We start from the raw sequence: 188,359 nt of genomic DNA on the forward strand, positions 1-188,359 counted from the left end.
TCTGGATGGAGATTCTAAGGAACTTAAAAATCAAATGAAAGCGATTTTTAAAGATGAGCTTCTTCATTTCAGCTTACAGAAAACTTCTGAAGATAAAGTAAAGTTTCTGACAGAGAAATACGGAAAGGTTCAGGTAAATCCTCGTGAAATAAACCTTTTCTACCTTTCTGAAACGAGAGACAGAATAGAATTTAACGGTCAGCAGTATAATATTGTAGATAAACCTATCCAGTTTACAGAAGAAGAAATTCTTGCCGAATTGGAAAATCATCCTGAAAAATTCAGTCCGAATGCATTGATGCGTCCGGTATATCAGGAAAATGTACTTCCCAATCTGGCTTATATTGGAGGTAATGCCGAAATCATGTACTGGCTGGAATTGAAAGATTATTTCTCAAAAATTAATACTCCTTTCCCAATTCTGATTCCAAGAAACTCTATGCTTTTTCTGAAAGAAAAGACTTTGGGAAAAATTGAGAAGCTTGATCTTAAAATTGAAGATTTTTTTCAGAACTTCTCAGTACTTACCAATCAGAAGATTTTAAAAGATAATCCGATTTTACAATTACTCGAAGAAAAAGAAGAATTACTGATCAATAGTTTTTCTATATTGAAAACTTCAGCAGAAACCACTGAGAAATCTTTCGGTAATATGGTGAAAGCAGAAGAAGTGCGACAATTAAAATCATTTAAAAGAATGAAAAAACGTCTGCTTCATGCTGAAAAAATAAAACAGAATGAATTACTGGAACGACTTGAAAATCTGTTTTTAGATGTTCATCCCGCAAAAACATGGCAGGAGAGAGTATATAATTTTAGCGTATTCTTTTCAGATTATGGTTATTCGTGGCTTGAAAATTGTTTGGAAGAAATGGTGGTTCAAGATTCAAAATTAATAATTGTTGCCATTTAATTTTAAAGAAGTATTTTTGTAAATTATAATTATCGAATATGATAAAGAGGTTTTTTATTCTATCCAGTTTATGTATGGTTTTGGGAGTTTCAGCCCAGAAATCACATACGGTTGTGCAAGGTGACAACCCTTACAACATTGCCAAAAAGTATGGAATGACTGTAGATGAATTGCTGAAGCTAAACCCAAAACATAAAGATGGCAAATTGGCGATCGGTGATGTTTTAACTATAAAATCAGATAAAGCAGCCACTGCGGTTGTGACAAAAGCAGTTCCAACAGAAAAAGCAACTTCAACAACAAGTGTTTCTTCTCTTGGGAAAATTGTTTTACTGCCAAAACAAACGATCTATGGCATTACAAAACAATACAGAATTTCTGAAACTGATCTGAGAAAACTGAATCCTGAATTGGATTCTCACATGAAGATCGGAGATGAAATTACCTTACCTCTTGCCAGCATTAAAAAATATGGAGGAGAGCAACAGGCCGTTACCACAGAAAAACATACTGAAACTCCAGTAGAAAAAAAAACAACAACTACCCCTGCAGAAGGAGAATCTTATGTTATCCAGGCTAAAGATAATTATTACAGAATTACAAAGCAGTTTGGCATCAGCCAGCAGGACCTATATGCTTTAAATCCAGGATTGGAAGAAAAAGGACTGAAACCTGGGGATACCATTAAAATAAAAAGAACAAACACGACTGCCAATACTGATACCGTTACAGAAACTGCAAATCCAAAAGCAAAAATGGATTCCGGGAACGAAAAATCAACCGCTGCTTCCAATGTTGCAGTAGGTGATGATTATGTAACCTATACAGTTCAGCAGGGAGATACAGTATTCTCTATCGTTAATAAATTCGGTGTTTCTATTGATGAACTTATCGCTCTTAACCCGGATCTTTCACATGGTTTGAAGACTGGAATGGTTCTAAAAATCAAAAAGCAGGATGCAGCATACGTGAAGAAAAACGGTGATGCTTTAAGTGTTATCTTAATGCTTCCTTTCGGGTACAGTACTAACGAAACCCAATACAGAGGAATGGCGCTTGACTTTTTGACAGGAGCTAAACTTGCTATTGAAAGAAATGCAAGAGGAGGACAGAAACTGGATATCAAAGTTGTAGATTCAGGAAATGAAGCTTCGTTCAAAAATTCTTTAACGCAGATTAATCCTGATAATACAGATCTTATTATTGGACCTTTCTTTAAATCCAATGTAATTGATGTTCTTGATTTTACTAAAAATCAGAAAATCCCGGTTGTAGCACCATTTGCCAACTCTCCGGAACTTTATAACTACAGCAATCTTATTATTGTTGAAACAAACAATCAGACCTATGCTGATAAGATTGTAGAAGAAGTAAAAGGAATTTATTCTGATCAGAAAATATATATAGTGGCAGATGCTAAAAAAGAAGATGCCAATTATATCAAAGCAGGACTTGAAAAAGCGGTGAAAAATCCTAATATTATTATTGTTAATTCCCCGGCAGATATCCAGCCGGATCAGAATATGATGACAGGACAGTCTGCACCGGTTATTGCTATTTTAGCGAATGATGATAATGCTGCAGGAGATGCTTTTGCTAACAGAATGATTGCGATGTCTAAAGAAGTTCAGGGAATAAAAGCCTTCAGTATGTTCTATTCTCCGGTTTTTGAGAAGAGAGTAGACGAACTGAGCCAGGCAAGCCTGGTCTATCTGATGGATAGAAAGATTAATACAGACGGTAATTTTGAAAAAGAAATTCTGGCTGCTTATAAAAGCAAATACTGCAAAACTCCACCAAAATATGCTATCGTAGGTTTTGATGTTGTCAACGACATGTTAACCAGAGAAAATAAAAAAGGAGAGATATTTAAACAGATGAATAAAGTTCAGACTCAGCTTGCTACCAAATTTGAGTTTGTAAAATCTAAAGCTAATGGTGCTTATGTAAATACTGGTTATAGAGTAATCAGGTTAGTACCTTAAATGATTTATAGCTGTTTAAAAGAATATTGTTAACATTATAGTTATATTTGCATAATATTTAATTCAATACATGAAAGCACTTGTATTTCCAGGGCAGGGTTCTCAGTTCGTAGGAATGGGAAAAGAATTGTATGATTCTAGAAAAGATATTAAAGATCTGATGGAATCTGCCAATGAAATTTTAGGTTTCGACATTCTTTCCATTATGTTTAACGGTACGGATGCGGATCTTAAGAAAACAGAGGTTACCCAGCCTTCAATATTTATACATTCAGTAGCAGCATTAAAAGCCGTAAATGGTCTTGGTGCTGAAATGGTAGCAGGACACTCTTTAGGAGAGTTTTCAGCTTTAGTTGCCAACGGAGTTTTATCCTTTGATGACGGTTTGAAATTAGTTTCTGAAAGAGCAAAGGCTATGCAGGAAGCTTGCGATGCCAATCCAAGTTCTATGGCAGCGATCTTAGGATTAGACGATGCTAAGGTTGAAGAAATTTGTGCACAGATCAGCGGTATTGTTGTTCCTGCCAACTATAACTGTCCAGGACAATTGGTAATTTCCGGTGAAACTCCTGCAGTAGAAGAAGCTTGCGCCAAACTGAAAGAAGCAGGTGCTAAAAGAGCATTGCTATTGCCAGTAAATGGAGCTTTCCATTCTCCATTGATGCAGCCTGCACAAGAAAGACTGGCCGCAGCTATCGAAAAAACAAAATTCAGAAAAGCAACCATTCCTGTATACCAGAATATCACGACAACAGCGGTAACCAATCCTGATGAGATCAAACAGAACCTGATCGCTCAGCTTACCGGTCCTGTAAAATGGACACAATCTGTTCAGAATATGATTAAAGACGGTGCCTCTAATTTCGTAGAAGTAGGCCCAGGAAAAACCCTTCAGGGATTGATCAAAAAAATTGACGGATCAGTAGAAGCTACTTCTGCAATCTAAACAAAAAATATGAGCGCGATATTTTCACCGGGCAAGCTTATGCTTACTTCAGAATATTTCGCAATAGACGGAGCTCTTGTCTTAGCGGTACCTACCAAGCTGGGACAAGAGTTTTTCTTTGAAGAAAAAGAAGATGGAAAATCCCTTATTCTTTGGGAAGCCTATCATCAGAATACACTATGGTTGAAGGCTGTCATTGATTATAAAACCTGGCAGATCCTGGAAACCAATATTCCATCAAGTGCTGAATTTATTACCAAAACATTACAAAATGTTCAGCAGCTTTCTAATAGTAAATTCAAAACTGATCTTACTTATCATTTAAAAACCAATCTTCAGTTTCCGGCAGATTACGGACTTGGAAGCAGCTCTACTCTGATGAATAATCTTGCAGAATGGGCCGGAATAGACCCGTTTTATCTTAATACAATCAGTTTAGGAGGCAGTGGATACGATATTGCGGTGGCGAAAGAAAAGGCTGCCGTTCTTTTCCAAAGTAAACCTGAAATAAAATATGAAAAGGTTAATTTCAATCCTTCTTTTAAAAATGAACTGATTTTTATTCACTTAAATCAGAAACAGGATAGCAGAGAAGGAATCAATTTTTACAAGTCAAAAAAGAAGTCTCCGGAATTGGTTAATGAATTTTCTGATCTTACAAAAAAAATATTGTTATGTAATGAATTGGAAAATTTTTCTGAATTAATGATGGTTCATGAACATAAAATTGCTAATTTTCTTGAAATTTCCACAGTTAAAGAGAAACTGTTCTCAGATTGCCCTTCTTTTGTCAAAAGTTTAGGGGCATGGGGCGGAGATTTTGTAATGAGTGCCAAATTTGGGGGCTATAAGAACTATTTTTGGGAGAAAGGTTTTCCTTCGGTTTTTGAATGGGAAAATATAATTGACTTGTAATCAGATTATTACAATCCTGTTTTTTTATTTGCCATTCTGACTTATATCAGTATATTTAAACCACCTTTAACAAATAATTAATATTATTTTTGTTGAAGTCAATAAAGAAATAGAAAATATAAGTAAAATGAAAAACACTAAAATCATCCAGGATTTAGAGAAATTGGGGATTAAAGGAAACTATGAAGTAGTGTATAATCCTTCTTATGAAGAATTATACCAGGCTGAAGTTTCTTCTGAAAATCAGGGATTTGAGAAAGCTGAACTTACGGAATCTGGCGCGGTGTCAGTAAAAACAGGAATTTTCACAGGTCGTTCACCTAAAGACAGATATATTGTTCAGGATGATGTTACAAGAGATACAATTTTCTGGGATGGTAAAGTAAACTTACCTACTACTGCAGAAATTTTCGGTTCTTGTAAAGAACTAGTGCTGAACCAGCTTGCTGAATCTAAAAAGATCTATGTAGTAGATACATTCTGCGGAACGAATGCAGATACGAGACTTAAAGTAAGATTTATCGTTGAAGTAGCATGGCAGGCGCATTTTGTTACTAATATGTTTATCCGCCCTTCTCACTATGAGCTTGAAAACTTTGGAGAGCCTGATTTCACAGTAATCAACGGTTCTAAAACAATAAACCCTAACTGGGAAGCTCAAGGATTGAATTCTGAAAACTTCATCATGTTCAACCTTACTGAAAAACTACAGATCATCGGAGGTACATGGTACGGAGGTGAAATGAAAAAAGGGATGTTCGCCATGATGAACTATTACCTTCCATTAAAAGGTATGGCTTCAATGCACTGTTCTGCTAACGTAGGAGAAAAAGGTGATGTAGCTTTATTTTTTGGTCTTTCAGGTACAGGAAAAACGACTCTGTCTGCAGATCCGAAAAGATATCTTATTGGTGATGACGAACATGGTTGGGATAACAACGGAGTATTTAACTATGAAGGTGGATGCTACGCTAAAGTTATCGACTTATCTGAAGAAAAAGAACCGGATATCTTTGCTGCCATCAAAAGAGATGCACTTCTTGAAAACGTTGTTGTGAACAATGGAGTAGCAGATTATACAGACGGATCAATCACTGAGAATACAAGAGTTTCTTATCCAATTTATCATATCAACAAAATTGTATTGCCTTCTAAAGCAGGTCATGCTAAGAAGATTGTTTATCTTTCAGCAGATGCATTCGGAGTACTTCCTCCGGTTTCCATCTTGAATGAAGATCAGGCTCAATACCACTTCCTTTGCGGTTATACATCAAAACTAGCTGGAACAGAAAGAGGAATTACAGAACCTCAGCCATCTTTCTCACCTGCATTTGGTGAAGCATTCCTTACATTACACCCAACAATGTATTCTAAAACATTGATCGGTAAAATGCAAGAGCACGGAGCTAAAGCATATTTGGTAAATACAGGTTGGAATGGTACTGGAAAGAGAATTTCTCTGAAAGATACAAGAGCAATCATTGATGCAATCATTGACGGATCTATCGATAATGCTCCAAAAACTCAGGTTCCAATCATGAATCTTGAGATTCCTACTGAATTGCCAAACGTTTCTACAGGTATTTTAGATCCTAGAGATACCTATGAAAGCGCTTCAGAATGGGAAGAAAAAGCAAAAGATCTTGCTTCAAGATATATCAAAAACTTTGAGCAGTATTGTGATACTGAAGAAGGTAAGAAATTAGTTGCTTCAGGACCTCAATTACAGGAACAGACCATCTAATAGTTCTCTATAACATAAAAAGCCTCATCACAGATGAGGCTTTTTTATTAATATTTTTTACAGTTTTCAATCAACTCATTCTGTTCATCAAGTTTTAAGACCGTTGATTTGATTGATTCTTCAGTTAAATGTTTTATGATCATAAAATGTTTTGAAGAAAAGTAAGATTCTTCGTCCAATATCTTATCTAAATACTTTGGAGTAGCGAAGGTCATCCAGTATTTTACTTTGTTGGAAAAGGTAATAGTTACTTCTATGGCATCAGATTCAATATTTTCTATTGGATCATCTATGTTAATAGAAATGATTTCCGGTTCATTGTCTGCACTGAAATACAACTTTGAATACCACCTAAGTTTTCCCTCATTATTCCAGACTTTTATATTTTCAACGTTGATTTCTTCGATAATATAAGATTTTCTCTTCGTTAATTGTCCGGAATATGGCCCAATGATTTTACAATAAATCTTATCCTTTATCTTCATCAATTATTTTCTTACTTTCCTTAATTATCTGTAGAAATCTGTAGGAATATTTAAGTTATGAAATTACTTCAGGCTCAATAAAGCCAATCTGTACCCATCCATTCCAAAGCCGGATAAAACAGCATCTGTATTCGCTGCCGTCACAGATTTCTGGCGGAATTCTTCTCTTTTGTATATATTGCTGATATGTACTTCTACTTTTGGCTTGCGGATATTCTTCAAACAATCAGCGATAGCATAAGAATAATGGGTAAATGCTCCCGGGTTAATCACCACTGCATCAAAATTATCCTCCTGAAGTCTGTTGATAAGCTCGCCCTCAATATTGGACTGATAATACTGTATTTCATGAGACTGAAACTCGGATTTTAAATTTTCCAAATAACTTTCCATGGAAACATTTCCATAAATTTCCGGTTCTCTTGTGCCTAACAGATTGAGGTTAGGGCCGTTGATGATCAAAACTTTCATACTATAAAATTAAAAAGTTTTTTCAATTAATAATACAAAAATTAAGGTCTCCTCAAATATTTATTCCATTGAATTATTAATAATGATATTTGTCATGTTTGAATAAATGATAACGACTGCAACTCCTTGTTGTAATGAGTTTTATTAAAATTTTATGTTAATTATTAAAAATTTATCATGAAAAATAAATAAGTCTACTTGTTTTGTAGACTAAAAGTTTTTAGCTTTGCAAACATATTTCGATCGGCTTATAAAGAAAGATGGAGGGAACTGACCCTGTGAAGTCTTAACAACCTACCCATTGGGCAAGGTGTTACGTTCAGCCTTTTAAGGAAAAATAAGCATTTGTTTTATCGTATTTATCGATGCCCTTTGCTGACTTTTCTGCAAAGGGCTAAATTTTAATATATGATAAATAAAATTGATTATGATTAGTAAAAATTTATTTAATTCTAAAGCTTGGATACCTCCCGTTGCTGCTTTTTTTCTGGGAATTATCAGTGTAAATGCACAGAATTCCAAGCCGAAAAAAGATAGCCTTCATGAAAAAGAGATTGATGAAGTAGTAGTGGTAGCTTACGGAAAAGCGAAAAGAAACAGCTATACCGGTTCCGTAGCTACAATTTCCAGTGATAAAATCAATAACAGACCTGTAACGAATATTACGAAAGCATTAGAAGGACAGGTTGCAGGGATTCAGACTACCAGTGCATCAGGCCAGCCAGGTGCTGTTTCTACTATCAGAATCAGAGGAATTGGCTCAATCAGTGCTTCCAGTGATCCTTTATACGTTGTAGACGGAATTCCTTTCGATGGAAACCTGAACTCTATCAGCCCAAGCGATATTGAATCAATCAGTGTTTTGAAAGATGCTACAGCAAGTGCTTTGTATGGTTCAAGGGGAGCAAACGGAATTATTATCATTACTACAAAATCAGGTAAAAAAGGAGAGGCCAGAGTTAATTTTAATATCAGTCAGGGATTCTCCGGAAGAGCCGTAAAAGATTATGAACAGGTAAATACAGATCAGTATTTTCAACTGTACTGGGAAGCATTGAGAAATGGATATCAATCCGGAAAAGTTTCTTCTCAGCAGGCAGCTCAGATGGCAACAGACAACCTTGTTTCTTCACTGGGGATTAATCCATATGGGACAACTTATCCAAAACCGGTAGGTACAGATGGAAAACTATTACCTGGCGCATCACCACTTTGGAATGATGACTGGAGAGATATCTTGCAGAGAGTGGCTTCAAGAAATCAGGTGGATCTTGATATCAGCGGAGGAAGTGAGAAAAGTAATTATTTCTTCTCTCTGGGGTATCTGGATGATAAAGGAATGGCAATTGAATCGGGATATAAAAGATATAATACCCGATTAAAGATCAATTCTGAAGTTAAAAAATGGCTGAATGTTGGGGTGAACTTAAGTTATACAAACAGTATTCAGCAGGCACCTACTTCTTCAGATTCCAAAGCCAGTAACATCATCAATGCGGCAAGATTTATTCCTTCATTCTATCCTTATTATGAAAGAAATGCTGACGGAACTTATATTTTGGATGCTGATGGAAACCCGATTTATGATTTTGGAAAATACAGACCTACGAATGCGCTTCAAAATCAGAATGCTGCTGCAACCTTACCATTAGACAAAAACGAGAATAAAGAAGATAACTTTTCAGGGAAAGGATTCATGGAATTCACTTTCTTACCGGAACTGAAATTCAAGACGAGTTTCTCTGTTGATTTGGTGAATTATAACGGACATTATTATTCAAATCCATTATTGGGGCAAGGTGCTGAAATTGGAGGTTCAGTAACGAAAACCAATACCAGAACATTATCTTATACCACCAGTAATATTCTGACGTATGATAAAAAGTTTGGAAAACATCATGTCAATGCATTGGCAGGACACGAATTCTATAAATATGATTATCAGACAATCTCCGGAACAAGAAGTCAGTTCTCGCTGCCTTATTATTATGAGCCGGATGCCGCTTCTTTACTGGGAAGTTTCAGCGGAAACAGTAATAAATTGAGTTTATTGAGTTTCCTTGGAAAAGTAGAGTATGATTACAACAATACCTATTTCTTATCTGCATCAGGAAGGGCAGACAGCTCTTCAAGATTTGCAAAAGATAACAGATGGGGAAGATTCTGGTCAGTAGGAGGTTCATGGAAGATTTCCAATGAAGAATTTATTAAAAGTTTAAACGTATTCAACCAATTGACATTGCGTGCAAGCTACGGAGGTCAGGGGAATGATAAATTGCTTAGACCCAACGGGCAGCCGCTTTATTATGCTTATCAGGAGTTGTACAGATTTATCAGCCTTGGTGGAGAACCGGGAACAACGCTGGAAAAAACGTCTACCAATAATGTGAAATGGGAAACCAACCTTAATTTAAATGTAGGATTGGAATTCGCAATTCTGAATAACAGAGTTAAAGGAAATATCGAATATTTTAAAAGAAAAAGTCAGGACCTTTTGTTTAATATGCCTGTAGCACCATCATTGGGAATCAGTGATTATCCGGCGAATATCGGAACCATTCAGAATACAGGATTTGAATTTTCATTATTCACAACACCCGTTAAGAATGATAATTTCCAATGGAATGTAGATGTGAATCTGAGTACTTTAAACAATAAGGTAACGAAACTACCCGGAGGTTCTCTTGTAGTAGGAACTAAGCTGTTGACAGTAGGAGGTTCAGTATACGACTTCTTTATTCCGGAGTGGGCTGGAGTTGATCCAAGTAATGGAAAGCCTTTGTGGAAAACAGTTGCTACCGATGCCAGCGGAAATTCAGTAGAAGGAACGACTTCGGAATATTCAAAAGCCACAAAGCTCTTACAAGGTTCAGCTTTGCCTAAACTGACAGGAGGAATCAGTACAAGTATCACCTATAAGAATTTTGATTTTTCAGGATTACTGACATTCAAAATCGGAGGAAAAATTTTAGATACCGATTATACTTCCATCATGCATAACGGAAGTGCAGGAGGACGTGCGTGGAGCGCTGAAATGCTAAACAGATGGACTCTGGAAAATCCTTATACGGATGTTCCTGGATTAAGTACAACAACGAATAACTGGACCTCAACATCTTCAAGATTCCTTTACTCCGGAACATATGCAAGACTTAAAAATGTAAGCTTAGGATATACCCTTCCTGAGGATTATTTTGAGAAAATAGGACTTAAGAAATTCAGAATTTATATCCAGGCAGAAAACCTTCTGACCTTCTATAAACATAAAGGAATGGATCCTGAGCAGGCATTGGACGGAACAACGTATTACAGATATCCTGCCATGAGAACTATCACTTTTGGGCTTCAGGCAACTCTTTAACCTTTTAAAATTGAAACAATGAAAAAATTAAAATACATATCGTTTGCACTTATCGGATTTTTGTCGCTGACAAGCTGTGAAAGTGAACTGGATACTGCTCCGACTGATCAGGCTAGCAGCGTAGAAGTTTTCAAAACAGCTGAAAGTGCAGAAACTGTAGTAAACGGTACGTGGGCAAAATTTAATAATGACGGAACAACATATGCCAATATCGGGTATTCCACAGTTTTAAGAGCCAGTGATGCGATGGGAAGTGATGTGGCTGTATTGACTAATAAATATGGTTTTGCTTCAACCTATGCATTTACTGAAATGGTAAACAGTACAGCAAGCAGACCTTTATTTATCTGGACGATGTTGTATTCCACCATTAATAATATGAACAATGTGATTACAAGAATTGATGGAACAGAAGGAAGTCAGGAGAAAAAGAATCAGGTGAAAGGTCAGGCTAAAGCATTGCGTGCTTTCTGTTATCTGAATCTGGCGAGTTTTTATCAGTTCAGCTACCTTAAAGACAAATCAGCATTGACCGCTCCAATTTATACTGAGCCATCTACAACAACTACAGTAGGGAAGAAGAGAGCAAGTCTTGAAGAAATTTATACTTTGATTAAAAGTGATCTTACTGATGCAGATAACCTGTTGAAAACTTATACTAGAAATAACAAGGATAAAATCAACCGTGCCGTAGTGAATGGGCTTTTGGCCAGAACTTACCTGAATACAGGTGAATGGAGTAAAGCTTTAGCATCTGCGAAGATTGCAAGAGAAGGATTCCCTCTGATGGCTCCTGAAAAATATAAAGATGGCTTTAATGATATCAACAATGCAGAATGGATTTGGGGTCATGGGCAAACGCAGGAACAGTCTGATGCAAGTTATGCTTTCCATTATCTGGATGTATCTTCATCAGGAAGTTATTATTACAGCTTTATGGCGGATCCTTATTTTAAAGATCTTTTTGATGGCAATGATATCAGATCCCAGTTATTTTCATGGGACGGACAAAAAGGAAGGGAAGGACTACTGAGGTATGCTAAGTTTAAATTTAAACCAACCCTTATTGCAGATATCGTTTATATGAGAGCTGCTGAAATGTATCTGATTGAAGCTGAAGCTGAAGCCAGAACTGGAAATGTCTCTCAGGCAGTAGCCGTTCTGAATCAGTTGAAATCTGCCAGAAATGCCAATATTTATAATGGTTCATTATCACAGAATGAGGTTGTAGCAGCAGTCCTGGTCGAAAGAAGAAAAGAATTATTTGGAGAGGGATTTTCCCTTTCAGATATTATCAGAACGCAGGGAGCTGTAGTAAGAAAACCGTTTGTAGATGCTGATGGCAAACCGATAAAAGTTCAGATTACTACACCAGATGGTACGGTGAAAACAGTAGATGGTAGGGGGCATTCTGTTCTCGATTTTCCGGATAAATCTGCTTTCACATCCAATAGTAATTATTATTTATTCAGTATTCCACAAAGAGAATCTGAAAACAACCCGAACTTATAAGAGGACATACTTATAATTAGATTTGATTTTTAGCCACTGCTTTTGCGGTGGTTTTTGTTTTTAAAGTTATTTTCATCAGTCATTGAAAAATAACCTTTCCAAAACCAATTATTCCAATTTGTTGACCTGCTTTATTGATTTACTATTTTATGGGTAAATTTTTTCTTTTCTCAAAAACAGCAACTAAACCTTCATTAAAAATAATTTTATTGTTGTTTATTTTACCTTTAGTTATATATCTTGTATACCAATTTTTTGAATCTGGAGAATTTCCAAATTGTTCAAGTTGAATAGTATTATTTTTTATTCTATATTTTCCTCCATAATAAACAGAGTTTTTTCCTCTATGGATATCAAATTTTCCAAAATACATAAGTGATTCATTCTTAAAAAAAACATTCTTATGAAAAATGATTATCCTTGGATTCTTCATCTCTTCTTTATTATAAGATCTCCCTTCAAACACCTGAACATAATATGCTGTGGTATCTATTGCCTTTAGATCTTCTTCGCTTGGTTCTTCTTTAAATGAATATTGTGCCTTATCATTTAATAAAGGTTCACCATATTTATCTTTTTCAATTTTATATAGTTTTTGTCCGTAACTGCTTAGAAATACCATCGTGCAGAATATTGAAAAAATATATTTAATCATAATCATATATTTTTTATTCATATGCTATAGTAGAAGGTTTCAGTTGTTTCACTTCATTTTTGTTGAAGATAATATCCTGTATAGTTTTGTTAATTCTTTCGAATTTTTTTCCATTATAGCAGAACCATCCTTCTTCAGCATTGTGAATATATTCTACATTAATATTGTTCAGACTCAATCTGTCATAAATTTTAGGATTATATCCCCATATAGAACAATCAATTGTAGAAGGAAGATTTTCAAAGCTATTTTCTGAAAAAGTTTTCAGAATTTTCTCTTTTTCTTCTGTGGTTAAATTGACCTTTATTGTAGCTGAATCGGAATCATAGTTTCGTGTAAACAAACTTGTTTTTGAATCATAGGTATCAGTCAAATCTTTATAAATGAATGATGAATTCTGGTTTATTGTATTTTGCTTATCACATGATATCAGACTAATGATAATCAGCAAATAACAGGTGATAAAAAAGTGATTATTTTTCATATGTGCCCTTTTTGATATTGAGTTATTTTTATTTTCAATGATATGAATTTTATTTTTATCATAAAGGCCTTGGTATGTATTTGTGAATAGGTTTTTACATAAAGAATGTTAGTTAAATACTTAATATGAATAATTCATTTTAGAAAAAATCTCTACCTTTGTAACAATGAACCTCTTAAGATGGATACTTGCATTTTATTTCATGGCGTTATCATTGATGCCATGTGAAGATACGTCCCATCCGTTGAATTCAGGAGATAATAAGATCTCATTAAGTATTCACGGTGTTCATTCTACAGAAAAAGGAGATATCTGTTCTCCACTGTGTGCATGCAGCTGCTGTCAGATGACGGTTTCAGCATTTAAAATGGATCCTTTATTGGAGATTCCTGAGCAGATCCCTGCTTACTTTTCAAAGAAGATCTTATTTCACAAAAACGACTTTGCCTACCAGATCTACAATCCTATCTGGCAGCCTCCTAAAATTTAATTTTTATTGACTTTTAGAAAGTTATGCTTTCTAATACTTAACTGTGCTTGAAACTTTGCAATACCATTGCAGAGGTTTTCAGGATATTTTTGCTGCAGTATTTTATGCTGTGTGCATTCATTTTCAATAAAAATTACCTAAAAATCGTGTTAGATAAAATCATAAAATTCAGTATTAAAAATAAGGTGATCATTGGGTTGATGACTCTGGTACTGATCATCTGGGGAACGTGGAGTGCCACCAGATTGCCAATAGATGCTGTGCCGGATATCACCAACAATCAGGTGCAGATCATTACCGTATGTCCTACATTGGCGGGACAGGAAGTAGAACAGCTGGTTACTTTTCCCATTGAGCAAAGTATTGCCAATGTTCCCGATATTCAGGAGACAAGAAGTATTTCAAGATTCGGGCTCTCTGTGATTACAGTGGTGTTCAAAGAAAATGTAGATGTGTACTTTGCGAGACAGCTCATTAATGAACAACTGAAAAATGCAGTGGAAGAAATTCCAAAAGGAGTAGGAACTCCTGAGCTGGCCCCTGTAAGTACAGGCCTTGGAGAAGTATATCAGTATATTCTTCACCCTAAAAAAGGAAGCGAAAAGAAATACAATGCCAAAGAACTCCGTACCATGCAGGACTGGATCGTTCGAAGACAGCTGAACGGAACGCCGGGAGTGGCAGAAATCAACAGTTTCGGAGGAGAATTAAAACAATATGAAGTGGCCATTGATCCCAATCGTTTAAAAGCAATGGGAACAAGTATTACTGAAATATTTACAGCGCTTGAAAAAAACAATCAGAATACAGGAGGAGCTTATATTGATAAAAAGCCCAATGCTTATTTTATCCGTGGGATAGGGTTAGTAACCTCCCTTGAAGACATCAAAAACATAGCCGTTAAAAATGAAACAGGAAGCGTTCCGATCTTTATCAAAGATGTCGCTGATGTTCGGTTAGGAAGTGCTGTTCGTTACGGTGCATTAACCTATGACGGAAAAGTAGATGCCGTAGGTGGAGTCGTGATGATGCTGAAAGGAGCGAACAGTAATGAAGTGGTAAACAATATCAAAGCAAAAATTCCTACCATTCAGAAATCTCTTCCCAATGATGTTATCATAGAACCGTTTCTGGACAGAACAGATCTTGTAGACAGAGCTATCAATACTGTACAGAAAAACCTTGTTGAAGGAGCACTGATCGTTATTTTCGTACTTGTAATTTTCCTTGGAAACCTTAGGGCAGGGCTTATCGTGGCTTCTGCTATTCCGCTTTCCTTACTGTTTGCGCTGGGAATGATGAATGTTTTTGGAGTAAGTGCCAACCTGATGAGCCTTGGGGCAATAGATTTCGGATTAATTGTGGATGGTGCGGTAATTATTGTAGAAGCCACCTTGCATCATTTAGGAGTAAGGAAATCTGCCCGTGCATTAACGCAGTCTGAGATGGATGAAGAAGTATTTCTTTCTGCCTCAAAGATCAGAAGCAGCGCTGCTTTCGGGGAAATCATTATTCTTATCGTATACATCCCGATTCTTACTTTGGCCGGAGTGGAAGGGAAAATGTTTACTCCAATGGCAAAAACAGTAGGATTTGCCATTTTAGGAGCTTTAATTTTATCCCTGACCTACATTCCAATGATGAGCGCCCTGTTTTTATCTAAGAAAATATCTCATAAAGAAACGTTCTCTGATAAAATGATGAATAGCCTGCAAAAGATTTATCAGCCATTATTGCAGAAATCAATAAAAATGAAATACGCAATTGTTTCAGCAACGGCTGTAGTCTTTCTTATCTCTGCGTTTATTTTTAAAAATATGGGTGGTGAGTTTATTCCTCAGCTGCAGGAAGGAGATTATGCATTTCACTGTATCTTACCGCAGGGAAGCTCATTAAGTCAGAGTATAGAAACCTCCATGCAGGCATCAAGAATTATCAAACAGTTTGATGAGGTCAAAATGGTAGTCGGGAAAACTGGTTCCGCTGAAGTTCCTACAGACCCTATGCCGCCTGAAGCAACCGATATGATTGTGGTATTGAAACCACAAAGCGAATGGAAAACCAAGAAATCTTACGACGAACTGGCAGATGAGATCAGTGAAAAACTGGAAACAATTCCAGGGGTATTCTTTGAGAAAAACCAGCCTATCCAGATGCGTTTCAATGAATTGATGACAGGAATCCGACAGGATGTTGCTGTAAAGATTTTCGGAGAGAATCTTGATTCATTAGCCGTGTATGCAGATAAGGTGGGGAAAATTATTCAGACAGTAGATGGGGCTACTGCGCCTCAGATTGAAAGAGTGAGCGGTCTTCCGCAGATTAATGTTCAATATGACAGAACAAGAATCGCTAATTATGGATTGAATATCGAAGATGTCAATAATGCCGTAAGTACAGCCTTTGCAGGAAAAGCTGCCGGACAGGTTTTTGAAAATGAAAGACGTTTTGATCTCGTAGTCCGTCTGGATAGCCTTCACAGAACCGATATTTCGGATGTGAATAATCTGATGATCACTTCTGCTACCGGAGCTCAGATTCCACTATCGCAGGTAGCAAATATAAGCTACAAATTAGGACCCGCACAGATCAGCCGTGAGCAGGGAAAACGTAGAATAGTTATCGGATTTAATGTAAAAGACCGTGATGTAGAAAGTGTGGTGAAAGATATTCAGGCAAAACTGGATAAAGTGAAACTGCCTTCCGGATATTACTTTACCTATGGTGGACAGTTTGAAAACCTTCAGGAAGCAAGCAAACGTCTGATGATCGCTGTTCCGGTTTCATTGCTTCTTATTTTTATGCTGCTGTATTTTACTTTCCGTTCATTCAAACAAGCTGCATTGATTTTTACTGCGATTCCTATGAGTGCTATTGGTGGAGTATTTGCCCTTTTAATAAGAGATATGCCATTCAGTATCAGTGCCGGAATTGGATTTATTGCCCTTTTTGGAGTGGCAGTACTGAACGGAATTGTTTTGATAGGAACATTCAACCAGTTAGAAAAAGAAGGTGAAACAGATATTCTGAAAAGAGTATTTGAAGGAACAAAAACCAGATTGAGACCTGTATTAATGACCGCTACAGTGGCTTCATTAGGGTTTTTACCAATGGCTATTTCCACCGGAGCCGGAGCCGAAGTACAGAAACCTCTTGCCACAGTAGTAATTGGTGGTTTGGTAACAGCTACTTTCCTTACGCTATTTGTTTTGCCGATGCTGTATATCATTTTTAACACAAAAATTTTGAAAAGAAAAAACAATAATCCGGGAACATTTACAGTAGTTCTTGTCTTAGGATTCATGATGCTGGGACAAACTTTTAAAGCGCAGTCCAGACCGGTTTCTGTAGAACAGGCGGTAGAACAGGCAGTCAATAATAACTTAACCTTACAGTCGAAAGATTTAAGCATTAAATCTGCGGAAGTATTAAGGGCAACTGCGAAAGAGCTTCCTAAATTAAGCTTTGAAGCTCAACTGGGACAATACAACAGTCCGAAGTTTGACCAGTCGTTTGCCATTTCACAGAGCATTCCTTTTCCTACCCTTTTTAAAGCAAGAAAAGATGTAATTAATGAGAATATTAAAAGCAAGCAGATTGATAAAGAAATCACAGCGAATGAACTGATAAAACAGGTTCGTACCTATTATTATCAGATTGAATATCTTCAGTATAATAAAGCCCAACTGACCAGTCTGGATAAATATTATGAGGAATTTATCAGAATTGCAACCGTAAGATTCAAAGCGGGTGATATCAAAAAGATTGAAATTAGTACTGCAGAAACCCAAAAGGGAGAAATTGATCTGCTGCTCAGACAAAATGAAGTCTTTCTGAATAATGCTTATAAGAATTTAAAGACATTGATGAACACTTCAGAAGATTTTGAAGTTCCGTTTAATAAAGATTATGTTCCTTTAAAAGCAGAAAATGTACTTGACAGTGCAGTGGTGGCCAACAACCCGTCTGTAAGAGCTTTTTATCAGGAAATGGAAATTGCTGAGAAAAATAAAAAAGTTGAAAAATCTCTTGGACTCCCTGATTTCAGCTTAGGATATACCAATCAGTCTTTGATAGGCCTTCATACCATCAACGGACAGGAAAATTTTTATAACTCAGGAAAACGTTTTCAGTCGGCAACAGTGGGAGTAGCAATTCCTTTGACCTTTGGAGCAACAAAAGCAAGAATTCAGGCATTGGAATATGACAGACAGGTTGCGGAAACCAATGCCAAAATGCAGAAGAAACAACTTGCTGCTCAATTGGAAAACGCTTTTAGTCAGTACCAGCAGGATATTCAGCAGTATGATTATTATACAAGCCAGACACTGCCCAATGCAGAGAAAATTGTAAAGGCTGCCCAATTAGGATATAAAACAGGGGAAATTTCTTATGTAGAATATCTTTTTGCCCTGCAAACGGCTACCAATATTCAGTTAAAATATCTGGAATCTATCCAGCAGGTGAATCAATCTGTTGTAATCATCAATTCAATCATTAATAAATAATATGAAAGCGCTGTTAACAAAATTTTCTGCCAGACCAATGAAAACGATGGCATACGGCATTAGACAAAATACATTTTTACTTATGAAACTCAAATATAATATCATTCCTTTTATCCTGATTTCACTATTGCTAACCAGTTGTGGAAAAAAAGAAGCTGCAGAAGAAAAAGCTCCTGAAAAAACAGAACAGAAAGAGGCGGCACATGAAGAAGCTCCACAAACGATAGCTTCACTCACGGAAGATCAGATGAAGTCTGTGGGAGTAGCTTTGGGAGTAGTAGAAATGAAAGAGCTTACGTCTACCATCAAAGCAAATGGATTGCTGAGTGTTCCCAATAGTAATAAAGCAACCATCACTTCCCTGTACGGAGGAATCATCAAGACCATCAATATTCAGGTAGGAAGTATTGTAAAAAAAGGACAGGTGATTGCTACCATTGCCAATCCGGAATACATTCAGCTTCAGGAAGATTATCTGACAACCAATAGCAGAATTACTTATGCAGAACAGGAATACAGAAGACAAAGAGAGCTTTTTGATAATGATGCAGGAGCCAAGAAAAACCTTCAAAGTGCTGATGCTGAACTGAAAACATTAAGAACAAAAAGAGCTTCCCTGTTAAAACAGCTTCAGATGATGGGCATAAGCCCTGGGAAAGTAAACAATGGAAATATGAGATCAGGTTTGGTTATCACAGCACCTATCAGTGGTACCATCAGCGGCATCACAGCACAGATTGGAAGCTATGTAGATATTTCTTCTCCTGTTGCAACCGTAATTGATAACGGTTCCATTCATCTCGACCTTCAGGTGTTTGAAAAAGATCTTCCTAAAATGAGAGTAGGGCAGATTGTTCATTTTAAACTCACCAATAATCCGGAAACAGAATATGATGCGAGAATTTACAGCATAGGATCTTCTTTTGAAAATGAAAGCAAAACCATCTCTATGCATTGCGAAGTAATCGGAAATAAATCCGGCCTGATTGATGGAATGAATATCACCGGAATTGTAAGTCTTGATAAAAGTACAACCCCGGCAGTTCCTACAGAGGCCATTGTAGAAGCAGATGGGAAATATTTTGTATTTGTTCAGACTGATAAAAAAGTAGAGGAAGAACATGAAGAAAAAGGGAAACCTCATCCGAAAGCCTTAAACTTCGAGAAAATAGAAGTGGTAAAAGGAGCTTCCGATATGGGATATACCGCGATAACTCCGGTAGGAAATATTCCAGACAATGCAAAAATAGTAGTGAAAGGAGCATTTTTCGTGAATGCGAAACTTGTGAATTCCGGGGAACACGAGCATTAATGAAAGCCGCCGGAACCAGTAAAATGTCGATTTTAATCCTTAAATTAGAGCTGTTTACGTAATTTTTTATTGAATAAAAGCGGCTGGGAAAATAAAGATGATCTCCTTTAATTTTAATAAATAACCCGATTATGTTATTAAACAAAAAAATATCAGTCTGGTATTTCATCCGTGAAATAAAAAGCCAAATTCTGTTTATCGGAATATTCGCTGTAGCCATCGGTCTTTTGGATATGTTGCCATGGTTTCGTAAAATTTCACTGCCTTTGAATATTCCGGCATTGCTGGGAACGGCAGTATCCTTACTATTGGCCTTCCGTACTTCCCAGTCCTACGAAAGATGGTGGGAAGCCAGAACCGTTTGGGGAGCTATTGTAAATGATTCCCGGACTTTTGTGAGGTTAATCATCCAGTTTATGCCGGCGGGAGAAGATAAGACAGTAAAAGATTTTGCCGAAAGACAAATCATCTGGACTTACGCACTGGGAGAAGCTCTCAGAAAATTGCCATTCTCTGAAAAAGTTCAGCAATATCTCGATCAGCATAAGATTAAAGCAGTGAATATTCCCAATGCTATTCTGGATGAACACTCCAGACAGCTGAAAGAAATTGCTGCTTCCAAAGGACTGACCGATTTTCAGCAGATGCAGCTGAATGATATCATTACAAGACTTTGCGACAGTATGGGAAAATGTGAGAGGCTGAAGAATACGGTTTTTCCACGTTCTTATAGTGTTTTAGTCCATATTTTGATTTATGTTTTTGCAGCGATACTTCCGTTTGGACTTGATGATTCACAGCTTGCGGTTGAAATTGCGATTACTTTCCTGGTTCCGGTAACATTCATTGCAATTGAAAAAACATCAATCATCATGCAGGATCCCTTTGAAAATAGCCCTGTAGATACTCCGATGACTTCTCTGGCACAAACCATAGAGATTAATATCAGACAAATGATTGGTGAGCAGAATGTTCCTCCTAAAAAAGAAAATACCTCTTATTATGAAATGTAATTAAACCATACACCCTATGGAAAGTACACCAACACAAACAGTTTCTGCAGGAAGCAGACATAAAAAGAACCTCCTTATCGTACTCTGCCTTAGCGGAACCTATCTCATTGCTGAGGTGATAGGAGGAATTGTTACCAACAGTCTTGCGTTATTGGCAGATGCAGCTCATATGCTGACGGATGTGGTAGGATTGTTGCTGGCATTTATAGCCATCAAAATAGGAGAAAGAAAAGCAGACCCTTCCCGAACTTACGGATATTACCGGACTGAAATACTCGCAGCAGTTATCAATGCTGTTGTATTGCTGGGGATTTCGATCTATGTTTTGTTTGAAGCTTACAAGCGGTTTCAAAATCCGCCGGAAGTACAAAGTAAATCAATGCTGATTGTAGCAGGAATCGGTTTGATCGTCAATATTGTCGGAATGATGATCCTGAGAAAAGACTCAGAAGGCAGTCTCAATATGAAAGGAGCTTATTTTGAAGTCCTTTCAGACATGCTTACTTCAGTAGGAGTAATGATTGCCGGAGTAATTATGCTGACGACAGGCTGGTACTATGCTGATCCGCTGATCTCAGCCGCAATTGGATTGTTGATCTTCCCAAGAACATGGAGACTGTTGAAAGAAGCCATTAATGTCTTGCTTGAAGGAACTCCTAAAGATGTTGATATTCATGAACTTCGTAAATCTCTGGAACAAACTCCGGGAGTGAAAAATATTCATGATCTGCACGTATGGTCACTGACATCAAGCGTCAATGCCATGAGTGCCCATGTGGTAAAAGAAGCGGCATATGCTCAGAATCAATTATTAAAAACATTGACAGACACTACTGTTAATAATTTTAAAATCAGTCATACAACTTTTCAGATAGAAGAGGAAGGCTATGAAGAAAATGAAGTACATCTGTAAAATTTTAAAAGCGTACAATGAAAAAAGATATAGAACACAAACTCATTGATAAAAATACCAAACCCACAAGCATGAGGATTTTGGTCTATGATTTCTTAAGCTCTCAGGAAGCTGCTTTATCCCTTTCTGAGATAGAAAATCATTTTGAAAATGCTGACAGAATCACCATCTACAGAACACTGAAAACCTTTGAAGAAAAAGGAATTGTTCACAGTATTCAGGAGAATACCACCACAAAATACAAGTTATGTGAAGACGATTGTGATGAAAAAACACATAAAGACTGGCATCTCCATTTTTATTGTAAAATTTGCAAGCAGACCACCTGTAAAGAAGATATTTCCTTCCCTGAAAACATACAAACCAACTTCAGGATTGATGAAATAAGATTGTTTGCCAAAGGAATCTGCGAAAATTGTCTCGAAAGTTTGCAATAGCATTGCATCAGTCTCACCTTTACATTTGTATAAAAATATTCAGTTATGGAAAAATGCTGTAGTACAACCCCGGAAAAACCAGATACAAAAGGACACAAACATAATCATGCAGAAGGAGACGGCCATGACCACGACGGCCATGATCATTCTCACGACTCAGGAGATCAGACAGTCTTTCAGATGTTTCTTCCGGCCATTATATCCTTTGTTATCTTATTATTGGGAATCGCCTTTGATAACTATATAAAACCTGCATGGTTCACAGGCTGGGTACGCCTGGTATGGTTTCTGGCAGCTTATATTCCTGTAGGATTCCCGGTATTGAAAGATGCTTATAAAAGTATTATCAAGGGAGATGTGTTTTCAGAATTCTTTTTAATGAGTATCGCGACGATTGGTGCTTTTGCCATCGGGGAATATCCTGAAGGTGTAGCGGTGATGCTGTTCTACGCAGTAGGAGAGGTATTCCAGTCTATGGCGGTTACCAGAGCCAAAGGAAATATAAAAGCCTTATTGGATCAGCGTCCTGATGAGGTCACCATTATAGAAAATAATCAGCCCAAAACGATAAAAGCAAAAGAAGCCAAAATCAGTGATATTATTCAGTTGAAACCCGGTGAAAAACTGGCTCTCGATGGAGAACTGCTTTCCGATTCAGCTTCATTCAATACAGCAGCTTTAACAGGAGAAAGTAAACCCGATACCAAAAATAAAGGTGAAGTTGTTCTTGCAGGGATGATCAATATGAACAGTATTGCCTTAGTAAAAGTAAATACTGCCTATGAAGACAGTAAACTGAGTAAAATTCTTGAACTGGTTCAGAATGCAACAGCTCAAAAAGCCCCTACAGAACTATTCATCAGAAAATTTGCTAAAGTATATACGCCTATCGTTGTATTTCTTGCCATTGGAATCTGCTTACTGCCTTATTTCTTTGTTAGTGATTATCAGTTCAGAGACTGGTTGTACAGAGCATTGATATTCCTTGTGATTTCTTGCCCTTGTGCCTTGGTGATTTCTATTCCGTTAGGATATTTTGGAGGAATTGGTGCCGCTAGCCGAAACGGAATTTTATTCAAAGGAAGTAACTTCCTGGACAGCATTGCAGAAATTCAGAATGTAGTGATGGATAAAACCGGAACAATGACAGAAGGCGTATTCAAAGTTCAGGAAGTAAGTATGGCTCCTGAATTTAATAAAGAGGAAATCCTTCAGATGGTGAATGTTCTTGAGAGTAAAAGTACCCATCCCGTGGCAACAGCTATTCACAATTATGTAGGAGATGTCAACCACAATATTCCATTAGAAAATGTAGAGGAAATTGCAGGACACGGACTCAAAGCTACGATTAACGGAAAAGAACTTCTGGTAGGGAACTTTAAGCTGATGGATAAATTTAATATCAATTATGATCTTAACCATGCCAATATTGTGTACACGGTCATCGCAGTGGCTTATGATAAAAAGTTTGCAGGATATATCACCATTGCGGACAGCATAAAAGAAGATGCCAAAGAAACCGTAGACAATCTGCATAAAATGAATGTAAAAGCTACAATGCTGAGCGGTGATAAAAGTACTGTTGTGAAATATGTAGCAGATCAGTTGGGCATAGACAATGCATTCGGAGACCTTTTGCCTGAAGATAAAGTCAATAAGGTTAAAGAAATTAAAGCCAGAAAACAAACCGTAGCTTTCGTAGGAGACGGAGTGAATGATGCGCCTGTAGTGGCTTTAAGCGATGTAGGAATTGCGATGGGAGGTTTGGGAAGTGACGCCACCATTGAAACTGCAGATGTCGTGATTCAGGATGATAAACCAAGTAAAATCCCGATGGCTATCAATATCGGAAAACAAACTAAAAAGATCGTTTGGCAGAATATTGTCCTTGCCTTTGCTGTAAAAGCCGTGGTTTTAGTTTTGGGTGCCGGAGGACTGGCAACTATGTGGGAAGCTGTTTTTGCCGATGTAGGAGTTGCCTTGCTGGCTATTTTAAATGCGGTAAGAATTCAAAGAATGAAATTTTAAAAAGCAAATAATAAACACAACTAAATTATATTCAATAAAAGCTCTGCTGAATTTCAGCAGGGCTTTTGTTTTAAATTATACCCCATCTCATTCATTCCATTGAAATCCTATACTATTGAGACTCTTACTGAGTGAAGAAGAGAATGCCATTACTTTAGTATAAACCATGACAGACAATTACAACAGATATAAAGATAATACACACACTTTGTCATTCCGTAGGAATCTCTGCAAAAACATTAGAGAGATAAATCAAACCAACATTACACTACACCAAAACTTAATTCAAAAAAGGTAATAGATTTTTTGTTGGAGAAACGCAAAGGAGATAAAAATTGTGTTGTTTTTAAGGACGCAAGAAAATCAAAGATTTTCAGCAAGTTTACTTCTTGATTGAAAATCTTATTCAAAAACATTAAGTATTCGGAAACATTTTTGGCATCTTTTGATTCCCAATACATAAAAAAGCTCTGCCAAAAACATCAGCGGAGCTTTTATCAACAAGATTAAATTGTATAAAGAACTAAATTTTTTTGTTTAGATCTCAAATTTAAATCAAAGTTCGGGATAAAATTATACAGGTGACAGGCACAGTTTTGTAATTTTTGTGGGTAACAGTAAACAACCATCAATGACATTCATCATAAATTATACATAAAACAGTTTTGAAGTAGTATATTTGTGACAGAGAAAAAATCGTTGAGGTTATTTATTTCCATATTCGTCATTTTTACCATTGCATTACGTCCCGTTTTGCCATTGGTAAACTATGCGGTGAACTATGATTATATTGTGAAAAACCTTTGTGAGAACAGAAATGTACCACAATCAACATGTAAGGGAAAATGCTATGTGGAAAAAGAACTGGCAAAAACAGAAAAACAGTCCAATAGCTCTCAAACCATAAAGATTGCAGGATTAGATGCCTTTATCTCTCATGATATCCTTTCCTTCTCTTCACTCCTCAACTCGGAATTGCTTACTGAGATTCCTGATTCAAGTTACTTTAATTCTCATTCTTCAGAATATTTTTCCAGGATTTTCCATCCTCCATTAGCTTAATTTTATTTTAAACTATATTTTTAGTTTATGAATTGGAGGTACTGAAACTTTCAATTAAAAGTCATTACTACACCTTGCATCATTAAATTTGGGGTTTAATTTCCCACAATTTATAACGCTGTGCTTTGTGTTCTAAGTTAATTTATCATTATTAATTTCAACTTAACATTAAAATGAAATCTCCTCTTATTTTGACGGCAATGCTGTCAATATCATTATTGTCGTGTGCCAAGGAAACGCCTCAGGTAAAGCATGCAAGCCACATGGATTCTTCCGGAAAGAAAATAGAAAATGTACAGGTCGTAAATGAAGTAGACCCGATTTGCCACATGAAAACCGCAGGATCTATTAATGATACAGCCGTATATAAAAACAAAACATATGGTTTTTGCAGTGTATCCTGTAAACATGAATTCAAAAAAAGCCCTGAGAAATATGCCCAAAAATAACAAGACCAATAATAAAAGTAAAGTAATCATACCCATTGTGGTTTTTGCATTACTTTTCGTAGGAATCGGTGTCGGAATGGGGTATTTTAAAAAGAGCCTTTATACCGTAATGAAAGTTCCGGATTTTGAACTGACAGATCAGAACAGTAACAAAATCACCAATAAAGATATGTTGGGAAAAGTCTATCTCGTAGAATTTTTCTTCAGTAAATGTCCTACAATATGTCCGGTGATGAATACCAATATGAAGGCTATTCAGAATCAGATCGATGATCCGAATTTCGGTATTATCTCCATCAGCATTGATCCGGAAAATGATACTCCTGCAGCATTGAAAGAACATGCTCAAAGGATAGGAGCAAAGTCTCCAAACTGGCATTTCCTGACCGGAGATCGTACCTATATTGGTGATCTCGCTGATAAATTTAATATCTATGTGGGGGACAAAGAAGATGAAGGAGAAAGCCTGAACCACAGCGGAATGATCGCCCTGGTAGATCAGGACGGAAATATCAGATGCAGATACAATAAAGAAAATATGCCTATTCTGTATTATTCAGGATTGAATTATGAAGATCCGGAAGGTAAAACACCTATGCTGACCGGAAAATATCATCCGGACAGAGAAATTCTGATTGAGGATATTAAGAAATTATTGAAATAAGGAAGAGGGAAGCTGGATGTTTGAAGCTGGAAGTTTGAAGCTGGAAGTGATTCCAGACAATGAAGATCTGGCAGTTTTTGAGATAACTGTAAAAGCAAATAGAAGTTGAAGAAGTTATGTTATGACATTCATTACTTCCAGCCTCCAGCTCCCATCTTCCAGTCTAAAAAGAAAACATTGTTCAACCATAAACAAAAACATTATGAAGATTTTGAAAATAGCTGCTGTAACTGCAGTTTTCGCGGCCCAGTTTACACTGGCTCAGTTTAAGCAGACTCCTTTACCATACGCTTATAATGCTTTGGAAGGGAATATTGATGCCCAAACGATGGAAATTCATTATTCAAAACATGCGGCAGCGTATGTCGCTAACCTGAATAAAGCAATTACAGGAACTCCACAGGAAAAAGAAACGTTGTTTCAGATTCTTTCCAATGTTTCAAAACTGCCCGCTGCAGTAAGAAATAATGCAGGAGGACATTACAATCACGAACTGTTCTGGACGGTTCTTACGCCTCAGAAAAATACACAGCCTTCTGCAAAATTGGTAAAAGCCATCACTGAAACTTTCGGAAGTATGGATGCTTTTAAAGAAAAAATGGCTAAAGCAGGAGCAGACCGTTTCGGATCAGGATGGGCATGGCTTTCTGTGGATAAAAGCGGAAAACTATTTGTTTCTTCTACTCCTAACCAGGACAATCCTTTAATGGATGTGGTGGAAGAGAAGGGAACTCCTATCTTCGGAATTGATGTCTGGGAACATGCATATTATTTGAAATATCAGAATAAAAGAGCAGACTATCTTACCGCGATCTGGAATGTTACCAACTGGAAAGAAATCAGCAGAAGATATGACGAAGCTTTAAGCAAGAAATAATCTGATGAAATTATTTTACAGCATACTTTTTACCTTCTATATGGTGCTAAGACCTTTAGTACCCGTGGTAGAGTATGCTGTAAATTATGATTATATCGTTAAAGTTCTTTGTATTAATAAATCCAGGCCAGAGGTTCACTGTAACGGAAAATGTTACCTGAGTAAAGAACTGGCAAAAGCCAATGATTCGGAATCTTCACCTTTTCAGAAACTCAAAAACTCAGGACAGAAAGTCCTAGATACCTATATTCTGCCTGAAACCACAGAGATCAATACTACTGGAAAACGACCGTTTTTCAATTTCAATTTTACCTACGAAACAGCTTATTCTTTTCTGTTTCTTACCTACATTTTCAAACCACCGGTTTTTTAAGCTAAACTATCACTATTCAACCACAAAAGTCACAAAAGCTTAAGTGTTCTTATTGTGCATAAAACTTACCACTTGATATAACTTAAGTGTAAGAACTTTGGTGCCTTTTGTGGTAAAAAAAGAATGTTTTTGCATTCAAAAATTATAATTCAACTTAAAAAAATCAACAATGAAAATTTATAAATTTTTATCACTATTCTTTATTGCTTTTACTTTATTCTCTTTTGTAGCCTGCGAAAGCAGCAGGGATGATGAAAATCCACAGGATACTACACCCGGAAACCTTCAGATCAAATTTGAAAACGGATTTAATAATGTAGGAGATATCGTTTTGAATCAGACCGTTCAGACATCTTCCAACGGACAAAAACATAATTTTTCTGCTTTGAAATACGTCATCAGTAACATCTCACTGATAGACGAAAACGGAAACGAATTTAAATACAACGAAAATAATCCTGATAAAGGTGCTTTTATCGTAGATCAGGCAGATGCTGTAGCCGGAATTATATACCTTAATCTGGATGGTATTCCTAAAAATAATTATAAGAAAATAAAATTCGGATTGGGAATCAGTCAGAAAGCGTACTTGCTAGGGCAAGACGGGCAAGCTGAATTCTGGACAAAAGCCAAGCAGAAAGGAATGTCGTGGTCATGGGCTGCCGGCTATGTCTTTGTAAAGCTGGAAGGAAAATATGGAACAGATTCTCCATCAAAGGAATTCATGAACCATACAGGAAATATGGGAAATACTACAGAAAATAACACCCCTGATCTTTATCGTGAAATTACTTTGAATCTTCCAACAACAGCCAGAGTGACAGGGAAAATTCGTCCTTCTGTTCATATTCTGGCAGACCTGAACCAATTTTTGAGCGGAGATAAGGCACTTACCCTTACAACGGCCAATGACATGCTGATGGGTTCAAACCAACATCTGGTAGATGTTACCAACAATCTTACGAAAATGTTTAAAGTAGACCACGTTCACAATGATTAATTTTTTTGTCAGAACAGTATTGGTTCTGTTCGTATTGGTATTGAGCTGTGTTTCCTGTTCAGATGAGGTGATACAGCCGCTGGAAAAAGATGAAGCATATAATCTGCAATTTCCTTCTTATTTTCCGGAAATGACTTTTGATAAATCCATCAATCCGGTGACCAAAAACGGAGTGGAACTGGGACGGAAATTATTCTATGAAGGCAGACTTTCAAGGAATAATACCATTTCATGCGGCTTCTGCCATATTCAGGAAAACGCTTTTACCCATCATGGTCATACGGTGAGCCATGGGGTAGACGACAGAATTGGAATCAGAAATGCTCCACCCATTCAGAATATGACCTTTTTGAAAAGATATATGTGGGACGGTGTCATTCATAATCTTAATGAACAGCCCATCAGCCCCATTACAGATATCAATGAAATGGATAGCTCTATACCAGAAGCTATTTCAAAAATAAAAGATGACCAGAAATATAAAAAACTTTTCAGGGAAGCTTATGGAGACGAAACCATTACAGGAGAAAGAATTCTGAAAGCATTGTCGCAGTTTATGGCTTCTTTAATTTCTGCAGATTCAAAGTATGACAGATTCAGACAGGGAAAGGAACAATTGACTTCAACAGAATCTCAAGGAATGGCTTTATTCGGACAGAAATGTGCTTCCTGTCATAGTGGAGAATTATTTACCGATGAAAGCTTCCGCAATACAGGAATGTATTATAACACCGAGTTCAAAGATGCAGGACGTTACAGAGTTACTCTTAATCAGGTAGACTGGATGAAATTCCGTGTTCCGAGTCTGAGAAATGTAGAATATACAGCACCTTATATGCATGACGGAAGATTTTACACCTTAGAGGCGGTACTTAACTTCTATTCAGGTCAGGTAGAAGATAACCCCAATCTGGATTCGCAGCTGAAACAGAATGGGCATATAGGTATTGCTATGAACAGTCAGGAAAAACAGTCGATTATTGCATTCCTGAAAACATTATCAGATAAAAGTTTTATATCCAATCCAAAATTTGCAGAATAAATTATAGAAAACATGAAGAAGATTATAGCGATAGTAAGTTTGATCCTGTTTAGTCAGTATCAGGCAAAAACCATCAGAGACAGTGCTTATAGTGCTCCGGAAACCTTTAGCAGATTCGATTTTGATGATGATTGTGATGCCTGTGGTTGTGCGGCAGGAAACGGATCTTCCGGCTTTGAATCTTTACTGAATCCACAGTTTATCGGAATCAAATACTTTGCCCAGCATTATAAAGCCAAAGAAAACTTATTTGTAAAAGATCTAACACAGGATCAGTATTTCAATACGTTGCAGCTTTGGGGAAAAATTCCACTGACTAAAAAGCTGAGTGTTTACGCAAGTTTGCCATTCCATTTCCATGAGAAGAAAACCATGCAGGGAGATATTAAAATCAATGGGATTGGAGATCTGAACCTGATGGGAATTTACCAACTGATGAGTTCTAAAGATAATTTCCATCATCTGAGTGGAGGTTTGGGTATGAAAATTCCACTGGGAAAGTTTGATGAAAAAGGAGCATCTGGAGTCAATCCAAGTTTTCAGCTGGGAACGGGAAGCTGGGATTATCAGGCAGCTTTGAATTATAAATTTCAGAAAAATAAAGTAGCGGTATTGGTCAATACGGATTACACGATTAAAACTGAGAATAAGAAAAATTATCGTTTTGGTAACCAATGGAATTATGCTGCAACAGGTTTTTATCAGGTTGCGGGGAATGAAAAATCTATTTTTTCTGTAAAAACGGGAGTTCAGGGAGAGGTTTATGCTCAGAATAAACAGTTTAATGAAGCCTTGCCTAATACTGCAGGAAGTGCTTTGTATGGGAAATTGGGTTTTGAAGCTTCTTACAAAAGGCTAAGTTTAGGAAGTGAAATAATGCTTCCCATGTATACTCATCTGGCAGGAGGAGATATTGAAGCCAAATCAAGATTCAGTATTTTCCTGAATATTGGAATTTAAAGTGACACCCTCAATAAAATGACGTTAAAGCTCCTTCGGGAGCTTTAATTGTTTATGAATCATGATTTTAATTGGGGATTAGGAATAATTATTTATCTTTGCCGAAATTTGGTGAGCCCTAAAAAGCTCTTAAAAGGGAATCCGGTGAAAATCCGGAACAGACCCGCTGCTGTAAGCTCCGTACCAAAGTTTTTGAAGAATATATCCACTGTTTTTTAATGGGAAGGATTTCAAAAATGGAGTAAGTCAGAAGACCTGCCAGAAAATAATCGTTTGACGCTTTCGTGGAATAAAGCTTAGGACATCAATGATTCTGTGCAGTAACAGCTGTGCTTTGTCGTTGTATTCTTATATCCATTAGCGTCTTCATTATCCTAAATGAGCTAATGGCGGCAAAACAAACTACTTCTGCAATTCATAAAGCTGTTTTCACAATATTGGTGATCACATCTCAATTTTTATCTTCTCAAACCAAGAAAAAGGACAGTCTTCAGGAAGAGACCATTAAAGGAATCAATCTTTACAAAAAGAATTTTAAAGAAATCCTTCCGGCACAAATTTTACAAGGCGAGCAGCTGGAAAGACTGAACAGCCATTCTGTTGCAGATGCACTGCGGTATTTTTCAGGAGTTCAGATTAAAGATTACGGAGGATTGGGTGGTTTGAAAACTATTAATATCCGAAGCCTGGGAAGTCAGCATGTAGGCGTTTTCTATGATGGAATTCAATTAGGAAATGCCCAAAACGGACTAGTGGATCTGGGACGATATTCCTTGGATGATCTGGAAGAAATATCATTGTATAACGGACAGAAAAGTGAAATTTTTCAACCTGCGAAAGACTTTGGTTCTTCGGGGTCTATTTATTTACAGCCTAAAACACCTGTATTTAAAGGAAATAGAAAAACCAATCTCGTGATAAGAGCAAAAAGTGCTTCCATTGATCTCTTTAATCCTTCATTCCGATTGGAACAGAAGATTTCAGACAGGGTTTCTGCCAGCTTCAGCGGAGAATTTATGCAGAGTGACGGAATTTACAGATTTCGTTATGCCAAGAAATATCCCGATGGGCAACAGGCGTATGATACCATTGCAAAGAGACATGATTCAGATATTCGGGCAAAACGTTTTGAAACTTCTCTCAACGGAACTTTAAATAACGGAAGCTGGAATATCCGTGGTTACGGTTATATTTCAAACCGCGGAATGCCGGCACCTATTGTGAACGGCCGTTTCGGAGGAAGAGGAGCGAGGCTTTCCGATGAGAATTATTTTGTACAGGCCAATCTGAGAAAAAAACTGTTCCCAAAATTGGAAACTCAGCTGAAAGCAAAATTTGCTTACGATTATACCCATTTTATGGATACGGTTCGTTCACAGTCTATTATTTATACCGATAATACCTACATCCAAAGGGAACTTTATCTTTCTTCTTCCAATATTTACTCAATCACTCCCAATTGGGATGTCAGCCTGAGTGGTGACTTTCAGTACAATAATCTGGATGCCAATCTGGATAACTTCTCATATCCTACACGTTATACTACATTGGTAGCATTGGCTACAACCTATCAGTGGAACAGATTCAAAATTCTGGGAAGCCTTTTAGGAACTTTTACTTTTGAAGAAGTAAGAAAAAACAAAAGACCGGGAGATGCCAGAGAATGGACGCCTGCGGTGTTTATGAGCTATCAGCCGGAAAAAATTCCGGAGCTTACCCTCAGAGCTTTCTATAAAAGGATTTTCAGACTTCCTACTTTCAATGATTTATATTATACCAATATCGGAAATACCTACCTGAAGCCGGAATTTACCAATCAGTATGACGTAGGATTTACTTATCAGAAGAATTATACCAACCATTTCTTTAAAACCTTTTATGCTAAAGTAGATGGTTACTACAACAAAGTACAGGATAAAATTGTAGCGGCCCCTAACGGAAGTATGTTCCGTTGGCTGATGATGAATCTTGGAATGGTTGAAATCATTGGAGCGGATGTAAATATTCAGACTGAAATGCAATTAGGAAAGGTAAAGCTAAGACCATTGCTCTCTTACACGTATCAAAGCGCAAGAGATATAAGTGATCCGGAAGACACCTTTTATCGTAATCAGATTCCTTATACCCCATGGCATAGCGGATCATTCAGTTTGATGGCAGATTATAAAGACTGGAGTTTCAATTACAGTGCGATGTATGTAGGAGAAAGATATGATGTGAATCAGGACAATATTCAATACAATTATGTACAGCCCTGGTATACTCACGATCTGTCTGTTCAGAAAAAATTCAACTGGGCGAATCATCAATTTAAAGTAAGCCTTGAGATGAATAATATTTTCAATCAATACTATGATGTTGTCATCAATTATCCGATGCCCGGAAGAAATTTTAAACTTATTCTAAACTTCACCTTATGAGAAAACTAAACTTTTATTTTTTATTTCTTGTCTTAGCTTTTCTTACTTCATGCCGTACAGATGAAATTATTGTCCGTCAGGAAGTGGTAGAAGGGCTTCCTTCAGAAAATACGGCAATAAAAGGCTTCTATATGCTCAATGAAGGAAACATGGGAAGTAATAAATGTACCCTTGATTTTTTTGATTACACCAAAGGAACCTATTACCGGAATATCTATGCTGAAATCAATCCGAATGTGGTAAAAGAGCTGGGAGATGTAGGAAATGATATCAAAGTGTACGGAAGCAAACTTTATATCGTTGTCAATGTTTCCAACAAAATTGAAGTGCTGGATGCTAAAACAGCTAAACGTATTACTTCTATTCCATTGCAAAACTGCAGATATCTGGCCTTCAAAGGAGGGAAAGCTTATGCGAGCAGCTATGCCGGACCTGTAGCCATTAATCCCAAAGCCCCAAAAGGAAAAGTAGTGGAGATTGACACAGCTTCTCTTTCCATTCAGCGTGAAGTGGTGGTAGGATATCAGCCGGAAGAAATGGAAATTGTAGGGAATGCATTATTTGTAGCCAATTCCGGAGGATATAAGGCTCCCGATTATGACAATACTGTTTCTGTAATTGACTTAAATACTTTTACAGAACTCAAAAAAATAAATGTTGCCATCAATCTTCACCATATTAAAAAAGATAATTACGGAGATCTCTATGTAACCTCAAGAGGAGATTATTATAATGTTCCTTCCAGTCTTTATTTATTAGATGCAGCCACGGGAACTGTTAAGAAAAATTTCAATCTCTCCGTGAGTGAAATGACGATCGTTAATGATAAACTGTATTTCTATGGGAACGAATTCAATTACAATACCCACAGTTATAAAAAAACATTTGGAATTATTGATGTAAAAACAGAACAGATCATCGCCAACAGAATTTTTGACAAAGAATATGAAGATGCCATTAAAACACCTTACGGAATTACCGTAAACCCCATCACAGAAGATATCTACATGACAGATGCCAGAAATTATGTATCCATGGGATTTGTGTATTGCTTTGATAAAAACGGACATTTTAAATGGAAAACAGAAGGCGGAAATATCCCTGCCCACTTCGCTTTTTTATACAAATAACCAAACTTTAAGAAATGAACAGAAATAGCTTTACTTATTTGAAAATCGGATTTCTATCCTGCTTCCTTGTAGGAGTGATCGCCTGTAAACATGATGATGAAAATGAATTTACATTTAATGGACTTGATGATTCCTATACCATTGAACGTTTAAAGGTTTTGAGTATTCCTACCAATGCCTCAGGATCGGTTACATGGAGTATTAATGATTCTATTATCTCTCAAAATTCAGAACTTGAATTCATCAGTCCTACTGCAGAAGCTTATCCTTTGACATTAAAGATTAGTAATAAAGGAAACGAGCAGGTTTTTCATTCTAAAATAATTGTTACCAAAGAAAAAACACCTTATAGTAAATACATTTCCAAAGTATTGGAGTTCCGTCCTGCTGTAGGGCAGTTCATGAACGAAATTCCGGAATATTTACCTGGAAATACCGTTGCAAATATGCTTCAGAAAGCAAACGAATCCTTAGTAGGAGGTAATTCTACCATGATCAGTCTCGGAGGATATGGCGGTTATGTTGTTTTCGGTTTTGATCATACAATTCCGAATCTGAATGGAAGAGATTTTAAAGTACTGGGAAATGCATTCTTTGGAAATGATGCAAATGAGCCACGCTCAGGATCCTGTGAACCGGGAATTATTATGGTGGCTTACGACAGAAATAAAAATGGAAAACCAGATAATGATGAATGGTACGAAATTGCAGGCAGCGAATATTTCAAAAATGCTACAGTTAAAGACTACAGCATAACCTATCATAAACCTAACGAAAATAAAGCACCTGTACCCGGAACTGAATTCTGGCAGACAGATGTAGAATATATCAAGTGGAATGACAATCTGGGAAATCAGGGATTCAAAACAAAGAATACTTTCCACGTCCAGAGCTATTATCCTTTATGGTTTACAGATCCTTCTTACAGTTTTTCAGGAACCAGGCTGGCTAATAACTTCTTCGATCAGAGTGGTGACGGTTCTTATTGGGTAGGAAAATCATACGAGTTCGGATATGCAGATAATGCCCCGAATAATGATGATGCCTCCAATATCGATATTTCCTGGGCGGTAGACAGAAGTGGAAAATATGTGAAACTTCCGGGAGTAGACTTTATGAAAATATATACAGGAGTGAATCAGGAAGCCGGTTGGCTGGGAGAAGTTTCTACAGAAGTGGCGGGAGCTTACGATTTACATTTCAAATAATAATACAATCTATTTAAATTAATAAAAAATGAAAAAGTTTTATCTTTTTATGATGCTTTTTCTGTTTGCATGCTTATCAACTGCACAGATAAAAGTTCAAGGTGTACCCAGAAATGATATTTCAGGGATCAGCAAGCTTAATACCACTACCATCAGTTTTTCTGATATTCAGTATTGGGTAGGATCAGGAACCAATCAGGCTGCTTTTGTAGTACAGTGGAACGACAGTAAGAATCCTGATGCCATGGTTTGGGGATTCAAATGGAACGGAAATGCTACCGGAGAAGATATGCTGAAAGCTATTGCTAAGGCAGACCACAGATTATACACTTTGTTGTATCAGGGAACACAGTTCGGTTCAGCAGTTGGAGGGATTGGTTTTGATCTGAACGGTCAAGGAACCAATGCACTGATCAAAAGCGGAAATGCCACTTATCCACTATATCCGGTGAATGGCTTTGTGAATACTACAGCTTATGATTTTGACAGCTACACGATTGTAGATGCGGCTAACGATCACTGGCAGTCCGGATGGACGGTTAACGGGTACTGGTCATATTGGGTAAAGAACCCTGCAGATGCTGATTTCGGGTATTCTAGTGTTGGAGCTTCTTCACGTGTATTGGAAAATGGTTCTTGGGATGTCTGGAATTTTAACGTAGGATTTAATCAAACTCCGGTTTCTTCTACCATCACTCCGGTTTCTCCGTATGTCGCTTCCAATAACTTTACCAATGGATATTTCATGGTGAACGAAGAATGGTTTGGCCATACCAATGGTTCTGTGAACTTCATTGACAATAACGGACAGATCAACTACCGTGTGTACAGCAATGCAAATAATAATCAGGCTTTCGGTGCCACTACGCAATACGGAACAATCTATGGTGATAAATTCTATTTCGTGTCAAAACAAGCTGCTGATGGAGGAGATACTCAATATACACCTGGGGGAAGGTTGGTTGTAGCCAATGCGCAGACCATGCAGAAAATTGCAGGATTTAATAATATAGGAGGTGGTGATGGTAGATCATTTGTGGGAGTAAACGAACATAAAGGATACATCGGGACTTCTACTGGAATTGTTACTTTCAATATTGATAATTTACAGGTAGGTTCTTTAATTACCGGAACAGGTGGAAACGGGCAGATCGGAAACATGATCCGTACTTCACAATATGTTTTTGCGGTGAAGCAGGGGGTAGGAATTTTAGTTATTAATCCTAATACTGATACGGTAGTGAGTACTATTACCGGAGGTTTCTATTCTGTGGCTCAGGCTAAAGACGGAAGTGTTTGGGGAATTCAGGATCAAAAACTGATCAACATTAATCCTACAACTTTTGCAACACAAGTTTACAATATTCCTACAACGAAATATATTGGAGACTGGGGCGCATGGAATGCCGGTAAATTTTCAGCAAGTAATAAAGAGAATGCTTTATATTGGATTAATTCAATCAGCAGCTGGAGCTCAGGAACACAGATTGTAAGATTTGATGTAACAACGAAAACATTCAACGAAAACTTTGCTGCAATTCCTGGACAAACAGGTCAGTTTAAACAAATTCCTTATGGAGCTGCACTTCGTGTAAACCCTATTACCGGAGAATTGGTTCTGAATACCACAGAAAGCGGATACGGTGCACACTACCAGAAAAACTGGATTCATACCTATGATATGACCGGTGCACTTATTAATACAAAAACATTGAATGACTATTATTGGTTCCCTTCATTGACAGTATTTACCAATAATTCAGCTCCTGTTGTAAGTAACGTTTTACCTTCACAGGTTACAGCAGGAAATACAACTGCAATTGATCTGAAATCAATCGTTTCTGATGCTGATAATTTGGCTGTGTCAGTAGTAAAGTCAATCAAATCAAACAGTAATCCTACAACCGTTTCTGCTGTGATTAATGAGAATGATGAATTGGTTCTTACACCACTTGTTTCAGGGACGTCTGATATTGTGATCAGTTTTAACTCAAACGGTAAACTTGTAGAAAAAACACTTACAGTAAACACTACTGCTTCCACTTTGGCAACCGCTGAGGTGAAGAAACTTGAATTTGGTATTTATCCGAATCCGGTTACCGATATTCTTACTCTTAAAACTCAGGAGAAAATCCAGAATATTTCTATGTATGATGCTTCAGGCAGAGTAGTGAATGCACAACTGAATAACGGACAGATCAATGTAAGCTCACTTCCAAAAGGTATTTATATTTTGAAAGCCGTGACAGATAAAGCTGTATATCAGCAAAAAGTAATCAAAAACTAATAGTATTTTAGTTCGTAATCTTGTTAATAAAACCCCTGATTAGTTTTGATCAGGGGTTTTTATTTATCATTCAACATCATTATGAACCGGATATGATTCTAGATTGGATATAAAAAAACCGGTAAGCTTGAAAAGCTTGCCGGGTTCGGTTTGTTATGTATCTTTTTTATTTGATAATCACTTTTTTAGAGTATGTTTTTCCTTCTTTTGTCTGAAGTTTCATAATATATACTCCTTGTGGTTGTTTGGTTTCAAAAGAATTTGATGTCAGTTTAGAACGGAATACTTCTTTTCCTGAAGTATTGGTAAGAGTAACCTCTGAACCTTCAGCAGAAACATTTTTATCAAGAGTAAACTGTCCATCCTTGCTGTGAGCCATGAAATTGATGAAAGGATCTTTGTATTGGTAAGCATAATATACTCTAAGCTCTCCGCCAATATTCAATAACCCTGAATTTACATTGATTTTAATACGGTCAAAAGGAATGTTCATGGTCATCTCAATTTCACCTTTGCTTGGATCACCTGCTCCAAGGTTGATCAGTTTTGTAGCAAGACTTGTGTAATCGTTATTGGAAACATCTCCATTAAACGTTTCAATAGATGCGCCACCCAATACCTGAGCAGATAGAGGAGTTCCGTTGGAACCAATAGCAATAACAAGTTTGTTGGTATTGTTCGCGATATTGGTAGTAGGGAAGATCAATGTCTGTTCCGTTCTTGCAAGAAGACCTACTGAAACCTGCAAAGTAGAATAGTCATTCTCGTTGCTTCCTACAGCATTTTGAGGATTCAATACACCACAACCCAGGCATACTCCAAGAACCTGATTGGTTTGGCTGCTTGCATAAGTTTTTACAATTTGTGCAGTAGACATTGCGCTCGTTAAAAATAGGAATGATGCCAGGATTGCAGCTTTCATCGTGCGTTGGCCAAATAATAAATAAGTTTTCATATATAGAAAAAATTTTGGGTTTTAGCTTTTTTGTAAATTTATAAATAAAATGATTATGTTGCTTATTTTATTTCATAATTATGTGATTTGTTAATGATTTATTGATATTTGTAATTATGAATTTATTTTTATTTAATAACTATACGGTTGTATTGATCTGATAATGAATGAAAAAAAATACGGTAGCTTTAAAAGTCTACCGCATTTATCGTATCGCTTACTGAATTATTTAATTAAAATTTTTCTGGAATACGTTTTCCCTTCTTTGGTTTTTACATTCATGATATAAACACCCTCCGGTTGTTTTGACTCAAATGTATTTGATCTCAATGTAGAACGGAATACTTCTTTTCCTGAAGTATTGAATAAAATAACTTCTGAACCTTCTACAGGAACATTTCCGCCAAGAGTAATCTGGCCGTTTTGACTGTGAGCCATAATATTCATCAAGGGATCCTGGTAAGCATAATAAATTCTGAAACCACCACCGAGGCTGAGAACGCCACCTGTTAATCCGATTCTTATCCCATCATAAGGTTTTGTAGGTTTAAATTCTACCGTACCTCTGTTAGGAGTTGCACCTAGTTTAAGAAGGCTTACATCAATTGTTCTTCGGTCGTCATTAGATGTACCGCCATTCATGGTTTCAAGCGTTACTCCGCTTAATAACTGTACAGATAATGGGATATTGTCTGTTCCGATTCCTACTACCAGCTTAGTATCTGATCTCAGGTCTGGGAAAATCAGCGTTTGCTGGATTCCTCCCAATAGCACTGTGCCCAATACCATTGTTGAATAGTCGTCTTCATTGTCTCCTACAGCATTAAGCGGATTATCTATGCGACATCCAAGGCAGGCTACTCCGAATACTCCAGAGCTTTGTGCATGAGCATAAATTCTGTTTTGTGCCATTGACATGGTGCTGGCAGAAAATAAAAATAAAGCCATCAATCCGGCTTTTAAAGAAGTTGGGCTTCCCGAAAATAAATTGAATTTCATGTTATATATTTTAGAATGAATAGTTTTATTCAAATTTAAGGATTAATGGTAGAAGTATGAAATAATATTTCCATTATTGGTGATATTTTTAATGAAATTTAATATGACTTCACAGGCTGTGATGAAAATAACATAAGAAGTTTTGTCGGTGAGATATGTTGACTGAAAAAATCCCGTTTTCTCTCGATAGAGTAGGTATAATAACTATAGAAAGCTTAAACCTGTTGATGCTTTTAGGAAGAAATTATTGAAATATTATTATATATAGAAACGAAAAAAGGACTTTCGAAAAAGTCCTTTTGTAGCCCGTAGGGGAATCGAACCCCTCTTACCAGAATGAAAATCTGAGGTCCTAACCGATAGACGAACGGGCCCTCTATCTTCCATTACCGAAGTAATGTGTTAGTTTTTGTTTTTATAAGTGTCAACTCTTATTGTAGCCCGTAGGGGAATCGAACCCCTCTTACCAGAATGAAAATCTGAGGTCCTAACCGATAGACGAACGGGCCGGTTAGATTTATTTAAATATAGCTTTTTCTACGGCGATCTTTATAAAACCACCGTTGTTACAGTGGTCTTATAAGATGTAAGTAGCCCGTAGGGGAATCGAACCCCTCTTACCAGAATGAAAATCTGAGGTCCTAACCGATAGACGAACGGGCCAGCTATATTGTTACGCTAATTTATTAACGTGCTTTGTTAATTTGCTTTTCAAGTTAGCCGCTTTGTTCTTGTGGATAATATTTTTCTTAGCTAATTTATCCAATAAAGCGATAACTTTTGGCAATTGTTCTGTAGCAGCAGCTTTGTTCTCTTCATTTCTTAAGGCTTTTAAAGCTGTTCTAGCAGTCTTGTGGTAATATCTGTTACGAAGTCTTCTAGTTTCGTTTTGTCTGATTCTCTTTAGTGCTGATTTATGATTTGCCATATCGTTTAAATGTGAGTGCAAAACTATAAACTTTTTTTTAAACTACCAAATTTATTTTTAAAAATTTTAATTTTCTTCTGATAGGTACTTTCTCAGTTTATTTATTGCTTGTTCTATTTTTAAATTTTCTTGTTCTTTCTCTATTTTTTTGATCGTATTTCCCAGCATGATCAGTGCATTATTCCATTCTCCAGTGGTATTGGTGAAAGTAAGTTCGTCAATTGTTACTTCAAAAGCAACCCTTTCTCCAGTCCTGTAAAGTCTGAAACTGATTTTATCATCTCTGCCTGTAATCCCGCCTTCATTGATTTGTAAATCATAACTTTTTGGGTTAGAGTGGATTTTCTTAAAAAGCAATTTCGCTTCTTGTATTTTTAAATCCGGCATGATATAAAATTTGATAGTCTGTAGAAAACTACAAACAATGATTTATCAATAATATTTTTCATCGGTGTTTCCATATTTGTGTGACCAAGTATGGTAAAATTTTTGCAAATATAATGCTTTTGTGACATATAACATACGTGGAATGCTTTTTTCAAATAAAAGTTCCTATCTTTTCAGTATAATGGCAGGAATTATCAGGCTGTCAGTGTTCTAAAATTTTGTGTTCCTTCATGGATATAAAATCTCAAAATTTGAAAAGTTTTTCATCGCTATTAATGATTAAAAATATTTCTGAACGAGGGATTGGTATTGAAAATCAATAGTCTGTAATTTATTTTAAATAATAAAGAAGGACAATTAATTGCCCTTCTTTATTGTTCTCAAGAAAAGTTTGATGTTCTATATTTTCAGATTAAAAGTAACTTTTTAAGTAATCCAGGGAGTTTATAATTTTATATCATCTTTCCCTGTAATTTCAATAAGTTGTAGAGTCTCGCGCAGATCAAATCTGTTTAAAGGATCGAATTCATTGTAATCATTAAAAGCAATACCTGTAAGATCTGCAATTTTTTGTAATGGAACCTGATAAGTCTTAAATTGCCCAAAACCATCTTCTCTGATTCCTTCTTTATTCCTAAAATCTTCAATGTTGTCTGGTTGTTTTAACATATAGCCGCTTACCGAAGGTGTTCCATCTGCTTTTATCATCACGGCCACTTTCCAAAATTGTAATGGCAGCAAAACACCTCTGTATGGAATGTCATCTTCACTAAATACAGGACCTGTAAAAACAGAAACTTTAATATCTTCCCGTCCCGCACTATCCAATATATAGTTTTCAAGACTTAACCAGGTCTTTTGGTTCAGGTCTTTATGTTGCGGAGTAGAATTTGAAAAATGAAAGGTATCATCATTTGCAGCAGCTGCATTTGGCCCCCAAACAGGATCCAATCTCCTAACCATATGTCCGCGATCCAGATCATTATCTGCATACACGGCTGGACCTGTTTGATATTTCTCGTCCATTCTTGGATCAATTATCCATTTTGTATTTTCTCTTTTTATAGGATCAAGCCTATTCCCATCAATATTGACTGCTGTCATAATACACAGCTTTCGGCTTTTATGGATGGCTATCGAAAAATTAAAATAATGCAGAAAGCTTTTGTTGGTCTCTGTAGGGTTTAATAATGGCGCTAAATTTTTACTTTGAGATTTTAATAAGTCCTCAATTTCAATTTTGAAATTATCTGAGCTTACAAAGTTTGCGTCATATCCGTTTCTGCCCTTGTAATTTGGGTTTTTTGCTTTTTCTATGAAGAAAGATTGCTCCTTAGTATCTCGGTTAGTGGAAATGCTGTCTGTTGTATTTTGTAAAACCGAGTTGTCTGTAAGGCCTATACCTATTGTGATTTCAACAGGTACGTTAAATGTAATTTTGTTGCTCATTTCGTTTAATTTTTTATTGTCAGATGGAGGTTGATGGAGAGTTTGTTCTGTTAAGATTTGTACATCGGAAATTGAATTTGAATTATTGAATATTTCCTCAACCAAATTATTGGGAAATTTTGCCCGTATACTGTTTATGTTGCTTTTAACATTTTGCAGAATGGAACTAATTCTGACGCCTTCATTGGCAATCCAGTCTATAAGATTCTCATCCATGTTTTCTTGAAATACGGTTCCGTCCTTACATAAATAATTACCTTGTTCATCCTTTCGGGGGACTCCGCTACTATGCAGTGCAACAACCTGCCACTGATCATTATAAACAGGTGAGCCGGAAGAGCCCTGTGCAGTGTCTGTAGAATAGGTTATAAAGTCCTCTGTTTTAGCAATTAACTGGTTTTCCCTAATAGCAATCTGTTTATATTGTCCTGAAGGATGTTGTATAATTGACACGTATTCTGAAACGAGTGCTTTATTCGGGTCTTCAGTAAGCTTTAAAAATCCAAAATGATAGAGCGGTTTAATCTTGCTTTTAGAATCGGGGTTTACATAGACAATTGTAAAGTCTAATCTTTCATTTGTATAAAAGAATTTACCCGCATTAAAAGTAAATATATGGCTTACTGTAGGCTCGCCAAACTGGTCGTATTGAAAATTGAATTCAGCCAGACTATTTTGGGCGTCATCCTCATTTGCAAATACATGATTGTTTGTGAGCAAGAGATTGGGAGAGATTAAAAAACCAGTTCCAAAACCTACGTTACCACCACTTATATTCTTTACGTGAATTCTGCATACAGGATTTGAGGCTAAAAAACCCAATTGTAAATAATTTATACTCATTAAATCATTTTTATTCCAGATTCTTTCCCTTGCAAGATTGAAAGGTTCAAAGCGATTTGAAACAAGGTGATCTAATCTTTCGTTAATAATAACTTTCTCACTTAACCATGTTGGTGATTCAATTGCTGCTTTAGCATGAGGAAGACTCAATTTTGAAAATCTTTTTTCAGTCTCTGCTATGAATTTTAGATTGGATAGTTTCATATGTTTTTAATTAGTTTTTACGACTGTATATAAGAATGTCAGTTCTCTACTCCTATACTTTAATTTGATGCTCAGTTTTTTACAACGGTGTTCAGTTTGTACAATACTTAGATTATGCATGAGTACAAATTTCAGTTATAATCAGAATCATTTCAATTACCCTTTTTCGTGATTTTGAGATTGAGTTTTATTTGCTCAAAATGGTTTTTGAAATGAGAAATGTAATATGGGGCCATCAAAGTTTGCTTTTGTGGATATTGAAAAAAAATGAAACTATTGCCCTAAAGAATCTTTGAAAGAGATGAAGAAAGATTATGAAATTCACCCTGTACAAAGCATGTACAAGAGTCCTTTTAAAATTCGTGGAGATTCCGTTGAATTTTGGAATAAAAAATCCCTGAACCTATGATATTTTTTTTAACTGATATTGTTAAGGTTTAGGAGTTTGCGTGTATTATTAATACTAAAGAAATTGATGCTGATGAATTTCAGGACAGAATGTAAAGGAAATGTTTTTAGAGCCGCAAAGAGGTATAAATGATCTTAATGTGAAATTTTCCGACAAATAATGTTGTTTTAGTTTTTTTAATTTAGTAGACTGATTTTCTTCAAAAGATATAGGGAGTTTTTCCATATATTTAAATGTAGCTGTTATTTAATGTTTCTTTTATTAAAATACTTTTTAAGTCTCCATGTCTGTAAGATGTTTTATAAAATATAGAAAATAATAATCGCAAACAATGTGGTTGAATACCTTTCTCGTATAGTACTACAGGATAAATTCATAAAAAAAGCCGTTTTCACGAATTGTGAGACGGCTTCTTTAATTGTGCGGATTTTTGATTTGTTGATTTATGATGCTATTCCATTTTTTTATACATAATGTAATATTCAAATTCCGTTCGATCTGTTGGACTATTGATACCATAATAATAGTACAGTCCTGTCTTTTTCGATTTTTTGAATCCTAATAAATAGATAGTAGCATTATTAACATCCAAATTAGGAGAAAGAGCAATTTGATCTTTATTAATGGTTAATTTTCCATTCAGATTATCAGTATGCTCTCCCTGATTGAAATAAAACTTATTAAATAAATAAGTTGAATCTTTCTTGATTTCTAAAAATAATGTGTCTCCTTTATTCAGATTAAAATATTTATAATCATCTCTAAAATCGTCTTTAATTGGGATAAAATAATATTTCCCAATTGCTTCATTTAGCGTTGGATTGTAATCTGGTAAATCTAAAGGGTTTTCTTCCTCTTCTTTTTCTTTATTACCAAAACAATTCATTAGTGTACAAATAGCTACACCTATGAATAGGAATTTTAAAAATTTATAGTCTCTGTCCATGTAAAAACATTTGTTATTGTACCGCCAAAGTGAAGGCCACTCCCCACTGGTTTATTAGGAATAACTCCTTCATTACCTTTTCCTGGTTGTCCTTTAATAAATCTTGTTCCAGATTCCCAACCTAAATCATTATTAATTGTAAATTTTACCACAGCACTATTAGTTGTTTTGGATAAAATATATGCAGTAATCGGAAAAGAACCCAACATTTGAATTCCTAGATTTGCATTAGAGAGAGTAGAGTAAAAAGCATTTACATCGTATGTGAAATAACCTGATTTGATTCCTCCTTGTGGTAAACCATTTGCTAGATCGGTACAAATGTTAAGTACTTTATTCCCATTTCCTCTAGGGAAATCTTTAACAGCATTTGTTATTGGATTATAAATATTATTTCCATTTACAATATTAGACACTCCTGTAAAATTTATAGTGTTGTTTGTATAATGATTTGGAGTAAGTTCAAAAAGCCAGATGTTAAACAGGTCACCCCATCCCATAGTATCTTCATTAAAGTTCACTAATGGAGCAACCGCTTCTATTCTAATCTTATCAATTGCTTTGTTAGACTAATATACAGATGAAGGGTAGTATAAATGATCGATTATTCAATAATGTATATAATGAAAAACCAATCAAAGACAATAAAAAAAACAGGCTTGTTTGAGCTTGTTTCTAATTTTTAGATGTAATAGCTACAATTAAAGCATTCTTTAATATTCTAATTCCTTTCTTCTTTTAACTTTATTTTATAATATTTTTGAGTTATTTTATTGAGTTCTTTACTCTCATAAAAACTTAAACAAGTAGAAATAATGAAATTTTTACCCTTTATTTCATTCTCATTTTCATTAAGTATATATACAGGAGGAAGATTAGATATTATTTTCTTTGCTAGGCTATCTTGTATTCTATCTTCAATAATAAATGGCTCATCAGAAGGAGTAAATAAATCTTTATCTGCCATTAATTTTCCTATTTTAAAATTAGTATCCTCCCCATATCCATGTTGTAAACATTTATAAAAGACAGCATCTCTAAATCTTTTGGTATAAAATTCCTTTTCATTGTTTTTTTGTTTTCTATCACTTCGATATCTGAATTGTGGTCTTTCATTTATTGAACATGAATAAATTAATAAAAAGGAAATGATAGGTATGATAAATTTTATTTTAGGCATAAATTTATATTTCGTCATTAATTTATAAATATTTATTGTAATATCCAAACATCTATGTAATCTATTGGGGCATCAAAAAAATGACATCCATTAATACAGGTACCATTAGGTTGTAATATATCACCATGTCCCGAGGCCCATGCAGAATTACTAGAAACTAAAGAATAAATTCCTTTTTTATCCTTTAATATAGCTGGCAGATTAACACCATTTACTCCCGCTTGGTTTCCTGTTATATGAATGTGATTTGAATTATATGGAGTAGTAGAAGTTGCTGGATTGGTTCCAAAAGTTTTTCTCATCCATGCATTCAATTTCTTTGCACTTAAAAAATAATATTTTCCATCTCCTCCTTTAAATGTATGGTTGGGTATATTAGGAATTTTAACCCCTGAATAATTTAATGCTATTGAAACTCTTAAAGCACATGCATTATCGTAATCATGGTCATTATTGGGGTTTGAATCATTTAAAACGTCATCTCTCAATGCTTTTGGAGTGCCCTTGACAATTTCATATATAGCAGGTCCTGAAAGTCCTTTTCCATTCACATCTTTAGGAAATGCATTATAATAGTTTTGCCAACTAGGTAATGACTGAGGGGGAAAGGTGAGGGTGGGATTGTCCCAATATGCTGTATCGTAATATTCATCAGCTTTTCCTTCAGAAGTCCCTAAAAACCCATTTTCAAACTGTTCCCAAGAAGTGTTGGGATTATTTGCAAAAAATTGCTGAGCAAAATTTAGCTTTGATTCAAATTCTTTCCATATAGTATTTGTGTTTGTTCCTAAATTTCCCAAACTATTAAAATAGCTAATACCCCAATGTAACAATTGTGTATTATTCTGATTTAAATTATTATAGAAATAAGAAAGTAACTGCCCACCAATATACTGATTGTTTTGGATATAAGTATATTCTTCCGCAGATAGTTCTGGAAATCCAGCTTCGTTCAACATATAATTAAAGCTGTCCTGGATAGACATTTCATTAGATGTACTGCTACCACCACTGTCACCACCACCATCATAAAATCCCATATTTGGAAATCCCTTAGGTGGCTGCCCTCCACTTGGACAAACCTCTGTAATTTCTACAACATAATAAGGTTTTTGATTTGCTGTACATTGGGCTATTTGGCTCGGATTGTGATGTTCACCATTGCATTCTACCTCAATAAGTCTGATGCTAAAGGAGCAATCACCTGCTTTATTCATGGAATTCTTTGATGCGGTTACCTTATCAGGAAGTGGTGTTCCGTTAGAGAGTTCTTTCATCCCCATTGGTTTACCATCCATTGCTGTAAATTCTACAGTTCCCGTAAAGTTATCAATCTGATAGTTCTTAGTTCTGTCTTCAGGAGTGTATTTTGCAGTAAATCCAATGCTTTTATTTTTATTATCAATACTATACACTAAAATATCTGAAGATTTGTCTAAATGTCTGATTACGGTACTGTAAGAGGTGATATTATTCTGTACAATAACAGTTACTGTACTTTCATCAGATAAGGCAGAAAAGAAATCTACATTTTTACTGTAAGCTTGTGAAGACTTGCTTTTAGTTTCAGTAAGATAGTTTTTGAAAGCTAAAGCTTCTTTAAGTTTAACTGTTTTTCTGTAATCAGATTGGGAAATATTGGAGTCAAGATTATCAGAAAGTTCTGTTCTACATCCAAACAGAAAGAATGTTAATGCCAGTAGCATTAAGAATTTAAATTTTCTCATCATAATATGTTTTTTAGTTTGTGAATTTATATTTTTTATTTCTTTTGGAAAATAGGAAAATCCCTATTTTATATCCGTGTTTTTACGGAGAGGGGTAATTATAGTATAGATGGGGGTCACGTATTTTCATAGCTTGTCATTATTAAATCTTATGTTTTATAAAGCAAAGCTATTATGACCCAGCGACAAAGCCTGTCGCATTATTTAGAAAATACCTGTTAAGGATTATATAAATGCAAAAGGCACGAAACAGAGGTCAATCCTTATTAGAGGTACCGCGAAGAAGCCAACAAACCAGAAAGATCCCGTCCATGACAATTATAGGTACATAGGCGTAAGCCCGTCATTTTAAGGTTTGTTTGGAAAATTCTCGGTTTCTAATACCTAAATAACAGCTTACGCTTTAAATCATTAAAATTGTGAATGCTAATACATAAATATTTTTAAAATCTCATCCAAAAGATTAATAATTACGAATCGAAAAAATTATTCAGGTAATTTGCAGGGAAGCTTTAAAAGACAAATAATTAATATGAGATGATAATGAATACAGGTCTTTTTTAATAAAACCATACAATCTGAAATTTATGCGAAGATTTTAATTGCAAATGAGAAAATAAAACTGCCTATAAAAAAACCTTTAACTGAGTAGTTAAAGGTTTATATTTTTTGGTAGCCTATAGGGGAATCGAACCCCTGTTGCAAGAATGAAAATCTTGAGTCCTGACCACTAGACGAATAGGCCGAATTTTGAGGTTGCAAAAGTAGGAATTAACTTTTAAACTTCAAAATTATTTTTTTTGATTTATTTGTAGACCTTTTGTATCACGGTATTTTTGATACCTTTAGCTTCAAGTTCCTTTTGAAGTTTTACAGCATCTTCCAATGTGTATACTTTTCCGTAGGTGTAGTAAAATACACCATTGTCCTTATTTCGTTCCACATCTTTTAAATTCTGAAGGATATAAGAATTACCATTCAGTTTATCACCTGCATATACTTCGATAGTATAATATCCCATGCTGATTCTCTGATTCGGCATAAATCCTACAGCAAATGCATTTCTGAAACCTGCATCTTTCGCTGTTTTAAGATTAATATCTTTTACCGAAGCCATATTGGTTACAGCATAGTAATATTTGTACTGCCCGTTTTCTTTAAGCGTAAGAATATAGTTCAGGCCTTTCAGGGCAGGATCATTTTCATTGTATTTCGTAGGAGAACTCATTAATAGAATTCTGAAATCATTTTTCAAAGGAACCTCTGCAGGTTTTTCTGGCTCTGGCTTTCTTGTTGCAATAGAACCGCCGGATTTTCTGTCAATCGCCTTTTTATAATCAATAATAGCATTGTAGATACTTTCTGCAATTTCAGTCTGTCCCTTGTCTGAGGCGATGTAGTGGCTTTCCTCAGGATGATTGATGAACCCTGTTTCTATCAGTACAGATGGCATGGCATTCATACGGAGAACGTGAAGGTTTTTCTGAAATACACCTCTTGATGATCTTTTATCTTTATTCACAAAATTATCTTCTACCAATCCTCCCAAAAGAAGACTTGATTCCAGATATTTACTTTGCTGAAGTTTCAGGGCAATTAAGGATTCCGGAGAATCAGGATTATAAGAACCAAAGGTTTGCTTATCTTTTTCATCAAGGAAGATTACATCATTTTCCCTTTTGGCTACTTCAAGGTTTTCGTTATTCTGGTTAGGTCCTTGTACATAAGTTTCGGTACCGTAGGCTGTAGGTCTTTGGGAAGAATTACAGTGAATGGATACAAAAAGATCTGCTTTGCTCCTGTTAGCCAGATTGGTTCTGTCAGACAGAGAAGGGTATTCGTCAATTTTACGGGTATATATTACTTTGAAATCTCTGTTTTTCTCCAACATGGCACCTACTTTTAACGTAATGGCAAGTGTAATGTCTTTTTCTGCGACTCTTCCAATGTCGGAATAGGTCCTGTTGGCTCCATGATCACTTCCTCCGTGTCCCGCATCCAGAACGATAGTAAACTTCTTTTGAGAGAAAATAAAGTTGCTGGTTAGAATAAGGAGAAATGATAAAATTATTTTAAAATTTTGTTTGTGCATCTTACAGTTATAAAAATTATATTAATTTTGGGCCTTAATTATATAGTATAAAATTGGCCAAAACCGTCTTCAAAAATATATTACAAATTTTAATTATCCTAATTTTTAACAATTTTTTAGCACAGAAAACTCCTGAAAAATTGCCTAAAAATGCGGTTAATGATACTATTTCCAAAAAGGATACCATAGTTGTAAAAAAAGAACCTTTAAATGATGTTCTTCGTACAAAAGCAGATGATCAGAGAAGAGATGTCCCTAAAAAGATGACATTCCTGAACAAAAATGCTCAGGTAAAATATCAGGATATGCAGATTGATGCAGATTATATCTCTATTGATGATAATAAAAATCTGATCTATGCGCGAGGAAAACAGGACTCTTTAGGGAAAATTGTAGAACCTGTAATTACGACGCAGGCCGGGAAAAAATACGAAACCAATGAGTTCAGCTATAATACAAAAACAAAACAGGCTATTGCCTTCAATGCAAGAACAGAAGAAAGTGAAGGGGTAATTATAGCTCAGAAGACTAAAAAATATAATGATTCCGTATTTGCAATGAGAAAAGCGGATTATACAACGGATGATTATTTCATTAAGAAAAAAGATACGGCAGCGGATTATTTTATGAGAGCTTATAATATTAAGCTGATTAAAACCAAAACAAAATCCCAGATTGTTACAGGTCCTATTCAGATGTTTATTGAGCAGGTGCCTACGCCGCTTTACCTTCCGTTTGCCATTTTACCGTTTTCAGATAAAAGAGCAGCAGGTATTCTGATCCCAAGTTTTGGGGAAAGAGAAGATGTAGGTTTCTTCCTGAACGGAATTGGATATTATCAACCCATTGGAGAACACTTCGATCTTAAAGTTTTAGCAGATATTTATACGAAAGGAAGCTGGAACTTACGTCCTCAGGTGAATTACCAGAAGAAATACCGCTATTCAGGAAACTTTACAGCAGATATTGGTACTATGGTAAGAGGGATTAAAGGTTTGGATGATTATACTAAAAACAGTACCTATAGAATCAACTGGACACACTCACAGGATTCTAAGGCCAATCCTTTCCTGACATTCAGTGCTTCTGTGGATATTGTAAGTACCAAGTTCTATAATAACCCGCTCAACAACAACTATATTTTCAACCAGAATGTATTGAATACTCAGCAGAACTCTACGGTAACCCTTACCAAAAGATTCCTGAAACTTCCGATGACTATTACAGGAACTGCTTCATATTCTCAGAACTTTGCAACAGGATTGGCAGACCTTCGTCTTCCACAGATGAACGTAGCCATCAACCAGTTCTATCTATTTAAATCAAGAACAGGGATCAGACAGGGACTTCTTGAAAATATTACGGTAAATACCGGGTTCAACCTTACCAATTTCGTAAATACTCAGGAGAACGAGTTATTTAAAAAAGAAATGTGGGATAAAATGCAGACTGGGCTTAAAAACAATATCGCATTGGCTACCAATACAACGTTGGCAAAATATTTCACGTTCAGCTTAAGTGCGAATATTGATAATGCTTTAACTACAAAAACGCTGAACAGATATTATGATCCGGTAAAAAATGTAACGGTTGACGAGATTAATAAAAACTTTACAGGATACTCTACTTTTTCCACTTCTGCCAGTCTTCAGACAACACTTTTTGGAATGATGAAATTCAAAAAAGGATCTACAGTGGAAGCGGTAAGACATATGATGACTCCAAGTTTGAGTTTTACCTACTCACCGGATTTCTCAAGTCCTAACTTCGGATATTACAGAAACTATTATAATGCAAACGGAGCGCTGACGCCCTATTCTATCTTTGAAAAAGGAATTATCGGAAGTCCGTCAAGTGGTATGCAGGGAGCTTTAGGTTTCAATATCGGTAACAATATTGAGATGAAAGTAAAGTCTAAGAGTGACTCTACGGGAGTGAAGAAAATCAAAATTTTTGAATCTTTAAACCTTGCTGGAAGCTACAACTTTGCAGCTAAAGATCATCCGTGGTCTGTATTCTCCATCAACGGACAGTCTTCATTTTTCAATAATAAACTTACTGTAAATACCAGTCTTGCATTAGAACCTTATAAAATTGAGTTCTTACCGGGACAGGATACAGGAATAAGAACAGAACAGTTCGGTCATTTTAGTGTACAGGGATTCAACGTTCAGTTGTCGTATCCGTTAAGCAGTGAGATTTTTGGACAGAAAACAGATTATGCCAAGAAATATTCTTCGAAAGGAGAAGTCCGAAATGAAAATTATTATTTTGATGATGATCATTATGCTCACTTTGATCAGGCGTGGACTTTAAATATCAGTGCCAATTATGCTTACTCTAAAGGATTGAGCAGATTGGGTAATAAAATTGCATCTTTAGGTTTAGACGGTAGCATCAAACTGACTCCTTACTGGAATATCAATGGAAGTACGCATTATGACATGGTGACTAAAGAATTGGCATATACAAGGATTGGTTTTTCAAGAGATCAGCGAAGTTTTACGATCAATTTCAACTGGGTTCCTTTCGGACAATATAAAGTATATGACTTCTTTATCGGTATCAAAGCCAATATCTTAAGTGATGCATTGAAGTACAAAGACAGAAGCTTTACCCAACCTAATGCACCTTTCTAATATCAGATTGGCATTTGACAATATAAATTTTATATTTGCAAGAAGAATAAATTCTAATAAATTCACTGTTGACAGAATTTGCAGATCAGCGAATAAAACAGATAGTGATGGCTTATAACCTTAAGGAAAATTAAATATCCGCATATGAAACAAGTAATCAACACAGTTAATGCACCTGCAGCTATCGGGCCTTATTCGCAAGCTAATATGGCCAACGGAGTTTTGTATATCTCCGGACAGATTCCTGTAGATCCTGCAACTGGTAAATTGGTAGAAGGCATTGAAAAGGAAACGCACCAGGTAATGAAAAACCTTGAAGCAATCCTTACTGAAGCCGGCATGACTTTCAAAAATGTTGTAAAAGCTACCATCTTCCTTAAGAGTATGGATGATTTTGCTGTAATGAATGATATCTATGCATCTTACTTGGATTCAGAAAGCTATCCAGCTCGCGAAACAGTACAGGTTTCATGTTTGCCTAAAAATGTGGATATCGAAATTTCTATGATTGCACATCAGGATTAATGAACTTTATAAGAAATACAATTGCGGTTCTGATAGGTCTTGGTATTGCAGGCCTTATTATTACTCTTGGTATAAGGGCTTTTCCGCAATGGGTAACTTTTGAGGCTTTTGCTCCGTTTGAGCACTGGCAAAGGTTTCTTTTCAGCATGAAAGATGATAAGGCATTTTTCGGCTTCCTTTTGTTTATTTCCGGATTAGGAACTACTATCGGGGGAGTGGCTACTGCCATTATCGTTAAATATGCTAAAGTAGCCTATGCTATTCTGATTGGCTTTATTATGCTTTTTATTGCCATGTTGGATGTTATTATTTTTCCTTACCATCCTACATTTTATAAGATCTCGATCTTCCTTACATTCTTTCCGTTTTCCTGGATCGGAGGGAAGATTGTAGAAGTGATCTACGAGCGGAATAAGAAGAAAAGTATCGCTGATAAAATGAACAAGTCTAAATAAATAATAAAAAAACGCTGCAGATCTCTGCAGCGTTTTTTGTTGATATGAAAAACATTAATAGATTTCCGTATTAAACATATTTCAAAAAATAAAGAGGATAGTCCAATTCAAAGGTTTCATGGAAAATTGTAAATCCATTTTGTTGATAAAAGGTTCTGTTTTCTAATGTTGTTGTTTCAACATATATGAGTTCGTTCTCATATTTACTCATAGATTCCTTTAAAAGTTTTGTTCCAATTCCTTTTCCCTGTTCACTGGGAACTACAGCCATTAACCATAAATGAACAAATTTTTCTTTCGGATGAAACTTTGCTAAGAGTTTTTCTCGTTGTAAAACTTTAAAGATATTTTCAATTCCAATACTATTGAACAGTAATTTTATTTCAAGCCAGATTTTTTTTAAACTGAATTGGAATTTATCTAAGTATAAAATACATCCTTTGTGATCATCACTAAGAAATATACTTCCATTCAGTATTGATAAATCGAATTGAAACTCCATTAATGCTTTCAATCTTTTATATCTGTTGCCAGAATTCTTTATGACAAAATTGATAGAATTGGGGATGAGAACATTTATGAAAGCCTGACATAAAATAGTAACGACTTTTTCTCTATCCTTATGGGTTGCTTTTTTCATGCATTTTTGTTTTTTCAAATATATAAAAAATAGAAGTGTGTTAATCAGAGTTTTATATGGTTTGTGTTAGTTTCTGCATTGGGCTTAGTTAACTTATTTTTTTCATAAAAAAACCATTCTTAAGCAAGAATGGTTAAATTTTTAATGTGAAATCAAAAAAATCAATTAAGGCATTTTGAATCCTTTAGTATAAATTCTTCCGTAGTCATCCACGAATTTCACCTGTACATTCCCCTGATATTTCTCAAGGATCTTTTCAACATCTTTCTGTGAATTAACCGGCTTGCCATTGACTTCAATGATGATATAGTTATCTACGATTCCGATTTTAGCCATTTCGCTGCCCTCAGATACGTTTTTAGCCACTACGCCACTGTTCAGTCCGTATTCTGTTTTAAAACGTTCTGTAAGAGGGTCAAATTCAGCTCCTATTTTTTCCGTTACGCTAAGGTCTGCTTTCGTTCTGGTAGAAGTTCCTCCTTTCTGGTCTCTAAGTGTTACAGTAGTAGTCCCTTCTTTACCATTTCTGGAATAGGTTACCTGTACTTTATCACCAGGGCGTTTGCTTCCGATAGACATAGAAAGATCAGCAAAATCTGTGATATCGTAGTTGTCTACCTTAGTGATTACATCTCCTTTTTTCAATCCTGCATCTTCAGCGCCACTGTTTTCACCAAATCCTGTAACGTAAATTCCTGAACCTACTTTCAGATTTGTTTTGAACTGTTTGTTGTAAGAAGTCACCAATTGATCATTCGAAAGGTCTAAAGATTGAACGCCAAGGAATCCTCTCTGTACAATTCCGAATTTCTTGATATCCTCAACAATTTTTCTTGCTAAGTTAGAAGGAACCGCAAATCCATATCCCTGGTAATATCCTGTAGTAGACTGAATCGCGGAGTTGATCCCGATAAGTTCTCCATTTGTATTTACCAAAGCACCTCCTGAGTTACCCGGGTTAATAGCAGCATCCGTCTGAATGAAACTTTCAATAGGATTGGTTGCTTTTCCCTGGCTTCCTAAGATTCCGATACCTCTTCCTTTTGCAGAAACAATACCTGCTGTTACCGTAGAGTTTAATCCTAATGGATTTCCTACTGCAAGAACCCATTGTCCCACATCAATATTGTCAGAATTTGCAAAATTCAGATAAGGAAGGCCTTTTTCTTCAATCTTCAATAGAGAGATGTCCGTATTAGGGTCTGTTCCTATCAGAGTTGCAATATATGATTTCTTGTTACTTAATACGACTTCCAGCTTATTAGCACCTGCTACCACGTGGTTGTTTGAAATGATATAACCGTCCGGAGAGATGATTACACCGGAACCCATTCCCGATGGCATATTATCAGGAGCCTGCTGCTGCTTTTGTCTCTGCTGGCCTCTTCCTCCGAAAGGATCTCCGAAGAAAAAGTCAAACAAATCCTGCTCTGAAGCTCTGCTTGCTGTTCTGCTTTGGTAATTTTTAATGGTAACTACAGCCGGAACTGTTGTTTTAGCCGCTTTTACAAAATCATCACCTACCGCTCCCGTATTCATTCCCGCAAAGGAAGTGTTGGGGGCTGCTGTTGTGAAATAAGATTGATCTCCATTGTTGGAGCTGTGTCCGAAATATTGTAAAGCTCCAACGGTAGTAGCTCCGGAAATGACTCCAACTACTGCAAATGGTAATAGTTTTTTTAAAGTACTCTTCATTGTATATCTTTCTTGTTTATTAATTAATTTTTCTTTTTATGTTTTTGAGTAAACAAATTTAATGTTAAATAAGTAAGCAATTAGCATGCTATGTTTCAATTTTAACTAAAATTTAACGGCTATTATATCATTTTATACCTTATGTCATAATTGTTGATGCCATAGTTAACAAAACTTAAAAAAAAATTAAAGAAAATATGGCAGACTTATGATACAAAGTCATCTGATTTTCATTGCAGACAGGTCATGACTTATTGTCCGTGATTTGTATCATAAAGATACTTAATTCAAAAATTATTATCTTTGCAAAAATTTTATTCTCACTTAAAACGTTTATAGCATGCAACTGTATAACACCTTAAGCGCAGAAGAAAGAGCTCAACTTATTGATGAAGCCGGTAAAGACCGTCTTACTTTGTCTTTCTATGCGTATGCCAAAATCGAAGACCCCAAAAAATTTCGCGACGAATTATTTATAGCCTGGAATGCACTGGATGCCCTTGGCCGTATTTATGTTGCTACAGAAGGAATCAATGCTCAGATGAGTGTTCCTGCAGATCAGTTTGAGGCTTTTCGTGATACGCTGGAAGTGTATGACTTCATGAAAGGAATCCGTTTGAACGTTGCGGTAGACCAGGACAATTACTCTTTTTTAAAATTAACCATAAAAGTCCGAAACAAAATTGTTGCTGATGGTTTGAATGACGAAACTTTTGATGTGACCAATAAAGGAATTCACTTAAAAGCTCAGGAATTCAATAATTTATTAGAAGATCCCAATACGATTGTTGTAGATTTCAGAAATCACTACGAAAGTGAAGTAGGGCATTTCGAAGGTGCTATTACTCCGGATGTAGAAAACTTCAGAGAAAGTTTACCCATTATCAACGAACAGTTACAGGATTTCAAGGAAGATAAAAACCTTTTGATGTACTGTACCGGAGGAATCCGTTGTGAAAAAGCAAGCGCTTACTTCAAACATCAGGGTTTCAAAAATGTTTATCAATTGGAAGGTGGTATTATCGAATATACGCGCCAGATCAAAGAAGAAGGAATAAAGAGTAAGTTTATTGGTAAAAACTTTGTATTCGACCACCGTTTAGGGGAGAGAATTACAGACGATATTATTTCACAGTGCCACCAGTGTGGAAAACCTTGTGATAACCATACCAATTGTGCAAACGATGCCTGTCATCTATTGTTTATCCAATGTGATGATTGTAAAGCGGCAATGGAAAACTGCTGTTCTACGGAATGTCTGGATACCATTCATTTGCCTTGGGACGAACAGGTGAAATTGAGAAAAGGACTTCAGGTTGGAAATAAAGTCTTCAGAAAAGGAAAATCTGATGCTTTGAAATTCAAAAACTCTGGAGATTTATCAGATAAGCCTTTAGCAAAAGCTGAAACTAAAAATATACGTCAAAAGATTGCTGTTAAAAAAGAATTGATTGGTAAAGCAGAGCATTACTTTTCAAAATCAAAAATTGCACAGTTTTTAATTGAGTATAAAAATCTGTCAGTTGGAGATCAGGTAATAATTTCAGGTCCTACAACAGGAGAGCAGGAAGTAACCATTACTGAAATCTATGCCAACGGAGGTCCTTGTGAAACTGCCAATGTTGGAGATCAGATTACTTTTGAACTTCCATTCAGAGTTCGTTTATCTGATAAACTGTATAGAATTGTGCAAAACGCATAATCCATAATAAACTTCAAAAGCCTGTAGGTAACAATTATTTCAGTTAAAAAACAACTTAATAATTATGCTAAAAGCTGAGCTTAGAAAAAAATATACCCAAAAAAGAAAAGCCTTGTCTTCTGATGAGGCTTTCTTGTTATCTGAGAAGATTTTTGAAAATTTTATTCAATATTTTAAGCCAAAAGAATCGGATAAAGTACATGTTTTTATTCCAATTCCGGCAAGAAAAGAAATTGATACCCAAATCTTCATTCAATACTTTTTAGCACAGAATATCCGTGTTTATGTACCTAAAATTGTAGGTGATGAACTTATTAATATTGAAATCTTTGACGACACCATTTTTGAAACCAATAGTTGGGGGATTTCAGAACCGGTTTCCAATCTGGATTCTGGTGAAAAATACTTTCATTATGTGATTACCCCTTTATTGTATTGTGATAAAAAAGGGAATCGTGTAGGATATGGTAAAGGTTTCTATGACGGATTGTTTCAAAATATTTCCGAAGAGACCAAAAAAATCGGAGTCAATTATTTTGACCCCGATGAATATGTGGATGATGTCTGGGAAAATGATATTCCCCTGGACTACTTGGTTACTCCTACAGAAGTACTGTCTTTCTTAAGCGGCTTGGAGTAAAAATCTAAAAAGTAGAATTTGAACTCTTTTTTAAGCTTGGAAGTAGAAAGTAATATATATTGTGCATTCTTTTCAAAGCTTCCCAGCGACTTGTTTTTATTATCAAAATACTCCACGTTGAACTTGGCGTAGTCTAATGTATCTTTTTTATAAAACTCTTTATATACATTCAGGTTGCTTACTTTCGCTGTTTTTGCTTTCATGCTGTCCAGCTCTTTTAGCAATGTTTTAAATGTCAGAGAATCCGGTTTGTGAAAATAACTTTCCATTTGTGAATAAATCACGGTATCTATTTCTGTATTCCTGTTTCCACTAAGGTATAGGGTAGACAGGTCAAGAAGTTCCTGAACTTTTTGTTTGGTGATGGAATTAATCGCCTGCATACTATCCATTTGTACGGCAGGATAGCTTTTTTCATTGTTGCTGTTTCGTAGTTTATCGAGGTCGCTCACCTCTGATGTTTTATTATTACATGCAATAAATAAAGTCAGAAGCACGGTGAAAATTAAAAAATTACTTATTCTTTTCATCTGTGGTAGCAATTTTAAATTTGATGGATACAATTTTACCTTTGGTATCCTTTTTCATTTCTATTACATTCAGGTTTTTCAGAGAGGTCGTTGGAGTCGTTACCAGCGTGATATACTTCTGCTTATCCAGTCTTTCAATGCCATAAGTATCATTATCATATACCTGATAAATTACTGCATTGTTGCTGATCAGGTTTTCAAGCTGATTTCTTTTTTGCTTGATAAGAGCAACCTGCTCATCCGGATTTCCTCCTTTGATGTCTTTTATAGAGAAATAATAAACCGCCATCTTATAATCATCCGGCTTTAGTTCTATTTTTTCTTCTTCAGGGGCATTTTCAAGATTTCTGTTCACTTCCAGAGGCTCATAGAAAGGAGCACTGATTCGCATTTTTAAATTTTTATCCTTGGTAGAATAATAAAAACATTCGCCTGGTTTTATTTTATACATCAACGGAGATTCATTTTCCTTCACTACCATTATTTCTAAAGTATTGATCACAGAAACACCTCTGTCCTTATCAATGAAACAATATTTATAAGTTTTTGAAAAAAGTACATCTTTAAAACCTAAAAGACCGGTAATCGTAATCAAAACTGAAGTAACAAGTGCCCAGGCATTCTTTTTGAAGAAATTTTTCTTAGGCGGAACATCTGAAATTTCTATCTCATTTGTTATTGATTTGTTTTGTGTAATTTGTTGATTTTCAGTATTCGATTTTTGTAAATCAGTATTTTCTGGGGTCCTGATTTCAACTTTTTTAGGTTGAAGTTCAATTTTTGGAAGTTCAGGAGCTTCAGAAACTGTTTTTTCAAGTTCTTCGAGATCTTCGTCTTCAAAATTTTCATTTTCCTGAAGTAATTCACCCGCAAAAAGATGCTGTTTCTTGAAATCGTACCATGAGTTGTAACCCGCATAAATGCTCAATAAATTGAGCATGTCTATTCTTGGTAGTTTAGTAACCGGTGAAGTTTTAAAATAAGTGTAAAATGACTTTTCACTGATGTTTCCTTTCGCTTTTTTTCGAAGGTCTTCCTGAAAATATATAATATCTATACCCTTCCACTTGGATATGTCATCCTGCGAAGGGGTATATTCTTTTAAGTATTGACCCTGAACATCCTTTTTTAGCTGTTCAAAGTGTAATAGATCTAAATCTGTCAATTTTTCAAAAAATAATTAAATTGTTGATTATCAGCTATGTTTTTTTGTAAAACTATTTTACAAAGGTATTACAATTATTTTTCATAGACAAATTTTCTAACTGCTCTACCTTTGTCTTGTTCAAATAACAGAACAGAAGAAAATTTTATAAAACAATATTAACAAAATTAAATTTAATTTATTATGAAAAAGTCATTATTCGTAGCTGCTATCGCTGCAATCTCTCTAGTTGCTTGTAAAAAAACTGAAGCTACTGCTACTGAAGGTACAACTGATTCTGCTGCTGCTACTGTAGCTGATTCTGCTGCTGTAGTTTCTGATTCAGCTGCTAAAGTTGTTGATTCTGCTGCAACTACTGCTGTAGAAGCTACTAAAGATGCTGCTGCTGCTACTACTGCTGCTGGTGCTGAAGTTGCTAAAGATGCTGCTAAAGGTGCTGCTGACGCTGCTAAAGGAGCTGCTGATGCTGCTAAAGGAGCTGCTGATGCTGCTAAAGATGCTGCTAAGAAATAATTCTAGCATACGCTTAACAATAAAAAAACCGTTTCACCCAGTGAAACGGTTTTTTTATGCTTAGTCATTGCGAGCCGTAGGCGAAGCAATCTCTTTACTATAAAAATGAGACTAATAGTTTAGCCTTTCTTCTGTCTTAAAGATTCGTAGCAGGTAATAGCAACAGCATTGCTTAAGTTCAAAGAATCAATACTTCCAGCCATAGGGATCAATGTGTTTTTTCCTTTTCCAATCCAGAAATCACTTAATCCGGAATGTTCCGTACCGAATAATACCGCAGAACGTTGTCTGAAATCTCTCTTGTAAAGATCTTCGGCACTTTCGTCCATAAGGGTAGTGTAGATATTGAAGCTGTTTTTCTGCAGGAATTCCAATGTTTCTTCATTTTCAGCCTGGTAGACTTCCATCCCGAAAAGACATCCTACGCTGGATCTGATCACATTAGGATTGTAGAAATCAGTTTTTCCGTCAGCAACAATCAGTGCATCGATGCCAAAAGCTTCACAACTTCTTAATATAGCGCCAAGATTTCCTGGTTTTTCAACTCCTTCAACAATGATTACTGTAGAATTGTCTTTAGGAACAAATGATGAAAGTAAAGTTTCTTTTGCATGATAGACGCCGATAATTCCTTCAGAACTACCTCTGTAAGCTATTTTTTCATACACTTTTTCACTTACGTAATGAATTTTTCCTTCGGGAAGAGTTCCTTTAAAGATATTTTCACAGATAAAGAACTCCAGCGGTTCAAAATCATACTGCATGGCTCTTTCATTTTCTTGCTGGCCTTCTACTACAAAAACTTTTGATTTTTTACGAAATCTATTGTCAGTAAGGAGCTTAGTGACATTTTTTATTTTATCGTTTTGGAAACTTTCTATCAACATGCTGCAAAATTATGCAAAATTTATGATTGAACTTCTCTGGTTTTGACAAAAAGGCTTTTCTGCCTAATTTTAAAGAGAACTTTATTGGTAATATGAGTTTGTTCAGCGGATTCTGAGAATTTTAGCTTTCTGAGGGTTCAATAAAATTTCCGTTGTCGATAAGACTTTGAGGCAGGTCTTTTTTATTTTTGATTCCTAATGATTTCAATTTCTGCGTCTGGATCACTAGATTGTCATTTCCGGTATGAAGCTGTTTGTAAGCATCATTGAATACATTTTTCGCCTGATCCAGATTTCGGCCTACTTTTTCCAGATTTTCTACAAAACCTACGAACTTATCATAGAGTCTGGCTCCGCGATCAGCAATTTCTATAGAATTCCGGTTCTGATATTCCCGTTTCCAAAGATCGGCAATCAGTTTAAGAGAAGTGATCAGATTGCTTGGATTAAGCAAAAGAATTCTTCTTTCATAGGCATAGTTCCAAAGGTTTTGGTCTGCCTGCATTGCCGCAATATAAGCCGGTTCACTCGGAATAAACATCATCACGAAATCCAATGATTTTCCATAGTCATCGTATGCTTTTTGACTGAGTTGATTAATATGGTTTTTGATAGATCCAAGATGCTGGCTTAGTTTTATAGCGTAGACATCTGCATCGGTTTCATCTACCAATTCTGTAAAAGCAGTCAGAGATACTTTTGAATCAATAATAACATTCCTTTCGTCAGGGTATTTTACAACAGCATCAGGACGCATTTTCTTTCCTGAGAATTCTGAGAATAAAGCTTTATTGTCTTCATCACGCAATTCATGCTCAAGGAAATATTCTCTTCCTTTCATCAAACCTGATTTTTCAAGAATACTTTCCAGAATCATCTCGCCCCAGTTCCCCTGGGTTTTGCTTTCTCCTTTCAGGGCACGGGTCAGTTTTTTGGCATCATCGGAAATCTGCTGGTTCAGTTCCGCCAATTCTTTTACTTTTTCTGCAAGGGAGAAACGTTCTTTATTTTCCTTTTCGTAGGCTTCGTTGACTTTGTTTTTTAAATCCGCGATTTTTTCCTGAAAAGGTTCAAGGATATTTTTTAAGTTATTTTGATTTAAGGCAGTAAACTTTTCAGTTTTTTCTTCTAAAATTTTATTGGCAAGGTTTTCAAACTGAAGTTTAGAATCTTCCTGAATTTTAACAATTTCTTCTTTCTGGGTGTCAAGAGATTGTTGAAGACCTTCATTTTTGGCAGATAGTTCAGAGTTTTTAGCAAAAAGAGTCTGCTTTTCAAGAATGTGAGTTTCTATCTGAGAAGTCTGTCTCTGATGGGTTTGTTTCAATTCCTGAAACTGAAGATTTAGCGATGAATATTCGGCAGATATTTTAGAAAATTCAGTTTTCAGGTCATCCAATAGGTCCTGCTGCAGCATATTGGCTTCTTTTTCTTTACTGATATTCTGAGTAAGCTCCTGAATTTTCAGATTTGAATTTTCAAGATCAGATTGGTTTTTTATAGATAAAGTGTTCAGTGCATCATAAGAACTTCTTGAAACCATTGATGACTTCAATGCAAAATATAATATAACAGCGCCTAGTACACCACCGGCAATCAATCCAATAATTAAATATATCATCTCCATCTTCCAAAATTATGAAAAAAGGTCGGAAGCTGGAAGCGGGATGTAGGAAGTTCCTTTTGGACAGATAAGAACTGATTGTTTTCTTACAATTAAATTCAATATTTTTTAAAAGATAATAAAATGGAAACAATTGCTTTATAAAATTCCATTACATCTCTCTTCCAGCCTCCAGCTTCCTTTCTGAATTAGAATACTTATATTTATGGGAAATTTCAGAGACTTATGAATATTTTGTTGGTAGAAGATGATCAAAGAATCAGCAATTTTCTGATAAAAGGCCTTTCCGAGGCCGGCTATAATACGACCCTTGCAGATTCCGGTGAAAAGGCGCGTGAGCTTCTTCATACCTATGATTTTGATATTATTTTAATGGACATCATGCTTCCCGGATTGGACGGAATGCAGCTTACACAGATTATCAGATTTAAAGGAAACTATACCCCGATTTTGGTTTTAAGTGCCCTGAACAGTCCTGATGATAAGATCAAAATGCTTGATATGGGCGCTGATGATTATTTATCCAAACCCTTCCATTTTGAGGAACTGATGTCAAGGATTAAAGCTTTAACCAGAAGAAATAAACTGAGCTATCAGAAAGAAGATCAATATTTATCATGCGGAAACATTGTTATTGATACTGATCTTCATAAAGTAACTCAGAATGATAAGGAAATAGAATTTTCCCCAACGGAATACAAATTGTTTACTTTCCTGATGGAGAATAAAAATAAAGTATTGAGCAGAACCCAGATTTTACATAAGGTATGGGGAATTGATTTTGATAATACAACGAATTTAGTGGATGTTTATATTTCCTATGTCCGTAACAAGATTGATGAGACAGAACAGAAGATTATTCATACGGTAAAAGGAACCGGATATTTGATCAAAGACTGAAAATGACGCTCAGAAACAGATTTACCCTTATTTCAAGCCTGTCATTCGGCATTGTTTCTATCATCACATCTGCGGTGATATTCTTTGCCTATTATGACAGTACCAAGATTTTTTATTTTGAAAAGCTAAGAAATACGGCTCTGATCTCTGCTATTTATTATCTCGAAAAGGATGAACTCCCGAAAGACCGTCATGCCCAGATTAAAAAAGAATACAATCACCTGATTCAGAATAACAGGGTAGCGGTTTACAATCAGAATAATGAAGTGACTTTTGGGCATAACCTGAATGATAAGAATATCAAACTTTCCCATTTGCAGGCTGTACGAAACAATAAAGGAATACAGTTCATGTCTGATAATCAGTTCTACTACGGAATTTTTTATCCGGATAATCAGGGAGATTTTGTGGTTTTTGTGAAATCTTCCAACGATTCTTTCCAATCGCAGATCCTGAGATTGGCTATTATCATGCTTTCAGTATTGCTGATTGGGCTTCTGGCAATCTATTTTCTGAGCAGATATCTTTCTAAAGTGGTTTATAAACCAATCTCCAAGGTAGTAGAACGGATCAATAAAGTAGAGTATAATAACATTTCTACGGCAATTATTACTTCTACTAATACCAATGATGAGATTGAAGATCTTATTAAATCATATAATAAACTGTTGGGCAGAATTTCAGAAAATGTGCTCTTACAGCAGAACTTCATCAATTATGTTTCCCATGAATTTAAAACACCTTTAGCTGCGATTTCCGGAAACCTGGAAGTCTTTGCCCAAAAAGACCGTACACCGGAAGAATATAAAGAAGTAGCCAAAGAGTCATTGGAAAACGTATATGAGATTGAAAATATTCTCAACAATCTTTTGCTGATGTCCGGAATGACCAAACTGGAATCTTCTCACAAACCTATGAGAGTAGATGAGCTGATCTGGAAGATTTATGAAAAACTGGAGTCCAAAGCGAAAGAAAACCATTCATCCATTAAAATACAACTTCAAGTAACGAAACCTGCTTTGCTGGAATTTCCAGGAAATGAAACGTTATTATATCTCGCATTGTACAATATTGTAGAAAATGCGATCAAATATTCCTATGATAAACCTGTAGTGATTATATTATCAGAAAAAGGCAACCAGTTGTATATCGAGGTCAGAGATGAAGGAAGAGGAATTCCGGCTGATGATCTTGTGAAGATATCTGAAACTTTTTACAGAGGAAAAAATGTAGATACAGTGAAAGGAAGTGGAATTGGTTTGTCCCTTTCAAAAAGTATCTTTGATCATCATCATATTGTGATGAAAATTGATTCTGTGGTCAATGTGGGAACCAATGTCCTTCTTGAATTTCCTGCTCATTCCTGATTTTTTTTCTCGCAGATTTTGCGGATTGAGCAGATTCATAATCTTAGATTAATTTAAAATCTTATTAAGAACATATTCATAATAACGAAGTCTGCGTCATCTGCAAAATCTGAGAGAGAGTAAAAATATTCAATAGAAGCGGGTTTTAACCTGCTTGCAAAATACAATCAAAATCCTTCTGCTTTAGCCAAAATATACCAATTCAAACACAATTCTCAGGAATTTAAAAAGTTCTAATCAAACTCTAATGTTGAACTAACCGAATTTTAATTTTCTTTACAATTCCTTCTAATATTAGGCAAATAGCTTTGTGGTCTTAAAATAAGAGACTTTGAAAAAGCTATTTTTTACACTATTTTATATTCATTGTTTCAGTTTCTTTTCAGCACAGATTTCAGATACCCTGAACATTGGCAGAAAGGAAGCTGAAACTATTTTTCTGGCTAAAAACTTAGACCTCATTGCACAGAAGCTTGAAATTTCACAAGCCGAGGCAAGAGCTGTTCAGGCTAAATACTGGCCTAATCCTACATTAAGTATCAGCGAAGTGAATCTATGGAGAACCTATGACATAGAAGAACAGCCTGCATTGATCGGAAACTGGGGAAAGAATACCCAAATTTCTGCGGAGATAGAGCAGGTGATTCAGACTGCCGGAAAGAGAAGGAAAAATATTGAGCTTCAGAAAATTGAAGTGGAAGGTGAGAAATATGAGTTGCAGGAAGTTCTGCGTGAGCTTAAAAAAACACTCAGAAATACCATTACCGAAATTCTTTACAATCAGGAACAGCAGAAAATTTATCAGGGACAAATTGCTTCCATTGAGAAATTAACAAAATCCTATAATAATCAATTAAACCTTGGAAATATCAGTAAAGCTGAATATGTCCGCTTAAAAGCCCAGGAGATTGAATTCAAAAAGAAACTGATTTCATTAAAACAGGAAATTGAAGATCAGCAGGTTGAGCTCAAAGCATTATTGATGCTGCCTTCGCAATCTTATGTGGTGATAACAGATTCATTTGTGATGCCTGAAAAACAACTTTCTGAGCTGGAAGTAAATCAATGGATAGACAAGGCAAAAGAAAACCGCCCTGATATTATGATCTCGAAAAATAAAGAGAAACATGCTGCCAAAAACCTGGAAATTCAAAATGCAATGAAAACTCCTGATGTAGCTGTTTCTATAGGATATGACCGCGGAGGAAATATTATGAAAGATTTTATAGGATTAGGTGTTTCTATGGATCTTCCCATTTTCGACCGTAATAAAGGGAATATCCAGGAAGCAAGGCTTGAGATTGAGAAAAGCAAACTGGAAACCCGCAAAAACATGTTGAAGTCTGAGAATGAAATTGTCTCTGTTTTCAGAAACTATATCCGTACCCAACAGGTTTCAGAAGAGATTGATGATAATTATGAATCTACTCTGGACGGTTTACTGGTAAGCCATGAGAAAAACTTCAGACTAAGGAATATCAGCATGCTGGAGTACATGGATTTTCTGGATACCTACATCGGAAATAAAATGATCATCCTGGATACTAAAAAAGAATTGAATCAATACTACGAAAACCTGCAGTATGTTGTAGGACAAGATTTATAAGATATGAACAAAAATATTACTAAATACACTGCTGCAGCTTATCTGTCTGCCCTCATCATTTTTACAGGTTGTGCCGGAAAACAGGAAAATAAAGAAGCCCCAAAAGGCTACTGCATCAGCAAAGAACTTAAGAAAGATATTAAACTGGCCAAAACAGAACTGCTTCCCATAGAAGAAAGTATTACGCTTACCGGAGAAGTGGAAAGCAATTCTGATAAAACGGTTCCTTTTGTGAGTCTTGTGGACGGAGTCGTGATGGATACCTATTTCTCACTTGGTGATTATGTGAAAAAAGGACAAACGTTGGCAAGCGTAAAGAGTACAGCTGTGAATGAAATGCAGGATGACACCCAGACCTTGCAGGCTCAGCTGGCAGTTGCGAAAAGAAAGTTGTCTTCTGTAGAAGCCATGTATAAAGATGACATTGCCTCTCAGAAAGATTTACAGGAAGCCCGTTCGGAAGTTGCCATTTTGCAATCTAATATTTCCAAAACACAGAAAAATATGCAGCTGTATTCAGCAGGAGGAAATACCATTCAGATAAAAGCCCCGGCAGACGGATATGTAATTTCAAAGAATATTTCTAAAGGAATGCCTGTGACTGCAGGAGGAGATCAACTGTTTACCATTTCCAATCTGGATAAAGTCTGGGTAATGGCCAATGTATATGCTACCAATATGAGACATGTCTATGTAGATCAGCCGGTAGTAGTAAAAACGCTTGCTTATCCGGATGATAGTTTTTCAGGGAAAATCAACAATATTTCTCAGGTTTTTAATGAAAATGAAAGAGTATTGAAGGCCAAAATCATTATGGATAATAACGGAATGAAGCTGAGACCGGGAATGTCTGCAGATGTTGTATTGCCCGTGAATTCACAAAATAAAAGCGCATTGGCTATTCCTGCGAAAGCCTTAATCTTTGATAACAACCAAAGCTATGTAGTGGTGTATAAAAAAGATTGTGAACTTGAGATCAGACCCGTAACAGAAATTGCTTCCAACAGCCAGTATATTTATGTAGAAGGCAATTTAAAATCAGGTGAAAATGTCATTGCTTCCAACGGGCTATTGATTTATGAAAACCTGAAAAACCAATTAAATAATTCTACGAAGTAATGCGAAAATTTGTACAGAATATAGTTTCCTTCTCTTTAAAAAACTCACTGATTGTTCTTTTAGGGACTTTTCTTTTGCTGGCCGGAGGAATCTATTCCTATATGCATACGCCGATTGAAGCATTTCCGGATGTTACCAATACAAGGGTGAGAGTCATTACCCAATGGCCGGGAAGAAGTGCTGAAGAAATAGAAAAGTTCGTCACCTTACCCATTTCCAAAGAAATGAATGCCATCCCGAACAAAACTTCGGTGCGTTCTATTTCCTTATTCGGATTGTCTGTGGTGACGGTGATTTTTGATGATCATGTGAATGATTTTTATGCCCAGCAATATGCTTCCAATAAACTCGGAAATGTGGAGCTGCCTGCCGGAGCAGAATACAGTATTGAACCTCCTTCTGGAGCTACAGGTGAAATTTACAGATATATAATCAAGAGTAAACTTCCCATCAAAGAAGTAACCGCTATTCAGGATTGGGTAGTGGAAAGAGAATTGCTTGCTGTTCCCGGCGTAGCAGATGTGGTAAGCTTTGGTGGAGAAGAGAAAACATATGAAATAAAAATTAATCCTACGGAATTACACAATTATGACCTTTCCCCCCTGGATGTGTATGAAGCGGTTTCGAAGAGTAATATCAATGTAGGAGGAGATGTAGTGGCAAAAGGTGATCAGGCTTATGTAGTGCGGGGGATTGGTCTTTTGGAGAAAAAAGAAGATATTGAGAATATTCAGATCGAGGTAAAAGGTTCTACGCCTATTCTGGTGAAACATGTAGCAGAAGTAAAAGTTTCTGCGAAACCGAGATTGGGACAGGTAGGCTACAATAAAGAAAATGATGTTGTAGAAGGAATTGTGATCATGCTTCGAGGTGAAAATCCAAGTGAAGTCATTGCAAGACTGAAAGACAGAATAGAAGAACTGAATGGGGGAGAACTTCCCGGTGACGTACAGATTGTTCCGATCATCGACCGTACAGAACTTGTGAACACAACGGTTCATACTGTTTCCAAAAACCTTATTGAAGGAGTCATTCTGGTTTCCATTATTGTGTTTATTTTCCTTTACAACTGGAGAACAACTTTTATTGTTGCGTCAGTAATTCCTTTGGCTTTCCTGTTTGCTATTATTATGCTGAAAATTCAGGGATTGCCGGCCAACCTGATTTCTATGGGAGCACTTGACTTTGGGTTGCTTCTGGAAGGAACATTGGTGATTGTAGAACATGTCTTTGTCGCTCTTGAGCTTAAAGCGAAAAAGATTGGACTACGGAGATTCAATAAAATTTCAAAACTGGGGATCATCAAGAAAAGCGCAGGAAGTGTGGCAAGTTATATTTTCTTTGCCCTATTGATTCTGATCGTTGCTCTGATGCCGATTTTCTCTTTCCAGAAAGTAGAAGGAAAAATGTTCTCACCATTAGCATTTACACTAGGGTATGCATTATTAGGATCATTGATCTTAAGTTTGACTTATGTTCCAGCAATGTGTAAACTTTTGTTGACAAAAAATATTGAAGAAAAAGAAAACTTTATTTCAAGATTCTTCAGAGTTAATATCTACAGAATTTACGAATTCAGTGACCGTCATAAAAAAGGATTTATCATTGGTTTCATTGCTTTGCTTGCTGTTTGCGGATGGAGATTTTCCAATTACGGATCTGAATTCTTACCGAAACTGAACGAAGGTGCGATCTACGTAAGAGCAACCCTGCCAAACAGTGTGAACCTGGATGAATCTGTACGATTGACCAAAGAGATGAAGGAGATTCTCATGAAGTATGATGAAGTGAAATTTGTGATGACCCAAACAGGTCGTCCGAATGACGGAACCGATCCCACCGGATTTTTTAATATCGAATTTAATATACAGCTGAAGCCGGAAAATGAATGGAAGAAAAACATTTCCAAAGAAGAACTCCTTGAAGAAATGAGAATTTCCCTTGAAAAATTTCCGGGTATCAATTTTGGATTCAGCCAGCCGATACAGGATAATGTGGAAGAGTATGTGGCAGGAGTGAAAGCTCCGTTGGTGATTAAGATTTTTGGAAATGATCTTTTCGAACTTGAAAATTATGCTAATAAAGTAGCCAACTCTATCAGAACAGTTCCGGGAATATCGGATGTGAATGTTTTCAAAAATATCGGACTTCCGGAGTTGAGAATACAGCTTCACGATTCCAAAATGGCAAAATATGGTGTTTCTACAGCAGATGCACAGGCGGTCATCGAAATGACAATCGGAGGACAGGCTGCCACCAAATTTTACGAAGAAGAAAGAATGTTTGACGTAATGCTTAGGTTTGAAAAAGATTACAGAGATACCCCTGAAAAGATGGGAAATATTCTGATCCCGACTCAGGATAATAAAAAAGTCCCTTTGAAAGAAATTGCAACCATTGATTATCATACCGGACCATCATTTATTTACCGTGAAGGAAACAGCAGATACATTGGTGTCGGATTCAATATTGAAGGACGTGATTTAGGAAGTACGATTCAGGAGGCTAAAATGAAAGTAGATAAGGAAGTAAAACTTCCTAAAAATCATAAAATGACATGGGCCGGAGAATTTGAAAGTAAAGAAAGAGCCGCAAAACAGCTGGCAATGGTTGTGCCGATTTCTTTAGTTCTTATTTTGATGCTGTTGTATTTCAATTTTGGAAATATAAAAGACACGCTCATTTCGTCTATTACATTAGCATTCGCGTTTATCGGAGGATTCTTATCCCTTTGGTTTACGGGAACGATCTTCGGAATTTCAGCGGGAATCGGTTTCATTATCCTTTTCGGAGTGGCAACCATAGACGGTATCGTTCTGATTGGAGTCATGAAAGAAAACCTACAAAACAGGATGTCACTTAAAGAATCCATAGCACAGGGAGTAAAAAGCAGAATCCGTCCTGTGGTGATGATTGCCCTTATGGGATCTATGGGACTTCTTCCGGCAGCCATGTCCAACGGAATGGGCTCTGAAATTCAGAAACCTTTAGCCATTATGATTGTAGGCGGGCTGATTGTCTGTATGCTGCTGTCATTTACAATACTACCTATCATTTTCCATTATGCCTACTGTAAAAAGCATAAGGAAGCAATATAGTTTCTTTTATTTTGTTCATTATGAGGCCGGGATCCGTGAGGAAGATCCCGGCCTTTTTATTATGCTTTTTTTGTAGCTTCTAAAATTTCAATATTCTTCACCACATCGCTGCTTTCACATTTTTTAAGCTCTTTTAGAAGAGCAGGAGTTAGGATCTTCGGGTTCAGAATTTGGGTTGCAACTTTAGCGGCGGCGTAATCTACAATCCCAATCACAGATTCTCTCAGGAAATTCGGAGTATTGGAGGCGATGATTGCTGTTGCCCAGGAAGTGTCTCTTGCTTTGGATATGGCGAAATCAAGTACAGCATTATCCTTTCCGTTGGAGAGTTTGTCAACAAGATCCACCGGATAGCAGATTTTGTTTAAAGAATCCTGTACGTTCTGATTAATGGAAGCAATGACATTATTAATGTTCTCAAAATCTTTTTTCAGAGGATTTATTTTCCGGTAAGGCATAATAGAAGCAGCAGAAACACCGAGGTCCAGGTTGATGTGAGCATTCATACCAAGAAATATATGCTGTAATATTAAAATATTCTTGTTTTTAGTGGCTTCAAAAGCAGTATACCATGAGTTGGTACATCTTTCTCCTTTGCTATAGCTTTCCCATGCCTGAAGATATCTTTGTGCAAAAGCAATATCAAGCAATGTCATTCTGGGATTATCTTCAAATTTTTTCTGCTGAATTCCTTTCAGAACCTGGGCGGTCATGATTCTGTAGGTACAGGCAAAATATCCCGCAGGGCTTTTGTTTTCCTTGCACCAGATAATTATCTCATCCAGTTTTTTAAGAACTTCTTCAATGGTTTTCATGATGGTTTTGTTTACTTAAAGATAATAAAAAAGTGAGCCGGAAAGCTCACTTTATGTATTGTTCATTCTGATTATGGAGTGATGATTATCGGATCAGGAAAAGGTTCAAGAACCAGTGGCTTGCACATGGCTGCCGGTTGGCAGGTTCCTCCCATGCATATAAAGTTAGTCATTGTGGTAGTACCGTCAGGACATCTGATCATGCCTTCACCATGGCATCCTCCCGGACATTCTGCCGGATAGAGTGTTCCACCAAATACATCTTTCAGTTCTGTTCTCGAAAGTTTTGTAATGTTTAATTTTTTCATGAGTTTAATTTTTAATTATGGTATTGGTTTGTTGTAACCCGCTCATCATTAATAAGTGAGTTGAGTTGCTATAAGCTAAAATAATTAAATTAATTCATTGATAAAAGAAATATGTTTTGAATTTTTAATTCAATTTGTGTGTAACATTTTGAAATAAAACTGGTTGTGTGTTTGAATGTGTGTTTATTTCCATTCAAAGAGAGATAAATTATTGTGATTTTCTATTGCTAACGATCTATTAATTCCCTTATTTATGATTTATGTCATTCTGGTTTTGAATGCAAAGAATTAAGTTTGTGTACTTAAAATAAAAATATGAAAAAACTAAGTTTCTTTTTTACCAGTATTGTTTTGCTGTTTTTAACATCTTGCTCTACTGAAGAATTTGAAAATTCTAACCAAAATGAAAACTCAAAAAAAAGCTCAGGGAGAAATTTTGCTAAATTTGCTGGTGATGGCGCTTATGACATCTTAGGATATGGTTATAACGCAACCGGAGAATATGCAAATTCAAACTCCTCAGGATATCAGGTAATTGATCTTGAAAAGTTCAAAAACGAACAGGCCGGAAGATTGATTACTGATAATGTATTTTCTCAGGAATATCTTGAAGAATATGGTGAAAATGCAGAAGCGTATTCAAAAATGGTATCTACGAAGGTAGGGGCAACAGCTGGATTTTCTTTATTTAAAAAGCTCATTTCTGTTACTTTTAGTTCTTCGGTGAGTAACACTACAACCAATAAATTTGATGCTAAATATATTTATGGAAGCTATAATCTTTTAATTAAACAAAGAAGATTCAGGTTTAATGCTACTCCTGTTTTATTATCAGATTATTTGACTCCGGAGTTTACGAGTGATCTACAGAACAACAGCCCTGCGCAGATTGTAAACGATTATGGAACCCATGTTGCGGTAGATATTTATACCGGTGCCAAGCTAGATGTAATGTTTCAATCTGAAACAACGAATCAAAGCCGTGAAAAGGCAGCCAGAGTGGGTGTTAAAGTGGGTGTAAAAAGTATTTTTGATGCCAATGTTGATAACGACGTAGATACTTCAGAATCCAATAAAAACTTTTCCAGAAAACTATCCTTTAAAACAAGAGGAGGAGATCCGTCTAAGAGTTTGGTAGGTGAGCTGAACCTTGATCAGGCGAACCCTAAAATTAATATTTCCAGTTGGCAGAACAGTTCAACACCAACGAATGCGGTATTGGTAGAGTTTGGAAGCAATGGTTTGGTTCCTCTTTATGAGCTCATTAAAGATCCTGTGAAGAAAGCTCAATTGAAAGCTTATATCGATCAATATTTAATTGATAATCAGGTGAGATTAGATTATACCAATACGGCAAATCTTGTCAATGGTAATTTTGTTAGAAATCCTGCGACCAACCAAATCTTTTTTATGTTTGAAAACAAATTGAGATATATCCAAAGCCCTATGACACTTTATGGATTATTTAATATTACCAGTGGTGAAATTGCTACTGTGAGCCCAAGCAATTTATCAACAGTAGAACGTGGAGCAGACTTGACACCTGATAATGATCTTAAACAGGATAATTATACCAATAAGATTTATATGAGGGAAGGTAATATTTTAAGATATATTCCAAATATTGGTATTTATAATAAATATAGATTTAATAATAATGCAGTTAAAAAAATAAATGGTACAAATGGCTATACAATAGGCAGCGATATTTTTTAATTTAAAATAATAACTGTAAAAAGAGACTGTCACAAAAGACAGTCTCTTTTTTATTTCTCAAATTTCAACATATAATTGTTTGAAATGTAGTGTATTAAAAAATAAATTGTATATTTATTTCCAGGTAAAGAGAAATAATAAAGAGGAATCCGAAAATCTTAAAGAGTAGGAAATCAAATTAAACTAAATTAATCATGAAAAATTTAAAAAGCTTAAACAGAAAAGAGTTAAAAACTGTTTTAGGTGGTGCAGCATTGGCTTGTGAAACACCTGTAGATGGAGGCTGTCCGGCAGGATATACATTCTGCAGCAATCCTTATTGCTGTTATCCACCAAGAAAACCATATATCTGTTTTGATTAAGAAAAAAATCCCTCAACTGAGGGATTTTTTATTTATTAAGGATTTTCTTTTTAAAGTTACTGCTTAACGTAAGAATTCAGGTTTAATAGGACACTAAATAATCAGAACCCACTTTTTTCATAAATTTCACGAGGTGACTTTATGAAAACATCTTTCCAGGAGTCTTTGCCATTCTTTAATATATATTGTTCAATAATTTTGTAGCCGATGTAATATCCTATTGCACCGGGAAGTTTTTCATTAAGTTTTGTCTCTCTGCTCCTGAAGATATCTATAATGTTGGCATCTTCTGAAAATTTACTTTTCTCAAAAAATGATTTAATCAGTTCCATGTTTTTTTCGCATAGCTTTAATTCTTGATCTGTATAGCCAAGATGTTGTGCAAGTGTATATTTTTTCTTCCAGTATTTTTGATTAATCCAAACGGCAAAACCTTCTCCGATTATAGGTTCCAGTGCAGTTCTGTCATCATGCTTGTTTGTTTTCATCATAATTTGATGGGTAATTTCATGAGGTAAAATTTGCTCAATACTTTCTAAAGACTTATTGTTTTCGTGAGATAAATCTATCACCATCGCGTATCTGCCCAGTCCTCCTAAATCAGTCCACGCGGGACCAAATAATATATACCAGTCTCCCTTGACATCGTAACCGGTCAGAGTTTTCATGTCTTTAGAAAACTTTTGAAGAGATTGGGTGATTTGTTTTCCATTCACATATTTGCTTTTCTCAATCCAGTTATCTGTTTGAGACTGATTGTCGTTGAGCCATTGTACCACTTTGTCAGAATTTCCCAGATATCCATTCCATAGCTTTTGATACGGAGTGTAAATAGAATCTGCATATACTTTATTCCTTTGAATAGAATCCGAATTTTTGTAGTGCTTCAATATTCTGATTTGTACAGTAGAAACATCAATAGTATTGATGTCCTTTTGGGCAAAAAGGCCCTGGAAGAAAATTATAAGGAAGATAGAAATATATTTTTTCACAGTAAAAAACTTTAAGGATTTTCTTTTGAGATTTCATCGTGATGCTTTAGATACAAAGGTAACGCTGCTGAACCATACCAAGGGAAAATTTCATAGCTGAAAACACCAGCCTGAACCGCAGGATCGGTTTTTACCCATTGTTCAGCTTCTTCCTTAGATTTAGTATTGAAAATAAACATACCGCGGTAGTTTTCCTTATTCTTTTCAAGGAAAGGTCCGGCAACAACAATTTTGCCCTCATCTGCCAGTTTGCCGATATTGGTCATGTGGCCTTTCATGAGTTCTCCCATTTTGGCTTTGTCTTCAATTTTAGCAGAACCTGATGTCAGCATGACAATCGTATAAGGTTTCATTCCATATTTGTCAGCTCCTAAAGAAGTGGCCAGATCCTGATTATATTTAGGCTTTTCTGCTTTCTTTTCCTGAGCAAAGGAAAAAGCTGATATGAGAAGACCTGCAAGGAGTAATGTTCTTGATTTCATCTTGTTTTATTTTGATAAATATAATAAATCCTTTTAGATTTTTGAAAACTGAATTTTAAGTGATGATAAAAACAAAAAACCTCGATGACTTCGAGGTTTATATCTAATTGTTCTGATGAGGTTATTAATCTTTAATTCGTAAAAATTCTTTTGCCAATTCAATCATCTTTGGATCTCCGGTATATTTACCATGTTCATCTGAAAGTTTTACCGTAGGAATCCATTCTTTATTGGGAGCTTGTACACCGATGAGTTTCATTACGATATTCATTGGTTTCAATCCTACATCATTGGTAAGGTTGGTTCCGATTCCGAATGAGATGCCAATTTTTCCTCTGCAGTAATTGGTGATTTCCTCTACTTTTTCAAGATTTAAAGCATCGGAAAAAATAATATATTTAAACATCGGATTAATCCCGTTTCTTTGATAGTGGGCAATGGTTTTATCTGCAAATTCTAAAGCATCACCACTGTCATGACGAACCCCATCGAAAAGCTTCGCAAATTTTTTGTCGAACTGTTGGAAGAAAACATCGGTAGTATAAGTATCAGACAAGGCCACTCCAAGATCGCCTCTATAGACGTCTACCCAGTGTTCCAGTGCCATTTCATTGGCCATTTTGAATCCATATTCGGCTGCGTGGAACATAAACCATTCATGAGCATGCGTTCCGATTGGTTTTACGCCGTACTTCATTGCAAAATGAACGTTTGAACTTCCGATAAATGTAGATTCTTTTTTCTGAGTTAAAGCTTCCATTACCAGATTCTGAACCTTATAAGAATGTCTTCTTCTCGTTCCGAATTCTGCAAATGTTACTCCAAGTCTACCCAATGAGTCAGCCTTTTCGATTGTTTTGCTCATCACCACTTCGTTGGAATCTCTTTCCATGTGGTTCATCTCGTAATGCAGCTCACTGATTAATGCAAGTAGTGGAACTTCCCAAAGAATGGTTCTGTACCAAAGTCCTTCCACAATAACGGAAAGATCGCCTCCTTCCTGATGAATTTTTACTTCAGATGGGTCATAATGGTAGCCTTCTAAAAAATCAAGATAGGGTAGATCTATATAAGGACATGTTCTTGCCATGAATTTTTTTTCATCCTTCGTAAGCTTAAGTTCAGCCATTTTATTCACAGCTTCTCTTAAAGCAGCATCAAACCCTTCCGGGAAGTGGTGCTTCCCTCTGTTGATAAATTCATATTTTACAATAGAACCCGGAAATAGCTTTACCACAGCATTCTGCATGGTTATTTTATAGAAATCATTATCAAGGATAGAGTTTAATCTGACGTCGTTCATAATATGTGTAATTTTAACGCAAATATAAAAATAAAAAATAAAATCCCCTAAATGTAAGGCGATTTTTTTGAAATATTTCCATGCTTTTTGATGGAGTTACTTTCCAAGATAAGAATTGTGCACCAGACTTCTTTCTCCTGTTCGGTAATATAGTCGCTCATTTGAGAGTTTGGCCTATATATATAATTTTACAACAGTATTCTGCATGGTAATGTTATGAAAATTGTTGTCGGGTATTGAATTAAAGGGTAATGCAGATTTTTTTGTAATAAAATTTAATAATTTAATTTTGTTTTCTATATTTATTTAGGCAGTAAAATGAAAAAATACGGATTTATAAGTGTTTTTGTTTTTCTATTAGGCTATTTTTTTTACTTAGTTTCGGAGATTCTTTCTTTGCCAAAAGGTGTAGGCTATTTTTATCCTGTTGATGATGTTTATATTCATTTGGAGGTAGCAAAAAATATAGCTGATAAGTTTTTATTTTCTATCAACTCCAATTCATTTGATCCGGCATCTTCATCTATATTATATAGTTTATTTTTGAGCCTTTTAATAAAAGTTTTTGGGGATTCATCTTATTATCCTTTGTTTATTAATCTTACGTTTGGAGTTTTAACAAGTTTTTACGCAGCCAATTTTGTTGCCCTTCAATATGGAAAGAAGTTTGCTCTGTTTTTTATTTTTCTGTTGCAGCCATTAGCAATGATTTATCTTTCCTCTATATTAGGAATGGAGCATACTATTCATATATTCCTCATAGTTCTGTTTTTTATTTTTTATAATAAATTAGCTTCAGGAGATGTGAAGGCTTTCTCACATTTATTAATAGTCGTTTTTTTTCTCGGAGCAGTAAGATTTGAAAGTGTGTTCTTCATTTCTGCCGTTATTTTTGTTTTTGTAGGTCAGAAAAAATTTAGACAGGGCTTATTGATGGGTTTTGTCGGGTTTTTCCCTATAATTATGTATGGATTATATTCTCTTCTTATGGGAGGGCTGTTTTTCCCAAATTCAGTACTTGTCAAAAGTAATTTTCATGTTTCAGATGTGGAAAGCTTTATAAAAATATTGAAAAGCAAGTTTTTGATTGTGGATTATATTAAGTATTTGTTTCCTTTCAGTATATTTTATTTAATGTATGCTTTTTCCAGATATAGACATGCAAAATTTCAAAAAGTTCTTGAAATGGAAGCATTGCCAATCATAATTTTGCTTACTTCTTATGGGCAGCTCATTTTTGGAATAATGACATTTAGATATGAAAATTATTTGATGATTGCCTATCTTTTTATTGGAGTTAAAATTTGTGATTTTTATTTTAAAACTTCAGGTTTCTCTATTCCTAAGCTTTTTGCTTTTTTATTTGTAGGCTACTCGGTAGTTTTTGGACTATTCAAAATGTATTGGTATCATCCGGTTTTATATACTGATTCTAAAAATCTTTACTACAACCAATATAAGCTCGCACAGTTTTTAAAAAAGTATTATTATTCTGAAACAATTGTAGCAAATGATATTGGCGCAATCACTTATTTTACGAATATTGAAGTTTTAGATATGTATGGATTGGGAAGTACAGATGTTGCAAAATACAAATATAAAAACCCTGATGGGAATGATTTTTCATATTTTATGGAAGAATTAAGTTGCCGTAAAAATGCGCGAATTGCTGTAATATACCCAGAATGGTTTGTAAGTCAAATTCCCCAAAATTGGGTTTTGGTTGGAAAATGGAAAATGAGTGATTTTAGAAATCCTCATATAAGGTATGTCAATTTTTATGCTGTTACAAAAAATGACATACCTTATTTAAGGAAAAGTTTAAAAGAGTTTAAATATAATTACTTCCCAAGATAAGAGTTATACATCCAAACTTCTTTCTCCTGCTCGGTAATATAGTCGCTCATTTGCGAGTTGGTACCTTCATCTCCAGCTTCATCTGTGATATCTAAAAGTTCTCTCTGCAAATCAATCACCACTTTGAATGAGCTTAGAATCTGTTCAACACTTTTGGTGCCGTCAGTTACTTCTTTGCTTTCCTTAATGGTTGCTACCTTTAAGTAATCTGAATAGTTATGTGCAGGGGTAGCTCCTAACGTAAGGATTCTTTCTGCAATTTCGTCAATCTTTAATACAAGGCTGTTGTACAATTCCTCAAACTTCGGATGAAGGGTGAAAAACTGTTCTCCTTTAATATTCCAGTGAGAACCTCTGGTATTCTGATAGAATACAGAATAGTTAGCCAATAAAACGTTTAATTTTTCTGAAATCTTTTTGCAATCGGCTTCTTTAAGGCCAATGATACTAGCATTTTTCATATGTATATATTTATTTTTTTAAGGTTAGATACAATCACTGCTTCCATTAAGTATGGGAGGAAGCTTTTTTGATGTGATTGATAGTTTATCATTTTGTATATCTCAAATTTACGAAATATCGTGCCGAACTCCACTGATTATTAATAGATCATAACTATAAGAAAGTTTTTAAATATAGTTTGGAAGTATTAATATTGTGCTTATTTAAAACAGACTTCAGAAATTATATACTCTTATGCTTTTTGACACCCCTATCAATATACCTGAAAATAAAGGAAGATCACTGGTTAAATATTTCAGTATTGGAATTGTACTGATTTATATTGGTGTTTTTATTGCGTTATATCTGAAAGCTGAAGAGCCATTTTCAGCCTGGACAATTTCTGATTGGCTGATCAATTATACTGATGGCGGTTTCAAAAGAAGAGGTCTTTTGGGAGATATGTTTTTTTATATACAGGATGTAACGGGATTGAATTTACAATTTCAAATCTTTATTCTTCAGATCGTGGGGTTGTCAGGGATTTTGTACGGGATGCTTTTATACCTAAAGAAATATAAGGTTGATCTTTTTTATCTGAGCATCATGGCCTCACCTTATATTCTTTTATTTCCTGCATTGACTGTGAGAAATGCCGGGAGAAGAGAAATCATCTTAATTCTTATAATGCTTTGGTATTCTTTTGTGAAAAAATCTAAGCTTAATGATGCGTTATTATGGATTTTTTATATCATTTTTCTTTTCATACACGAGGCCGGATTTTTTTTTCTTCCCTTTTTATTATGGATTAATTATTCCAAGTGGCAAAAAATTAATATTAAATACATGCTGTCTATAGCAGTAGCTGCGTTTGCCAATATTGGTATTATCTATTTTTTGGGTGGAAATGTGAACGAAGGAGAAAGTTTATCGATCCTGAAAAGCAGAGGAGTGGTTTTTCAGAAAGAGAATATTTTTGATCTGGAATATTATTTTGATTTTAACTATGTTCTTCAGTACAAATTATCGTTTCTGGTTCATGCTATTGAGCTCCTTATCATGATATTTCAAATGGGACTTTATATTTATTTGTTTAAAAAAGAATCATTCTATAGCTATCTTTTCTGCAATGTGATCTGCCTTCTTTGGGTAACTCCTTTATATTATCTTGGAATTGATTGGATGAGATGGAATTATATTTATTCTACATTATTATTTATTGTTTTTACATCACTTTTAAAAACAAATGATTCCGGAGAGATCTCATTCAATAATAACCCGATAAAATCTTCATATCTTATTTTTTCTGGTATTTTTTATATACTGATTCTCTTGCATCTTCAACATGATACCATGATTGAATGGATTCAAAACTACCTTATATTGATCTTGAGTTAAAATTAAAGCAGTAAATCCGGAATCTATTTTGAAGAAAAAAATATTAAAAATCAGAAACAGATAAATTTCATAATTATTTAATATTCATTTTTTAGACTGTAAAATCTATTTTTCCTGCTTGTTTTCCGCATGTATATTGTACTTCTATAATGATACTCATGAAATGTGTTTCATTTCGGATGTAAGTATTTGATTTTAATTTTTATATAAGAGTTTGCAGATTAAAAAAATATTACTATTTTTGCACCCTAAAATAAAAAGCAATTAAATGCCTACTATTCAACAATTAGTAAGAAAAGGAAGAGCCACGCTTGCCAAGAAGAGCAAATCGGCTGCCCTAGATTCTTGTCCACAAAGACGTGGTGTATGTACGAGAGTATATACAACTACACCTAAGAAACCTAACTCTGCACTTAGAAAAGTAGCAAGGGTAAGACTTTCTAACGGTAAAGAAGTTAACGCCTATATCCCGGGCGAAGGACACAATCTTCAGGAGCACTCGATAGTATTGGTTAGAGGCGGAAGGGTGAAAGACCTACCGGGAGTACGTTACCACATCGTAAGAGGTGCATTAGACACCGCTGGTGTAAATGGAAGAACTCAGAGAAGATCTAAGTACGGAGCTAAGAGACCTAAACCAGGACAAGCAGCTGCTGCTCCTGCAAAAGGAAAGAAAAAATAATCATTAAATAAGGTACAAAAGCAATGAGAAAGACAAAAGCGAAAAAAAGACCGTTGTTACCAGATCCTAAATTTAATGATCAATTGGTAACGAGATTCGTAAACAACTTAATGCTTGACGGTAAGAAGTCAATCGCATTTAAAATTTTCTATGATGCATTAGAGATCGTAGAAACTAAAAAAGGAGATAACGAAAAAACTGCACTTGAAATCTGGAAAGATGCACTTACAAATGTAATGCCTCACGTAGAAGTACGTTCTAGAAGAGTAGGTGGAGCTAACTTCCAAATCCCTATGCCAATCAGAGCTGATAGAAAAATTTCTATGGCAATGAAATGGTTAATCAAATATTCTAAAGCTAGAAATGATAAGTCTATGGCTTTGAAATTAGCTAACGAAGTTGTAGCTGCTTCAAGAGAAGAAGGTGCTGCTTTCAAAAAGAAATCTGATACTCACAAAATGGCGGAAGCTAACAAAGCTTTCTCACACTTCAAATTCTAATCTGAAATGGGAAGAGATCTTAAATTTACAAGAAATATTGGTATCGCTGCTCACATTGATGCAGGTAAGACTACCACTACAGAAAGGATTCTATTCTATACAGGGGTAAACCACAAAATTGGTGAAGTTCACGATGGTGCTTCTACAATGGACTGGATGGAGCAGGAAGCAGAAAGAGGTATTACTATTACTTCTGCAGCGACCACTTGTTCTTGGAACTTTCCAACAGATCAAGGAAAACCTCTAGCTGATACTAAGCCTTACCACTTCAACATCATTGATACACCGGGACACGTTGACTTCACAGTAGAGGTAAACAGATCTTTAAGAGTATTGGATGGATTGGTATTCTTATTCTCTGCAGTAGATGGAGTAGAGCCTCAGTCTGAAACAAACTGGAGACTTGCTGACAACTACAAAGTTGCAAGAATGGGATTCGTAAACAAAATGGACAGACAAGGTGCTGACTTCCTTAACGTGGTAAACCAGGTTAAAGAAATGTTAGGATCTAACGCAGTTCCAATCGTTTTACCAATCGGTGCTGAAGAAGATTTCAAAGGTGTTGTTGACTTAATTAAAAACAGAGCGATCATCTGGGATGAAGCAGGACAAGGAGCTACTTTCGAAGTAGTGCCAATTCCTGAAGATATGAAAGATGAAGTTCTTGAATATAGAGAGAAACTAGTAGAAGCTGTTTCTGAATATGACGAAACTTTGATGGAGAAATTCTTCGAAGATCCGGATTCAATTACAGAAGAAGAAATCAATGCTGCATTGAGAGCTGCTACTATTGATTTATCTATTATCCCAATGACTTGTGGTTCTTCATTCAAGAATAAAGGAGTACAGTTTATGTTGGATGCAGTATGTAAATACCTTCCTTCTCCATTGGATAAAGATGATATCAAAGGTACTGACCCAAGAACAGATGCTGAAATTACAAGAAAGCCATCTGTAGATGAGCCTTTCTCTGCTCTAGCATTTAAGATTGCTACTGACCCGTTCGTGGGAAGATTAGCATTCTTCAGAGCATACTCTGGAAGACTGGATGCTGGTTCTTATATCTTGAACACTCGTTCAGGAGATAAAGAAAGAATCTCTAGAATCTATCAGATGCACGCTAACAAGCAAAACCCAGTAGAATATATTGAAGCTGGTGATATTGGTGCAGCAGTAGGATTCAAGTCTATCAAAACTGGTGATACAATGTGTGACGAGAAAAACCCAATCGTTCTTGAATCGATGGTTTTCCCTGATCCGGTAATTGGTATCGCTGTTGAGCCTAAAACTAAAGCTGACCAGGATAAAATGGGTAACGCTTTAGCAAAATTGGCTGAAGAAGATCCAACGTTTACGGTTAGAACTGACGAAGCTTCTGGACAAACGATTATCTCTGGTATGGGTGAGCTTCACTTAGATATCATTGTTGACCGTATGAAGAGAGAGTTCAAAGTTGAAGTAAACCAAGGACAACCTCAGGTAGAGTACAAAGAAAACTTAACAAAAGTTGCTCAACACAGAGAAGTTTACAAAAAACAATCTGGTGGTAAAGGTAAATTTGCTGACATTGTATTTGAACTAGGACCTGCAGACGAAGGTAAAGTTGGTTTAGAATTCATCAATGAGATCAAAGGTGGTAACGTTCCTAGAGAATTTGTTCCTGCAATTGAAAAAGGATTTAAAGCTGCAATGAAGAACGGTCCTTTGGCTGGTTTCGAAGTTGAAGGTATTAAAGTTACTCTTAAAGATGGATCTTTCCACGCGGTGGATTCTGATGCTCTTTCATTTGAAATGGCTGCTAAATTAGGATTTAAAGAAGCGGGACGTGCTGCTAAGCCAGTAATTATGGAGCCTATTATGAAGCTGGAAGTTGTAACTCCGGAAGAATATATGGGTAACATCATTGGTGACCTTAACAAAAGAAGAGGTACTATCAGTGGTCAGGAAGAGAAAAATGGAGCTGTTGTAATCAAAGGTTCTGTTCCACTTTCTGAAATGTTTGGATATGTAACTACTCTAAGAACACTTTCATCAGGAAGAGCTACTTCTTCTATGGAATTAGAGAAGTACCAAGCTACTCCACAAAACGTTGCTGAAGAAATCATAGCTAAAGCAAAAGGTTAATTTTTAAATTAAAGAAATGTCACAAAGAATCAGAATAAAACTAAAATCTTACGATTACAACTTGGTAGACAAGTCTGCTGAGAAAATCGTAAAAACGGTAAAGGCTACTGGTGCTGTTGTAAACGGTCCAATTCCATTGCCAACGAATAAGAGAATCTTCACAGTATTGAGATCTCCGCACGTAAACAAGAAAGCAAGAGAGCAGTTCCAACTTTCAGCTCACAAGAGACTAATGGATATCTACTCTTCTTCTTCTAAAACTGTTGATGCTCTAATGAAATTAGAACTTCCTTCAGGTGTAGACGTTGAAATTAAAGTGTGATAAATGCATACTTTGCAATGATTATACAATCCGTTCCTTTTTAGGGACGGATTTTTTTAGGGATTGCTTTACGGAATCAAAACGATCAAAAGCAGATTTGAAAACTATCAAATCTGCTTTTTTTTGCATTGTACTTTCTATAATCATAAAAAGTGTTAAGGAGATTACCCTTAATGATAGAGTGGATCTGTTCAGGGATTTTAAAGAGTCCTGCTGAAGGATTAATGATCTGATATTAATACTTCTTTTTCAGGTGACATATGTCACTGTTGTTTATTTATTTAGAATTAATAAAAATAATAATTTTGCAAAAAATTATCAGATGAATAAAGTAGTATCCTTTTCTCTGCTTGTATTAGGTGGGGTTTTTGTAAATGCACAGAAAGTTAATGATTCTATTAAAAAGTCGAAGGAAATTGACGAAGTAGAATTATTCGGTGAAAGAAAAAAGCAGCCGCAAGGTTTGGAGACAATCACAAGATTGCCATTAAAAACCAGAGATCAGATTCAGAGTATTTCAGTAATCTCCCATAAAGTAATTGAGGATCTAGGAGGGTTAACGGTTACAGACGTTGCAAAGAATGTTCCTGGAGTAACTCAATTCGGTAGCTACGGTGGAACCAGAGAAAGTATGTCCATCAGAGGATATAGGGGAGTTCCGGTTTTAAAGAACGGAGTTCAGATGGATTCTGATTTCCGTACTGCAGGAATGCTTACCGATATGCAGGGAATAGAAAGTATTCAGATAATTAAAGGATCTGCTGCTGTAACACAGGGAATAGGTGACGGTTTAGGTTCTGCAGGTGGAGTGATTAATGTGGTTACTAAAGTTCCTAAATTTATCAATCAGACGAATGTTGGTTTCAGATATGGAAGCTGGGATTTCTATAGACCAACAGTTGACTTTCAGAGAGTATTAGATTCTCAGGGGAAAGTTGCTGTCAGACTCAATGCAGCTTACCAAAATAATAATAGCTTCAGAAGATTTATTAATACAGAGCGTATTTACGTAAATCCATCCATTGCCATCCGCCCGGACGATAAAACTGAGATTGTGGTGGAAATGGATTATATGCATAACAATACAACACCGGATAGAGGAACTGTAAACCTTGCCAAAGGAGATACTGAGGCAATATACAAAATGCCGGGAAGAAAATTCCTTGGATTTTCTACAGATAATGCAAAGACCGAAACATTCAACTTCTCAACAACAGTTACAAGAAAGCTAACTGAGAAATTGAGATTAAGAGCGGCTTATATGAGCTCATCTTATCAGACTGAAATTGTAGGTGCAGCACTCGCTCCTTTAAAGAGAGATAACCCGACAGAGTTCCGTAACAGAACATTAACCCGATCTGATAGAGAGGATTTAAATAAAGTATTTCAATTCGATTTTATTGGAGCTGATGTCATGACAGGATTCATGAAACATACTTTTCAGGTAGGTTTTGACTGGAAAGAATCTAATGTTACAACGACTTCATATAAAGCAAAAGATGTTGACCAGATCAATGTCCTGAATGAAATTAACAATATTCTTCCTGCAGGAGTTAATATAGACTTATCAACAGCTAACGCTATTAATACAGTAGCACCTACAATGGGGTTAATGGCACAGGATGTCATTACTTTTAATAAGTATGTTAAAGCTCATTTAGGAGTTCGTTACAGCAGACTCATTGGCTCAGATAAAGAAAAAGACTACGCATGGAATCCTTCATTGGGGATTATGATTTCTCCGATTGAAAATATGAACATATTTGGTTCCTATACAAGCACTACAGCGCTGAGAAGTTCCAATAATGTATTGTTCAGCGGAGGAACTGTAGGAGCATCTACTACAAAACAATGGGAGGCTGGAATTAAATCAGACTGGTTGAATGAAAGATTAAGATTTAATGTAACGCTTTTTGATATCAAGACAGATAATTTATCATATGAACTTCTTGATGGCGGAAATCCTACCGGAAAATATGCCCTTGCCGGTAACTTAAAAAGACAGGGTGTTGAAGTTGAATTGATAGGTAAAATTCTTCCAAACCTACAAGTGATGACAGGATGGGCTTATGTGGATGCGCAATATGAAGACAGCCCTTCATTTGTGAATGGTTCAGCACCTATTAATACCCCTAAACATTCTGCTAATGCGTGGTTGAATTATAAATTCGATACAGGCATGTTAACAGGTCTTGACGTAGGAGCCGGAATCTATTTTGTTGGACAAAGACCAGTGGATGACTATAAACAACAATATACCAATACAGAAAATGGCCATGTGAATGGAACTCAGCCAGGAGAAAAACCTTTCTTCATGCCGCAATATACTACGGTAGATGCCCAGATAGGATATTCCTTCAAAAATGGATTAGGATTAAGAGGGTTCTTCAATAATATCTTTGATTCAGTAGGATATAATTCTTATTTCAGAGGAGGGTACATTGATCAGATTCAGCCGAGAAACTTTGCTGTACAGGTAAACTATAAATTCTAACTCAAAAAATATTATGAAAATTACCAGAACAGTATTCTTATCATTGATTGCCGTAGCTGGTTTAGTTTCATGTTCCGAAGAGCATTTGTCTGATGAAGAACTGAAAACAGCCAGAGAAAATATTGAAAAAAGTTACAATAATCCTAAAAGCATATACTCTTGGGGGAATATTTCTCCCTGGAAGGATCATGGGAATAACACATTTTATCCAAAACCTTTTTCATCTGCTCAAATCGGAAAGAGTATGATAGCAGAAGAAAAACAAAACCTTGAAAACCGTTTTTCAGGAAAAATCAAATAATATATTTCACACATTCATATCAATTTTAATTAGAAAACATTAAGACAATACTCTGTCTTAATGTTTTTTGTTTGTGTTTATTATTCCTGATTCCTGTTAATTTTATACATTTATTATTTTAAAAACAAAAGCTATGAGTCATAAAGATCATCATATTTTTGAGAAATTTTCAAACTGGGCTGTGAAATTTACAGGAAGTCCGTATGCTTTTATAGGAGCTTTTCTTATTGTAGTAGTATGGGCAGTTTCAGGACCTTTTTTTGACTATTCCGAAACCTGGCAGTTAGTAATCAATACAGGCACTACAATCATTACTTTTCTGATGGTTTTCCTGATTCAGAAAGCTCAGAACAAAGATTCCAAAGCCATACAGATCAAACTCAATGAGCTTATTGCGGCTCATGAAAAAGCAAGCAACCGTATTGTGGATATTGAAGATCTTACGGAAGCAGAATTGGACCAGCTTCACATCTATTATGAAAAACTGGGGCAGCTTGCCAAAAAAGATGCTGATATTCATACTTCTCATTCCATTGATGCAGCACAAAGAAATCAGGATTATAAGTATGAATTCTTTAAAAGAAAACATGAAGAATGGATGCAGAAACAGGAACATAAAAAGCAGAATTAAAAATTTTCTAAATATTTTTGAATATTATGATTTTTTTTAATTCTCTTATTGGTGTTATTATGGATTTTAGTGTTTATTTTTAATTTTTAATCTTGTTTTTAGTGTTTGTTTCAATAAATATTTACTTTTATTGAAAAAAACATATGAAAGCAAAATTATTTTGTTTGCCGATATTTCTGTTAGCAATATCCGCAAATGCACAATGGAGCAGAGGATTGCCTCAACAGAAAATAATAAAAAAGAGTGATCATTCTGTTTACTACAAGCTTGATATTGACCAGATAAGAACACAGCTGCTAAGAGCTCCTAAAATGGGTGAAGGTTCTCCCATTACTATCAATATTCCTACTCTTGAAGGGAAAATAGAAAAATTTACCGTCAACAGTTTTCCGGTTATGGATGAAACTTTGGCTAATAAATACCAGTTGGGCTCTTATGTAGGGATTGGAACTGATGATCCAACCAAATACATCCGTTTCAGCGTTGCTCCCAATGATTTCCAGTCTATGATTATTGGTGCCGACGGGCAATATGAATTTATAGAACCTGCAACATCTGATAAGTCTTATTATTCCGTACATGGGAAGACTAATAAGAACGGACATGCATTTGTGTGTAATACAAAAGAAGATAAAGAAGCTGTTGCTAGAATGCAGAAGCTTATGAACTCCGGATCTACAGCCAAATCAAATAATAAAACATTCCATACCCTTAGACTGGCAATGTCTGTAACAGGGGAATATACTGCTTTCTTTGGAGGGGCAGCAGGTGCTCTTACCCAAATAAATGCTACTTTATCAAGAGTGAATGGTGTACTTGAAAAAGAATTTAATGTACATGTTAATGCGATTAATGCTCCCAACCTAATATTTACGGATGCTGCCAATGATCCTTATAGCGAATCCAGTCTTATGTGTAAATGGAATAATGAATTGATGAATACATTACATGGAGGAGCATACGGTGTTACAGATGCAGATTTTGATATAGGACATTTATTTGGAGCAACAGGGGGCGGTGGAAGTGCCGGTTGTATCGGTTGTATCGGAAGTAATGATACCTCTACAAGTATTGATCCTAGTTGTCAAAACTCACCTTCTCCAGGCAATTATAAAGGAAGTGGATATACTTCCCCTGGAATTGATTATTACGCTGGTGGAACATGGAACCAAAACAGTACTGCTCAATTACCACCAAGTGGAGACGCTTTTGATATTGATTTTGTAGCACATGAGATCGGGCACCAATTGGGAGATTCCCATACATATAGTTTCTACGAAAATTTTCTGAATCAGGAAGTAGAACCAGGTTCAGGATCTACCATCATGGGATATGCAGGAATTACAGGTCCGAATACAGATGTACAAAAGCATTCCGATGTATATTTTCATAATGTAAGTATTGAGCAGGTACAGACCAATCTTGCTTCTGTAACAGCAGATATTGAAACTCCGATTACCAATAATCCACCTGTGGTTACAGCAATGCCTACTACTTATACCATTCCGAAATCTACAGCATTTGTGTTGACGGCATCAGCTACAGATCCGGATGGAGATGCACTGACCTATTGCTGGGAACAGGTAAATCCGAGCAGTTTAGGCAATGGAGTAACCAAAAATAATATCGGAAATACAAGTTCAGGAGCGAATTTCAGATCCTGGGCACCTACTGCAAGTCCTACAAGATATTTTCCTAAACTGGCTACAGTGCTTGGCGGTGCTGTAAAAAATACAACAGATTTTGAAGCTGCAAGTACAGTAGCAAGAACAACAAACTTCCGTGTAACGGTAAGAGATAATAAACCGGGAGGACAGGCTCAGACTGCTCATACTACACAGACTGTAGTTGTAGGGAATGCGGCTGCGTTTACCGTTAATACAACATCACTGACTCCTAATGCGAACTCTGCTATTGCATGGACGGTTTCCGGAACTACAGCTTCTCCATATAATGTAGCGAATGTTAAAATTGATTATACAGAAGATGGTGGAGTAACCTGGAATGATCTGACGGCATCAGTACCCAATAACGGATCGGCAAGTGTTTTCGTTCCTGCATCTTTAGCCGGAAAAACAATTCACCTGAGAGTTTCTGCTATCGGAAATGTTTTCTACGCAGCGAAACAGGCTACCGTATCCAGCCTATTGGCCGTTTCTGAAGCTGGAAGTGCCAAATCGGTTAAGATTTATCCGAACCCGGTAGAAGATGTATTGAATGTCATGAATGTTTCTTCAAACGCTTCTTATGAAATTTTCAATGCTCCGGGACAGGTGATTGCAAAAGGAACCATAGGAGAGGGTAAAATTAATGTAAGAACACTTGTGAAAGGAATCTACTTTATTACAATCAATAATAAAGAAGAGAAGAGCACCACTAAATTTGTGAAAAAATAATACGGTAAAAATACCAAAATAAAAACCTCTGATCACTCAGAGGTTTTTTTATGGAAGATATTATCTCATGAAATAACTGAAATAACTACAGCTGCCCATCAGGCTTTTCGTTGTTTCAGTGTCAGAATACTGAGCTTTCAGCTGAGCAAAGTAGGTTCTGTATTTCTGGTTTTTAAGTTGGTCCATTTCCTTTTGGCGGGCCTCTTCTTTTTCAGACCATTTCGGATCTGAATAATCAAAATCTTTTGGAGCTTTCGCTTCATATTGGTAATATTTACCCTGTTCGGCACTTGCCATCTGGAATAAGATTCTTGCTTTTTCTTCTTTATTACTGGAAAGCTTAAGCGCTTTTTGATAATAATTGATAGACAGATCAAAATTGTCAGGTTCAATATAAGAGGTATCAAGGAAGTTTTTATAATAATACTTATAAGGGTTCTTTCTGTCCGTATTCCAGAAGTCGTATTTACCTCCGTTGCTGTTATCAATATCCATAACAAACAATTGACGGTAATAACCTAAAATGGAGGTGTTGTACAATAAGTTTCCGATAAGCTGGTTGGCTTTTGCTGCTTTTTCATCCGTTCCGTTTCCAATCTTTTTAAGTTGAATCAGTGCGTCTGCCAGTTCAAGTTTATCCATACTTGTTTTGATGAAAGGGAAATCTGTATAGTTTTCGGCTTTCATACTTTCAGCATCAGGACTTCCGAAACTTTCCCAAACATTATGTCCGAATACCAGATTTGAAATGTTTTTAAATCCGTCATACTCTGCAGGTGCATATTGTTTTGGAGTGATGGTCTGGCCATTCTTTTCTGTCCATTCATAATTCTGTCTTGGAATACCGGCAAAGCTTTTTGCTTTTCCATAATAAGCTTTTGCCTTTTCAAAATCGGCAAGCCTCATGGCTCTGTCTCCATAAATGGTACTGAAGAAGGCATCAATATTGCCTACGCTGTCCATGTTTTTGGCAATGATCTGTTGTTCAAACTGAGTTTTATTTGGCTTCCTGTAAAACTCTTCCACACTTTTCACTAAGTTGGAATTTGGATTGTACTGGAGATCAGAAAGCTTATTGTTCATCAGGAAAGATTTTCCATCTTCTCCCTGAAGGAAATAACGGTTAGCAATAACATCTTTAAGGAAATCTACAGTAGAAGGCACTTCACCATAATAATCGAAATTATCTGTAGCAGCGGTGTCTTTTTTTACTTTTTTCTCTACGAAATATTCCGCATAATCTTTCATCAGGTGATCTTCATATTCTGCATCAATTTTAGGCTGAGAAACAATATCATTCAGAACTTTCATTCTTTTGATTTCCTCCAGATATTCAGGGTTAGCTGTTTTGATGTCGTCCAGAATTTCAGAACTTCCTTTGTAATCTTTCTTTAAAAATTTGAGATAAGCATCGGCAATCTGCCAGTATTCATCTTTAGATTTTTCTTTTGTTTTATCAGTGAATTTCTCCAGATCATCAAGGAAATCCTGTGTTTTTTCATCGTAATAATAACCCGTTCTGTTATAGAATGGAATTCGGTCAGGATTACTGAATAACTCATCATCACTTTGATCAGCTTTAGCACTATCACCTGTTTTTTCAGATTTGGAACCGCCGAAAAGATTTTTAAAGAACCTTACAATTTTCTGCCAGAAAGAAAGTTTTTCTTCCTTTACTTCAGGTTTCGTTTGAGCTGTAGAATTGTTTTTTGCAGCGTTGTCCGTAGAGTTTTCTTTTGCCGATACCTTTTGAGCCTCCGAAGTATAGTAATACGTAGGCAGATAGCTTCTTTCAAGTTCATTGATACTTCTTGCAGCCATTACCTTCAGAATCTCGGAATCAGGATTGATCTCATACATCTTTTCCATCATTGGAATAGGATTGTTGAAGTCTTCATATCCTAACAGAAAATAAGCCATATTCTTTTCCTCATTCGTATTGGCTCTTTTCATGATATTGCTGAAAGAGGCAGTATCTGAAAGCTTCATAGAAACAAATGCAGATTCTTTACGGTCTTTGCTATTCATGAATACCTGGAAAAAATTCCAGTTAGCATCACTGTTCATTTCCAATCCTCTTTGTGCTCCTGCCAATTGGTCCAGAGACATGAAATAGACTGTTCCTTTTAGTTTGATGGGAGCAACATATGTTTTGAAAGCCTGTACCGCAGAATCATAATTTCTTGTATAATGATTCAGACGTACCAGCTGATATCCGTAACGTTGTTTGATTTCAGGATTTCTCGCTGCGTTGTATAAAGAGGTCAAAGCTGCGATCGTTTTATTGTAATCAAGAGCAGTAGCATTTTTTCTGTTGGCATCTCTGTCATAATAGAATGAGTTTTCACTTTCTATATAATTGATGCTCATATAAGGCTCAAGATATTTGGCTTCAATCAAATAATCAATGCCTTCCTTGTATTTTTGGTAAAATCCTGTACCTAGTTTTTGTAAAATAGGGTTGGTTGGATTTCCGCTCTTTAAAGCATTCAGGTCGTTCATACTGATTTTATACACCAGATTCTGGGTTTCAGAATAGCTGAGCTGATTGTTGAAGAACCTTTTCCATGTTTCCACATTGTCATCAGGAATCAATGCTGAGTTATATCCTCCATAAAATCTGCTTGAATAATTGTGCAGAAAAGGAAGATAAGCCTTGTCCTTGATGATGGTTTGTGTAAAAAGGTTGAAGTAATCATAATCAGGATCTGACCACGCACACGCGTCAGATTGTGTATAGAAAAGTGATACAACCGCAAGTGAAAGAATGTACTTTTTCATAGGGTGTGTAGTGTTTTTTTAGTTTTAATATTGTATGATGGTAGTGTTCTGGTAAGTATGCCTCTATCTTTAAAAGATTAAAATTTCCGGTCTAACACAAATTTACTATCTAATTGATAATAAATGATATTAAAATGCGGGATTTTTTTCTGTAAAAAGGCAATGACATCGTCAAGCTGTTCTTCGGAGATTTCTTCTACCTTTATTTTGAAGCCTTTATTTAAATAGCTTCCAAAGTAGAATCCGTCTTTCATGACTTCAACTTCATGATCTGAAATCTTTTTGAAATTGGAGTTTTCCAGATCTCTTTTCGATAAGGCATTAATAAGTTTGTGTTTTCCTAAATGATTGGTAACAATCCCCCACGAATAAATAGGAAGTGCCACTTCAATATTTTTGATAGGATACTCTTCTATTTTCGAAAGATAACTTTTCAGAATATTCACATCCAGGATAGAATTCTTATCAGAGTTCTCGAGAGGTGATGAAGTAGAGTAGCACATCAGGTATACTTTTTCTACCGGAGGAATTCCGGTCTGCTTTTTATCTTTCACCTGATGAAGACGGAGCGTGCAGGTAATTTCTTTTCCGGAAACTCTTTTGAGTTCTTTCAGAAATTTAAAATAATCATTCCGTGTTCCGGCGGTCCAGTCACAATCAATTTGAATTTCAGGATAAGTTTTCAGTTGATATACTTCTGTTTTCTTTTGAACCAATAGATGAATGCTTTCTGCCAGGAATTTGATCTCTTCTGCAGAAATACCCAGTAATGTCTGATTGGTAATGAAAACCGTAGGAACAATCTGCTTGTCTGTCTGAAAACTTTGGTCTTTGGTGATAACAGCAACGGGCTGAAATTTTCCGTTCACCTTATCTACATCAAAGAATCTGGTATATAAATAAGGAACAGTTGCCTGATCCAATGCTTTTTTCTCTTCTTGATCAAGCTTTAGTTTGGTTTTCCAGTAATAAAATGTGTAAGAATGATGTTCTTTCCTGCTGCATGATACAATAAGAAAAAAGATGAGTAGAAATAAGATTTTAAAATGTTTCATTGGTGTAAATCACCCTTCAAAAGTAAAGATATTTTGGCAGAATATAAACCGTAAAATCCCGGTGATTAAAGGTAGGAAGCAAAAGAATATTGTATTTACTTATTATGACTTGTTCAAATGCAGTAGATTGTATAACTATTCCCCTCCTCCGGAGGGGTGGCAAATTTATAATTTGACGGGGTGGTTTCTCACAACAAGAAAACCATCCCGGATGGAATGGCTTTCTCTATATATCATTTTACTACTTGAAAAATTCGCTTTCGCATGTACAGGTTTCTTTTTTGATGCTGTCAGAAGATGAGCAGCAGCCTTCAAGATTCTTAACATTTCCTTGTTCATCGGTAAGGTAAATTTTCTCTTTATCGAATTTCACGAAAAACGTTTCTTCAAATTTTTTAAAAACCACTTTCATTACCTTATTAGGTGCGTATTTACCAGCATTGATTTCTTCTGTTGTTTCTTCTCCGCTGGCTTGATTCACCTGGACATATCCAAAATGTACATCGCCATTATTTTTGAGATCCAGATAATAATGAGGAGTACCTGTGCCACTATATCCTTTCATAATATCAAAAGCTCTGTATCCAATAAAAGGAAGCTCTGTCTGCTGTGCCCACGTAAAAATACTAATACACAGAATCATTACACTGAAAAACTTTTTCATAGATATTTTTTTCAAAAGTAAAGATTTTTAAGCAAAACAGCTACCGTAAAAAAACGGTTATTGTATTTTAGAATAACTGTTATATTGCAAAATAGATTACCTTTTAATTGTAGCAATCATGACAAAGCCACCCCGAAAGGAGTGGCTTCTCTATAATTGAATTAAAGTTGGATTAAAAAACAGTTGCTGCAAGCTGAATCCTTGCAAACTTATTCGATGGGTTCCACATCGCCATTATGGTTACAGGAAGACTGTAATGATCGGTAATCTTAACAATTTTTCCGGCCTTTAGGCCTACATTTACAATGTCAAAGCTGTTTTTTCCATTGCCATATAAAAAGGTTTTGTCATTAAGGGCAAATCCGGCTCCTACAAATGCATCCAGATTGACTTTCTGTCCCTTAATAACAGGATAGCTTGCCTGTACATAAGTAGAATATCTGTTCTTTTTATAACTTCCATCAGCTTCCAGAATTACTTCTCCTGCATTGGCTCCTCCATAAAGCATGATATCAGCCTCAATATTGATCGGGAATGATGGCCCGAAAGTATAGTTCGTTCTTAAATCAATTATATGAGCCGTTCTTCTTTGTGAATAGCTGAAGATATCATCAGCAGCTACTGCAGTATTGATGTTTCGGGAGTTGTAAAGATCCCATAGCCCAATATAAAAACGTCCGTCAGAATATTGAATGTAATAATTGATTTCTTTATAGTGAGTATTATCCTTATCATCTGCTAATGCAGAAGCTCCCCAGATTCCTACCTTCCATTTTTTCTCAGCATCCAAGGCATACGACAGATTTCCCATTACCACAGGCTTATCGGTGATAATAAGTCCTCTCCATAAGTGATTATTCTGAATATTGGCTGTAAAATCAAGTCTTCCTTCTTTGGATTCCTTGACTTCAGTAGTTTCCTGTGAAAATAGCTTTCCTGCTCCTAAAACAAGAAAGAAGATCCCTTTTAAGATTTTTCTCATCATGTGCCTTATTTTAAAAATCCATATAAAACAGCTGCGATAATAGCTCCTGTTATAGGACCTACTACAGGAATCCACGCATAACTCCAGTCACTGCTCCCTTTTACCGGTAAAATAGCGTGCATAATTCTTGGTGCTAGATCTCTTGCGGGGTTAATGGCATAGCCTGTAGTTCCTCCAAGAGATAGGCCTATTGCCCACACTACAAACGTAACAGGAATTGCTCCAATAGAACCTAATCCTACTTTGGCTGTTGGATCTGCCTGTAAAGAAATACTTGGATCTGCAAAATAGAAGACGCAGAATACCAGTACAAACGTCCCGATAATCTCACTGATAAGATTGGAAGATGTTTTTCTGATAGCCGGACCTGTACTGAAACAAGCCAGTTTTGCTCCTTCATCTTCCGTAATGGCAAAATGATCTTTATGAAACAGCCATACTAAAAATGCACCCAGCATTCCTCCAATCATTTGGGCTGCAATATAAGAAGGAACCAGATCCCATGAAAATTTTCCTGCTGTCGCAAGACCAATGGTTACAGCCGGATTCAGATGGGCCCCACTTATTGGCCCTGCAACGGTTACTCCCACAAATACGGCCAATGCCCATGCGGTAGTAATAACAATCCATCCGGAATTATTTCCTTTCGTATCTTTCAAGACAACATTGGCTACAACACCGTTGCCTAACAATATAAGAAGCATCGTTCCGATAACTTCTGCAATAAATGGGGTCATATAAGTTTTTTTTGATGAGTAAGTTAATCTTCAATCCAGCTTTGAGCGCTTTTTACAGCTTTCTTCCAGAAGTGAGTCATTTTATCCACTTGTTCTCTGTTTAATTGGGGGTGGAAGTCTTTATCTACAATCCATTGCTCCTGGATTTCGTCTATGCTTTTCCAGTATCCTACTGCAAGTCCTGCAAGGTAGGCTGCTCCAAGAGCGGTAGTTTCCAATGTCTTTGGTCTTGTTATTTTAAATCCAAATAAGTCAGACTGGATCTGCATCAGAAGATCACTTGCAGAAGCACCACCGTCTACTCTTAATTCAAGACTTGCTCTTCCGGAATCAGCTTCCATAGCTTTTACAATATCATAAACCTGAAATGCAATTCCTTCCAGGGTTGCTCTTGCGATGTGTGCATCAGTAGTTCCACGTGTAATTCCTACAATTGTTCCACGGGCATATTGATCCCAGTATGGAGCACCAAGACCAGTTAATGCAGGAACAAAATAAACGCCTCCATTATCTTCTACAGAAGCGGCCAATTCATTCACCTGATCAGAAGAATGAATAAGCTTAAGACCATCTCTTAGCCACTGAATAGCGGCACCTCCTACGAATACACTTCCTTCAAGAGCGTAATTCACTTCTCCATTGATTTTCCAGGCTACTGTTGTAAGAAGGTTGTTCTTAGAAGAAACAGCTTCTGTTCCTGTGTTCATTAATAAGAAGCATCCTGTGCCGTAAGTGTTTTTTACCATTCCCGGAGTGGTACACATCTGTCCGAATAAAGCAGCTTGCTGGTCACCAGCAATACCCGCGATTGGAATTTTGGTAGAGAATAGGGTAGTAGCCGTTTCTCCGTATATTTCACTGCTTTGTTTAACTTCAGGAAGAATGTTTTTAGGAATGTCAAATAATTCTAATAAATCATTATCCCATTCTAAAGTATGAATATTAAGAAGCATTGTTCTACTGGCGTTGGAAACATCAGTGATAAACATTTTTCCGCGGGTCAGTTTCCATACAAGCCATGTATCAACAGTTCCGAAACATAATTTTCCTTCTTCGGCTTTCTGTCTTGCTCCTTCTACGTTATCAAGAATCCATTTCAGCTTAGTTGCTGAAAAGTACGCATCCAGAACAAGTCCTGTTTTTTCTTTGATCGTTTCTGCATGTCCCTGATCTTTCAGTTCGTCGCAGTATTTTGAAGTTCTTCGGTCCTGCCATACAATAGCATTGTAGATAGGTTCACCGGTTTCCTTATCCCAAACAATGGTAGTTTCACGTTGGTTGGTAATTCCGATAGCGGCAACTTCCAATCCGGAGATTCCTGCCTTTGCTATAATTTCTGCTGCTACGGAGATCTGTGAAGACCAGATTTCGTTTGGATCGTGCTCTACCCAGCCTGGGGTAGGGAATATTTGTCTGAAATCTTTTTGAGATACATATTCTATTTCTCCACTATGGTTGAAGAGAATCGCTCTGGAGGAAGTTGTTCCCTGATCTAGAGCGAGGATAAGCTTTTCATTCATGTATATAGTGCTAATTTAGGTTGATAACTTTAGGTGAGTAAGGCGTTAATAAATACCCTCTTGCTAATTCAATGAATTCATTTTCCTGTTGCTGAGCCCATTCTTCAGAATATCCTTTTTCTTCAGCGATGATTCTTGCTACGTTATGCGCGCTGTCTATAGCAGCCCTGGCATCCAGAAATAATAAACGTACTCTTCTTGCCAGAATATCTTCTATGGTTTCTGCCATTTCAGCTCTTACAGCCCATACTACTTCTGCTATAGTGAAAGGGTGATCCGGATGGATCTTCTGAGCGTAACGAGGATTGCTTTGTTGCAAGGCTTTGATAGCAGGAATATCAGATCCGTAAACGTATAGGTGGTTGGTTCTGTCTACCTGTTCGGGTTTTACATTTCCATGGATAGAAAGGTGTTCCGTTTTAGATAGACTATTTCCCAACCTGTGAACTTTCATTGCTTCGTCTACGGTGTCTTCTGCCATTTTACGGTAGGTGGTCCATTTTCCTCCGATAATAGAAACTAATCCGGTTTCTGAAGTAATAACTTTATGGCTTCGGGAAACCTCTTTGGTGCTTTTGCTTCCATCTTTAGGAGCGGCAAGCGGACGAAGACCTGCGAAAACTGATTTTACATCTTCACGCGTTGGCTTTTTAGCCAAATATTGTCTTGCTGTATTTAAAACAAAGCTGATCTCTTCTTCCAGTGCACGAGGCTCAAAGCTTTCGTCCTTCAAAAGAGTATCGGTAGTTCCTACCAAGGCTCTGTCATGCCATGGCACAACAAATAAAACTCTTCCGTCTGATGTTTTAGGAATCATGATGGCATCATCGCTTTTCAGGAAGGATTTATCCAGAACAAGGTGAATTCCCTGGCTTGGTACCACAAGTTTACCATGCTTAGGGTTGTTCATATTAAGAATATCATTCGTAAATACACCAGTTGCGTTGATCACTACTTTACCCTGTATCTGATATTGTTGTTTGGAAAACTGGTCTTCTGCAACTACACCTATTACTTTATCAGAATCATCTTTCAAAAGATTGATCACTTTCACATAGTTAACAGCACTTCCCCCTTTTTCAATGATCGTTTGGGTAAGGTTAATGGCAAGTCTGGCATCGTCAAACTGTCCATCCTGGTAAACAACACCACTCATTAAATGATTTTGTTCAATAGTAGGAAGCTTTTCAACTGTTTTCGATTTGCTGATGTATTTCGTTTTACCCAGGCTTAGTTTTCCCGCAAGGAAATCATAAACAGATAAACCTATCTTATAGTAGATTCCTCCCCACCAAGTGTAGTTCGGGATAATGAAAGACTGATTTTTTACGATATGAGCTGCGTTCTTTGCTAATAATCCTCTTTCCTTTAATGCTTCTTTTACCAATCCGACATCTCCCTGAGCGAGATATCTAACTCCGCCGTGTACCAATTTGGTACTTCTGCTGGATGTTGCTTTTGCGAAGTCATGAGATTCAAGCAATAAAGTTTTGAATCCTCTGCTTACTGCATCTAATGCTGAACCTAAACCACTGGCTCCTCCTCCTATGACAATAAAGTCCCATTCTTTTACATTGGTTAACTTACTGAGTTCTTCGTTTCGTTTCATAAATGTTTCGTTTATGTTTCGTTTTCAAATATATAAATTAAAAATGAAAGCAAAAAGAAAATAAATGAAATTTTAAGATGTCGAAAAAAAACGGTATTTTTGATGAAACGAATAAAATGGAAAAGCTATTACCAAGGCAGGATGAAATACTTAAAGAGCTTGATGAGAAAGGACATGTACTTGTTCAGGATCTGTGTGAAAAGCTCAGTGTTTCTTCAGTTACGATTCGAAAGGATCTGAACTATCTCGAAAGCCTGGGACTTCTTTTTAGAAATCACGGAGGAGCGAGTAAGCAGGTAAGATATGCTTATGAGAAAAATGTAGGGGAGAAAGAAAGCATCAATGTGGAAGCGAAACAGATTATTGCCAAAGCAGCATTGTCATTGATTCAGGAAAACGACTGTATTATACTGGCGTCCGGAACAACAATGCATTATCTTGCCAGAATGCTGATGAATTTTGGGCCACTTACGGTATTAACCTCTTCTTTACGGGTGGCTATTGAACTTTGTAATAATCCTAACATTAATATTATACAGTTGGGAGGCGAGGTAAGAAAAAGCTCTACTTCTATAGTGGGTTCTATTTCAGAAGGAATTCTAAAACAGTTTTCATGTAATAAACTTTTTCTGGGCGTAGATGGAATTGATCCTGAGTTTGGAATCAGTACCTCCAATGCTGCAGAAGCTCATTTGAATCAGATTATGATGGAGTGTGCGGATCAGACGGTGATTCTTGCAGATTCTTCCAAATTAAATAAAAAAGGATTTGGAAAGATTGCAGGTTTAGATCAGGTGGACTATCTTATTACGGATAGTGGTATTTGTGCTGAGGACAGGGCTGGACTGGAAGAAGTGGGTGTGAAGGTAATGGCTCAATAAGGTCTTCATCTTAATTTCTTTTTAAAAATCAAAATAAATCTTTGGGAAATTGGTTCTGAATTTTTTTAAAATCATCTAATTGATTAAAAATCAAAATATTTTAGTCGAAATATTTGTCAGTTACAAAATTATTCATACATTTGCACACTCATTTTAGGGGCGTAGTATGCCTATATCAAAAGTAGAAATTACTTCAGACTTCCGAAAAATGGGGATAAATAAAGGATAAATTTTATTATAATATAAACAATGTCAGGTATTATTGGTAAAAAAATCGGTATGACGTCTTTGTTTAACGAAGAAGGAAAAAACATTCCTTGTACAGTTATTCAAGCTGGTCCATGCTCGATTTTACAGGTCAGAACCTTAGAAAACGACGGTTATACAGCTGTTCAGTTAGGTTTCGATGACAAGAGTGAGAAGAACGTTGGTAAAGCGTTAGCTGGCCATTTTAAAAAGGCTGGTTCTGCTCCTAAAGCTAAATTGGTAGAATTCCACGTAGGATTTGCTGATGCTAAAATAGGAGAAGAAGTAAAAGTTGATCTATTCTCTGAAGGTGAATATGTTGACGTAACAGGAACTTCAAAAGGTAAAGGCTTCCAGGGTGTTGTTAAGAGACACGGATTTGGAGGTGTAATGCAGGCAACTCATGGTCAGCACAACAGACTTAGAGCTCCAGGTTCTATCGGTGCTGGTTCAGACCCTTCAAGAGTATTCAAAGGGATGAGAATGGCTGGAAGAATGGGAGGTAAGCAGGTAACTGTTCAAAACCTTCAAGTGTTAAAAGTTGATCAAGAACAAAATCTTTTAGTAGTAAAAGGTGCTGTTCCGGGAGCTAAAAATTCTTATGTAATTATCAGAAAATGGAACTAGTAGTATTAAATACATCAGGAAAAGAGACCGGAAGAAAAGTAACTCTAGACGAAACAGTATTCGGAATTGAGCCAAATCAGCACGCGGTTTACTTAGAAGTTAAGCAGTATCTTGCTGCTCAAAGACAAGGTACTCATAAAGCAAAAGAAAGAAGCGAAATTACTGCTTCTACTAAAAAGCTTAAGAAGCAAAAAGGATCAGGATCTGCTAGATACGGTGATATCAAATCTCCAGTATTCAGAGGTGGAGGTAGAGTATTCGGACCAAAACCAAGAGACTACAGATTCAAATTGAACAAAGCTCTTAAGAGATTGGCTAAGAAATCTGTTTTATCTCAAAAAATGAGAGACAACAGCATTAAAGTTTTAGAAGATGTGAGCTTTGACGCTCCTAAGACTAAAGATTTCATCAATGTATTAAATGCATTGGAACTTAACGGTAAAAAATCTTTATTCGTTCTTCCTGAAGCTAACAAGAATGTGTATTTATCTTCAAGAAACTTACCTAAAACTAAAGTAATGAACTTCAACGAGATCAGTTCTTACGATTTAGTAAACGCTGGTGAGATCATTTTCTTCGAAGGTGCAGTTGAAAAATTCCAGGAAAATTTAAAGAAATAAATCATGTCAGTTATTATTAAACCAGTTATTTCAGAAAAGGCTAATTACCTTACAGATTTAAGAGGTTCTTATTCTTTCTTAGTTAACCCTAAGGCGAATAAAATCGAGATCAAAAAAGCTGTTGAAGCAGCTTACGGTGTAAAAGTAGCAGACGTTAACACAATGATTTATGCTCCGAAGGTTTCTTCAAAGTACACTAAAAAAGGTCTTCAAGTAGGAAAGACAAATAAATTGAAAAAAGCGGTAATCAAACTTGCTGAAGGTGAGGTTATCGATATTTTTGCTGTAAATTAATTATTAATTATAAATAATAGTAATGTCTGTTAGAAAATTAAAACCTATCACCCCGGGACAGAGATTCAGAATTGTAAACAATTTTGAGGAAATTACTACCAACAAACCAGAGAAGTCTCTAACAGTTGGTATTAAAAAGTCAGGTGGACGTAACCAAACAGGTAAAATGACCATGCGTTACACCGGAGGTGGACACAAAAAGAAATACAGAATTATTGACTTCAAAAGAAACAAAGCAAACGTTGAAGCAACTGTAAAATCTGTAGAATACGATCCAAACAGAACTGCATTTATCGCTTTATTAGAGTACGCAGACGGAGAGAAGAGATATATCATCGCTCCAAACGGTATCAAAGTTGATCAGAAAGTAGTGTCAGGAGAAAGCGTTGAACCAAACGTAGGTAACGCAATGAAATTGAAAAATATTCCATTGGGTACTGTAATCTCTTGTGTTGAAATGAAGCCTGGACAAGGTGCGATTTTAGCAAGAAGTGCTGGTTCTTCAGCTCAATTAACTTCTAGAGATGGTAAATATGCAATCATCAAGTTACCTTCAGGAGAATCAAGAATGATCCTTACTGAATGTATGGCAATGATTGGTTCTGTTTCCAACTCAGATCACCAATTAACTGTATCAGGTAAGGCTGGTAGAAGCAGATGGTTAGGTAGAAGACCAAGAACAAGAGCGGTTGTAATGAACCCAGTAGATCACCCAATGGGTGGTGGTGAAGGACGTTCTTCAGGAGGTCACCCAAGATCTAGAAACGGTAAACCAGCTAAAGGTTACAAAACTAGAAAGAAAAACAAAGTGTCTAACCGTTACATCGTATCTAAAAGAAAATAATTATGGCAAGATCACTTAAGAAAGGACCGTTCATTCATCATACTTTAGATAAGAAGGTTCAGGCAAATATAGAGTCTGGTAAGAAGACAGTTATCAAAACTTGGTCTAGAGCATCTATGATCTCTCCGGACTTCGTAGGACAAACTATTGCTGTACACAACGGGAAATCTTTTATCCCAGTTTATGTTACAGAAAACATGGTTGGTCACAAGTTAGGCGAATTTTCTCCAACAAGATCTTTCAGAGGTCATGGTGGTAACAAAAACAAAGGAAGCAGATAATCATGGGATCAAGAAAACAAGATAGTTCAATCGCAAGAAAAGAAGCTAACAAAGACGTTGTAAAAGCTTCATTAAATAATTGCCCGTCTTCTCCAAGAAAAATGAGATTAGTTGCTGATATCATTAGAGGAGAGCAGGTAGACAAAGCACTTTATATCCTAAAATATTCTAAGAAGGATGCTTCTAACAAGTTAGAGAAATTACTTCTTTCTGCTATGGCTAACTGGCAAGTGAAAAACGAAGGTGCTGACATCGAGGAAGCAAACCTTATCGTTAAAGAAATATTTGTGGATAGTGCAAGACAATTGAAGAGACTAAGACCAGCTCCACAAGGTAGAGGGTATAGAATCAGAAAAAGATCTAACCACGTTACATTAATCTTAGGTAACAAAGAAAATTAATCAAGGTATGGGACAGAAGACAAATCCAATTGGTAACAGATTAGGTATCATCAGAGGATGGGATTCTAACTGGTTTGGTGGAAACGATTATGGAGACAGAATCGCTGAAGACTACAAAATCAGAAGATACCTTGAAGCTAGATTATCTAAAGGTGGTATTTCAAAAATTTATATTGAAAGAACTTTAAAATTAGTTACAGTAACTATTACTACTGCTAGACCGGGACTTATCATCGGTAAAGGAGGTCAGGAAGTTGATAAATTGAAAGAAGAGTTGAAGAAACTTACAGGTAAGGATATTCAAATCAACATTTTCGAAATCAAAAGACCTGAATTAGATGCTGTACTAGTTGCTGATAGTATTTCTAAGCAAATTGAAAACAGAATTTCTTACAGAAGAGCTGTTAAAATGGCAATGGCAAGTACTATGAGAATGGGTGCTGAAGGTATCAAAGTTCAGATCTCTGGTAGATTAAACGGAGCTGAGATGGCAAGATCAGAATCTTTCAAAGAAGGAAGAATTCCATTGTCAACTTTCAGAGCTGATATCGATTACCACTGGGCAGAAGCTCACACTACTTACGGTAGACTAGGTGTTAAAGTTTGGATCATGAAAGGTGAAGTTTACGGTAAAAGAGAACTTTCTCCACTAGTGGGACAACAGAAAAAAGGAGGTCAGTCAGACAGAGGAAACAGAGGAGGAGACAGAGACAACAGAAGACCTAGAAAAAACAACAACAATAACAATAATAATTAAAATTTTAGATTAGAAATTTTGAATTTTAAATTACCGTTACTTTTTTAAAATTAAAAAAAATCTAAAATCTAAAATCTAAAATCTAAAATTTAGAAATTATGTTACAACCAAAAAGAACCAAATTCCGTAGAGTTCACAAGATGAAGATGAAGGGGAATGCCCAAAGAGGTAGTCAACTTGCTTACGGAACTTTTGGGATCAAAGCAACGGAAGGAGCTTGGATCACTGCAAGACAGATTGAAGCAGCTCGTATCGCTGCGACAAGATATATGAAGAGAGAAGGTCAACTATGGATCAAAATCTTCCCAGATAAGCCAATTACTAAGAAACCAGCGGAAGTACGTATGGGTAAAGGTAAGGGTGCTGTTGAATATTGGGTAGCTGTAGTAAAACCAGGTAAAATTATGTTCGAAGTTGGAGGAGTTCCTTACGAAATTGCGAAAGAAGCTCTTAGACTTGCTGCACAAAAATTACCAGTAGTTACTAAATTCATCGTTGCTAACGATTTTGTTAAACCTCTATAATCTTTGAATACAATGAAAAATGCTGATATTAAAAATTTAAGCGCGGGTGATATTCAAGCTCAATTAACTGAAGCAAAAGCTCAATATTCTAAATTGAAATTGGCTCATGCAATCAGCCCAATTGAAAACCCGATTCAAATCAGAGATTTGAGAAAAACAATCGCAAGACTAAACACTGAGTTAACTAACAAACAATAATTTCATTTTACAATGGATAGAAATTTAAGAAAAGAAAGAATCGGAGTGGTTTCCAGCAATAAAATGGAAAAAACTATTGTTGTTAGTGAAACTACAAGAGTAAAGCACCCGATGTACGGTAAATTCGTTTTGAAAACGAAAAAATATACTGCACACGACGAGAACAACGAATGCACAGAAGGTGATACAGTTTTGATCCAAGAAACTAGACCTTTGAGCAAGAGCAAGAGATGGAGATTAGTAAGAATCATTGAAAAAGCTAAGTAATAATGTTACAAACAGAATCAAGATTAAAAGTTGCTGATAACACAGGTGCTAAAGAAGTACTAGTTATCAGAGTTCTGGGAGGAACCAGAAGAAGATATGCTTCAGTTGGTGATAAAATCGTTGTTACGATCAAGGATTCTACACCATCTGGAAACGCTAAAAAAGGTCAGGTATCTAAAGCTGTAGTAGTAAGAACTAAAAAAGCAGTAAGAAGAAAAGATGGTTCATACATCAAATTCGATGACAATGCTTGTGTATTACTAAACGCAGCGGGAGAAATGAGAGGAACGCGTGTTTTCGGACCAGTTGCTCGTGAGTTGAGAGACAAAGAATATATGAAAATCATTTCATTAGCTCCTGAAGTACTTTAATTTTAAAAATTTTTAAAAGAAATGTCAAAGTTAAAAATAAAAAGAGGAGATAACGTAATCATTACTACTGGTAAGAAAGATATCAAAGGTAAGACTGGTGAAGTTATTGAAGTGATCAAGAAAGAAGGTAGAGACCCAAGAGTAATCGTTGCAGGACTTAACATCGTTAAAAAACACGTTAAGCCTTCAGCTTCTAATCCTCAAGGAGGAATTACTGAGAAGGAAGCTTCTATTCATATCTCAAACGTAGCTTTAGTTGGTAAAGACGGAAAAGCTATCAAAATCGGTTACAAAATCGAAGGAGATAAGAAAGTAAGAATTAACAAAAAAACGGGTGAAACTTTATAATTTGAATTAACATGGAATATATAGCAAGACCCAAAAAAGCATATAAAGAGACAATTGTTCCTGCAATGATGGAAGAATTCGGGTATAAGTCAGTAATGCAAGTACCTAAATTAGAGAAAATCGTTGTATCACAAGGTTTAGGTGATGCTACTGCAGACAAAAAAATCATTGATTATGCTGTAGAAGAGCTTACAAATATCACAGGTCAAAAAGCTGTTGGTACAATCTCTAAGAAAGACGAAGCTGCTTTCAAATTGAGAAAAGGTATGCCAGTAGGTGCAAAAGTTACCCTAAGAGGAAACCAAATGTATGAATTCTTGGATAGACTTACTGCTTCTGCTTTGCCTCGTATCAGAGATTTCTCTGGAATCAAAGCTGATGGTTTCGATGGTAGAGGTAACTATAACCTAGGTATTACTGAGCAGATTATCTTCCCTGAAATCGTAATTGACAAAGTGAAAAAAATCCAAGGGATGGACATCACTTTCGTTACTACTGCGAAAACAGATAAAGAAGCTAAAGCATTATTAACTCACTTCGGTTTACCATTTAAAAAGAACTAAGAAATGGCTAAAGAATCAATGAAAGCGCGTGAGCGCAAAAGAGAAGCACTAGTTGCTAAATACGCTGCTAAAAGACAAGCTCTTAAAGAAGCTGGTGATTACGAAGGACTTCAAAAATTGCCTAAAAATGCTTCTCCTGTAAGATTACACAACAGATGTAAACTAACAGGTAGACCAAGAGGATACATGAGAACGTTTGGTATTTCCAGAGTAACTTTCAGAGAAATGGCAAACAACGGTCTTATCCCAGGTGTAAGAAAAGCTAGTTGGTAATAATTACTAATTAAAAATCGGGACAATTAAGTTGTCAAGATACTAAAGAATAAATATCAGACCGAAGTTTTCTGAAGTCTGATATTTTTCTCTTCAAGTCTTTTCAATACTGATTGTTCTTTAACCAATAATTTATAAAAGAAAAATGGTAACAGATCCAATTTCAGATTTCCTAACAAGAGTAAGGAACGCACAAAGCGCAGGCCACAAAGTGGTGGAAATTCCTGCATCGAAAATCAAAAAGGAGATTACTAAGATCCTATTTGATCAAGGGTATATCTTAAACTACAAGTTTGAAGATAACGCTGTTCAAGGAGTGATCAAAATCGCTTTAAAGTACGATAAGCAAACTAACAAACCGGCTATCAAGTCTATCCAAAGAGCTTCTAGACCAGGTTTGAGACAGTACAAAGGTTCTACTGAACTTCCAAGAGTACTAAACGGTTTGGGTATTTCTATCATCTCTACTTCTAAAGGAGTAATGACTGACAAGAAAGCTAGAGAAGAGAAAGTAGGCGGTGAAGTAATCTGCTATGTTTATTAATTTTTAATCAGAGGAAAATGTCAAGAATTGGTAAAGCAATTATAACAATTCCAGCTGGAGTTACAATCACTGAAAACAACGGTGTAGTAACTGTAAAAGGAGCTAAAGGAGAACTTTCTCAAGAGCTTACAGCAGGAATTACTATAGAACAGAAAGATGGTGAACTTAACGTAAACAGACCATCTGATTCTAAACAACACAAAGCACTTCACGGTCTATACAGAGCGTTAATCAACAATATGATTGTTGGTGTAAGTGCAGGTTTCGAAAAGAAACTTGAATTAGTAGGGGTAGGATATAGAGCTTCACACGCAGGTCAAAAACTTGAGTTGGCTTTAGGATTCTCTCACGGTATCGTATTAGAACTTCCAGGTGAAGTAAAAGTTGATACATTGACTGAAAAAGGTAAAAACCCAATTATTACTTTAACGTCTCACGACAACCAACTTCTAGGAATGGTAGCTGCAAAGATCCGTTCTTTCAGAAAGCCTGAGCCATACAAAGGAAAAGGTGTAAGATTCGTAGGAGAAATTGTTAGACGTAAAGCTGGTAAATCTGCTTAATAAATTATAAGTATTATGGCATTAAGTAAATTAGAAAAAAGAATAAGAATCAAAAGAAGAGTAAGAGGGAAAATCTCTGGATCTTCTGAATTGCCAAGATTATCTGTATATAAAAGTAATAAGGAAATTTACGCTCAGTTAATCGACGATAAAAATGGTAAAACTTTAGCATCAGCTTCTTCTAGAGAGAAAGGTGTAGACGCTAAAGGTACTAAGACTGAAGTTTCTGCTGCTGTTGGTAAAGCTATCGCTGCTAAAGCTATCGCTGCAGGAATCGAAAGTATTGTATTTGACAGAAACGGATTCGTATACCACGGTAGAGTAAAAGCTCTAGCTGATGGTGCAAGAGAAGGTGGACTTAAATTCTAATCATTAAATTTCGGAAAATATGTTAGGACTAGATAATATAGAAAGAGTAAAACCGGGAGGATTAGAATTAAAAGATCGTCTCGTAGCTGTTAACAGAGTAACAAAAGTAACAAAAGGAGGTAGAGCTTTCGGATTTTCTGCTATTGTTGTAGTAGGTAACGAAGAAGGTGTTATTGGTTTCGGTTTAGGAAAATCTAAAGAGGTTGCTTCTGCAATTGCTAAAGCAGTTGAAGACGCTAAGAAAAACCTTGTGAAAGTTCCTGTAATGAACCATACTATCCCTCACCAAACTACTGCTAGATACGGTGGTGCAGATATCTTCTTAAGACCTGCTTCTCACGGTACAGGACTTATCGCCGGAGGTGCGGTAAGAGCGGTATTGGAATCTGCTGGTATTCACGATATCCTTTCAAAATCTAAAGGATCTTCTAACCCTCACAACGTGGTGAAAGCTACTTTCAAAGCGTTATTAGACATCAGAAGACCTGAAGAAATCGCTAGAATGAGAGGGATTTCTCTAAGTAAAGTGTTTAACGGTTAATAATTAAAGCAATGGCAACAATTAAAGTAAAGCAAGTAAGAAGCGCTATTGGTAGAACAAAAACCCAAAAGAGAACGCTTGAAGCATTAGGATTAAAAAAACTTCACCAAGTTGTAGAACATGAAGCTACTCCTTCCATCTTAGGAATGATCGCTGCTGTAGGACACTTACTTGAAGTTCAAAAATAATTTTATAAAAGAGAAATTAAAATGAATTTAAATAATATACAACCTGCTGCAGGATCTACTTTCAACTCAAAGAGAATTGGTAGAGGTCAAGGTAGCGGAAAAGGAGGTACTTCAACAAAAGGACACAAAGGTCAGAAAGCTAGAGCTGGTTATTCTCAAAAAATCGGTTTCGAAGGTGGACAGATGCCTTTACAAAGAAGATTACCTAAATTCGGATTCAAAAACGTAAACAGAAAAGAGTTTAGAGGAGTTAACCTTGATACTATTCAAACTTTAATCGAGAACAAATCCATCACTGGAGATATCACGAAAGAAGTTTTAGTAGCAAACGGGATAGTTTCTAAAAACGAATTAGTGAAAATTATGGGTAGAGGAGAATTGAAATCTGCGGTTTCAATCTCTGCTGATAAATTCACGAAATCTGCTGAAGAGCTTATTGCTAAAGCAGGTGGAAAAGCAATTACCTTATAATACTTACTAATGAAAGAATTTATACAAACACTTAAAAATATTTGGAGTCTTAAAGAACTTAGAGATAAAATTCTCTTTACTTTAGGTATTATCCTTGTGTATAGATTCGCATCTTATATCTCGCTTCCCGCAATTAACCTTGCAGAGGTGGGAGATCTCTTAGAGCATTATAAAAATCAAGGCGGTAACAAGCAAGGAGCAGGTCTCCTTGGCTTGCTTTCGTCGTTTACGGGGGGAGCTTTCAGCCACGCTTCCGTAATGGCGTTAGGAATTATGCCTTATATTTCTGCTTCTATTATTGTTCAGTTGATGGGGATGGCTATTCCTTATCTTCAGAAGCTTCAGAAAGATGGAGAGTCAGGTAGAAATACATTGAACCAAATTACAAGATGGTTAACGATTGGAGTTTGTCTGGTACAGGCACCTTCTTACTTAACTTCTATTACTCAATTATTCTTACCATATGCTCAGTTCCAGTCTGCATACTATGTAGAGCCAAATTCAATCATGTTCTGGTTACCAAGTATTGTTATTTTGGTTGCCGGTTCAGTATTTGCAATGTGGCTAGGTGAAAAGATTACCGATAAAGGAATCGGAAATGGTATCTCTATCCTTATTATGGTGGGGATCCTTTCAAGATTACCTGAGGCATTCGTACAGGAGATGGCCGTGCAGAACGGAAAAGGAGGAATGGGATCTATCATGATCCTTATTGAAGTATTATTCTGGATGGTGGTTGTTCTTTTAGCAGTAATCTTATCAGTTGCTGTTAGAAAAATCCCAATTCAGTATGTAAGCAGAGCTCAAGCAAGAGGAGGTGTAAACAGAAATCTTATGCAGGGAGCAAGACAATGGATTCCATTGAAAGTAAATGCTGCTGGTGTAATGCCGATTATCTTTGCTCAGGCATTGATGTTCGTACCAGGATTATTAACAAAATTCGATGAGTCTAATACTTTTCTTGCAGGTTTCAAGAATGTTTTTAGCTGGCAGTACAACGTATTGTTTGCGCTATTAATTATTATCTTCTCATTTTTCTATACTGCGATTACAATTCCGGTAAACCAAATGGCTGATGATTTGAAGAGAAATGGAGGGTTAGTACCAAAAGTAAGACCAGGAAAAGAGACAGCTGATTATTTAGATGATATTTTATCAAAAATTACCTTGCCAGGTGCAATATTTTTGTCTATCTTTGCAATCCTTCCGGCAATTGTGCATGGAACCTTTGTTCAGACAGATGCGTTTGCCCTATTTTTTGGGGGAACGTCCCTATTAATTATGGTGGGTGTAATTTTAGATACAGTTCAACAGATTAATACATATCTGCTGAACCATCATTATGATGGCTTAATGCAGTCTAAATTATCAAGAACGACTGGATATTAATTTATGGCAAAACAAAAACATATTGAACAAGACGGCGTTATAACGGAAGCACTTTCGAACGCTCAGTTCCGTGTAGAACTAGAAAATGGGCATATTCTTATCGCTCATATTTCTGGTAAAATGAGAATGCATTATATTAAACTTTTACCTGGTGATAAGGTAAAACTAGAAATGTCTCCTTATGATTTATCAAAAGGGAGAATCACATTTAGATATTAAACAAACGCCAAATGGAATCTTCGGATTTCCATTTGGCTCTTGTTAAAAAATAAATACTATCAAAATGAAAGTAAGAGCATCAATTAAAAAAAGAAGCGCTGATTGCAAAATCGTACGCAGAAAAGGTGTACTGTTCGTAATCAACAAGAAGAACCCAAAATTTAAACAAAGACAAGGTTAATTAAATTATGGCGAGAATTGCAGGTATTGATTTACCAAAAAACAAAAGAGGAGTTATCGGTTTAACTTACATTTATGGTGTTGGAAGAAGTACTTCTTCTGAAATCCTTAAAGCTGCCGGTATCAGCGAAGACAAAAAAGTCAACGAATGGAATGACGATGAATTGGCTGCCATCAGAACTTATATCTTAGAAAACGTAAAAGTTGAAGGAGAATTAAGATCTGAAGTGCAATTGAACATCAAGAGATTGATGGACATAGGATGCCAACGAGGAATACGTCACAGACTTGGATTACCTTTAAGAGGCCAGAGAACGAAAAACAACTCTAGAACCAGAAAAGGAAAGAGAAAAACTGTTGCTAACAAGAAAAAAGCTAGTAAATAATCGTTAGGAATTATGGCAAAACAAACTAAAGTAGTTAAGAAGAGAAAAGTAAAAGTTGAAGCTATTGGAGAAGCGCATATTCAGGCTTCTTTCAATAACATCATCATTTCTTTAACAAATAAAAACGGAGAGGTTATCTCTTGGGCTTCTGCCGGTAAAATGGGTTTCAGAGGTTCTAAAAAGAATACTCCATTTGCTGCTCAGATGGCAGCTGAAAATTGCTCTGCTGTAGCTCACGAAGCTGGTTTAAGAAGAGTAAAGGTGTTTGTGAAAGGTCCAGGTGCAGGTAGAGAATCTGCTATCAGATCTATTCACAATTCAGGAATTGAAGTTAGCGAGATCGTTGATGTGACTCCAATGCCACACAACGGATGTAGACCACCAAAAAGAAGAAGAGTTTAATTTTTAGAATTTACCCATTATGGCAAGATATATTGGACCTAAAACTAAGATTGCTAGAAAGTTTGGTGCTGCAATCTACGGAGATGACAAAAACTTCGAAAAGAGAAAAAACCAACCGCCAGGACAACACGGTCCTAACAAAAGAAGAGGTGCTAAAAAATCAGAATATGCAGTTCAGTTAGCTGAAAAACAAAAAGCTAAATATACTTACGGTATTTTAGAAAGACAGTTTGCTAACTTATTTGACAAAGCACACAGAAGTAAAGGTGTAACAGGGGAAGTTCTATTACAACTTTGTGAATCAAGATTGGATAACGTAGTATTCAGATTAGGTTTTGCTAAAACTAGATCTGGAGCTAGACAATTAGTTTCTCACAGACACATCACTGTGAACGGAGAGATTCTTAATATCCCTTCTTACTTGGTAAAAGCTGGTGATGTAATCGCTGTAAGAGAAAAGTCTAAGTCTCTTGAAGTTGTTACCAATGCATTGGCTTCTAAGTCAAACTATGAGTGGTTACAATTCAACGATGAGAAGAAAGAAGGTACCTTCATTTCTGCTCCTGAAAGAATCCAGATTCCGGAGGACATTAAGGAGAACCTTATCGTCGAACTTTACTCTAAATAATTTTTTAATCAAATTTTTGCTCAACCCAATAATATGGCAATTTTACAATTCATAAAACCCGATAAAGTAATTTTACTTAACTCTGATGAATTTAAAGGTCAATTTGAATTCAGACCTTTAGAACCAGGTTTCGGGCTTACAATCGGTAATGCTTTGAGAAGAGTGTTGCTTTCTTCTCTGGAAGGATACGCTATTTCATCTATCAAAATAGAAGGTGTAGAGCACGAATTTTCAACTATTCCAGGAGTAATCGAAGACGTTACCGAAATTATTCTTAACCTTAAGCAGGTAAGATTAAAAGCTGCAGCAGAAGGCCAGGCTAACGAGCAGGTTGTTGCTAAAGTTTCAGGTCAAACGGTTATTACTGCTGGTGATTTAGGAAAGTCTATCAATGGATTTGAGGTTCTGAACCCAGATTTAGTGATCTGCAACCTAAACAGTGATGTAACTTTCGAAATTACTTTCAATATTGAAAAAGGAAGAGGGTATGTTCCTTCTGAACAAAATAAGTCAAACAATGCTCCTATTGGAACTATCGCTATTGACTCTATTTTTACGCCGATCAAGAAAGTACAATACAGCATTGAAAATTATCGTGTAGAGCAAAAAACAGACTACGAAAAACTTGTATTAGATATAGAAACTGACGGTTCTATCAGCCCTCAGAATGCTTTAACTGAAGCTTCTAAGATATTAATTTATCACTTCATGTTATTCTCTGATGAGAGAATCACTCTTGAAACTGAAGCCGTAAAAGCATCTATCCAGTACGATGAAGAAACTCTTCACACAAGACAACTTCTTAAGTCTAAATTAGCAGATATGGATCTTTCTGTAAGAGCCCTTAACTGTCTAAAAGCAGCTGAAGTAGAAACTCTTGGAGAACTGGTTTCTTACAGTAAGTCTGATTTGATGAAATTCAGAAATTTTGGTAAAAAATCTTTGACAGAACTAGAAGAATTAGTGCATTCAAAAGGTCTTAACTTCGGTTTCGACGTTGCAAAATATAAGTTAGACGCTGATAAATAATTAATAATGAGACACGGTAAAAAATTCAATCACTTAGGAAGAACAGCTTCTCACAGAAGTGCTTTACTTTCTAATATGGCTTGTTCTCTAATTGAGCATAAAAGAATCAACACTACTGTAGCTAAAGCTAAAGCTTTAAGAGTATATGTTGAGCCTCTATTAACAAAAGCAAAAGAAGATACTACACACAACAGAAGAGTAGTATTCTCTTACCTTCAAAATAAATTTGCGGTTGCTGAATTATTCAGAACTGTAGCTCCTAAAATCGCTGAAAGAAACGGTGGTTATACAAGAATCATCAAGACAGGATTCAGACCAGGTGATGCTGCTGATACTGCTCTTATCGAACTAGTAGATTTCAACGAGCTTTACAATCCTAATGCTGAAGAGAAAAAAGCTACAAGAAGAAGCAGAAGATCTACGCCAGCTAAAGCAGCAGTTGTTGCTGATGCTCCTGTAGTAGAAGAAAAAGTAGAAGAAGCTAAAGCTGATACTACTGAAGAAAAAACTGAAGAATAATATTCATTCAGATATATATAAAAACCATCCGTTTTCGGATGGTTTTTTTTGTAATACTTATAAAATAAGATGTCCCTCAATATTGAAGGACATTTTTTATTTAGATCTTTGTTCTTTTCAGTTCAATAATATTATTCCCTTGTTCAAGGTGAAGACTATCTCCTTTTACCCTTGCCGTCATATCATCTTTTTTGTAAATCGTTTCATTTCCTTTGGTTTCCGATTTAGGTAATGTAAATGTTTTCTTATTGCTGGTAATGGCTACTGTACTTTCTTTCGGATCATTTTTAAATACTACTTTTACTAATGTTCCGTCTGTAGCTTTATAAACAAAATCGGTTTTCTCAATTTTCTTTCCGTTGACATCTACTGTCGAAGAACTTTGTGTTACCGAATCTATTTTTCCATTATCGTTTGTAACTACAGTTTCTGAACTGTCTGTTTTGATAACGATTTTGTTTCCGCTTTCACTTTTTTTACAGCTGACTACTGCTAATGCCAACACAGCACCTAAGGCTAAGATACTTTTTTTCATGATTATATTATTTGATATTCAATATGATTTTATAATTTAATTTTACAAAAATCATGCCTTACAATATGAGAAAATTTAACGGTTATTCATGCATATTTCTTTTGTTTTTCTCTTTGAATAGGTGGTTTAGCAAAAAGAAAATTTTGGAATTAAAGAGAGGCAGTTCTTCTTATCAAATGATAAAATTCCGGAAGATATTGGAATATGACAGCAGGTCTTAGCTGGCACTTTACATGTCTGGAATATATGGTTTAAGAAGGGTAAGAATCGGATTCAGCTCTTTAAATGGATCAAATTCCATAATAAAGTAAGCCGTTTTGATCGGTAAATTCTTAATCAGATTGTGAAATAATTGTTAATTTAAGGTGATTTATTGTTTCTTATTTGTTTTTATTTTTAATTTATTGTGAAATATTTAGTCGTATATTGTTTTTGGAATCAAAAATTGATTAAATTTAGTAAAAACTAAAAGACTGAATCACAACTTCAAACTCAAACATTAATATTACACAAAGGTGTAATTGATTTCAAATTGTTTTCTGTTGAAATTTGCTTCAAACAAACAAAGTCATGAGCATTTCCATAGCCATAGTAGAAGACGAGAAAAACTACAACAATGCGTTGAAGAAGGTCATCGATTATCAGAAGGATATGAAAGTGATTGCTCAGTTCTTTGATGGTAATGATGCCATAACAAATCTACCCCATATTTCTCCTGACGTTGTGATGATGGATATCCAATTACAGGATATGCTTGGAATCGAAATCATAGAAAAATTAAGAAAAGAAATGCCCAATACACAGTTTATCATGTGTACCAGCTTTGATGATGATGAAAAGATTTTTAATTCGTTAAAAGCAGGGGCTATGGGATATCTTGTAAAAGGAGAAAGCATGGATAAAATTCTTTCTTCCATCCGCGATGTATACAATGGCGGTGCACCTATGAGTTTTTCTATTGCGAGAAGGGTATTGAAACATTTCGAGAAAAAACTTCCGGAAATAAAAGGCTTTGATGAACTCACAGAACGCGAAAAGGAAATCCTTGAACTTCTTTCCCAGGGGCTTCTCTACAAAGAGATTGCAGACAAAAAATTCATCAGCATTGATACCGTGAAAAAACACGTCGGAAATATCTACAGAAAACTCCACGTCAACAATAAGGTGGAGGCAATCAATAAATTTAACAATTTTAAAAATTAGAAAACATGAATGAAAATCAGGATTTATTAAATTTAACGGGCAAGATTCATCAATTAGTAGACTATGGAATTATTAATATTGAAAAATTACAGGAAATACAATCATTTTGTAATCAGGAAATAGATAGGCTAACTTCAGAAGAATTTATAGAAAGAGAATCCATAGATTGGAGCAAGTATATAATCTATGAACAAACTGAGTCTGATGGTGAGATTAATGCCGGATTGGCAACAGAGATGACAACTGCTTACCAGAGCATTCCTAATATTAAGGATATTTATAGAAATAAATTGCAGGTTTCTGGAGAAGTAGCAGCAGATTTATTTGGTAAAAATGCTAAGAATGTTAAAATTTTTTTAGGAGAACTTGATAATGGACTCATTTTTTTATTTGAAGATTTACTTTTCCAAAAATATTATATTATAACTAATAAAATAGTAAAAGAAGAAATATCTGCATATAATTTTGGTCGGTATAAAGATGCATATGAAAATGGTGCATTAAAAAGAATACTGGATCCCTATATTCAACAATATATTCCAAATACAGTAAATACTATTAGGTTTGCATTGTCAAGAACTTTCTTTACTAAACTTGAAAACCTAAAACCTAAATATCCTAATATTGTTATTTCTTTTCATCCGGCAATACATATTTCTGGGGATATTTTTGATGTAGAATTAGATGATGGAACTATTATTCAGGCTAGTTATGAGTATAGGCTTACATTCATAATGATATTGGGATATTATCAAGGTTCCAAATTTATTCCAATACCTGATATAGGTGCATATGATAGAAATGGTCTTTGTCCTCCTGGATGCTAAATGATTATTCTTGATCTAATATATTATATTGTAATCATTACAAATTTTACTGTTTCCATAATTGAAAAAAAATTATGGAAACAGTTATTTTGGTTTTATTTCGGAATTACAATCATAACAGAAATATTATTTACAACAAAAGCGAGTTTTATAACTGCAAGAATGTATAATTATCTGGATTTGTTCTGTATAATTTATTTTGGATACATCTATAATAAAGAGTTACATGATAACTATGTCATTAGAATAACCGCAATTTTATTTTTTTTATTAGGAGGTATTTTTATTTTCATTTCCAAAACTAATTATTCAATTATTACAGGGTATCTATATTGTATTTTTTTATTTTTCATTTCTCTGTTTTGGTTTTATAATAAAATATCAAGCAAAGATCAAACACAGGATATTTTAAATTTATGTTTTTTTTGGATTAGTTGTTCATTATTATTCTGGTCACTATTTTATATTTTCAGAATGTTTCCAATGTATTTCTTTAATAAAAAAGATCCTGGGTTTTTAAAAGAAATATCTAATGTGTTTAGTATAGTTAATATAATTACGTATTCATTATTCTTACGAGGCTTATTTTGTAGACAATGAAGAATCTTCCATTAGAAATAAAGATAGTATATATAACTGCAATCATTGTAGTAATGCTGTTTGTACTATTTATTATCCTTGTTGTTCTAACTTACAACAGAAAACAGCTCCTTTACCTGAAAGAACAACAACTCAAAGAATCCGAACACCAAAACCAGCTTCTTCAGAAAGAACTCGAAAAACAAAAAGTGCTGGAACAGGAGCGGGAGCGTATCTCCCATGATATGCATGATGACCTGGGAGCAGGAATTTCTGCATTGAAACTTCAGGCAGAATTTCTGAAACAGAAAGCTGAAGACGATGATCTGCAAAGTGATATCGATGAACTTCTGAAAACCTCTGAAGAAATGAACATCTCCATGAGGGAAATGCTGTGGAGCCTGAACTCAGGAAATGATACCTTAGGAAGCTTTATTGATTATGCTATTCTTTACACCGGAAACTTTTTGAAGAAAACAAAAATAGCGGTGTATTCGGAATGTGAAAATATCATAGCAGAAACACCTATTTCCACAGAAATGAGACGCAATCTTTTTCTATGCTTAAAAGAAGCGGTCAATAATGTGTACAAACACAGTCAGGCAAATACTGTAAAACTTTCATTCTCGCAGGAAGACAATAATTTCTCTATGAAAATTTCCGATAACGGAAACGGAATCCCCGATGGGCAGAAAGAAGGTAACGGCCTTAGAAATATGAAACGAAGAATGAATGAACTATCTGGCGAATGTTCTATCATATCCGAAAACTCTGGAACCTGTCTGGTGTTTAAAATAGCATTATAAATAAATTACCCTTTTGTGTAATTGACTGGTCCTGTTTTTAGAGGGAAATTTGATATATAAAATTAAAAGCCATGAAAACTCTTATTAACGACAGTATTGGAGATTTGGAAGCTGCTTTAAAAAACAACACTGATCTTCAGGAGAAGTTCAAAACCAATCCGATAGAGGCTATTAAAAATGTAGAAATAAAAACCCCGAAAGAAACAGACTATTGGATCTACAGAATCATTGTACTTATGCTCGGGTTGGCAGTCATTACCATTATAGCAGGACTTATTCTCATTGCTTACTGGAATGATGGTGCTGCTAAAGATAATCAGCTGGTCACTATTTTTGCCACCATTTCTTCAGGTGCAATAGGAGCCTTAGCCGGACTTTTATCACCTACACCGAGAAAATAATTAATAATAACTTAAAAACTACATATCATGAAAGCACAAGAAAAAAACAAAATAAAAAAAGACATTAATGAAAGACTTGATCTATTAAAAGGGAATGAAATATTTAATGATAATAAAGTAACAAAAATCAAATATGAAACAGATTTTTACGAATGTCTTGATAATGATAATAATATAGGAATTTGTGTTTCTGTTATTTCGCAAGACTTAATTGTTACAAATGCTGTTTATTTAAATAATACCACTGAAATAGAGGTAGTAGATTGTCCAACCACAATAGGAGCAAGTAATGCTTTAAAAGGAAATCGGATTTTTATATATTCAGTTGCATCATCTATAAAAGATAATACCGCCTATACTCTTAATGTAACTTTGAAAACAGGAAATGTAAGTAAATTATTCTCAGCCTCAATGATTTTGAATAAGGGTGAAACAGGTGAAATAATTCAACAAATAAATTTTATTTAAAATGAAGACTAAGATTTTTCAACTTATAATATGCATTTTTTCCATATGCAGTTTGTATGCACAAGATACACTTTCTGTAAATGTAGATCTGCTTAAAGCTCCTGCGTCTCCAGCTTCAAATCTATTAGGAATTGCAAGTAGCGAGATCAATAAACCTACGGATGTTGCAAATCTAATGTTGAATTTACAGGATTTTACTTCTCTATTTAACAATCAAGCGGGATTTGCCTTGGATTTTTCACCATATTGGTTATTTGGAAACAAGACAAAAAGCTTAGATAATATTATTAATGATACTAAACCTTTAGATGTTTTAAATCAGACTCTTGTTTTTTCTGTAGCTGTTAAAAATACAGACAGTAGCTCAAGCAAACTTCCAGTCAATTCAATATTTACTTCATTTGGTTTTAAATTTTCTCTTTTCAGAGGTGATGTTTCCGAGAAAACAAAAAGAAATTATTTGTTGGTAAAAGAAATACATAGAAACATAATACATGATTTAATAAACGGAAATAACTCTGTGATTAGAGATCAGGAAATACAAAAAATTGAGAAACAGTTAGAAATAATGTTTAAAGAAGGTGGAAAAGGAACGCCTGAGTATACAAAACTAGAAGAAAAATTGAATAAACTAAAGATTGAAAGGCTTACGGCTGGCGACAATGATGTAATAGTCAATCATGAAGAAAGTATTAAAAAACTAGTAACAGATTTATCTTTTGTAAGGACTGGTTTTCTTTGGGACTTTGCAGGGGGAACAAGTATTCAGTTTAAAGAAAAGCAATTTGATAATTCAAGAGTTTACAATGCAGGTTTATGGACAGTTTTAGGATATGCAACTGAAAAAGCAGGAACACCTCTTTTCCTTTTGCGTTACATGTATAATCCTAAAAATGATTGGATGACAGTAGATGACTTTAAACCACAAGGTAACTTCTCAACATTTGATGCGGGCATGAAATATGAGTATTCACCAAAGGATTCAAAATTTACAGGAAGTTTTGAGGGGCTTTACAGAAGTTTTATCTCAGGCTCCGATTTGAAACCTACCTGGAAATGCGTTTTGAATTTAGATTATGCAATATTTCCTAACCAGCACTTGACATTATCTCTGGGCAAAGATTTTGACAATAGCTTCATTAAAAAAGGTAATGTTATTGCTGGGCTGTCTTTCTTTAGTGGTATCGGTACAAAACGTAAAATACAGTAATTATACAATAATATAAACAATTTTAAAGCTCCAGCATTTTATAGTGTCTGGAGTTTTATTATAACATTGTTTTATCATTTTAAAAGCCTGATTCTCCACAAAGAATTTGTAGAATTATCATAATATAAATTAACTAAAATTTAACTCGGATTTATCTCAAAAAAATCCCGTGAAATACCCCTGAAAGTTAAATTTTGATTAAATTTGTCTAAACTAAAAAAAATAAAAAATGAGTGCAATTTCTTACATAGAAGCAAGACAGATTTTAGATTCCAGAGGAAATCCTACCATTGAAGTAGATGTATTTACAGAAAGCGGGGCAATGGGCCGTGCAGCTGTACCTTCAGGAGCATCTACAGGAGAACACGAAGCGGTAGAATTACGTGACGGTGGTTCAGAATATCAGGGTAAAGGAGTTCTTAAAGCTGTTGAAAATGTAAAAGAAGTAATTGCAGAGAATTTAGTTGGACAGCCGGTTTTCGAACAAAACTATATCGATCAGATTATGATTGATCTTGACGGAACGCCTAACAAAGGAAATCTTGGTGCTAATGCTATTCTTGGTGTTTCTCTAGCGGTAGCCAGAGCTGCTGCTGCTGAATTGGGAATGCCTCTTTATAAATATGTTGGTGGAGTGAATGCCAATACACTTCCAGTTCCAATGATGAATGTAATTAACGGTGGATCTCACTCAGATGCTCCTATCGCATTCCAGGAATTTATGATTATGCCGGTAAAAGCAGATTCTTTCTCTCATGCTTTGAGAAAAGGAACTGAAATTTTCCACAACCTAAAATCGATCCTTAAAGGAAGAGGTCTTTCTACAGCAGTAGGAGATGAAGGAGGTTTTGCTCCTACTTTCAACGGAACTGAAGATGCTTTGGATACTTTACTTCAGGCGATCGAAAAAGCAGGATACAAGCCTGGTGACGACATTATGTTGGCATTAGACTGTGCGGCTTCAGAATTCTACAAAGACGGAACTTACGATTACAGAAAATTCGAAGGAGACAAGGGAGCTCACAGATCAAGAGAAGAGCAGGTTTCTTACCTTGCAGAATTGGCTGCTAAATATCCGATCATCTCTATCGAAGACGGTATGCAGGAAGATGACTGGGAAGGATGGAAAATGCTTACAGATAAAATCGGTGACAGAGTACAGTTGGTAGGTGACGATTTATTCGTAACAAACGTAGACAGATTATCAAGAGGAGTAAAAGAAGGTATTGCCAACTCTATCCTTGTAAAAGTAAACCAGATTGGTTCTCTTTCTGAAACAATGGCTGCAGTACAAATGGCTCAGAATAACAAATTCACTTCAGTAATGTCTCACAGATCAGGAGAAACTGAAGACTCTACAATTGCTGATTTAGCTGTAGCAATGAACTGTGGACAGATCAAAACAGGTTCAGCTTCAAGATCAGACAGAATGGCAAAATACAACCAGTTATTGAGAATTGAAGAAGCTTTAGGTGAAACTGCAATTTTTCCAGGATTGGAAGCTTTTAAAATCAAAAGATAATTAATCGAATTTATAAATAACGGCAAGCGAAATTTTTAGTTTGCCGTATTTTATGGAAAGTGGTATATTTAAAAAAAATAAATAAATAATGTCAGACAACAAAGTAATATTGAATTACGACGGTAATTCATATGAATATCCAATCGTGGATAGTACTATCGGAGACAGAGGGATTGATATTTCAAAATTAAGAGACCAGACAGGTTTGATCACTCTGGATTTAGGTTACAAAAATACAGGGGCTACTATTAGCGACATCACTTACTTAGACGGAGATAAAGGAGAATTATTCTACAGAGGTTATCCAATCGAGCAGATTGCTGAGAAATCTAACTTCACTGAAGTAATGTATCTTTTATTACATGGAGAATTACCTACTCAGGATCAGTTTACTTCATTCGACAACAATATTAAAAAATATAACTTCATCGCAGACGAAATGAAAAAGATCATTGATGTTTTTCCTCGTTCTGCTCACCCTATGGGAGTTTTATCTTCTATGACGTCTGCTTTGACAGCTTTCAACCCGAAAGCAGTGAATGTAAACTCTAAAGAAGAAATGGATCATGCTGCTGAGCTTATGATCGCTAAGTTCTCTCACCTTTGTGCTTGGACTTACAGAAAAACTCAAGGTTTACCATTAAACCACGGTGATAACAACCTGAACTACGTAGAGAACTTCTACAAAATGGCATTCAGATTACCAAACGCTGATTTCGAAATCGATCCGGTAGTAGTAAATGCTTTAGATAAATTATTAATCCTTCACGCAGATCACGAACAAAACTGTTCTACTTCTACAGTAAGAATGGTAGGTTCTGCTCATACAGGTCTTTTTGCTTCTATCTCTGCTGGGGTATCTGCACTTTGGGGACCACTTCACGGTGGTGCTAACCAGGCGGTAATCGAAATGCTTGAACTGATCGAAAAAGATGGAGGTGACGTATCTAAATATGTTGCTAAAGCTAAAGATAAAGGAGATAGCTTCCGTCTAATGGGATTCGGACACAGAGTTTACAAAAACTTCGACCCAAGAGCGAAAATCATCAAGAAAGCTGCTGATGATATCCTTAAAGCATTAGGTATCCAGGATAAAGCTCTTGACATTGCAATGCAGTTAGAAAGAGTAGCTCTTGAAGACGAGTACTTCGTAGAAAGAAAACTATATCCAAACGTAGACTTCTACTCAGGTATCATCTACAGAGCATTAGGAATTCCTACAGAAATGTTTACCGTAATGTTTGCATTAGGAAGACTTCCAGGATGGATTTCTCAGTGGAAAGAAATGAGACTGAAAGGAGACCCGATCGGAAGACCAAGACAGGTTTACCAAGGTGCTCAGGAAAGAAACTACATCGACATCGCAAGCAGATAATATTTGCTTATACCATAAAAGAATCCCAAAGCTTGCTTTGGGATTCTTTATTTTTACAACCTATTCAGTAATAGCTAATGCTGTAATAAGATTGTCATTCGTCCGGAAATGAAAATTCAGCATTACCGGACTTCCATCAAAAGAACCGGAAATATTGATTCTTAAAACCATTGTATCATCCTTTACCGAAAAATCTTTTACCTCAAACAAGGTTTTGTATTCATTATTGGATTTTTCATTCCATTGTCTTATTTCCTCTTTTCCAGTATATATTTTTCCTTCATCAAATATGGATGCCTGTTCAGAAAAACAATTAGAGAAAGAAATACTGTCAAAAAGTTCCTGTGCCTCTAAGAATTCCTGTAAAATGTTAGGTAAGTTCATATTGTTATTTTTAAATGATTACACAGTAGGAATAGTGCCGCCATCTATTACATATTCGGTTCCGGTTAAATATTGTGCTCGTGGAGAGACTAAAAAACCAACAAACTCTGCAATATCTTCAGGCTGGGCAGGTTTACCGATGGGAATTCCACCCAACGCATCCATGACACTTTGGGTTGCTTCCTCTATCGAGGTTTCTGAACTTTTAGCAATACGTTCCATCATTCGGATGGCAGATGAAGTCATGATCCAACCTGGAGAAACGGTAAGGACACGAACTCCCTTTGGAGAAACTTCTTTTGATAAACCTTTGCTGTAATTGATCAGTCCTGCTTTGGCAGCGGCATAGGGTAATGTAGAGTCAAATAAAGGCAACCTTCCCTGAATGGACGCTATATGAATGATTACTCCCGTTTTTCTTTCCAGCATTTGTGGAAGGAATCCTCTGTCTAAACGAACGGGCGCTAACAAATTGGTCTGAATTGTATTTTCCCAGTCTTTATCACTCAAAACAGAGAATCCACCACCAGGCGTTTCTGAACCTCCCAATGTATTAATTAAAATATCAAGCCTTCCAAAAGCAGATAACACTTCTCTTACCAGCTTTTCAGTATCTTTTGCCTGACTCAGATCTCCTGAAATAAAATGAAGTTGATTATTAATCTCTTCAGGCCGATTTCTGGCAGTGATAATTACGGTGGCACCAGCAGTGAGCAGTCTTTCGGCAATAGCTTTTCCAGTTCCTTTTGTCCCTCCCGTTACTAAAGCAATCTTACCTGATAATTCGTTGTTGAAATGAAATGATTCTGTCATGATTTCTTTTTTGTACAAATTTCAGGAGTATGACAGGCTCTTACAAGTACGGTCTTACGAATCACATAGGAATAAATTAATCCCCTATTGTGATCTCATCTCATTGTGTTACATTTGTTTTTATGTACGAAAGAAAAATCCCACCCAATCTGAATTGCGGGCTTGATCTGATTGCTGAGGTACTCTATGGCAAATGGAAGATTCGTTTGCTATGGTTTATTAATGAAGGATTTCAAAGACCAAGTGAATTACAGAGGAAAATTCCTGATGCTTCCCGCAGAGTATTGAATGTTCAGTTAAAAGAGCTGGAAGAGCATGATCTTGTCACTAAGAAAATTTATCCCGTTGTACCGCCAAAAGTAGAATACAGGCTTACGGAATTTGGGAAGACATTGATTCCGGTTATTGCTACATTAGGGAAATGGGGTGATGATCATGAAGAGCACTTACGGGCGCTCATCCTTAAAAGACTGGAACAATAATCTTAAAAAGAGAAAGATATTTTTATTTTTTACAAAATCGGATATAATAATTTGATTAAATTTACTACTGTAAAAAATTAATACCCAATGACTTTCGGAGAACAGATGTTATTTTTCTTCAGCGCAGTAGGAGCATTCAACGGACTTCTGCTGGGCATTTATTTGCTGTCTGTTAAAAAACTGAAATACCCTCCGGATTTTTTCCTTGGAATTCTTCTCTTAATGCTAAGCTCAAGAGTCGTAACTTCTGTATGCTTTTATTTTTATCCCGATTTACCCAGAATTATTGCACATTTAGGGCTTTCAGCCTTATTTTTTACCGGCCCGGCTTTATACTATTATGTGAAATCTTCCTTCCAGCAGGATCAGTTTGATTGGAAGAACTGCAAGAACTGGTTTGGAATACTAACCCTTATTTTAGGAATTATAGGTTTATTATATCTGGTATTTCCCATTACGTGGGATAACTATTTTGCTACTTTTATCTATACCGTTTGGTCTGTATTTATATTTCTTACGGTCTATCAATATTTTATTTTGCTTAAACAGAATCATAAAAGTCCGAACAATTTTGTACTTCCGATTCTGGTCAGCAATGTGATTATATTTTTGAGCTATCAGCTTATTTCGACAGGCTGGTTACAAATTTATTGTGCAGGAGGAAGCCTTGTGTTTTCGTTTGTACTGTATGCCAATTTTTTGATTTTATTTAATAAAAAATACCAAAAGCTTCCGGCAAAAGAAACAGAAAAATATTCCAATAAAAAGATTTCCGGAGAACAGGCGGATAGTTTTGTTTCAAAACTGGAAAGATTAATGGATACAGAAGAGCTTTATAAAAATCCGAATTTAAAATTGAGTGATCTGGCTTCCAGAATGAATATGTCTGCACATCAGCTTTCTCAATTGCTGAATGATAATCTGGGGAAAAGTTTCGCTACCTGCATCAATGAATACCGAATCAATAATGCCTGTGAAAAAATAGAAAATGGCTCTTATCTGAAAATTGAAGAGATAGGATATGAAGTTGGATTCAATTCCAAATCTACTTTCTTTTCCACATTTAAGAAAATAAAAAATACAACACCTCTTTTGTATAAACAGTCACAAACCCTTACTGAGCCTAGGTTTCAGAGTTCAAATTTATAATTCAGTACTGCGGAATTTCAATTTCAAAACCGTATTGCTACCACAAGCCGATACTTTTGATTTCATAAAATTTAAAATTTATGATCATCAAATTATGGCTTTTGCTGCTTATGCTATTTTTATCATTTTTTGGTAAAGCGCAGGAAAAGGTAAATGGAAAAGTTCCAGATTCTCTGGCTGAGGTAAAATTTCCTACAACAAATATCTCAGAAGTTATCATTCAATCCGCTCCACGAATGATGAAACTGAATGATGGCAATCTTGTACTATCTGTTGCCGGAAATAATGATTTTAAAACGTCTACTCATCTTCTCGATGTCCTGAGGAAAACTCCTGGGGTTACTGTAGATCAGGAAGACGGAATTTTTATCAGAGGAAGAATTACTCCAGCAGTTCTTATTGATGGAAAACCTGTGGTGATGAGTAATCAGGAGTTGCAGGCTTATTTGCGGTCTTTATCCCCCGAAATGGTGGAATCTATAGAAGTGAATACCAATCCGTCCTCAAAATATGATGCAGAATTTAAAGGAATTATTGATATTAAACTAAAAAAGAATGTCAGTCTCGGCGGGAAAGTTGCCTATAATGGAAATATATACATCAATAAATTCAATTATCGGGAAAATGCAGTCAATGTATCTTACCATACCGGAAAAATAACATACAATGTTCAGGCTGGCTATAATGAAGGAGTTTCAACCTATCGTTATCATGCTTTACAGCGTTTGGCAAATACGAATATCATGCGTACCAAGACTTATCAGGAAGACTTTGGAAAAGTATACAACCTACAAGCCGGAGCTGATTTCAGGCTGAATGATAAAAACAGGTTTGGCATTAATCTGAGAGGAAACTTCCGGAATAACGACCGTATCCGAAACGGATCACTTTACACAACCAATAAAAATGAAACTCAATTGGTATTGAATACAGCCAGTGAGAATCCTACAGATTATTCACAGGGTAACTATGGGATAACAACGGATTATTCTTTCCAGAGCAACGGATTTAAACTGAGTTTTTTAGGGAACTATCTTTCGGTAAAAAATAAACAGAATGATGATTTTATCAATAGAGATCAGAGTACATCGAAACTACTGTCTTATTGGAAGTCTGACCTGATTAATAAAATTACTATTCATACTGCGCAAATAGATGCTTCCCAAAAAATAAATACCATTGATATTGAAGCAGGTCTGAAATACAGTCATTCTGATACCCATAATAATATCCGGTATGATACATTATCTGTGGGAAATCAGTTTGTATTTGATCCTACGCGAAGTAATATATTCTCCTATAAAGAAAAAATATGGGCAGGCTATCTGGCTTATAAACAGAAAATTGGGGATTTTCAAATCAATGCAGGATTAAGATTTGAAAGCACAAACAGTATTTCCAATGCCATTACGATGGATTCCGTTGTTTCCAGAAACTACCTGAAATGGCTGCCTTCTTTAAATGCAAGTTACACTTTTAATAAGTCCAGTGAATTTTCTCTTTCCTACAGCAGAAGAATCACAAGACCGGTCTTCTCTCAACTTAATCCATTCAGATTTTATTTCAGTCCGTTAAATTACTGGATTGGGAATCCTTATTTATTACCTTCCTTTACCAGTCAGATCAAAGCAAACTATCGGCATAAAAACTGGATCACAAGCTTTACTTTAGGAAAAGAAAAAGCGGTGATGACTCGTTATCCTCTTTACAATCCCGAAACCAATGTACTGGAATATTTGGGAACGAATCTTCCGTATCGTAATTTTGCTGTTTTGGAGACCAGTTTTCCGATCAGGATTACAAAATGGTGGAATATCACCAGCCAGATTACGGGATATTATAATTATGAATTCAGGCCCTATCTTGATGAGGTCTTTGCGCTGAATATTTATAATTATGAAGTAAGATTGAATCAGGTATTTTCCCTTCCAAAAGGAATTACACTCAATCTATTCGGTAGTTATGAATCTAAAACTGGAAATAGCCTTTACCTCATTAAACCAAGATATACCATAGATGTCTCAGTTCAGAAGTCATGGTTTGATAATAAATTGAACACGAAGATTGGTTTTAATAATCTATTGGATTCATATGAGCAGAAGCTTGAATTCCGGCATAAACAGATTATGGATAACCGTTTTACCCATTGGTGGGATAGTAGTAGATTGATATTTTCACTCAGTTATACTATTGGCAGTTCAAAATATCAGGTCAAAGAAACCCAAAAGACAGAAGAAGAAAACAGGACGAGATAAGAAAACCTGCTTTTTTAAGCAGGTTTTCTTTTTTTATTATGGACATTGGCATCTGTCGCAAGTCCAGATATAGCAGTTTCCTGCATCATCCCATTCGCAGCATCTTCTGCCAGTGGAAATAGGAGCGCCTCCCATTACAGATTTTTGCTGATCTCTTCCTAATTTTTGTGCTTTTTTCAGCACCGGATTGTTCTTGTTCATGACTTTGATTTTTGGTGTTAATAGTTAAGTTTTATGATCTATAATTTCGCGAAAATTATATCACTAATATAGGAAATTAAATAATATAATTATCTGTTTTTTGCTTCTTATGTAGATGGAAAATAGTAAGTTGTAGATGTTTTTGGAACTATTCACTGCAGTTGGCGGAACAGACAAGGAAATTTTGTTGAAGAGTGTTGTTTTTTGCAATCAAATTTAATGTATAAAATAATCCAAAAGTTTTACAGATAGAGACCTTTACTTATATTTGTAGTATTGCATAAATCTTTATGAGACTAAACATTAAAAACGAAACGGGTAGGCTGAAGTCAGTAGTTCTAGGCCAGCCTAATTCATTGGGAGCAGTTCCCACACTAGAGGAAAGTTATGACGCAAAGTCATATTACTCAATCGAACACAACATTTATCCTAAAGAAGAGGATATTATCAATGAAATGAACGCTTTTGAAGCGGTTTTAAAAAAGTATGGCGTTGAAGTTTTGCGCCCTAGTATCATCCAAGACTACAATCAGGTTTTTTCAAGAGATGTAGCCTTTGTTATTGATGATAAAATGATCATTTCCAATGTGATTGCAGACAGAGCAGACGAGCAGGAAGCATACAAAAGCGTTTTTGAAAAAGTAGCATGGAGAAAGATCATTAACCTTCCGGAAACAGCACACATTGAAGGAGGAGACGTAATCGTATGGAATGACTTTATCTTCATCGGAACCTGTTTCAGTGAAGATTACAGAAACTATAAAACGGCAAGAACCAATGAGTATGCCATTGAAATCCTGAAAGAATATTTTCCAAAGAAAAGAATCATTGACCTGGAATTGAAGAAAAACGATAAAGTTCCGTTTGAAGGTATTCTGCATTTGGACTGCACATTTAATCCTGTAGGAGAAGACAAATGTATCATTTATAAAAAAGGGTTTGTGGATGAAAGCGATTACCGTTTAATCATCGATATTTTCGGAGAAGAAAACTGTTTCCACATCAATGATGAAGAAATGTTTGAAATGTTCCCGAATATTTTCTCCATTTCACCTGATGTAGTAGTTTCAGACAAAGCATTCACCAGAATGAATGATCACTTGAGAAACGAATGGGGAATGACCGTTGAAGAAATTCCTTACAGAGAAATCTCTAAAATGGGAGGCTTGTTGAGATGCTCTACAATGCCGCTTGTGAGAGAATAATTGAGTGGGAATGTTTTAGGGTTTGAGAGTGAGAGAGTTTTTACTCTTTCAATCTTTTAATTTTTCAATCTTTTAATCAAAAAAAATGCAAACAACAGATACAGTATTAATGATAGAGCCGATTGCATTCGGTTATAACGCTGAAACAGCGAAAAACAATTACTTTCAGGTAGAACAAACGGGTTCTGATATCCAGTCGAAAGCTTTGGCGGAGTTCAACACCTTTGTCGGAAAACTGAGAGAAAAAGGAATCAATGTGATCACTATAAAAGATACTTTAGATCCACACACACCGGATTCTATTTTCCCGAATAACTGGGTAAGTTTTCATAAAGACGGAAAAGTAGTTTTATATCCGATGTTCGCTTCCAACAGAAGAGTAGAAAGAAGAGAAGATATTATTGAAAGTATCAAAGATCAGGGATTTGAAGTCGCTGAAATTGATGACTGGTCTTTTTCAGAAACTCAGGGACATTTCCTGGAGGGGACGGGAAGCATGATTTTTGATCACGATAATAAAATTGCTTACGGTTCCGTTTCTTTGAGGCTGGATGAAAAACTGTTCAGAGAATTCTGTACGAAATTCAGATTCACTCCGGTTGTTTTCCACTCATTTCAGACCGTAGGAACAGAAAGACTTCCGATCTACCACACCAATGTCATGATGTGTGTGGCAGATAAATTTGTGGTAATCTGCCTGGACTGTATTGATGATGAGCTGGAAAGAGAGAAAGTAACAGAAACTATTAAAGGTTCTGGAAAAGAAATTATCGAAATTTCAGAAGATCAAATGCAGCAGTTTGCGGGAAATATGCTTCAGGTTCAAAATAAAGACGGAGAGAAATTTCTGGTAATGAGCCAGACTGCCTATCAGTCTTTATCTGCAGATCAGGTGGCTGCTATTGAAAAATACTGCGAAATTATTTATTCAGACCTGAATACTATAGAAGTAAATGGTGGAGGAAGTGCAAGATGTATGCTTGCTGAGGTTTTTCTTCCAAAAAAATAATATATTTACGAAAAAATTAATTGAACCCATTATCAAGTAAAGGTTTACATATTCTTCTGACTTTGGAAACAGAGTCAGAAGATTTGTTATTAGACGGCAAAGGATTTCTGGAGTTTACAGAAGATATTCTGAAAACCAAAGATGTAGAAATTGTAGGAGTAACCAATCATATTTTTGAAAATGAGAGTTTTACTTCCGCGGTAATCCTGAAAGAGTCTCACCTTTGTATCCACACGTGGCCGGAATTTAAACAGCTTACTTTTGATGTTTTTCTTTGTAATTATACCCAGGATAATACCACAAAAGTAGAGCAGATTGCAGATGAAGTAGTTCAGTATTTTAAAGCTAAAACCATTCAGAAACACAAAATTTACAGATAAAAAATGCACTATGTCTGCCCAGCATGCGAATCAGAAAATACATTAGATCTCAATTTTCCTATCGAGGAATATGTTTGTAAAACCTGCTCTCATCTGATTGATGTTGCAGGAAATAAAAAGATTAAACATTTGAAAATACCGACAGAAAACGTTGTCTTGGATGTCGGACAGAAAGGAAATATTGACGGTGTAGAATATACCGTTGTATCAATTGTTGTCAGAAAATACGGAAACAGTATTTTCTGGAGGGAATATTCTTTAAAAGACAGCAAAGGAAATGATGCTTTCCTGAGTGAGAGCGATGGACATTGGGTTTTCCTGATCTCTATGCATCCTGATGATTTTAAAGGTAAAGATTCTAAATTACCCATCTATCTTGGGAGAACTTACCGCTGGTATGAAAACACTCCATGTACTATCGATGCAGCAACAGGTTTTTTTGATGAACACCTGGATTTCAGCATTGCTACATACAAAGAATATGTCAATGGAACACGAATGATCTCTCAGGAGAAGAGCAGCAAAAAAAGTCAGTATTTTTATGGGGTACATATTTCAAAATATGAGGTTAAAAGAGCTTTTAAAATAGCTAATATGCCCTATTATACAGGAGTTGGGATCGTTCAGCCTTATTATTTCGATATGAAACAGGCTTTAAACATCTTTTGTCTAGCAGCATTAATGATATGTCTGCTTCAGTTGTATGTGTACATCTCAAGAACTAATGAAACGGTTTTTGCAGAGACCATCAATTTTGCTGATGTAAAAGATAAAGAAATGGTCAGCAAGAGTTTTACGCTTTCAGGAGGCTCGGCACCATTAAAAGTGAATGCATTTTCAGGGGTTGATAATTCCTGGGCTAATGTTCAGCTGAGTCTTGTGAATGAAAAGACTAACGAAATTGTCTATACTTCAAAAGATATCGAACAATATCATGGGTACGAAGATGGGGAAAGCTGGTCAGAAGGAAGTCAGTCTGAAGAATTTAATCTTTGTGGAGTAAGCTCGGGACAATATCACTTTCTTATTTCAGCAGAAAAAGAAGGATCTTTATTACCCGCGTTTTCCGGTCTTCAGTCACCGGATTCAAGGGTATTAATTTCCAGGGATAAATCAGGAACGGTAGAGGTAACCGATATCTATAAAGGACAACCTATCACTTTCATAGACGGAAAGACTTTAGAAAAAGATACAACAGCATTGGGTAAACTGGTGAAAGCATCCTTTGGAACTTCAAAAATAGATTCTCTTATCAATACTGAAGGGTTAAGACTCACTACAGATCCTATTTCAAACAATACCTATATACAGCTCAAAGCAACATGGCTTCCTGTTTCATTCTGGAACTTCGGAGTTATTTTATTCATAATGATTATTCTCTTTGTTGCGATGCTTATGGGAAAACATTCCTTTAATGTGAAGAAATGGAAGAACAGTTCAAACACCCCTTATTCTACATCATGATGACCAATATTGTAAACTACATAAGACAAAACCTGATGCTCTGCGTGATCGGAGGTTTTTTCATGACCCTGTTTGTATATCTTACCTATCAGGGAAGTCAGGTGTGCGACTGTGCCAAAACAGAAACATACCGCGACGGAACTACAAAAAGCCACTCCAGAGGAGGAGTTGGATTCTACAGATACTATCACAAATAAAAATATAAAACTATGGACAACATCAATTTCTTACCCATATTAAACTCGGTTCTTTACTCATTTTTGGGAATTGCTATTCTGCTGGTATGCTATTTCATTATTGAAAAACTTACCCCGGAAAAGACATGGCATGAGATCGCTCAGAACAAAAATATAGCACTGGCTATTGTTTTCGGAGCATTTATCATCGGAATTTCAATGATTATAAGCGCAGCAATTCATGGATAAGAAGAGGATTCCTCTTGAGCTGCTTTTATTGTTTTCAGTATTCGTCATTGCTACATGTGGATTGATTTATGAGCTGGTGGCCGGAGCCCTGGCGAGCTATCTCTTAGGAGACTCTGTAAAGCAGTTTTCCTTCATTATCGGGGTATACCTCTTTTCAATGGGAGTAGGTTCCTATCTTGCAAAATTCATCAAAGGAAATCTTATTGATAAATTCATTGAGATCGAAATCCTTGTTGGAATTGTGGGCGGAATCAGCTCTGTAGTGCTGTTTATTTTGTTTAATACACTCGCACACTTTGAAAGTGTTTTATATCTTTTTGTCTTTTTCACGGGCTGTCTTGTAGGAGTGGAAATTCCGCTTCTGATGAATATTCTGAAAGATAGAGTTCAGTTTAAAGATTTAGTTTCAAATGTCTTTGCATTCGATTATATCGGAGCTTTACTGGCTTCGATTCTTTTTCCTCTGGTTTTGATTCCAAAGTTGGGAATTGTAAAAACACCTTTATTTTTTGGATTAATTAATATCTCTATTGCGATATTTCTATGTTACTACCTTAAAAAAGAATTGTCGAAACCATTCTCCTTAAAAGTAAAGTCTATTGCTGCCTTTGTTTTTCTGCTGGGACTTTTCTTTTTTTCAGATACAATTCTGTCTTATTCTGAAGAAAAATTATACGGTGAAAACGTAGTCTATACCAAAAGTTCACCCTATCAAAGAATCGTTTTAACAAGAAATACTCACGAATTTCGTTTATATTTAAATAACAACTTACAGTTTTCATCCACCGATGAATACCGCTATCATGAAGCGTTAGTACATCCTGCGATGTCTATGGCCAAAAACGTAGATAATGTCCTGATTCTGGGAGGAGGAGATGGTTTTGCCGCAAGAGAAGTATTGAAATATAAAGACGTTAAAAAAATAACGCTTGTGGATTTGGATGGTGAAATGACTCAGTTTTTCAAGACCAATGAAACCATGCGCAGACTGAACCAAAGTTCTTTTTCCAATCCTAAAGTGGAAGTCATCAACAAAGATGCCTACATTTGGGTTAAAGAGAACAAAAAAAAGTTTGATGTCATTATCATCGACTTTCCCGATCCATCCAATTACAGCTTGGGAAAACTCTATTCCCTGCAGTTTTATAAAGAACTGGAAAGACTGACGACTCTTGATACGAAAATTGTGGTTCAGACCACCTCGCCGTATTTTGCTCCGAAATCTTTCTGGTGTATAGAAAAAACAATCAATCAGATTTTCCCTTTCACAGCCGCATATCACACCTATGTTCCGTCTTTTGGAGAATGGGGATTTTCTATGGCTTCATTTGAGCCCATCAACAATAGAGCCTACAGAAAGCTTCCTGGTTTGAAATATTATGATTACAACTTTTCACAGATGTCCTATTTTAATAAAGACATGAAAGTGAAAGACGTAGAAGTTAACCGTCTGGACAACCAGATATTAGTTCGTTATTTTGATGAAGAGTGGGGGAAGGTACAGTAGAAAGGATTTTCTTAAAACTATATTTTTAGGTAGTCTTATGCTTCCTTTTCTCCAGTATTGTGGAAAGAAGGTAAAGTCATTATTACTGAAGATAACAGGTACAAATCATGTTCTCGGTCATAAGTTATGGGCAAAAGATTTTCCACAGTTTTCAGAAGTTATCCACACCAAATATCTCATCGTTGGCGGCGGGATTTCCGGGCTTTCGGCATGTCGCTTTTTTAGCCAAAATAATCAGCAGGATTACCTTCTTCTTGAAATGGAAAACCATCTGGGAGGAAATTCTTCCAATGGACAGAATTCATATTCAAAATTTCCTTTAGGAGCACATTATTTGCCATTACCCAATAAGGAAAACATAGAAATTATAGAGTTCCTTAAAGAGTGCGAAATCTGCCTGGGAACAGAAGAAAACGGAGAACCCATTCTTGATGAATACCAAATGACTTTTCCACAACAGGAAAGACTGTTTTATAAAAACTCCTGGCAAAACGATATCGTTCCTCAAAGAGGTATTTCCCCCGAAACACAGCAAGAGCTCAGCCGCTTTTTTAAACTGATGGATGAACTGCGTGTAAAGAAAGATTCACAGGGGAAATATTGGTTTACGATTCCTGTACATGATTCCAGTAGGGAAGATGAGGTTGTAAAACTTGAAAAAATCATTTTTAAAGATTGGCTTAAGGAAAATGCCTACCAGTCGGAAGAACTTCTCTGGCTTCTGGATTATTCCTGCAGAGACGATTTCGGTTTAGGAATTGACTATGTTTCAGCATGGGCCGGCATTCATTATTTTGTTGGAAGAAAAAATAACTGGAGCACGAAATATAAAGATCAGGTATTCACATGGCCGGAAGGAAATGCAAGACTCGCCAAACATTTTTCAAAATACACAGAGAGAAAACACATGCCTGAAAACTTAGTTTTTGATGTGAAACTCAATGATAAAGTTGAGGTACTGAGTTTTGACAATACACAAAAGAAAACCCAAAAGATCATTGCAGATAAAGTACTTTTTGCATCACCTCAGTTTGTGAATGAAAGAATTTTTAATCAAAAAAGAGCATCCTCGTTCCACTATGTTCCCTGGCTTTTAACAACGATTACGCTGAAAAATGAATTCGGAGGAGATGAAGAGTTGGCCTGGGATAACGTAATCTACGGATCTTCCGGATTGGGGTATATCTTTGATCAGCATCAGAATCTTAACCAGATTATGGGTGAAAAAGTAATTACCCACTATAAGAGTTTTTCAACTGGAGACTGCCGAAAAGCAAGGAAAAAGCTGTATGCCATGAAAGAAGCTGAACTGAAAGATTTAGTTTTAAATGATCTGAAGAAAGCACACCCTCTGATAGAAGATTTTATTCTGGAAATGCAGTTTCATAAAATAGGACATGCTATGATAGCGCCGGTTCCTAACCAGATTTTTGGAGAAAAAACGCGAACAGCAAAAGAACCTATTGAAGATAAAATTTTCTTTGCCCATTCCGATCTTTCCGGAATATCTATTTTTGAAGAAGCCTTTTATCAGGGAATCCGGACAGCGGGCCAAATGATATAAAATGATACGATGAAACAACCCTGGATACATAACGCAAAAACAGACTGGTGGTTTATTTTATCACCTCCTTTTCTGGTGCTGTTGATCATTTTTCTTTTTCAGAAACAGATTCAGGGGCTGGAAAACCATTACTCTTTTTACACATGGCTCTTTCTGATTGTTTTTGTGGATGTTGCTCACGTATATTCTACGCTGTTCAAAACGTATTTCGTAAAAGGAGAAATACAAAAAAATAAACTGCTTTATCTTGGAACTCCTGCGGTAAGCTGGATTTTAGGGATTCTTCTTTTTCAATTTGGGAGTCTGACATTCTGGTCGGTTTTAGCTTTGATAGCCGTTTTTCATTTTATACGCCAGCAATATGGTTTTATGAGAATCTACGCCCGCTTCGAACCGAATAACTGGAGCAAAAAAATAGATGAGGCTGCCGTTTATTCCGCTACTATTTATCCAATGTTGTACTGGTTTAAAACTCCTCGTGTCTTCACATGGTTCGTCAACAACGAATTTGACTGGCTTCAAAATCTTCCGGATTACGTTCCTTTAATTACTGTGGTTTATTTTGCTATTCTGATCATCTGGATTATTAAGACTGTTGTTGAAGCTTTTAAAACAAAAAACAGTAACATTCCGAAAACAGCATTGATTACCGGAACTTTCCTTTCCTGGTATTTTGGGATTATCTATTTTAACAATGATCTTCTTTTTACTTTTTTGAATGTGGTTTCTCATGGAATTCCCTATATCGCATTAATTTATATCCGGGAAATACAACAAAAAGAAAATCATCAGATGAATTGGATGCAGATTTTTAAATCTTTTTCAGGAATCCTTTTGTTCATAGGAGTTCTTTTAAGCTTTGCTTTCTTGGAAGAATTTTTATGGGAAACTCTGGTATGGAATGAACATTTTTCCCTGAATGTGATGGTTTCTGAAAACTGGTTTCAGTTCCTTGTTCCTTTATTGGTCGTTCCGCAGCTCACTCACTATCTGCTGGATGGCTTTATTTGGAGAAAACCCAAAAAAGTTACCTAACTTTGTCTCAATCTTTAAAATCTAAAAATGAGACAATATTTTCTGTCACTGGCAATCTTTCTCGGAATTATTGTGGGTGCTCAGCAGAAAACGTTCTGCAATCCCATCAATATCGATTATGGTTATACTCCTTTTGAAGTTTTTTCAAAACAAGGGAAACACCGTGCTACAGCGGATCCGGTGATTGTTAATTTTAAAAATAAACTGTTTCTTTTTTCTACAAACCAAGAAGGATACTGGTACAGTGATGATATGCTGGACTGGAAATTTGTAAAAAGAAAATTTTTAAGAGATAATAAATATACCCATGATCTTAATGCTCCGGCTGTCTGGGCAATGAAAGATACTCTGTATGTCTATGGTTCAACATGGGAACAGGACTTTCCCATCTGGAAAAGTACAAACCCAACCAAAGACGACTGGAAAATTGCAGTGGATACGCTAAAAGTAGGAGCGTAGGATCCGGCATTCCATTATGATGAAGATAAAAATAAATTATACCTCTACTGGGGCTCAAGCAACGAATGGCCATTACTGGGAACAGAGGTGAAAGTAAAAAATCTTCAGTCTGAAGGTTTTGTAAAACCTATTCTTAAACTAAAGCCTGAAGACCATGGCTGGGAACGTTTCGGGGAATACAATGATAATGTCTTTCTACAGCCTTTTGTAGAAGGTGCCTGGATGACTAAACATAACGGGAAATATTATATGCAATATGGTGCTCCTGCAACAGAGTTCAGCGGATATTCCGATGGAGTATACGTAAGTAAAAATCCTTTGGAAGGTTTTGAATACCAACAGCATAATCCATTTTCCTATAAACCGGGTGGTTTTGCCAGAGGAGCAGGCCACGGAGCTACTTTTGAAGACAATTATAAAAACTGGTGGCATATTTCCACCATCTTTATTTCCACCAAAAATAATTTTGAAAGAAGGCTGGGAATCTGGCCTGCAGGTTTTGATAAAGACGATGTAATGTACTGTAATACGGCGTATGGAGATTATCCAACTTATCTTCCACAGTATGCTCAGGGAAAAGATTTTACAAAAGGTCTTTTTGCCGGATGGATGTTGCTGAATTATAATAAACCGGTGCAGGTTTCATCTACTTTAGGAGGATATCAGTCCAATTATGCTGTGGATGAAGATATCAAGACCTATTGGAGTGCTAAAACAGGAAATTCAGGAGAATGGTTCCAGACTGATCTTGGTGAAGTTTCTACTATTAATGCCATTCAGATCAATTATGCAGATCAGGATGCAGAGTTTATGGGGAAAACTTTGGGGAAAATGCATCAGTATAAAATCTTTGGATCTAATGATGGAAAGAAATGGAATGTAATTGTGGATAAAAGCAAGAATACAAAAGATGTTCCTCATGATTATGTAGAACTTGAAAAACCTGCAAAAGCCCGTTTCCTTAAAATGGAAAACCTGAAAATGCCTACCGGAAAATTTGCATTAAGCGGTTTCAGAGTGTTTGGAAAAGGAACAGGGAAACAGCCAGCAAAAGTAGAAGGCTTTGTGCCTTTAAGAGCTGACCCGAAAAAATATGGTGAAAGAAGAAGTATCTGGATGAAATGGCAGCAGAATCCTGAAGCAGATGGCTATGTAATCTATTTTGGAAAGACTGCGGATAAATTGTATGGAAGCATTATGGTGTACGGAAAGAATGAATATTTCTTCACGGGAGCCGATAAAACAGATGCTTACTATTTCCAGATTGAAGCTTTCAACGCCAACGGTATTTCAGAAAGAACAGCTGTTGCAAAATCTGAATAAATCAATTTAAAAGATAAAAAATAACACGTTTTGAAAAATTAGGATGTGTTATTTTTTGTCTGCTTTTTTAAGAAAAGTTTCAATTTTATCTATAAGAAATTGATCATTGGGTTGTTTATCCCAATCCAGATGTCCGCCATTGAATTGATAGGATTCATGGATAACTTGATTTTTATTTAAAGTTGAATCTAAGATTTTTCCTTGAGTAGAAGGAATCACACGATCCGAATTTCCATAATAAGATAGAGTAGGAGGAGAATTTTCATTTATCCATTTAACAGGACTGGCAAAATCTATTCTGGATATTCCAAGTCCTGATACACGAGGATCTACCAATCTTCTTTCTACAAAAGAATATTCCTGATAATTTTTGAAACCTGGATCGGAAAGGTCAGCAGGGCCAACAATATTAACAACTGCTTTTATCCTTTTATCTGTGTCAAATTTATAAGCATATAGCATGGATAAATGCCCTCCGGCACTGTTTCCTAATAATATGAATTTAGGGTTGTACCTGAGTTTCTTTTCTAAGAAAGCAGAAACCTCTTTAATATCATTCATTTGATTAGGCAGACCATAATTGGTTTCTGAAACCAGTCTGTAGTTCATATTAACAAAAACATGATCAGGAAACTTCTGCATTAGAGAAAGGGTGAAGAAGGTGAGCTGTGATTTATTTCCACTACGCCAGCCTCCACCATGAATAATGATGAACACATCTCTTTTACCCTGAGATTTTTTGGTGGGAATATAGAGATCCATAATCTGTTCCGGGCTGTTTCCATAATGAATATTTTCCTCTTTATCAAAGTGGATATCTTTGCCCAGTTCTATCTTTTTTTCTTTACAACCATTCCATATAAAAAGTAGGATTAGGCAAATCAAAATAATAGGTATATCTTTTTTCATAACTATTAAATATAAAAAAATCCGCTGAAAAATAATCAGCGGATACCGTAAGAATAATTGAATATGAAGAAAGATAATTCTTTATCTTGTTCTACTTTTAATAGCATCTGAAGCACCTTCGATGTCTCTTACCTTTTTGATTTTCTGGTTTCCGAAATTATAGGTAAGACTTACGATTAAGCTTCTGTTGTAACGGTTTTGGTGGACATAATTATAGTTCCCGTTTTCCTGGAAGTCTTCAATTTTAACGATGTTGGTATTCAGTACATCATTTACATTGACTGCGAAAGTCCAGTCATTCCACATTTTCTTAAGGCTAAGGTCTAAACTCATCAAGTTTTTCAATGAACCAAGCTCAATCTGCTGTTTATCTACAAAGAAGTAATTAAGTCCGAAGAACCATGTTTTCTTTTTATCAAGACGAACGGTGTTGTTGGTTTGGATCAAGAGACTGGTAGAATTGGTTTTATTGGTGTATGTAATAAATTTTCCATTCGTACCTTTTTCATCTTTGAATCTGTCTCCGGTTGTAGGATCAGTATCAAGGCTTCCATTGTTGATATTATGTTGTACCCCGATATTGAAATTGGTTGTCCAGTATTGCTTGAAAAATGACTTTTGAATACCTACCATTGCAGACATTTCCTGTTTATTCCCAAAATTGGTTCTGATATATCTCAATGCCGGGTTTTCTCCTTCCTTCCCGGCCGGTGATACCGGATATCCCTGAAGCGGCACCTGCGTAATCACATCCTGAATATAAGAATGGTTTAAAATCAGGAAATAGGAATTTTTGAACATATAGGTAAGCTCCTGATTATAGTTGGAAGACGCCTTTACAAATGGGTCATTCTGAGTATAATTATCATCTGTAAGAATGTTCCTTACCGGATTAAGTTCCCAGAAACTAGGTCTTCTCATTCTGCTAGAGAAGGAATAAGAGATATTATTTTTATCATTAATTGCATAGTTCAGGCTTAGATAGGGAAGAAGGTTTTTGTAATTTCTTTCAATTCTTCTAAGGGCTTCTGTGGGAGCGTTGTCAGAAGTTCCAAGACTGTTTGTGATTTCATATCGGGCACCTATTTTTCCGGAAAGTTTGTCGGAAATCTTTTTCTCAACGGTAATATACATTCCGTAGATGTTTTCATCATAGATAAAATGGTTGGGCCTTGAATCTGGAGTTTTTACAGGATTAAAAGAATAAGTTATGTTTTTAGAATCGTTATCTGTTTTGGTTTTATTATAATTTCCACCTATAGACACGGTCAGATCATTTTTAAACTTTTGATTATAATCTATCATTCCTGAGAAATTATTAATGATCTGAGGGAGATCCTGCAATACCTGTGTTTTTATTTTTCCTACTTCTCTGTTGATATCCGAAGCAAAGGTTTGGTTATCTGTGAACTGAAATCTTCTATAGTTGAGGTAAGCTGCGTTTACATTCAGTTTACTTCCTAATGAATCTGTTTTTAATTCATAATTTAAATTCACAGAATTGTTATAAGATCTTGAATCTTCACGGTTTTTAGACCACGTATATTCTGTATTTGTTTTTTTAATGGTATTAAATAAATCTACCGTTGAATTATAACTTTTATTGGCCCATGTGTTCCATGATAATGCAAGATTGCTTTTATCATTCAGTTGATAATCAATATTCAGATAACCACCGATGTTTTTATTCGGATCATCTACATCTCCTACGGATTCATTAGAAGTTTTGGCAGTCCCATTTCTTAAAGTATAGGTTTGTGGCTCAATATTTTCACCCCCACTAAGGCTGGCGCTTATTCCCAGTTTGTTTTTTCTATAGTTGGCTGAGAAGCTCGCCTGACTTCCGTTATATTTATTGGTAGTGTTAGACATTCTCATATTTCCATTGAGACCATCACTCATTTTTTTCTTTAAAACGATATTGATGATCCCATCTGATGATTCTACCTGGTACTCACTTCCGGGTACTGTAATCACTTCAATTTTCTGGATATTTTCTGCCGGAGTATTTTTCAGAAACTGAGCCAGAGACTCAGAATCCATAGTGCTTTTTCTGCCGTTGATAAAGATCAGCGCATTATTTTTTCCAGCAATTTTCAATGTTTTATCATCTGTGGAAGATAATAACGGAGTCTGTTTAAGGAGATCAAAAGTGGTATTTCCTTTGGCTACAGGAGATGCTGCTACATCATATACAAAACGGTCACTTTGCTTTTTGAAAACCTGTTTTGTGATGGTAACTCCTTCTATATTTTTTGTTTTTGCCGTATCAGATTTCTTTTCCTGAGCAAATGCACAAGTACCAAATACGATGGCCATTGACAAAATTATACGTTTCATGTTGTTTTTATTTAAGAGTGGATTTAGTGGTATAGGTTGTATAGATTAGGTTCTTGATTTTACAGCATCGTTGGCTGATTTCATTTCCCTTGCTTTTTTCAGTTTCTGGTTTCCGAAATTGTAGGTAACACCGATGCTCATGAGCCTTGGATAATTGAAGTTGGTGATATTATTAAACTTTCCGTTAGGCTGTACTCCTCTTACTCTGTAGAAGCTTTGATTAAATAAGTCACTCACTTCCGCTACAATCGTCCAGTCTCCGGCAATTTTTTTCAGACTTAAATCGAAACTCTGTCTCGCTCCGATCATTCCTCCTTCCATTGCGGTCTGGCTGGCAAAGAAGTAATTAACCCCTAAGAACCAGTCTTTTTTAGAAGAAAGTCTGATGACATTATTGATCGTTGCAGACATATTGTAGTTTTTTACATCAATGATATATGGTTCCAGTGACTCGGATTCGTACTGACCCAGTTGAGAAGTGGGATCTTCCCATACTCCGCCTTTGTAGGTAACATAGCCCAAATTGACAGAATAGTTGGTTGTCCATATGTCTTTGAACCATGATTTGTTCATTCCCAGCGTAAGTGCGAGCTCTCTGTTTTTACCGTAATTGGTTCTTATATATCTTAAAAATCTTGTTGTTTTCATGATCATTTTTCCGTCTGGGCCATAGATTATCTTCCCATTTTTATCTCTTTCTGGAGTGGTTAAAGTTCCCTGTAACGGAAGCATGTCAGAAGCAGATGCATCTTCCACCATATTAAAGCTAAGATTGGCATAGAATGCATTTTTGTACATATAGCTCAGCTCCTGATTATAAAATTTTGAAGCAAGAACAAATGGATTGTTCTGTGTATAATTCGTAGGAGTGAAATAGGTTCTGGACGGGTTGAGTTCCCAAAATCTTGGTCTTCTGATTCTGCTTGAGAAAGTATAACTCAGATTGTGATCAGAATTGATGGCATAATTTAAGTTCAGATAAGGTAAAAGATTGTTGTAGTTTCTTTCGAATCCTGTTTTTTCCAGAATCTCTCCGGTACTTCTGGTCATCTCGTAGCGGGCTCCTATTTTTCCGGATATTTTTTCAGTCAGTTTACGTTCATAGTTCAGGTAAATACCCAGTATATTTTCTTTATAAATGAAGTGATTGGTTTGTTTAGGATCTATCACGAAATCACCACCTATTAATTTGTCTTGTTTGGTATCATTATCCGTGTTCGTATGATTGTAACTGATTCCCATTAACCAAGTTGCGCCTTTAGCCGTTTTTTTCAGGTAATCGATATTAGCGGCATAATTGTTAATGATCTGAGGGACTGATTGATGAAGCGCAGAATACTTGTTGATCGTATCGTTTGTTAAAGGAAAACTTTCATTGAAACTTACTTTATCCCTGTTGAACCATAAATAAGAAACGTTTGAAGTAAGCTTACTTCCCAGAGAATCTGTTTTCATCTCATAATTCAAATTGAAAGAATGATTTCTGGTTTGCGCATCCTCGTTATTGACTGTTCTGTTATTTAATACTCCGTTTTGCCAGTTGGTAATATTCAGTACAGAATTGAAACTTTTATTATATCTCATGTTGTAAGAGAATCCAAGACTGTGTTTTTTATTAATCTCATAATCAACATTGAAACCTCCTCCAAAATTTTTATTAGGATCATCATTAAATCCGAAAGATTCATTTTTGAAAGTAGGATCTCCGTTTGATAAAGTATATCTCTGTCTGTCTGTCCAGCTTCCCGTTCTGAAATTAGAGTTACCTGACCATTTTCCCTGTCTGAAATTAAAAGAAGCTCCTGCATTGGGGTTATTGTAATATGCCTGTTCGTTCTGCATTTTCAGCGTTCCGTTGTAGCCGTTATTTTTGCTTTTTTTCATTACAATATTGATTACTCCTTCTTTAGACTCAACCTGAAATTCACTTCCCGGAACTGTAATCACCTCTATTTTTTGGATATCCTCAGATGGAGTAGACTTCAGCATTTCAATCAATGCCTCAGCATCCATATTGGTTTTCTTATTGTTGATATAAATCACGGCATCATTTTTTCCCAAAATCTTCAGTGTTTTTCCATCAATACTGGAAATCATCGGAGTTTGTTTTAAAAGAGTAAAGGTGTTGGTTCCTTTAGCGATAGATGAAGAAGCTACATCATACACCAAACGGTCACCTTGCTTTTTGAAAACCTGCTTCTTGATATTCACTGCATCAATAGCATTTACTTTCATACTGTCTTTTTTCTGCTGGGCAGTGATAAGTCCACCGAAAAATAGTGCTGCAATAAGAATTTGAGTCTTCATGATTATTCTTTTTTAATTAATAGCTTGTATGGTTTGTTATTTAACATTGCAAAGATATATAATAAATTTAGTATCATGCAATACAAAGTACTGAAAAATATTTTTAATTAAATTTAATTGATTGATTGTCAGTTGGTAAGAATTTAGTTAAAAATAATGATTGCCTGACCTTTCTGTATAATAAGACAAATAACAGATGTTAAATGTTACATGGAAGAAAGAAATTAATGAAGATTTTTAATTAAAAAAAAGAGAAAAACAATAAAATGTACTAGTGATGGACTTTTATTATTAATTTAGTGAAAACTAAAAATTAATACCATATGAGAAAATTTTACCTTTTATTTTTATTCTTTATCTTATTATTTTCATGTAAAAGTGAATCTTTCGTAGAAATAGATGAAAACCCATCCGATTCTCCCTCTAATTATAGTTTTGGGAATACAGCACAAAAGAATTTTCAGGGTCTCGTTCTTGATACAAGTGGAAATCCGGTTTCCGGAGCAACAGTTACCATTGGAGCTAACACGGCAACAACTAACCTTAAAGGCCTTTTTACATTGAAGAATGCTTCGGTAAAAGAAAATTTTGCCCATGTAAAAGTAACAAAAGCCGGTTTTGTAAATGCATCACGGGTTTTAGTTCCTACCAACGGAATAAATAGAGTGAATATCATGATGATTCCTGTAACAACAACAGCTACAATTGCCACAGGCTCTATCTCTACCGTTTCATTACCTAACGGAACTAAAGTAAAATTCGATGGAAGTTTTAAAGATGCCAACGGAAATGTCTATTCAGGAAATGTGAGCGTGGGAGTTTTTCACCTGGCACCATCCAATCCTTATCTTAATGAATTAATGCCAGGATCTTTTTTGGCAACCAACTCAGCAGGAAATGCCAGAGTGATGGAAACTTTTGGGATGCTCCATGTACAATTAACAGGAAGTTCCGGGCAGAATCTTCAGATTGCAAACGGCCATACCGCAGAAATTACTGTTCCGGTAGATGCAACACAAACGTCAAGCTCACCAGCCACGATACCACTATGGTCCTATAATGAAGATACCGGAATGTGGAAAGAAGAAGGCTCTGCAACAAAGATGGGAAATACCTATGTAGGAACAGTAAGTCATTTTTCCTGGTGGAATTGTGATGCACAGTTTCCACAGGCAACGCTGAAAGTAACTGTAAAAAATGCAGCAGGGCAGGTCTTACCCAATGTTAAGGTCGCTTTAATGAGAATTTCTCAAGCATATGAAACTTACGGGATGACAGATAATGCAGGAATGGTCTATGGAATAGTTCCGGCAAGTGAGGTTCTTAGCCTAAAGGTTTATGATGTTTGTAATAATGTAATTTATACATCAAACGTAGGCCCTTTTCCAACTGGAGTCATAACGACTATTTCAGATATTGTTGTAAACCCTTCTATATCTACCAACTATACCATTCAGGGAGTCCTGAAAACATGTGCTAATGCCAATGTGAGTGATGGTTATGTAGAATTGAAACCAACAGTAAGTACAAATTATTTCCAGTATATGTCAGTCCCAGTAGATAATAACGGAGGTTTTACATTCAATACTTATTCATGTATAGCAAATCCACAGTTTAGATATGAAGGATTTGATAACGTTAATTTATTGAGTACCAATGATGTTACTTTCACAGCAACATCTACAACTATGAATCTGGGGAATATTATGGCTTGTAATTCTGTGAATGAATATATAAATTATAAAATTGATAATCAGCCTGTTATTAACTTGTCAGGATCGTTCAATGCGCAATGGACAGGGCTTACTTCTACATCACCTAATCTGCCAGCTAAACAATTAAGAATAATCTCTGTAAATCCAATTGGACCCACTTTCTTTATGACCCAAAACAATATGACGGGCGTGGCTGCAAGTTTTACTTCATATTATGGGTTTGACTTCTCTGGAGGTTCTATTACATCCAATAACGGAAATTTGGTTGTCGATATAACTTCTTTCGGAGCTTTAGGAGACTACATTGATTTTACCGTTAATGGAACATATACCGATAATTCAGGAAATCATACCTTCACAGCAACAGGACATGTGAAACGGGATTTGTAATCACCGTAGTAAAAATAAAAAGGACCGAAAAGGTCCTTTTTTTATGTAATATATCTATTATTTATTCTCTGTCGAATCGGGCAAGCTTTTTATCTACCCAAACCGTTGCGAAGGGGAAGAATGCAGATAATAAAGCAAAAACAAAATCTTCATCATCCCAATTATAAATTTTTCTCGCCGGAAGGCAGAGCAAAAGATAAAGGGTGAAAAATAATCCGTGTAAACTGCCAATAACGCTGATGAAGATAATAGAATATAAATTTTCATCGTATCGGATCCAGATCATTGCAACACCGTACAGTAAAAGACATGAAATAGCTTCTGCAAGGCAAATCTGTTTAAACCATTTGATAATTTTTTCCTGAGAATATTTTGAGAAAAGTTTTTCGATGAAGTCCATGAATTATTATTTATAGTAGATAAAAAAGGATGTTTCACTTTTTACAGGATGCCCCCTGTATTTTACAGGCTCAAATTTAGTGTATTTTATAAACTTTTTGATCTCTTTTTCGAAATAAGGGATATATTTTAAATTGTGATCATTATAAATACGATGACTAAATTGATGCTTCAAAACCTTTCCTTTTTGATCTAAGGTGAGCGTAACCACAGTACTTGAACGATATTTTTGAAAAGAAGGATTGTGATTTTCATAACCTTCTGGATAAGTAAAACTATTGAAGAAGTCTTTATTTAACTGATCATTGTCATATGTATAGCTGAGGTAGTTCCCTTTATAGGTCCATTCACAATGCTCATCATTATCAAAGATTTTACCGGGGTGTTTTTTTACATACATGGCAACAGATTCTTTTACGAGGCCATCAATAAAATCTTTACCAAATTTTTTTTCAGTCAATTCAGTCATTACCGAGTAATAACATTCATCAGAATACAAACCTATATCACTTCCCATCCATTCTCCGCCCCAAATGATATTATGCTTTTTTAAAATCATTTTGAGCTCTTCTCCGGGCAAAAACTTATCACCATCGGGAGCAGCAATATTGATAAAATATTTATTTTGAATTTCCGAAGCTTTTACAGCCCTGATTGAATCTTCACTGCAGCGCTTTTTTTTATCGCTTATCCTTTCAGCAAAAGCAATTTTCTGTAATTCTTTAAGAGAGTCACTTTTTTGAGTTGATGATTCCTGAGCATATAGAAAGCCTTGTAAAAAAACAGAGAATAAGAATAAGCACACTTTCATTGATTACTTATAAAAACTGCTACCATCCAAATATTCAAAAACTTCAGGTGGAAGCATAGGTCTTACATTTTTACCATCCCTGACCATATTACGGATTTCTGTAGCTGAAAGTTCTATGACAGGTGCCTTGATGAGAGAGATATTTTCATGCTGTAAATATTCAGAATCTTTTTTCTCTCCTTCAAATACTCTTGGATACACAATGATATGATGATTTTTGATCAGCGTATCAGAATTTTTCCATTTGTGAAGACTCTTCAGATTATCTTCGCCCATGATCAGACTGAAAGAATAATCAGGATATTTTTCATGAAGGTAAGTTAGCGTATCAATAGTATAACTTGGCTTGGGAAGGGAGAACTCAACATTTGAAGCCCTCATATTGGGGTAATTCTTTACGGCAAGCTGTACCATATCAAGTCTGTTATGGTCATTCAATAAAGATTTTTTGTCTTTAAACGGATTTTGCGGACTTACCACAAACCAAAGCTCATCCATATCAGAATTTTCCAGGATATAATTGGCCAGAATAAGATGCCCGATATGAATAGGATTGAATGATCCGAAAAATAAACCGATTTTTTTCATTGTTATAAGGAGTTAGGTTGCAGGAATTAGGGCTTAGGGAGTTTGAAGTTTTGTAATTACTGCATTCAGCATTTTTGATATCTCGGATGTTTTTTCGATCAAAATTTGAAAAATTTCAGGATTCAAATAATTTAAATTTCTTGAAATAATCAATTGGGTTTCCAATTCGGTGCTGCTACCTCTTGCAATTTTCAAAAACTGAAGATAGTCACTAGTAGATCTTCTGGAATGACCTTCAGCAATATTTGATGGAATTGAAATTGAGGATCTGCGGATCTGGCTTATAAGTCCATAGAGTTCTTCTTTTGGGAAAGCTGTTGTTACTTGATAGATTTCTGTAACGAGATCTACAGATTTTTGCCACACGATTAATTCCTTATAATTTCCCATATGCATTATACCTTATTGCTAAATCCTAATCTCTAATCCCTATTCTCAATCTCTGAATTTTACATCTTTGATATTGAGATAATGAGTTACATTGCCTTTCCAGTGATTTTCTTCCAGGGTAAAAGCAAGATCGAAATTTTTATTTTTAAAATCCTCAACAAACTGTCCCAGTTTGAATCCTACGCATTCAATATTTCGTCCTGTAGATTCCTGTCTGATATAAAACTTCAGGTGATTATTATCTTTTCCCATTGTTTTTACATAGCCGGAAAGTTTCTGATCCGTTAATGTAAAAATAGGTTTCATATTATGCGGTCCAAATGGAGCCAGTTTTCTGTGGAAATTGATAAACTCTCTGTTGATTTCATCTACTCTAATCTCTGTATCAATCGTAATAGAAGGTTCTTTCTGATGATCCTTGATTTTTTCAGAAACAATTCTTTCAAATTTTTCCTTGAAAGCATCAAATTTATCCTTCTCCATCGAAAGTCCGGCGGCGGCATGATGTCCTCCGAATTTAAGGAAATATTCAGAACACAAATCAAGGGCTTCATGTACATCAAAATCAGAAACAGATCTTGCAGAAGCTACCATTTCCCCATTATTACCATCAGTAAATACAAGGGTAGGTTTATAATAGGTTTCAATAAGTCTTGAGGCTACAATACCAATTACACCTTTATTCCATTCGGGATGATAAACGATGGTGGTATGTTTGGTTTCCTGTTGGGATTCTATAATCTGATTGAGCGCAGAAAGTGTAGAATTCATGTCCAGTTCACGCCTTTCATCGTTGAGGTTCATGATATCATTTACAATCTGGTTGGCATGTTTCAGATTGTCAGAAACCATAAGCTCTACAGCTGCTTTACCATGAGAAATTCTTCCGGCAGCATTAATTTTAGGAGCGATTTCAAAAACAATATTGGAAATTTCAAAATGAGAAAGTTTATCCTCAGGAATCAATAATCTTAAACCAAGGTTTCTGGTCTTTCTGAGGGTTTTTAATCCCATTTTAGCCAGAACTCTGTTTTCTCCTGTCATGGAAACAATATCTGCTGCAATGGAGATTGCCAGAAGGTCTGTCAGTTCAAATAATTCTGCTTCCGGTAATTTATAAATGGTATTAAGTCCCTGGCAAAGCTTAAAACCAACACCACATCCCGAAAGTTCTTTGAAAGGATATCGGCAGTCGCTTCTTTTTGGGTCAAGTACAGCCGCAGCATCAGGAATCTCTTCCCCCGGAAGGTGATGGTCACAGATAATAAAATCAATGTCCAGATTGCTGGCATAGTTGATCATATCAAGGGCTTTGATTCCACAGTCCAGAGCAATGATTAATGAAAAACCATTTTCTTTGGCAAAATCAATTCCTTCCGTGGAAATTCCATATCCTTCAGAATTTCTGTCAGGAATATAATAATCCAGATATTTTTTCTCAACAATTTTGCTGAGATAAAGGTACATTAAAGCAACTGCTGTGGTTCCGTCCACATCATAGTCTCCATATACCAATATTTTTTCACCATTTTCAATAGCCGTTGCAATACGCTCTACAGCTTTTTGCATGTCTGCCATTAAAAACGGATTGTGTATATCGTTAAGGTTGGGTTTGAAGAATTCTCTGGCCTTTTGATAATTGTCAATTCCCCTTAGAACGAGGATTTTAGATTCAAAAGTACCAAAACCAAGTGACGAACTTAGTCTGTCAACAACTTCCTCATCGGGTTCAGGCTTGTAAATCCATTTTTGACTCATTTCACAAAAATAGGGAAAAAAGTTCTAAAAGCGTCTTTAAAAATCAGCAAATTAGATTTTAAAATGGATGGCATAAGTATGAGCAAAATTTATACTTGTTAGTTAAATTGATCAGAGGAATTATATTTTTATTCATTTTAAAAATGATCTATGCAGGAAAATTATACCCTTTCAAACTATATGTATCAAGCATTTTTATGATTATTTTGTTTAAAATAAAAGGCAAGAACTTTCGGGTTTCTTTTCAATAATAAAAAAATAACATTCAAGGCAGATATAGGAGAATTTTTGACTTAATAATTGTTAAAAAAGGTTATCTTCGTGCTCCAAATTTTAAATGACTATGAAAAAAATTACGCTAAGCCTTATGTTATTTGGGGCAATGTATTCGATCAATGCACAGAAAATTAACCTTGGCAAAGCGGCCGGGATGGTTTCAAATGGTGCAAAAGCCTTAACATTTACCAACGAAGATGCTATTAAATTATCCAAAGAATCAGTAGATTGGATGGATAAGAATAATCCTGTAGCAGGACCTAAAGACCCATACACTGTAAGATTGAACAAACTGTTTGGAAAACACAAATCTCAGGATGGTCTGAACTTGAATTATAAAGTTTATAAAGTAAAAGATATCAATGCGTTTGCCTGTGCAGACGGAAGCGTACGCGTATTCTCTTCATTAATGGATATCATGACTGATAATGAATTGCTTGCCGTAATCGGACATGAAATCGGCCACGTGAAGAATCAGGATACCAAAGATGCTATGAAATCAGCTTATCTGAAAGCAGCGGCATTAGATGCTGCGTCATCAGCTTCGTCCGCTGTAGCTACCCTTAATGAAAGCCAGGTAGGAAAGATGGCAAATGCCTTTTTAGATGCTTCACACAGTAAAAAGCAGGAGTCTGAAGCAGATACTTATTCATATGACTTTATGAAAGCTAATAAATATGATGTTGTGGGTGCTTATACAGCTTTTAAAAAGTTAGCTTTACTTTCAGAAGGAAGTACACAGACTAATTTTGAAAAGATGTTCAATTCTCACCCCGACAGCAACAAAAGAGCAGAATCTATCAAAAAGAAAGCAGAGAAAGAAGGTTTATGGAAAGATCCGGGAACTGTAGCTTTACCTACTGCTAAATTGACGAAATAATTATTTTATTTATTGTTTAAACGAAAATACCTCAAAGCATTGCTTTGAGGTATTTTTATATAGATTTTAATGTTGTTCGGATTATGAATACATTTTTTCTCTTAATTCTTTTACCTTTTTATCAGCAAGGTATTCGTCATAAGTCATTTCTCTGTCGATGATTCCGGTAGGAGTCAGTTCAATGATTCTGTTACAGACTGTTGAAAGCATTTCGTGGTCATGAGATGCCAGTAAAAGATTTCCTTTGAAGTTAGATAAAGAGTTGTTCAAAGTCGTGATACTCTCAAGGTCTAAGTGATTGGTAGGTTCATCTAATAAAAGAACATTCGCTTTCTGAAGCATCATTCTACTGAACATACATCTCATTTTTTCACCTCCGGAAAGTACTTTACAAGATTTCAAAGCTTCATCTCCTGAGAATAGCATTCTTCCTAAGAATCCTCTTACGAATTCTTCATGACGTTCTTCATCATTCTTTGTAAACTGTCTCAACCAGTCAACCAAACTTAGGTCTTCCTGGAAGAAGTTGGTATTATCCAATGGCATGTGAGACTGATTGGTAGTAACTCCCCATGCAACCGTACCTTTGTCCGCTTCTACATTTCCAGCCAGAATTTCGAAGAATTCTGTAATGGCTAAAGAGTTTTTGGAAAGTACAGCTACTTTATCTCCTTTTTTAAGATTTAAATCAATATTAGAGAATAATAATTCTCCGTCTTTTGTTTTTTCAAGACCTTTTACATCAAGGATCTGATCTCCAGCTTCTCTCTCCATTTCGAAAATAATAGCAGGATATCTTCTTGAAGAAGGCTTAATATCGTCAATATTTAATTTGTCGATCATTTTCTTTCTCGCAGTCGCCTGTTTAGCTTTCGCTACGTTAGAACTGAAACGTGCAATGAAATCCTGAAGTTCTTTTTTCTTCTCTTCAGCCTTCTTGTTGGCCTGAGCTCTTTGTCTTGTTGCTAATTGAGAAGCCTGGTACCAGAAAGAGTAGTTACCTGTATATAGGTTAAGCTTAGAATAATCAAGGTCACCGATGTGGGTACAAACCGTATCAAGGAAGTGACGGTCGTGAGATACAACAATTACCGTGTTTTCATAATCAGCAAGGAAGTCTTCCAGCCATGAGATGGTGTCAATATCAAGGTCGTTGGTAGGCTCATCCAGAATCAATACATCAGGGTTCCCGAAAAGTGCCTGAGCCAAAAGAACTTTTACTTTGTCTTTATTCTCAAGTTCACTCATCAATTGCCAGTGCATATCATCCGTGATTCCTACGTTAGAAAGCATAGTCTGAGCATCAGATTCTGCAGTCCAGCCACCCATCTCGTCATAAATTACACCTAATTCTCCGGCCTTAATACCGTCTTCGTCAGAGAAATCTTCTTTTGCGTATAACGCATCCATTTCCTCTTTTATCTCAAATAATTTCTTATTACCTCTTAAAACAGCTTCAAGAACAGTAAACTGATCATAAGCAAAGTGATCCTGTTCCAAAACTGACATTCTCTTCCCTGGTTCCAGAGATACATGCCCTGTTGTAGGATCCTGCTTTCCTGTTAGTATTTTCAGGAATGTAGACTTTCCCGCACCGTTTGCTCCGATGATCCCGTAGCAGTTTCCTTTGGTAAACATAATATTTACCTCGTCAAAAAGAACTCTTTTCCCGAATTGTAAAGATAAGTTAGATACTGTTAACATATAGTTTTGTAAATTTGGCGCAAAAATACGAAAAGAATTTGGGTATTTTGTAATAATATAATAGTCAAGTTTTTAAATGTATGGTATTTTTTATATATTTCATTAACGAAATTTTAAAATGATGAAGATTGAGAAAACAGTTAGCATATTAAATAAAAGAGCCCGTTTTGAATATGAAATTCTAGAAGAATACGAAGCCGGAATGGTTTTGACGGGTACGGAAATAAAATCTTTACGTTCATCCAAAGCATCCATTACAGAATCCTTCTGTCAGTTTATTGATGGGGAATTGTACATCATCAACATGATGATTGATGAGTATAAATTGGGAACTTTTTACAATCACAAAACAAAAAGGGAACGGAAATTGCTCTTGCACAAAAAAGAATTACAAAAACTTGAAAAAAAGTTAAAGGATGCTGGGAACACCATAATACCTTTAAAATTATATATCACCGACCGAGGGAAAGCAAAGGTGCTGATAGCGCTTGGTAGAGGGAAAAAACTTTTCGATAAAAGAGAGGCGATAAAAGATAGAGAAAATAAACGGAACCTCGACAGAATATTAAAGAAAAGTTAAAAATCATTTGAAAAACTTTGTATATAAAGAAAAATTATATTTATTTTGCATTATCAATTATTTAATCATTTAATTCTATGAAAAATCTAAAATTAGGAATTTCAGCATTGGCGCTTACTGTTGCCTCTACTGTTTTCGCACAGACTACCAACAATCCGTGGTTAATCGGAGTTGGTGCTCATGCTGAAAACCACGTAGCAGCAAGAGGTACTTTCAGTAATACGTTCTCTGCTAACAATTTGACAAAAAGTATGTTCAATGTGAACAACTTTTCTATTACACCTCCACTATCTAAGTTAACAGTTGCTAGAAACGTTGGAAAAGGTTTAGTAATTGACTGGCAAACTTCTGTTGGAAATGTTGAAAACAAAAGATTCAACATGGGGAAAGAATTTTTCCTAATGACAGGTCTTGGTTTCCAGGCTCACGCTGCAGGTCTTTTATGGAACGAAGAATCTTGGTTTGATCCATATTTAAGAGTTGGTGCTAACTACTTAAGACATGACTATACAGCTCTTACTTTCCCTAGAACATCTGTTGACGCTAACGGTAATCCAATCGAAAACGTAACTAATGGTAAGGATGGTAACGAAAACGGTAAAGCTAATCACTTTACTGTAGCTACAGGTGCTGGTGCTAACTTCTGGGTAACTAAGAACTTCGGTCTTGGTGTTCAGGGAGATTATGTATCAACTCCAGGTGACAAATCTACTGTTGCTAACTTCTGGCAAGCTTCTGCTTCTATCTTATTCAGATTTGGAAACAGAGACAGAGATAAGGATGGTATCCTAGATAAAGATGACCTTTGTCCAGATACTCCAGGTTTACCAGAATTCCAAGGATGTCCTGATACTGACGGTGACGGAGTTCCAGATAAAGACGATCAATGTCCAGAAGTGGCTGGTCCAGTTGAAAACAACGGATGCCCTTGGCCAGATACTGACGGTGATGGTGTAATCGACAAAGATGACGCTTGTCCTACAGTAGCAGGTCCTGCTGAAAACAACGGTTGTCCTTGGCCAGATACAGACGGTGACGGTATCTTAGATAAAGATGATGCTTGTCCTACTGTTCCAGGTCTTCCAGAATACAACGGATGTCCTAAACCAAAAGAAGTAACAGCTACTGACGTTGAGAAAAACCTTAAGAGTGTATACTTCGATTTCAACAAAGCTACAATCAAGCCTGAATCTAAAGGAGCTTTAGATACTGCTTCTGAAATCATTAAGAAAGATGGAGGTAGATTCCTATTAGTTGGTGAAACTGACAAAAAAGGAAGCGATGCTTACAACTTGAAATTATCTAAAGAAAGAGCTGCTTCTGTAGTTGCTGCTTTAGATGCAAGAGGTGTAGATATCAACGCATTAAAATCAGTTGGTATTGGAGAGCAAAATGCTAAAGTTGCAGAATCTGCATCTGATGCTGAAAGACAAGCTGATAGAAAAGTAACTGTTAGATACATTGGTGATGACAGCGAATGGAACAAATATCAGAAATCTGATGTTGTAGCTCCAGCGAAAAAAGCTACTAAGAAAGCTACTAAAAAAGCTCCAGCTAAGAAAAAAGCTGCTGCTAAAAAGAAAAAATAATTAATTTTTCTAAATAATGAATACCTCCAATTTGATTGGAGGTATTTTTTTTTTGTTGACTTTTGAGTAATTTTGTTGGAAATTTAAAAATTAAAATGGGAAGAGCATTTGAATATAGAAAAGCTTCTAAAATGGCCAGATGGGATAAAATGGCCAAAACATTCTCTAAAATTGGAAAAGATATTGCATTAGCTGTAAAAGCTGGAGGAACAGATCCGGAATCCAATCCTGCCTTGAGAAGATGTATCCAAAACGCAAAAGGGGCGAATATGCCTAAGGATAATGTTGAAAGAGCCATTAAGAAAGCGAGTGGTGCAGATGCAGAAAACTACGAAGAAATCACTTATGAAGGTTATGGACAAGGCGGTGTTGCTTTTTTTGTAGAATGTACTACAAACAATACAACAAGAACTGTGGCCAACGTAAGAGCTGTTTTCAATAAGTTTGACGGTAATCTTGGTAAAAATGGTGAGTTAGCATTTATCTTCGATAGAAAAGGAATTTTCACAATTGATTTGTCTCAGATTAAAATGGATTGGGATGATTTCGAAATGGAAATGATTGATGGTGGTGCAGAAGATGTGGAAAAGGATGAGGAGGAAGTAATGATTACTACAGCTTTTGAAGATTTCGGTTCTCTATCTCACAAATTGGACGCGCTTGGAATTGAAGCAAAAAGTGCAGACCTTCAGAGAATTCCAAACAATACAAAAGAAGTAAACGCAGAACAGTTCAAAGCTAATATGAAAATGCTTGAGCGTTTCGAAGAGGATGATGACGTGCAAAACGTTTACCACAATATGGAAATCACAGAAGAGCTGATGAACTCTTTATAAAAAATAACATAGCATTCATATACAGTTAATTTTCAATTAGTTTCTTTGTACAAAACTATGAAAAGAAACGTTGAATTAGTTGTTATATCGGATGTTCATTTGGGAACTTATGGATGTAAGGCTAAAGAATTGTTGAGATACCTCAATTCTATCCAGCCTAAAACGTTAGTTTTAAACGGTGATATTATTGATATCTGGCAGTTTAAAAAGTCTTACTTCCCTAAACCTCATTTGAAGGTAATCAGAAAGATTCTTTCACTGGCTACCAAAAACACAGATGTTTATTACATTACAGGCAATCATGACGAAATGTTCCGTAAGTTCACAGATTTTGAACTGGGAAAACTTAAAGTCTGTAATAAAATCTGTCTGAATATAGATGAGAAAAAAACCTGGATTTTTCACGGGGATGTTTTCGATGCATCCGTCCAGCACTCAAAATGGATCGCCAAACTCGGCGGAAAAGGTTACGACCTCCTGATTATTATCAATAATGTTGTAAATTGGTTCTTAGAAAAAATGGGTAAAGAGAAATACTCGTTTTCCAAAAAGATCAAAAACAATGTGAAAAAAGCAGTAAAGTATATCGGAGATTTTGAACTTACGGCTTCCGAGCTGGCTATTGACAATCACTATGATTATGTTGTTTGCGGTCATATCCACCAGCCACAGATTCGGGAGGTAGTTAATAAAAAAGGATCCTGCACTTATCTGAATTCAGGTGACTGGATTGAAAATCTCTCCGCTTTAGAATACCATGATAAAGAATGGAAGATTTTTTATTATGATGAGCATAAACATTTATTGAAAGATGATGAGGCAGAAGAAATTCCGGAAATGGATAATTCTGCTCTTTTAAAAATTGTAACCAACTTTTCCTAAATGAAGATTTTGTATGCATTCCAGGGTACTGGAAACGGACATATTGCCCGAGCACAGGAAATCATTCCTCTTCTCAAAAAACATGCTTCTGTTGATACTTTGATCAGTGGGCATCAGTCGCAATTAAAGGCTGATTTTGATATTAATTTTCAACATAGAGGTATTTCCCTTCTTTATAATAAAACAGGCGGTTTATCGTACCGAAAAACATTTACAGAAAATAAATTCTTTGAAGCCGCTAAAACAATCAGAGAATTAGAGCTGTCACAATATGATTTAATTATTAATGATTATGAACCTTTGACAGGCTGGGCGTCCAAACTGAAAAAGCTTCCGATGATAGAACTGAGCCATCAGGCTTCCATGAGTTTCCCGGAAACACCAAAACCGGAGAAAAAGGATTTTCTGGGTGAAATGATCCTGAAATACTACGTTCCCAGCGAAAGAAAAATCGGTTTTCACTTTGAAAATTATCATCCACAGATCAAAAAACCTGTGATCAGAAGAAAAATAAGAAATCTTAGTCCCTACAAACAGGGTTACTATCTTGTTTATCTTCCCAGTTTTGCCGATGAGAATATCATTAAGGTTTTAAGAAAAATTCCTGTAGAATGGAAAGTGTTTTCAAAATACAGCAAAGTACAGGTTAAAGTAAAAAATGTGGAAGTATTTCCTATTGATGAAATGCAGTATCTGAAATACTTTGAAGGCTGTGATGGAATTTTATGCAATGCAGGTTTTGAAAGTCCTGCAGAAGCATTGTTTATGGATAAAAAATTGTTTGTAATTCCCATTCATAATCAATACGAACAGGAATGTAATGCATGTGCCCTGGACAAAATGGGAATTCCCAATTCCAAGGTATTAAATCTTCAGGAAATAATGGAATGGGTAGCTTCTGACCATCATCTGAAAGTGGATTATCCGGATGATATTGAAGATATTCTGGTGAATGATGTTTTAATTCTTTAGAAATATATCGTCCACATCACTCATTCTCATCATCACAGATTTTGCATAAGAACAGTGCGGGTATACTTTCCAATTATTTTCTCTGGCAAATTTAATGGCTTCTTCTACTAAATATTTTCCCATTCCTCTTCCTTCAAATTCAGGATGTACCAGTACAAAAGAGATAATGAATTTATGATCTTCAGGAAAAATTGTATACGTAAGCCTTCCTACTTCCTTTATTTCATTATTTAAGGTAAGAACTCCGCCGTTTCCGGATTTATTATTTTCAAAATTCATTGCAGTAAAAATTTGTTATTATTGTTTTTCCAATATTTTTATACGTTTTGTAAGTTCCTGAATTTCTTTTTTCAGAAGGGTAATATATTCCTGCTGATTTTGGAAAAGATATTCCGGAATGTTATAAAAGTAATTGTTGCTAGCGGAATAATTACCAGAAATATTGTCATAATTATTCACCTGATGAATATTAGCTGGATCATCCTCTTTTATATCTTCTATAGATGTATTCAAAACTTTTGCCATACGCTCCCATTCTTCATCTGAAATCTTAATTTCTCCCTTTTCTCTTCTGTGGTATTGTGATTGTGTCATATGCAGTATTTTGGCCATGTTTTCCTGCGTGTATTCTTTGTCCTTTCGGACTTTGATAAGTTTGTTTTTGATCATTTGTGTGTTTTTTTTGTTGATACAAATATAATATTTTACCGATTAGATAGATATAAAAAACAGTCATACCAATATCTTTTTTTTATAGCTCATGGAACGTTTGGTTTTATTACAATAAAGTATTATGTAATAATTATAATTAGTTTTTATGGGCTGAAATCACATAAAATTCACATAAAAACCATAGGCTTATTTCATCCTTGTTTGATATATTTGAAATGGTAAAAACACACAAAACAATTTTTTAAAAAAATTATTATGAAAAAAATTAAATTACAAAAGGTGCATCTGGATGTTGCAAAACCATTATCCAGAACAGAATTGAAAAATGTTTTTGGAGGATCTGTCCCAACATCTCCTCAATACAATGACGGAAGCAGTTACATGTGCTGTAACCGTAATGGTTGTAGTACATGTGTAAATAATGCTATACCAGCATGTGTTGAAGGAGCCTGGCCAGTTCCATGTTAATTTGATAAATAGGGAAAGGGGAAATGACCTGATTTCCCCTTTTCTTTGTAAAATTCTAAATAAATGAAAAATATTCTGTTTTTTCTCCTTATCATTTTAAATATTAATGCTCAAAATAAGAGATTTATATATGACTATCAGTTTGTTTCCGATTTAACAAAACACTCAGAAATAAAATCTGAAACCATGTATCTGGATATTGGGTCAAAAGGGTCTATCTATTATAGCAGTAGTGCTTATGTAAATGATTCAACTATGATTGCTGATGCAAAACTGGGAAAAATGACAATGCCTGCTGAAGGAAAAATTAATGAGCGTGTATGCAAAAATTATCCTGATTATAAAATTTTTATTTCTACAAAGTTCTATCTAGAAAAATATAAAGTTTTAGACGAAAGGCAGCAAAATTGGAAAATACATAAAGAGAAGGATAAAATAAACGGTTTTAATGTCCAAAAGGCCAGCCTGGATTTTGCGGGAAGAAAATGGATAGCTTGGTTTACCACTGAAATCCCAATTCAAGATGGACCTTATAAATTTCATGGATTACCTGGATTAATTTTGAAAATTGAAGATGAGACGAAAAGCCATTATTTTGTATTGAAGGGTGTGAGGTCATTATCTAAAAATACAGTTTATCCTAATATTGATCAATCGAAAAAAGAAATCGAAATTAATCAAAAGAAATATGTGAAGTTATTTAAAGAATACAGACAAGATCCTGTAAAAGATTTAAAACAGCTATTTAATGAAGGGAAAATGGTGAGTTATACTGACAGATCCGGAAATATAGTTACTCCTTCACAAATAATTAAAAATTTAGAATCTGAGCGCAAGAGGATGCTTGTAAAGGATAATAATATTATAGAGATTGACTTATTACAATAGTTTTCTTTCAGTTATAAATAATATAATTCAATCAGATTTTATTTTGAAGAAACAGTATCAGTTGGAACTTAATATAATCCGATGAAGTTAGATAAGGTCGCTAAATACCCAAAAAATGATATTCCTTTCAGCGCAACCAGATGACACTTACTTTATATGGCAGCTGGAAATACAACTGAGAAACTTTCGTTCCTTAGGAATTTTAAAAGAAAGAATTCATATTGTGATTGGTTATCACCCTAAAATAGGATTAAAGTCTGATTTCAAGGTGTTCATTCATAATAATCATGATTTTGCTCTTTTTTTCCTTTACCCGGATACGAGGAAAAGAAAAAAATACCTTTCTTCCATAAGGCCGCATTTGCTGAAAAAGCATTGGAAACAATTTCCATTTCTGGAAAAACAGTGTATTTTTTATCATGATTCTGATATTCTGTTAAGCAGAATTCCTGTTATCGATACACATAATGCGATGAATTATGTTTCCGATACAAGCTCTTATCTGAACTGTCAATATATCAGCTTAAGGGCTGATACGAATCTTCTGTATAAAATGGCTGAGCTTGTAGGAATTTCAGTAGAGATAGTCTTGAGAAATGATGATCATGTGGGTGGAGCCCAATATGTTTTACATGATATGTCCTTTGAATTCTGGGATAAGGTGGAGGAAGATTCTGAAAATATTTTTAATTTACTTACTGAGTATAATATAAATGAAAAGCAGAAAAAAATAAATCTTCCGGATTATCTGCCAAAAGAAATCCATGCCTGGTATGCGGATATGTGGGCTGTACTATGGAATCTATGGTTTTTTAATAAAGAAGTCCGGTTACATGAAGAAATGAATTTTTCATGGCCCACATCTCCTATTGAATATTGGGAGATCAATCCAATCCTTCATTATGCTGGAGATCATGAAGATAAAAAACAATTTTTCTATAAGCGGGATTACGTAAATTATGCTCCATGGTATGATGAAAATTTACATTTTATCCCCGATACAAACTGTAGTTTTCCCATTGTGCAACTGATAAAAAAAAGAAGAGAAGAGCTTGATCGTCAAAGATTAGAATTAAAGAATTTTACATTTTGTTTTACGGAAGATATTGGAAATAAATATTTTGATAAGTATTTTTTCACCAAAGAAAATCAGAGCATTATTGAAATCTTCAATTCTATAATAGTTCCTGAAAGTTTAGTAAAAGAGATCGATACTCTATTAAAAGATGAAACTTATACAGAAATACAATTTACTAAAGTTTATATAGTAGACCAGCTTTTTACGGAAGCTTTTAAAAAAGTGTTGGATGTTATGATTTTAGAACTGAATAAAGAGAAATTTTCTTTACAGGATACTGATACTATTATAAAGATTAAAGAAAGCTATAATACATGGCCTCTTACAATTACTAAAGAAATTTATCTTATACAATGAATGCTGGTTTGCTCAATGGCTTATCAGGAGAAGCTCTCCGCCTATTCTTAAATAAAAATGAAGCTTGTCATAAAAAAGGGATGGCTTTGCTGGACTTCATTACTGAAAATATATTTTCTTGTGACGATTATAGTTTTGAAAATGGGGTTACAGGATTTGGCTGGCTAATCGCTTTTTTGCATCAGGAAGGATGTTTACACATTAACAGTGACGAAATTTTAGAAGATGTGGATGATCAGATTTACAAAATGACACTTGCTGGCCTTGGACAAGACGAACCGAGTATTGATCAGATATTAGGTTTAATCAACTATTTTTTGATCAGACATAGGAACAGCAATGTGGGGGAAAATTATTACAGGAAATTTGCTCATTTGGAATGTCTAAATTTACTCTTCAATTATCTCATAAGTTATATTGAAAATTGTATTCGTGATAGACATATCACTTTTTATGAATTTAACATTTGCTGTAAAATTTTATTGAAACTGGGATATAGTACTGAGTATATAAGCTTTAAAAATGTAAATGATCATTTAATTGAATTTCATATTCATTTTATTCTTTTTTATGAAGCAAAAATCATAATATCCAAAGACTCTGAAAAAGAAATGTATACAGAAGGATTGTTGTGTCTTCTTTTGTCTGCGAAACAAAAAAAATATGAAATTCTCGAACAAAGACTTCTTTATATAATCAAAAAAGCAGGGAAATTATTCCTGCAGCATTTCCTGTACAAAATATATTCTAAGGAAAAATTTGATTATTCTTTATTAGAAGATAAAAAATTATTGTTCGTACTCACTAATTATCTTTCCCTGTATAATAATTATAATCTTTGATGATTACACCTATAAACTGTCTTTCTGTCATTTTTGTAGGGTCTATTTCCAGCTTCAGAATGCTTTTAATTTTCTCAGACAGCTTACTGATGATCTGGCGGTCATCTACTTTCAAGGCTTTGGTGTAATTGTCTTTGATAATTCTCATGTCATTATCACTCAAGGCAATCACCTGAGGGAAAGAAGGGATATAATTTTCGTGGATATTCTCCAGAATGGTATGTGAGATATTGATATTGTTTTTCAAGGAAATAATAGCTGTTCCGGAAGCAATGTCACCTAAACGCTGGTTGTTTTTAGAAACAATCATAGAGATAAGTCCTATAACTCCGGCGAATGATACATCAACAATCCTGAAAACCCAACGGATCATATAATCTGCAAAACTTGCCTGATAACCGTCAATCTTTACCACTTTGATTTTCATTAGCTTTTTACCTGGTGTCTGGCCTTCCATTAAACTTTCCAATACAAGGGGGTAAATATAGATAGGAAACGTAAGCACAAGATATACAGCGCGTATTGACCAGCTGTCAAGGCCATCTAAAAGATATCCCAAATCAAATATATTGAAGAACAGATACAGGATAATTACCACGTAAGCAATCCTGATCAGAAGATCAATAATAAAGGCAAGCATCCTTTCTCCTACACCAGCAATATTAAAATTAATATTTACATTTTGTGAGGTATTTATCGCAATTTGAGACATATTTTTTATTATTTTAGCCTTAATAATTATGAGAGAAGTTTATTTCATTAAACAAAATAAAGAAAAATGGTTGGGAATCGAACAGGTTATTCAAGGGAAAATTAAAAAAAATCCTGATGACCTGTCTTCACTGTATATAAACCTGATCAATGATCTTTCTTTTGCCCAGACTTATTACCCCAAAAGCAATACTACCGTTTATCTGAACCATTTATCTGCTCAGATTTTTCAGAAAATTTATAAAACAAAAAGAGTAGAGGAGAACAGGCTGGTTTATTTTTTCAAAACCGAAGTTCCACTGCTGATGTATCATTATCGTAGATATCTGATGTATGCTTTTCTTTTTTTTATTTTATTTACGTCAATAGGAGTGCTTTCTGCCATTTATGATAAAAGTTTTGTGAATATTATTCTGGGTGAAGGGTATGTGAATGAAACCGTTGAAAATATTAAAAATAATAATGCTGTAGGGGTTTATCAGAGTGGAAGCACCTGGGGAAGTACCATTGGGATTATTTTTAATAATATTCAGGTAGGAGCGAAGTTGTATATTTACGGCATTGCCGGAGGAGTGGGAACACTATTCGCTTTGCTTTCCAACAGTGTGATGCTGGGTGCTTTTCAATATTTTTTCTATGATTATGGAGCTTTGAAAGACAGTGCAAGAGGAATCTGGCTTCACGGAGTTTTTGAAATTTTTGCGATGGTGGTAGAAGCGATGTGCGGATTGATTCTGGGAGCTTCTATTTTATTTCCGAGAACATTTTCAAGATTTAACTCGTTTAAAAAAGGATTTAAAGATTCATTTAAAATATTTTTAAGTACTATTCCTTTCACCATTTGTGCAGGGATTATAGAAGGGTATGTCACCAGACATGCATTGAAGATGCCTTTAATTTTGAATCTGATCATTATTTTGGGTTCACTGGCCATCATAGGATTTTACTATTTTGTATATCCGTCTATTGTCTACAAAAAAACTAATCAACACATCCATGATACAATTTTATAAAAAAAGAGACTTTGGAACTTTTATCAGCGATAGTTTCAATTTTTTCAAATTATACGGAAAGAATTATTTTAAAAACTATATTCTGATCAATGGCTTGCTTTTGATCTTAATGGTAACCGTTGTCATTTTCGGGTATAAAGAACTTTTTTCGCAAATATTCGGATCCAATCTTGGAGGTGAAACGTATTATTTTGAACAGTATTTTTCTGAAAATTCAGGAATGTTGATTACTGTGGGGTTGCTGACTTTTCTGCTTTTCATGATTCTTATGATTGTCAATTATCTGTATCCTGTTTTTTATCTAAAAAGAATTGCACAGGGTGCAGAAAAGATAAAGGCTGATGAAATTCTGAGTGATTTTAAGAACAATGCCGGAAGAATCGGAAAACTGTGCCTTGGGATGATCTTTATCGTTACTCCTGCAATTTTATTTGTAGTAGGTTTTTCATATATCCTGGTTCTTATTATTATCGGGTTCTTTCTTATCCTGCTTCTTTACCCAACGATATTTAATTTTACTACCTTTCTGATGTATGATTATTTTAATTCGGACAGAGGTTTCTGGGGAAGCTTGAGTTATGCTTTACGTTCTCAGTTTTCTTACCCGAATGGAAGTGAGAAATCACCCTACTGGAAATATTGGGGATCTGCATTTGTGATGTTTATTATTATCTACATTGCAACCTCTATGTTCACATTTATCCCGATGATGTTCTTTTACGGATCGCTTCTTACCTCTACACCGGACGGAAATTTTGAGCAGAATCCTTTTACCGGAGCTGCGGGAATCCTGTTTTTTGTATTTTATGGAGTTTCGATGCTTCTTTCATTTTTTCTTTCAAACCTAATGTATGTAAATGCAGGGCTGATGTATTATGACAGCAGAACAGATCTTCACCAGAAAGTTGAATTGGCAGAAATAGACACGATTGGAATCAATGAATAAAATTCTTTTTTTCATACTGCTTTTTTTCTCTCTTGGGCTGGTTAAAGCTCAGGACGATAATTCTGCTTCCGATGATCTGGTAGATTCATTGTACACCACCGGACATTACAGAAATATGCTGCGGGCAGATTCTGTGCTGATGAAGAATCCGGTATCGGAGAATGAGGTGTATCCGAAAACATTCAAAGAAAATATTCCGTCAAGATATAAAGGAAATGAATTTGACTATTCCGTATCAAAGCCGAGAGAATCTTTCTTTCAAAAGCTGATGCGAAAAATCAATCAGATTATACAGCGTATTTTTGGCGAAACAGCATTCACTAAGTCGGCAGAGCTTACTACTGTTCTTATTCGTCTGTTTGCCATTATCTTGGTAGGTTTTCTTTTGTATTTCATTATAAAATACATCATGGGAAAAGACGGGAATTTTATTTTTGGTAAAAAGAATAAAAAACTGGATCTTAATGTTCAGGAACTTCATGAGAACATCCATGAAATCAATTTCCCTGAAAGTATTGCGAAGTTTGAACATGCAGGAGATTACCGTTCCGCAGTTCGTTACCAATTCCTGTTTGTTCTTAAAAAACTGAGTGACAAAAAACTGATCAACTGGAATCCGGAAAAAACAAATAAGGATTATACCACAGAGATAAAAGCTCCCTATCTGAAGGAAGACTTCTCTAATCTGTCTTATATCTTTGATTATGTCTGGTATGGAGAATTCAGTATTGAAGAAGAAAGCTATCAGAAATTTAAAAATCAATATCAGGCATTTAAACCATAACAATAGTAACCATGAATAAAACTTTCAAAACATATGCTGCAATTTTCATCATTGTGATGGTTATTCTGGCATTGCTTGAAGTTAACAAAAAAGAAACGACAGACTGGCGGAAGAATTTTGATATCAATGAGAAGTCTCCGTTCGGATTATTTGTTTTTAATAATGAAGCTAAACATCTTTTTAAAAATAACCTGAAGAAGATTGAGCAGATACCCTACGAATATTACAGCCAACACAAAAAAGAAGCTCACAATATTGTAGTCATTGAAAATAACCTTGACGGTGAGTCATGGAAAAAAATTCTGTCTCAGGTATCTGAAGGCTCAGATGCATTTCTGATGGTAACCCGTATGCCTAAAGAAATTTCAGACAGTATTGGATACTACGATTCTGAAATCTCTTTTGAAGAAGAAAATGTACTGAAACTTACCGATAAAAAATTTCAGAATGATTTTATTAAATTAGATAAATTTCCATCGGGTAGAGGATTTTCATTCATTAAACCTAAAGTGGAAGTACTGGGGAAAACAGTTGAGAAAAAGAATACAGATCAGGCCAATTTTATTAAAGTGAAGTTTGGTAAAGGACACATCTATGCCCATACCGAACCTCTTTTCCTGACCAATTATTATCTTCTGAAACCCGGCAATGTAAAATATGCACAGGATGTGTTTTCATATCTTCAGGATAGAGAAACCCTTTGGTTTGTATCCAACAAAAGTTCTGAATCACGCTTTTTCATGAGATTTATATTGTCGAATCCACCTTTAAAATATGCATGGTGGGTATTTTTAGGAGGACTTATTCTTTTTATCTTCTTTAATGCAAAAAGGAAACAGAGGATAGTTCCTGTAGAAGAGCCATTAAGAAATACTTCCTTGGATTTTGTGAAAAGCATTGGAAATCTGTATCTTCAGGAAGGCGATTTTCATGATATGATGGCCAAGAAGGCACAGTATTTTCTGAATAAAGTGAGAATAGATCTGTTGATAGATACTCAGAATTTAGATGAAGAGTTTGCAAAAAAATTACATCTGAAAACCGGGAAAACTATAGAAATGATCAGTGAAGCAATAGTACTTATCAAAAAAGCTCAGGATCCTTATGCCAGTGTAATGAAGGAAGATCTTGCAAGAATCAATAAGCTCCTTGATGAAATACTTAAATAATATAACAATAGAATAACCTAATGATATAAAGCCGATTAATGTTATAATCACTATTCACAGGAAGGGATATAATTATACATTATCGGGTAAGAATGATAAATTAATTTTATTATGGAAAACTTTGATAACCCCAATATAGAAAACCAAAGTGCTATTAATCTTAATAAACAGGAAGAGCAGTTTCAGTCGAGAATTGATATGATTGAACTTCGTGCTAGTTTAGAGAAAGTAAAATCTGAGATAGGAAAAGTAATTGTAGGGCAGGAGAAAATGATTGAACATCTTTTGGCTGCATTACTTTCAAACGGACACGTACTTATTGAAGGAGTGCCGGGAGTAGCGAAAACAATTACGGCAAAATTATTAGCCAAAACCATTGATGTAGGGTTTAGCAGAATTCAGTTTACTCCGGATCTGATGCCTTCCGATATTTTGGGAACTTCCGTATTTAATGTGAAAAACTCAGAGTTTGAATTTAAGAAAGGACCTATCTTCTCTAATTTCATTCTGATTGATGAGATCAACAGATCGCCTGCCAAAACACAGTCAGCATTATTTGAAGTAATGGAAGAAAGACAGATCACAATGGATGGCACGCGTTATACAATGGACGAACCTTTCCTTGTCATCGCTACACAAAACCCGATTGAACATGAGGGAACATACCGACTTCCGGAAGCTCAGTTAGACCGTTTTCTATTCAAAATCAATGTAGGATATCCTAACCTTGAGCAGGAAATAGCGATCATTAGAAATCAGCACGAAAGCAAAAAAGAGGATAAGACAGAAGGAATCAACCGTGTTATCACCGCTGAACAGTTGAAAAACTACCAGAATCTGGTAAAAGAAATCATTGTGGAAAATCAGCTGATGGAATATATTGCTAAAATAATTATCAATACCAGAGAAAATCAATTCTTATATCTGGGTGCTTCTCCGAGAGCTTCACTGGCACTTCTTACGGCATCGAAAGCCTTTGCTGCTATAAAAGGAAGAGACTTTGTAACTCCTGAAGATATTAAAGAAGCAAGCTACGCTGTTTTAAGACACAGAGTCATTGTATCTCCGGAAAGAGAAATGGAAGGTCTTACTGCAGATGAAATTATCCGCCAGATTTTGGAAGGAATAGAAATTCCAAGATAGGTAGTAGAGAGAAGTGGATGGGCAAACTGCCTAATCCCTTTATCCTAAATCCTAATCCCTAACCAATGAAAAACTTATACATCAATACACGTTTCTTTTTTACACTCATCGGAGTGGGGATAGTGTATGTTCTGGCATTTTTCTTTCCGGTGCTGATATGGGTAGCCCATATTGCACTCCTGATTTGCTTTCTGGCGGCAATGGTAGATTTTCTGTTGCTTTTTAATCAAAAGAATGCATTGCAGGCTCAAAGGATTCTGCCGGAAAAATTGTCCAACGGAGATGAGAATTTTGTAAAAATCGATATTAATAATAATTATAGTTTTACCATACATACTAAGATTATTGATGAAATTCCGTTCCAGTTTCAGAAAAGAGATTTTTTGATTGAAAAACAAATTGCTTCCGGAGCAAACACATTTTTTCAATATTCATTGGAACCTAAAGAAAGAGGAGAATATCATTTCGGAGGGTTGAATGTGTATGCATCATCACCATTGGGATTCATCTCAAAAAGATTTATCTTCCAGAAAGATGCGATGTTGCCTGCTTATCCCTCTTTTATTCATCTCAGAAAATACGAGTTGATGGCCATTCAGAGTGAATTTTTATTAGGCGGAATCAAGAAAGTCAGAAAACTGGGACACACTATGGAATTTGAGCAAATCAAAGAATATGTACCTGGAGATGATATCAGAACGATCAACTGGAAAGCAACTTCCAAGACGAACCGTCTCATGGTAAACCAGTTTCAGGATGAAAAATCACAACGTATTTTTATGCTGATTGATAAAGGAAGAACCATGAAAATGCCTTTCAATGGGTTAAGTTTGCTGGATTATTCTATCAATGCTACGATGGCACTCTCTCATATCATTTTGAGAAAAGGAGACAGAGCCGGAATGATGACTTTTTCCAAGAAAGCTGAAAATAAAATTGCTGCCGATAATAAATCCGGACAACTGAAGAAAATCTCAGAAGCACTTTATAATATTAAAACAGATTTCTTTGAAAGCGACTTCAACCGTTTGTATCAGGATGTAAAATATTCCATTAACCAAAGAAGTTTAATTCTGCTTTTTACCAACTTTGAAACGCTGGATGGACTTAACCGACAGTTAAAATATCTTCGCGGAATTGCTAAAAACCATTTATTGGTCATTGTATTCTTCAAAAACTCAGAACTCCAGACGCTGATCAACAAAAATCCTGAAAATATGCAGGAAATTTATGATGAGATTATTGCTGAAAAATTTGAATTTGAAAAGAAACTGATTATTCAGGAGCTCCGTAAATATGGAATTTATACGGTATATACACTTCCTGAAAATTTGAATATCGATGTTATCAATAAATATCTGGAGATAAAAGCAAGAGGAATTTTATAACTTTGTAAAAGCAATAAGCAAATAAGCAATGAAAATTACACTTAACAGAATAAACGACGACTTTTTATTTGAATGTACAAATGCACAAGGGAATTCCATTCTTTTGGATAATACTTCCCAGCCGGGAGCAAAAGGAGTTTCTCCAATGGAAAGTGTACTAATGGCAGTAGCAGGCTGCAGCGGAATTGATGTGGTTTCTATTCTGAAGAAGCAGCGCCAGGATATCAGGAGCTTTCAGGCAGAAGTAGAAGGAGAGAGAGTACAGGTAGAAGATGCAAAACCTTTTAAGTCGATTAACGTTAAATTCCTTCTGGAAGGAGAAATTGATCCCAAAAAAGCATTAAAGGCTGCAGAACTTTCGTTTGAGAAATACTGTTCTGTATCCAAAACGTTAGAACCCAATGTAGAAATCGGTTACGAAGTCTATGTAAACGGAGAAAAAATATAATCTCTTATTTAAAAATAGAAAAAGCCGGATGATTCATCCGGCTTTTTTATTACTCATTACCAATTACTCATTGCTTATTAAAAGGTAAGTCTTGGTTTTATCAGTTTTGCTACTGTAGCTGTCCATCCCGTTTGGTGGGAAGCTCCTACACCACGGCCGTTATCTCCATGGAAATATTCAAAAAACGTAATATAATCTCTGAAATGTTCATCATAATTGAACTTTGGATTACCTCCGTTGAAAGCTCTTTGTCCATGTTCATCCTTTAAAAATAGAGAGCAAAGTCTTTTGCTGATATTCTGAGCGACTTCATCAAGATTCCTTTTATCACCGCTTCCCGTTGGAAGTTCTACTTTCAGGCTGTTTCCATAGTAATAATGGAAGCGCTGCAGACTTTCCACAATCAAAAAGTTAATGGGAAACCAGATAGGCCCACGCCAGTTGCTGTTTCCGCCAAACATTCGGCTGTCACTTTCTGCAGGAGTGTAGTACACCATATTTTCAGATCCATGTACAGAAAATACAAAAGGATTTTCTTCATATACTTTAGACATGGCACGGATTCCGTAAGAACTCAGGAACTCATTTTCATCAAGCATTCTGGTCAGAACCTTTGTTAGTCTGTTTTTTCGGAGGATGCTCATCAGGTGTTTTCGGCCTTGTCCTTCCTCGTCCCAGTGAGAAACAAGTTTGGTCAATTCCGGCTTGTTCTTTAAGATCCATTCCATTCGGGTTCTGAAATTCGGCATCTTTTCCAGTAAACGGTGGTCAACAATCTCAACGGCAAACATAGGAATCAAACCGACAATACTTCTTAATTTTAAAGAAACACTGTCTCCATTTCCAAGCTGTAGTACATCATAGAAAAATCCGTCTTCTTCATTCCAAAGTCCTTTTGTGCCTTCGCCCAGATTTTCCATAGCTTCGGCAATATAAAGATAATGCTCAAAAAACTTGATGGCCATATCTTCATATACCTGATAGTATTGGGCAAGCTCCATTGCAATACGCATCATATTCAGTGCGTACATGGCCATCCAGCTTGTTCCGTCTGCCTGTTCAAGATGCTGACCGTCCTTTAATTCCATATTCCGGTCAAAGGCTCCGATATTGTCGAGACCAAGAAACCCTCCGCCAAAGATATTTTTCCCGTTCTTATCCTTTCGGTTCACCCACCACGTGAAATTAAGAAGCAGTTTCTGGAATACTTTCTCTAAAAATAGTAAATCTGGCTTTCCATTAGTTTTTTCATCAATTTTGAAAACACGGAAGCATGACCAGGCGTGTACTGGCGGATTTACATCACTCATATTCCATTCATAGGCTGGAAGCTGTCCGTTGGGATGCATGTACCATTCCTTAGTAAGGAGCAAAAGCTGTCCCTTGGCAAATTCTGCATCGATGATCGAAAAAGGAACACAGTGAAATGCCAGATCCCACGTAGCATACCATGGATACTCCCATTTATCGGGCATGGAAATAATATCCTTATTGTGGAGATGATTCCATTCTGTATTTCTTACATAGTCGTTGAAATTTCTTGGGGCTTCAAAGTTGGGATCACCTTTCAGCCATTTTCCGATATTGTAATGGTAGAACTGTTTGTTCCAGAGAAGTCCGGCAAAAGCCTGTCTCTGCACATTTCTTTCATCTTCGTTGACAGTGTCATTCTGAATTTCTTTATAAAACTCTTCAGCTTCAGCCTCTCGTATATTGAATATTTCATCAAAATTTTCAAAAGGTTCATCAGCTTCATCCGGACATAATCTGAATTCAAAAACTTTGGATTCCCCGGCTTCAATCATTTCATCGATCAGAAAAGAAGCTTTTGTTCCCTTTTTTTCAGGATTTACCGTATTCGTTTGATGGATAATAAAATTATTGATTCCATCTTTGAAATAAGTGTTTTCAGCTGCAGGAGCTCCGTAAAGCTTAGAATTATTGGTTTCGTTATCACAAAATACGCTTTGTGTATTGGTATTTCGGGAATAAAGTTTTTTAATCGAAATACTGTCATGGCCAATGTTGATACTTCCGTCATGAGAAGCATTGATTTCTGCTTTATAGGTGTTGTATCCCCATTTCCAGTTGTTTCTGAACCAAACAGTAGGCGCTACCATAATAGGTGCTTTATGCTGACTTCGGTTACAGACCGTTACTCTGGCAAGAATATCATTGTGATCGGCTTTACAGTATTCTATGAAAATATCAAAATATTCATCATTATCGAAAATTCCTGTATCGAAAATCTCATATTCCGGTTCCTTTTTACTGCGTCTCCCGTTTTCTGCAACAAGGTCATCGTAAGGAAATTCATTAATTGGATATTTATACACCATTTTCATATAACTATGAGTAGGTGTATTATCCAGATAATAAAAGATTTCTTTGATGTCTTCCCCATGATTTCCCTGAGGGTTGCTCAATCCAAAGAATCTTTCCTTTACCATTTTGTCTTTCTTGTTCCAAAACGAAAAAGCAAAACATAAAAGCTGTTTTACATCAGAAATTCCGGCAATACCTTCTTCACCCCATCGGTAGGCATAGCTTTCTGCATTATTATGATTGGTAAAATTCCAGGCATTCCCGTTCGGGCTATAATCTTCGCGTACATTTCCCCACTGCCGGTTGCTTACATAAGGTCCCCAGTTTTTCCATTTGGTATCTTGTAATCTATCTTTTTCGGCGGTCATATCTCATCATTTTTCCATACGAAGTTAGTTTTTTTGAGAAGTAATTCCAATTTTTTTCATCTGAATAATTATTAATATTGTCTTGAAATACTTGTATTTAAAGGCTTTTTTAAATATTAAAATAATTTTTTTTTGAAATTAAAAGAAAAGAACTACCTTTGCATCATTCGTTCATTCAAATATTGAAAATGTTATCAAGAAAGGTTGAGGGATTAGACCCTATGAAACCTTAGCAACCCTTTGTGCAAGCAAAGAAGGTGCTACGTTCTACCAAATAATTTTGGACAGATAACTTACTGAAGTTCTTTTCAGCCATTTCCTGTGGCATTTTCAATTGTATTAAAATTTAATAGAATTGAAAACAGAACTAAACTATATTAATCTTACGTATCAAACTTATTCCCAAAAGGAATACTATATCTCATTAAGCTATCAGCTTTTTGGGAAAGATCTGTTTACAGCTCCAATCATTTTAATCAACCATGCTCTTACCGGAAATTCAAATGTATCCGGAGAAAAAGGTTGGTGGAAACAGCTGGTAGGAGAAAATCAGATTGTTGATACTGATCAATATACTGTTCTGTGCTTCAATATACCAGGAAACGGATACGACGATTTTTTAATTGAAGATAATGAAGACTTCACACCTTCAGATATCGCAGCGATATTTCTGAAAGGGCTTGAAGCTTTACATATCAAAAATTTATATGCCATTATCGGAGGTTCTCTGGGAGGAGGGATTGCCTGGGAAATGCTTGCCAAGCAGCCGGATCTCACAGAAATATTTATTCCTATTGCCTGTGATTACAGAACACACGATTGGCTTCATGCACAATGTCTGGTTCAGAAATTTTTATTGAATGATAAAGAAGAACCATTACAGAAAGCGAGAATTCATGCCATGTTGTGTTACAGAACGCCACAGTCACTCAATGACAGATTTCAAAACCAATATAACCAGGAAAAAAAACGCCTGGAATCAGAAGACTGGTTGGTTTATCATGGTAATGCACTAAACGAAAGGTTTAGTTTAAAAAGTTACAAGCTGATGAACCACCTCTTAATGAATATCAACGTTGCTGAAGAAGCACTGGAGAACATACAGGCACGAATGCACATGATCTCCGTAGATACAGACTTATTCTTCCCGGCTTCAGAAATCCGAATGTGTTTTGAAAACTTAAAAGAGAAAAATAAGGATGTTTCTTATCACGAGATCCAATCTATACACGGGCATGATGCCTTCCTAATGGAATATCAACAATTAAATAATATCATAAAAAACATTTTACAGAAGTAATGAAAAATGCTAACGAAATAAAATTTTTAAAGAACAGATCAATCGTCAAATTTGAAGGAGAGGATTTCCTTGGAGAAATCGGGATTGACGGACGTATTTTTAAAGCGCTTACTTTAGCACGCATCAGTGTTGGCGTAATTTCTCAACAGGCTATAGAAAACGGAATTTCTATTCTGGTTCATGAAAATGATGCAGAGAAAGCGGTTGCTTGTCTTATTGATGAATTTGAAGCAGAAAGAAAATCTGGAAAAGTTTCCCAAATTTATAGTATCAATAATGTTTCTGTGATTGGTTTTGTTGCAGAAGATTTCAATAAAGTCTTTGCAGAACTGGCACGAAATAATGTTTTCCCATTGCTTTTGAATCAGGTAGCAGGAGAAAACAGAGTGAACATCGTAGTAACATCTTCACAGGATGAAAAAACAAGAAACATCATAGAATCTGAAATTTTCAAAAAGCCGAAGACCGTTCATCTGGCCATCATTGGTCACGGAAATGTAGGAAAGACATTGATACAACAGGTTTTGGAATCTGCAGAAGAAATTAAAAAACGAAAAAAAATAGACCTTAAAGTAGTTGCAGTAGCCAACTCTAAGAAAATTGCTTTCAACAAAAAAGGTTTCGACGCCAATTGGAGTGATGAGGTTTTAACAGCAGAACATCCATCGAATGTAGAAGAACTAATCAACTTCTCTAATGAAAACCAACTGGAAAATCTGATCGTTGTGGATAATACTGCAAGCAAAGATTTTGTGAAAAATTATCATGCTTTGGCAGAAAACGGATTCGATCTGGTGTCTTCCAACAAGATTTTCAATACCCTTCCAATAGAAGAATACAGAAAACTAAGATATACGTTGAGTAAAAACAACAGACGTTATTTGTATGAAACCAATGTGGGAGCAGGATTACCGTTAATTGATACCATCAAATTATTACACCTTTCAGGAGAAAATATCACAAGAATCAAAGGAGTGTTCTCCGGAACATTGAGCTATGTTTTCAATAATTTTTCTTTGAGGAACGATAAATTCTCAACCATCATCAACGAAGCTTTGGAAAAAGGATATACAGAACCGGATCCGAGAGAAGATTTATCAGGAAATGATGTAGCAAGAAAATTATTAATTCTGGCAAGAGAATTAGACCTTATCAACGAATTCGGAGATATCAATATTCAAAATCTTGTTCCGGAAAGCTTACTTGAAGTTTCAAAATCAGAATTTCTTTCAAGACTGGAAGAGCTGGACGAAGAATACCAGAAAATAAAAGAAAATCAGGAGCCCGGACATGTATTGAGATATGTAGGTGATCTACACGGTGACTTACAGAAAGATAAAGGCGAGCTGGATGTGAAACTGATTTCTGTTCCTGCAACTTCCGCACTAGGACAGCTGAAAGGCTCAGACTCAATCTTTGAAATCTACACAGAAAGTTATGGAGAGAATCCAATCGTGATTATGGGAGCCGGAGCTGGTGCACAGGTTACAGCAAGAGGTGTATTCGGGGATATTTTAAGAGTAAGTGAAACGAAATAAATTAATGTAACAATCTACCAATCTGGCAGTGTAACCATTACTGCAATTGTCATTCTGAGCATAGCGAAGAATCTAATGGTTACCCTGCTGAATTGACAAATTAAAACTATATGGAAAATTTTGAAACATCAGCAATAAGAACCCAAACGGAAAGAAGCCAGTTTGATGAGCATTCTACACCGCTATATCTTACTTCCAGTTTTATATTTCAGGATGCGGAAGATATGAGAGCAAGCTTTGCAGAAGAAAAACCTAAAAACTTATACAGCCGTTTCTCTAATCCAAACGTAACCGAATTTACAGATAAGATCGCTAAAATGGAAGGAGCAGAAGCAGGATATGCCTTTGCAACAGGAATGGCAGCCATCTATTCTACATTTGCTGCATTACTGAATGCCGGAGATCATATCGTAAGCTGCCAGTCAGTATTCGGATCTACTCATACTTTGTTTACCAAATATTTCCCGAAATGGAATATTGAAACCTCTTATTTCAAAGCAGAAGATGCCGCGAATGTAGAGCAATATATTAAACCTAATACCAAGATCTTATACCTTGAAACGCCTACCAATCCGGCTATTGAAATTCTTGACCTTGAATTCTTTGGACAGATTGCGAAAAAACATAATCTTATATTTATTGTAGATAACTGTTTTGCAACGCCTTATCTTCAGCAGCCTATCAAATACGGTGCAGATATTGTGGTACACTCAGCAACGAAACTGATTGACGGACAGGGAAGAGTTTTAGGTGGAATAGCAGTAGGAAAGGAAGACCTGATCAGAGAAATTTATCTTTTCGCAAGAAATACAGGACCTGCATTATCTCCTTTTAATGCATGGGTATTATCAAAAAGCCTTGAAACATTGGCTATCCGTGTAGAAAAACACTGTGAGAATGCATTGAAGGTAGCCGGGTTTTTAGAAAGTCATCCTAATGTAGAATTGGTAAAATATCCATTCCTGAAATCTCATCCGAGTTATGAAATTGCCAAAAAGCAGATGAAACTTGGAGGAAATATTGTAGCCTTTGAAATAAAAGGTGGAATAGAAGGGGGAAGAAACTTCTTAGATAAGATCCAAATGTGTTCACTGTCTGCCAATTTAGGGGATACAAGAACGATCGTTACACATCCGGCTTCTACTACACACTCCAAACTGTCAGACGAAGAAAGAAATGAAGTAGGTATTACTGCAGGTTTGGTTCGTTGTTCAGTAGGGTTGGAAAATGTGGATGACATTATTGCTGATCTGAAGCAGGCTTTAGATTAATTCAACTAGCAACTGGTTTTAGCCAAAATAGATTAAAATGAAAAATTCAGTACAATTATATAAAGCTTTATCCGAAAGAATTTTAATTCTTGACGGAGCCATGGGAACCATGCTTCAGAGATACAAATTCGAAGAAGAAGACTACCGTGGAGAGCGTTTTAAAGACTGGGAACATCCGGTAAAAGGAAACAATGACCTGCTTTCTCTGACACAGCCTCAGGCGATTGAAGAAGTTCACAAGAAATATCTGGAAGCCGGAGCTGATATCATTGAAACCAATACGTTCTCAGGAACTACCATTGCGATGGCAGATTATCACATGGAAGATCTGGTGTACGACCTGAACTATGAGTCTGCAAAAATTGCCAGAAAAGCCTGTGATGAGTATACTGCGAAAAATCCGGACAAACCGAGATTTGTAGCGGGATCTATAGGACCTACAAACAGAACAGCTAGTTTAAGTCCAGACGTTAATGATCCGGGATACAGAGCCATCACTTTTGAAGAATTGAGAGTCGCTTACAAACAGCAGTGTGAAGCTTTGCTGGATGGAGGTTCAGATATTCTTCTGGTAGAAACCATTTTTGATACTTTGAATGCAAAAGCTGCTTTATTTGCTATTGATGAACTGCAGGATGAAAGAGGAATAAAAATTCCAATCATGGTTTCAGGAACCATTACCGATGCTTCAGGAAGAACATTGAGCGGACAGACCGCAGAAGCTTTTCTGATCTCAGTTTCCCATCTGAATTTACTAAGCGTAGGTTTCAACTGTGCATTGGGAGCAGATCAGCTGACTCCTTATCTTGAAACACTGGCTCATAATTCAGAATTCTACGTTTCAGCATATCCGAATGCCGGTTTACCGAATGCTTTTGGAAAATATGACGAAACTCCGGAAGATATGGCGAGACAGATCAAAGAATATGTTGAGAAAGGATTAATCAATATTATAGGAGGATGTTGTGGTACAACACCTGAGCATATTAAAGCGATTGCAGACCTGGTGGAGAAATATGAGCCAAGGAAATTGAAGAAATTTGTGTGATTTGATAGATTTTTTAAATTAAAATCAAAGATGAAGGCTGGATTATAAATGTTAACTTTAAGTAAACCACAAAGTTAAATATAATGGAAAAGCCAATTTACTTAAAAGATTCCGAGGATGTCAGATTATTTAATGAACTGAGAAAGAAAGTGAACCAAAGAGTAGAAAACATTTCTGAGAACAGAGATATCTACATTAAGATCAAAGCGGTACTTCTTCCACTGGTCTATATTGGTTTATATTTTTTGGCTCTTTTGAATGCCGAAAAGCATTGGATCTACATTCTGAGCTTCGTTTTAATGGGAATTTCTTTGGTTTTGATTTATTTAAACTTAATCCATGAAGCAGCCCATAACAACATTTATAAAAGTAAAAGACTGAACGGGTTGGTTCTTCACATTTTTGATTTTATAGGAGCTAATTCCTATATCTGGAAAAAAAGACATATTGCAAGCCATCACGCCTATCCTAACGTAGATGGATGGGACACGGATATCGAACAGAGTGGGCTGCTTTTAATTGTACCGTGGATCAAAGCGAAAGGAGTACAGAAGTATCAGGATAAGTTTTTCTTTTTAGTCTATCCGTTGTATTTGTTCAACTGGATGTTTATAAGAGACTTCAGGGACTTCTTTGACAAGGAAAGAGTTATTTTAAAGACCCAGGGAAAGATACCCACCATTGAAAAAGTAAAAATGATAAGCTATAAGTTGTTCTATTTTTTTTATCAGATTGTGGTTCCTGTAATGTTCTTTAAAGTATCAATAGGATTGGCTGTAGGAGCGTGGTTTTTACAGGTGATATCAGCAAGTATTTTTGCATTGTTTGTTTTACTGCCTTTGCATCCGCTTCCTGATAATGCTTTTCCAAAATTAAATAAAGAAAAGGGTCTTCCATTCAGCTGGCTTCGTCACCAGTTTGAGGTGACCAATGATTTAAAAGAAAATAACTGGTTAGTAAGAAATGTTTTGGGAAATTTCAATTTTCATGTAGCCCATCATCTTTTTCCCAATTACAGTTATATGTATTACAATGAAATTACAGAGGAGATTGAAGAATTTGCTGAAGAACATGGTTTAGCGTACAAAAGATTTCCACTGATTACAGCTTTAAGTAAGCATAGGGATTTATTGAGACAGAATGCCAATAATGCCTACTATATTTTAGAAGAATAAAATGAAGTATTTAAGATTATCAGGCCTCGAGCCTCTTATCATAACGCCGGAGAGTAATTTCATCAACGTTGGTGAAAGGACAAACGTTGCCGGTTCCAAAAAATTTCTAAGACTGATTAAAGAAGAGAAATTCTCTGAAGCCTTAGATATTGCCCGCCATCAGGTAGAAGGAGGTGCCCAGATTCTGGACGTTAACTTTGATGATGGATTGATCGATGGAAAAGCATCGATGATTAAATTCCTGAACTTAATTGCCTCTGAACCGGATATCGCAAGAATCCCAATCATGGTAGACTCTTCCAAATGGGAAATCCTTGAAGCAGGTCTTCAGGTAGCTCAGGGAAAATGTGTAGTGAATTCTATCAGCTTAAAAGAAGGTGAGGAAGAATTTATCAAACATGCCAAAGCCATTAAAAGATATGGAGCGGCAGTCATTGTTATGGCGTTTGATGAGTTAGGGCAGGCTGATAGTTTTGAAAGGAGAATTGAAATTTCAAAACGTTCCTACGATATTCTTGTGAACCAGATTGGTTTCCCCGCAGAAGATATCATTTTCGACTTAAATATTTTTCCGGTAGCAACTGGAATGGATGAGCACAGAAGAAATGCCATCGACTTTATTGAAGCTACGCGCTGGGTAAGACAAAATCTTCCCTATGCATCCGTGAGTGGAGGAGTGAGCAATGTTTCTTTCTCTTTCCGTGGAAATGATACAGTGAGAGAAGCCATGCACTCCGTATTCCTTTACCATGCGATTCAGGCAGGAATGAACATTGGTATCGTGAATCCGGCAATGCTTGAGGTTTACGATGAAATCAATAAAGAACTTCTGGAGCTTGTAGAAGATGTAATTTTGGATAAACGAGAAGATGCTACAGAAAGACTTCTTGATTATTCCGAAAAGCATAAATCAGTTAAGAAAGAAAAAACTGAAGACTTAGAATGGAGAAACAATCCTTTGCAGGAAAGAATTACTTATGCTCTGGTAAAAGGAATTGATCGTTTCATTGAAGAAGATGTAGAAGAAGCAAGACAACTGGCTGCAAGACCACTTCATGTCATCGAAATAAATCTGATGACCGGAATGGGAGTCGTAGGAGATTTATTCGGAAGCGGAAAGATGTTCCTTCCTCAGGTAGTGAAGTCCGCAAGGGTAATGAAAAAAGCGGTAGCTTATCTACAACCTTTCATTGAAGCAGAAAAAGACGGATCAAGACCTGCTAATGGAAAAATCTTAATGGCAACAGTAAAAGGTGATGTTCATGATATTGGTAAAAATATTGTAAGTGTTGTTTTGGGCTGTAACAATTATGAAATTGTCGACCTTGGAGTAATGGTTCCTGCTGAAAAGATTATCCAGACTGCTATTGAAGAAAAAGTAGACGTTATCGGACTGAGCGGACTGATTACCCCAAGTTTGGATGAAATGGTGTACATCGCTTCAGAATTGGAAAGACAAAACTTAGATTTTCCATTATTAATCGGTGGTGCTACCACTTCAAAAGCACATACCGCAGTGAAAATCGATTTGAAATATAAAAATGCAGTCGTTCACGTGAATGATGCTTCAAGAGCTGTCAACGTAGTAAGCTCATTATTGGGCGACAGAAATAAAGAATATGTTTCGGATTTAAAGAATGACTACTCTGATTTCAGAGAAAAGTTCCTTAACAGACAGGTAGATAAAGATTATGTTTCCATTGAAGAAGCAAGAGAAAATCATTTTAAAATTGATTGGGAAAACGAAGAAATTTTCACTCCGAATACCATAGGAATAAAAGTGATCGAAAATCAGGACCTGAGAGAACTTCTTCCTTTTATCGACTGGTCTCCGTTTTTCAGAAGCTGGGATCTTCACGGAAAATATCCGAATATCCTGGAAGATGAGGTGGTAGGCGTTCAGGCGAAAGAATTATTCAAAGATGCCCAGGTGATTCTAAAGAGAATTCTGGATGAAAAGCTTTTAACAGCAAAAGCCATTTTCGGAATTTTTAAAGCCAATTCCAATGAATCTGATGATATTTTGATTTTTGATGAAAATAATAATGAGCAGGCGAAGTTTTTAACCCTAAGACAGCAGGCTCAGAGATCAAAAGGAAAAGACTATCTGGCGCTAAGTGATTTCATCGCTCCTCAAAGTTCAGGAAAAACCGATTATGTGGGAGCATTCTGTGTAACCACCGGATTTGGAACTGATGAACTGTCTGCAGAATATGAAAAAGCCAATGATGATTACAATTCCATCATGGTGAAAGCTCTGGCAGATCGTTTTGCAGAAGCCTATGCAGAATTTTTACATAAAAAAGTACGAACAGAATACTGGGGATATGCTAATCAGGAAACTTTAAGCAACGAAGAATTGATTGCCGAAAAATATAAAGGAATCCGTCCGGCACCAGGTTATCCGGCTTGCCCTGATCATTTGGAAAAGAAAACCATCTGGGAGCTTTTAAAAGTAGAAGAAAATACAGGCGTTTTCCTTACAGAAAGCCTTGCTATGTTCCCTACAGCATCTGTTTCCGGATATTATTTCGGAAGCCCGCATGCCAAATATTTCGGATTAGGAAAAATTACAGAAGACCAACTTGAAGATTATGCAGCAAGAAGAAGTTGTAGCATCCAGGAAGCGAGAAAATGGTTGTCACCAAATTTAGCAGATTAACATTGACATGAAGATAACAGAACACATTAAAAATGCAAATGGAAAAACTTTATTCTCCTTAGAAGTTGTTCCGCCACAGAAAGGAATTGGGATTGAAGATCTTTATACCAATATAGATCCGTTGATGGAGTTCAAACCTCCTTTCATTGATGTGACCACATCCAGAGAAGAATACATTTATCTGGACAAAGGAAATGGTCTAATGGAGCGTCGTATCACAAGAATGCGCCCGGGAACACTGGGAATTTGTGCTGCAATCCAGCATAAATACAATGTAGATACAGTACCACACCTTCTTTGTGGAGGTTTTACCAAGGAAGAAACAGAATATCTGTTGGTAGACTGTATGTACCTTGGTATTGATAATGTAATGGCCTTAAGAGGAGATGCTATGAAAGGACATCAGTATTTTGAACCTACTCAGGGAGGACATGCCAGTGCAATGGATTTGGTGAATCAGATTAATAATCTGGGAAGAGGAAAATATCTTCATAACGAAGAACAGGTATGTGATGAATTGAACAAATTCTGCATCGGTGTTGCCGGATATCCGGAAAAACATATGGAAGCCCCTTCCATGAATTATGACCTGAAGTGGCTGAAGCAAAAGGTAGATGCCGGAGCAGATTATATCGTTACCCAAATGTTTTTTGACAATAAAAAGTATATTGAATTCGTTCAGAAAGCAAGAGAAATGGGAATCACGGTTCCAATTATTCCGGGAATTAAACCGATTGCAACAAAGAAACACTTGAAAATCCTGCCACAGGTATTCAAAATAGATCTTCCGGAAGAACTGATCAATGAGGTAGAAAATGCAAAGAATAATGAAGCCGTAAAACAGATCGGAATAGAATGGTCCATTGCTCAATGCAAAGAATTGCTGGATTTTGGAGTTCCTGTTCTGCACTTCTACTCAATGGGTAAGAGTGATAATATTAAAAAAGTAGCCGGTGAGCTATTCTAATAAAAGTACCAAAATGAAGGAACCCTGCTGTAAAAAGCAGGGTTTTTATTTTTTAATCTGATACAGAATTTCACTTAAAAATAAAATGAGTAAGCCGTAGGCTACACACCCGATTAGAAAAAATCAACAAAGTTGATGCTAACTTCCCTCTTCCAGCTCCCATCATCCTTATTCTAAAGACCAGTATGTCTCTCAAACTCCTTACTCCTGTCAAATAAATATCTATAAGTAGCCAACTTTCGGGTAACTGTAGTTTCAAGAGCTTCTGCAATCTTAATCATTTTAGGATTAAAATCACCAATCCACTGCAGTTCTGTAATTGTAAAATCGGTATGCTTTCTCAAATGTTGAGTCCCTTCCCAGATCATATACCCGTCAATACCTTTCTTCTGCCATTCAGGGACAACACCGAAAACAAGGCCCACCATTTTTTCATTCTTTTTAAAACGCTTTAAAAACAAAAATTTAAGCTTTTCATAAATTCCGAATTTCCCATTTAGATATTTAAACCACTGGTTGAGGTCTGGCATATTGATCCACATCGCAATCGGTGTCTCATTTTCATATACAAACCACGAAATATGCTCATTGATAATAGGTTTCATGGTGTTGAACATCTTCAGAACTTTTGCTTCTTCCAGATGTTTTCCTTCTCCATGCGAAGCCCATGCTTTATTGTAAACTTCTGTAAAGTCCCTGGCAAACTTGGGCAGATTATTCTTTTTCATAGGTTGAGCTGAGATTACAGGATTTCTTCTGTTCTTTTCATGTGCAATCGTAAAGATCCTCGAAACTTCCGCAAAAACAGGTCTGGTAAAACAAAGCTGCTCAAAATAAATCTGAAAACCATAATTTTCAAAAAGATCTTTGTAATAAGAGAAGTTGTAATTCATTCCAAACAAAGGCTCAGCAAAACCTTCAGTCAAAAGACCCCAGAATTTATCCCGTTCTCCAAAATTGATAGGTCCATCCATCGCCTCAATTCCTTTTTCCTGAAGCCAGTTTTTACAATGATCAAAAATAAAATTGGCTGTTTCCTGGTCATTGATACAGTCGAAAAACCCCATTCCTCCCGTAGGCTGCTTTTGCTCATAACAGCTGTTTACAAAAACAGCTACTTTTCCAACGGTGTTGCCATTCTTTTTAAACAGAAATCTTTTACATTCTCCGTTTTTAAAGAATTTATTCTTGGCAGGATCAAAAATCTCCTCAATATGTTTATCTAAAGGACGGATATAATTTTTGTCGTGTTTATAAAGGCGGGCCGGGAATTCCAGAAATTCCCTTTTATGGAGTTGGTTTTGTACTTCTTCGACAATAATCATATGTTTTTTTATCAGAAATGGCTATAAAAGATAATGTTTTTCATCTTATTTGAAATAGACAAAAAGATATTATCCGTATTTTTGCTGCAAATTAAATAAAAATGGTTGATTTTACTGATAACGACGATGATATTTTCACTGGAAAAGAACATACGCCTATAAGGGAAGATGCTTTTGATAAATCGCCACAGGAAAAAATTGAAAAAATTACTGAGCTTTTTGGCGAGATTATGGAAACGCTGGGAATGGACATGACAGATGATTCTCTGAAAGACTCTCCAAGACGTGTTGCCAAAATGTATGTGAACGAGATCTTTGGAGGACTTCTTCCTGAAAACAAACCAGGAATCTCCACGTTCTCCAACAAATACAAATACCGTCAGATGTTGGTAGAGAAGGATATCACTGTATATTCTTTTTGCGAACACCACTTTTTACCCATTATAGGAAGAGCACATGTTGCTTATATTTCCAACGGGGAAGTAATTGGCCTTTCAAAAATTAACAGAATTGTTGATTACTATGCGAAAAGGCCACAGGTTCAGGAAAGACTTACCATGCAGATTGTAGATGCTTTGAAAGAAGCTTTGGGAACGAAAGATGTGGCGTGTATCATTGATGCAAAGCACCTTTGTGTTAACTGCAGAGGAATAAAAGATACGGCAAGTTCTACCATTACTGCAGAACTAAGTGGTATTTTCAGAACAAACCCTATTACAAGACAGGAATTCTTACATTACGTAGGAAGCCATGCAAAACTGGATTAATAAACAATGAACTACCAGATTCTTCGAAATATTATCGATGCCGAGCTTCAGAGATTTAAAAATATCACTGAAGAAGAATGGTCACGTAAAGGTTCTTCAGAAAAATGGTCCAAAAAAGAAATTATTGGCCATCTTTGTGACAGTGCTTTTACAAATATCCGTAGATTTGTTGTGACACAATATAAAGAGAACGAAAATATTGTATACGACCAGAATTTTTGGGTAAAAGCTCAGAACTATCAGAATGTTCCCACTTCAGATCTTATTGATCTGTGGAAATCTTTGAACTATCAGATTGTTCACATCGTAGAAAATATCCCAGATGAAGCATTACAGAGAACCTGTGATACAACCAAAACAGAACCTCGGGTGTATACATTGGAGTTTATTATCGATGATTATGTAGATCACTTACAGCATCATTTAAAAGCGATTTAATTATGATAAAATTTAAAAAAGTTTCAGATAAGATTTTTATCACGACAATTATTTGTTGTGACAGATGTAATTTTTAACTCAATTTTGAATCTTTAAAATCATTAAATCTTTTAACTTAAAAATAAATGCAATTAAAAATATATAACTCGCTTACAGCAGAAAAAGAAATATTCAAACCTATCTTAGAAGGAAACGTCGGAATGTACGTCTGCGGACCTACCGTGTACAGCAATGTACATTTAGGAAATGTAAGAACTTTCCTTTCTTTCGATTTTATCTATCGTACCCTGATGCATTTGGGATACAAAGTAAGATATGTAAGAAATATTACTGATGCAGGTCACCTTACCGATGATGGAAATGTTGATAACGACAGATTCGTAAAACAGACCAGGCTTGAAAAGCTGGAGCCTATGGAAATTGTACAGAAATACACCGTAGATTTCCACAAAGTATTGGATATGTTCAACCTACTTCCTCCAAACATCGAACCTACCGCTACAGGACACATTGTAGAGCAGATTGAATTAACTCAAAAGCTGATTGAAAGAGGCTTTGCTTACGAAAGCAACGGTTCAGTATACTTTGATGTTTTAGAATACAACAAAAGAGGACTGAACTATGGTGAACTTTCAAAACGTAATATAGAAGAGCTATTCGCCAATACCAGAGACCTTGACGGACAGGGAGAAAAGAAAAACCCACAGGATTTTGCATTGTGGAAAAAAGCATCCCCAGCTCACATCATGAGATGGAATTCCCCTTGGGGAGAAGGTTTCCCGGGATGGCATCTTGAATGTACTGCGATGAGTACAAAATATCTTGGCGAAACATTCGATATCCATGGAGGAGGAATGGATCTTAAATTCCCTCACCACGAATGTGAAATTGCACAAGGGAAAGCTTGCAACGATGCAGCTCCGGTAAATTACTGGATGCATGCCAATATGCTGACGATGAATTCTCAGCGTATGAGCAAATCTACAGGGAACTATATCCTCCCGATGCAGTTGGTTACAGGAGATAATGACTTCTTTGAAAAACCTTTCCATCCTTCAATTGTACGTTTCTGCTTCCTGCAGGCGCACTACAGAAGCGTTCTGGATATTTCAAACGATGCCATGATAGCCAGCGAAAAAGGATTTATCAGATTAATGGAAGCAGTGAAAGTATTGAATTCTATTACTCCAGATGATACAAAACAATCCGGTTTCAGCCTGAAAGAGTGGAAAGATAAAGCCTATGAAGCTTTAACAGACGATTTCAATTCACCAATCCTGATCGCTCACCTGTTTGAAGCCGTGAAGTATATCTTCGCTTTGAACGATGGTAAAGAAACAATCTCAACAGAGGATCTTGAAGATTTGAAAACTACACTCAATGCCTTTATCTTTGATGTTCTTGGACTGCAGACCGTGGAAGAGAATAACAATGAAAAGCTGGATCAGACCCTAAAGGTATTGATCGAACTGAGAAATCAGGCACGAAAATCAAAGAACTTCGAGCTTTCAGACCAGATCAGAGACAAACTGCTTGCTGAAGGAATCGAATTAAAAGACGGAAGAGACGGAACATCATACGTTCTGAACTAGAAAATATAACTTCGTTTTATCCCCATTCCGTAGGAGTCCCTTAAATACAGGATTCTTACGGAATGTTTTTTTTGGAGATCATCTTATTTATATTTACATTATTATAGTATAAGTAGAATTTGATGTTTCCCTCTTTTACCTACACATTTTAAAATCTCTCAACCTTCTCAATCTTCTCCAACTCTCAAACTCTCCAATCCAATTAGGAGCTTCATCCTGCTATCCATTTCTACTCCTCGCGCCCGCGCACTCCCACACCCAAACCCACCCACACTCCAACCAAGCTGCGGGGTAACCATTACTATCAGGGCTAGGGGAGAGGGGGAATTATAAACTATAAATTATGAATGATAAATGATGAGGTTCGGGTTATTGTGTTGCAGGTTTCGGGTTTCAAGGTATAAAAGGAACATTGGTGATGAATTTTAATCTTGCTGGTTTCTATGGAAACAGGTTATTGAGTATCCATCTCTATTCCCATCGTGTCGTTCCGAAGGAATCCCAACTTCTTTACAAGAGCACTAAAAGGGACGCAAAATGACAATATAATATCTAAGGTTTTTTTATCAGATAGTATTAGCAATATCATGCTGAGCAGAGTCGAACATTTTAATTAATTACGGGGATAGGAGTTAAATCTTATTACTCTATATTATATACTCTTTAGCATTTCCCATCCTTCCCATTCTATATATAATATAAAAGCAAACATTTTATCTGTGTCAATCTGTGCCATCTGTGGTTCATTATAACTATTCAATAGGAGCGGGCTTTAGCCCGTTTAGTAAAAAATAATTTTTAGCCAAAACATATATATAGGCTATTAATTTAAAAAAGCCATTCTATATAATTCTATATACCTCATTTTGATCCTTCGACCCCAAAACCCCGCATCCCGCTCCCCGAAACACGCCTCTCACCCTCTCCAACGCTCCAACTCTCCAACCCTCTGACACCCTCACCTGATCCTCCAAACAAATGTTTAAAATTTTTCACCCTGCCTTCCAGCTGATTAGGATAAGATATCGTTTCAATATGAAATTTAAGTTAAATAAAGTTGCGGGGTATGGTATAAGTTTCTATCTTTGCCCCACTGAAAAACGAAATACATTCAGTAGCGCAGAAGCGCCTTTATAAAGGCAGAAACATAAACTACTTCATAAGATAAGGACGAAAAAAAACTTTAATTTTTTTTACAAAAAAAGTTGTCAGTTAAAAAATAGTTATTATCTTTGCAGTCCCAATTAGAGGGAGCGCAGGAGTAGATGGATTGAGGGTTTTGGAAGAATTAAGGTTACTTAAAAAACTTTAAAATTTTCTTCAAAAACATTTGGTCAATTAAAAATAAAGTTTTACTTTTGCACTCGCAAATACGGAGCAACACTGACAGAAAGATTGCTGCGTTAAAAAGCGAAAGATATAAAGATCATTGACATACAATATAACAACCAAGTAAGGAAAAACTAAAGCGTTAAAAACTTTGAGTGAGTCAGACAAACATAC

At 35.8% G+C, this 188,359-nt stretch carries 179 protein-coding genes, 4 tRNA genes, 1 pseudogene and 3 riboswitches (1 of these 187 only partly in view); of the genes and pseudogenes, 129 read left to right on the forward strand and 55 right to left on the reverse strand.

The genetic code is table 11. The annotated features are described in order from the left end of the window. The 5 genes from bshC to pckA all read left to right on the forward strand — a co-directional run. Positions 1 to 913, forward strand: the 3' portion of a protein-coding gene (gene bshC / locus REB14_RS14510; protein ID WP_309522507.1) for a bacillithiol biosynthesis cysteine-adding enzyme BshC. Its footprint begins 674 nt before the window's first position; only the last 913 of its 1,587 coding nucleotides appear in the window; its start codon lies off the left edge, out of view; it ends in the stop codon at positions 911 to 913. Positions 914 to 951: 38 nt separating this feature from the next. Beyond that, positions 952 to 2,898, forward strand: coding sequence for a LysM peptidoglycan-binding domain-containing protein (locus REB14_RS14515; protein WP_309522508.1), 1,947 nt, complete (start codon positions 952 to 954; stop codon positions 2,896 to 2,898). 70 nt (positions 2,899 to 2,968) lie between these two features. Continuing rightward, entirely contained in the window at positions 2,969 to 3,844 is an 876-nt protein-coding gene (gene fabD, locus REB14_RS14520) for an ACP S-malonyltransferase (RefSeq protein ID WP_079240177.1), read from the forward strand. A gap of 9 nt (positions 3,845 to 3,853) precedes the next feature. Continuing rightward, positions 3,854 to 4,759: a GYDIA family GHMP kinase gene (locus tag REB14_RS14525; protein ID WP_309522509.1), complete on the forward strand. Its 906-nt coding sequence runs from the start codon at positions 3,854 to 3,856 to the stop codon at positions 4,757 to 4,759. Between the two features lie 127 nt (positions 4,760 to 4,886). Beyond that, a complete protein-coding gene (pckA, locus tag REB14_RS14530) occupies positions 4,887 to 6,503 on the forward strand; it encodes a phosphoenolpyruvate carboxykinase (ATP) (RefSeq protein ID WP_079240179.1) in 1,617 nt (538 codons plus the stop codon). Between the two features lie 47 nt (positions 6,504 to 6,550). Here pckA and REB14_RS14535 read toward each other — a convergent pair whose 3' ends face one another. Together REB14_RS14535 and REB14_RS14540 are read right to left on the reverse strand one after the other, a co-directional pair. Further along, the gene (locus tag REB14_RS14535; RefSeq protein WP_079240180.1) at positions 6,551 to 6,988 is read right to left on the reverse strand and encodes a hypothetical protein; all 438 of its coding nucleotides are present in this window, start codon (positions 6,986 to 6,988) and stop codon (positions 6,551 to 6,553) included. Positions 6,989 to 7,051: 63 nt separating this feature from the next. Further along, positions 7,052 to 7,459, reverse strand: coding sequence for a type II 3-dehydroquinate dehydratase (locus tag REB14_RS14540; protein ID WP_079240181.1), 408 nt, complete (start codon positions 7,457 to 7,459; stop codon positions 7,052 to 7,054). A gap of 245 nt (positions 7,460 to 7,704) precedes the next feature. Continuing rightward, positions 7,705 to 7,803: riboswitch (SAM riboswitch) on the forward strand. Positions 7,804 to 7,886: 83 nt separating this feature from the next. Between REB14_RS14540 and REB14_RS14545 the strand changes: the two genes are divergently transcribed. After that, on the forward strand, positions 7,887 to 10,820 hold the full coding sequence (locus REB14_RS14545; protein WP_309522510.1) for a SusC/RagA family TonB-linked outer membrane protein: 2,934 nt from the start codon (positions 7,887 to 7,889) through the stop codon (positions 10,818 to 10,820). 18 nt (positions 10,821 to 10,838) lie between these two features. After that, complete coding sequence (locus REB14_RS14550; protein ID WP_309522511.1) at positions 10,839 to 12,332, forward strand: RagB/SusD family nutrient uptake outer membrane protein; 1,494 nt, start codon at positions 10,839 to 10,841, stop codon at positions 12,330 to 12,332. A gap of 142 nt (positions 12,333 to 12,474) precedes the next feature. On the opposite strand, the gene REB14_RS14555 is transcribed toward REB14_RS14550, so the two are convergent. Both REB14_RS14555 and REB14_RS14560 read right to left on the reverse strand, forming a co-directional pair. Further along, the gene (locus REB14_RS14555; RefSeq protein WP_309522512.1) at positions 12,475 to 12,987 is read right to left on the reverse strand and encodes a hypothetical protein; all 513 of its coding nucleotides are present in this window, start codon (positions 12,985 to 12,987) and stop codon (positions 12,475 to 12,477) included. A gap of 13 nt (positions 12,988 to 13,000) precedes the next feature. Then, positions 13,001 to 13,471: a hypothetical protein gene (locus REB14_RS14560; protein WP_309522513.1), complete on the reverse strand. Its 471-nt coding sequence runs from the start codon at positions 13,469 to 13,471 to the stop codon at positions 13,001 to 13,003. Between the two features lie 166 nt (positions 13,472 to 13,637). Here REB14_RS14560 and REB14_RS14565 point away from each other — a divergent pair, with 166 nt between their 5' ends. The 19 genes from REB14_RS14565 (at position 13,638) to REB14_RS14655 (ending at position 37,644) form a co-directional block, all read left to right on the forward strand. Further along, complete coding sequence (locus tag REB14_RS14565; RefSeq protein WP_309522514.1) at positions 13,638 to 13,961, forward strand: DUF6660 family protein; 324 nt, start codon at positions 13,638 to 13,640, stop codon at positions 13,959 to 13,961. Positions 13,962 to 14,107: 146 nt separating this feature from the next. Next, positions 14,108 to 18,469: a CusA/CzcA family heavy metal efflux RND transporter gene (locus REB14_RS14570; RefSeq protein WP_309522515.1), complete on the forward strand. Its 4,362-nt coding sequence runs from the start codon at positions 14,108 to 14,110 to the stop codon at positions 18,467 to 18,469. Between the two features lie 82 nt (positions 18,470 to 18,551). Next, positions 18,552 to 19,781, forward strand: a complete 1,230-nt coding sequence (locus REB14_RS14575; protein WP_309522516.1) for an efflux RND transporter periplasmic adaptor subunit — start codon at positions 18,552 to 18,554, stop codon at positions 19,779 to 19,781. A 131-nt stretch (positions 19,782 to 19,912) separates the two neighbouring features. Continuing rightward, a complete protein-coding gene (locus REB14_RS14580) occupies positions 19,913 to 20,794 on the forward strand; it encodes a bestrophin family protein (protein ID WP_309522517.1) in 882 nt (293 codons plus the stop codon). A 16-nt stretch (positions 20,795 to 20,810) separates the two neighbouring features. Continuing rightward, entirely contained in the window at positions 20,811 to 21,707 is an 897-nt protein-coding gene (locus REB14_RS14585; protein WP_309522518.1) for a cation diffusion facilitator family transporter, read from the forward strand. Positions 21,708 to 21,724: 17 nt separating this feature from the next. Further along, complete coding sequence (locus REB14_RS14590) at positions 21,725 to 22,144, forward strand: Fur family transcriptional regulator (RefSeq protein WP_034691375.1); 420 nt, start codon at positions 21,725 to 21,727, stop codon at positions 22,142 to 22,144. Positions 22,145 to 22,522: 378 nt separating this feature from the next. Further along, positions 22,523 to 24,172 (forward strand): heavy metal translocating P-type ATPase, encoded by a 1,650-nt coding sequence (locus tag REB14_RS14595; protein ID WP_425248767.1) that lies wholly within the window; start codon positions 22,523 to 22,525, stop codon positions 24,170 to 24,172. A gap of 681 nt (positions 24,173 to 24,853) precedes the next feature. Further along, on the forward strand, positions 24,854 to 25,234 hold the full coding sequence (locus REB14_RS14600; protein ID WP_309522520.1) for a hypothetical protein: 381 nt from the start codon (positions 24,854 to 24,856) through the stop codon (positions 25,232 to 25,234). Between the two features lie 173 nt (positions 25,235 to 25,407). Beyond that, a complete protein-coding gene (locus REB14_RS14605; RefSeq protein WP_079240195.1) occupies positions 25,408 to 25,683 on the forward strand; it encodes a YHS domain-containing protein in 276 nt (91 codons plus the stop codon). Next, positions 25,670 to 26,347: an SCO family protein gene (locus REB14_RS14610; RefSeq protein WP_079243829.1), complete on the forward strand. Its 678-nt coding sequence runs from the start codon at positions 25,670 to 25,672 to the stop codon at positions 26,345 to 26,347. The genes REB14_RS14605 and REB14_RS14610 overlap by 14 nt, the downstream gene beginning before the upstream one ends. A gap of 202 nt (positions 26,348 to 26,549) precedes the next feature. Further along, complete coding sequence (locus REB14_RS14615) at positions 26,550 to 27,224, forward strand: superoxide dismutase (RefSeq protein WP_079240196.1); 675 nt, start codon at positions 26,550 to 26,552, stop codon at positions 27,222 to 27,224. Positions 27,225 to 27,228: 4 nt separating this feature from the next. Further along, positions 27,229 to 27,597, forward strand: a complete 369-nt coding sequence (locus REB14_RS14620) for a hypothetical protein (protein ID WP_238594345.1) — start codon at positions 27,229 to 27,231, stop codon at positions 27,595 to 27,597. A gap of 169 nt (positions 27,598 to 27,766) precedes the next feature. After that, positions 27,767 to 28,597, forward strand: a complete 831-nt coding sequence (locus REB14_RS14625) for an MbnP family protein (protein ID WP_079240198.1) — start codon at positions 27,767 to 27,769, stop codon at positions 28,595 to 28,597. Continuing rightward, positions 28,590 to 29,639 (forward strand): cytochrome-c peroxidase, encoded by a 1,050-nt coding sequence (locus REB14_RS14630; protein WP_079240199.1) that lies wholly within the window; start codon positions 28,590 to 28,592, stop codon positions 29,637 to 29,639. The genes REB14_RS14625 and REB14_RS14630 overlap by 8 nt, the downstream gene beginning before the upstream one ends. Positions 29,640 to 29,651: 12 nt before the next feature. Next, positions 29,652 to 30,599, forward strand: a complete 948-nt coding sequence (locus REB14_RS14635; protein ID WP_079240200.1) for a transporter — start codon at positions 29,652 to 29,654, stop codon at positions 30,597 to 30,599. A gap of 92 nt (positions 30,600 to 30,691) precedes the next feature. Beyond that, positions 30,692 to 30,876, forward strand: a riboswitch (cobalamin riboswitch). 109 nt (positions 30,877 to 30,985) lie between these two features. Beyond that, complete coding sequence (locus tag REB14_RS14640) at positions 30,986 to 33,019, forward strand: TonB-dependent receptor plug domain-containing protein (RefSeq protein ID WP_309522521.1); 2,034 nt, start codon at positions 30,986 to 30,988, stop codon at positions 33,017 to 33,019. Further along, the gene (locus REB14_RS14645) at positions 33,016 to 34,149 is read left to right on the forward strand and encodes a YncE family protein (RefSeq protein ID WP_309522522.1); all 1,134 of its coding nucleotides are present in this window, start codon (positions 33,016 to 33,018) and stop codon (positions 34,147 to 34,149) included. Before REB14_RS14640 ends, REB14_RS14645 begins: the two co-directional genes overlap by 4 nt. 14 nt (positions 34,150 to 34,163) lie before the next feature. Continuing rightward, complete coding sequence (locus tag REB14_RS14650) at positions 34,164 to 35,357, forward strand: cell surface protein (RefSeq protein ID WP_079240203.1); 1,194 nt, start codon at positions 34,164 to 34,166, stop codon at positions 35,355 to 35,357. A 28-nt stretch (positions 35,358 to 35,385) separates the two neighbouring features. Next, a complete protein-coding gene (locus tag REB14_RS14655; protein WP_309522523.1) occupies positions 35,386 to 37,644 on the forward strand; it encodes a DUF5074 domain-containing protein in 2,259 nt (752 codons plus the stop codon). A 166-nt stretch (positions 37,645 to 37,810) separates the two neighbouring features. On the opposite strand, the gene REB14_RS14660 is transcribed toward REB14_RS14655, so the two are convergent. From REB14_RS14660 to REB14_RS14725, 14 genes are all read right to left on the reverse strand, one after another. After that, positions 37,811 to 38,599, reverse strand: coding sequence for a T9SS type A sorting domain-containing protein (locus REB14_RS14660; RefSeq protein ID WP_079240205.1), 789 nt, complete (start codon positions 38,597 to 38,599; stop codon positions 37,811 to 37,813). A gap of 225 nt (positions 38,600 to 38,824) precedes the next feature. Further along, on the reverse strand, positions 38,825 to 39,598 hold the full coding sequence (locus REB14_RS14665; protein ID WP_079240206.1) for a T9SS type A sorting domain-containing protein: 774 nt from the start codon (positions 39,596 to 39,598) through the stop codon (positions 38,825 to 38,827). A 302-nt stretch (positions 39,599 to 39,900) separates the two neighbouring features. After that, positions 39,901 to 39,972: transfer RNA gene (locus REB14_RS14670), tRNA-Glu, on the reverse strand. Between the two features lie 63 nt (positions 39,973 to 40,035). Further along, positions 40,036 to 40,107, reverse strand: a tRNA-Glu gene (locus tag REB14_RS14675). An 82-nt stretch (positions 40,108 to 40,189) separates the two neighbouring features. Then, a tRNA-Glu gene (locus REB14_RS14680) sits at positions 40,190 to 40,261 on the reverse strand. 10 nt (positions 40,262 to 40,271) lie between these two features. Next, on the reverse strand, positions 40,272 to 40,526 hold the full coding sequence (gene rpsT / locus REB14_RS14685; protein WP_002983073.1) for a 30S ribosomal protein S20: 255 nt from the start codon (positions 40,524 to 40,526) through the stop codon (positions 40,272 to 40,274). A 66-nt stretch (positions 40,527 to 40,592) separates the two neighbouring features. After that, on the reverse strand, positions 40,593 to 40,913 hold the full coding sequence (locus REB14_RS14690) for a hypothetical protein (RefSeq protein WP_034694584.1): 321 nt from the start codon (positions 40,911 to 40,913) through the stop codon (positions 40,593 to 40,595). Positions 40,914 to 41,357: 444 nt separating this feature from the next. Beyond that, a complete protein-coding gene (locus REB14_RS14695; protein ID WP_309522524.1) occupies positions 41,358 to 43,409 on the reverse strand; it encodes a DNA/RNA non-specific endonuclease in 2,052 nt (683 codons plus the stop codon). An 860-nt stretch (positions 43,410 to 44,269) separates the two neighbouring features. After that, entirely contained in the window at positions 44,270 to 44,764 is a 495-nt protein-coding gene (locus tag REB14_RS14700) for a hypothetical protein (RefSeq protein ID WP_216443425.1), read from the reverse strand. Beyond that, complete coding sequence (locus tag REB14_RS14705) at positions 44,740 to 45,285, reverse strand: hypothetical protein (RefSeq protein WP_309522525.1); 546 nt, start codon at positions 45,283 to 45,285, stop codon at positions 44,740 to 44,742. Before REB14_RS14705 ends, REB14_RS14700 begins: the two co-directional genes overlap by 25 nt. A gap of 200 nt (positions 45,286 to 45,485) precedes the next feature. Further along, on the reverse strand, positions 45,486 to 45,944 hold the full coding sequence (locus REB14_RS14710) for a hypothetical protein (protein ID WP_309522526.1): 459 nt from the start codon (positions 45,942 to 45,944) through the stop codon (positions 45,486 to 45,488). Between the two features lie 32 nt (positions 45,945 to 45,976). Beyond that, positions 45,977 to 47,674, reverse strand: coding sequence for a T6SS effector amidase Tae4 family protein (locus tag REB14_RS14715; RefSeq protein ID WP_309522527.1), 1,698 nt, complete (start codon positions 47,672 to 47,674; stop codon positions 45,977 to 45,979). A 667-nt stretch (positions 47,675 to 48,341) separates the two neighbouring features. Continuing rightward, positions 48,342 to 48,416 (reverse strand) — tRNA-Glu (locus REB14_RS14720). Between the two features lie 60 nt (positions 48,417 to 48,476). Next, positions 48,477 to 49,763: an N-acetylmuramoyl-L-alanine amidase family protein gene (locus REB14_RS14725; RefSeq protein ID WP_309522528.1), complete on the reverse strand. Its 1,287-nt coding sequence runs from the start codon at positions 49,761 to 49,763 to the stop codon at positions 48,477 to 48,479. A 53-nt stretch (positions 49,764 to 49,816) separates the two neighbouring features. On the opposite strand from REB14_RS14725, the gene REB14_RS14730 reads away from it, so the two are divergent. From REB14_RS14730 to REB14_RS14740, 3 genes are all read left to right on the forward strand, one after another. Beyond that, complete coding sequence (locus REB14_RS14730; protein WP_309522529.1) at positions 49,817 to 52,402, forward strand: putative LPS assembly protein LptD; 2,586 nt, start codon at positions 49,817 to 49,819, stop codon at positions 52,400 to 52,402. 144 nt (positions 52,403 to 52,546) lie between these two features. Next, a complete protein-coding gene (locus REB14_RS14735) occupies positions 52,547 to 52,927 on the forward strand; it encodes a RidA family protein (RefSeq protein ID WP_309522530.1) in 381 nt (126 codons plus the stop codon). Then, positions 52,927 to 53,382 carry a hypothetical protein gene (locus tag REB14_RS14740; RefSeq protein ID WP_034694594.1) on the forward strand — a complete coding sequence of 152 codons (456 nt, stop codon included), beginning with the start codon at positions 52,927 to 52,929 and terminating at the stop codon, positions 53,380 to 53,382. The genes REB14_RS14735 and REB14_RS14740 overlap by 1 nt, the downstream gene beginning before the upstream one ends. A gap of 70 nt (positions 53,383 to 53,452) precedes the next feature. Here REB14_RS14740 and REB14_RS14745 read toward each other — a convergent pair whose 3' ends face one another. Next, complete coding sequence (locus REB14_RS14745; RefSeq protein ID WP_309522531.1) at positions 53,453 to 54,022, reverse strand: GNAT family N-acetyltransferase; 570 nt, start codon at positions 54,020 to 54,022, stop codon at positions 53,453 to 53,455. A 165-nt stretch (positions 54,023 to 54,187) separates the two neighbouring features. Further along, entirely contained in the window at positions 54,188 to 55,717 is a 1,530-nt protein-coding gene (locus REB14_RS14750) for a trypsin-like peptidase domain-containing protein (RefSeq protein ID WP_309522532.1), read from the reverse strand. 340 nt (positions 55,718 to 56,057) lie between these two features. Here REB14_RS14750 and trhO point away from each other — a divergent pair, with 340 nt between their 5' ends. Together trhO and REB14_RS14760 are read left to right on the forward strand one after the other, a co-directional pair. After that, positions 56,058 to 57,419, forward strand: a complete 1,362-nt coding sequence (gene trhO, locus REB14_RS14755) for an oxygen-dependent tRNA uridine(34) hydroxylase TrhO (RefSeq protein ID WP_309522533.1) — start codon at positions 56,058 to 56,060, stop codon at positions 57,417 to 57,419. A gap of 64 nt (positions 57,420 to 57,483) precedes the next feature. Next, positions 57,484 to 58,059 carry a 5-formyltetrahydrofolate cyclo-ligase gene (locus REB14_RS14760; RefSeq protein ID WP_309522534.1) on the forward strand — a complete coding sequence of 192 codons (576 nt, stop codon included), beginning with the start codon at positions 57,484 to 57,486 and terminating at the stop codon, positions 58,057 to 58,059. Here REB14_RS14760 and REB14_RS14765 read toward each other — a convergent pair. Together REB14_RS14765 and REB14_RS14770 are read right to left on the reverse strand one after the other, a co-directional pair. Continuing rightward, positions 58,008 to 58,589 carry a hypothetical protein gene (locus tag REB14_RS14765; RefSeq protein WP_034694612.1) on the reverse strand — a complete coding sequence of 194 codons (582 nt, stop codon included), beginning with the start codon at positions 58,587 to 58,589 and terminating at the stop codon, positions 58,008 to 58,010. The two genes, REB14_RS14760 and REB14_RS14765, sit on opposite strands and share 52 nt — an antisense overlap. Next, positions 58,573 to 59,754, reverse strand: coding sequence for a hypothetical protein (locus REB14_RS14770; RefSeq protein WP_062673541.1), 1,182 nt, complete (start codon positions 59,752 to 59,754; stop codon positions 58,573 to 58,575). Before REB14_RS14770 ends, REB14_RS14765 begins: the two co-directional genes overlap by 17 nt. 183 nt (positions 59,755 to 59,937) lie before the next feature. Here REB14_RS14770 and REB14_RS14775 point away from each other — a divergent pair, with 183 nt between their 5' ends. Beyond that, entirely contained in the window at positions 59,938 to 60,267 is a 330-nt protein-coding gene (locus REB14_RS14775; protein ID WP_034694620.1) for a hypothetical protein, read from the forward strand. A 119-nt stretch (positions 60,268 to 60,386) separates the two neighbouring features. Here REB14_RS14775 and REB14_RS14780 read toward each other — a convergent pair whose 3' ends face one another. Both REB14_RS14780 and REB14_RS14785 read right to left on the reverse strand, forming a co-directional pair. Further along, on the reverse strand, positions 60,387 to 61,154 hold the full coding sequence (locus REB14_RS14780; protein WP_309522535.1) for a TrmH family RNA methyltransferase: 768 nt from the start codon (positions 61,152 to 61,154) through the stop codon (positions 60,387 to 60,389). A gap of 121 nt (positions 61,155 to 61,275) precedes the next feature. Continuing rightward, positions 61,276 to 62,781 carry a DNA recombination protein RmuC gene (locus REB14_RS14785; protein WP_309522536.1) on the reverse strand — a complete coding sequence of 502 codons (1,506 nt, stop codon included), beginning with the start codon at positions 62,779 to 62,781 and terminating at the stop codon, positions 61,276 to 61,278. A 222-nt stretch (positions 62,782 to 63,003) separates the two neighbouring features. On the opposite strand from REB14_RS14785, the gene REB14_RS14790 reads away from it, so the two are divergent. From REB14_RS14790 to REB14_RS14810, 5 genes are all read left to right on the forward strand, one after another. Next, positions 63,004 to 63,678: a response regulator transcription factor gene (locus REB14_RS14790; protein WP_309522537.1), complete on the forward strand. Its 675-nt coding sequence runs from the start codon at positions 63,004 to 63,006 to the stop codon at positions 63,676 to 63,678. Positions 63,679 to 63,680: 2 nt separating this feature from the next. Beyond that, entirely contained in the window at positions 63,681 to 65,045 is a 1,365-nt protein-coding gene (locus REB14_RS14795; RefSeq protein WP_309522538.1) for a HAMP domain-containing sensor histidine kinase, read from the forward strand. Between the two features lie 331 nt (positions 65,046 to 65,376). Further along, a complete protein-coding gene (locus REB14_RS14800) occupies positions 65,377 to 66,651 on the forward strand; it encodes a TolC family protein (protein ID WP_309522539.1) in 1,275 nt (424 codons plus the stop codon). 3 nt (positions 66,652 to 66,654) lie between these two features. Then, positions 66,655 to 67,770, forward strand: a complete 1,116-nt coding sequence (locus REB14_RS14805) for an efflux RND transporter periplasmic adaptor subunit (RefSeq protein WP_309522540.1) — start codon at positions 66,655 to 66,657, stop codon at positions 67,768 to 67,770. Then, positions 67,770 to 70,868 (forward strand): efflux RND transporter permease subunit, encoded by a 3,099-nt coding sequence (locus REB14_RS14810; RefSeq protein WP_309522541.1) that lies wholly within the window; start codon positions 67,770 to 67,772, stop codon positions 70,866 to 70,868. The genes REB14_RS14805 and REB14_RS14810 overlap by 1 nt, the downstream gene beginning before the upstream one ends. A 59-nt stretch (positions 70,869 to 70,927) precedes the next feature. Here the strand turns inward: REB14_RS14810 and REB14_RS14815 are convergent, their stop codons facing one another. Together REB14_RS14815 and REB14_RS14820 are read right to left on the reverse strand one after the other, a co-directional pair. Continuing rightward, on the reverse strand, positions 70,928 to 71,683 hold the full coding sequence (locus tag REB14_RS14815) for a DUF5995 family protein (RefSeq protein ID WP_079240223.1): 756 nt from the start codon (positions 71,681 to 71,683) through the stop codon (positions 70,928 to 70,930). Positions 71,684 to 71,754: 71 nt separating this feature from the next. Next, a complete protein-coding gene (locus REB14_RS14820; RefSeq protein ID WP_309522542.1) occupies positions 71,755 to 71,991 on the reverse strand; it encodes a hypothetical protein in 237 nt (78 codons plus the stop codon). 315 nt (positions 71,992 to 72,306) lie between these two features. Between REB14_RS14820 and REB14_RS14825 the strand changes: the two genes are divergently transcribed. Both REB14_RS14825 and REB14_RS14830 read left to right on the forward strand, forming a co-directional pair. Next, the gene (locus REB14_RS14825; RefSeq protein ID WP_079240225.1) at positions 72,307 to 73,707 is read left to right on the forward strand and encodes an MAC/perforin domain-containing protein; all 1,401 of its coding nucleotides are present in this window, start codon (positions 72,307 to 72,309) and stop codon (positions 73,705 to 73,707) included. A gap of 194 nt (positions 73,708 to 73,901) precedes the next feature. Beyond that, positions 73,902 to 74,069 (forward strand): bacteriocin-like protein, encoded by a 168-nt coding sequence (locus REB14_RS14830; protein WP_158521334.1) that lies wholly within the window; start codon positions 73,902 to 73,904, stop codon positions 74,067 to 74,069. A 101-nt stretch (positions 74,070 to 74,170) separates the two neighbouring features. Here REB14_RS14830 and REB14_RS14835 read toward each other — a convergent pair whose 3' ends face one another. From REB14_RS14835 to pncB, 3 genes are all read right to left on the reverse strand, one after another. Further along, positions 74,171 to 75,061 carry a gliding motility protein GldB-related protein gene (locus REB14_RS14835; protein ID WP_079240226.1) on the reverse strand — a complete coding sequence of 297 codons (891 nt, stop codon included), beginning with the start codon at positions 75,059 to 75,061 and terminating at the stop codon, positions 74,171 to 74,173. Positions 75,062 to 75,072: 11 nt separating this feature from the next. After that, the gene (locus REB14_RS14840) at positions 75,073 to 75,543 is read right to left on the reverse strand and encodes a YciI family protein (protein WP_309522543.1); all 471 of its coding nucleotides are present in this window, start codon (positions 75,541 to 75,543) and stop codon (positions 75,073 to 75,075) included. 124 nt (positions 75,544 to 75,667) lie between these two features. Further along, positions 75,668 to 76,846: a nicotinate phosphoribosyltransferase gene (pncB, locus tag REB14_RS14845; RefSeq protein ID WP_034694646.1), complete on the reverse strand. Its 1,179-nt coding sequence runs from the start codon at positions 76,844 to 76,846 to the stop codon at positions 75,668 to 75,670. 318 nt (positions 76,847 to 77,164) lie between these two features. Here pncB and REB14_RS14850 point away from each other — a divergent pair, with 318 nt between their 5' ends. After that, positions 77,165 to 78,703, forward strand: coding sequence for a hypothetical protein (locus REB14_RS14850; RefSeq protein ID WP_079240228.1), 1,539 nt, complete (start codon positions 77,165 to 77,167; stop codon positions 78,701 to 78,703). Here the strand turns inward: REB14_RS14850 and REB14_RS14855 are convergent. Further along, the gene (locus REB14_RS14855) at positions 78,688 to 79,164 is read right to left on the reverse strand and encodes a Dps family protein (protein WP_079240229.1); all 477 of its coding nucleotides are present in this window, start codon (positions 79,162 to 79,164) and stop codon (positions 78,688 to 78,690) included. The genes REB14_RS14850 and REB14_RS14855 overlap by 16 nt on opposite strands. 235 nt (positions 79,165 to 79,399) lie before the next feature. On the opposite strand from REB14_RS14855, the gene REB14_RS14860 reads away from it, so the two are divergent. The 9 genes from REB14_RS14860 (at position 79,400) to REB14_RS14900 (ending at position 89,992) form a co-directional block, all read left to right on the forward strand. After that, positions 79,400 to 80,542 (forward strand): hypothetical protein, encoded by a 1,143-nt coding sequence (locus tag REB14_RS14860; RefSeq protein WP_309522544.1) that lies wholly within the window; start codon positions 79,400 to 79,402, stop codon positions 80,540 to 80,542. A 268-nt stretch (positions 80,543 to 80,810) separates the two neighbouring features. Further along, positions 80,811 to 81,224, forward strand: coding sequence for a 30S ribosomal protein S12 (gene rpsL / locus REB14_RS14865; RefSeq protein ID WP_002983146.1), 414 nt, complete (start codon positions 80,811 to 80,813; stop codon positions 81,222 to 81,224). 23 nt (positions 81,225 to 81,247) lie between these two features. Beyond that, complete coding sequence (rpsG, locus tag REB14_RS14870) at positions 81,248 to 81,724, forward strand: 30S ribosomal protein S7 (RefSeq protein WP_034694654.1); 477 nt, start codon at positions 81,248 to 81,250, stop codon at positions 81,722 to 81,724. A 6-nt stretch (positions 81,725 to 81,730) separates the two neighbouring features. Next, positions 81,731 to 83,848 carry an elongation factor G gene (fusA, locus tag REB14_RS14875; RefSeq protein ID WP_079240231.1) on the forward strand — a complete coding sequence of 706 codons (2,118 nt, stop codon included), beginning with the start codon at positions 81,731 to 81,733 and terminating at the stop codon, positions 83,846 to 83,848. Between the two features lie 16 nt (positions 83,849 to 83,864). After that, a complete protein-coding gene (gene rpsJ / locus REB14_RS14880; protein ID WP_002661363.1) occupies positions 83,865 to 84,170 on the forward strand; it encodes a 30S ribosomal protein S10 in 306 nt (101 codons plus the stop codon). A gap of 322 nt (positions 84,171 to 84,492) precedes the next feature. After that, complete coding sequence (locus REB14_RS14885) at positions 84,493 to 86,664, forward strand: TonB-dependent siderophore receptor (protein WP_079240232.1); 2,172 nt, start codon at positions 84,493 to 84,495, stop codon at positions 86,662 to 86,664. Between the two features lie 13 nt (positions 86,665 to 86,677). Next, on the forward strand, positions 86,678 to 86,965 hold the full coding sequence (locus REB14_RS14890) for a hypothetical protein (RefSeq protein ID WP_079240233.1): 288 nt from the start codon (positions 86,678 to 86,680) through the stop codon (positions 86,963 to 86,965). Between the two features lie 133 nt (positions 86,966 to 87,098). Then, the gene (locus REB14_RS14895) at positions 87,099 to 87,596 is read left to right on the forward strand and encodes a low affinity iron permease family protein (RefSeq protein ID WP_079240234.1); all 498 of its coding nucleotides are present in this window, start codon (positions 87,099 to 87,101) and stop codon (positions 87,594 to 87,596) included. A 164-nt stretch (positions 87,597 to 87,760) separates the two neighbouring features. After that, positions 87,761 to 89,992, forward strand: coding sequence for a zinc-dependent metalloprotease (locus REB14_RS14900; protein WP_309522545.1), 2,232 nt, complete (start codon positions 87,761 to 87,763; stop codon positions 89,990 to 89,992). A gap of 60 nt (positions 89,993 to 90,052) precedes the next feature. On the opposite strand, the gene REB14_RS14905 is transcribed toward REB14_RS14900, so the two are convergent. The 7 genes from REB14_RS14905 to REB14_RS14935 all read right to left on the reverse strand — a co-directional run bounded on the left by REB14_RS14905 (position 90,053) and on the right by REB14_RS14935 (position 99,343). Next, complete coding sequence (locus REB14_RS14905) at positions 90,053 to 92,773, reverse strand: hypothetical protein (RefSeq protein WP_309522546.1); 2,721 nt, start codon at positions 92,771 to 92,773, stop codon at positions 90,053 to 90,055. Between the two features lie 77 nt (positions 92,774 to 92,850). Next, on the reverse strand, positions 92,851 to 93,828 hold the full coding sequence (locus REB14_RS14910) for a hypothetical protein (protein ID WP_309522547.1): 978 nt from the start codon (positions 93,826 to 93,828) through the stop codon (positions 92,851 to 92,853). A gap of 241 nt (positions 93,829 to 94,069) precedes the next feature. Beyond that, positions 94,070 to 94,492 (reverse strand): hypothetical protein, encoded by a 423-nt coding sequence (locus REB14_RS14915; RefSeq protein ID WP_309522548.1) that lies wholly within the window; start codon positions 94,490 to 94,492, stop codon positions 94,070 to 94,072. A 172-nt stretch (positions 94,493 to 94,664) separates the two neighbouring features. Next, on the reverse strand, positions 94,665 to 95,477 hold the full coding sequence (locus tag REB14_RS14920) for a hypothetical protein (protein WP_309522549.1): 813 nt from the start codon (positions 95,475 to 95,477) through the stop codon (positions 94,665 to 94,667). A 5-nt stretch (positions 95,478 to 95,482) separates the two neighbouring features. After that, positions 95,483 to 96,214 (reverse strand): MIP/aquaporin family protein, encoded by a 732-nt coding sequence (locus REB14_RS14925; protein WP_079240240.1) that lies wholly within the window; start codon positions 96,212 to 96,214, stop codon positions 95,483 to 95,485. Positions 96,215 to 96,237: 23 nt separating this feature from the next. After that, positions 96,238 to 97,734: a glycerol kinase GlpK gene (gene glpK / locus REB14_RS14930; RefSeq protein WP_309522550.1), complete on the reverse strand. Its 1,497-nt coding sequence runs from the start codon at positions 97,732 to 97,734 to the stop codon at positions 96,238 to 96,240. A 10-nt stretch (positions 97,735 to 97,744) separates the two neighbouring features. Next, positions 97,745 to 99,343 (reverse strand): glycerol-3-phosphate dehydrogenase/oxidase, encoded by a 1,599-nt coding sequence (locus REB14_RS14935; protein ID WP_309522551.1) that lies wholly within the window; start codon positions 99,341 to 99,343, stop codon positions 97,745 to 97,747. Positions 99,344 to 99,459: 116 nt separating this feature from the next. On the opposite strand from REB14_RS14935, the gene REB14_RS14940 reads away from it, so the two are divergent. The 29 genes from REB14_RS14940 (at position 99,460) to rplQ (ending at position 114,266) form a co-directional block, all read left to right on the forward strand. Next, positions 99,460 to 100,224 (forward strand): DeoR/GlpR family DNA-binding transcription regulator, encoded by a 765-nt coding sequence (locus tag REB14_RS14940; protein ID WP_079243831.1) that lies wholly within the window; start codon positions 99,460 to 99,462, stop codon positions 100,222 to 100,224. Between the two features lie 249 nt (positions 100,225 to 100,473). After that, positions 100,474 to 101,097 (forward strand): 50S ribosomal protein L3, encoded by a 624-nt coding sequence (gene rplC, locus REB14_RS14945; RefSeq protein WP_309522552.1) that lies wholly within the window; start codon positions 100,474 to 100,476, stop codon positions 101,095 to 101,097. Next, positions 101,088 to 101,717 (forward strand): 50S ribosomal protein L4, encoded by a 630-nt coding sequence (gene rplD, locus REB14_RS14950; protein WP_034694672.1) that lies wholly within the window; start codon positions 101,088 to 101,090, stop codon positions 101,715 to 101,717. The genes rplC and rplD overlap by 10 nt, the downstream gene beginning before the upstream one ends. A 3-nt stretch (positions 101,718 to 101,720) precedes the next feature. Next, positions 101,721 to 102,011 (forward strand): 50S ribosomal protein L23, encoded by a 291-nt coding sequence (rplW, locus tag REB14_RS14955; protein ID WP_002983204.1) that lies wholly within the window; start codon positions 101,721 to 101,723, stop codon positions 102,009 to 102,011. A 22-nt stretch (positions 102,012 to 102,033) separates the two neighbouring features. Beyond that, positions 102,034 to 102,855 (forward strand): 50S ribosomal protein L2, encoded by an 822-nt coding sequence (rplB, locus tag REB14_RS14960; RefSeq protein WP_027381305.1) that lies wholly within the window; start codon positions 102,034 to 102,036, stop codon positions 102,853 to 102,855. A gap of 2 nt (positions 102,856 to 102,857) precedes the next feature. Further along, the gene (rpsS, locus tag REB14_RS14965; protein WP_002983209.1) at positions 102,858 to 103,136 is read left to right on the forward strand and encodes a 30S ribosomal protein S19; all 279 of its coding nucleotides are present in this window, start codon (positions 102,858 to 102,860) and stop codon (positions 103,134 to 103,136) included. A gap of 2 nt (positions 103,137 to 103,138) precedes the next feature. Next, complete coding sequence (gene rplV, locus REB14_RS14970) at positions 103,139 to 103,537, forward strand: 50S ribosomal protein L22 (protein ID WP_002983214.1); 399 nt, start codon at positions 103,139 to 103,141, stop codon at positions 103,535 to 103,537. Between the two features lie 7 nt (positions 103,538 to 103,544). Next, positions 103,545 to 104,294, forward strand: coding sequence for a 30S ribosomal protein S3 (gene rpsC / locus REB14_RS14975; protein ID WP_034694675.1), 750 nt, complete (start codon positions 103,545 to 103,547; stop codon positions 104,292 to 104,294). A gap of 98 nt (positions 104,295 to 104,392) precedes the next feature. Then, on the forward strand, positions 104,393 to 104,818 hold the full coding sequence (rplP, locus tag REB14_RS14980) for a 50S ribosomal protein L16 (protein WP_034694677.1): 426 nt from the start codon (positions 104,393 to 104,395) through the stop codon (positions 104,816 to 104,818). A 12-nt stretch (positions 104,819 to 104,830) separates the two neighbouring features. Beyond that, positions 104,831 to 105,016 (forward strand): 50S ribosomal protein L29, encoded by a 186-nt coding sequence (gene rpmC, locus REB14_RS14985; RefSeq protein ID WP_034694678.1) that lies wholly within the window; start codon positions 104,831 to 104,833, stop codon positions 105,014 to 105,016. 12 nt (positions 105,017 to 105,028) lie between these two features. Further along, positions 105,029 to 105,283 carry a 30S ribosomal protein S17 gene (gene rpsQ / locus REB14_RS14990; RefSeq protein ID WP_027371715.1) on the forward strand — a complete coding sequence of 85 codons (255 nt, stop codon included), beginning with the start codon at positions 105,029 to 105,031 and terminating at the stop codon, positions 105,281 to 105,283. Positions 105,284 to 105,285: 2 nt separating this feature from the next. Beyond that, positions 105,286 to 105,654, forward strand: coding sequence for a 50S ribosomal protein L14 (gene rplN / locus REB14_RS14995; protein WP_002983226.1), 369 nt, complete (start codon positions 105,286 to 105,288; stop codon positions 105,652 to 105,654). Between the two features lie 21 nt (positions 105,655 to 105,675). Then, the gene (rplX, locus tag REB14_RS15000) at positions 105,676 to 106,002 is read left to right on the forward strand and encodes a 50S ribosomal protein L24 (RefSeq protein ID WP_047427597.1); all 327 of its coding nucleotides are present in this window, start codon (positions 105,676 to 105,678) and stop codon (positions 106,000 to 106,002) included. 11 nt (positions 106,003 to 106,013) lie between these two features. Then, positions 106,014 to 106,565, forward strand: a complete 552-nt coding sequence (gene rplE, locus REB14_RS15005) for a 50S ribosomal protein L5 (RefSeq protein WP_034694682.1) — start codon at positions 106,014 to 106,016, stop codon at positions 106,563 to 106,565. A 3-nt stretch (positions 106,566 to 106,568) separates the two neighbouring features. Then, positions 106,569 to 106,838 carry a 30S ribosomal protein S14 gene (gene rpsN / locus REB14_RS15010; protein WP_002983233.1) on the forward strand — a complete coding sequence of 90 codons (270 nt, stop codon included), beginning with the start codon at positions 106,569 to 106,571 and terminating at the stop codon, positions 106,836 to 106,838. Positions 106,839 to 106,983: 145 nt separating this feature from the next. Beyond that, entirely contained in the window at positions 106,984 to 107,382 is a 399-nt protein-coding gene (gene rpsH / locus REB14_RS15015) for a 30S ribosomal protein S8 (RefSeq protein ID WP_034694686.1), read from the forward strand. Between the two features lie 17 nt (positions 107,383 to 107,399). Continuing rightward, positions 107,400 to 107,945, forward strand: a complete 546-nt coding sequence (gene rplF / locus REB14_RS15020; protein WP_034694687.1) for a 50S ribosomal protein L6 — start codon at positions 107,400 to 107,402, stop codon at positions 107,943 to 107,945. 15 nt (positions 107,946 to 107,960) lie between these two features. Next, on the forward strand, positions 107,961 to 108,314 hold the full coding sequence (gene rplR / locus REB14_RS15025; RefSeq protein WP_034694689.1) for a 50S ribosomal protein L18: 354 nt from the start codon (positions 107,961 to 107,963) through the stop codon (positions 108,312 to 108,314). Positions 108,315 to 108,333: 19 nt separating this feature from the next. After that, positions 108,334 to 108,855 carry a 30S ribosomal protein S5 gene (rpsE, locus tag REB14_RS15030; protein WP_002983245.1) on the forward strand — a complete coding sequence of 174 codons (522 nt, stop codon included), beginning with the start codon at positions 108,334 to 108,336 and terminating at the stop codon, positions 108,853 to 108,855. A gap of 11 nt (positions 108,856 to 108,866) precedes the next feature. Next, entirely contained in the window at positions 108,867 to 109,043 is a 177-nt protein-coding gene (gene rpmD / locus REB14_RS15035) for a 50S ribosomal protein L30 (protein ID WP_027371710.1), read from the forward strand. 21 nt (positions 109,044 to 109,064) lie between these two features. After that, a complete protein-coding gene (rplO, locus tag REB14_RS15040; RefSeq protein ID WP_034694692.1) occupies positions 109,065 to 109,514 on the forward strand; it encodes a 50S ribosomal protein L15 in 450 nt (149 codons plus the stop codon). A 9-nt stretch (positions 109,515 to 109,523) separates the two neighbouring features. Beyond that, the gene (gene secY, locus REB14_RS15045; RefSeq protein ID WP_034694694.1) at positions 109,524 to 110,903 is read left to right on the forward strand and encodes a preprotein translocase subunit SecY; all 1,380 of its coding nucleotides are present in this window, start codon (positions 109,524 to 109,526) and stop codon (positions 110,901 to 110,903) included. 3 nt (positions 110,904 to 110,906) lie between these two features. After that, positions 110,907 to 111,122: a translation initiation factor IF-1 gene (gene infA, locus REB14_RS15050; protein WP_027381317.1), complete on the forward strand. Its 216-nt coding sequence runs from the start codon at positions 110,907 to 110,909 to the stop codon at positions 111,120 to 111,122. Between the two features lie 64 nt (positions 111,123 to 111,186). Then, positions 111,187 to 111,303: a 50S ribosomal protein L36 gene (gene rpmJ / locus REB14_RS15055; RefSeq protein WP_007839480.1), complete on the forward strand. Its 117-nt coding sequence runs from the start codon at positions 111,187 to 111,189 to the stop codon at positions 111,301 to 111,303. 7 nt (positions 111,304 to 111,310) lie between these two features. Then, positions 111,311 to 111,688 (forward strand): 30S ribosomal protein S13, encoded by a 378-nt coding sequence (rpsM, locus tag REB14_RS15060; RefSeq protein WP_034694696.1) that lies wholly within the window; start codon positions 111,311 to 111,313, stop codon positions 111,686 to 111,688. Between the two features lie 12 nt (positions 111,689 to 111,700). Further along, entirely contained in the window at positions 111,701 to 112,090 is a 390-nt protein-coding gene (gene rpsK, locus REB14_RS15065) for a 30S ribosomal protein S11 (protein WP_034694697.1), read from the forward strand. Positions 112,091 to 112,109: 19 nt separating this feature from the next. After that, positions 112,110 to 112,718 carry a 30S ribosomal protein S4 gene (gene rpsD / locus REB14_RS15070; RefSeq protein ID WP_062673615.1) on the forward strand — a complete coding sequence of 203 codons (609 nt, stop codon included), beginning with the start codon at positions 112,110 to 112,112 and terminating at the stop codon, positions 112,716 to 112,718. Positions 112,719 to 112,751: 33 nt separating this feature from the next. Next, on the forward strand, positions 112,752 to 113,747 hold the full coding sequence (locus REB14_RS15075) for a DNA-directed RNA polymerase subunit alpha (protein ID WP_062673617.1): 996 nt from the start codon (positions 112,752 to 112,754) through the stop codon (positions 113,745 to 113,747). Positions 113,748 to 113,753: 6 nt separating this feature from the next. Next, positions 113,754 to 114,266: a 50S ribosomal protein L17 gene (gene rplQ, locus REB14_RS15080; RefSeq protein WP_034694700.1), complete on the forward strand. Its 513-nt coding sequence runs from the start codon at positions 113,754 to 113,756 to the stop codon at positions 114,264 to 114,266. 100 nt (positions 114,267 to 114,366) lie between these two features. On the opposite strand, the gene REB14_RS15085 is transcribed toward rplQ, so the two are convergent. After that, positions 114,367 to 114,801, reverse strand: a complete 435-nt coding sequence (locus REB14_RS15085; protein WP_079240243.1) for a hypothetical protein — start codon at positions 114,799 to 114,801, stop codon at positions 114,367 to 114,369. Between the two features lie 570 nt (positions 114,802 to 115,371). On the opposite strand from REB14_RS15085, the gene REB14_RS15090 reads away from it, so the two are divergent. From REB14_RS15090 to REB14_RS15125, 8 genes are all read left to right on the forward strand, one after another. Next, positions 115,372 to 116,004, forward strand: a complete 633-nt coding sequence (locus REB14_RS15090; RefSeq protein WP_079240244.1) for a response regulator — start codon at positions 115,372 to 115,374, stop codon at positions 116,002 to 116,004. A 5-nt stretch (positions 116,005 to 116,009) separates the two neighbouring features. Then, on the forward strand, positions 116,010 to 116,831 hold the full coding sequence (locus tag REB14_RS15095) for a hypothetical protein (RefSeq protein WP_079240245.1): 822 nt from the start codon (positions 116,010 to 116,012) through the stop codon (positions 116,829 to 116,831). A gap of 596 nt (positions 116,832 to 117,427) precedes the next feature. Further along, positions 117,428 to 118,216: a sensor histidine kinase gene (locus REB14_RS15100; RefSeq protein WP_079240247.1), complete on the forward strand. Its 789-nt coding sequence runs from the start codon at positions 117,428 to 117,430 to the stop codon at positions 118,214 to 118,216. A 71-nt stretch (positions 118,217 to 118,287) separates the two neighbouring features. After that, entirely contained in the window at positions 118,288 to 118,617 is a 330-nt protein-coding gene (locus REB14_RS15105; protein ID WP_079240248.1) for a hypothetical protein, read from the forward strand. A gap of 27 nt (positions 118,618 to 118,644) precedes the next feature. After that, positions 118,645 to 119,085: a hypothetical protein gene (locus REB14_RS15110; RefSeq protein WP_079240249.1), complete on the forward strand. Its 441-nt coding sequence runs from the start codon at positions 118,645 to 118,647 to the stop codon at positions 119,083 to 119,085. Between the two features lies 1 nt (position 119,086). Next, on the forward strand, positions 119,087 to 120,295 hold the full coding sequence (locus tag REB14_RS15115; protein WP_309522553.1) for a hypothetical protein: 1,209 nt from the start codon (positions 119,087 to 119,089) through the stop codon (positions 120,293 to 120,295). Between the two features lie 229 nt (positions 120,296 to 120,524). Then, complete coding sequence (eno, locus tag REB14_RS15120; RefSeq protein WP_034694712.1) at positions 120,525 to 121,817, forward strand: phosphopyruvate hydratase; 1,293 nt, start codon at positions 120,525 to 120,527, stop codon at positions 121,815 to 121,817. Positions 121,818 to 121,905: 88 nt separating this feature from the next. Then, positions 121,906 to 123,192 (forward strand): citrate synthase, encoded by a 1,287-nt coding sequence (locus REB14_RS15125; RefSeq protein ID WP_034694713.1) that lies wholly within the window; start codon positions 121,906 to 121,908, stop codon positions 123,190 to 123,192. Positions 123,193 to 123,252: 60 nt separating this feature from the next. Here REB14_RS15125 and REB14_RS15130 read toward each other — a convergent pair whose 3' ends face one another. Together REB14_RS15130 and REB14_RS15135 are read right to left on the reverse strand one after the other, a co-directional pair. Beyond that, positions 123,253 to 123,576: a nuclear transport factor 2-like protein gene (locus REB14_RS15130; RefSeq protein ID WP_309522554.1), complete on the reverse strand. Its 324-nt coding sequence runs from the start codon at positions 123,574 to 123,576 to the stop codon at positions 123,253 to 123,255. Between the two features lie 18 nt (positions 123,577 to 123,594). Continuing rightward, complete coding sequence (locus tag REB14_RS15135; protein ID WP_079240252.1) at positions 123,595 to 124,389, reverse strand: SDR family oxidoreductase; 795 nt, start codon at positions 124,387 to 124,389, stop codon at positions 123,595 to 123,597. A gap of 122 nt (positions 124,390 to 124,511) precedes the next feature. On the opposite strand from REB14_RS15135, the gene REB14_RS15140 reads away from it, so the two are divergent. The 3 genes from REB14_RS15140 to REB14_RS15150 all read left to right on the forward strand — a co-directional run bounded on the left by REB14_RS15140 (position 124,512) and on the right by REB14_RS15150 (position 128,275). Beyond that, positions 124,512 to 124,871 carry a winged helix-turn-helix transcriptional regulator gene (locus tag REB14_RS15140; protein ID WP_079240253.1) on the forward strand — a complete coding sequence of 120 codons (360 nt, stop codon included), beginning with the start codon at positions 124,512 to 124,514 and terminating at the stop codon, positions 124,869 to 124,871. 87 nt (positions 124,872 to 124,958) lie between these two features. Further along, positions 124,959 to 126,020, forward strand: coding sequence for a helix-turn-helix domain-containing protein (locus REB14_RS15145; RefSeq protein WP_079240254.1), 1,062 nt, complete (start codon positions 124,959 to 124,961; stop codon positions 126,018 to 126,020). 80 nt (positions 126,021 to 126,100) lie between these two features. Continuing rightward, positions 126,101 to 128,275, forward strand: a complete 2,175-nt coding sequence (locus tag REB14_RS15150) for a TonB-dependent receptor domain-containing protein (RefSeq protein WP_309522555.1) — start codon at positions 126,101 to 126,103, stop codon at positions 128,273 to 128,275. A 36-nt stretch (positions 128,276 to 128,311) separates the two neighbouring features. On the opposite strand, the gene REB14_RS15155 is transcribed toward REB14_RS15150, so the two are convergent. After that, positions 128,312 to 128,476 (reverse strand): hypothetical protein, encoded by a 165-nt coding sequence (locus tag REB14_RS15155; protein ID WP_158521335.1) that lies wholly within the window; start codon positions 128,474 to 128,476, stop codon positions 128,312 to 128,314. Between the two features lie 290 nt (positions 128,477 to 128,766). Here REB14_RS15155 and REB14_RS15160 point away from each other — a divergent pair, with 290 nt between their 5' ends. The 12 genes and pseudogenes from REB14_RS15160 (at position 128,767) to REB14_RS15215 (ending at position 138,847) form a co-directional block, all read left to right on the forward strand. Then, the gene (locus REB14_RS15160; protein ID WP_309522556.1) at positions 128,767 to 129,681 is read left to right on the forward strand and encodes a dimethylarginine dimethylaminohydrolase family protein; all 915 of its coding nucleotides are present in this window, start codon (positions 128,767 to 128,769) and stop codon (positions 129,679 to 129,681) included. 85 nt (positions 129,682 to 129,766) lie between these two features. Continuing rightward, on the forward strand, positions 129,767 to 130,690 hold the full coding sequence (gene ctlX / locus REB14_RS15165; RefSeq protein ID WP_309522557.1) for a citrulline utilization hydrolase CtlX: 924 nt from the start codon (positions 129,767 to 129,769) through the stop codon (positions 130,688 to 130,690). Positions 130,691 to 130,710: 20 nt separating this feature from the next. Next, a complete protein-coding gene (locus REB14_RS15170; RefSeq protein WP_309522558.1) occupies positions 130,711 to 131,070 on the forward strand; it encodes an S-adenosylmethionine decarboxylase family protein in 360 nt (119 codons plus the stop codon). Positions 131,071 to 131,073: 3 nt separating this feature from the next. Continuing rightward, positions 131,074 to 132,534 (forward strand): DUF4178 domain-containing protein, encoded by a 1,461-nt coding sequence (locus REB14_RS15175; protein ID WP_309522559.1) that lies wholly within the window; start codon positions 131,074 to 131,076, stop codon positions 132,532 to 132,534. After that, complete coding sequence (locus REB14_RS15180; RefSeq protein ID WP_228421874.1) at positions 132,495 to 132,731, forward strand: hypothetical protein; 237 nt, start codon at positions 132,495 to 132,497, stop codon at positions 132,729 to 132,731. The genes REB14_RS15175 and REB14_RS15180 overlap by 40 nt, the downstream gene beginning before the upstream one ends. A 12-nt stretch (positions 132,732 to 132,743) precedes the next feature. Continuing rightward, on the forward strand, positions 132,744 to 132,959 hold the full coding sequence (locus tag REB14_RS15185) for a DUF350 domain-containing protein (protein WP_045491052.1): 216 nt from the start codon (positions 132,744 to 132,746) through the stop codon (positions 132,957 to 132,959). After that, entirely contained in the window at positions 132,952 to 134,466 is a 1,515-nt protein-coding gene (locus tag REB14_RS15190) for a polyamine aminopropyltransferase (protein ID WP_079240260.1), read from the forward strand. Before REB14_RS15185 ends, REB14_RS15190 begins: the two co-directional genes overlap by 8 nt. Positions 134,467 to 134,503: 37 nt before the next feature. Beyond that, entirely contained in the window at positions 134,504 to 136,030 is a 1,527-nt protein-coding gene (locus tag REB14_RS15195; RefSeq protein WP_309522560.1) for an NAD(P)-binding protein, read from the forward strand. 9 nt (positions 136,031 to 136,039) lie between these two features. Further along, on the forward strand, positions 136,040 to 137,065 hold the full coding sequence (locus REB14_RS15200; protein ID WP_309522561.1) for a hypothetical protein: 1,026 nt from the start codon (positions 136,040 to 136,042) through the stop codon (positions 137,063 to 137,065). A 27-nt stretch (positions 137,066 to 137,092) separates the two neighbouring features. Next, a complete protein-coding gene (locus REB14_RS15205; protein WP_309522562.1) occupies positions 137,093 to 137,524 on the forward strand; it encodes a glycoside hydrolase family protein in 432 nt (143 codons plus the stop codon). 12 nt (positions 137,525 to 137,536) lie between these two features. Next, positions 137,537 to 138,025, forward strand: a pseudogene (locus REB14_RS15210) (family 43 glycosylhydrolase); the annotation flags it as partial. Between the two features lie 108 nt (positions 138,026 to 138,133). Then, on the forward strand, positions 138,134 to 138,847 hold the full coding sequence (locus tag REB14_RS15215; RefSeq protein ID WP_309522579.1) for a discoidin domain-containing protein: 714 nt from the start codon (positions 138,134 to 138,136) through the stop codon (positions 138,845 to 138,847). Positions 138,848 to 138,895: 48 nt separating this feature from the next. On the opposite strand, the gene REB14_RS15220 is transcribed toward REB14_RS15215, so the two are convergent. From REB14_RS15220 to REB14_RS15230, 3 genes are all read right to left on the reverse strand, one after another. Next, positions 138,896 to 139,756 carry an alpha/beta hydrolase fold domain-containing protein gene (locus REB14_RS15220; RefSeq protein WP_309522563.1) on the reverse strand — a complete coding sequence of 287 codons (861 nt, stop codon included), beginning with the start codon at positions 139,754 to 139,756 and terminating at the stop codon, positions 138,896 to 138,898. 81 nt (positions 139,757 to 139,837) lie between these two features. Beyond that, positions 139,838 to 142,096 carry a TonB-dependent receptor domain-containing protein gene (locus REB14_RS15225; RefSeq protein WP_309522564.1) on the reverse strand — a complete coding sequence of 753 codons (2,259 nt, stop codon included), beginning with the start codon at positions 142,094 to 142,096 and terminating at the stop codon, positions 139,838 to 139,840. A 45-nt stretch (positions 142,097 to 142,141) separates the two neighbouring features. Further along, complete coding sequence (locus REB14_RS15230; RefSeq protein WP_309522565.1) at positions 142,142 to 144,403, reverse strand: TonB-dependent receptor domain-containing protein; 2,262 nt, start codon at positions 144,401 to 144,403, stop codon at positions 142,142 to 142,144. Positions 144,404 to 144,726: 323 nt separating this feature from the next. Here REB14_RS15230 and REB14_RS15235 point away from each other — a divergent pair, with 323 nt between their 5' ends. Then, complete coding sequence (locus tag REB14_RS15235; RefSeq protein ID WP_309522566.1) at positions 144,727 to 146,508, forward strand: carboxypeptidase-like regulatory domain-containing protein; 1,782 nt, start codon at positions 144,727 to 144,729, stop codon at positions 146,506 to 146,508. Positions 146,509 to 146,569: 61 nt separating this feature from the next. On the opposite strand, the gene REB14_RS15240 is transcribed toward REB14_RS15235, so the two are convergent. From REB14_RS15240 to recJ, 5 genes are read right to left on the reverse strand one after another with little or no spacing between them, the layout of a single operon-like run. Beyond that, a complete protein-coding gene (locus tag REB14_RS15240; protein WP_079240268.1) occupies positions 146,570 to 146,908 on the reverse strand; it encodes a DUF3817 domain-containing protein in 339 nt (112 codons plus the stop codon). Between the two features lie 6 nt (positions 146,909 to 146,914). Beyond that, complete coding sequence (locus tag REB14_RS15245; RefSeq protein ID WP_309522567.1) at positions 146,915 to 147,718, reverse strand: hypothetical protein; 804 nt, start codon at positions 147,716 to 147,718, stop codon at positions 146,915 to 146,917. Positions 147,719 to 147,721: 3 nt separating this feature from the next. Beyond that, positions 147,722 to 148,306 (reverse strand): nicotinate (nicotinamide) nucleotide adenylyltransferase, encoded by a 585-nt coding sequence (gene nadD, locus REB14_RS15250; protein ID WP_309522568.1) that lies wholly within the window; start codon positions 148,304 to 148,306, stop codon positions 147,722 to 147,724. A gap of 33 nt (positions 148,307 to 148,339) precedes the next feature. Next, positions 148,340 to 148,696 carry a four helix bundle protein gene (locus REB14_RS15255; protein ID WP_079240270.1) on the reverse strand — a complete coding sequence of 119 codons (357 nt, stop codon included), beginning with the start codon at positions 148,694 to 148,696 and terminating at the stop codon, positions 148,340 to 148,342. Between the two features lie 45 nt (positions 148,697 to 148,741). Further along, positions 148,742 to 150,454 (reverse strand): single-stranded-DNA-specific exonuclease RecJ, encoded by a 1,713-nt coding sequence (recJ, locus tag REB14_RS15260; protein ID WP_079240271.1) that lies wholly within the window; start codon positions 150,452 to 150,454, stop codon positions 148,742 to 148,744. Positions 150,455 to 150,797: 343 nt separating this feature from the next. On the opposite strand from recJ, the gene REB14_RS15265 reads away from it, so the two are divergent. Further along, positions 150,798 to 151,610 (forward strand): M48 family metallopeptidase, encoded by an 813-nt coding sequence (locus REB14_RS15265; RefSeq protein WP_079243833.1) that lies wholly within the window; start codon positions 150,798 to 150,800, stop codon positions 151,608 to 151,610. Positions 151,611 to 151,691: 81 nt separating this feature from the next. Here REB14_RS15265 and REB14_RS15270 read toward each other — a convergent pair whose 3' ends face one another. Continuing rightward, positions 151,692 to 153,314, reverse strand: coding sequence for an ABC-F family ATP-binding cassette domain-containing protein (locus REB14_RS15270; RefSeq protein ID WP_079240272.1), 1,623 nt, complete (start codon positions 153,312 to 153,314; stop codon positions 151,692 to 151,694). Positions 153,315 to 153,435: 121 nt separating this feature from the next. On the opposite strand from REB14_RS15270, the gene smpB reads away from it, so the two are divergent. The 5 genes from smpB (at position 153,436) to REB14_RS15295 (ending at position 158,173) form a co-directional block, all read left to right on the forward strand. After that, on the forward strand, positions 153,436 to 153,894 hold the full coding sequence (gene smpB / locus REB14_RS15275) for an SsrA-binding protein SmpB (RefSeq protein WP_034694839.1): 459 nt from the start codon (positions 153,436 to 153,438) through the stop codon (positions 153,892 to 153,894). 77 nt (positions 153,895 to 153,971) lie between these two features. Beyond that, entirely contained in the window at positions 153,972 to 155,483 is a 1,512-nt protein-coding gene (locus tag REB14_RS15280) for an OmpA family protein (protein WP_079240273.1), read from the forward strand. Between the two features lie 95 nt (positions 155,484 to 155,578). Continuing rightward, positions 155,579 to 156,319 (forward strand): YebC/PmpR family DNA-binding transcriptional regulator, encoded by a 741-nt coding sequence (locus REB14_RS15285; protein ID WP_079240274.1) that lies wholly within the window; start codon positions 155,579 to 155,581, stop codon positions 156,317 to 156,319. A gap of 57 nt (positions 156,320 to 156,376) precedes the next feature. After that, a complete protein-coding gene (locus REB14_RS15290; RefSeq protein ID WP_034694759.1) occupies positions 156,377 to 157,201 on the forward strand; it encodes a UDP-2,3-diacylglucosamine diphosphatase in 825 nt (274 codons plus the stop codon). After that, complete coding sequence (locus tag REB14_RS15295; protein ID WP_079240275.1) at positions 157,202 to 158,173, forward strand: glycosyltransferase family protein; 972 nt, start codon at positions 157,202 to 157,204, stop codon at positions 158,171 to 158,173. On the opposite strand, the gene REB14_RS15300 is transcribed toward REB14_RS15295, so the two are convergent. Beyond that, complete coding sequence (locus tag REB14_RS15300; RefSeq protein ID WP_079240276.1) at positions 158,162 to 158,452, reverse strand: GNAT family N-acetyltransferase; 291 nt, start codon at positions 158,450 to 158,452, stop codon at positions 158,162 to 158,164. The two genes, REB14_RS15295 and REB14_RS15300, sit on opposite strands and share 12 nt — an antisense overlap. 18 nt (positions 158,453 to 158,470) lie before the next feature. Next, positions 158,471 to 158,842 (reverse strand): helix-turn-helix transcriptional regulator, encoded by a 372-nt coding sequence (locus tag REB14_RS15305; RefSeq protein WP_079240277.1) that lies wholly within the window; start codon positions 158,840 to 158,842, stop codon positions 158,471 to 158,473. A gap of 258 nt (positions 158,843 to 159,100) precedes the next feature. On the opposite strand from REB14_RS15305, the gene REB14_RS15310 reads away from it, so the two are divergent. The 4 genes from REB14_RS15310 to REB14_RS15325 all read left to right on the forward strand — a co-directional run bounded on the left by REB14_RS15310 (position 159,101) and on the right by REB14_RS15325 (position 162,478). After that, positions 159,101 to 159,313: a hypothetical protein gene (locus tag REB14_RS15310; RefSeq protein WP_079240278.1), complete on the forward strand. Its 213-nt coding sequence runs from the start codon at positions 159,101 to 159,103 to the stop codon at positions 159,311 to 159,313. Between the two features lie 63 nt (positions 159,314 to 159,376). Beyond that, entirely contained in the window at positions 159,377 to 160,201 is an 825-nt protein-coding gene (locus REB14_RS15315) for a GLPGLI family protein (protein WP_309522569.1), read from the forward strand. A gap of 115 nt (positions 160,202 to 160,316) precedes the next feature. Then, on the forward strand, positions 160,317 to 161,636 hold the full coding sequence (locus REB14_RS15320; RefSeq protein ID WP_309522570.1) for a hypothetical protein: 1,320 nt from the start codon (positions 160,317 to 160,319) through the stop codon (positions 161,634 to 161,636). Next, complete coding sequence (locus tag REB14_RS15325) at positions 161,633 to 162,478, forward strand: glycoside hydrolase family protein (protein WP_079240281.1); 846 nt, start codon at positions 161,633 to 161,635, stop codon at positions 162,476 to 162,478. Before REB14_RS15320 ends, REB14_RS15325 begins: the two co-directional genes overlap by 4 nt. Here REB14_RS15325 and REB14_RS15330 read toward each other — a convergent pair. Beyond that, positions 162,441 to 163,190: an RDD family protein gene (locus REB14_RS15330; protein WP_309522571.1), complete on the reverse strand. Its 750-nt coding sequence runs from the start codon at positions 163,188 to 163,190 to the stop codon at positions 162,441 to 162,443. The genes REB14_RS15325 and REB14_RS15330 overlap by 38 nt on opposite strands. Positions 163,191 to 163,218: 28 nt before the next feature. On the opposite strand from REB14_RS15330, the gene REB14_RS15335 reads away from it, so the two are divergent. The 7 genes from REB14_RS15335 to REB14_RS15365 all read left to right on the forward strand — a co-directional run bounded on the left by REB14_RS15335 (position 163,219) and on the right by REB14_RS15365 (position 170,080). Further along, positions 163,219 to 164,202, forward strand: a complete 984-nt coding sequence (locus tag REB14_RS15335) for a stage II sporulation protein M (RefSeq protein ID WP_309522572.1) — start codon at positions 163,219 to 163,221, stop codon at positions 164,200 to 164,202. Continuing rightward, positions 164,186 to 165,148, forward strand: a complete 963-nt coding sequence (locus tag REB14_RS15340; RefSeq protein WP_079240284.1) for a DUF4013 domain-containing protein — start codon at positions 164,186 to 164,188, stop codon at positions 165,146 to 165,148. Before REB14_RS15335 ends, REB14_RS15340 begins: the two co-directional genes overlap by 17 nt. Then, positions 165,141 to 165,932: a DUF4129 domain-containing protein gene (locus REB14_RS15345; RefSeq protein ID WP_079240285.1), complete on the forward strand. Its 792-nt coding sequence runs from the start codon at positions 165,141 to 165,143 to the stop codon at positions 165,930 to 165,932. Before REB14_RS15340 ends, REB14_RS15345 begins: the two co-directional genes overlap by 8 nt. Before the next feature lie 11 nt (positions 165,933 to 165,943). Then, positions 165,944 to 167,101: a hypothetical protein gene (locus REB14_RS15350; protein ID WP_309522573.1), complete on the forward strand. Its 1,158-nt coding sequence runs from the start codon at positions 165,944 to 165,946 to the stop codon at positions 167,099 to 167,101. Positions 167,102 to 167,212: 111 nt separating this feature from the next. Then, positions 167,213 to 168,244, forward strand: a complete 1,032-nt coding sequence (locus REB14_RS15355) for an AAA family ATPase (RefSeq protein ID WP_079240287.1) — start codon at positions 167,213 to 167,215, stop codon at positions 168,242 to 168,244. Positions 168,245 to 168,309: 65 nt separating this feature from the next. Then, the gene (locus REB14_RS15360; protein ID WP_309522574.1) at positions 168,310 to 169,632 is read left to right on the forward strand and encodes a DUF58 domain-containing protein; all 1,323 of its coding nucleotides are present in this window, start codon (positions 168,310 to 168,312) and stop codon (positions 169,630 to 169,632) included. A 28-nt stretch (positions 169,633 to 169,660) separates the two neighbouring features. Then, positions 169,661 to 170,080 (forward strand): OsmC family protein, encoded by a 420-nt coding sequence (locus REB14_RS15365; protein WP_079240289.1) that lies wholly within the window; start codon positions 169,661 to 169,663, stop codon positions 170,078 to 170,080. A 77-nt stretch (positions 170,081 to 170,157) separates the two neighbouring features. Here REB14_RS15365 and REB14_RS15370 read toward each other — a convergent pair whose 3' ends face one another. After that, a complete protein-coding gene (locus REB14_RS15370) occupies positions 170,158 to 172,773 on the reverse strand; it encodes an MGH1-like glycoside hydrolase domain-containing protein (protein WP_309522575.1) in 2,616 nt (871 codons plus the stop codon). Between the two features lie 188 nt (positions 172,774 to 172,961). Further along, positions 172,962 to 173,068, forward strand: a riboswitch (SAM riboswitch). Between the two features lie 60 nt (positions 173,069 to 173,128). Between REB14_RS15370 and REB14_RS15375 the strand changes: the two genes are divergently transcribed. From REB14_RS15375 to metF, 7 genes are all read left to right on the forward strand, one after another. Further along, positions 173,129 to 174,073 carry an alpha/beta fold hydrolase gene (locus tag REB14_RS15375; RefSeq protein ID WP_309522576.1) on the forward strand — a complete coding sequence of 315 codons (945 nt, stop codon included), beginning with the start codon at positions 173,129 to 173,131 and terminating at the stop codon, positions 174,071 to 174,073. Continuing rightward, positions 174,073 to 175,611, forward strand: coding sequence for an ACT domain-containing protein (locus tag REB14_RS15380; RefSeq protein WP_079240292.1), 1,539 nt, complete (start codon positions 174,073 to 174,075; stop codon positions 175,609 to 175,611). The genes REB14_RS15375 and REB14_RS15380 overlap by 1 nt, the downstream gene beginning before the upstream one ends. 110 nt (positions 175,612 to 175,721) lie before the next feature. Continuing rightward, entirely contained in the window at positions 175,722 to 176,882 is a 1,161-nt protein-coding gene (locus REB14_RS15385) for an O-succinylhomoserine sulfhydrylase (protein ID WP_079240293.1), read from the forward strand. Positions 176,883 to 176,919: 37 nt separating this feature from the next. Continuing rightward, complete coding sequence (locus REB14_RS15390; protein WP_079240294.1) at positions 176,920 to 177,930, forward strand: homocysteine S-methyltransferase family protein; 1,011 nt, start codon at positions 176,920 to 176,922, stop codon at positions 177,928 to 177,930. Positions 177,931 to 178,013: 83 nt separating this feature from the next. Beyond that, entirely contained in the window at positions 178,014 to 179,105 is a 1,092-nt protein-coding gene (locus tag REB14_RS15395; RefSeq protein ID WP_079240295.1) for a fatty acid desaturase family protein, read from the forward strand. A gap of 1 nt (position 179,106) precedes the next feature. After that, the gene (gene metH, locus REB14_RS15400; RefSeq protein ID WP_309522577.1) at positions 179,107 to 181,767 is read left to right on the forward strand and encodes a methionine synthase; all 2,661 of its coding nucleotides are present in this window, start codon (positions 179,107 to 179,109) and stop codon (positions 181,765 to 181,767) included. 7 nt (positions 181,768 to 181,774) lie between these two features. Then, positions 181,775 to 182,734: a methylenetetrahydrofolate reductase [NAD(P)H] gene (gene metF / locus REB14_RS15405; protein ID WP_034694800.1), complete on the forward strand. Its 960-nt coding sequence runs from the start codon at positions 181,775 to 181,777 to the stop codon at positions 182,732 to 182,734. A gap of 173 nt (positions 182,735 to 182,907) precedes the next feature. On the opposite strand, the gene REB14_RS15410 is transcribed toward metF, so the two are convergent. Further along, positions 182,908 to 184,059: a hypothetical protein gene (locus tag REB14_RS15410; protein WP_309522578.1), complete on the reverse strand. Its 1,152-nt coding sequence runs from the start codon at positions 184,057 to 184,059 to the stop codon at positions 182,908 to 182,910. 101 nt (positions 184,060 to 184,160) lie between these two features. On the opposite strand from REB14_RS15410, the gene folE reads away from it, so the two are divergent. The 3 genes from folE to cysS all read left to right on the forward strand — a co-directional run bounded on the left by folE (position 184,161) and on the right by cysS (position 186,856). After that, a complete protein-coding gene (gene folE / locus REB14_RS15415) occupies positions 184,161 to 184,826 on the forward strand; it encodes a GTP cyclohydrolase I FolE (RefSeq protein WP_034694807.1) in 666 nt (221 codons plus the stop codon). 6 nt (positions 184,827 to 184,832) lie between these two features. Then, on the forward strand, positions 184,833 to 185,264 hold the full coding sequence (locus tag REB14_RS15420) for a DinB family protein (RefSeq protein ID WP_079240298.1): 432 nt from the start codon (positions 184,833 to 184,835) through the stop codon (positions 185,262 to 185,264). A gap of 125 nt (positions 185,265 to 185,389) precedes the next feature. Then, entirely contained in the window at positions 185,390 to 186,856 is a 1,467-nt protein-coding gene (gene cysS / locus REB14_RS15425; protein ID WP_079240299.1) for a cysteine--tRNA ligase, read from the forward strand. The last annotated feature ends 1,503 nt before the right edge of the window (positions 186,857 to 188,359 follow it).

The organism is Chryseobacterium metallicongregator, assembly GCF_031324065.1.
Lineage (GTDB): Bacteria > Bacteroidota > Bacteroidia > Flavobacteriales > Weeksellaceae > Chryseobacterium > Chryseobacterium metallicongregator.

Excerpts from the sequence above, each read along its gene's own strand:
- REB14_RS14515 (WP_309522508.1), top strand. The coding sequence starts at position 952 with ATGATAAAGAGGTTTTTTATTCTATCCAGTTTATGTATGGTTTTGGGA.
- fabD (WP_079240177.1), top strand. The coding sequence starts at position 2,969 with ATGAAAGCACTTGTATTTCCAGGGCAGGGTTCTCAGTTCGTAGGAATG.
- REB14_RS14525 (WP_309522509.1), top strand. The coding sequence starts at position 3,854 with ATGAGCGCGATATTTTCACCGGGCAAGCTTATGCTTACTTCAGAATAT.
- pckA (WP_079240179.1), top strand. The coding sequence starts at position 4,887 with ATGAAAAACACTAAAATCATCCAGGATTTAGAGAAATTGGGGATTAAA.
- REB14_RS14535 (WP_079240180.1), bottom strand. The coding sequence starts at position 6,988 with ATGAAGATAAAGGATAAGATTTATTGTAAAATCATTGGGCCATATTCC.
- REB14_RS14540 (WP_079240181.1), bottom strand. The coding sequence starts at position 7,459 with ATGAAAGTTTTGATCATCAACGGCCCTAACCTCAATCTGTTAGGCACA.
- REB14_RS14545 (WP_309522510.1), top strand. The coding sequence starts at position 7,887 with ATGATTAGTAAAAATTTATTTAATTCTAAAGCTTGGATACCTCCCGTT.
- REB14_RS14550 (WP_309522511.1), top strand. The coding sequence starts at position 10,839 with ATGAAAAAATTAAAATACATATCGTTTGCACTTATCGGATTTTTGTCG.
- REB14_RS14555 (WP_309522512.1), bottom strand. The coding sequence starts at position 12,987 with ATGATTAAATATATTTTTTCAATATTCTGCACGATGGTATTTCTAAGC.
- REB14_RS14560 (WP_309522513.1), bottom strand. The coding sequence starts at position 13,471 with ATGAAAAATAATCACTTTTTTATCACCTGTTATTTGCTGATTATCATT.
- REB14_RS14565 (WP_309522514.1), top strand. The coding sequence starts at position 13,638 with ATGAACCTCTTAAGATGGATACTTGCATTTTATTTCATGGCGTTATCA.
- REB14_RS14575 (WP_309522516.1), top strand. The coding sequence starts at position 18,552 with ATGAAACTCAAATATAATATCATTCCTTTTATCCTGATTTCACTATTG.
- REB14_RS14580 (WP_309522517.1), top strand. The coding sequence starts at position 19,913 with ATGTTATTAAACAAAAAAATATCAGTCTGGTATTTCATCCGTGAAATA.
- REB14_RS14585 (WP_309522518.1), top strand. The coding sequence starts at position 20,811 with ATGGAAAGTACACCAACACAAACAGTTTCTGCAGGAAGCAGACATAAA.
- REB14_RS14590 (WP_034691375.1), top strand. The coding sequence starts at position 21,725 with ATGAAAAAAGATATAGAACACAAACTCATTGATAAAAATACCAAACCC.
- REB14_RS14595 (WP_425248767.1), top strand. The coding sequence starts at position 22,523 with ATGAGTATCGCGACGATTGGTGCTTTTGCCATCGGGGAATATCCTGAA.
- REB14_RS14605 (WP_079240195.1), top strand. The coding sequence starts at position 25,408 with ATGAAATCTCCTCTTATTTTGACGGCAATGCTGTCAATATCATTATTG.
- REB14_RS14610 (WP_079243829.1), top strand. The coding sequence starts at position 25,670 with ATGCCCAAAAATAACAAGACCAATAATAAAAGTAAAGTAATCATACCC.
- REB14_RS14615 (WP_079240196.1), top strand. The coding sequence starts at position 26,550 with ATGAAGATTTTGAAAATAGCTGCTGTAACTGCAGTTTTCGCGGCCCAG.
- REB14_RS14620 (WP_238594345.1), top strand. The coding sequence starts at position 27,229 with ATGAAATTATTTTACAGCATACTTTTTACCTTCTATATGGTGCTAAGA.
- REB14_RS14625 (WP_079240198.1), top strand. The coding sequence starts at position 27,767 with ATGAAAATTTATAAATTTTTATCACTATTCTTTATTGCTTTTACTTTA.
- REB14_RS14630 (WP_079240199.1), top strand. The coding sequence starts at position 28,590 with ATGATTAATTTTTTTGTCAGAACAGTATTGGTTCTGTTCGTATTGGTA.
- REB14_RS14635 (WP_079240200.1), top strand. The coding sequence starts at position 29,652 with ATGAAGAAGATTATAGCGATAGTAAGTTTGATCCTGTTTAGTCAGTAT.
- REB14_RS14640 (WP_309522521.1), top strand. The coding sequence starts at position 30,986 with ATGGCGGCAAAACAAACTACTTCTGCAATTCATAAAGCTGTTTTCACA.
- REB14_RS14645 (WP_309522522.1), top strand. The coding sequence starts at position 33,016 with ATGAGAAAACTAAACTTTTATTTTTTATTTCTTGTCTTAGCTTTTCTT.
- REB14_RS14650 (WP_079240203.1), top strand. The coding sequence starts at position 34,164 with ATGAACAGAAATAGCTTTACTTATTTGAAAATCGGATTTCTATCCTGC.
- REB14_RS14655 (WP_309522523.1), top strand. The coding sequence starts at position 35,386 with ATGAAAAAGTTTTATCTTTTTATGATGCTTTTTCTGTTTGCATGCTTA.
- REB14_RS14660 (WP_079240205.1), bottom strand. The coding sequence starts at position 38,599 with ATGAAAACTTATTTATTATTTGGCCAACGCACGATGAAAGCTGCAATC.
- REB14_RS14665 (WP_079240206.1), bottom strand. The coding sequence starts at position 39,598 with ATGAAATTCAATTTATTTTCGGGAAGCCCAACTTCTTTAAAAGCCGGA.
- rpsT (WP_002983073.1), bottom strand. The coding sequence starts at position 40,526 with ATGGCAAATCATAAATCAGCACTAAAGAGAATCAGACAAAACGAAACT.
- REB14_RS14690 (WP_034694584.1), bottom strand. The coding sequence starts at position 40,913 with ATGCCGGATTTAAAAATACAAGAAGCGAAATTGCTTTTTAAGAAAATC.
- REB14_RS14695 (WP_309522524.1), bottom strand. The coding sequence starts at position 43,409 with ATGAAACTATCCAATCTAAAATTCATAGCAGAGACTGAAAAAAGATTT.
- REB14_RS14700 (WP_216443425.1), bottom strand. The coding sequence starts at position 44,764 with ATGGACAGAGACTATAAATTTTTAAAATTCCTATTCATAGGTGTAGCT.
- REB14_RS14710 (WP_309522526.1), bottom strand. The coding sequence starts at position 45,944 with ATGCCTAAAATAAAATTTATCATACCTATCATTTCCTTTTTATTAATT.
- REB14_RS14715 (WP_309522527.1), bottom strand. The coding sequence starts at position 47,674 with ATGATGAGAAAATTTAAATTCTTAATGCTACTGGCATTAACATTCTTT.
- REB14_RS14725 (WP_309522528.1), bottom strand. The coding sequence starts at position 49,763 with ATGCACAAACAAAATTTTAAAATAATTTTATCATTTCTCCTTATTCTA.
- REB14_RS14735 (WP_309522530.1), top strand. The coding sequence starts at position 52,547 with ATGAAACAAGTAATCAACACAGTTAATGCACCTGCAGCTATCGGGCCT.
- REB14_RS14740 (WP_034694594.1), top strand. The coding sequence starts at position 52,927 with ATGAACTTTATAAGAAATACAATTGCGGTTCTGATAGGTCTTGGTATT.
- REB14_RS14745 (WP_309522531.1), bottom strand. The coding sequence starts at position 54,022 with ATGAAAAAAGCAACCCATAAGGATAGAGAAAAAGTCGTTACTATTTTA.
- REB14_RS14750 (WP_309522532.1), bottom strand. The coding sequence starts at position 55,717 with ATGAAGAGTACTTTAAAAAAACTATTACCATTTGCAGTAGTTGGAGTC.
- trhO (WP_309522533.1), top strand. The coding sequence starts at position 56,058 with ATGCAACTGTATAACACCTTAAGCGCAGAAGAAAGAGCTCAACTTATT.
- REB14_RS14760 (WP_309522534.1), top strand. The coding sequence starts at position 57,484 with ATGCTAAAAGCTGAGCTTAGAAAAAAATATACCCAAAAAAGAAAAGCC.
- REB14_RS14765 (WP_034694612.1), bottom strand. The coding sequence starts at position 58,589 with ATGAAAAGAATAAGTAATTTTTTAATTTTCACCGTGCTTCTGACTTTA.
- REB14_RS14775 (WP_034694620.1), top strand. The coding sequence starts at position 59,938 with ATGAAAAAGTCATTATTCGTAGCTGCTATCGCTGCAATCTCTCTAGTT.
- REB14_RS14780 (WP_309522535.1), bottom strand. The coding sequence starts at position 61,154 with ATGTTGATAGAAAGTTTCCAAAACGATAAAATAAAAAATGTCACTAAG.
- REB14_RS14785 (WP_309522536.1), bottom strand. The coding sequence starts at position 62,781 with ATGGAGATGATATATTTAATTATTGGATTGATTGCCGGTGGTGTACTA.
- REB14_RS14790 (WP_309522537.1), top strand. The coding sequence starts at position 63,004 with ATGAATATTTTGTTGGTAGAAGATGATCAAAGAATCAGCAATTTTCTG.
- REB14_RS14795 (WP_309522538.1), top strand. The coding sequence starts at position 63,681 with ATGACGCTCAGAAACAGATTTACCCTTATTTCAAGCCTGTCATTCGGC.
- REB14_RS14805 (WP_309522540.1), top strand. The coding sequence starts at position 66,655 with ATGAACAAAAATATTACTAAATACACTGCTGCAGCTTATCTGTCTGCC.
- REB14_RS14810 (WP_309522541.1), top strand. The coding sequence starts at position 67,770 with ATGCGAAAATTTGTACAGAATATAGTTTCCTTCTCTTTAAAAAACTCA.
- REB14_RS14815 (WP_079240223.1), bottom strand. The coding sequence starts at position 71,683 with ATGAAAACCATTGAAGAAGTTCTTAAAAAACTGGATGAGATAATTATC.
- REB14_RS14820 (WP_309522542.1), bottom strand. The coding sequence starts at position 71,991 with ATGAAAAAATTAAACATTACAAAACTTTCGAGAACAGAACTGAAAGAT.
- REB14_RS14825 (WP_079240225.1), top strand. The coding sequence starts at position 72,307 with ATGAAAAAACTAAGTTTCTTTTTTACCAGTATTGTTTTGCTGTTTTTA.
- REB14_RS14830 (WP_158521334.1), top strand. The coding sequence starts at position 73,902 with ATGAAAAATTTAAAAAGCTTAAACAGAAAAGAGTTAAAAACTGTTTTA.
- REB14_RS14840 (WP_309522543.1), bottom strand. The coding sequence starts at position 75,543 with ATGAAATCAAGAACATTACTCCTTGCAGGTCTTCTCATATCAGCTTTT.
- pncB (WP_034694646.1), bottom strand. The coding sequence starts at position 76,846 with ATGAACGACGTCAGATTAAACTCTATCCTTGATAATGATTTCTATAAA.
- REB14_RS14850 (WP_079240228.1), top strand. The coding sequence starts at position 77,165 with ATGAAAAAATACGGATTTATAAGTGTTTTTGTTTTTCTATTAGGCTAT.
- REB14_RS14855 (WP_079240229.1), bottom strand. The coding sequence starts at position 79,164 with ATGAAAAATGCTAGTATCATTGGCCTTAAAGAAGCCGATTGCAAAAAG.
- REB14_RS14860 (WP_309522544.1), top strand. The coding sequence starts at position 79,400 with ATGCTTTTTGACACCCCTATCAATATACCTGAAAATAAAGGAAGATCA.
- rpsL (WP_002983146.1), top strand. The coding sequence starts at position 80,811 with ATGCCTACTATTCAACAATTAGTAAGAAAAGGAAGAGCCACGCTTGCC.
- rpsG (WP_034694654.1), top strand. The coding sequence starts at position 81,248 with ATGAGAAAGACAAAAGCGAAAAAAAGACCGTTGTTACCAGATCCTAAA.
- fusA (WP_079240231.1), top strand. The coding sequence starts at position 81,731 with ATGGGAAGAGATCTTAAATTTACAAGAAATATTGGTATCGCTGCTCAC.
- rpsJ (WP_002661363.1), top strand. The coding sequence starts at position 83,865 with ATGTCACAAAGAATCAGAATAAAACTAAAATCTTACGATTACAACTTG.
- REB14_RS14885 (WP_079240232.1), top strand. The coding sequence starts at position 84,493 with ATGAATAAAGTAGTATCCTTTTCTCTGCTTGTATTAGGTGGGGTTTTT.
- REB14_RS14890 (WP_079240233.1), top strand. The coding sequence starts at position 86,678 with ATGAAAATTACCAGAACAGTATTCTTATCATTGATTGCCGTAGCTGGT.
- REB14_RS14895 (WP_079240234.1), top strand. The coding sequence starts at position 87,099 with ATGAGTCATAAAGATCATCATATTTTTGAGAAATTTTCAAACTGGGCT.
- REB14_RS14905 (WP_309522546.1), bottom strand. The coding sequence starts at position 92,773 with ATGAAAAAGTACATTCTTTCACTTGCGGTTGTATCACTTTTCTATACA.
- REB14_RS14910 (WP_309522547.1), bottom strand. The coding sequence starts at position 93,828 with ATGAAACATTTTAAAATCTTATTTCTACTCATCTTTTTTCTTATTGTA.
- REB14_RS14915 (WP_309522548.1), bottom strand. The coding sequence starts at position 94,492 with ATGAAAAAGTTTTTCAGTGTAATGATTCTGTGTATTAGTATTTTTACG.
- REB14_RS14920 (WP_309522549.1), bottom strand. The coding sequence starts at position 95,477 with ATGATGAGAAAAATCTTAAAAGGGATCTTCTTTCTTGTTTTAGGAGCA.
- REB14_RS14925 (WP_079240240.1), bottom strand. The coding sequence starts at position 96,214 with ATGACCCCATTTATTGCAGAAGTTATCGGAACGATGCTTCTTATATTG.
- glpK (WP_309522550.1), bottom strand. The coding sequence starts at position 97,734 with ATGAATGAAAAGCTTATCCTCGCTCTAGATCAGGGAACAACTTCCTCC.
- REB14_RS14935 (WP_309522551.1), bottom strand. The coding sequence starts at position 99,343 with ATGAAACGAAACGAAGAACTCAGTAAGTTAACCAATGTAAAAGAATGG.
- REB14_RS14940 (WP_079243831.1), top strand. The coding sequence starts at position 99,460 with ATGGAAAAGCTATTACCAAGGCAGGATGAAATACTTAAAGAGCTTGAT.
- rplC (WP_309522552.1), top strand. The coding sequence starts at position 100,474 with ATGTCAGGTATTATTGGTAAAAAAATCGGTATGACGTCTTTGTTTAAC.
- rplD (WP_034694672.1), top strand. The coding sequence starts at position 101,088 with ATGGAACTAGTAGTATTAAATACATCAGGAAAAGAGACCGGAAGAAAA.
- rplW (WP_002983204.1), top strand. The coding sequence starts at position 101,721 with ATGTCAGTTATTATTAAACCAGTTATTTCAGAAAAGGCTAATTACCTT.
- rplB (WP_027381305.1), top strand. The coding sequence starts at position 102,034 with ATGTCTGTTAGAAAATTAAAACCTATCACCCCGGGACAGAGATTCAGA.
- rpsS (WP_002983209.1), top strand. The coding sequence starts at position 102,858 with ATGGCAAGATCACTTAAGAAAGGACCGTTCATTCATCATACTTTAGAT.
- rplV (WP_002983214.1), top strand. The coding sequence starts at position 103,139 with ATGGGATCAAGAAAACAAGATAGTTCAATCGCAAGAAAAGAAGCTAAC.
- rpsC (WP_034694675.1), top strand. The coding sequence starts at position 103,545 with ATGGGACAGAAGACAAATCCAATTGGTAACAGATTAGGTATCATCAGA.
- rplP (WP_034694677.1), top strand. The coding sequence starts at position 104,393 with ATGTTACAACCAAAAAGAACCAAATTCCGTAGAGTTCACAAGATGAAG.
- rpmC (WP_034694678.1), top strand. The coding sequence starts at position 104,831 with ATGAAAAATGCTGATATTAAAAATTTAAGCGCGGGTGATATTCAAGCT.
- rpsQ (WP_027371715.1), top strand. The coding sequence starts at position 105,029 with ATGGATAGAAATTTAAGAAAAGAAAGAATCGGAGTGGTTTCCAGCAAT.
- rplN (WP_002983226.1), top strand. The coding sequence starts at position 105,286 with ATGTTACAAACAGAATCAAGATTAAAAGTTGCTGATAACACAGGTGCT.
- rplX (WP_047427597.1), top strand. The coding sequence starts at position 105,676 with ATGTCAAAGTTAAAAATAAAAAGAGGAGATAACGTAATCATTACTACT.
- rplE (WP_034694682.1), top strand. The coding sequence starts at position 106,014 with ATGGAATATATAGCAAGACCCAAAAAAGCATATAAAGAGACAATTGTT.
- rpsN (WP_002983233.1), top strand. The coding sequence starts at position 106,569 with ATGGCTAAAGAATCAATGAAAGCGCGTGAGCGCAAAAGAGAAGCACTA.
- rpsH (WP_034694686.1), top strand. The coding sequence starts at position 106,984 with ATGGTAACAGATCCAATTTCAGATTTCCTAACAAGAGTAAGGAACGCA.
- rplF (WP_034694687.1), top strand. The coding sequence starts at position 107,400 with ATGTCAAGAATTGGTAAAGCAATTATAACAATTCCAGCTGGAGTTACA.
- rplR (WP_034694689.1), top strand. The coding sequence starts at position 107,961 with ATGGCATTAAGTAAATTAGAAAAAAGAATAAGAATCAAAAGAAGAGTA.
- rpsE (WP_002983245.1), top strand. The coding sequence starts at position 108,334 with ATGTTAGGACTAGATAATATAGAAAGAGTAAAACCGGGAGGATTAGAA.
- rpmD (WP_027371710.1), top strand. The coding sequence starts at position 108,867 with ATGGCAACAATTAAAGTAAAGCAAGTAAGAAGCGCTATTGGTAGAACA.
- rplO (WP_034694692.1), top strand. The coding sequence starts at position 109,065 with ATGAATTTAAATAATATACAACCTGCTGCAGGATCTACTTTCAACTCA.
- secY (WP_034694694.1), top strand. The coding sequence starts at position 109,524 with ATGAAAGAATTTATACAAACACTTAAAAATATTTGGAGTCTTAAAGAA.
- infA (WP_027381317.1), top strand. The coding sequence starts at position 110,907 with ATGGCAAAACAAAAACATATTGAACAAGACGGCGTTATAACGGAAGCA.
- rpmJ (WP_007839480.1), top strand. The coding sequence starts at position 111,187 with ATGAAAGTAAGAGCATCAATTAAAAAAAGAAGCGCTGATTGCAAAATC.
- rpsM (WP_034694696.1), top strand. The coding sequence starts at position 111,311 with ATGGCGAGAATTGCAGGTATTGATTTACCAAAAAACAAAAGAGGAGTT.
- rpsK (WP_034694697.1), top strand. The coding sequence starts at position 111,701 with ATGGCAAAACAAACTAAAGTAGTTAAGAAGAGAAAAGTAAAAGTTGAA.
- rpsD (WP_062673615.1), top strand. The coding sequence starts at position 112,110 with ATGGCAAGATATATTGGACCTAAAACTAAGATTGCTAGAAAGTTTGGT.
- REB14_RS15075 (WP_062673617.1), top strand. The coding sequence starts at position 112,752 with ATGGCAATTTTACAATTCATAAAACCCGATAAAGTAATTTTACTTAAC.
- rplQ (WP_034694700.1), top strand. The coding sequence starts at position 113,754 with ATGAGACACGGTAAAAAATTCAATCACTTAGGAAGAACAGCTTCTCAC.
- REB14_RS15085 (WP_079240243.1), bottom strand. The coding sequence starts at position 114,801 with ATGAAAAAAAGTATCTTAGCCTTAGGTGCTGTGTTGGCATTAGCAGTA.
- REB14_RS15090 (WP_079240244.1), top strand. The coding sequence starts at position 115,372 with ATGAGCATTTCCATAGCCATAGTAGAAGACGAGAAAAACTACAACAAT.
- REB14_RS15095 (WP_079240245.1), top strand. The coding sequence starts at position 116,010 with ATGAATGAAAATCAGGATTTATTAAATTTAACGGGCAAGATTCATCAA.
- REB14_RS15100 (WP_079240247.1), top strand. The coding sequence starts at position 117,428 with ATGAAGAATCTTCCATTAGAAATAAAGATAGTATATATAACTGCAATC.
- REB14_RS15105 (WP_079240248.1), top strand. The coding sequence starts at position 118,288 with ATGAAAACTCTTATTAACGACAGTATTGGAGATTTGGAAGCTGCTTTA.
- REB14_RS15110 (WP_079240249.1), top strand. The coding sequence starts at position 118,645 with ATGAAAGCACAAGAAAAAAACAAAATAAAAAAAGACATTAATGAAAGA.
- REB14_RS15115 (WP_309522553.1), top strand. The coding sequence starts at position 119,087 with ATGAAGACTAAGATTTTTCAACTTATAATATGCATTTTTTCCATATGC.
- eno (WP_034694712.1), top strand. The coding sequence starts at position 120,525 with ATGAGTGCAATTTCTTACATAGAAGCAAGACAGATTTTAGATTCCAGA.
- REB14_RS15125 (WP_034694713.1), top strand. The coding sequence starts at position 121,906 with ATGTCAGACAACAAAGTAATATTGAATTACGACGGTAATTCATATGAA.
- REB14_RS15130 (WP_309522554.1), bottom strand. The coding sequence starts at position 123,576 with ATGAACTTACCTAACATTTTACAGGAATTCTTAGAGGCACAGGAACTT.
- REB14_RS15135 (WP_079240252.1), bottom strand. The coding sequence starts at position 124,389 with ATGACAGAATCATTTCATTTCAACAACGAATTATCAGGTAAGATTGCT.
- REB14_RS15140 (WP_079240253.1), top strand. The coding sequence starts at position 124,512 with ATGTACGAAAGAAAAATCCCACCCAATCTGAATTGCGGGCTTGATCTG.
- REB14_RS15145 (WP_079240254.1), top strand. The coding sequence starts at position 124,959 with ATGACTTTCGGAGAACAGATGTTATTTTTCTTCAGCGCAGTAGGAGCA.
- REB14_RS15150 (WP_309522555.1), top strand. The coding sequence starts at position 126,101 with ATGATCATCAAATTATGGCTTTTGCTGCTTATGCTATTTTTATCATTT.
- REB14_RS15155 (WP_158521335.1), bottom strand. The coding sequence starts at position 128,476 with ATGAACAAGAACAATCCGGTGCTGAAAAAAGCACAAAAATTAGGAAGA.
- REB14_RS15160 (WP_309522556.1), top strand. The coding sequence starts at position 128,767 with ATGAGACTAAACATTAAAAACGAAACGGGTAGGCTGAAGTCAGTAGTT.
- ctlX (WP_309522557.1), top strand. The coding sequence starts at position 129,767 with ATGCAAACAACAGATACAGTATTAATGATAGAGCCGATTGCATTCGGT.
- REB14_RS15175 (WP_309522559.1), top strand. The coding sequence starts at position 131,074 with ATGCACTATGTCTGCCCAGCATGCGAATCAGAAAATACATTAGATCTC.
- REB14_RS15180 (WP_228421874.1), top strand. The coding sequence starts at position 132,495 with ATGGAAGAACAGTTCAAACACCCCTTATTCTACATCATGATGACCAAT.
- REB14_RS15185 (WP_045491052.1), top strand. The coding sequence starts at position 132,744 with ATGGACAACATCAATTTCTTACCCATATTAAACTCGGTTCTTTACTCA.
- REB14_RS15190 (WP_079240260.1), top strand. The coding sequence starts at position 132,952 with ATGGATAAGAAGAGGATTCCTCTTGAGCTGCTTTTATTGTTTTCAGTA.
- REB14_RS15195 (WP_309522560.1), top strand. The coding sequence starts at position 134,504 with ATGCTTCCTTTTCTCCAGTATTGTGGAAAGAAGGTAAAGTCATTATTA.
- REB14_RS15200 (WP_309522561.1), top strand. The coding sequence starts at position 136,040 with ATGAAACAACCCTGGATACATAACGCAAAAACAGACTGGTGGTTTATT.
- REB14_RS15205 (WP_309522562.1), top strand. The coding sequence starts at position 137,093 with ATGAGACAATATTTTCTGTCACTGGCAATCTTTCTCGGAATTATTGTG.
- REB14_RS15215 (WP_309522579.1), top strand. The coding sequence starts at position 138,134 with ATGTTGCTGAATTATAATAAACCGGTGCAGGTTTCATCTACTTTAGGA.
- REB14_RS15220 (WP_309522563.1), bottom strand. The coding sequence starts at position 139,756 with ATGAAAAAAGATATACCTATTATTTTGATTTGCCTAATCCTACTTTTT.
- REB14_RS15225 (WP_309522564.1), bottom strand. The coding sequence starts at position 142,096 with ATGAAACGTATAATTTTGTCAATGGCCATCGTATTTGGTACTTGTGCA.
- REB14_RS15230 (WP_309522565.1), bottom strand. The coding sequence starts at position 144,403 with ATGAAGACTCAAATTCTTATTGCAGCACTATTTTTCGGTGGACTTATC.
- REB14_RS15235 (WP_309522566.1), top strand. The coding sequence starts at position 144,727 with ATGAGAAAATTTTACCTTTTATTTTTATTCTTTATCTTATTATTTTCA.
- REB14_RS15240 (WP_079240268.1), bottom strand. The coding sequence starts at position 146,908 with ATGGACTTCATCGAAAAACTTTTCTCAAAATATTCTCAGGAAAAAATT.
- REB14_RS15245 (WP_309522567.1), bottom strand. The coding sequence starts at position 147,718 with ATGAAAGTGTGCTTATTCTTATTCTCTGTTTTTTTACAAGGCTTTCTA.
- nadD (WP_309522568.1), bottom strand. The coding sequence starts at position 148,306 with ATGAAAAAAATCGGTTTATTTTTCGGATCATTCAATCCTATTCATATC.
- REB14_RS15255 (WP_079240270.1), bottom strand. The coding sequence starts at position 148,696 with ATGGGAAATTATAAGGAATTAATCGTGTGGCAAAAATCTGTAGATCTC.
- recJ (WP_079240271.1), bottom strand. The coding sequence starts at position 150,454 with ATGAGTCAAAAATGGATTTACAAGCCTGAACCCGATGAGGAAGTTGTT.
- REB14_RS15265 (WP_079243833.1), top strand. The coding sequence starts at position 150,798 with ATGAAAAAAATTACGCTAAGCCTTATGTTATTTGGGGCAATGTATTCG.
- REB14_RS15270 (WP_079240272.1), bottom strand. The coding sequence starts at position 153,314 with ATGTTAACAGTATCTAACTTATCTTTACAATTCGGGAAAAGAGTTCTT.
- smpB (WP_034694839.1), top strand. The coding sequence starts at position 153,436 with ATGAAGATTGAGAAAACAGTTAGCATATTAAATAAAAGAGCCCGTTTT.
- REB14_RS15280 (WP_079240273.1), top strand. The coding sequence starts at position 153,972 with ATGAAAAATCTAAAATTAGGAATTTCAGCATTGGCGCTTACTGTTGCC.
- REB14_RS15285 (WP_079240274.1), top strand. The coding sequence starts at position 155,579 with ATGGGAAGAGCATTTGAATATAGAAAAGCTTCTAAAATGGCCAGATGG.
- REB14_RS15290 (WP_034694759.1), top strand. The coding sequence starts at position 156,377 with ATGAAAAGAAACGTTGAATTAGTTGTTATATCGGATGTTCATTTGGGA.
- REB14_RS15295 (WP_079240275.1), top strand. The coding sequence starts at position 157,202 with ATGAAGATTTTGTATGCATTCCAGGGTACTGGAAACGGACATATTGCC.
- REB14_RS15300 (WP_079240276.1), bottom strand. The coding sequence starts at position 158,452 with ATGAATTTTGAAAATAATAAATCCGGAAACGGCGGAGTTCTTACCTTA.
- REB14_RS15305 (WP_079240277.1), bottom strand. The coding sequence starts at position 158,842 with ATGATCAAAAACAAACTTATCAAAGTCCGAAAGGACAAAGAATACACG.
- REB14_RS15310 (WP_079240278.1), top strand. The coding sequence starts at position 159,101 with ATGAAAAAAATTAAATTACAAAAGGTGCATCTGGATGTTGCAAAACCA.
- REB14_RS15315 (WP_309522569.1), top strand. The coding sequence starts at position 159,377 with ATGAAAAATATTCTGTTTTTTCTCCTTATCATTTTAAATATTAATGCT.
- REB14_RS15320 (WP_309522570.1), top strand. The coding sequence starts at position 160,317 with ATGATATTCCTTTCAGCGCAACCAGATGACACTTACTTTATATGGCAG.
- REB14_RS15325 (WP_079240281.1), top strand. The coding sequence starts at position 161,633 with ATGAATGCTGGTTTGCTCAATGGCTTATCAGGAGAAGCTCTCCGCCTA.
- REB14_RS15330 (WP_309522571.1), bottom strand. The coding sequence starts at position 163,190 with ATGTCTCAAATTGCGATAAATACCTCACAAAATGTAAATATTAATTTT.
- REB14_RS15335 (WP_309522572.1), top strand. The coding sequence starts at position 163,219 with ATGAGAGAAGTTTATTTCATTAAACAAAATAAAGAAAAATGGTTGGGA.
- REB14_RS15340 (WP_079240284.1), top strand. The coding sequence starts at position 164,186 with ATGATACAATTTTATAAAAAAAGAGACTTTGGAACTTTTATCAGCGAT.
- REB14_RS15345 (WP_079240285.1), top strand. The coding sequence starts at position 165,141 with ATGAATAAAATTCTTTTTTTCATACTGCTTTTTTTCTCTCTTGGGCTG.
- REB14_RS15350 (WP_309522573.1), top strand. The coding sequence starts at position 165,944 with ATGAATAAAACTTTCAAAACATATGCTGCAATTTTCATCATTGTGATG.
- REB14_RS15355 (WP_079240287.1), top strand. The coding sequence starts at position 167,213 with ATGGAAAACTTTGATAACCCCAATATAGAAAACCAAAGTGCTATTAAT.
- REB14_RS15360 (WP_309522574.1), top strand. The coding sequence starts at position 168,310 with ATGAAAAACTTATACATCAATACACGTTTCTTTTTTACACTCATCGGA.
- REB14_RS15365 (WP_079240289.1), top strand. The coding sequence starts at position 169,661 with ATGAAAATTACACTTAACAGAATAAACGACGACTTTTTATTTGAATGT.
- REB14_RS15370 (WP_309522575.1), bottom strand. The coding sequence starts at position 172,773 with ATGACCGCCGAAAAAGATAGATTACAAGATACCAAATGGAAAAACTGG.
- REB14_RS15380 (WP_079240292.1), top strand. The coding sequence starts at position 174,073 with ATGAAAAATGCTAACGAAATAAAATTTTTAAAGAACAGATCAATCGTC.
- REB14_RS15385 (WP_079240293.1), top strand. The coding sequence starts at position 175,722 with ATGGAAAATTTTGAAACATCAGCAATAAGAACCCAAACGGAAAGAAGC.
- REB14_RS15390 (WP_079240294.1), top strand. The coding sequence starts at position 176,920 with ATGAAAAATTCAGTACAATTATATAAAGCTTTATCCGAAAGAATTTTA.
- REB14_RS15395 (WP_079240295.1), top strand. The coding sequence starts at position 178,014 with ATGGAAAAGCCAATTTACTTAAAAGATTCCGAGGATGTCAGATTATTT.
- metH (WP_309522577.1), top strand. The coding sequence starts at position 179,107 with ATGAAGTATTTAAGATTATCAGGCCTCGAGCCTCTTATCATAACGCCG.
- metF (WP_034694800.1), top strand. The coding sequence starts at position 181,775 with ATGAAGATAACAGAACACATTAAAAATGCAAATGGAAAAACTTTATTC.
- REB14_RS15410 (WP_309522578.1), bottom strand. The coding sequence starts at position 184,059 with ATGATTATTGTCGAAGAAGTACAAAACCAACTCCATAAAAGGGAATTT.
- folE (WP_034694807.1), top strand. The coding sequence starts at position 184,161 with ATGGTTGATTTTACTGATAACGACGATGATATTTTCACTGGAAAAGAA.
- REB14_RS15420 (WP_079240298.1), top strand. The coding sequence starts at position 184,833 with ATGAACTACCAGATTCTTCGAAATATTATCGATGCCGAGCTTCAGAGA.
- cysS (WP_079240299.1), top strand. The coding sequence starts at position 185,390 with ATGCAATTAAAAATATATAACTCGCTTACAGCAGAAAAAGAAATATTC.